This window comes from Pseudomonas rosaeacicularis (assembly GCF_057128745.1).
The window spans coordinates 69,173-233,604 of the sequence record NZ_JBSKHT010000013.1; the positions used below are offsets into that span (position 1 = coordinate 69,173).

Annotated in this window: 137 protein-coding genes, 7 tRNA genes, 1 other RNA gene and 2 pseudogenes; 65 read left to right on the top strand and 82 right to left on the bottom strand. The window is 57.5% G+C overall.

Annotated elements, in window-relative coordinates:
- Positions 1 to 531: 531 nt before the first annotated feature.
- Positions 532 to 1,770: a TIGR03862 family flavoprotein gene (locus tag ACWKWM_RS17740; RefSeq protein ID WP_483847400.1), complete on the top strand. Its 1,239-nt coding sequence runs from the start codon at positions 532 to 534 to the stop codon at positions 1,768 to 1,770.
- A 22-nt stretch (positions 1,771 to 1,792) separates the two neighbouring features.
- Here ACWKWM_RS17740 and ACWKWM_RS17745 read toward each other — a convergent pair whose 3' ends face one another.
- The gene (locus ACWKWM_RS17745) at positions 1,793 to 2,974 is read right to left on the bottom strand and encodes an acyltransferase family protein (RefSeq protein WP_483847401.1); all 1,182 of its coding nucleotides are present in this window, start codon (positions 2,972 to 2,974) and stop codon (positions 1,793 to 1,795) included.
- A gap of 452 nt (positions 2,975 to 3,426) precedes the next feature.
- Between ACWKWM_RS17745 and ACWKWM_RS17750 the strand changes: the two genes are divergently transcribed.
- The 3 genes from ACWKWM_RS17750 (at position 3,427) to ACWKWM_RS17760 (ending at position 7,897) form a co-directional block, all read left to right on the top strand.
- On the top strand, positions 3,427 to 5,349 hold the full coding sequence (locus ACWKWM_RS17750; RefSeq protein ID WP_483847402.1) for a HAMP domain-containing methyl-accepting chemotaxis protein: 1,923 nt from the start codon (positions 3,427 to 3,429) through the stop codon (positions 5,347 to 5,349).
- A 117-nt stretch (positions 5,350 to 5,466) separates the two neighbouring features.
- Positions 5,467 to 6,990 carry a Fic family protein gene (locus tag ACWKWM_RS17755; protein ID WP_483847403.1) on the top strand — a complete coding sequence of 508 codons (1,524 nt, stop codon included), beginning with the start codon at positions 5,467 to 5,469 and terminating at the stop codon, positions 6,988 to 6,990.
- A 115-nt stretch (positions 6,991 to 7,105) separates the two neighbouring features.
- Positions 7,106 to 7,897, top strand: a complete 792-nt coding sequence (locus tag ACWKWM_RS17760; protein ID WP_483847404.1) for a substrate-binding domain-containing protein — start codon at positions 7,106 to 7,108, stop codon at positions 7,895 to 7,897.
- A 150-nt stretch (positions 7,898 to 8,047) separates the two neighbouring features.
- Here ACWKWM_RS17760 and ACWKWM_RS17765 read toward each other — a convergent pair whose 3' ends face one another.
- Both ACWKWM_RS17765 and ACWKWM_RS17770 read right to left on the bottom strand, forming a co-directional pair.
- A complete protein-coding gene (locus ACWKWM_RS17765) occupies positions 8,048 to 8,509 on the bottom strand; it encodes a metallophosphoesterase family protein (protein ID WP_483847405.1) in 462 nt (153 codons plus the stop codon).
- 9 nt (positions 8,510 to 8,518) lie between these two features.
- Complete coding sequence (locus tag ACWKWM_RS17770) at positions 8,519 to 9,724, bottom strand: MFS transporter (protein WP_483847406.1); 1,206 nt, start codon at positions 9,722 to 9,724, stop codon at positions 8,519 to 8,521.
- A 312-nt stretch (positions 9,725 to 10,036) separates the two neighbouring features.
- Between ACWKWM_RS17770 and ACWKWM_RS17775 the strand changes: the two genes are divergently transcribed.
- Entirely contained in the window at positions 10,037 to 11,050 is a 1,014-nt protein-coding gene (locus ACWKWM_RS17775; RefSeq protein ID WP_483847407.1) for a LacI family DNA-binding transcriptional regulator, read from the top strand.
- A gap of 139 nt (positions 11,051 to 11,189) precedes the next feature.
- Positions 11,190 to 12,368 (top strand): acetyl-CoA C-acetyltransferase, encoded by a 1,179-nt coding sequence (locus tag ACWKWM_RS17780; RefSeq protein ID WP_483847408.1) that lies wholly within the window; start codon positions 11,190 to 11,192, stop codon positions 12,366 to 12,368.
- Positions 12,369 to 12,594: 226 nt separating this feature from the next.
- Here the strand turns inward: ACWKWM_RS17780 and mgtA are convergent, their stop codons facing one another.
- A complete protein-coding gene (gene mgtA / locus ACWKWM_RS17785; protein ID WP_483847409.1) occupies positions 12,595 to 15,333 on the bottom strand; it encodes a magnesium-translocating P-type ATPase in 2,739 nt (912 codons plus the stop codon).
- A 717-nt stretch (positions 15,334 to 16,050) separates the two neighbouring features.
- On the opposite strand from mgtA, the gene ACWKWM_RS17790 reads away from it, so the two are divergent.
- From ACWKWM_RS17790 to ACWKWM_RS17800, 3 genes are all read left to right on the top strand, one after another.
- Positions 16,051 to 17,067, top strand: a complete 1,017-nt coding sequence (locus ACWKWM_RS17790; RefSeq protein WP_483847410.1) for a class I SAM-dependent rRNA methyltransferase — start codon at positions 16,051 to 16,053, stop codon at positions 17,065 to 17,067.
- Positions 17,068 to 17,179: 112 nt separating this feature from the next.
- Complete coding sequence (locus tag ACWKWM_RS17795; RefSeq protein ID WP_483847411.1) at positions 17,180 to 20,128, top strand: DUF748 domain-containing protein; 2,949 nt, start codon at positions 17,180 to 17,182, stop codon at positions 20,126 to 20,128.
- 51 nt (positions 20,129 to 20,179) lie between these two features.
- The gene (locus ACWKWM_RS17800) at positions 20,180 to 20,446 is read left to right on the top strand and encodes a DUF2845 domain-containing protein (RefSeq protein WP_483847517.1); all 267 of its coding nucleotides are present in this window, start codon (positions 20,180 to 20,182) and stop codon (positions 20,444 to 20,446) included.
- Positions 20,447 to 20,727: 281 nt separating this feature from the next.
- On the opposite strand, the gene ACWKWM_RS17805 is transcribed toward ACWKWM_RS17800, so the two are convergent.
- The 16 genes from ACWKWM_RS17805 to rlmE form a co-directional block, all read right to left on the bottom strand.
- Positions 20,728 to 21,075, bottom strand: a complete 348-nt coding sequence (locus tag ACWKWM_RS17805) for a BON domain-containing protein (RefSeq protein WP_483847412.1) — start codon at positions 21,073 to 21,075, stop codon at positions 20,728 to 20,730.
- 297 nt (positions 21,076 to 21,372) lie between these two features.
- Positions 21,373 to 23,478, bottom strand: coding sequence for a polyribonucleotide nucleotidyltransferase (gene pnp, locus ACWKWM_RS17810; RefSeq protein WP_483847413.1), 2,106 nt, complete (start codon positions 23,476 to 23,478; stop codon positions 21,373 to 21,375).
- A 175-nt stretch (positions 23,479 to 23,653) separates the two neighbouring features.
- Positions 23,654 to 23,923 carry a 30S ribosomal protein S15 gene (rpsO, locus tag ACWKWM_RS17815; RefSeq protein WP_483837979.1) on the bottom strand — a complete coding sequence of 90 codons (270 nt, stop codon included), beginning with the start codon at positions 23,921 to 23,923 and terminating at the stop codon, positions 23,654 to 23,656.
- Between the two features lie 153 nt (positions 23,924 to 24,076).
- On the bottom strand, positions 24,077 to 24,994 hold the full coding sequence (gene truB, locus ACWKWM_RS17820; protein WP_483847414.1) for a tRNA pseudouridine(55) synthase TruB: 918 nt from the start codon (positions 24,992 to 24,994) through the stop codon (positions 24,077 to 24,079).
- Positions 24,995 to 24,997: 3 nt separating this feature from the next.
- Complete coding sequence (rbfA, locus tag ACWKWM_RS17825; RefSeq protein WP_483847415.1) at positions 24,998 to 25,399, bottom strand: 30S ribosome-binding factor RbfA; 402 nt, start codon at positions 25,397 to 25,399, stop codon at positions 24,998 to 25,000.
- A gap of 158 nt (positions 25,400 to 25,557) precedes the next feature.
- Positions 25,558 to 28,101, bottom strand: a complete 2,544-nt coding sequence (gene infB / locus ACWKWM_RS17830; protein WP_483847416.1) for a translation initiation factor IF-2 — start codon at positions 28,099 to 28,101, stop codon at positions 25,558 to 25,560.
- 27 nt (positions 28,102 to 28,128) lie between these two features.
- A complete protein-coding gene (gene nusA, locus ACWKWM_RS17835) occupies positions 28,129 to 29,610 on the bottom strand; it encodes a transcription termination factor NusA (protein ID WP_349801219.1) in 1,482 nt (493 codons plus the stop codon).
- Positions 29,611 to 29,657: 47 nt separating this feature from the next.
- Positions 29,658 to 30,116 (bottom strand): ribosome maturation factor RimP, encoded by a 459-nt coding sequence (gene rimP / locus ACWKWM_RS17840; RefSeq protein ID WP_483847417.1) that lies wholly within the window; start codon positions 30,114 to 30,116, stop codon positions 29,658 to 29,660.
- Positions 30,117 to 30,245: 129 nt separating this feature from the next.
- A tRNA-Met gene (locus ACWKWM_RS17845) sits at positions 30,246 to 30,322 on the bottom strand.
- 95 nt (positions 30,323 to 30,417) lie between these two features.
- Positions 30,418 to 30,503, bottom strand: a tRNA-Leu gene (locus ACWKWM_RS17850).
- Between the two features lie 45 nt (positions 30,504 to 30,548).
- Complete coding sequence (gene secG / locus ACWKWM_RS17855) at positions 30,549 to 30,932, bottom strand: preprotein translocase subunit SecG (RefSeq protein WP_483837984.1); 384 nt, start codon at positions 30,930 to 30,932, stop codon at positions 30,549 to 30,551.
- Between the two features lie 4 nt (positions 30,933 to 30,936).
- Positions 30,937 to 31,692 carry a triose-phosphate isomerase gene (gene tpiA, locus ACWKWM_RS17860; protein WP_483847418.1) on the bottom strand — a complete coding sequence of 252 codons (756 nt, stop codon included), beginning with the start codon at positions 31,690 to 31,692 and terminating at the stop codon, positions 30,937 to 30,939.
- 66 nt (positions 31,693 to 31,758) lie between these two features.
- A complete protein-coding gene (gene glmM / locus ACWKWM_RS17865; protein ID WP_483847419.1) occupies positions 31,759 to 33,102 on the bottom strand; it encodes a phosphoglucosamine mutase in 1,344 nt (447 codons plus the stop codon).
- Positions 33,103 to 33,118: 16 nt separating this feature from the next.
- Positions 33,119 to 33,970: a dihydropteroate synthase gene (folP, locus tag ACWKWM_RS17870; protein ID WP_483847420.1), complete on the bottom strand. Its 852-nt coding sequence runs from the start codon at positions 33,968 to 33,970 to the stop codon at positions 33,119 to 33,121.
- A gap of 8 nt (positions 33,971 to 33,978) precedes the next feature.
- Entirely contained in the window at positions 33,979 to 35,889 is a 1,911-nt protein-coding gene (gene ftsH, locus ACWKWM_RS17875) for an ATP-dependent zinc metalloprotease FtsH (protein ID WP_483847421.1), read from the bottom strand.
- 191 nt (positions 35,890 to 36,080) lie between these two features.
- Positions 36,081 to 36,731, bottom strand: a complete 651-nt coding sequence (gene rlmE, locus ACWKWM_RS17880; protein WP_268798006.1) for a 23S rRNA (uridine(2552)-2'-O)-methyltransferase RlmE — start codon at positions 36,729 to 36,731, stop codon at positions 36,081 to 36,083.
- Between the two features lie 104 nt (positions 36,732 to 36,835).
- Here rlmE and ACWKWM_RS17885 point away from each other — a divergent pair, with 104 nt between their 5' ends.
- On the top strand, positions 36,836 to 37,144 hold the full coding sequence (locus tag ACWKWM_RS17885) for a YhbY family RNA-binding protein (RefSeq protein ID WP_483847422.1): 309 nt from the start codon (positions 36,836 to 36,838) through the stop codon (positions 37,142 to 37,144).
- A 90-nt stretch (positions 37,145 to 37,234) separates the two neighbouring features.
- On the opposite strand, the gene greA is transcribed toward ACWKWM_RS17885, so the two are convergent.
- The 7 genes from greA to grpE form a co-directional block, all read right to left on the bottom strand.
- A complete protein-coding gene (gene greA, locus ACWKWM_RS17890; RefSeq protein WP_483847423.1) occupies positions 37,235 to 37,711 on the bottom strand; it encodes a transcription elongation factor GreA in 477 nt (158 codons plus the stop codon).
- Positions 37,708 to 40,929 (bottom strand): carbamoyl-phosphate synthase large subunit, encoded by a 3,222-nt coding sequence (gene carB / locus ACWKWM_RS17895; protein ID WP_483847424.1) that lies wholly within the window; start codon positions 40,927 to 40,929, stop codon positions 37,708 to 37,710. The genes greA and carB overlap by 4 nt, the downstream gene beginning before the upstream one ends.
- 131 nt (positions 40,930 to 41,060) lie before the next feature.
- On the bottom strand, positions 41,061 to 42,197 hold the full coding sequence (gene carA / locus ACWKWM_RS17900; RefSeq protein WP_483847425.1) for a glutamine-hydrolyzing carbamoyl-phosphate synthase small subunit: 1,137 nt from the start codon (positions 42,195 to 42,197) through the stop codon (positions 41,061 to 41,063).
- A gap of 276 nt (positions 42,198 to 42,473) precedes the next feature.
- Complete coding sequence (gene dapB, locus ACWKWM_RS17905) at positions 42,474 to 43,277, bottom strand: 4-hydroxy-tetrahydrodipicolinate reductase (protein ID WP_483847426.1); 804 nt, start codon at positions 43,275 to 43,277, stop codon at positions 42,474 to 42,476.
- Between the two features lie 10 nt (positions 43,278 to 43,287).
- A complete protein-coding gene (gene dnaJ, locus ACWKWM_RS17910) occupies positions 43,288 to 44,415 on the bottom strand; it encodes a molecular chaperone DnaJ (RefSeq protein ID WP_483847427.1) in 1,128 nt (375 codons plus the stop codon).
- Positions 44,416 to 44,738: 323 nt separating this feature from the next.
- Positions 44,739 to 46,658: a molecular chaperone DnaK gene (gene dnaK, locus ACWKWM_RS17915; RefSeq protein WP_483847428.1), complete on the bottom strand. Its 1,920-nt coding sequence runs from the start codon at positions 46,656 to 46,658 to the stop codon at positions 44,739 to 44,741.
- A 103-nt stretch (positions 46,659 to 46,761) separates the two neighbouring features.
- The gene (gene grpE, locus ACWKWM_RS17920; protein ID WP_483847429.1) at positions 46,762 to 47,328 is read right to left on the bottom strand and encodes a nucleotide exchange factor GrpE; all 567 of its coding nucleotides are present in this window, start codon (positions 47,326 to 47,328) and stop codon (positions 46,762 to 46,764) included.
- 265 nt (positions 47,329 to 47,593) lie between these two features.
- Here grpE and recN point away from each other — a divergent pair, with 265 nt between their 5' ends.
- Complete coding sequence (recN, locus tag ACWKWM_RS17925) at positions 47,594 to 49,267, top strand: DNA repair protein RecN (protein WP_483847430.1); 1,674 nt, start codon at positions 47,594 to 47,596, stop codon at positions 49,265 to 49,267.
- A 61-nt stretch (positions 49,268 to 49,328) separates the two neighbouring features.
- Here the strand turns inward: recN and fur are convergent, their stop codons facing one another.
- The gene (fur, locus tag ACWKWM_RS17930) at positions 49,329 to 49,736 is read right to left on the bottom strand and encodes a ferric iron uptake transcriptional regulator (protein WP_483837998.1); all 408 of its coding nucleotides are present in this window, start codon (positions 49,734 to 49,736) and stop codon (positions 49,329 to 49,331) included.
- A gap of 98 nt (positions 49,737 to 49,834) precedes the next feature.
- Between fur and ACWKWM_RS17935 the strand changes: the two genes are divergently transcribed.
- Complete coding sequence (locus tag ACWKWM_RS17935; RefSeq protein WP_483847431.1) at positions 49,835 to 50,359, top strand: outer membrane protein assembly factor BamE; 525 nt, start codon at positions 49,835 to 49,837, stop codon at positions 50,357 to 50,359.
- A 77-nt stretch (positions 50,360 to 50,436) separates the two neighbouring features.
- Here ACWKWM_RS17935 and ACWKWM_RS17940 read toward each other — a convergent pair whose 3' ends face one another.
- The 3 genes from ACWKWM_RS17940 to ACWKWM_RS17950 are packed head-to-tail and all read right to left on the bottom strand — an operon-like array spanning position 50,437 to position 52,595.
- Complete coding sequence (locus ACWKWM_RS17940; protein WP_483847432.1) at positions 50,437 to 50,745, bottom strand: RnfH family protein; 309 nt, start codon at positions 50,743 to 50,745, stop codon at positions 50,437 to 50,439.
- A 4-nt stretch (positions 50,746 to 50,749) separates the two neighbouring features.
- Entirely contained in the window at positions 50,750 to 51,184 is a 435-nt protein-coding gene (locus ACWKWM_RS17945; RefSeq protein ID WP_483838001.1) for a type II toxin-antitoxin system RatA family toxin, read from the bottom strand.
- A gap of 7 nt (positions 51,185 to 51,191) precedes the next feature.
- Positions 51,192 to 52,595: a sodium-dependent transporter gene (locus ACWKWM_RS17950; RefSeq protein WP_483847433.1), complete on the bottom strand. Its 1,404-nt coding sequence runs from the start codon at positions 52,593 to 52,595 to the stop codon at positions 51,192 to 51,194.
- Positions 52,596 to 52,712: 117 nt separating this feature from the next.
- Here ACWKWM_RS17950 and smpB point away from each other — a divergent pair, with 117 nt between their 5' ends.
- Positions 52,713 to 53,195: an SsrA-binding protein SmpB gene (gene smpB, locus ACWKWM_RS17955; RefSeq protein WP_483838003.1), complete on the top strand. Its 483-nt coding sequence runs from the start codon at positions 52,713 to 52,715 to the stop codon at positions 53,193 to 53,195.
- A 118-nt stretch (positions 53,196 to 53,313) separates the two neighbouring features.
- Here smpB and ACWKWM_RS17960 read toward each other — a convergent pair whose 3' ends face one another.
- Complete coding sequence (locus tag ACWKWM_RS17960) at positions 53,314 to 54,081, bottom strand: GntR family transcriptional regulator (RefSeq protein ID WP_483847434.1); 768 nt, start codon at positions 54,079 to 54,081, stop codon at positions 53,314 to 53,316.
- Between the two features lie 402 nt (positions 54,082 to 54,483).
- Here ACWKWM_RS17960 and ACWKWM_RS17965 point away from each other — a divergent pair, with 402 nt between their 5' ends.
- The 5 genes from ACWKWM_RS17965 (at position 54,484) to ssrA (ending at position 61,288) form a co-directional block, all read left to right on the top strand.
- Entirely contained in the window at positions 54,484 to 56,184 is a 1,701-nt protein-coding gene (locus tag ACWKWM_RS17965; protein WP_483847435.1) for a lactate permease LctP family transporter, read from the top strand.
- Positions 56,185 to 56,253: 69 nt separating this feature from the next.
- Positions 56,254 to 57,399, top strand: a complete 1,146-nt coding sequence (gene lldD, locus ACWKWM_RS17970) for an FMN-dependent L-lactate dehydrogenase LldD (RefSeq protein ID WP_483847436.1) — start codon at positions 56,254 to 56,256, stop codon at positions 57,397 to 57,399.
- Positions 57,400 to 57,471: 72 nt separating this feature from the next.
- Positions 57,472 to 60,282 carry an FAD-binding and (Fe-S)-binding domain-containing protein gene (locus ACWKWM_RS17975; protein WP_483847437.1) on the top strand — a complete coding sequence of 937 codons (2,811 nt, stop codon included), beginning with the start codon at positions 57,472 to 57,474 and terminating at the stop codon, positions 60,280 to 60,282.
- 209 nt (positions 60,283 to 60,491) lie between these two features.
- Positions 60,492 to 60,782: a hypothetical protein gene (locus ACWKWM_RS17980; protein ID WP_483847438.1), complete on the top strand. Its 291-nt coding sequence runs from the start codon at positions 60,492 to 60,494 to the stop codon at positions 60,780 to 60,782.
- A 114-nt stretch (positions 60,783 to 60,896) separates the two neighbouring features.
- Positions 60,897 to 61,288, top strand: a transfer-messenger RNA (tmRNA) gene (ssrA, locus tag ACWKWM_RS17985).
- A gap of 487 nt (positions 61,289 to 61,775) precedes the next feature.
- On the opposite strand, the gene ACWKWM_RS17990 is transcribed toward ssrA, so the two are convergent.
- Complete coding sequence (locus tag ACWKWM_RS17990; protein ID WP_483847439.1) at positions 61,776 to 62,234, bottom strand: hypothetical protein; 459 nt, start codon at positions 62,232 to 62,234, stop codon at positions 61,776 to 61,778.
- 335 nt (positions 62,235 to 62,569) lie between these two features.
- Positions 62,570 to 63,052 carry a GNAT family N-acetyltransferase gene (locus ACWKWM_RS17995; protein ID WP_483847440.1) on the bottom strand — a complete coding sequence of 161 codons (483 nt, stop codon included), beginning with the start codon at positions 63,050 to 63,052 and terminating at the stop codon, positions 62,570 to 62,572.
- Positions 63,053 to 63,308: 256 nt separating this feature from the next.
- On the opposite strand from ACWKWM_RS17995, the gene ACWKWM_RS18000 reads away from it, so the two are divergent.
- The 6 genes from ACWKWM_RS18000 (at position 63,309) to ACWKWM_RS18025 (ending at position 67,259) form a co-directional block, all read left to right on the top strand.
- Complete coding sequence (locus tag ACWKWM_RS18000; protein WP_483847441.1) at positions 63,309 to 63,641, top strand: YceK/YidQ family lipoprotein; 333 nt, start codon at positions 63,309 to 63,311, stop codon at positions 63,639 to 63,641.
- Between the two features lie 116 nt (positions 63,642 to 63,757).
- Complete coding sequence (copM, locus tag ACWKWM_RS18005) at positions 63,758 to 64,102, top strand: CopM family metallochaperone (protein ID WP_483847442.1); 345 nt, start codon at positions 63,758 to 63,760, stop codon at positions 64,100 to 64,102.
- Between the two features lie 281 nt (positions 64,103 to 64,383).
- Positions 64,384 to 65,565: a sugar transporter gene (locus tag ACWKWM_RS18010; protein ID WP_483847443.1), complete on the top strand. Its 1,182-nt coding sequence runs from the start codon at positions 64,384 to 64,386 to the stop codon at positions 65,563 to 65,565.
- A 194-nt stretch (positions 65,566 to 65,759) separates the two neighbouring features.
- Entirely contained in the window at positions 65,760 to 65,897 is a 138-nt protein-coding gene (locus ACWKWM_RS18015; protein ID WP_483847444.1) for a hypothetical protein, read from the top strand.
- A 67-nt stretch (positions 65,898 to 65,964) separates the two neighbouring features.
- Positions 65,965 to 66,243 carry a hypothetical protein gene (locus tag ACWKWM_RS18020; RefSeq protein WP_483847445.1) on the top strand — a complete coding sequence of 93 codons (279 nt, stop codon included), beginning with the start codon at positions 65,965 to 65,967 and terminating at the stop codon, positions 66,241 to 66,243.
- A gap of 293 nt (positions 66,244 to 66,536) precedes the next feature.
- The gene (locus ACWKWM_RS18025) at positions 66,537 to 67,259 is read left to right on the top strand and encodes an HPP family protein (protein WP_483847446.1); all 723 of its coding nucleotides are present in this window, start codon (positions 66,537 to 66,539) and stop codon (positions 67,257 to 67,259) included.
- Here the strand turns inward: ACWKWM_RS18025 and ACWKWM_RS18030 are convergent.
- Positions 67,235 to 67,417: pseudogene (locus tag ACWKWM_RS18030) on the bottom strand (LysR family transcriptional regulator); the annotation flags it as partial. The gene ACWKWM_RS18025 and the pseudogene ACWKWM_RS18030 sit on opposite strands and share 25 nt — an antisense overlap.
- 171 nt (positions 67,418 to 67,588) lie before the next feature.
- Between ACWKWM_RS18030 and ACWKWM_RS18035 the strand changes: the two are divergent.
- Positions 67,589 to 67,861 (top strand): hypothetical protein, encoded by a 273-nt coding sequence (locus ACWKWM_RS18035; protein WP_483847447.1) that lies wholly within the window; start codon positions 67,589 to 67,591, stop codon positions 67,859 to 67,861.
- Positions 67,862 to 68,441: 580 nt separating this feature from the next.
- Here the strand turns inward: ACWKWM_RS18035 and ACWKWM_RS18040 are convergent.
- The 5 genes from ACWKWM_RS18040 to ACWKWM_RS18060 form a co-directional block, all read right to left on the bottom strand.
- Positions 68,442 to 70,727 carry an Orn/Lys/Arg family decarboxylase gene (locus ACWKWM_RS18040; protein ID WP_483847448.1) on the bottom strand — a complete coding sequence of 762 codons (2,286 nt, stop codon included), beginning with the start codon at positions 70,725 to 70,727 and terminating at the stop codon, positions 68,442 to 68,444.
- Positions 70,724 to 72,133 carry a putrescine-ornithine antiporter gene (potE, locus tag ACWKWM_RS18045; protein ID WP_483847449.1) on the bottom strand — a complete coding sequence of 470 codons (1,410 nt, stop codon included), beginning with the start codon at positions 72,131 to 72,133 and terminating at the stop codon, positions 70,724 to 70,726. The genes ACWKWM_RS18040 and potE overlap by 4 nt, the downstream gene beginning before the upstream one ends.
- A 373-nt stretch (positions 72,134 to 72,506) precedes the next feature.
- Positions 72,507 to 73,343 carry a regulatory signaling modulator protein AmpE gene (ampE, locus tag ACWKWM_RS18050; protein ID WP_483847450.1) on the bottom strand — a complete coding sequence of 279 codons (837 nt, stop codon included), beginning with the start codon at positions 73,341 to 73,343 and terminating at the stop codon, positions 72,507 to 72,509.
- A gap of 16 nt (positions 73,344 to 73,359) precedes the next feature.
- Positions 73,360 to 73,908 carry a 1,6-anhydro-N-acetylmuramyl-L-alanine amidase AmpD gene (gene ampD / locus ACWKWM_RS18055; RefSeq protein WP_483847451.1) on the bottom strand — a complete coding sequence of 183 codons (549 nt, stop codon included), beginning with the start codon at positions 73,906 to 73,908 and terminating at the stop codon, positions 73,360 to 73,362.
- A gap of 225 nt (positions 73,909 to 74,133) precedes the next feature.
- Entirely contained in the window at positions 74,134 to 76,377 is a 2,244-nt protein-coding gene (locus tag ACWKWM_RS18060) for a DUF1631 domain-containing protein (RefSeq protein WP_483847452.1), read from the bottom strand.
- Between the two features lie 372 nt (positions 76,378 to 76,749).
- Between ACWKWM_RS18060 and nadC the strand changes: the two genes are divergently transcribed.
- Positions 76,750 to 77,598, top strand: a complete 849-nt coding sequence (gene nadC, locus ACWKWM_RS18065; RefSeq protein ID WP_483847453.1) for a carboxylating nicotinate-nucleotide diphosphorylase — start codon at positions 76,750 to 76,752, stop codon at positions 77,596 to 77,598.
- A gap of 438 nt (positions 77,599 to 78,036) precedes the next feature.
- Here the strand turns inward: nadC and ACWKWM_RS18070 are convergent.
- A tRNA-Thr gene (locus tag ACWKWM_RS18070) sits at positions 78,037 to 78,112 on the bottom strand.
- A 137-nt stretch (positions 78,113 to 78,249) separates the two neighbouring features.
- Here ACWKWM_RS18070 and ACWKWM_RS18075 point away from each other — a divergent pair.
- From ACWKWM_RS18075 to yacG, 6 genes are all read left to right on the top strand, one after another.
- Positions 78,250 to 78,666 carry a pilin gene (locus ACWKWM_RS18075; protein WP_483847454.1) on the top strand — a complete coding sequence of 139 codons (417 nt, stop codon included), beginning with the start codon at positions 78,250 to 78,252 and terminating at the stop codon, positions 78,664 to 78,666.
- Positions 78,667 to 78,928: 262 nt separating this feature from the next.
- Positions 78,929 to 80,620, top strand: a complete 1,692-nt coding sequence (gene pilB / locus ACWKWM_RS18080; RefSeq protein WP_483847455.1) for a type IV-A pilus assembly ATPase PilB — start codon at positions 78,929 to 78,931, stop codon at positions 80,618 to 80,620.
- Between the two features lie 2 nt (positions 80,621 to 80,622).
- Positions 80,623 to 81,858: a type II secretion system F family protein gene (locus ACWKWM_RS18085; protein WP_483847456.1), complete on the top strand. Its 1,236-nt coding sequence runs from the start codon at positions 80,623 to 80,625 to the stop codon at positions 81,856 to 81,858.
- 3 nt (positions 81,859 to 81,861) lie between these two features.
- On the top strand, positions 81,862 to 82,734 hold the full coding sequence (locus ACWKWM_RS18090; protein WP_483847457.1) for a prepilin peptidase: 873 nt from the start codon (positions 81,862 to 81,864) through the stop codon (positions 82,732 to 82,734).
- On the top strand, positions 82,731 to 83,354 hold the full coding sequence (gene coaE, locus ACWKWM_RS18095) for a dephospho-CoA kinase (RefSeq protein WP_483847458.1): 624 nt from the start codon (positions 82,731 to 82,733) through the stop codon (positions 83,352 to 83,354). Before ACWKWM_RS18090 ends, coaE begins: the two co-directional genes overlap by 4 nt.
- The gene (gene yacG / locus ACWKWM_RS18100; protein WP_483838033.1) at positions 83,351 to 83,554 is read left to right on the top strand and encodes a DNA gyrase inhibitor YacG; all 204 of its coding nucleotides are present in this window, start codon (positions 83,351 to 83,353) and stop codon (positions 83,552 to 83,554) included. The genes coaE and yacG overlap by 4 nt, the downstream gene beginning before the upstream one ends.
- A gap of 28 nt (positions 83,555 to 83,582) precedes the next feature.
- On the opposite strand, the gene ACWKWM_RS18105 is transcribed toward yacG, so the two are convergent.
- Together ACWKWM_RS18105 and ACWKWM_RS18110 are read right to left on the bottom strand one after the other, a co-directional pair.
- Positions 83,583 to 84,269, bottom strand: coding sequence for an energy-coupling factor ABC transporter permease (locus ACWKWM_RS18105; protein ID WP_483847459.1), 687 nt, complete (start codon positions 84,267 to 84,269; stop codon positions 83,583 to 83,585).
- Between the two features lie 300 nt (positions 84,270 to 84,569).
- Positions 84,570 to 85,214 (bottom strand): hydrolase, encoded by a 645-nt coding sequence (locus tag ACWKWM_RS18110; RefSeq protein ID WP_483847460.1) that lies wholly within the window; start codon positions 85,212 to 85,214, stop codon positions 84,570 to 84,572.
- 153 nt (positions 85,215 to 85,367) lie between these two features.
- Here ACWKWM_RS18110 and ACWKWM_RS18115 point away from each other — a divergent pair, with 153 nt between their 5' ends.
- Positions 85,368 to 86,264 (top strand): LysR family transcriptional regulator, encoded by an 897-nt coding sequence (locus ACWKWM_RS18115; protein WP_483847461.1) that lies wholly within the window; start codon positions 85,368 to 85,370, stop codon positions 86,262 to 86,264.
- 128 nt (positions 86,265 to 86,392) lie between these two features.
- Here ACWKWM_RS18115 and ACWKWM_RS18120 read toward each other — a convergent pair whose 3' ends face one another.
- The 4 genes from ACWKWM_RS18120 to ACWKWM_RS18135 form a co-directional block, all read right to left on the bottom strand.
- Positions 86,393 to 87,346, bottom strand: a complete 954-nt coding sequence (locus ACWKWM_RS18120; RefSeq protein ID WP_483847462.1) for a 2-hydroxyacid dehydrogenase — start codon at positions 87,344 to 87,346, stop codon at positions 86,393 to 86,395.
- Positions 87,347 to 87,376: 30 nt separating this feature from the next.
- A complete protein-coding gene (locus ACWKWM_RS18125) occupies positions 87,377 to 88,141 on the bottom strand; it encodes an SDR family oxidoreductase (protein WP_483838037.1) in 765 nt (254 codons plus the stop codon).
- 40 nt (positions 88,142 to 88,181) lie between these two features.
- A complete protein-coding gene (locus tag ACWKWM_RS18130) occupies positions 88,182 to 88,877 on the bottom strand; it encodes a fumarylacetoacetate hydrolase family protein (RefSeq protein ID WP_483847463.1) in 696 nt (231 codons plus the stop codon).
- A gap of 180 nt (positions 88,878 to 89,057) precedes the next feature.
- Positions 89,058 to 90,401 carry an MFS transporter gene (locus tag ACWKWM_RS18135; RefSeq protein WP_483847464.1) on the bottom strand — a complete coding sequence of 448 codons (1,344 nt, stop codon included), beginning with the start codon at positions 90,399 to 90,401 and terminating at the stop codon, positions 89,058 to 89,060.
- Positions 90,402 to 90,781: 380 nt separating this feature from the next.
- Here ACWKWM_RS18135 and ACWKWM_RS18140 point away from each other — a divergent pair, with 380 nt between their 5' ends.
- The 4 genes from ACWKWM_RS18140 to ACWKWM_RS18155 all read left to right on the top strand — a co-directional run bounded on the left by ACWKWM_RS18140 (position 90,782) and on the right by ACWKWM_RS18155 (position 94,211).
- The gene (locus tag ACWKWM_RS18140) at positions 90,782 to 91,684 is read left to right on the top strand and encodes a helix-turn-helix transcriptional regulator (protein ID WP_483847465.1); all 903 of its coding nucleotides are present in this window, start codon (positions 90,782 to 90,784) and stop codon (positions 91,682 to 91,684) included.
- Between the two features lie 307 nt (positions 91,685 to 91,991).
- Positions 91,992 to 92,621: a DUF1780 domain-containing protein gene (locus ACWKWM_RS18145; protein ID WP_483847466.1), complete on the top strand. Its 630-nt coding sequence runs from the start codon at positions 91,992 to 91,994 to the stop codon at positions 92,619 to 92,621.
- Between the two features lie 54 nt (positions 92,622 to 92,675).
- A complete protein-coding gene (locus ACWKWM_RS18150; protein WP_483847467.1) occupies positions 92,676 to 92,849 on the top strand; it encodes a DUF3094 family protein in 174 nt (57 codons plus the stop codon).
- A gap of 63 nt (positions 92,850 to 92,912) precedes the next feature.
- Entirely contained in the window at positions 92,913 to 94,211 is a 1,299-nt protein-coding gene (locus tag ACWKWM_RS18155) for an NAD(P)/FAD-dependent oxidoreductase (protein ID WP_483847468.1), read from the top strand.
- Positions 94,212 to 94,384: 173 nt separating this feature from the next.
- Here ACWKWM_RS18155 and ACWKWM_RS18160 read toward each other — a convergent pair whose 3' ends face one another.
- Positions 94,385 to 95,785 carry a diguanylate cyclase domain-containing protein gene (locus ACWKWM_RS18160; RefSeq protein WP_483847469.1) on the bottom strand — a complete coding sequence of 467 codons (1,401 nt, stop codon included), beginning with the start codon at positions 95,783 to 95,785 and terminating at the stop codon, positions 94,385 to 94,387.
- Between the two features lie 155 nt (positions 95,786 to 95,940).
- Positions 95,941 to 96,888: a LysR family transcriptional regulator gene (locus ACWKWM_RS18165; protein ID WP_483847470.1), complete on the bottom strand. Its 948-nt coding sequence runs from the start codon at positions 96,886 to 96,888 to the stop codon at positions 95,941 to 95,943.
- A 145-nt stretch (positions 96,889 to 97,033) separates the two neighbouring features.
- Between ACWKWM_RS18165 and ACWKWM_RS18170 the strand changes: the two genes are divergently transcribed.
- The 5 genes and pseudogenes from ACWKWM_RS18170 to pstS all read left to right on the top strand — a co-directional run bounded on the left by ACWKWM_RS18170 (position 97,034) and on the right by pstS (position 103,069).
- Entirely contained in the window at positions 97,034 to 98,332 is a 1,299-nt protein-coding gene (locus tag ACWKWM_RS18170) for an MFS transporter (protein WP_483847471.1), read from the top strand.
- Positions 98,333 to 98,363: 31 nt separating this feature from the next.
- Positions 98,364 to 99,548, top strand: a complete 1,185-nt coding sequence (rhmD, locus tag ACWKWM_RS18175; RefSeq protein ID WP_483847472.1) for an L-rhamnonate dehydratase — start codon at positions 98,364 to 98,366, stop codon at positions 99,546 to 99,548.
- A gap of 12 nt (positions 99,549 to 99,560) precedes the next feature.
- The gene (locus ACWKWM_RS18180; RefSeq protein ID WP_483847473.1) at positions 99,561 to 100,361 is read left to right on the top strand and encodes an aldolase/citrate lyase family protein; all 801 of its coding nucleotides are present in this window, start codon (positions 99,561 to 99,563) and stop codon (positions 100,359 to 100,361) included.
- Between the two features lie 30 nt (positions 100,362 to 100,391).
- A pseudogene (gene aldA / locus ACWKWM_RS18185) lies at positions 100,392 to 101,824 on the top strand (aldehyde dehydrogenase).
- 207 nt (positions 101,825 to 102,031) lie between these two features.
- Entirely contained in the window at positions 102,032 to 103,069 is a 1,038-nt protein-coding gene (gene pstS, locus ACWKWM_RS18190) for a phosphate ABC transporter substrate-binding protein PstS (protein WP_483847474.1), read from the top strand.
- A 113-nt stretch (positions 103,070 to 103,182) separates the two neighbouring features.
- On the opposite strand, the gene ACWKWM_RS18195 is transcribed toward pstS, so the two are convergent.
- From ACWKWM_RS18195 to rluD, 7 genes are all read right to left on the bottom strand, one after another.
- A tRNA-Pro gene (locus ACWKWM_RS18195) sits at positions 103,183 to 103,259 on the bottom strand.
- Between the two features lie 95 nt (positions 103,260 to 103,354).
- Positions 103,355 to 103,430, bottom strand: a tRNA-Lys gene (locus tag ACWKWM_RS18200).
- Between the two features lie 7 nt (positions 103,431 to 103,437).
- Positions 103,438 to 103,514: transfer RNA gene (locus ACWKWM_RS18205), tRNA-Pro, on the bottom strand.
- A gap of 21 nt (positions 103,515 to 103,535) precedes the next feature.
- Positions 103,536 to 103,611, bottom strand: a tRNA-Asn gene (locus ACWKWM_RS18210).
- A gap of 334 nt (positions 103,612 to 103,945) precedes the next feature.
- A complete protein-coding gene (gene clpB, locus ACWKWM_RS18215) occupies positions 103,946 to 106,510 on the bottom strand; it encodes an ATP-dependent chaperone ClpB (protein WP_483838051.1) in 2,565 nt (854 codons plus the stop codon).
- A 302-nt stretch (positions 106,511 to 106,812) separates the two neighbouring features.
- On the bottom strand, positions 106,813 to 107,541 hold the full coding sequence (gene pgeF, locus ACWKWM_RS18220) for a peptidoglycan editing factor PgeF (RefSeq protein ID WP_483847518.1): 729 nt from the start codon (positions 107,539 to 107,541) through the stop codon (positions 106,813 to 106,815).
- A gap of 8 nt (positions 107,542 to 107,549) precedes the next feature.
- Positions 107,550 to 108,512 carry a 23S rRNA pseudouridine(1911/1915/1917) synthase RluD gene (gene rluD, locus ACWKWM_RS18225; RefSeq protein WP_483838052.1) on the bottom strand — a complete coding sequence of 321 codons (963 nt, stop codon included), beginning with the start codon at positions 108,510 to 108,512 and terminating at the stop codon, positions 107,550 to 107,552.
- 151 nt (positions 108,513 to 108,663) lie between these two features.
- On the opposite strand from rluD, the gene ACWKWM_RS18230 reads away from it, so the two are divergent.
- The 4 genes from ACWKWM_RS18230 (at position 108,664) to ACWKWM_RS18245 (ending at position 112,980) form a co-directional block, all read left to right on the top strand.
- A complete protein-coding gene (locus ACWKWM_RS18230) occupies positions 108,664 to 109,680 on the top strand; it encodes an outer membrane protein assembly factor BamD (RefSeq protein ID WP_483847475.1) in 1,017 nt (338 codons plus the stop codon).
- Positions 109,681 to 109,830: 150 nt separating this feature from the next.
- The gene (locus tag ACWKWM_RS18235) at positions 109,831 to 110,055 is read left to right on the top strand and encodes a PP0621 family protein (RefSeq protein ID WP_483847519.1); all 225 of its coding nucleotides are present in this window, start codon (positions 109,831 to 109,833) and stop codon (positions 110,053 to 110,055) included.
- On the top strand, positions 110,045 to 111,637 hold the full coding sequence (locus tag ACWKWM_RS18240) for a two-component system sensor histidine kinase NtrB (RefSeq protein WP_483847476.1): 1,593 nt from the start codon (positions 110,045 to 110,047) through the stop codon (positions 111,635 to 111,637). The genes ACWKWM_RS18235 and ACWKWM_RS18240 overlap by 11 nt, the downstream gene beginning before the upstream one ends.
- Positions 111,638 to 111,639: 2 nt before the next feature.
- Positions 111,640 to 112,980 carry a sigma-54-dependent transcriptional regulator gene (locus ACWKWM_RS18245; protein WP_483847477.1) on the top strand — a complete coding sequence of 447 codons (1,341 nt, stop codon included), beginning with the start codon at positions 111,640 to 111,642 and terminating at the stop codon, positions 112,978 to 112,980.
- A gap of 110 nt (positions 112,981 to 113,090) precedes the next feature.
- Here ACWKWM_RS18245 and thiO read toward each other — a convergent pair whose 3' ends face one another.
- Positions 113,091 to 114,200 carry a glycine oxidase ThiO gene (gene thiO, locus ACWKWM_RS18250; RefSeq protein ID WP_483847478.1) on the bottom strand — a complete coding sequence of 370 codons (1,110 nt, stop codon included), beginning with the start codon at positions 114,198 to 114,200 and terminating at the stop codon, positions 113,091 to 113,093.
- On the opposite strand from thiO, the gene ACWKWM_RS18255 reads away from it, so the two are divergent.
- The 6 genes from ACWKWM_RS18255 to ACWKWM_RS18280 are packed head-to-tail and all read left to right on the top strand — an operon-like array spanning position 114,199 to position 121,665.
- Positions 114,199 to 114,930 (top strand): GspH/FimT family pseudopilin, encoded by a 732-nt coding sequence (locus tag ACWKWM_RS18255; protein ID WP_483847479.1) that lies wholly within the window; start codon positions 114,199 to 114,201, stop codon positions 114,928 to 114,930. The two genes, thiO and ACWKWM_RS18255, sit on opposite strands and share 2 nt — an antisense overlap.
- Positions 114,930 to 115,475, top strand: a complete 546-nt coding sequence (gene pilV / locus ACWKWM_RS18260; RefSeq protein WP_483847520.1) for a type IV pilus modification protein PilV — start codon at positions 114,930 to 114,932, stop codon at positions 115,473 to 115,475. The genes ACWKWM_RS18255 and pilV (ACWKWM_RS18260) overlap by 1 nt, the downstream gene beginning before the upstream one ends.
- Positions 115,472 to 116,260, top strand: a complete 789-nt coding sequence (locus ACWKWM_RS18265; protein WP_483847480.1) for a prepilin-type N-terminal cleavage/methylation domain-containing protein — start codon at positions 115,472 to 115,474, stop codon at positions 116,258 to 116,260. The genes pilV (ACWKWM_RS18260) and ACWKWM_RS18265 overlap by 4 nt, the downstream gene beginning before the upstream one ends.
- Entirely contained in the window at positions 116,257 to 116,832 is a 576-nt protein-coding gene (locus tag ACWKWM_RS18270) for a pilus assembly PilX family protein (RefSeq protein WP_483847481.1), read from the top strand. Before ACWKWM_RS18265 ends, ACWKWM_RS18270 begins: the two co-directional genes overlap by 4 nt.
- Positions 116,829 to 121,241: a pilus assembly protein gene (locus ACWKWM_RS18275; RefSeq protein ID WP_483847482.1), complete on the top strand. Its 4,413-nt coding sequence runs from the start codon at positions 116,829 to 116,831 to the stop codon at positions 121,239 to 121,241. The genes ACWKWM_RS18270 and ACWKWM_RS18275 overlap by 4 nt, the downstream gene beginning before the upstream one ends.
- A gap of 10 nt (positions 121,242 to 121,251) precedes the next feature.
- Positions 121,252 to 121,665 (top strand): type IV pilin protein, encoded by a 414-nt coding sequence (locus ACWKWM_RS18280; protein WP_483847483.1) that lies wholly within the window; start codon positions 121,252 to 121,254, stop codon positions 121,663 to 121,665.
- 10 nt (positions 121,666 to 121,675) lie between these two features.
- Here ACWKWM_RS18280 and ACWKWM_RS18285 read toward each other — a convergent pair whose 3' ends face one another.
- The 4 genes from ACWKWM_RS18285 to pilV (ACWKWM_RS18300) are packed head-to-tail and all read right to left on the bottom strand — an operon-like array spanning position 121,676 to position 123,742.
- Positions 121,676 to 122,110, bottom strand: a complete 435-nt coding sequence (locus ACWKWM_RS18285; protein ID WP_483847484.1) for a type IV pilin protein — start codon at positions 122,108 to 122,110, stop codon at positions 121,676 to 121,678.
- Positions 122,107 to 122,628 carry a PilX N-terminal domain-containing pilus assembly protein gene (locus tag ACWKWM_RS18290; RefSeq protein ID WP_483847485.1) on the bottom strand — a complete coding sequence of 174 codons (522 nt, stop codon included), beginning with the start codon at positions 122,626 to 122,628 and terminating at the stop codon, positions 122,107 to 122,109. The genes ACWKWM_RS18285 and ACWKWM_RS18290 overlap by 4 nt, the downstream gene beginning before the upstream one ends.
- On the bottom strand, positions 122,625 to 123,317 hold the full coding sequence (locus ACWKWM_RS18295) for a PilW family protein (protein WP_483847486.1): 693 nt from the start codon (positions 123,315 to 123,317) through the stop codon (positions 122,625 to 122,627). Before ACWKWM_RS18295 ends, ACWKWM_RS18290 begins: the two co-directional genes overlap by 4 nt.
- Positions 123,314 to 123,742: a type IV pilus modification protein PilV gene (gene pilV / locus ACWKWM_RS18300; protein ID WP_483847487.1), complete on the bottom strand. Its 429-nt coding sequence runs from the start codon at positions 123,740 to 123,742 to the stop codon at positions 123,314 to 123,316. Before pilV (ACWKWM_RS18300) ends, ACWKWM_RS18295 begins: the two co-directional genes overlap by 4 nt.
- 248 nt (positions 123,743 to 123,990) lie before the next feature.
- Here pilV (ACWKWM_RS18300) and ACWKWM_RS18305 point away from each other — a divergent pair, with 248 nt between their 5' ends.
- Positions 123,991 to 124,500, top strand: a complete 510-nt coding sequence (locus tag ACWKWM_RS18305) for a GspH/FimT family pseudopilin (RefSeq protein ID WP_483847488.1) — start codon at positions 123,991 to 123,993, stop codon at positions 124,498 to 124,500.
- A gap of 4 nt (positions 124,501 to 124,504) precedes the next feature.
- On the opposite strand, the gene ispH is transcribed toward ACWKWM_RS18305, so the two are convergent.
- The 6 genes from ispH to murJ form a co-directional block, all read right to left on the bottom strand.
- Positions 124,505 to 125,452, bottom strand: coding sequence for a 4-hydroxy-3-methylbut-2-enyl diphosphate reductase (ispH, locus tag ACWKWM_RS18310; RefSeq protein WP_483847489.1), 948 nt, complete (start codon positions 125,450 to 125,452; stop codon positions 124,505 to 124,507).
- Positions 125,453 to 125,534: 82 nt separating this feature from the next.
- On the bottom strand, positions 125,535 to 126,002 hold the full coding sequence (locus ACWKWM_RS18315; RefSeq protein WP_483838071.1) for an FKBP-type peptidyl-prolyl cis-trans isomerase: 468 nt from the start codon (positions 126,000 to 126,002) through the stop codon (positions 125,535 to 125,537).
- A complete protein-coding gene (lspA, locus tag ACWKWM_RS18320) occupies positions 125,995 to 126,501 on the bottom strand; it encodes a signal peptidase II (RefSeq protein WP_483847490.1) in 507 nt (168 codons plus the stop codon). Before lspA ends, ACWKWM_RS18315 begins: the two co-directional genes overlap by 8 nt.
- Entirely contained in the window at positions 126,494 to 129,325 is a 2,832-nt protein-coding gene (ileS, locus tag ACWKWM_RS18325; protein ID WP_483847491.1) for an isoleucine--tRNA ligase, read from the bottom strand. The genes lspA and ileS overlap by 8 nt, the downstream gene beginning before the upstream one ends.
- The gene (gene ribF / locus ACWKWM_RS18330; protein WP_483847492.1) at positions 129,322 to 130,272 is read right to left on the bottom strand and encodes a bifunctional riboflavin kinase/FAD synthetase; all 951 of its coding nucleotides are present in this window, start codon (positions 130,270 to 130,272) and stop codon (positions 129,322 to 129,324) included. The genes ileS and ribF overlap by 4 nt, the downstream gene beginning before the upstream one ends.
- Positions 130,273 to 130,389: 117 nt before the next feature.
- On the bottom strand, positions 130,390 to 131,928 hold the full coding sequence (gene murJ, locus ACWKWM_RS18335) for a murein biosynthesis integral membrane protein MurJ (RefSeq protein ID WP_483847493.1): 1,539 nt from the start codon (positions 131,926 to 131,928) through the stop codon (positions 130,390 to 130,392).
- A 251-nt stretch (positions 131,929 to 132,179) separates the two neighbouring features.
- Here murJ and rpsT point away from each other — a divergent pair, with 251 nt between their 5' ends.
- Positions 132,180 to 132,458, top strand: coding sequence for a 30S ribosomal protein S20 (gene rpsT, locus ACWKWM_RS18340; RefSeq protein ID WP_037015424.1), 279 nt, complete (start codon positions 132,180 to 132,182; stop codon positions 132,456 to 132,458).
- 175 nt (positions 132,459 to 132,633) lie between these two features.
- Here the strand turns inward: rpsT and ACWKWM_RS18345 are convergent, their stop codons facing one another.
- The 5 genes from ACWKWM_RS18345 to rplU all read right to left on the bottom strand — a co-directional run bounded on the left by ACWKWM_RS18345 (position 132,634) and on the right by rplU (position 136,468).
- Positions 132,634 to 133,104 carry a CreA family protein gene (locus tag ACWKWM_RS18345; RefSeq protein ID WP_483847494.1) on the bottom strand — a complete coding sequence of 157 codons (471 nt, stop codon included), beginning with the start codon at positions 133,102 to 133,104 and terminating at the stop codon, positions 132,634 to 132,636.
- A 29-nt stretch (positions 133,105 to 133,133) separates the two neighbouring features.
- On the bottom strand, positions 133,134 to 134,252 hold the full coding sequence (proB, locus tag ACWKWM_RS18350) for a glutamate 5-kinase (RefSeq protein WP_483847495.1): 1,119 nt from the start codon (positions 134,250 to 134,252) through the stop codon (positions 133,134 to 133,136).
- Positions 134,253 to 134,335: 83 nt separating this feature from the next.
- Positions 134,336 to 135,559, bottom strand: a complete 1,224-nt coding sequence (gene cgtA / locus ACWKWM_RS18355) for an Obg family GTPase CgtA (protein ID WP_483847496.1) — start codon at positions 135,557 to 135,559, stop codon at positions 134,336 to 134,338.
- Positions 135,560 to 135,847: 288 nt separating this feature from the next.
- Positions 135,848 to 136,120, bottom strand: coding sequence for a 50S ribosomal protein L27 (gene rpmA, locus ACWKWM_RS18360; RefSeq protein ID WP_268798113.1), 273 nt, complete (start codon positions 136,118 to 136,120; stop codon positions 135,848 to 135,850).
- A gap of 36 nt (positions 136,121 to 136,156) precedes the next feature.
- On the bottom strand, positions 136,157 to 136,468 hold the full coding sequence (gene rplU, locus ACWKWM_RS18365) for a 50S ribosomal protein L21 (protein WP_483847497.1): 312 nt from the start codon (positions 136,466 to 136,468) through the stop codon (positions 136,157 to 136,159).
- Between the two features lie 242 nt (positions 136,469 to 136,710).
- Between rplU and ACWKWM_RS18370 the strand changes: the two genes are divergently transcribed.
- Together ACWKWM_RS18370 and ACWKWM_RS18375 are read left to right on the top strand one after the other, a co-directional pair.
- Entirely contained in the window at positions 136,711 to 137,679 is a 969-nt protein-coding gene (locus ACWKWM_RS18370; protein WP_483847498.1) for a polyprenyl synthetase family protein, read from the top strand.
- A gap of 256 nt (positions 137,680 to 137,935) precedes the next feature.
- Complete coding sequence (locus ACWKWM_RS18375) at positions 137,936 to 138,178, top strand: PA4570 family protein (protein ID WP_483847499.1); 243 nt, start codon at positions 137,936 to 137,938, stop codon at positions 138,176 to 138,178.
- 99 nt (positions 138,179 to 138,277) lie between these two features.
- Here the strand turns inward: ACWKWM_RS18375 and bamJ are convergent, their stop codons facing one another.
- The 5 genes from bamJ to ACWKWM_RS18400 form a co-directional block, all read right to left on the bottom strand.
- The gene (gene bamJ, locus ACWKWM_RS18380; protein WP_483847500.1) at positions 138,278 to 138,895 is read right to left on the bottom strand and encodes a BamJ family beta-barrel-assembly machinery protein; all 618 of its coding nucleotides are present in this window, start codon (positions 138,893 to 138,895) and stop codon (positions 138,278 to 138,280) included.
- 114 nt (positions 138,896 to 139,009) lie between these two features.
- The gene (locus ACWKWM_RS18385) at positions 139,010 to 139,318 is read right to left on the bottom strand and encodes a DUF6482 family protein (protein WP_483847501.1); all 309 of its coding nucleotides are present in this window, start codon (positions 139,316 to 139,318) and stop codon (positions 139,010 to 139,012) included.
- A 329-nt stretch (positions 139,319 to 139,647) separates the two neighbouring features.
- Positions 139,648 to 140,136, bottom strand: coding sequence for a TIGR00645 family protein (locus ACWKWM_RS18390; protein ID WP_483847502.1), 489 nt, complete (start codon positions 140,134 to 140,136; stop codon positions 139,648 to 139,650).
- A 183-nt stretch (positions 140,137 to 140,319) separates the two neighbouring features.
- Positions 140,320 to 140,652 (bottom strand): PA4575 family protein, encoded by a 333-nt coding sequence (locus tag ACWKWM_RS18395; RefSeq protein WP_483847503.1) that lies wholly within the window; start codon positions 140,650 to 140,652, stop codon positions 140,320 to 140,322.
- A 180-nt stretch (positions 140,653 to 140,832) separates the two neighbouring features.
- Positions 140,833 to 143,265, bottom strand: a complete 2,433-nt coding sequence (locus ACWKWM_RS18400; protein ID WP_483847504.1) for a Lon protease family protein — start codon at positions 143,263 to 143,265, stop codon at positions 140,833 to 140,835.
- Positions 143,266 to 143,542: 277 nt separating this feature from the next.
- On the opposite strand from ACWKWM_RS18400, the gene ACWKWM_RS18405 reads away from it, so the two are divergent.
- Entirely contained in the window at positions 143,543 to 144,031 is a 489-nt protein-coding gene (locus tag ACWKWM_RS18405; protein WP_349799597.1) for a DUF3015 domain-containing protein, read from the top strand.
- A 75-nt stretch (positions 144,032 to 144,106) separates the two neighbouring features.
- On the top strand, positions 144,107 to 145,966 hold the full coding sequence (locus tag ACWKWM_RS18410) for an Lnb N-terminal periplasmic domain-containing protein (RefSeq protein ID WP_483847505.1): 1,860 nt from the start codon (positions 144,107 to 144,109) through the stop codon (positions 145,964 to 145,966).
- 189 nt (positions 145,967 to 146,155) lie between these two features.
- On the opposite strand, the gene ACWKWM_RS18415 is transcribed toward ACWKWM_RS18410, so the two are convergent.
- On the bottom strand, positions 146,156 to 146,353 hold the full coding sequence (locus ACWKWM_RS18415) for a heavy-metal-associated domain-containing protein (protein ID WP_483847506.1): 198 nt from the start codon (positions 146,351 to 146,353) through the stop codon (positions 146,156 to 146,158).
- Between the two features lie 156 nt (positions 146,354 to 146,509).
- On the opposite strand from ACWKWM_RS18415, the gene ACWKWM_RS18420 reads away from it, so the two are divergent.
- The 3 genes from ACWKWM_RS18420 (at position 146,510) to cueR (ending at position 149,562) form a co-directional block, all read left to right on the top strand.
- The gene (locus ACWKWM_RS18420) at positions 146,510 to 146,890 is read left to right on the top strand and encodes a hypothetical protein (protein WP_483847507.1); all 381 of its coding nucleotides are present in this window, start codon (positions 146,510 to 146,512) and stop codon (positions 146,888 to 146,890) included.
- 75 nt (positions 146,891 to 146,965) lie between these two features.
- A complete protein-coding gene (locus tag ACWKWM_RS18425; RefSeq protein ID WP_483847508.1) occupies positions 146,966 to 149,164 on the top strand; it encodes a heavy metal translocating P-type ATPase in 2,199 nt (732 codons plus the stop codon).
- A complete protein-coding gene (cueR, locus tag ACWKWM_RS18430; protein ID WP_483847509.1) occupies positions 149,161 to 149,562 on the top strand; it encodes a Cu(I)-responsive transcriptional regulator in 402 nt (133 codons plus the stop codon). The genes ACWKWM_RS18425 and cueR overlap by 4 nt, the downstream gene beginning before the upstream one ends.
- Before the next feature lie 149 nt (positions 149,563 to 149,711).
- Here the strand turns inward: cueR and ACWKWM_RS18435 are convergent, their stop codons facing one another.
- The 3 genes from ACWKWM_RS18435 to ACWKWM_RS18445 form a co-directional block, all read right to left on the bottom strand.
- Entirely contained in the window at positions 149,712 to 150,605 is an 894-nt protein-coding gene (locus tag ACWKWM_RS18435; RefSeq protein WP_483838195.1) for a PA4780 family RIO1-like protein kinase, read from the bottom strand.
- Between the two features lie 294 nt (positions 150,606 to 150,899).
- Complete coding sequence (locus ACWKWM_RS18440; RefSeq protein ID WP_483847510.1) at positions 150,900 to 153,083, bottom strand: autotransporter outer membrane beta-barrel domain-containing protein; 2,184 nt, start codon at positions 153,081 to 153,083, stop codon at positions 150,900 to 150,902.
- Between the two features lie 347 nt (positions 153,084 to 153,430).
- Entirely contained in the window at positions 153,431 to 155,920 is a 2,490-nt protein-coding gene (locus ACWKWM_RS18445) for an autotransporter outer membrane beta-barrel domain-containing protein (protein ID WP_483847511.1), read from the bottom strand.
- Positions 155,921 to 156,530: 610 nt separating this feature from the next.
- On the opposite strand from ACWKWM_RS18445, the gene ACWKWM_RS18450 reads away from it, so the two are divergent.
- Complete coding sequence (locus ACWKWM_RS18450) at positions 156,531 to 158,552, top strand: hypothetical protein (protein ID WP_483847512.1); 2,022 nt, start codon at positions 156,531 to 156,533, stop codon at positions 158,550 to 158,552.
- 141 nt (positions 158,553 to 158,693) lie between these two features.
- A complete protein-coding gene (locus tag ACWKWM_RS18455; RefSeq protein ID WP_483847513.1) occupies positions 158,694 to 160,949 on the top strand; it encodes a hypothetical protein in 2,256 nt (751 codons plus the stop codon).
- Between the two features lie 85 nt (positions 160,950 to 161,034).
- Here ACWKWM_RS18455 and ACWKWM_RS18460 read toward each other — a convergent pair whose 3' ends face one another.
- Positions 161,035 to 161,841 (bottom strand): AraC family transcriptional regulator, encoded by an 807-nt coding sequence (locus tag ACWKWM_RS18460; protein ID WP_483847514.1) that lies wholly within the window; start codon positions 161,839 to 161,841, stop codon positions 161,035 to 161,037.
- A 97-nt stretch (positions 161,842 to 161,938) separates the two neighbouring features.
- On the opposite strand from ACWKWM_RS18460, the gene ACWKWM_RS18465 reads away from it, so the two are divergent.
- Positions 161,939 to 162,967 carry a bile acid:sodium symporter family protein gene (locus tag ACWKWM_RS18465; protein ID WP_483847515.1) on the top strand — a complete coding sequence of 343 codons (1,029 nt, stop codon included), beginning with the start codon at positions 161,939 to 161,941 and terminating at the stop codon, positions 162,965 to 162,967.
- A 392-nt stretch (positions 162,968 to 163,359) separates the two neighbouring features.
- Positions 163,360 to 163,821 carry a hypothetical protein gene (locus ACWKWM_RS18470; RefSeq protein WP_483847516.1) on the top strand — a complete coding sequence of 154 codons (462 nt, stop codon included), beginning with the start codon at positions 163,360 to 163,362 and terminating at the stop codon, positions 163,819 to 163,821.
- Positions 163,822 to 164,432: the final 611 nt, after the last annotated feature.

The window sequence follows — 164,432 nt, forward strand, 5'->3', positions numbered from 1 at the left end:
GCCCCCACTTTAGATCTGAGGTGCTGCTGATTGTGTGGGCTGACGCGAACTTTGTTGGAGCGAGGCTTGCCCGCGAAATGGTGGGACTCGGCAAATCCAGAGCCGAACCAGATCCCGTGGGAGCGGACCTGTCCGCGAAGGGGCCGGGACATCCAACCTATCTCTAGTGCCTGAAACACTGCATTCGCGGACAGGTCCGCCCCCACTTTAGATCTGAGGTGCTGCTGATTGTGTGGGCTGACGCGAACTTTGTTGGAGCGAGGCTTGCCCGCGAAGCTAGCGCCCCGGTTTCAACTGACCCTCCGTGCCCTCAGCTTCGCAGGCAAGCCTCGCTCCAACATATTGTCGTTACTTACCCACATTCGCTGTGGAGCGGGCTGTGGATAACCTGAGCGCAACGCGTTGTCCCCCTGCTAGCGCGGGCCCTGGCGGGCGCTGTACATTTTTTGCTCAATAGTTGTCCACAGGTCGCTCGTTTGTTGTGGGCGTCGGGTAGAATGCGCGACCTTGTTTGCCAGTCCGCAGCGCGCCATGACCACGAAAGCCCCCTCACCTTCTCAATCGGTTGCCATTATCGGCGGCGGCCCTACTGGCCTTATGGCCGCCGAAGTGCTGAGTCAAGCTGGCATCAAAGTGGATATCTACGACGCCATGCCATCGGTGGGTCGCAAGTTTTTGCTGGCGGGCGTTGGCGGCATGAACATCACCCATTCCGAGGCGTATCCGGCTTTCGTGTCGCGCTATGGCGAGCGCGCGCCGATGATTGCGCAGCTGTTACGTAGCTTTGACGCCGACGCATTGTGCGAATGGATTCAGGGACTGGGGATCGAGACGTTCATCGGCAGCTCCGGCCGGGTCTTCCCCACCGACATGAAGGCCGCCCCGCTGCTGCGCGCCTGGCTCAAACGTCTGCGTGAAGGCGGCGTAGTTATCCACACCCGCCATCGCTGGCTGGGCTGGAACCAAGATCGCAGCCTGAGGATTGCCAACCTCGATGGCGAGTTGGCCGTAAAGCCGAACGCCACCTTGCTGGCCTTGGGCGGAGGCAGTTGGGCACGACTGGGTTCCGATGGCGCATGGGTTGAACTGCTTAAAGCGCAAGGCATCGCGCTCGCGCCGCTCCAGGCGGCCAATTGCGGTTTCGAAGTCGCGTCCTGGAGCGGGTTGCTGCGCAGTAAGTTTGCCGGCGCGCCATTGAAGAACATCGCCATCGGCCTGCAAGGCCATCCCCTGCGATTGGGCGAATGTGTACTCACCGAAACCGGCGTGGAGGGCAGCCTGATTTACGCCTTGTCTGCGCAGATTCGTGAGGCGATCAATCAGCAGGGCTCGACGACCATTGAAATTGACCTTCTACCTGGCAAAGCGCTAGGCGATGTTGAAAAAGCTTTGAGCAAACCTCGCGGCTCGCGCTCGATGTCCAAGCATCTGCACAGCCAACTCAACCTGGACGGCGCAAAGGCAGCGCTGCTGCGGGAATTGGCGCCCGCCAGCGCGTTCGCCGATCCGGCATTACTGGCGCAGGCGCTCAAAGCGTTGCCACTGACGCTGATCAAACCCCGCCCCTTGGACGAAGCCATCAGCACCGCAGGCGGTGTGCCATTTGAAGTGCTGGATCAACGCTTGATGCTCACTGCATTGCCCGGGATATTCTGCGCTGGCGAAATGCTCGACTGGGAAGCGCCCACTGGCGGCTATTTGCTGACAGCCTGTTTTGCCAGCGGGCGAGCCGCCGCTCTGGGCATGCTGGAGTGGCTGCGCCGCGACTGAGTCGCGGCAACCGTCCAGACAGTCAGGCCGTGCGGTCCAGCCGTTGCTTGAGGTTCGTGGCGTCCAGTTGAACCTGCGCAGCCGCAGCCTTCGCCGCACTGCGAGCAGCGAACCGCTTGCCCAGCTCATAACCCTTCATTTCGATGTATTTATGCGCGAGCGCGGCAATGCAAAGTGCTGCGATCACAACAGCGATCACCATCAGGTTATTGGCCCAAAACGATCCTGTATCCATGAACCGCTGCCCGTTGATCATCGGCGCCAGTTCGCGGCCCGTGAGTTTTTGCGCGACGATGAACACTGTCGACAAGCAGAACAGTAGCGCCGCGTGAGTCATGTAGATCGAATACGACAGTTTGCCCAGCAGCACGAAAAAGCGCGTCTTTAGAAACGTCGACACCAGCCCGCCTTCAAAGGCGAACAGCAGCACCAGCCCGCAGAAGAACAGGCCGCCGATGGGAGAGCGGTATTCGAAATCAGTCATGACGATCAAGTACGTGGCGTACATCAGCACGCATTCCAAAACAGTCATCAGCCACAACGTCGGTATGAATTTGTCGCGAATTTGCAAATAAGCCACGTACGTCACGTTACCCGCGAAGAAGCACGAGAGCCCTTGCAGCGCACGTTCCACCAGCAAGTCACTGCCGCTGAAAATCAGCAAGAAGGCAAAGAGCGAAACACAGGCAAACAGCGCAAATCGCGTCCTCATCGCGAACATGCACAAGCCGCCAAACAGCATGTAGATGTAGAACTCGATGCTGATGGTCCAGGATGGATAGTTGAACGACATGGTTTCAGTCAGCGTGGTCCAGGCTTGAACCAGCAGCAGATTAGGCAAGATTTCCGACGGTGCAAAAAGTCCGGTGAACGGGACATTATTGAAATAAAAGCCCTTTTTGTACGCAGTCCAGCGCACCAGCTCAAACGTGATGAACACCGCCAGCATCACCAGATGCAGCGGATAAAGCCGGAACATTCGAGAGATGAAAAACGACCTGAACGTTAAATGGGCCTTCATGCCGTAAGTGTGCGCCAGCACAAAACCGCTCAGCACGAAGAAGAAGTTCAGCAGTACTTCGGCATGGCGAAAAAATGGAAGCTCGGTGAACGAGCCCACGACGTGCAAATGATAAAAAACCACCAACAGAGCGCAGACGCCCCTAAAGCTGTCGAGTGTCGTAAAGCGCTGAGCAGGTTTCATAAAGCGACATCCTTGCGGGTCCGTGGAAGCTTGGTCGGTAAGGCTGGAGAGAGCGGCCAGTGCACACGTTATTTCCTTCGGCGATAGGCAAACAGTTGAATTATTTCATCCCCGATACATTCACCACTGGAATGTTGACGCCAGTATTTGCAGAGCACGACCTGCCGCGATAATCAGGATGAATCACGGGGGATATCGGTGGTGAATCTGCGGCCCGCAAGCCAAAGGTTTGTCAGCGTTGAGCTTTTTTTAAAGCGCCGGGACCCGGGCCACGTCTATCTAACGCAGCGCCAACCCCTACTCTTTGAAATTGACACGCTATTTTCTGACGGCGCGTATTCAGATATTCAAACCCCAGCCGATAGCCATGACGACGTGAACACTCTGCTGGCTTGAACAAAAACAACCTTCCAGCCGCTTGATTAGCAAAATTGAAACTCTGGAGGTTTTGGATGAATAGCTGGTTTGCAAACATCAGCGTCAACATGAAATTGGCGCTTGGCTTTGGCATCGTACTGTTTTTTACTGCCCTGCTCGCGCTGACCGGCTGGACCAGTCTGAGCAGCATGATTGAACGCAGTGAGCGGATGAACGATATCTCCGATCTCAGCGATCAACTGACCAAACTGCGTGTCACCCGCCTGCAATACATGATCGCCAATGGCGATGACACTGCAGCCCAGGCGGTGCAGAACGCGATGGACGCTTACAAGACCCTGCAGCAATCGCTGACAGCCCGCTTTACCAATCCGCTTAATGTAAAGCCGTTGAAAGCGTTGGCCGAACAGACGGATGCCTATCAGAAATCGCTGGAAAAGATGCGCGACGGCTATCGCACCAGCACCAGCGTTCGCGCCGAAATGGGCGTGAATGCTGTCAAAGGCGCAGAACTGATCAACGCCATCAACGACGATGTCATGCGCCTTGAAGCGACCGATGAACGCCGTTTCGCTCAATACCAGGCAATCATCAAGGCCAAGGAAGACCTGATGCTGGTGCGTTACGAAGTGCGTGGCTTTACTGCCAGCCCGAACGCCAAGACTGAAGAGACCGCGCTGCGTCAGCTGGAAACCGCGATCAGCGGCATGAGTCCTCTTAAAGCCGCCTTCGCCGATACTCAGGCCGATCGCCTCAAGCAACTGGAAGCTGCGCTGTTGAACTACCGCACCTCGGTACAGGGTTTCCAGGCAGCCAACAGTCAGATTGTCACTGCACGCACCGAAATGACCGATGAAGGCGCGGCCATCGTCAAACTCAACGGTGAGCTGCAAGGACTTCAGCAATCCCTGCGAGACCAGGACAGCCAGAATGCACGGAACCTGCAGATCGGCGTCACCCTGCTGGCGCTGATTTTTGGCACGTTGGCGGCGCTCATCATTACGCGACAAATCACCCGTCCGTTGCAGCAGACCCTGGCCGTGGTTGATCGCATCGCCTCGGGCGATCTTTCACAAACGCTGGTGGTAACCCGCCGCGACGAAATCGGTGTGCTGCAACAAGGCATTCAGCGCATGGGCGCGACCTTGCGCGACCTGATCGGCGGCATCCGCGACAGCGTGACGCAAATCGCCAGCGCCGCCGAAGAATTATCGGCCGTCACTGAGCAGACCAGCGCCGGCGTTAACAGCCAGAAGGTCGAGACCGATCAGGTGGCCACCGCGATGCATGAAATGTCGGCCACCGTGCAGGAAGTCGCGCGCAACGCCGAACAGGCATCGGTTGCCGCATCTGCCGCAGATCAACAGGCCCGCGACGGCGATAAAGTCGTCGGCGAAGCCATCGCCCAGATCGAAAAACTGGCCAATGAAGTAGGTCGTTCGACCGAAGCAATGACAGTGCTGGAGCAGGAAAGCGACAAGATCGGCAAAGTGATGGACGTGATCAAGGCAGTCGCTCAGCAAACCAATCTGTTGGCGCTCAACGCCGCCATCGAAGCTGCCCGCGCCGGTGAAGCCGGTCGTGGTTTTGCGGTGGTGGCCGATGAAGTCCGAGGCCTGGCCCAGCGCACTCAGCAGTCCACCGAAGAGATCGAGGGCCTGGTGGCCGGTCTGCAGAACGGTACGCGGCAGGTGTCTGACATCATGTTGAGCAGTCGTAACCTGACCGACAGCAGCGTCGCCCTGACCCGCAAAGCGGGTACGTCGCTCAACAGCATCACCCAGACCGTTTCCAACATTCAGGCGATGAACCAGCAAATCGCCGCCGCTGCCGAACAGCAAAGCTCGGTGGCCGAAGAAATCAGCCGCAGCATCCTCAATGTGCGTGACGTCTCCGAACAGACCGCCGCCGCCAGCGAAGAGACCGCCGCCTCCAGCGTCGAACTCGCCCGCTTGGGTAATCAGTTGCAAATGCTCGTGAGTCATTTCAAAGTTTGATCTTCGCTACCTGTGCTGGGTTGTGATGCCCAGCGCAGGGGCTTTTTAATCATTTTGAGGACGTAAGTTGTTTTTTTAATAATAATGGCGAGTCTTTAACGGTTTTAAGAGGCTCCGATGAGCAATCTTGCAGGCTATGCATGGCTGATCCACACCTACCGCATCGCACTCTGCCAACCGCTAAAGGTCCGCAGCCACATTGGCAGCAGCCGCAAAGACGTCACCTCCGATGGCGTTACAGAACAAACCTTCCCCGCCCAATATCAGCCAGGCCCCACCCTGAGCGAGCATCTTACGTTTGCGTTTAAGCGCGAGCCTATCCATCTGGAGTGTCTGGCGAGATTATTCTCAACGATTGATCCTGCCGAGCTTGAGCAGTGGATTGATGCGGAACCCACCGGCCAATATGCTAGAAAAGCCTGTTTTTTGTACGAGTGGCTGACTCAAAAAACATTAGCTCGTGACGATTTGAACAAAGGCAACTATGTCCCCTTGCTGGACGAGAAGCTCTACCTGACCAGCGTCAATCCTTCGCGAAACACTCGCTGGCGAATTGTCGACAATCTACCCGGCACTCCTGCTTTTTGTCCGATGATCCGGATCACTCCCGCCCTGATCGAGCTTATCCAATACGATCTGGATGCAGCACTTGCGCTGCTCGGGGTCGAGTTCGGACCAGACACTTTGTTGCGCAGCGCCGTCTGGCTGACCATCAAGGAAAGCAAATCCAGTTTTGCCATTGAGCATGAAGAACAAAAAGTCGACCGCATCAAACGCTTCGCTGCAGTCATGGAGCAACGCTGCGGTCAGGGCCAGCCGCCGCTGAGTGCTGATCAGATTGAGTCGATTCAACAGGCGATTTTGGGTCCAAGGGCGCTGTCTTACGGTATTCGAAAGTCCCCGGTATTTGTTGGGCAGACGCGAGGGTTCCAGAACGTTTTGCATTACCTGGCGCCGGGCTGGCAGCAGGTTGAAGGGATGCTCGACGGGCTCATGAATTTCGAGAGAAAAACCCGTGGCAGATCGTCGATCTTGAGAGCTGCGGCGATTTCATTTGGATTCGTTTATATACACCCACTCAGCGACGGCAACGGTCGTATCTCACGTTTTCTGGTGAACGACATATTGCGACGAGATCACTACCTTCCCGCGCCCTACATCCTCCCTGTATCGGCGGTTATGCAAGATCACAGTCTTCGTCCGCAAAACTACGATCAGGTGCTTGACGAGTTTTCCCGACCTTTGATGCAGGCCATCGAAAGCGAGGTGCATTTCGACAACTACGTGAAATACCAGGACGGTGTCGAGTCAAACCTGAAGTACGAAGGTTACGACGCGACCGGCCCTGCGTGGCGGTATATCGACATGACCTCCCACTGCGAATACATGGCAAGGGTGATTCGCCAGACCGTCGACAAGGAGATGCGTGATGAAGCGAGCATTCTTCGTGATCACTATCTGCTGCGCGAGGCGATCAAAAATATTGTGGAAGGCCCGGATGCGGACATTGACCGAATAATCCGCTCCATCCATCAATCTGGAGAACACGTCAGCAACAAACTTCTCAAGCAATATCCGCTACTGGCTGACGACGCAATCCTGAAAGAGATCGTCGAGGTCGTGCAGCGGTATCTGCGTTAGAGATGCCTGACGTACTCAAGAAAGGGATTCACTCGGCGTCCTTTTCCCACATACTGCCCGCGCTGTTTTCATCTTCTTATTCAGAATCAAATTCATCATTGCCGGGTTCATATTCATGAAAAAAGTCCTGCCCTATCTGCTGTCTGCCGCCATCACTTTCGTCCCTGTCGCCTTCGTTCATGCCGCCACCGCCCCCGCCCCAGTTCAATTGATCGTGCTGAGTTCCGGCGGAATCATGGGTGCATTCCAGGCCATCACCCCGGAGTACGAGCAACGCGTGGGTGTGAAGTTGATACCGGAAGTGGCGCCGTCGATGGGCGCTACACCCCAGGCGATTCCTAACCGGCTGGCACGTCGTGAGCCTGCCGACGTGGTACTGATGGTGGGCTCTGCGCTGGACAAATTGATCAAGGACGGCCAGGTCGATCCGAAAACCCGCGTGGATATCGGCAAATCCTACATCGCCATGGCCGTTCGACACGGCGCGCCGAAACCGGATATCAGCACCATGGAGGCGTTCAAGGAAACGCTGTTGAACGCCAAAACCATTGCCTACTCCGACAGCGCCAGCGGCGTTTACCTGTCACGCGTATTGTTCACTCAGATGCACATCGCTGACCGGATCAAAGACAAGAGCCACATGATTCCTGCAACGCCCGTGGGCGAGGTGATCGCCCGTGGCGACGCGGAAATCGGCTTTCAACAATTGAGCGAACTCAAGCCAGTGGAGGGTATCGACATCGTGGGTCTGATCCCTGACCAAGCCCAGCAGATGACCCTGTATTCGGCGGGTGTCGTCAGCCAGAGCAAGCATCCGGAACAAGCCAAAGCGCTGGTGGACTACCTGGGCTCGAGCGCTGCGGCGGCGGCAGTCAAGACCAGCGGGCTGGACCCGATTGCGAAGTAAACCGATCTTTTCGCTGTAGCGGCTCTTTCGAATCTGTGGGAGGGAGCTTGCTCGCGATGAGTGCGGGCCAGGCACCAAGAAGCGTTGGATGCACAGGCCTAATCGCGAGCAAGCTCCCTCCCACAGGAAATTAGTCGCGTGATGCGTCGATCAATCCAGCGCCAACTCGATCAATTCGCCCCGCACGTCTTCACCTTCGATGTGCAACATCCCCACCGTAATCGGCAGTTTGAAACGCCGCGGCCCAGCGCTGCCTGGGTTGATGAACAGCACCCCATGACGCACTTCCTGCAACGGCTTATGTGAATGCCCAGTGACCACCACTCGGACATCTGCCGGCAGCGTTTCCGGCACGTCGGCCAGTATGTGCGTGACGTAAATCGCCACCCCGCCCACCCGCAACACAGCCTCATACGGCACGTCGCGGGCCCACGCATCGTCGGTGTCGTTATTGCCTCGCACCACCGTCAGCGGCGCGATCGCACGTAATGCATCGAGGATCTCGGGCTTGCCTATGTCACCCCCGTGAATGATCCGGTCACAACCCTGCAACGGGATAAGCGCCTGCGGTCGCAGCAGACCATGGGTGTCGGAAATCAGGCCGATTTTCATGCTGATTGATTACCCCTGAGGCGAAACGGCGTGCTGCCGCGCCTGCACGCGTTTCATGCTGATCATCGCCAGCAACGCGATCACTGCAACCAGTGACGCGAAGAACTCGCCGACGTGACGCAAGCCAAACGTATGAACACTGAAGCCTACGGCGATCACCGGGACAGAAATCGAGATGTACATCACCACAAAGTAAGCGGAGGTCACGGCCGCTTTGTGGTCCGGCGGACTCTTCGCGCTCACCGCCCCCATGCCCGCACGGAAGATCATGCCCTGCCCCATCCCGGCGATGAAACCCGCCAGCACCAACAGCAGCACCTGCGCAGTGAGAATGCTCAGCCCCAGGCAAATCATACCGACGATCAACGCCAGGCAACCCAGTGTCATGTGCCGCTGCGCCGGTACCCATTGCAGCGACGCCTGCCCCACAACGGATGCCACGAAGAATAGCCCAATCACCGCGCCAATCAGCAGCCCGCCGGTTTGCTCCATCACCTGAATCATCAGCGACGGCACCATGCTGGTGAACAGCCCGGCAACGCTGAAACCGGCGAGCCCTGCAATCGAAGCGGGGATGAACACGCTACGCACAGAAGCCGGAATCGAAGGCTTTTGGATCCTCAGGTGCAGCGTCTCGGGCCGAGTAACGGTTTCACGAGCCGACAAGACACCGATCACGGCCAACAACAGAAACGCCAGGTGCACGTAGAAAATCAGATGCAGCGGGTCTGGCAGGTACTGCGAAGTGATCCCGGCCAGCAGCGGGCCAAGCCCCAGTCCAAACATGTTCGCGGCGGTGGCGATCAGCGTCGCGCTTTTGCTCCAGCGTTTTGGCGCCAGCTCGATCACTGCGACAGTTGCGGTGCCGGTCATAATTCCGGCAGAGAACCCGGAGAACAGCCGACCGATTAGCAGTCCGGCGATGGAGTCACTGAAAAGGAACACCACCGCGCTGATCGCGCCCATTAACAGCCCGGCACACAGCAGCGGTTTGCGTCCCAATTGATCCGACCAGCTCCCCACTGCCAGCAATGCCGCGATCACGCCCGCTGCATAAATAGAGAAAATAATCGTCACCCAGCTCGCATCAAAACCCAGGCGTTGCTGGTAAATGGCATACAGCGGCGTCGGCAGGGTCGTGCCCACCATGGCAATCAACAGCGCGCACGCCACCAGGATGAAGTCGCGCGTTGAAGATGAGGCGGCCTGGGTCATGGGGTCTCCCTGAGAAGTTGAAAAGGGGCGGCCATTATCCACGGATGCCTGGCCAAAACTGGAAATAAAATTTCATCCCGTTGGAGCGAGGCTTGCTCGCGGAGATGCATCGATATCTTAGGATTTCGAGAATAAGCAACCGGCTTCGCGGGCAAGCCTCGCTCCAACAAGAGCCTTCCGAACCCGTATGTAAACGATGACATTTGAACAATCGGGGCAGCAGGTGATTCTATTAGCGTGCTAGCCTTGCGCAACAACATAACGAAAGTGACTGCCCCGCATGTTATTTCGATTTCAGGCAGCCAGCCGCCCATGACCAAGAAAACACCCGTCACCATTACTGATATCGCGCGGCGCGTGAACATGACGCCGGTCACCGTTTCGCGAGCGCTAAACAAGCCCGATCTGGTCAAGCCGGCCACCTTGGCGCGCATTCTTGAAGTGGCCCAGGAACTCGATTACGTCCCGAACGCGTTCGCTCGCAGCCTCAAACGCAGCGAAAGCATGATCATCGGCGTGATAACGGCTTCTGTGGATAACCCTTTCTACAGCGAGATGATCAAGGCTATTTCCCGCGAAGCCAAAAAGCATGGCTACACCATCATGCTGGTGGACACAGACGGCTCTGAAGAGCTGGAAAGCAAGGCGGTCGATACGCTGCTCAGTTATCGCGTGGCCGGGATCGTGCTTTCGCCGGTATCGGACGAGCCTGAATACCAGCCGGGGTATCTCTCCCGCTTGAGTAACGGCGACATGCCGGTTGTACAACTTGATCGCGCAGTGCACGACAGTCCGTTCAGCCATGTGGTGCTGGACAACTACCACAGCGGCTTGAAGGGCGCGCGCTACCTGTTGGCGCAAAATCCAGGCATGCAGCGCCTGCTGGTATTGACCGGCCCTGCACACTCGCGCATCTCCGAGGAGCGACTCAAAGGCGTGAAAGCGGCGCTGGGCGAGACCGGCAAAACGGTGCAGCTGCATGTGTTTGCGGGGGATTACACCTTGGAGCCTTCGTACCAGAGCACGCTGCGCTACCTGCGCGAACAGCCCCGGCCCGACGCGATTTTCGGCTTCAATCAGCTGATTACCCTTGGCGCGATGAAAGCCCTGCGCGATCAGAACATCAGCCACCAGGACGTGACCATTTGCGGGATCGATCGCCTGCCCTTTGGTGACATCTTCGGTATCCCCATCGCTTGCATCGCTCACGACGCTTCTCTGGCGGGCAGCAGCGCAGTGCGCATGTTGCTGGAGCGGATTCAGGACCGGGCCCTGCCCAAAAGCAAAGTGGTGATTGTGGGCGAACTGGAGAATGGCGCAGGCTGAGCAGGCGACAAAGGGTTTAAGTCCCACGGCCCATTCATGCCAACATGGGCGCCCTTGATTACGGCGCCCAGACCGGCTGCTCTTCTGTTGTGCAGCCCCAGGCCTGAGCGCGATACCAATAACAGTGAGGATTCGTACCATGCAGGACGTCGTTATCGTTGCCGCCACCCGCACCGCGGTCGGCAGTTTCCAGGGCTCTCTGGCGCATATTCCCGCAGTTGATCTCGGCGCTGCCGTCATCCGCCAATTGCTGGCCCAGACCGGTCTCGACGGTTCGCTTGTCGACGAAGTCATCATGGGCCAGGTGCTGACCGCAGGCGCAGGGCAAAATCCCGCGCGCCAGGCCTCGATCAAGGCCGGGCTGCCCTTTGCCGTCCCGGCGATGACACTGAACAAGGTCTGCGGCTCGGGTCTCAAGGCGCTGCATCTGGCGACCCAGGCGATTCGCTGCGGTGACGCCGACATCATCATTGCCGGCGGCCAGGAAAACATGAGCCTGTCCAACTACGTCATGCCCGGCGCGCGCACTGGCTTGCGCATGGGGCACGCCACCATGATCGACACGATGATCAGCGACGGTCTGTGGGATGCGTTCAACGATTACCACATGGGCATCACCGCCGAGAACCTGTCGGAGAAGTACGACATCACCCGTGAGGCGCAAGATGCGTTTGCAGCGTCTTCGCAGCAGAAAGCCACCGCCGCCATCGAAGCGGGGCGTTTCGTCGATGAAATCACCCCGATCCTGATTCCTCAGCGCAAGGGCGATCCGTTGTCCTTCGCCACCGATGAACAACCACGCGCCGGCACCACCGCCGAATCGCTGGCCAGGCTCAAACCGGCCTTCAAGAAAGACGGCACCGTAACGGCGGGCAATGCTTCGTCGCTGAACGATGGCGCTGCAGCAGTGATCCTGATGAGCGCTTCGAAAGCAGAGGAATTGGGCCTGCCGGTGTTGGCGCGCATCGCGGCCTACGCCAACGCCGGTGTCGATCCGGCCATCATGGGCATCGGCCCGGTGAGCGCAACGCGTCGCTGTCTGGACAAGGCCGGCTGGTCGCTTGAAGAACTGGACCTGATCGAAGCCAACGAAGCCTTTGCCGCGCAGTCGCTGTCGGTGGGTAAAGAGCTGGGTTGGGACATGAACAAGGTCAACGTCAACGGCGGCGCCATCGCCATCGGCCACCCGATCGGTGCGTCGGGCTGCCGCGTGCTGGTAACCCTGCTGCATGAAATGATCAAGCGCGACGCCAAGAAGGGTTTGGCGACGCTGTGCATTGGTGGTGGTCAGGGTGTGGCGCTGGCATTGGCGCGGTAAACCGCTTATGCCCGCAGGCTTGGGCCTTAGTTGGCAAACCGCTTCTGCCCAGAGGGCGTAGGAGCTTGGCTTGCCAGCGATCTGCCGGGCACCGGCAGCAAACCGGCCAATGCGGTGTGTCTGACGCGCTAATGTGCCTGATCTTGCTGCCGGTGCCCGGCAGATCGTCAGCAAGCTGGACTCCTACGGCCTCCGGCCAGAATCAAAAGCAGTCCAGCTCGCTACCCTACTGCCACCCAAACCGCCTTACATAAAACCCCTTCACCGCCTGCGTCAGGGCGACATACCCCAGCAAGATCACCGGCAAGATCACGAAGTACAGCGGTGGCAGCGCCTGCAATTTGAAGTAGTGCGCAAACGGCCCCATCGGCAGGAAAATCCCCACCGCCATGATCACCCCGGTCATTACCATCAACGGCATGGCCGCGCGGCTTTGCAGGAACGGGATCTTCGGGGTGCGGATCATGTGCACCACAAGCGTTTGCGTCAGCAGCCCGACCACAAACCAGCCCGATTGAAACAGCGTCTGATGCTCAGGCGTGTTGGCGCCGAATACGTACCACATGATCGCAAACGTGGTGATGTCGAAGATTGAACTGATCGGCCCGAAAAACAACATGAAGCGCCCCACTTCCGAAGGCTGCCAGCGCTGTGGCTTTTTCAGCAGCTCGCCGTCGACGTTATCGAACGGGATGGCGATCTGCGAAATGTCGTACAGCAGGTTTTGCACCAGCAGGTGCATCGGCAGCATCGGCAGAAACGGAATGAACGCACTGGCCACCAGCACCGAGAACACGTTGCCGAAGTTGGAGCTGGCGGTCATCTTGATGTACTTGAGCATGTTGGCGAATGTCCTGCGCCCCTCCAACACGCCCTCCTCCAGCACCATCAGACTTTTCTCCAGCAGAATGATGTCGGCCGCCTCTTTGGCGATGTCCACCGCGCTGTCCACTGAAATGCCGATGTCGGCGGTGCGCAAGGCCGGGGCGTCGTTGATGCCGTCTCCCATGAAACCCACCACATGCCCGTTTGCCTTGAGTAAACGCACGATGCGCTCTTTGTGGGACGGTGTGAGTTTGGCGAAGACGTTGGTGGTTTCCACCGCCACCGCCAGTTGTGCATCGCTCATGCGCTCGATGTCGCCGCCCAACAGCAAACCTTGGCGTTCAAGGCCCACTTCGCGGCAGATCTTTGCGGTTACGCGCTCGTTGTCGCCGGTCAGCACCTTGACCGCAATGCCATGCTCGGCCAACGCCTTGAGCGCAGGTGCGGTGCTTTCTTTGGGCGGATCGAGAAACGCCACGTAACCGATCAGTGTCATGTCGCTTTCATCGGCCAGGCCATAGGTTTCACGACCGGCCTCCATCGAACGCGCAGCCACGGCCACGACCCGCAGGCCTTCTTCATTGAAAGCGGCCGTGACCTCAAGAATGCGGTCCAGCAACACTTCGCTCAGCACCTCCTCAGCTTCGCCATGCCGCACCCGCGTGCAGACACTCAGGACTTCCTCCAGCGCACCTTTGCAGACCAGCAGGTGCGGATGTCCCTTTTCAGCGACGACGACCGACATCCGGCGCCGATTGAAGTCGAACGGCACTTCATCGATCTTGCGAAACGCCGTGCCCACTTGCAGCTCACCGTGGACCTCGACGTGCTCCAGGACAGCGACGTCCAGCAGGTTTTTCAGGCCGGTCTGGTAATAGCTGTTGAGATAAGCCATTTCCAGCACATCGTCGGACTCATCGCCCCAGACATCGACATGGCGTGCCAGAAAAATCTTGTCCTGAGTCAGCGTGCCGGTTTTGTCGGTACACAGCACGTCCATGGCGCCGAAGTTCTGAATCGCATCCAGGCGCTTGACGATGACTTTCTTGCGCGACAGGAACACCGCGCCTTTGGCCAGCGTCGAGGTCACGATCATCGGCAGCATTTCCGGGGTCAGCCCGACCGCGATGGACAGTGCGAACAGCAACGCCTGCATCCAGTCGCCCTTGGTGAAGCCGTTGATGAACAGCACCAGCGGCGCCATCACGAACATGAAACGGATCAACAACCAGCTCACCTTGTTGACCCCGGACTGAAACGCAGTCGGCGCCCGGTCGGTGGCGCTGACACGCTGGGCCAGCGCCCCGAAGTAGGTGTTTTTGCCTGTGGCGAGAATGACGCCGGTCGCTGCGCCGGACACCACGTTGGTGCCCATGAACAGGATGTTTTCCAGGTCCAGCGGTGTGTCCGGGTGTGTGCCTTGCCGACGGGAAAACTTCTCCACGGGCATGGATTCGCCGGTCATGGCGGCCTGGCTGACGAACAAGTCTTTGGCGCTGAGCACGCGGCAATCGGCGGGGATCATGTCGCCGGCGGACAACACGATCAGATCGCCCGGCACCAACTGCTTGATTGGCAGCTCGATGCGTCGGGATTGGCCGGTTGTCTGAGCAAAGTCGGCGTCATCGTCAGCGCGACGAAGCACCGTTGCGGTGTTGCTGACCATGGCCTTAAGCGCATCGGCCGCCTGATTGGAACGGGCTTCCTGCCAGAACCGCAACAGCGTCGATAGCAGCACCATCGAGAAAATTACCGTGGCGGCTTTCATGTCCTCGGTCAGCCAAGAGATCAACGCCAGCAAGGTCAGCAGCAGGTTGAACGGGTTTTTGTAGCAGTGCCACAGATGCATCCACCACGGCAGGGGTTGTTCGTGCTCGACTTCATTGAGGCCATGTTGCTGACGCAGAGTCAGTGCCTGGGCATCGGTCAGGCCATCGGTGTGGCTGCCCAGTTGCTCGATCAGGGCTTGAGCGTCGCTGCTGGCGCCGCGAGTGAGGGTTTGTGCCAGCGTCGGCGGCACTTCGCGGCTGACGGTGGTGTCGGTCAAGCTGTCGAGCATCGCCAACCGGCGGAAGTGCCGAGCGATGTGCCGATTTTGCAGAAAGCCTGCGAAGAACTCTTTCAGGAGGGTGATTTTCATGGCTATGGCCCTGGGCTGAAGGTTTTGCAAAAACCTTGAGCAGGCACCGCCGACCTGTCGCCACGATCCGCTTGGAACGATGGCATGACAGGTTGGCACGCACGCCAAAAAGACGTGCGCGTCCGTTGCGCTGATGGTGACTTTGAGGTCAGCCATCAGGCATTTGGTCAGCGTCATATAGAAGGGACAGGAGCAGATCCTGAACAGAATCTGCCGAGCTGCCGCCTCTCGCGTTGTCGGCGAGCGGGCGGCAGTGAAAAGACTGCGCGCTAGCGTGCCGAGGATTGGCCGGTGATCAATACCGGCTGACGTCTGTCACTCGAACTAGTACCCACTGAGGGTCTCCGCATTGGTTGAAAACGGGCGAAGATTACGCCCGGCTTTGTTCAGAGTAAACCGTAGGAAAGCGCCGTCGCGGGGTATCGGAAAAGTCTTCAGGGAGCGTTCAGGATTAGCCACAGGGCGGGTAATTGATAACGCTCTGACCGACGAATAAATGCACTTGTGGGAGCGGACCTGTCCGCGAATGCTGAGGTACAGCGGACCGGGATTTATCGTCTGTACCGGCCTATTCGCGGACAGGTCCGCTCCCACGGTATTAACGTTTGCCGACAGTCCCCGGCAGGCCAGATCGTGCGGCGCTCTACCCAGCCACAACACCGTATTTAACCAAACTGCTAAACTCCCGCGCCTCATTCCGACACCAAGGCGCCGTGCATGTCTTCGCTGAATCAGGCGCTTCGCGTCGCCCTCGAAAATCGCCAGTCGCTGCTGGCTGAGCTGCACGCTCAAGGCACCAATTGCTATCGCCTGTTCCATGGCAGCCAGGAAGGCGCCAGTGGCCTGACCATCGATCGCTACGGCCCGCAGTTGCTCATTCAGAGCTTTCATAACAGCCTTGATCGCGAGTCGTTGCTGGCAGCGCACGCACTGGTGAACAGTCACCTTGGCCTGGACACATCGCTGGTCTATAACGACCGATCCCAAGGCAATTCGCGCATCGACCGAAGCGACAAGGTTTACAGGGCTGATGAGGCTGCGTTAGAAGACCTGATCGGACACGAATGGGGATTGAACTATCGGGTACGCGGGCGACATGCAGGGCAAGATCCGCTGCTGTTTCTGGATCTGCGTAACGCACGCGGCTGGGTCAAGGATCACAGCGCCGGTAAAAGCGTGCTCAACCTGTTCGCCTACACCTGCGGGGTTGGCTTGAGCGCAGCAGCGGGCGGCGCCAGTGAGGTGTGCAATCTGGATTTCGCCGAAGGCAATCTGGCGGTGGGGCGAGAGAACGGCCTGCTAAACCCGCACCTCAAAGCGATGGAATTCATCCAGTCCGATTACTTCCCGGCCATTCGCCAACTGGCCGGGCTGCCGGTTGCCGCACGTCGCGGCCACAAGCTGCCGGATTACCCTCGTCTGGAGCAGCGTCAATACGATCTCGTTCTGCTCGATCCGCCCGCGTGGGCCAAAAGCGCATTTGGCACTGTTGATCTGCTGCGCGATTATCAAAGCCTGCTCAAGCCGGCCATTTTGACGACCGCTGAAGATGGCGTTTTGATCTGCTGCAACAATCTGGCGAAAGTCAGCCTGGAAGACTGGCGCGATCAAGTGCTGCGTTGCGCGACCAAAATCGGTCGGCCCGTCCGTGATTGCCAAGTGCTGACACCCGGCGCTGACTTCCCTTCGATGGACCAACAGCCACCGCTGAAAACGCTGATCCTGCAGTTCTGACATTCGGTATTGGATTTAGGAATCTTCCTACAGCCTCTGTAACAACCGATTTCGGAACCAGATTGGCGTGCCATACTCCAAGGACCTCCTATAAAGAGAGTCGACGCCCCACATGCCCAAAGGATTGAAACGCGCTATTGGCGCCTTGCTGGCCGTTTTCGCAATCTACAGTTTGCTGGGGTTTTTGATTCTGCCCGGCATCGCATTGCGGGTGATCAACCAACAGTTGGCAAACTATTCCACTGTTCCGGCAAAGCTCGACCGGCTGGAACTCAACCCTTACAGCCTTGAAATCACGTTGTGGGGCTTGAACATTGGCGCTCCCGGCAAGGAAGATGTGGGCTTCGAGCGGCTCTACGCGAACCTGCAAATCGACAGCTTATGGACCCGCGCCCTGCACCTGAAAACGGTGGAGCTGGACAAGCCCAAAACCGAACTGCTGTTCGCCAAAGACGGCACGCTCAATCTGGCGCAGTTGTTCAAATTGCCACCGAGCGAACCCGCCAAGCCTGACGAGCCACCCAGCAAGCCGTTCCCACTGCGCATCGGCGAAATCAAACTGGCCAGCGGTTACGTGCACTTTCAGGACTTGCGCCCGAGCGAGCCGATTGAATTCCTCTACGACGCCCTCGATTTCGAGCTGAAAAACCTCAGCACCCTGCCCGAAGATAACGCTGACATGACCCTGGTCGCGGCAGGCCCGGCGGGCGGGCAGATCGATTGGGTCGGACGCATCAGCCTGGTGCCGATTGCCTCCGAAGGCACACTCAAAGTCACCGACGGCCAGATGAAAGTCTGGTGGCCGTACGTGCGCGATGCGCTGCCGCTGGCGTTGCAAGACGGCATTCTGAACTTCAACACTCATTACAAACTCAGCCTGGCCAAGGAGACCGAGCTGTTGCTGGATAAAACCTCCCTTAGCGTCGCACCGTTCGGGATCAATGCGCCCGATGGCCGCCCGCTGGTGCGCCTGAAAAAGCTTGAGGTAAGCGAAACGTCTATCGACCTGGCCAAGCAATTGGTCACGGTCGGCAAGATCCGCAGCAACGGCTTGGAGACGTGGGCAGCTCGAGAACCCGACGGTCAGCTGGATTGGCAAAAGCTTTTCGCGAGCCAGCCTGCCAAGGCCAGTGAAGCGGCAAAGAAAGAACCGGCTGCTGCATCGGGGACTGAGGCCAAAAAGGCCGAGATTGCCGCCGCCCCAAGCAAACCGTGGCAGGTCCTGCTGCGCGATGTTCAACTGCGCGACTACAAGGTTCATTTGGCGGACCGTGTTCCCAAAGAGCCTGTAGAAATAGACCTTGGGCCCCTGAATCTGGACGTTCAGAATTTCGACAGCCTCAACAAGTCGCCTTTTAACCTCAAGCTCGACACCGGGCTGGGCAAGCAGGGCAAGCTGACCGCAGAAGGCGAGGTGAATCTGGCGCCGGTCCGCGCCAAGCTCAACGTCACAACTCGCGATATAGATTTGCGAGTCGCGCAGGCCTATGTCACGCCGTTCATTCGGCTGGAAGTACGCAGCGGTATGCTCAATAGCGATCTGGCGGTCGACCTTAAAAGCACTGAGCCATTGGCGTTGGGCGTGACCGGCAAGGTCCAGGTCGATCAGTTGCATACGCTGGATACACTGAAATCCCGGGACTTCGTGCGTTGGCAAAAACTGAATCTCGAAGGCCTGAATTTCCAGCTCGGCGACAGCCTGACCATCGCCCAAGTCAATCTTGAGCAACCGTACGCGCGGTTTATCATTGCCGACGACCGCACCACCAACATCAACGACCTTTTGGTGCCACAGCCTGCGGACAGCAGCACCAATGCCGCCGCAGCTAAAACCAAAGCGGCGAGTAACGAAAAACCCATGGGTATTCGCATCGGTGAAGTAAACATCAACAACGGCTCGGCCAACTTCGCTGACTTCAGCCTGACACCCAACTTTGCCACCGCCGTTCAACAACTCAACGGCAAGATCGGCACCCTCGACAATCGTCAGAACAAGCCTGCCAGCGTGAACATCAACGGCAAGGTTGACCGCTATGCGCCGGTGACCATCAAGGGCGCGCTCAACCCGTTCGACCCGCTGGCCAGTCTCGACATCGCCACCAGCTTCAAGCGTGTCGAGCTGACCAACCTGACGCCCTACTCTGGCAAGTTTGCGGGCTATCGCATCCGTAAGGGCCGGCTGAACCTTGATCTGCATTACCTGATCACCAAAGGTCAGCTCAAAGCAGAGAACAAGGTAGTACTTGAGCAGCTGCAACTGGGTGAGAAGGTTGATAGCCCTGACGCAGTCAGTTTGCCGCTCAAACTTGCCATCGCACTGCTGAAGGATAGCGACGGCAAGATTTCCATCGAACTTCCAGTCTCGGGCGACCTGAACAATCCGCAGTTCAGCGTGATGCCGATTGTCTGGCAGACCCTGCGCAACCTGGTCGTACGTGCGGCTACCGCGCCGTTTAAATTCATTGGCGGACTGGTCAGTGGCGGTGGTTCGCAAGACCTCGGTACTGTTGCGTTTGCGGCAGGTTCCGATGAATTGAGCGGTGAAGCCCAAGCGTCCCTCGACAAACTGTCGGCGGCGCTCAAGGAACGTCCGGCGCTTCGTCTGGAGATCGAGGGCACCAGCGCGGAATCCAGCGACGGGCCATTGATTGCTCAGCAGCGTCTGGAGCGGGAATACCAGAGCACGTACTACAAGATCCTGCAGCGACGCGGGGACAAGGTCCCGCCTCAAGCTAGCGATCTGCAAGTACCTGACAGCGAAAAACCACCGATGCTCGAAGGCATTTACCGTACTCGCCTGAAACAGCAACCGCCAGCCGAGTGGGTTGATCTGGGCAAGGAAGAGCGCCAGGGCAAGATGCGTGAAGCGGTGCTGAAATCATGGAGCTCGAGCGCCCTGCTGCTTCGTCAGTTGGGACAATCGCGCGCCAGCAGTATCAAGGACTATCTGGTCGACAAAGGCCAATTGGCGGATGATCGGGTGTATTTCGTCGACGCCAGCCTGGGTCAAGCCGAAAAAGACGGGCGCGTCATTAGCCCACTGCATCTGGACAGCGAGTAACGGCATTTGAAGAACGTGCGAGCGGGGATTTGGGTTGGATTTGGCTTATCGATGGTGTCGGCATTGGCTCAGGCTGGCACGCTGCGTTGCGGCAGTCAGCTGATCAGCGTCGGTGACCGGATGTTTGAGGTGCAGCAGAAATGCGGCCAGCCCGTCAGCCAGGACATGATCGGCTACAAGGAGACCGTCAATCACTTTCGTCAGGTAGATCAGGTTCAGGTGCAGGAGTGGATCTACGGGCCTAACAACGGGATGTATCAGTACTTGCGGTTTGAGGGTGGCCGGCTGGTATTGATCGATAGCAAGCGCGGCAAGTAACGCGTCGCACGCTTGAACGCATTGCACGACTTGCTTGTAGGAGTGCGCTTGCCCGCGATGGGTTTGTAGATAACAAAAGCTCAAACGTCAGAAACGCGATCGCGGGTAAGGGCGCTCCTACAGATTTTCCGAACCCACAATAGAACAGGCCCCGACGCAATCGCCGAGGCCTGTAATGACCACGTCCTTGTGGCCTTTCGCATGAACCTTTAATCGTTCAGTCATCAACCTCCCTGGCCGGTGACTGATCGTTTTCCATGGTCATTTCATATATGGGCTGATTACTCAGCTTTCAGGCCGTCAGCCGAAACAGCTTTGACGCCTTTGATTTTCTTGGTGATGGCTACGGCTGTAGTCTTTTGCGACTCAGTGATAGCGACTGTCGACGACAGGGAAACCACACCTTTGTTGGTCTCTACCTTGATGTCGGAGCCTGGAATGCCTTTTTCAGTCAGCAGATCAGATTTGACCTTGGTGGTGATCCAAGTGTCAGAAGTAGCTTCTTTGGTTTTGGCGACTTCGTTTGCAGCAACGACCATCGGCGCTTGGGTGGAGGTCTCGGCCAGGGCAACGTTGGCCATGGTCAGAGTCAGAGCAGCGGTAGCAGCAGCGATAGCGAACTTCTTCATACGAGTAACTCCTGTTTTTCTCAGAATCTGCAGCAAGCGTATCGCTGCAGGGTTACGGTATACATCGCAAGCGGTGTGCCAAAGCGAGCTCTCGCATAAAAACGATATATTTCAATGAGTTATATTTTCCACGCGCATCGATGATCGTGCAGATTGCCCGTTTACACAAAGTTCCGATTGCAAGATGCATGTTCTGCCAAGGGTGAATAAACACGTAATTGACGTAACTCCTTAAAAGCGCTCATAAAAAAAGGACCCCGAGGGGTCCTTTTCAACAACAGGCAGAGTCAGGTGCGATTAAACGCCCGACGCCTTCGCTGCTGCTACGTCTTTGATCGACAGCTTGATACGGCCGCGGTTGTCCACGTCCAGAACCAATACTTCAACTTCCTGACCTTCTTGCAGAACGTCGGTCACTTTCTCAACCCGAGCATCGCTCAGCATGGAGATGTGAACCAGGCCGTCTTTGCCAGGCAGGATGTTAACGAATGCGCCGAAGTCGACGATGCGCTCAACCTTACCAACGTAGATCTTGCCGATCTCGGCTTCAGCGGTGATGCCCAGAACGCGCTGACGTGCTGCCTCAGCCGCTTCCTTGGTTTCGCCGAAGATCTTGATCGAGCCGTCGTCTTCGATGTCGATCGAAGCTTTGGTTTCTTCACAGATCGCACGGATGGTCGCGCCGCCCTTACCGATGACATCACGGATTTTGTCGGTGTCAATCTTCATCGCGATCATGGTCGGAGCGTTTTCCGACAGCTCGGTACGCGACGTGCCAATGATCTGGTTCATCTGACCAAGAATGTTCAGGCGCGCTTCCAGGGCTTGGCCCAGAGCGATCTCCATGATTTCTTCGGTGATGCCTTTGATCTTGATGTCCATCTGCAGCGCGGTAACGCCTTTGGCAGTACCCGCTACTTTGAAGTCCATGTCGCCGAGGTGGTCTTCGTCGCCCAGGATGTCGGTCAGGATGGCGAACTTCTCGCCTTCTTTAACCAGACCCATGGCGATACCGGCAACCGGAGCCTTCATTGGAACGCCAGCGTCCATCAGGGCCAAGGAAGCACCGCAGACCGAAGCCATGGAGCTCGAGCCGTTGGACTCGGTGATTTCCGACACAACACGGATGGTGTACGGGAACACGTCGGCAGCAGGCAGCATCGCCTGAATGGAACGACGAGCCAGACGGCCGTGGCCGATTTCACGACGACCTGCACCGCCCATGCGACCACACTCGCCCACCGAGAACGGAGGGAAGTTGTAGTGCAGCATGAACGGGTCTTTGCGTTCGCCTTCGAGGGTGTCGAGCAGCTGTGCGTCACGCGCAGTACCCAAGGTCGCTACAACCAGCGCCTGAGTTTCACCGCGGGTGAACAGTGCCGAACCGTGAGTCTTCGGCAGAACGCCGACTTCGATGTTCAACGGACGCACGGTCTTGGTGTCGCGACCGTCGATACGTGGCTTGCCGTTGACGATGTTTTCGCGAACGGTGCGGTATTCGATTTCGCCGAAAGCCGCTTTCACTTCGCTGGCAGACGGGCTGCCTTCTTCAACAGCGAGCTTGGCAACGATCTGATCTTTCAGCTCGCCCAGACGCGCATAGCGGTCAGCCTTGACGGTGATGGTGTAAGCCTGGGAAATCGCGTCGCCGAATTCGGAACGGATGGCACCCAGCAATGCGGTGGCTTCAGGCTTCGGTGCCCAGGCCCAAGTAGGTTTGGCAGCTTCGGCAGCCAGTTCGGTGACGGCTTTGATGACCGACTGGAATTCGTCGTGGGCAAACAACACAGCGCCCAGCATCTGGTCTTCGGTCAGCTCTTTGGCTTCCGACTCAACCATCAATACCGCTTCTGACGTACCGGCAACGACCATGTCCAGGCTCGAAGCTTTCTGTTGTTCGTAAGTCGGGTTCAGCAGGTAACCGGTGCTTTCGTGGAAAGCAACGCGCGCGGCGCCGATAGGGCCGTCGAACGGAATGCCGGAAATCGCCAGCGCAGCCGAAGTACCGATCATCGCAGCGATGTCCGGATCGGTCTTTTTGCTGGTGGAAACGACGGTGCAGACAACCTGCACTTCGTTCATGAAACCTTCAGGAAAGAGGGGGCGGATCGGACGGTCGATCAAACGCGAGGTCAGGGTTTCTTTTTCGGAAGGGCGGCCTTCACGTTTGAAGAAACCACCTGGGATCTTGCCTGCGGCGTAGGTTTTTTCTTGGTAGTGCACGGAAAGGGGGAAGAAGCCTTTGCTTGCGTCTGCATGCTTGGCGCCGACCACAGTCACGAGAACGGTGACGTCGTCGTCAACGGTGACCAATACTGCGCCAGAAGCTTGACGGGCAATGCGGCCTGTCTCGAGGGTTACGGTCGATTGACCGAATTGAAACTTCTTGATTACCGGGTTCACGGTTTCCTACCTTCTTTGTGGCTCTTGGGGGAACTGGTTTCTTGCGAATTCTTGGGCAGCGGCGGGAATCGGACCCGTCGGCAGTCCAGATAAAACTTGAGGCTGGGAGCCTGCCCGACTCACCGAAACAACCGGCGAGCCCGCGACAGACAACCAACCTCTTGCAACGTCGTTATTAGCGACGCAGACCCAGACGCGCGATCAGCGCGGCGTAACGGCTGATCTCTTTGCCTTTCAGGTAATCCAGCAGCTTGCGACGCTGGTTTACCATGCGGATCAGACCACGACGGGAGTGGTGATCTTTACCGTTGGCTTTGAAGTGACCCTGCAGTTTGTTGATGTTGGCGGTCAGCAGTGCAACTTGCACTTCTGGCGAACCAGTATCACCAACAGCTTGCTGGTAGTCGGTTACGATCTGAGCTTTTTCTTCAACGCTGAGTGCCATGTGGGCAATCCTTTTATCAGGAAATCGTTTCAGAGAAACGACTTCAACAGGCCGAGAGCAAACTCTCGTATTAAAAAGTGAGGGGTGACCGTGCCTGTTAACAGCCACCCTCATTACCACTGAGCCAGGAAGTCCCTGCCTCAATGGGTCCGGTCATTCCGACCGAATCAGTCGACGCGGCGCGATTCGCCCGTCTTCACTCACTTCACCAATCCCGATGAAGCGTCCTTCATGATCCTGCACCCGAACCATGCCTGACTGCGGCGCGTCCGGAGCTCTGACTGGCTGACCATGCAGCCAGTAAAACGAACTGTGCTCGGAAAACTGCAGCACCGGCCAGTGCAGCAACCCGCTGTCCGATGGCATCAGGAAACGATCAACCGCTTCATTGCCACCCTCGGCGTGGACCGCCTCCAACTCTTCCAGCGTTACAGTCTGGGAAAGATCAAAAGGTCCGGCCTGCGTGCGGCGCAGCTCTGCAACGTAAGCACCACAGCCCAATTGCTCGCCAATGTCTTCGACCAGGGTACGAATATACGTGCCCTTGGTGCAGTCAACCGACAACCGTGCCGTTTCGCCTTCACACGCCATTAATTCCAGGCGCGCAATAGTAACAGAACGCGCCTCGCGCTCCACCACTTCCCCCGCACGCGCCAACTTGTACAACGGCTGGCCATCACGCTTAAGCGCGGAGTACATCGGTGGTATCTGACTGATTTGTCCGCGAAAACCTGGCAATGCCGCTTCGATTTCGGCACGACCAACGGTTACTGGACGCGTCTGCAAAACCTCACCTTCAGCATCTGCTGTGGTGGTGGTTTTACCGAGCTGCATCAAGGTTTCATAACCCTTGTCCGAATCGAGCAGGTATTGCGAAAACTTGGTTGCCTCGCCAAAGCACAGTGGCAACACGCCGGTGGCCAGAGGATCAAGGCTACCGGTGTGGCCAGCCTTTTCAGCATTTAGCAACCAACGCACCTTCTGCAAAGCTGCGTTGGAGGTAAAACCCAGCGGCTTGTCGAGCAGGATGATCCCGCTGACGTTGCGGCGAATACGCTTGACCTGAGCCACGCCTTACTCCCCGGAACCGTCTGGCTTTTCGCCCTGCGGATGCTGACCGTCTTCGGCCACCGCACGCTCGATCAACGCAGAGAGATGCGCACCACGCACGACGCTTTCGTCGTAGTGGAAGTGCAGCTGAGGCACGCTGCGCAGCTTCATTTCACGAGCCAACTGCATGCGCAGAAATCCTGCTGCAGAGTTGAGCACTTTGATCGTTTGTGCGATTTCTTCCGCGCTGTCCTGCCCCATAACGGTCATGAAAATCTTGGCGTGGCCCACATCGCGGCTGACATCTACGGCGGTGATGGTGACCAGCCCTACGCGGGGGTCTTTGATTTCACGACGGATCAGCTGCGCCAGCTCACGCTGCATCTGATCGCCGATACGTTGGGTACGGCTGTATTCTTTTGCCATGTCTTGTTACCTGTCACTGACCCATGGCAAAAGCCATGCAGTCTGAAAGCGGCAAACGCCCGGCCTGGCAGAAGCCGGACCGGGCGTTGCGTTTAGAGTCCGTGAGAAGCGCTTGGCATTTACATGCGGCGCTCACCATGGCTCCTGAAGCTCGCAAATTAGAGGCTGCGAGCCACTTGGACCTTCTCGAACACTTCGATCTTGTCACCGACCTTGACGTCGTTGTAGCTCTTGACGCCGATACCGCATTCCATGCCGGCACGAACTTCCGAAGCGTCATCCTTGAAGCGGCGCAGGGATTCCAGCTCGCCTTCGAAAATAACGATGTCTTCGCGCAGTACGCGGATTGGACGGTTACGGTGAACAACACCTTCGAGCACCATACAGCCGGCGATCGCGCCGAACTTAGGCGAACGGAATACATCGCGAACTTCAGCAATACCCAGGATGTTCTCCCGGACGTCGCTGCCAAGCATGCCGGTAAGGGCTTTCTTGACGTCTTCGATGATGTCGTAGATTACGTTGTAATAACGCATATCCAGACCTTCCTGCTCGACGATCTTGCGAGCGCCAGCATCAGCACGCACGTTGAAGCCGAACAGTACAGCGTTCGAAGCCAGCGCAAGGTTAGCATCGCTCTCGGTGATACCACCGACACCGCCGCCGACTACGCGCACTTGCACTTCGTCGTTGCCCAGGCCATTCAACGCGCCATTCAAGGCTTCCAGCGATCCACGGACGTCGGATTTGAGGACGATATTGAGCGTCTTCTTCTCTTCCTGACCCATGTTTTCGAAGATATTTTCCAGCTTGCCTGCGTGAGCACGAGCCAGTTTCACTTCGCGGAACTTGCCTTGACGGAACAGAGCCACTTCACGGGCTTTCTTCTCGTCAGCAACAACACTCATCTCGTCGCCAGCGTCCGGTGTACCGTCCAGGCCAAGAATTTCGACCGGGATGGATGGACCTGCTTCCTTGATTGGCTTGCCGTTCTCGTCGAGCATGGCGCGAACGCGGCCATAGTTCGAACCGACCAGCACCATATCGCCCTGACGCAATGTACCGTCCTGAACCAGAACAGTAGCAACCGGGCCACGGCCTTTATCAAGGCGAGATTCAACCACAACACCACGACCTGGGGCCGATGGCGTAGCGGTGAGTTCCAAAACTTCCGCCTGCAACAGAACAGCTTCGAGCAATGCGTCGACGCCGGTACCCATTTTCGCGGAGACCGAAACGAACGGCGTATCACCGCCCCACTCTTCAGATGTCACGCCGTGAACCGAAAGCTCACTGCGGATGCGATCAAGGTCTGCACCTGGCTTGTCGATCTTGTTCACTGCGACAACCAGCGGAACACCAGCAGCCTTGGCATGTTGCACGGCTTCGATGGTCTGCGGCATGACACCATCGTCAGCAGCGACGACGAGGATCACGATATCGGTTGCCTTGGCACCACGAGCACGCATTGCGGTAAACGCGGCGTGACCCGGAGTGTCGAGGAAGGTAACCATGCCACGCTCGGTTTCAACGTGGTAAGCACCGATGTGCTGAGTAATACCACCGGCTTCGCCAGCAGCAACCTTGGCACGACGGATGTAGTCGAGCAGCGACGTTTTACCGTGGTCAACGTGGCCCATTACGGTCACGACTGGAGCACGGGAGAACGTCTCACCTTCAAACTTCAACGACTCAGCCAGCGAATCTTCCAATGCAGTGTCGCTGACCAGGGTCACCTTGTGGCCCAGCTCTTCAGCGACCAGCTGGGCAGTTTCCTGATCCAGTACCTGGTTGATGGTGGCTGGAGTACCCAGCTTGAACATGAACTTGATGATTTCAGCAGCCTTGACCGACATCTGCTGAGCGAGATCGCCAACAGTGATGGTCTCGCCGATCTTCACTTCGCGCACAACAGGGCCAGTTGGGCTCTGGAAACCGTGAGCGTTGCGTTTCTTCAGCTTGGCCTTGCCGCGACCACCACGACGGAAGCCGTCGCTTTCTTCGTCGGTAGTACGTGGCGCAACCCGTGGAGCAGGCGCTTTCTCTTTGACCGATGCACGATGAGGAGCGTTTTTGCGCTCGCCATCACCACCGCCGCCACGACGACTGTTGTCATCTGCACGCGGTTTGTCCGGACGACGCTGCTCTTCGCGCTTGCGAACGTCGAGAGTAGGTGTCGGAGCAGCAGCAGGCGTTTCGCGAACAGGCGCAGCAGCAACGGCTGGCGTCGGTTCCGGCGCAGGTGCGGCAACAGCGCCAGCGGCATCAGAAGACGGTTGAGCACCAGCAGGCTGGCGACGCGCATCTTCTTCAGCGCGAGCACGGGCTTCTTCTTCAGCCTTTTGACGTGCTGCATTTTCTACAGCACGACGTTCGTCCAGTTCACGTTTGCGCTCGGCTTCGATTTCTTCCGGGCTGCGTTGAACGAAAACTTTCTTTTTACGTACTTCAACACTGATGCTCTTGCTGCCAGCAACACGCAGTGTGCTAGTGGTTTTGCGCTGCAAAGTGATCTTGCGCGGTTCTTCCACTTTCGCCTTGTGACCGCTTTTCAAATGAGTCAAAAGGGCTTGTTTCTCAATATCAGTCACATCTTGCTCGGCGGCGGTGTGCGGCAGACCTGCCTCACGCATCTGCTGCAACAGGCGCTCTACCGGTGTTTTGACCTCATCGGCCAGTTGTTTCACCGTGACTTGCGTCATGCACTTCTCTCCTCAGGCCGCGCCTAATTACTCGAACCAGTGGGCTCGGGCGGCCATGATCAACTTGCCGGCACGATCATCGTCAATGCCGTCGATGTCGAGCAGGTCGTCAATAGACTGCTCGGCCAGGTCTTCGCGGGTAACTACGCCGCGCACCGCCAGTTCCATCGCCAAATCCTTGTCCATGCCCTCAAGCGAGAGCAGGTCTTCGGCCGGATGGGCGTCTGCCAGCTTTTCCTCTGTAGCAATGGCTTTGGTCAACAAACGATCCTTGGCCCGAGCGCGAAGCTCGTTGACGGTATCTTCGTCAAAGCCGTCGATGTTGAGCATCTCTTCCACGGGTACGTAGGCAATTTCTTCCAGACTGGTGAAACCTTCATCAACCAGCACCTGTGCCAAATCTTCGTCGACTTCCAGCTCGTCGATGAAGTTGCGCAGGATGTCACCGGTTTCTGCTTGCTGCTTAGCCTGGATGTCCGATTCGGTCATCACGTTCAATGTCCAGCCAGTCAACTGACTGGCCAAACGCACGTTCTGACCACCACGGCCAATCGCCTGGGCCAGATTATCTGCGCCTACAGCGATGTCCATGGCATGGGCATCTTCATCAACGATGATCGCGGCAACTTCAGCCGGCGACATTGCGTTGATCACAAACTGCGCCGGGTTGTCGTCCCACAGCACGATATCCACACGCTCGCCACCCAACTCCCCGGATACAGCCTGAACGCGAGAACCGCGCATGCCGATACAGGCACCTTGCGGGTCGATACGTTTGTCCTTGGAGCGAACGGCGATTTTTGCACGCGAACCCGGATCACGAGAGGCAGCCATCACTTCGATGAGGCCTTCAGCGATTTCAGGAACTTCGATTCGGAACAGCTCGATCAGCATCTCAGGCGCGGTACGCGACAGAATCAACTGAGGGCCACGGTTCTCGGTGCGGATTTCTTTCAGCAATGCACGCACACGAACACCAACACGGAAAGTCTCCCGCGAAATGATGTCCTCACGTGCTAGCAATGCTTCGGCATTGTTACCCAAGTCGACGATGACATTGTCACGTGTAACTTTTTTAACAGTGCCCGAAATGATTTCGTTGACACGCTCGCGATAGGCATCGACTACCTGAGCGCGCTCGGCTTCGCGAACCTTCTGCACAATGACCTGTTTAGCGGTTTGCGCAGCGATGCGGCCGAACTCGATGGAGTCGATCTTCTCTTCGATCAGATCGCCAGCCACCGCGCCAGGTTTTTTCTCCTGGGCTTGATCAACAGCCAACTCGTAGGCCGGATCATCGAGGTCTTCGTCTTCGACAACCGTCCAGCGACGGAAAGTTTCGTAGTTACCGGTCTGGCGATTGATTTCCACACGCAGTTCAACTTCGTCTTCGAAACGTTTTTTGGTAGCAGTGGCCAAGGCCAGCTCCAACGCTTCGAAAATTACACTCGCCGGTACGCCTTTTTCATTGGATACCGACTCAACAACCAGCAGTACTTCTTTGCTCATCGTACGCCTCGCCTTTCGCAAGCCATTGGATCCGCGGGATCCGCGTCTCAGTCAAACGTGGGAATAATGTTGGCTTTGTCGATCTGATCGATCGGCAACAGGTATTCGTGGTCCTCAACTTGCACCACGACGTCCTGCTCCTCCACCCCGCGGAGAAGGCCCTGAAAGTTACGTCGGCCATCGAAGGGCGAGCGCAGCTTTATCTTCACTTGTGCCCCGGCGTGCAAAGCAAACTGTTCAATTGTGAACAGCGGGCGATCCATGCCAGGAGAAGAAACCTCAAGCGTATATTCAGCGCTGATCGGATCTTCGACATCCAGAATGCCGCTGAGCTGGCGACTGACAACTGCACAGTCTTCAACCAGAACGCCTTCTTCTTTATCGATATAAATACGCAGCAGTGAATGTCGGCCCTGGGAGACGTATTCGATCCCCCAACATTGATAGCCAAGACCTTCGACCACCGGGACCAACAAGGCCTGCAACTGTTCTAGCTTGCTCGACACCTGAACCCCCTCGTGCACGCTGTGCAAATAAAAAAATGGGCAAAGCGCCCATCAATGAAACGCCGTCGAAAAGCGGCGTAATAAGTGTCCAGCTAACAAAAAGCCCCTAAAAAGGGGCTCCGCTAAAACTGGTTGCGGGGGCTGGATTTGAACCAACGACCTTCGGGTTATGAGCCCGACGAGCTACCAGACTGCTCCACCCCGCGACAAAGCTGGGGCGGAAGTATACGGCTGATCCCCTAAAGAATCAATCGAACATCCACCTACAAGAAAGCCCGCATGTGCGGGCTAGCTTGTTAATTGGTACCGAGAAGGGGACTCGAACCCCTACACCCTATGGGCACAACCACCTCAAGGTTGCGTGTCTACCAATTCCACCACCTCGGCATTACAACTCTTTTTGCAGCCCCAAAATCAGCTACGAATCCTGTGTTACTTCTGCTGCGGAGCTTGAGGAACGTCAGCTGGAACAGCGGCTGGTTTCTGTTGCCCTTCGAGCACCGGAACATCATCTGCTGCCGGCTTTTGCTTTACTTCAAGTACCGCTGGATCTGGCAAACCTACTTGAGTCAGCTGATGAGCCTTCTCTTTAGCAAAGTAACCTAACCCCAAGCTGGTTATGAAAAAACAGGCCGCGAGTATAGCAGTAAATTTACTGAGAAAGGTAGAGGAACCTTGTCCGCCGAATACAGTATTTGACGCACCTGCTCCGAAAGACGCACCAGCGTCCGCACCTTTACCCTGCTGTAGCAATACAAGGGCAACAACGCCCAAAGCACCCAGCAGATGAAAAACGACTACGACTGTTTCCAGCATTTTTTCAGTTTCCCGCGGCGCGAATAATCGCACCGAACTCATCTGCATTCAGGGAGGCACCACCAATGAGCCCCCCATCGATATCCGGCATGCCGAACAGTTCAGCCGCATTGGCCGCCTTCACGCTGCCGCCATAAAGAAGCCGCACGCCTTGTGCGACTTCAGCATTCTCTTCTGCCAACTGCGCACGAATAGCTGCGTGCACGTCTTGAGCCTGTTGTGGGGATGCAGTCAGCCCGGTGCCAATGGCCCAGACCGGCTCGTACGCGATTACCGCATTAACAAGCGCATCAATGCCAAGCTCTTCAATGATGCTATCAAGCTGCTGACCAACAACATCGAGAGTCTTGCCAGCCTCACGCTCTTCGAGGGTCTCACCGATGCAGAGCACAGGAGTAAGACCACTCGCTTGAGCTGCAGCAAACTTGCGATTCAAAACCTCATTGCGCTCACCCATTATCTGGCGACGCTCAGAATGACCCACAAGTACCAGCTTGCAACCTGCATCAACCAACTGGCTAGGGGAGACCTCACCGGTCAAAGCACCCTGCCCTGCTTCGTGCGCGCAGTTTTGACCACCGACAAGAATTGATCTGCCGTGCAATCCACCCACCACTTGCTCTATATGCAAACTCGACGGAAAAACCGCGATATCAACACCGCCAGGGAGGGACAAATTACCAAGACCCTCGATCAGCTCAGCGACGCTGGCGCGGGTACCGTGCATTTTCCAGTTACCAGCTACCATAGGGCGACGCATGCTGTACCTCGTCGGTCAAAGTGGGCGCAGATGTTACCCAACAGTTTCAACACTGGCAAGCCGAATTCAGGCGCAAATTTCAGTAACCAGTTTTGCCAACTCATCGGCATAACCGCTGACCTGCGCCTGGTCTTCTCCTTCGACCATGACCCGCACCAGCGGCTCGGTTCCTGACTTGCGCAGCAGAACGCGACCACGCCCCCCCATGGCAGCCGTTACGCGGTCGCACGCCGCTATGATTGCCGGATGCGATATCGGATCAACGTCACCGCCACGGAAGCGCACATTGACCAGGACCTGTGGACATTTGCGCAACGCCTGCCGCGAATGCGCAAGAGACTCGCCACTGCGCCTCAGCGCCAGCAATACCTGCAGCGCTGCAATGATGGCATCGCCCGTGGTGGTGTGCTGGAAGCAGACGATGTGTCCGGAGTTTTCCCCACCCACCTGCCAGTTGCGCTCCAAGAGCTCGGCAATCACATAGCGGTCGCCAACATTGGCGCGCACGAACGGAATATTCAATTCGCCCAAAGCAAGCTCAAGGCCTAGATTGCTCATCAACGTTCCGACGACGCCACCTTGCAAACGACCACGCTCATGGAGATCACGGGCGATGATGAATAGCAGGTCATCCCCATCAACTATTGCGCCCGTGTGGTCCACCATCAGGACCCGATCACCGTCGCCATCGAAACCGATACCCATATCAGCCTTCTCAGCCACTACCGCAGCCTGAAGCGCTCCCATATGGGTCGAACCGCAATCTTCATTGATGTTCAAGCCGTTGGGCGCTGCCGAGAGGACAGTGACCTGAGCGCCCAACTCCCGAAAGACATTCGGCGCTACTTTGTAGGTGGCCCCGTGGGCGCAATCGATGACCAGCTTCAGGCCCGCGAAATCGGTACTGGTCGGAACGCTGCTTTTGCAGAACTCGATGTAGCGACCAGCGGCATCGTTGATTCGAGAGACCTTGCCTAGCTTTTCTGACTCGGCAACGGTCATCGGCGCATCGAGCAACTCTTCGATCATCATCTCGATTTCGTCCGGGAGCTTGGTGCCCTGCCCCGAGAAGAATTTGATACCGTTGTCGTAGTGTGGGTTGTGCGAAGCGCTGATCACGATGCCGGCTTCGGCATGAAAGGTACGAGTCAGGTAGGCGATGGCAGGTGTCGGCATCGGGCCAAGCAGCATTACGTCCGCTCCGGCCGCCGAAAGCCCTGCCTCTAACGCTGACTCAAACATGTAGCCCGAGATTCGGGTGTCTTTGCCAACAAGAATCCGGCATGCACCCATCTTGCGGAAAGCCATGCCGGCCGCCCAGCCGAGCTTGAGCATGAAGTCAGGCGTAATCGGAAACTGGCCAACACGACCGCGTATGCCGTCGGTACCGAAATATTTTTTGGTGCTCATGGAGACTCCATCGTTCTTATTTTGCCGATTCAACAGCGGCAATCATGCGCACCACGTCGACGGTCTCGGCGACATCGTGCACACGCAGGATTCGTGCGCCCTGAATCATCGCCATTGCAGCTAGCGCAAGGCCACCAGACAGGCGCTCAGTTACCGGACGATCAAGCACCTTGCCTATCATGCTCTTGCGCGACACGCCGACCAGCAACGGACGGCCAAGCGCGTGAAGCGCCTGCATATGCTTGAATAGGCTCAGATTATGGTCCAGCGTCTTGGCAAAGCCAAACCCGGGATCAAGGATGATTTTCTCACGATCAATCCCCGCCGCGACGCAGTCCGCCATACGATCGCGCAAAAATGCACTCACCTCGACTACCAGGTCCTCGTAATGAGGATCGTCCTGCATATCGGTCGGCTCGCCTTGCATGTGCATCAAACACACCGGCAATCCGGTGGCTACAGCAGCGTCCAGAGCACCTTCGCGGCGCAGCGAACGGACGTCATTGATCAAGCCGGCGCCCAGGCGCGCTGCTTCGCGAATCACGGCTGGCGTCGATGTATCCACAGAGATAACGACATCAAGCTCCAGATGAATCGCTTCGACAATGGGCCCGACGCGCTCTAGCTCTTCGAGCGGAGATACCGAGTGAGCACCAGGTCGAGTTGATTCGCCGCCGACATCTATCAGCGTCGCGCCTGCGGCCACCATCGCCGCCGCATGACGCAACGCCGCATCCCGCTGAGCAAAGCGGCCGCCGTCGGAGAAGGAGTCGGGAGTGATATTCAGGATACCCATAACATGCGTATGGGTTAAATCAAGAACCCGGTTGCCGCAAGGCAACCGGGTTGGGTACAGCGCAGAAGTCATATCAAGCCCTAGTGATCAGCAGCGGGGCCGCCAATCGGAGTTTCCGGACGGGGACCAACAGGGGCAGTCGGCGTACCAGAGGTACCCGAGCCACCTTCCCAATCACGCGGCTCGCGAGGAGCACGGCCAGCCATGATGTCGTCGATTTGCTCGGCATCGATGGTTTCGTACTTCATCAGGGCATCAGCCATTGCATCCAGCTTGTCGCGATTGTCCGTGAGGATCTGCTTGGCGGTGCCGTAGCATTGATCAATGATGCTGCGTACTTCGGAGTCGATGAGACGCGCAGTATCAGCCGACAGACTTGCCGTCTGACCACCACCGCCACGACCCAGGTAGCCACCTTCTTCGTCTTCGGAATACATCAGAGGACCGAGCTTCTCCGAAAGGCCCCACTTGGTGACCATGTTCCGTGCGATCTGACTGGCACGCATGATGTCGTTCGATGCACCCGTAGTCACACCGTCGAAACCAAGAGTCATCTCTTCAGCAATACGACCGCCATAGAGTGAGCAGATCTGACTGATCAGCGCACGCTTGGACAGACTGTAGCGATCCTCTTCCGGAAGGAACATCGTCACACCCAGTGCGCGGCCGCGCGGAATGATCGAGACCTTGTAAACCGGGTCGTGCTCAGGCACAACGCGACCGACGATCGCATGACCTGCTTCGTGATAAGCGGTGTTCTGCTTTTCCTTCTCAGACATCACCATCGACTTGCGCTCGGCGCCCATCATGATTTTGTCTTTGGCCAGCTCAAACTCTTTCATCTCAACAATGCGCTTGCCGGTACGAGCGGCGAACAGCGAGGCTTCGTTGACCAGATTAGCTAAGTCCGCACCGGAGAAACCAGGCGTACCACGCGCAATAACCGCTGGAGCAACATCGTCACCCATTGGCACTTTGCGCATATGGACTTTCAGAATCTGCTCACGACCACGAATGTCTGGCAGACCCACGACAACCTGACGGTCGAAACGACCTGGACGCAGCAATGCCGGGTCGAGCACGTCAGGACGGTTGGTTGCCGCAATCACGATGATGCCATCGTTCATTTCAAAGCCGTCCATCTCAACCAGCAACTGGTTAAGAGTCTGCTCACGCTCATCGTGACCGCCGCCCATGCCGGCGCCACGATGGCGACCGACGGCGTCGATTTCGTCAATGAAAATGATGCACGGCGCATGTTTTTTTGCTTGTTCGAACATGTCACGGACGCGGCTTGCGCCGACACCTACAAACATTTCGACGAAGTCAGAACCGGAGATAGTGAAAAACGGCACCTTGGCTTCGCCAGCGATGGCCTTAGCCAAAAGCGTTTTACCGGTACCCGGAGGGCCGACCATCAGCACGCCGCGTGGAATGCGCCCACCCAATCGCTGGAACTTGCCCGGATCGCGGAGGAACTCAACGAGCTCGCCAACCTCTTCCTTAGCCTCGTCGCACCCTGCAACGTCACCAAGGGTAGTTTTAACCTGATCTTCGGAGAGCAAGCGTGCTTTGCTCTTGCCGAAACTCATCGGTCCACCTTTGCCCCCTGCACCGCCTTGCATCTGGCGCATAAAGAACATGAAGACCGCGATGATTACCAGGATCGGGAAGCTGGCAACAAGCAACTGAGTCCAGATGCTTTGCTGCTCAGGCTGCTTGCCCTCGATCACTACGTTGTTATCGACCAGATCACCGATCAGACCGTTGTCCTGGATAGCCGGACGAATAGTCTTGAAGGAGTCGCCGTCGCTGCGTTTGCCCGTGATGACGTAACCGTCAACGGCAACTTTCTCGACCTTGCCATCCTTCACCTGCTGGATGAACTCAGAGTAGTTGAGGGTCTGCGGCTCGTTCGGGCTGGAGAAGTTGTTCATCACCGTCACAAGGACGGCAGCGATGATCAACCACAGGATCAAATTCTTTGCCATATCGTTCAATTAGCTACCCTCTGAAACAAGCCCCAGGCTGGAACGTGCCTCGCATGATATTCACCGGCCTAACTTACTACAGATCCTACAGGCGTGGCAGGCGGCGTCTGTAACCCTTTGTGAAACTTTGACTACAAGATCTTGAGAATGCTCCGACAATAAAGCCATTCAAAAAAAGCTATGGCCTTACATCAAAGTCGCTCGACGCTTGCAGATCCTTCGATACCCCGGAAACCACGTCCCAGCAGATACTGCTCGCGGGAGCGATCACGTGACGACAGAGGCTTGCGCATCTGGACCTTGTCAAACAGCTTGCGGATGTCCTTGTGGTACACGTCAAAGCCTTCACCCTGGAAGACCTTGATCAGAAAATCACCACCGGGCCGCAAAACCCGTCCGGCGAGATCGAGTGCCAATTCGCAAAGAAACATTGCACGCGGCATGTCGACAGCGCTCAGTCCACTCATATTGGGGGCCATATCGGAAATCACAAGGTCTACCTGTGTATTACCCACAGCCTCAAGTATTTGAGCAAGGACGGCGTCTTCGGTGAAATCCCCCTGAATAAAGGTCACATCAGGGATGCTGTCCATCTCCAGAATGTCGGAAGCGATCAGTCTCCCCTGCCCACCAATCAGACGACTGGTCACTTGAGACCACCCACCCGGGGCAGCGCCGAGGTCAATAACGGTCATGCCGGGGCGAATGATTTTGTCTTTTTCCTGGATCTCGAGCAGCTTGTAACTGGCGCGCGAACGGTAGCCATCTTTCTGCGCCATTTTGACGTACTTGTCGTCGAAATGCTCTTTGAGCCAGTTATGACTGGTTTTGGAACGGGCCACGTAGCACCTCAAAATTGGACGAGTCGCGATTAACTGGGCGGTCCCGGACTCGCTCGGGTAAACTGGCCGCCGCTTTTTACAAGATCAGACGCAGAGGTCAGATTATGCCGCTCACACAAGAGCAGAAGAAACAGTACAAATCCATTGGCCACCATCTGAAACCGGTGTTGACTGTGGCTGACAATGGTCTGACTGAAGGTGTGTTAGCCGAACTGGAACGCGCACTGAGCGATCACGAGCTGATCAAGATCAAGCTCAACATCCTCGATCGCGAGAGCCGCCTGGAATCCATTGCACAATTGTGCAAGGCCGGTCATGCGGATCTGGTGCAGGTCATCGGCAAAATGGCGCTCATCTATCGCAAGAACGCCAAGGTAAACAAGCAGCTGTCCAACGTACACCGCTTCGCCTGACAGCTGCTTGCTGTATCCGCGACATCGGGCCGCCAGTTTCATACAGATCTGGCAGCCCGAAATAGCACCCGCGCAAGGCGGGCGCTGCTATCAAATGTGGCGCACTTCCACGATTTCATACTCAATGACACCGCTCGGGGTTTTCACCACGACGACGTCACCTTCTTCCTTAGCGATCAATGCACGCGCGATCGGAGAACCGACAGATATCTTGCCTAGCTTGATATCAGCTTCATCCTCGCCAACGATCTGGTAGGTCACGCGGTCGTCGGTTTCGACGTTGGCGATCTCCACAGTCGTGCCGAAAATCACCTTGCCGGTGTGCGGGATCGCACTGACGTCGATGACTTGGGCATTCTGCATGCGGCCTTCGATGTCACGGATACGCGCTTCGACCATACCCTGCTGCTCGCGGGCAGCATGGTATTCGGCGTTTTCCTTCAAGTCGCCCAGCTCGCGGGCAGTGCCGATGTCCTGGCTAAGCTTCGGACGAACGACCTTGGTCAGATGAGCGTGCTCTTCTTCCAGGGCTTTCGCGCCCTGGAGAGTCATTGGATACTTGATCATGCCTTCAACCCTGCATGTAGATCCTGCAAGCGACGTACGGTTTTTTCAGGACCGAATTTCAGCGCCTCGCAGATTGCTTCGCCAGCAGCGATGGTAGTCGTGCAGTAAATCTTGTGCTGCAAGGCATTGCGGCGGATAGAGTAGGAATCGGCAATCGACTGCCGACCTTCAGTAGTGTTGATGATCAAGGTGACTTCGTCGTTCTTGATCATATCGACGACGTGCGGACGGCCTTCAGTCACCTTGTTCACGCGGCGAACCTTCAGGCCCGCAGCTTCGATCAAGCGCGCAGTGCCAGCGGTGGCCACAATTTCGAAGCCCAGATTGATCAGGTCACGAGCGACACCCTCAACCAGTGGCTTGTCGTCATCACGCACGCTGATGAAAGCGGTGCCACCCGTCGGCAGCAACTCACTGGCACCCATTTGAGCCTTGGCAAACGCTTCGCCGAAGGTATCGCCCACACCCATGACCTCACCGGTGGACTTCATCTCTGGGCCCAGGATCGGGTCGACACCCGGGAACTTCGCGAACGGGAAGACAGCTTCCTTCACGCTGTAGAAGTTGGGAATGATTTCTTTGGTGAAGCCGATTTCCTTCAACGTTTTGCCAGCCATGACGCGGGCAGCAATCATCGCCAGGGAAACACCGATGCACTTGGACACGAACGGCACGGTGCGGGATGCACGCGGATTCACTTCGATGACGTAAATGTCTTCGCCTTGCAGCGCCAACTGTACGTTCATGAGACCGACAACGCCCAGCTCAAGAGCCATCTTCTTAACCTGCTCACGCATTTCGTCCTGGATGTGTGCAGGCAGCGAATACGGCGGCAGGGAACACGCGGAGTCACCGGAGTGAACGCCAGCCTGCTCAATGTGCTGCATGATCGCGCCAATCACCACATCAGTGCCGTCGCAAACCGCATCCACATCCATTTCGATTGCGCAGTTAAGGAAGTGATCCAGCAGCACCGGACTGTCGTTGGATACCTGAACAGCTTCGCGCAGGTAGCGCTTGAGCTCGTCTTCTTCGTAGACGATTTCCATCGCACGGCCGCCCAAAACATAGGACGGACGCACCACCAGCGGGTAGCCGATCTTGGCTGCAGCGCGAATGGCTTCGTCTTCGCTACGCACAGTGGCATTTGGCGGCTGACGCAGGTTCAGACGCTCAACCATTTGCTGGAAGCGCTCGCGGTCTTCTGCACGGTCGATGGCGTCAGGGCTGGTGCCAATGATCGGCACGCCAGCGGCTTCAAGGGCACGCGCCAGTTTCAGCGGGGTTTGACCGCCGTACTGAACGATTACGCCTTTTGGCTTCTCGACGCGCACGATTTCCAGCACGTCTTCCAGGGTCACTGGCTCGAAGTACAGGCGATCCGATGTGTCGTAATCAGTCGATACGGTTTCCGGGTTGCAGTTGACCATGATGGTCTCGTACCCGTCTTCACGTAGCGCCAATGCGGCGTGAACGCAGCAGTAGTCAAACTCGATACCCTGACCGATGCGGTTCGGACCGCCACCCAGGATCATGATCTTGTCGCGGGTTGTCGGGTTGGCTTCGCACTCTTCTTCGTACGTGGAGTACATGTACGCAGTGTCGGTGGCGAACTCGGCCGCGCAGGTGTCGACGCGCTTGTAGACCGGGAACACTTCAAGCTTGTGGCGATGAGTGCGCAGGTTTTTCTCGGTCACACCCAGCAGCTTGGCCAGACGAGAGTCAGAGAAACCTTTGCGTTTGAGGCGATACATCAGGTCGCGGTCGATGCTCGACAGGCCCAGCGTCTTGACCTTTTCCTCGTCCTTGATCAGATCTTCGATCTGCACCAGGAACCAAGGATCGATCATGTTCATGCTGAAGATCTGCTCAACCGTCATGCCAGCGCGGAAGGCATCAGCAACGTACCAGATGCGCTCAGCGCCCGGCACAGTCAATTCGCGCTTGAGCACGCTCATGCTGTCCGGATTGCTCAGATCCAGCTTCGGATCAAGACCGCTCACACCGACTTCCAGGCCGCGCAGTGCTTTCTGCAGAGATTCCTGAAAAGTGCGACCGATGGCCATTACTTCGCCAACCGACTTCATCTGAGTGGTCAGGCGGGCGTCTGCTTTCGGGAATTTTTCGAACGCAAAGCGTGGCAGCTTGGTGACGACGTAATCGATAGACGGCTCGAACGATGCCGGAGTCTTGCCACCGGTGATTTCGTTTTGCAGCTCGTCCAGGGTGTAACCGATGGCCAGCTTGGCGGCAACGCGGGCGATCGGGAAGCCGGTCGCTTTGGAAGCCAGGGCCGATGAACGCGAAACACGCGGGTTCATCTCGATCACGACCATGCGGCCAGTGTCAGGGCAGATACCGAACTGAACGTTCGAACCGCCGGTTTCAACGCCGATCTCGCGCAGTACCGCCAGCGAGGCGTTACGCATGATCTGGTATTCCTTGTCGGTCAGCGTCTGCGCTGGCGCAACAGTGATGGAGTCACCGGTATGCACGCCCATTGGGTCGAAGTTTTCGATGGAGCAGACGATGATGCAGTTGTCCTTTTTGTCACGGACAACTTCCATCTCATATTCTTTCCAGCCGATCAGGGATTCGTCGATCAGCAGCTCTTTGGTTGGAGACAAGTCCAGACCACGGGTGCAGATCTCTTCGAATTCTTCACGGTTGTAAGCGATACCGCCGCCTGTGCCGCCCATGGTGAACGACGGACGGATGATGCAAGGAAAGCCAAGTTTCTCAAGGACCGCGTACGACTCTTCCATCGTGTGCGCGATGCCAGAACGCGGGCAATCGAGGCCAATGGACTTCATCGCTTTGTCGAAGCGCGAACGGTCTTCAGCCTTGTCGATGGTGTCAGCGTTGGCGCCAATCATCTCTACGCCGAACTTCTCCAGAACGCCTTCGCGCTCCAGATCCAGTGCACAGTTCAGTGCCGTCTGGCCGCCCATGGTTGGCAGCAGAGCGTCAGGACGTTCTTTTTCAATGATTTTGGCAACGGTCTGCCACTTGATCGGCTCAATGTAGGTCGCGTCCGCCATGTCCGGATCGGTCATGATGGTGGCCGGATTGGAGTTGACCAGAATGACGCGGTAACCCTCCTCGCGCAGAGCCTTGCAGGCCTGGGCGCCGGAGTAGTCGAATTCGCAGGCTTGGCCAATCACGATGGGGCCGGCGCCGAGAATCAGGATACTTTTAATGTCTGTACGTTTTGGCATGGGTTGTCACTCAAATCCTATGTCAGTCGGCAAGCCGTCTTAAACATTCTCTGCGGTAGCTGGGCGGGCTCGCTGGACCGAAGTCATCCAGCGCGCCAACGTCACCTGCTCACTATGGTCGAGCCAGCCTATTAGCGGCGCTTGGCCATTGCCGTGATAAAACGATCAAACAGCGGCGCGACGTCAGTCGGGCCAGGGCTCGCTTCAGGGTGACCCTGGAAGCTGAAAGCGTCCTTATCGGTACGTTCGATGCCTTGAAGGCTGCCGTCGAACAGCGATTTGTGAATCGCCCGAACGTTGCTTGGCAGCGTCGCTTCGTCCACCGCAAAACCGTGGTTCTGGCTGGTGATCATGACGATACCGGTGTCCAGATCCTGAACCGGGTGGTTAGCGCCGTGGTGGCCGAGGTCCATTTTGATGGTCCGCGCGCCGGAAGCAAGGGCCAGCAACTGGTGACCAAGGCAGATGCCGAACACCGGAACGTCGGTCTCCAGCACGTCCTTGATCGCCTGGATGGCGTAGTCGCATGGTTCCGGATCACCCGGACCGTTGGACAGGAATACGCCATCGGGCTTGAGCGCAAGGACTTCATTGGCAGGGGTCTGCGCCGGGACGACCGTCACGCGGCAACCGCGAGCAACGAGCATGCGCAGGATGTTCAGTTTGACGCCGTAGTCATAGGCGACCACGTGGTATTTCAAATCAGCAGCAGCGATTTCAGGGCTGGTGTCGGTCTTCAATTCCCAAACACTTGAACGCCATTCGTAGCTCTTCTGGGTGCTGACTTCTTTCGCCAGGTCCATGCCCTTCAGGCCAGGGAATCCACGAGCCGCAGCAATCGCGGCCTCTTCGGAGATATTGTCGCCGGCCATGATGCAGCCGTTTTGCGCACCTTTCTCACGCAGAATGCGGGTCAGGCGGCGGGTGTCGATGCCAGCGATCGCGACGGTGTTATTGGCTTTCAAGTAATCAGCCAAGGACATTTTGTTGCGCCAGTTGCTGGCAACCAGCGGCAGATCCCGAATAACCAGGCCAGCCGACCAGACACGATCAGACTCGGCGTCTTCCGGCGTGGTGCCGGTGTTGCCAATGTGCGGATAGGTCAGGGTTACGATTTGCTTGGCATAGGAAGGATCGGTAAGGATTTCCTGATAGCCGGTCATGGCGGTGTTAAACACCACCTCACCAACGGTTTGACCGTCGGCTCCAATGGCTTCGCCACGAAAAATGCTGCCATCAGCAAGGGCGAGTATGGCTGGCTTAGTCAAGAAGACCTCCCGTAATAAAGCCTGAAAGGGCGTTCGCAGGTTGTAAAAAAGCGGAATGACGTATAGACACGTCACCCCGCTTTTTTTCATCGAATTATCTGCGCGCTTTTAGTGGACACACTAAAGCTGTAGCTTACAGAAAGAGGTCTTTTTAATCCACCGCTAAAACGCCGAGGGGGCCATGGACTGCGACAGGACATCGCGTAGCGGTTCAAAACTGCGGGCAGGATACAGGGAAAACACCTGATCTGCCCGCAATGTTACGTGCAACGGGTGTTAACGCAAATCCAGCACGTCCTGCATGTCGTACAGCCCTGGCGCCTTGCCGTCGAGCCATAGCGCGGCACGAACAGCGCCCTTGGCGAACGTCATGCGACTGGAAGCCTTGTGCGTGATCTCAACCCGCTCGCCGTCTGCCGCGAACAGCACGGTGTGATCGCCGACGATATCCCCGGCACGCACTGTGGCGAAACCAATGGTCTGCCGGTCACGAGCACCGGTTTGACCTTCACGGCCGTAAACAGCCACCTCGTTCAGATCACGCCCCAACGCCTGAGCGATGACTTCACCCATACGCACCGCCGTGCCCGAAGGCGCGTCGACCTTATGGCGGTGATGCGCTTCCATGATCTCGATATCAACATCATCACCCAGCACACGCGCAGCGGTGTCGAGCAGCTTCAGGCAAAGATTGACGCCGACGCTGAAATTGGCCGCGAATACGATTGGAATATCCTTGCCCGCTTCGACCAGACGCTGTTTCTCTTCAACGCTGAAACCCGTCGTGCCGATGATCATGGCCTTGCCCGCCTTGCGACAGAACGCCAGATTTTTAAGAGTCACTGACGGATGCGTGAAATCGATCAACACATCGAACTCATCCGCAACTTTTGCCAGATCTCCCGACAACGGCACGCCGATTCGACCCAACGCAGCCAGCTCGCCCGCATCAGCACCTACCAACGAGCTGTCCGGACGATCAATAGCGGCGGTCAAACCGGCGCCATGAGTTGCCTGTACCGCTTCGATCAGCGTCTTGCCCATACGCCCGGCGGCGCCCATCACTGCAATACGTCGCATGCGCTACCCCTTATAGATCGCCGAAGAAGCGCTTGACCCCTTCGAACCAGCCATTGGCTTTGGGCGAATGAGAGCTGTCACCGTCCAGTGATGCGCGCAACTCTTCGAGCAGCTCACGCTGACGACGCCCCAGATTGACTGGCGTCTCAACCGTAACGCGGCACATCAGGTCACCAGCACCACCGCCACGAACCGGCGCGACGCCTTTGCCTTTCAGACGGAACTGCTTACCGGTCTGAGTGCCTTCCGGGATTTTCAGTTTGACCCGACCATCCAGCGTCGGCACTTCCAGTTCGCCACCCAATGCTGCGTCGGTGAAGCTGATGGGCACTTCGCAATACAGATGCTTGCCGTCACGCTGGAAGATGGCGTGTTCACGCACATTGATGACGACATACAGATCGCCGGTAGGACCACCCTGCACGCCCGCCTCGCCTTCGCCCGACAGGCGAATACGGTCGCCGGTGTCGACACCAGGCGGAACCTTGACCGACAGCGTTTTGTACTCTTCGACGCGACCTTCGCCATGGCATGAATCGCAAGGGTCAGAGATGATTTTGCCGTTACCGTGGCAGCGCGGGCAGGTCTGCTGAACAGAGAAGAAACCCTGCTGCATGCGCACTTGACCGATACCGCCGCAGGTTGGACAGGTGACAGGCGCTGAGCCTTTCTTCGCACCCGAACCATCACACGGCTTGCAGTTGACCAATGTCGGAACGCGGATGTTGACCGTGGTGCCGCGCACGGCTTCTTCCAGGTTCAGCTCCAGCGTGTAACGCAGGTCGCTGCCACGCTGAGCACCGCCACGGCCACCGCCGCCACGACCGCCACCGAAGAAGTCACTGAAGACGTCGCCAAAGATGTCAGAGAAATTCTGCCCGCCGAAACCGGCGCCGCCGCCACCCATGCTTTGATCGACGCCAGCATGACCATATTGGTCATAGGCTGCGCGCTTGCTGGCGTCCGAGAGAACCTCATACGCCTCGTTGGCTTCCTTGAAGGACTCTTCGGAGGCTTTGTCACCCGGGTTACGGTCCGGGTGAAATTTCATTGCGAGACGGCGGTACGCCTTCTTCAGGTCCGCCTCGCTGGAGCCACGCTCCACTCCCAGTACTTCGTAATAGTCTCGCTTTGCCATAAGTTTTCTACACTCTTGAGGACGTCCGACAAAACCCTCCTGAGATTGCCGAACTCGTTGGACCCCCATTCAGGCCCGGACCCAACTCACGTCAATTTAACGATCCTGGTCTTCGTTCATCGGCCAACTCATTGACCGAGAAAAGCGGCAGAACAAGCCGGAACGCAGGAGCACCCAGCTTTGCCACGAGGCTTGCAGACATTATCCACAAGCCTGAAATTCGTCTGTTCCAGACACGCCAACGCGGGAGCAAGCTCCCGCGCGGCGACATCCTACCAGCGACCACCCGAAAGCGGTCAACTGGCGTTCAAGTGAGCCTGCGCTTACTTGTGGTCTTTTACTTCTTCGAACTCAGCGTCGACGACGTCGTCCTTAGGCTTGCTGTCTTCCTGAGGTGCCTGAGCGCCGCCTTCAGGTTTTTCAGCTTGCTCGGCGTACATTTTCTGAGCGACTGGAGCCGACAGCTTCGACAGCTCTTCGACTTTTGCGTCGATGGCAGCCTTGTCGTCGCCTTTGACAGCAGCTTCCAGTGCGACCAGTGCACCTTCGATAGCGGTCTTCTCTTCGGCGGTCACTTTGTCGCCAGCATCAGCGATCATTTTGCGCGTCGAGTGAACCAGTGCATCGCCCTGGTTGCGGGCAGAGGCCAGCTCTTCGAACTTGCGATCTTCTTCGGAGTTGGCTTCAGCATCACGGATCATTTGCTGAATTTCTTCGTCCGACAGACCGGAGTTTGCCTTGATCACGATTGACTGAGTCTTGCCAGTAGCCTTGTCTTTCGCGCCGACGTGCAGGATGCCGTTGGCGTCGATGTCGAAAGTCACTTCAATCTGCGGCACGCCACGTGGAGCGGGTGGAATCTCGGCCAGATCGAACTTGCCCAACGATTTGTTCGAAGTGGCTTGCTTACGCTCACCCTGCAGAACGTGAATGGTCACAGCGCCCTGGTTGTCATCGGCAGTCGAGAACACCTGGGATTTCTTGGTAGGAATCGTGGTGTTTTTCTCGATCAGCGCAGTCATCACGCCGCCCATGGTTTCGATACCAAGGGTCAGCGGGCTGACGTCCAGCAGCAGAACGTCTTTTACGTCGCCGGCCAGAACAGCGCCCTGAATCGCTGCACCCATGGCAACGGCTTCGTCCGGGTTAACGTCTTTACGTGCTTCTTTACCGAAAAACTCGGTCACTTTCTGCTGAACCAGCGGCATGCGGGTTTGACCGCCAACGAGGATCACGTCGTTGATAGCGCTGATATCGATACCGGAGTCTTTCAACGCAATGCGGCAAGGTTCGATGGTGCGCTGAACCAGGTCTTCAACCAGCGCTTCGAGCTTGGCGCGGGAGATTTTCACGTTCAAGTGCTTAGGACCGGTCGCATCTGCAGTGATGTACGGCAGGTTGACGTCGGTCGAATTGCTCGAAGACAGTTCGATCTTGGCTTTTTCTGCACCTTCTTTCAGGCGCTGCATGGCCAGCGGGTCACCTTTGAGGTTCATGCCGCTTTCTTTCTTGAATTCGTCAACGAGGTAGTCGATCAGACGAATGTCGAAGTCTTCACCGCCCAGGAACGTGTCGCCGTTAGTGGCCAACACTTCGAACTGGTGCTCACCGTCAACTTCAGCGATTTCGATAACCGAAACGTCGAAAGTACCGCCGCCCAGGTCATAAACGATGACGGTGTGATCGCCCTTCGCTTTGTCCATACCGTAAGCCAGTGCGGCTGCGGTGGGTTCGTTGATGATGCGTTTTACGTCCAGACCCGCGATGCGGCCGGCGTCTTTGGTGGCTTGACGCTGGCTGTCGTTGAAGTAAGCCGGAACGGTAATAACAGCTTCCGTCACCGTTTCGCCCAAATAGTCTTCGGCGGTCTTTTTCATCTTCTTCAGGATTTCGGCGGAAATCTGAGGAGGCGACATTTTCTTGCCGTTGACTTCGACCCATGCATCGCCGTTGTCAGCCTTGGCGATTTTGTACGGGACCATCTGAATGTCTTTCTGTACGACTTCTTCTTCGAACTTACGACCGATCAGACGCTTTACCGCGTACAGCGTGTTGTGCGGGTTAGTAACAGCCTGACGCTTGGCGGATTGACCGACCAGAATTTCGCCATCGTTCGCGTAAGCGATGATCGACGGAGTGGTACGAGCGCCTTCGGCGTTCTCGATAACCTTGGCTTTACCGTTTTCAAGAATGGAGACGCAGGAGTTGGTGGTCCCCAGGTCGATACCGATAATCTTGCCCATCTTTTGACTCTCCCAAAACTTTAATTAGGTTGCCGCAACTGCGTTTACAAATTGCGGTAATTCTTTAACGCATGGCCTGTAAATGGGGGCCACTCAGCTGATTTCAAGCCTGCTCGTCAATTGACGGTGCAACAGGCGACGGTGCCTTGCTGACCACGACCATGGCCGGGCGCAGCAGACGACCATTGAGCTGATAACCCTTTTGGAACACTTTCAAAACGCTGTTCGGTTCAACGTCAGCGCTTTCCTGCATTGCCATTGCCTGGTGATGCTCGGCGTTGAACGGCTGGCCATGCGGGTCAATCGCTTCAAGCTGGTAACGCTTGAGGGTGTCGGCGAACATTTTCAGCGTCAATTCGATGCCTTCACGCATCGGACGGATGCTTTCATCATCGGGATTGGACAGGTCCAGACCGCGCTCAAGGCTGTCGACGATCGGCAGCAGATCACCGGCAAATTTTTCCAGCGCAAATTTGTGCGCCTTTTCTACATCCTGCTCTGCACGACGGCGGACGTTCTGCAGATCAGCGGCAACACGCAGGGAGTTGTCGTGCGCGGCAGCCAGTTGTTCTTCAAGCACTTGCACGCGGGAAATCAACTCATCTGCGGGAGCGACTGCTTCACCAGCCTGATCCTGAGTCTGCGTATCCGAGTTCTGTTCGTCAGCCATAGATTCTCTCCTTCTCATAACTCCGTGAGCTCAACTCACGCTTCTGTTCGGCTATATGGGGCCGTTATTTTTCGCTTCAAGGGTTCAGGCCGCGGATGGGGCGAATGTCCCTACAAATTTTCTGACATGGCTTTCTTGGGGGTTCATCACTCATCAGTGCTAAACAAAGAGTGACCGCTGATCGACTCGGGCCAACTTCGACCATTGTCAGCTCAATCAAAAACACTGTATAAATAACCAGACAAATCGCTTGGGAGCTGCCCTTATGCTGGTGCACCTGTCCGTACATAACTACGCCATCGTTGAACACCTCGATCTGGAACTGGATCGCGGCATGAGTGTGATCACGGGTGAAACCGGTGCAGGCAAGTCGATCATGCTCGATGCCCTTGGCCTTACCCTGGGTGACCGCGCCGACAGTGGCGTCGTCCGGCCGGGGGCAGACAAAGCCGACATCCTCGCGACCTTCGATCTGGTCGATATCCCGGAAGCCCGCACCTGGCTTGCAGAGCGCGACCTCGATAACGACGGTCCCTGCATTTTGCGTCGCGTGATCACCGCTGAAGGTCGGTCGCGCTCGTACATCAACGGCACGCCCTGCCCTCAGGGCGACCTGAAATCGCTGGGCGAACTGCTCATCGACATTCACAGCCAGCACGAACATCAATCGCTACTCAAGACCGATACCCATCGTCGACTGCTGGACGCCTATGCGGGCGCTAACGACTTGGCGCGTCAGGTGCAACTGGCCGCGCAACGGTGGCGTCAGACTCGTCAGGAGCTGGAGCGTCTGGCTAATTCTGGTGATGAGCAGCGCTCTAAACATCAGTTGCTGAGCTATCAACTCGAAGAGCTGGAAAGCCTGAGCCTGGGTGAAGACGAGCTGACGCATCTGGAGCAGGAACAAAAAAACCTGACCAACGCCGAGAGCCTGCTGAGCATTTGCCGCCAAGTAGTGGAGCAATGCAGCGAAAGCGATTCGGGCAACGTATTGAACGCCCTGACGGCGAGCCTGAATCGCCTCAGCAGCGTGGACAACTCACCCGACGCGCTGAGCGAGGCGACTAACCTGCTCTCCAGCGCACAGATTCAGGTGGAGGAAGCGGTCGGGGAAATCAACCGCTTCCTGGACCGCTTCGATGCCGATCCTGCTCGACTGCAACAAGTAGAAGAGCGCCTGGATGCAATCTACACGCTGGCTCGCAAGCACCGGATTCAACCGACTGAAGTGTCCGCCCTGCACCAGAAACTACTGGACGAGATCGAGACCCTTAACGCCAACGACGAAGCGATTGAGCGCCTCGAAAATGAAGTGTCGTCCTATGCACGTCATTATCAGGAAAAAGCGCGTGAGCTGAGTGATCTGCGTCACCGTGCAGCGCCTGAACTGGCGATGGCCGTCGAACAGGAAATTCAACGGCTGGGCATGCCGGGCGGGCGCTTCAAGATCGAGTTGCGGGCCAACAGCGAAAAAGAGTTACTGCCTAATGGTCTTGAGCAAGTCGAACTGCTGGTAAGCGCTAACCCCGGGCAGCCGCTCAAAGCGCTGGCCAAGGTTGCGTCTGGCGGCGAACTCTCACGTATCAGTCTGGCCATTCAGGTCATTACTGCCCAGACGTCTCGCGTGCCGACGCTGGTGTTTGACGAGGTGGACGTCGGCATCGGCGGCCCAACTGCGGAGATCGTCGGGCAGTTGCTGCGCAGGCTTGGCGAACGCGGACAGGTCATGACCGTGACTCACCTCCCCCAAGTCGCGGCCCAAGGGCATCAGCATCTATTCGTGCACAAGGTGCGCGAGCAAGACGCCACCCGCACGGCAGTCTCCAAGCTCAGCAAGAACGAACGCGTCGAAGAGGTGGCGCGCATGCTGGGCGGTATCGACCTGACCAAGGAATCCTTGGCCCACGCGAAGAAAATGGTCGTTACTGCCAAGTCTTGATAAAAGCTGGAAACAATAAAGGCGACCCGGAGGTCGCCTTTATTTTGTGCCAGAAAACGGCTTACGCCTTTTTCGTGCGCACGTAGAGCACCAGATTGTGGTCCACCAGCTCAAAGCCGTGCTTGACGACAATGGCCTTCTGCAGCTTCTCGATTTCTTCGTCGAAGAACTCGATAACTTCGCCATTCTCCACATTGACCATATGGTCGTGGTGGCCGCCGTCTGCCAGTTCAAACACAGCATGACCGCCGTCGAAATTGTGGCGAACCACCAATCCGGCCGCTTCGAACTGAGTCAGAACACGGTAAACCGTCGCAAGACCGACGTCTTCGCTGGCCTCCATGAGTGCTTTGTAAACGTCTTCCGCACTCATGTGACGTTGCTCGGCAGAATCGAGCATTTGAAGGATTTTGACCCGTGGCAGGGTCACTTTAAGTCCAGCTTTACGTAGTTCGCTATTTTCTACCATGGTCAGCTTTCTCGCAGACGCTGCTTCGCAGCTTCTCTTAATGCAGGTATGATCGGGGTTTACGTTGTCCCAGCCAAGATAGTGGAAGTCGCCCACCGATGCAAAACACCAAGCTCCTGCTAACCAGTTTCACCCTCGTGGGACTGCTCGCACTCGCCGGTTGTTCATTCCCCGGGGTTTACAAAATCGACATCCAGCAGGGAAATGTCGTCACGCAGGACATGATAGACCAGTTAAGGCCCGGAATGACCCGTCGGCAAGTGCGGTTTATCATGGGTAACCCTCTGCTGGCCGACACTTTCCACGCAGATCGCTGGGATTACCTCTATAGCCTGCAGCCCGGCGGCGGTGAGCGCCAACAAGAGCGCATTGCGCTTTTCTTCAATGGCAATGACCAACTCGCAAGCCTGTCTGGCGACTTCAAGCCAGGTGTGAGTCGTGACGACGCCATCCTCGGCAAGGGAGCAGCAACGCCTGCAACCCCCGAAAACCAAGGCGAGCAGCCTAAAGCCGAAGAGCCTCCAAAGCCTGGCTCCTTGCTTGAGCAGATCCAGAACGACGTCGATAAAGTCGAAACCGTTCCAGTTCCGACTCAAGAACCACTCGACACGAATCCGCGCTAAAACGCAGGAAATCGCGTCACAAAAAAGCCCGGCATGCCGGGCTTTTTTGCGTCTGGACTATCGAGCTGATGAAAAACTTACATCGCCCCTCGTTCTTTTTTTGCTTGGGCGGCTTTGGCCGCGCGTAACCGGCGCGCTTCTTTCGGGTCAGCCAGCAACTGGCGATAAATCTCGATTCGGTCACCGTCGCTCAGACCCTGAATTTCGGGCTGGCTTACGCTCCTGCCAAAGATCCCCACTGGACAGCGCTGCAAATCAAGTTCAGGAAACTCCGCGCCGATGCCACTTAGCGCCACGGCCTGGCGCACCGTCGCGTCAGGTGGCACATCAACCCTGATCAGAACCTGACGGCTTACCGACGCGTAGACGACTTCAATACTGATCATCGCTTCAGCCGTGCAACTCTTTGGCCCGCTGGCAAAAGGCATCTACCAACGTGTTTGCAGCCTGGTTGAACAGCGGCCCAAGGGTCGCGCGAATGATCGGACCTGCGTAATCGAACGACAGATCAAGGCTGATCTTGCAGGCCTTTTCGCCCAGCGCCTTGAAGGTCCAGACGCCGTGCAACTGGCTGAACGGGCCTTCTTCGAGATTCATCTCAATGGTTTGCCCAGGCGTCAGCGTGTTGCGTGTTACGAAGTGCTGACTCAAGCCGCCTTTGGCAACTTCAACCCGAGCGCGCATTTGCGTATCGGTGTCCTCGAGCACCGTGGTACCGGAGCACCAGGGCAGAAACTCCGAATAGCGGGACACGTCATTGACCAGGTCATACAGCGCCTGAGCGGGATACGGCAGCAAGGCCGAACGTTGAATATGCGTAGTCATGTCAGCGTTATTTCCAAAGCTGAGCGGCAAATACAACCAAAATGCCGATCGGCGCCACATAGCGCATCAAAAAGAACGTCAAAGCGAAAAGTACCGGACTGCGGATCGACAACTCGTCACGCACCGCCTCCCGGCCCATCACCCAACCTGCGAAAACCACAAAGCACAAGCCACCCAGCGGCAACATAATGCGTGAAGTGAAGAAATCGATCACTCCAAAAAAATCCAGCCCGCCAGTCGCGCCCCACTGGTAGAGGTGAAACGCGCCGCCATCGTTCACGAAGAATTTGGCCTGCTGCCAGATGTTGAACGAGAAAACGGTACCCAGCCCGACAAACCAGCAAATGAACGACAACCAGAAGGTGACCCAGCCGCGACGCAGTTTTGTACGTTCGACAAGGTAGGCCACCATCGGCTCCAGCAACGAAATGGCCGAACTCCAGGCGGCCACCGCCACCAGCACAAAGAACACCACGCCCATCAATTGCCCGAATGCCACGTTGCCGAAAGCAAAAGGCAACGTGACAAACATCAGGCCTGGCCCCTCACCTGGATTAAGGCCCGCTGCAAAGACAATCGGGAACAGCGCCAACCCGGCAAGCAGCGAGACGAAGGTATCAAGCAACGCGACACCGACAACTGTTGCACTGATTGAAGCGTCCTTGGTCATGTACGCGCCGTAGATCATGATCGACCCGACACCCACGCTCAGCGAAAAGAAGGCATGCCCCATCGCCGGCAACAAGCCATCCAGCAGCTTCTCGGGCTTGAAATCGAACATAAAATGCACGCCTTCCATAAAGTGCCCGGTCGTCAGGCTGTACCCCAGCAGAATCACCATCAGGATGAACAGCAGCGGCATCAGAATCCGAAGACTGCGTTCAAGGCCCGCGTTCACGCCCTTGGCGATGGTAATCGCCGACAGCAGCATGAACAGCGTGTGCCACCCCACCAGCCGCCACGGATCAGCGATCATGGCGCCGAAGAAGCCACCGACCTGATCCGCCGTCACACCCTGGAAGTCGCCCTTTCCTACATCAAGGATGTACTCCAGAGACCAACCGCCGACCACGCTATAGAAAGACAGGATCAACAGCGCCGTGATCATCCCGGCGAAAGCCCCCCACGACCACTTGGTCGAATGCCCCGCCTCCCGCGCCAGCACTTTCAGTGCATTGGCCGGGCTTTGCCGTGAGCGGCGGCCAATCAGCGTCTCGGCGATCATGACCGGGATGCCGATCAGCGCGATGCACGCCAGAAAAACCAGCACGAATGCACCGCCGCCGTAGACGCCGACCATGTAGGGGAATTTCCATATACTGCCCAAACCTACCGCAGAGCCGGTAGCGGCCAGGATGAATACCCAGCGACTCGCCCAGCTACCATGGACAGAAACCTTGTCCGTCGACATCGTTGACACGTCCAACACGCAAAAAAGATCGCGCATTGTCCGGGATTCAATCAACGTGCTCAAGCACGCAGGTTGACCGTAGCCGACAACGCGGCGAGTCCCTATAATGCGTCGCCTATGGCTAAGCTCAAGAAACATCCCACAGGGACTATCGCGCAGAATAAAAAGGCGCGTCACGATTACTTCATCGAACACAAGTTCGAGGCCGGTCTGGTCCTGGCTGGCTGGGAAGTAAAAAGCTTGCGTGCCAACAAGGTGCAGCTGGTGGACAGCTACGTGCTGCTCAAAGATGGCGAGGCATGGCTGATGGGTAGCCACATCTCACCTCTGACGACAGCCAGTACTCACGTCATCGCTGACCCGACACGCACCCGTAAACTGTTGCTCAACCAGCGAGAGCTCGAAAAGCTCACCACCTCGGTTCAGCAAAAAGGCTATGCCTGCGTCGCCCTTGCCCTTTACTGGAAGCAGCACTTGATCAAGTGCGAGATTGCTCTGGGCAAAGGTAAGAAGGAGTACGACAAGCGCCACACCGAACGCGAACGCGATTCGGACCGTGAGCTGCAGCGTGCCGTGCGCAGCAAGGGCAAGGATGATTAAGCCCTGAAAAGCTGCTCGGTTCTGTAGGAGCGAACTTGTTCGCGAGGCGTCGCGTCAGGCTGACCGCGGAAAGTCTCTCGCCAACAAATTGTCTCCTACAGAAGAGCCGGGCTTGAACTCAAATCCCATTACGCCGTTCTGCCCGCGCCTCGCGCTGAACCTGCTGCCTGACCTCTTCCAGCACCTCTTGCACGTACAGCAAGTGCCGGCTCGACACTTCACGCGCATCATCTGCGCGCCCCTCAATGATCGCCAGATACAACTCACGATGCTGACTGATCAGCATGTCGCGAGTTTCTGCGCGCTGTTTGTACATGCCGCCAATGTTGGTAACGACGTTTCGCGTCAGCAGATCAAACAAGCCGCGAATGGTGTGCAGCAACACCGCGTTATGGCTGGCTTCGGCAATCGCCAAATGGAAGGTCGCATCAGCGGCACCCTCCTCGGCTCGGCTCACCTCATCGGCGCGGCTGTAGCAATCCTGTAGCGCATCGAACGCCTCACGTAGGCGAGCACGGTCTACATCCGTCGCACGAATGGCCGCGTAATAGGCGCAAGACGCTTCAAGCGTATGGCGAAACTCCAGCAAATCCCGCTGAGCCTCAGTGCTGCTTTCGAGCAAATGCATCAGCGGATCGCTAAACGTCGAGCCCAGGTTCTCGACCACATAATTGCCGCCACCCTGCCGGCTGATCAGCAGCCCTTTTGCCGTCAGCTTCTGGATTGCTTCACGAAGTGAGGGCCGCGACACGCCGAACTGTTCAGCCAGCGTGCGCTCGGCAGGTAAGCGCTCACCTGCCCTGAGCGTGCCCTCCAGAATCATTCGTTCGAGCTGCTCAACGATATCGTCAGACAAACGCCGTTGGCGCACCTGATCAAAGCCCATAACCACTCCAAATCCCCGACGATTTTCGGGGGGCGCATATTCTGGCTGATTGTGGCGACACATTCACCCGGCAGAGGCTGCGCAAAACTGCGTTTCAGCGAAAAAGCCGCCCAACTGCGACAAAAGTTCTAGAGCGACAAATTGACACAGCAACACCAAGGCTTTTAACCTAGCGGCTAGACATTGTAAATTGGTATTACCAATTTTGCGATGCCGGCGATGGATCGTTATCCGCTCCCTTTGCCGCAGGTCCTTCGCGACGGCGTAAGACTTGAGCTGGTGAGCTGTGCGACTCGTTCGTCAGCGACAGCAGGACGACAGCGCATATGGAGTCGCCTGCAGGAGCCGCGCACGTACGACATGGACACCGGGCCTAACCAACAACAATTAGGGGCCTCACACATGCAAACCTGGCAACAGCTCTACACACCGCTCGGCAGCCTGTGGCTCTCCGCCCTCGCCGCCCTCGTACCCATCGTGTTTTTCTTCCTCGCTCTGGCCGTGTTCCGGCTTAAAGGGCACGTTGCCGGCACCATCACCCTGATATTGGCGGTTCTGATTGCCATCTTCGCGTTTCAAATGCCGGCCGGCATGGCCATCGCGTCTGCGCTTTACGGCTTTTGCTACGGCTTGTGGCCGATTGCGTGGATCATTATCGCGGCGGTTTTTCTCTACAAACTGACGGTGAAAAGCGGGCAGTTCGAAATCATCCGCAGCTCCGTCATGTCCATCACTGATGACCAACGCATTCAGGTGCTGCTGATCGGTTTCTGCTTCGGCGCGTTCCTTGAAGGGGCTGCCGGTTTTGGCGCACCCGTGGCGATTACCGCCGCCTTGCTCGTAGGCCTGGGGTTAAACCCGCTTTACGCAGCTGGTTTGTGCCTGATCGCCAACACTGCGCCTGTGGCATTTGGCGCGCTGGGCATTCCGATCATCGTAGCCGGGCAAGTGTCGGGCCTGGACGCGTTCAAGATCGGCGCGATGGCAGGTCGTCAATTGCCGCTGCTTTCGGTCTTCGTACCGTTCTGGCTAATGTTCATGATGGATGGCGTGAAAGGCGTCAAGGAAACCTGGCCCGCCGCGCTGGTGGCTGGCGGCAGTTTCGCGGTCGTTCAATTCCTGACTTCCAACTACATTGGCCCAGAACTGCCCGACATCACCTCGGCGCTCGTCAGCCTGGTGTCGCTGACCTTGTTCCTGAAAGTCTGGCAGCCAGCCCGTACAGGTGAAACTCAAGTGGCGAGTACCGGCGGCGGTGCCGCAGTCATGGTTGGCGGCGGACCTGGCGGCTTTGGTCAGCCACGCACCACTCAGAAATCCCCTCACTCCATGGGCACCATTTTCAAAGCGTGGTCTCCGTTCCTGATCCTCACCGTTGTCGTGACGATCTGGACACTCAAGCCGTTCAAGGCGTTGTTTGCTGCCGGTGGTCCGCTTGAAATGTGGACGATGAACATCGCGATTCCGCTTCTGGACAAGATGGTCATCAAGGGCGCGCCTATTGTGGCGACACCCACGCCAATGCCTGCGGTGTACAAGTTCGACCTGATCGCCGCATCCGGCAGCGCCATTCTGTTCTCGGCCCTGCTGGCGATGATCGTCTTGCGCATCGCCCCTCGCATCGGTCTGACCACTTTCAAAGAGACGCTGATCGAGTTGCGTTGGGCCATCGTGTCCATCGGCATGGTGCTGGCATTTGCCTTCGTCATGAACTTCTCGGGCATGTCCTCGACGCTGGCATTGGTCCTGGCAGGTACCGGCGCAGCGTTTCCGTTCTTCTCGCCATTCCTTGGCTGGCTGGGCGTCTTCCTGACGGGCTCCGATACCTCGTCCAACGCGCTGTTCGGTTCGCTGCAAGCGACCACGGCGCACCAGGTTGGCGTCAGCGACATCTTGATGGTGGCCGCGAATTCCAGCGGCGGCGTGACCGGCAAGATGATTTCCCCGCAATCGATCGCCGTGGCCTGCGCGGCGACCGGTCTGGTGGGTAAAGAATCCGACCTGTTCCGCTTCACGCTTAAACACAGCATCTTCTTCGCCACCATCGTCGGCTGCATTACTTACGCCCAGGCCTACTGGTTCACCGGCATGCTGGTTCACTAATGAGACGAGCGCCGGGTGTGCTCATGCGCGCCCGGTCGCTGCTCCGCTCACTCAACGATGCGAGACTCCATGATCATTTCCGCCTCCACCGACTACCGTGCTGCGGCGCAACGCAAGCTGCCGCCGTTCCTGTTCCATTACGCCGACGGTGGCGCCTACGCCGAGCACACCCTGCGTCACAACGTTTCGGACCTGGCGAGCATTGCCCTGCGCCAGCGTGTGCTGAACAACATGTCCGAGCTGAGCCTGGAAACTTCGCTGTTTGGCGAAAAAATGAGCATGCCGATGGCTCTGGCGCCAATCGGGTTGTGCGGCATGTATGCCCGTCGCGGCGAAGTCCAGGCCGCGCGCGCAGCCGCAGCGAAGGGCATCCCGTTTACCTTGTCCACCGTGTCGGTCTGCCCGATCGAAGAAGTGGCCCCAGCCATCGACCGCCCCATCTGGTTTCAGCTGTATGTGCTCAAAGACCGGGGGTTTATGCGCAACGCTCTCGAGCGCGCCAAAGCTGCCGGGGTCAAAACCCTGGTGTTCACCGTCGACATGCCGGTCCCCGGCGCGCGCTATCGTGACGCCCATCACGGCATGAGCGGCGCGAACGGCCCTACGCGTCGGGTCCTGCAAGCCATGACCCATCCGCAATGGGCCTGGGACGTAGGCGTGAACGGTCGTCCGCACGACCTGGGCAACATCTCGGCCTACCTTGGCAAACCCACGGGGCTTGCCGACTACATTGGCTGGCTGGGGAACAACTTCGATCCATCGATTTCCTGGAAGGACCTGGAGTGGATCCGCGAAACCTGGGACGGCCCGATGCTGATCAAGGGCATCCTCGACCCCGATGACGCCCGCGATGCGGTGCGATTCGGTGCCGATGGAATCGTCGTTTCCAACCATGGTGGCCGTCAGCTCGATGGTGTGCTGTCCAGTGCCCGCGCTTTGCCCGCCATCGCTGACGCGGTGAAGGGTGAACTGAAGATCCTCGCTGACTCCGGCATCCGCAGCGGCCTGGACGTGGTGCGAATGATCGCCCTGGGCGCCGATGCCGTGCTGATCGGGCGCGCGTTCATCTACGCCCTCGCCACCCACGGCGAAACTGGGGTGAAGAACCTGCTGGACCTGTTCGAAAAAGAGATGCGCGTGGCGATGGTGCTGACCGGCGCCAAATCCATCAGCGAGATATCCCGCGATTCGCTGGTCCGTGAACTGGGCGTCTGAGTCCTGAGCCCGGAACCCTGAGCCACAACGCACGCGGCACGCCAGATGCCGCGGCGCCAAGAGGAAAACCGTATGAGCCTGCCCGCCTCCTTCCTGGCCGATGTCCAGCGACTGATCCCGCAGCACCGCCGGTTCGACGATCCTCTGTCGACCTTGGCCTTCGGCACCGACGCCAGCTTTTACCGGCTGATTCCCAAACTGGTCGTTCGCGTCGAGTCCGAGGATGAGGTGGTGGCCCTGCTCAAACTGGCGCAGGTCGATAAGGTGCCCGTGACCTTCCGGGCCGCCGGGACAAGCTTGTCCGGCCAGGCCATCAGCGATTCGGTGCTGATCGTGCTGGGCGATAACTGGAACGGGCGCGAAGTGCGCGAACACGGCGGTCAGATTCGCTTGCAGCCCGGGGTGATAGGCGCGCAGGCCAATGCCTGGCTAGCGCCGTTCGGACGCAAAATCGGGCCTGATCCTGCGTCGATCAACGCCGCGAAAATCGGTGGTATCGTCGCCAATAACTCCAGCGGCATGTGCTGCGGTACTGCGCAGAACACCTACCACACCCTCGCTGGCATGCGCATTGTGGTGGCCGACGGCACACGCCTCGACACCGAAGACGCAGGCAGCGTCGCAGCCTTTCGCACAAGCCACGCTGATCTGCTTGAACGCCTTGCTCAGCTGGGTCGCGACACCCGCGCCAATACGGACCTCGCCGCCAAGATCCGGCACAAATACCGGCTTAAAAATACAACCGGCCTGAGCCTTAACGCGCTAGTCGATTTTGAGGAGCCGCTGGATATCCTCAGCCATTTGCTGGTGGGCTCCGAAGGCACGCTGGGTTTCATCAGCGCCGTGACCTACGACACGGTGGTCGATCACCCACATAAGGCGTCCGCGCTGATTGTGTTTCCGGACGTCGAAACCTGCTGCAACGCCGTGACCGTACTCAAGACTCAGCCTGTGTCCGCCGTCGAATTGCTGGACCGGCGCAGCATGCGTTCGGTGCAGAATAAGCCGGGCATGCCGCCGTTCGTGCGCGAGCTGTCGGAAAACGCCTGCGCGTTGCTGATCGAAGCCCGCGCCGCAACACAACCGCTGCTGCATGAGCAACTGGCGCAGATCATGGCGTCGATTGCGCACTTCCCGGTGGACAAGCAAGTCGACTTCACCGAAGACCCACTGGAAAACGCACGGCTGTGGGCGATCCGCAAAGACACATTCCCCGCCGTCGGCGCCGTGCGTGAAACCGGCACCACAGTAATCATCGAGGACGTGACCTTCCCCGTCGAGCAACTGGCAATGGGCGTACGACGGCTGATTCAGCTGTTCGACAAGCATCATTACGACGAAGCGATCCTGTTCGGTCATGCGCTGGAGGGCAATCTGCATTTCGTCTTCACTCAGGGCTTCAACGATCCGCAGGAAGTGGCGCGCTATAAGGCGTTCATGGAGGACGTCACGCAACTGGTAGCCGTTGAATTCAATGGCTCGCTGAAAGCCGAACACGGCACCGGGCGCAACATGGCGCCCTTCGTCGAGCTGGAATGGGGCTCCGATGCGTATCAACTGATGTGGCAGCTCAAGCGGCTGCTCGACCCCAACGGCATTCTCAACCCGGACGTGGTGCTGAGCGAAGATCCGCAGATCCATCTCAAGCACCTCAAGCCGATGCCGGCGGCCGACGAGATCGTCGACAAATGCATCGAGTGCGGATTCTGCGAGCCGGTGTGTCCGTCGAAAGATCTGACCCTAAGCCCGCGCCAGCGCATAGTGATCTGGCGCGACATTCAGGCCAAAAAGCGCGCGGGCATCGATACCGCAGCGCTTGAAAAGGAATTCCACTATCAAGGCATCGACACCTGCGCGGCCACCGGTTTGTGTGCGCAGCGTTGCCCGGTCGGGATCAATACCGGCGAACTGGTGAAAAAGCTGCGCGCTTGCGAAGCCACTCATGACAAAGCCGCAGGCTGGCTGGCGCAGCATTTCAATACCGCGCTGCAAGGTGCGCGCTTCACATTGCACGCAGCTAACGGTGCGCGGATGTTGCTCGGCGCACCAAGGCTGGCGAAGTTTTCAGCGGCGCTGACCAAGGCATCTGCCGGACGCGTCCCACAATGGACGCCGGCAATGCCGCAGCCAGAAAGCGCCATCCGCTTCACGCCGCCGGTTGAGGATCAACGACCGCGCGTGGTTTATCTGGCGGCCTGCGTCTCTCGCGTAATGGGCCCTGCGGCGGGTGATAGCGAGCAGATGTCGCTGCTGGATAAGACTCGCGGCCTGCTGGAAAAAGCCGGGTATCAGGTGGTGTTTCCGGAAGACCAGGAAAGCCTGTGCTGCGGCCAGCCCTTCGCGTCCAAAGGCTACGCCGAACAGGCCGAAGAGAAACTTCAGCAACTGCTCGCGGCGCTGACCAAAGCCAGTCGCGGCGGCTTGGACCCGATCTACTGCGACACCAGCCCATGCACCCTGCGGCTGGTGCAGGACCTCAAAGAAACCCGGCTGGACCTGTACGATCCGGTGCGCTTCATTCGCACTCATCTGCTGGACAAACTGGTGTTCACACCCCAGCAACAAGCCATCGCCGTGCACGTCACCTGCAGCACCCAGCACCTGGGCGAGAGCCAGGCGTTGATTGAACTGGCCCGAATGTGCAGCGTGAATGTGGTGATTCCCGAAGGCATCCACTGCTGTGGTTTTGCGGGTGATAAAGGCTTCACGACGCCTGAGTTGAACGCCCACTCGCTGCGCACGCTCAAAAATGCTGTGCAGTACTGCGATGAAGGGATATCGACCAGCCGGACCTGTGAAATCGGTCTCACTCAGCATGGCGGGATCGATTATCACGGTCTGGTGTATCTGGTGGACAGGGTCACGCAACCAAGAACCGCTTGATCGCGACATGGGGTCCGGAGTTCGCTGCTTTTTATTACCTGATGTGTGATGTGGCTTTTTCACATTATTGCAAAAAAAAATAGAACCCCTGCGATTGCGGGCAGTCAGTTTGTTTAAGCCCCACGAACAACGACGAGGCTTACTAACACTCTCGGACATCGGCCCTACGAAGCGGCCATACCGAGTCCCCAGGTTAAAGGAGATACAACATGAAGCGCACAGCACTCACTGGTTTGTTCCTTACCGCTGCACTGATGGGTTCCCCGGTATTCGCGGCTGACGATCTTTGCGGCGCAAACATCGCATCGCTGAAGAACGCGCAGGCGTCGACCAGCACTAACCTGGGCACCGACAGCAAGGCCGAACTGGACAAAACCGTCGAAAGCGCAACCGCTGCCCAGAAAGCCGGCGACGAAAAGAAATGCATTGAAATCACTACCAAACAGATCACCCAGCTGAAAACCGGTGGTGACGGCAACGACGGCGGCGCCGCCAAGTAATCGCTGGCATGGCAACGGGCATGAGCACGTTGCCAGTGGAAAGTCAGGCGGGAGGTCGACGTATATGATTGATTCGGGTAGACTCCGCCGCCTGACTGCTAGGGCAGCAGATCTGGGGCCGATTAGGATTCGACGCCGGTGATGAAACTCTAGGGGCATGCCGAGTTGGTAACAGAACTCGTAAATCCACTGTTGCAACTTTCTATAGTTGCCAATGACGAAACCTACGGGGAACAAGCTCTCGCCGCGTAAGCGGTGCTAGCCTTCCTTCTGGTAGCTTCGGCTCCAGCAATCATCAGGGGATGTCTGTAAACCCAAAATGATTGTCATATAGAACAGAATCGCCGTGCAGTACGCTGTGGACGAATCGGCTAAAACTTACACAGCTCGCCCAACGCACCCTGCCAATCGGGTCGCAGAGGGTTAACTTAATAGATCTGGCTAAGCATGTAGTCCCGAAAGCGGAGTACTGGCGGACGGGGGTTCAAATCCCCCCGGCTCCACCAAATCCTGCAAAAAGCCCGCGTTGATCGCGGGCTTTTTGTTGTCTGGCGTATAGCGAACGGCACCCGTAGAAGCGCGCTTGCCCGCGAAGGCGCCACCAGAATGTTTCCCCGCTTGCGAGCCAATCTCCAACTGGCTACTTTGCGCTCGCCGTTGCCAAATCAGCGGCCTAGGCGTAGGAACCCGGAATTATCTAGGTCCGCATATGCCAACCGTATCAACTGTGGGCGTTCACGCGTTTTGCAGTAAGTCATGGTAGCTGTGCGCGGGCACGCTTCGGCGTGGCCGGGTGCATAGAGTTCCGGATTCCTACCCCGCGCACAGCTGCCAGCCAAAACCCGCAGGAAGGCCATTGGCAGCTCCATCACTCTAGGAACGAAATTATGACAATCGATCTTCAGATCCAAACACTTGACCAATGGATCACCGAAGTGACGGACTACTAAATCCGTCCCTTGTGCTCCTGCTTCCATGGTGTCCTGCCGACGATCACTCTTTACGAAAATGAACCATCGAATCAACGAAGCGCTGGGCTTTGCTCTGCCCGTCGACTAAAGAACTGTTGAGCACAGATCCAGCCCGGTTTCGGGTGATCACCACCCAGCGGCCACGCTTCGAATAAAGCGTGACTGTTCCTATCGAATTGAAATAGATGCGGGTTTGCAGTGACTTCGAATTGGTCGTCGATGATCCGGAGGTAAATGCGCCGTTGCCAATAGGAACAGCACTGGCGAATCCATTGGTCTGCGAAACCACACCGTTTCCATATGCGATGTATTCGGTGGTGAAAGCCACTTGTTCAGGCCTGGTCTTCTGAGGCTGCTCCATCAAGACCTGCTCTATTACCGACTTAGCCTGCTCGTCAGATATCGTGGCTGCCTGATACTCAACAACCTTCGATGCACACCCAGTGAGGATTAGCGTTGATAACAAGATAGCCCACTTCATTTACATCTCCCTGGAGGCATCAGCTGTGCAGTGGGATTCTACCTTGGTCGCTCAAGGCACATCCCGAAGTCCGGGAGCGAAGTTCCGAACCTATTTACACTCACATGAGCCCTCGCCGCTGCACTCACCTTTCCGTTCATCATGGCCGTCGAAGGCAGCAACATCGACCAGGTGCACAAGGCTTACCTGCAGTAGATGGGTATGATGAAATAAATCCGTCCCCTTTATTCGCGCCTACCGACGCAGCGGGCGAATGGGATTAACGAACTACTGCCACATAGGTGGAGGCCCACCTAATGGTGCAACCTCTGACGGGGCACCGCATCAAGATCTGCCTAGTCGCCCAAATCAGCGAGATTACCGTTAGGCCGGACATAATAATTATCGAATTCACCGCTTTCGACGAATACGAAGCCATGGCGAGTGTAAAACCGATTTGAAGCGCTTTCCTTGAGAGCACCAACCTTGAGGGGACGTCCGATCTCATCGGCCTCTCTGAAAATCTGAGTAAGAACTTCAGAGCCGATTCCTGCTCCCTGAGCACTGGGTATCACATATAAGTGGTCAAGCAGAAGCTCGCCCTGAAGATCTTTGATGACGACAAAACCGACCAGATTACCCGACACTTCTATGCGGCGTGTGCTGTTAGCATCGAAGCCACCAAGAAATCGTTCGCGCGCACGCCCTGGGTTAAATCGTCCAAGCCGTTCAAGGCTCTCGCGCATAGCCTCAAGCCTGATGGCCACCAGATCTTCCAGGTCGTTATTGGAAGCTGCGCATAAAACGACAGTGGATTTTTGATCAGCAGAGGCTGGCATAACAAACGCCCTAAACATGGCCGGTCAGTGATTATAGAGAACAGAATCCGCATAACCACTACTGCCTCGGCTCAATGGAGCAGACGAGCGATCCAAAACATTGGGTGGATCGAGGTAACTGCTACTTCAGCTAAGTGAGCGAAGGCCGTCGTATCTGCTGCCTCTAGCAACGAAAGATCGCCGGATCGGCGAGTGGGCGGATTAAATAAATCCGTCCCTTCACAATGCCTCCACACCAACCTAGCAAGGACGCCCAATGAAACCGCTGTTAGCCCTTCTCCTCTCACTCCTAATCACCGGCTGCGGCACCGTCAACACGGTCTTTCGCAACGACACCGTCGCCGCCAACCAGCTCACACGCTGGAAATCTCATTGCGATGGTGTGCCCCGTATCTACAGCGGCGTATCCATCGACTTTTGCGCGCTGCATGCGGAACCCCGCACGCTGAAAAGCTCGAAAAATGGTTATCCGAGTGCGGGCCTCGTTGTTCTGGACATGGCGGCTTCGGGTATTGCTGACACTGTGCTGCTGCCTTACACGATCTACACGCAGACCCGGTACGGCGGCATTGAGGCTGCGCGGTTTTGAAACCATTCGGGCAGAAGCCGGCGCAGTCGATGATGAACGCTGCCCATTGACCTTCCCCCAATGGCAGGGATTACCGTGCTCACTTCTACCTCTACAACAATGAGATGAATTCCCTCATGAAGAAGATCCTGGCACTCACCACCCTCGCCGTTGCCCTCACCTCCCCGTTCATCATGGCCGCCGATGACAGCAGCATTGATCAGATGCACAAGGATTACATGCAGTCGATGGGCGGGATGAAGGACGACATGCATTCCGGCGTCATGAGCAATGACCCGGATGTGGCGTTCGCTCAAGGGATGTTGCCTCATCACCAGGGCGCGGTAGACATGGCCAAGATTCAGCTCAAGTACGGCAAAGACCCGGAAATGCGCGCGCTGGCCGAGAACATTATCAAGGCGCAGGACTCAGAAATGGCGCAAATGAAGGCCTGGCTTAAAGCTCATCCAGAGAAGAAATAAGCGCCCGAACCGAACGCTGCTGCGAATTCAATCGTCGGCGTTCGTACCGTTCATCACCGCTCGTCACCTGTAGCCCGCAGGCTAGAGCGGTGTGTTGTGACAACGTTAACAGCGGCGTAGAATCCCCGCCATCACGCTGCACTTTCTCATACTCATAATATTTTGCTCACCTCATGCACTGCCCAGGCACCAGCCTTCGGCGGTTTTTTTGTGTGCAGGTCTTTTGAGGGCGAGGTGGTTTCAGTGGCCGTCGATGTTTACTTATGTTCGTGAGTCGTTAAATGAATAGCACCCAGGATGCCCGCACCGGAAGTTGGCTGAGCGTCATCGCTCTGGCCCTCGCGGCTTTTATTTTCAACACCACGGAATTCGTGCCAGTGGGGCTGTTGAGCGCCATCGGCCACAGCTTTGACATGACAACAGCCCAGGTCGGGCTGATGTTGACGGTGTACGCCTGGGTGGTTTCGCTCACCTCGCTGCCGATGATGCTGATGACCCGCAACATCGAACGGCGCAAGTTACTGACCTTCGTGTTCGTGGTGTTTATCGCCAGCCACATCATGTCGAGCATGGCGTCGAGCTTTTCCATGCTGCTGATCAGCCGCATCGGTATCGCGTTTGCGCATGCGGTGTTTTGGTCGATCACGGCTTCGCTCGCAGTGCGGGTCGCGCCAGAAGGCAAACAGGTGCAGGCGCTGGGTTTGCTCTCCACCGGGACAGCACTGGCGATGGTATTGGGCATTCCACTGGGCCGGATTCTCGGCGAAGCGCTGGGCTGGCGCATGACGTTCCTGGCGATTGCCGGCGCTGCGGGCGTCACCGTTCTGTGCCTGCTCAAGTCGCTGCCGCTGCTGCCGAGCCAGAATTCGGGTTCGCTGCGCAGTTTGCCGATCCTGTTCAAACGCCCTGCGCTGATGACGTTGTACTTGCTGACCGCATTGGTGGTGACAGCGCAGTTCACTGCCTACAGCTACATCGAACCTTTCGCACAGAACGTCGCGCACATGAGCGGCGAAATGACGACGGTGCTGTTGTTGCTGTTCGGCGGCGCTGGGATTCTTGGCTCGTTCGTGTTCAGCCGTTACAACAATCGCTTCCCGCAAGGTTTGCTGATCACGTCTATCGCGGCGCTGGCAACCAGTCTGCTGTTGCTACTGCCGCTGGCGGGTAGCTCGTCCATGCTGGGCGGGTTGAGCATCATCTGGGGCATCGCGATCATGTGCTTCGGTCTGGTGATGCAGTCTAAAGTCCTGGCGATGGCGCCCGATGCAACCGACGTGGCGATGGCCCTGCACTCAGGGATCTACAACATCGGCATCGGCGGCGGCGCACTGCTCGGCAGTATGGTGATCAGCCAGCTCGGCATCGCCAACATCGGTCTGGTGGGCGGGCTTTTGGCTGGCGGCGGCCTGCTGCTGTGCTGCCTGGCCACTTACAGGTTTCGCGAGACACTGCGCGCCTGAGGCTTCCAGGCCATCCGTTGAGAAGGCGCCGACAGCGAAAGCTGCGGCGCCTTTTTCATGTCTACCCCCGCGAAATCAAGTTCCGCCGGCGAACATCATTCCTGTCGATATTCACCATTCGTGCTTATGGCTTCCGCTCAAAACTCATGGGCGTACTATCGCCTCACACCCAAACACGAACTGAGGGCTAGAACATGTTGATTCATCTGCTTACTTGCCTGGCTCTGTCGGCGTTTACCACTTACGTCGTCGCCCTCAAGTTTTTCGATCTGGCCACGGTGATGTCACCCGCCAACGAAAATGAAAATCGTGTCATGGCACGGGCCAACTAACGGCCAAGTAGCTGACACTTATCAGCACCTTGTTAAACAACTTTCACTGCATCGCGGAGCACTAGACATGACCCGAGAAGTAACCTTGCACGTCAGCTTCCCCAAGTTTGGCAATAACTACTACTCACAACATGTCATCGCCCGCAAAAAAGAAATGCTGATCAGCGACAACCGTTTTGATGGGTTTCTGATGCCAGCGGCCGCTCACCACTTCAGTAACGAGGTGATTGGCCTGACGGATCAGTTCCGTTTTCTCAACGACGTCCTGGCCGAGCATTTGCTGGAAGTTGAAAGCAGCAGGCCTGCGCAGAATATCCGGCGCAACCTGCAGAGCAACAGAGTTTAATATCGCTGCACCGACTCAAACCAATAAGGGCCTGAACGGGCCCTTATTCATTTGCCGGAGATAAAACACGGCTCATCCTCGCATCCCTCAAAAATATTGCACTGTCAGCTCAATATTTCGAATTAGTCTCGCCTGCAATTCTTCAGCACAATCGGCTCGCTGTGAATTCGACCGGATCACTGCCGCAATCAGTGCCCGGCCGGTGTGTTGCCCTTTGGCACTGTATTCCCCCCTTGTGCTGGAGCTCCGTCACTGGCGATGAGCTCCTTTTTTATGGCTGAAGAAGTCCTGTCTTGAAAACGCTGCTGAAGAGTTTCATTCCCCACTCGCTCAACACTCACCCAAAAGAATGGTCGCGCGCGGCCGTCGGCGCGTGCCTCGGCATCTTTATCAGCGCGATGATTTGTCAGCACTTTTTCGGCAGCGAAGTGGCGCTGCACCTGCTCGGCCCTGTTGGCGCATCGGCCGTCTTGTTGTTTGCGGTGTCCACAGGCGCGCTGGCTCAGCCGTGGTCGATCATCGGCAGTTACCTGATCGCGACCCTTGTCGCTCTGGCGTGCATTGATGTGTTGGGCAATACCATCATGGCGGCCAGTGTTGCGGTGTGCTCTTCGATTTTGCTGATGTGCGTCTGCCGCTGTCTGCACCCGCCCGGTGCGGCCATTGCGATCAGCATCGTGATCTCCCGGAACGAGCTTTCGCCAATGGGGTTACAGGTGCTGAACCCGGTCATGCTCAACGCGCTGTGCTTGCTGCTCACCGCTCTGGCTTACAACAACCTTACGCGGGTGCGCTATCCAAAGCCGCACTCGAAGCCGACCGTTGAAGATCAGCGCACTCTCAGCACCCAGTTGACCGAACGGGTGGCGTTCAATGCGCAGGATCTGGAGCAGGCGCTGGAGGAGATGGGGGAATTCATCGACGTCTCCCGCGAAGACCTGGAAGACATCCTGCGCAAGACCGAGGCGCATGCTTTGCGCCGCAGTCTGGGTCAGATGGGCGGTGCCCAGCGCTGAGACCAATCGCCTTTTTCTTTGACGATCTCTCGCAATAAGCCAATGGCTTGGTTCAGTGCGGGGGAGTGGTTATTTCGCGAGTAGACCAGATAGGTCGGAAAGCTGAACTCGGGCGCCAACGGCACGCGCTCGACCACCCCGCTGTCCAGATACGATTGCGACATGGTAACGCACGGGCGCAGGATGGAAGGTCTGGCATTGCGCGTGCGTGGCTTGTGCCAAGACAGCCTGACGCGACGATAGGCGTAGCTAAAAGTCGGGTTTCGCTGTCTCATGGGGACGTTGCCCAACAGCGGCGACCCACTCTCAACCCCATGCGGAAAACAATAATGAAACACGTCCTGCTCGCCGGCCTCATCCTGACTGCTGCCGCCCTGCCCCTGTCTGCCTTCGCCAATGACGACGACAGTCAGTGCCAGATGAACCTGAGCAAAATCCGCGACGCCAAAGTCGCCCGACCGAACCTGAGCGATGCCGTCAAAAGCGATGTCGACACCACCGTCCACCGCGCCGAATCCGCCCGCGCCCGCCACAACGCCGACGGCGCGCGGGAGTGCGTGTCGTTGACGCAGCAGGCGCTGCAGAAGGTTCAGAGCAATTAAGCCGAGGCCTGTAAGCCGCGATCTAGCTTAGTAAACGAACATGTCGTGAGAGCGGACCTGTCCGCGAATGCGGTGGTACCGACGACGGATATTCTGCTGGTTGGACGGCCTCTTCGCGGACAGGTCCGCTCCCACGGGTTTTGCGTCTGGCGTGTACTTTGTATGTCGAGGGAATCCAGCTTCTGCCCGCAGGGCGCAGGAGTTCAGCTTGCCGACGATGGGCCGGGGTCGCGTCCGACTGCGAAGCGGCCCTGGAACCAGACGGCTCGGGGCATCAGGCGTATTGCGTTGTCAGATCTACTGCCGCTTCGCGGCAGATCGCGAGCAAGCTGCGCTCCTACGCCCTGCGGGCAGAATCAAAAGCGATTACGGGTAGCGCCCAGAATCGACAATTGTCTGCGCCGCTGCGTATTTCTGCTTCTGCCCGAAGGGCGTGGGAGTCCGGCTTGCCGACGAAGCTGAGACCTCGATTTGTCCTGACACTGCGCGTTGTTAACTTCGCGGGCAAGTCGGAATGCCGCCACTCGCTCCAACATTGATCGGGTTCCGCCGTCCCCACATGGGCGCTCAACGCCTCACCTCATTTCAACACCAACAACCGATATTCCCCCGCTTCGCTTTCGATCCCGTGGGTGTCGTGGGTGAACCCAGGGAAGGATTTGTCGAAGCTTTCCAGCGCGCGGAGATACGCTAGCAGCGGGCCGTCGGCGGGGCCTGCGTTTTCGCCGGGCATGAGCAGCGGGATGCCGGGCGGATACGGCACGATGCCGGTGGCAACAATCCGTCCTGCGGCTTGCTCCAGCGTCACCTGCTCCACCTGATTTTTCACCAGTTTTTCGTAAGCCTCCACCGGGCTGAACTCTGCTTGCGGCAACATGCCGAAGGCCTTGGCCATGGTCGAAGTGGTCTTGTTTTTCTTCATCGCGGCGAAGATGTCTCGGGCCAAATCCTTGAGCCCCATGCCGGCATAGCGCTGTTGGTTAGCGGTCAGCAAATCCGGCAGGCACATTTCCAGCTCAAGGTTGGTGTCGTAGTCGCGCTTGAAGTCCAGCAGCGCGTTGACCAGCGTGCCCCACTTGCCCTTGGTGATGCCGATGGAGAACAGAAACAAAATCGTGAAATCGGTGGTTTTCTCGACCACGATCCCTTGTCGTCCCAAATAGGCACTGAGCACACAGGCCGGAATCCCGAAGTCGAGCAACTCGCCGTCGTCGCCCATGCCAGGGCTAAGCACCGAGACCTTGATCGGGTCGAGCATGCAGTAGCCGTCTTCGATATCGCCGAAACCATGCCACACCTCGTTCGGGTGCAGCACCCAGCAGTTGGGGTCGGTCTTGAGGGTCAGCGGATCGGCCTGATGAAACGCCACCACTTCCCCGTCCACTTGCACCGACGGCGGTTGCCAGCAGGAGAAAAACCAGTCGTCGTGGCCGAGCATTTCGCTCTTCATCCGCGAGATGACCTGGCGGAACGCGATGGCTTCTTCAATCGATTCATTCGTCAGAATCTGCCCGCTGGGCGCTTCCATCATCGCCGAACTGACGTCGCACGAAGCCATGATCGCGTAGTTGGGCGAGGTCGAGGCGTGCATCATGAACGACTCATTGAAGCGCCCGTGCGGGATCGGATTGCGCCCATTGCGCACATGAATCATCGAGGCCTGGGACAACGCCGCCAGCAGCTTGTGCGTCGATTGCGTAGCGAACACGGTCGGACGTGACTCATCGTGATCGGCGGGGTTGCCGTGCATCGCGAAACGATCCTTGTACAGCGGATTGAATCGCGCGTAGCCGTACCAGGCTTCGTCGAAATGCAGGCGATCGACGCTCTGTCCGAGCAATTCTTCAACGCGGGTGACGTTGTAGGTCAGGCCGTCATACGTTGAGTTGGTGACGATGGCGTGGATCGGCGTCGGGTCGATGCCATCCTTGACCAACGGGTTATTGGCAATCGCTGCCTTCACGGCTTCGGCGCTCAACGTCTGCGGCAGGATCGGGCCAATGATCCCGTAGCGATTTCGCGTCGGCACGAGATAAGTCGGAATCGCGCCAGACAAGGTCATCGCGTGCTCGGCGGACTTGTGGCAATTGCGGTCGCATAACGCGATCTGATCCCGGGTTACGCTGGCCATGAGGATGACGCGGTTGGAGGTCGACGAGCCATTGGTGACGTAATACGTGCGATGGGCGCCGAAGACTTTCGCCGCGTAGCGTTCGCCTTGGCCGATGGGGCCGCTGTGATCGAGCAATGAGCCCAATTCGCCGACCGAAATCGACAGGTCCGAGCGCAGCAGGTTTTCCCCGAAAAACTCGTAAAACGCCCTGCCCGCCGTGCTTTTCAGAAATGCCGTACCCCCTGCGTGGCCCGGGGTGTGCCACGAATATTCATACGAGCGCGCGAACTTCAGCAGCGCGCCAAACATCGGCGGCAACACAGCCTGACGATAGCGCTCGATGGCCGCCATGATCCGTCCGCTGAGGAAGCGGCTGGTGTCTTCGGGTAGCCAGATGAAGTCATCGGCGTGCTGCATCACTACCAGCGGAATGCTCGACGCAGTGCTGCGGTCGCTGATCAGAAACACCGGCACCCGTGTGTTGCGCTCGCGCAAATTGGTCAGCAGTTTGATGCACTCCTCGTGCCCCTCGCTTTTGTCCATTTCCCAGCTCAGCAGCACGCATTGGATAGCAGGATCGGAATGCAGAATCGAAGTCGCGTCGCTCAGGCTTTCCGAAACCAGGACGCTGATAGAGCGCTCTTCGACGTCGTTGATCAGTTGGTTCAAGGCACGGCCAAACACGGTGCGTTTGTCCGGTGGGCTGCTGATCAACAGCGCCAGCATGCCGAGCAGGTGTCTGTTTTCCGTCATGGTCGAATCTCCAGAGTGGCCGAATTCAAACTGTTCACCGGGATGGCTGAACCCTCGATGTGCTGCGCGCTGACGGTTTGCACCGGCACGCTGTTGTTGAGCGCTTCAAGGCGTATCAAGCGGTTGTTGACGAAGCCGAACAGCGTGTAGCCGAAGATGGTCGCCACGCCGCCAAGCATCAGCGCTTGCTCGCCGGAGCTGTAAAGCGCCAGGTAACTGTAGGCCGCTGCGATCCAGGCGATGATGTTGGTGACCAACGCTTTGCGAGCCGGCACGTTGGAGACTTTCTGCATGGTCATCAACGCCGCCATCGACAGGATGTAAGGCACTAGATTCGTCACCACCGCCAGGTTCACCAAGGTGTCGAACTGCTTGCTGAGGTCGGGGCTGATGGTCAGAAACCCGAGCGCGGTCTGCCCTGCCAGCAAAATCAGCATGCCGACAATAGGGGTGCCGGCCTTGTTGGCCTTGGCGAAGATCGGCAGAAAGTACCCCGTGTCCGCCGAGCTTTTGAACACTTGGGCGATGGTGAACTGCCAACCCAGCAATGAGCCGATGCAGGCCAGCACCATCAGGCCCATGACGATGCTGCCGACCATGGGGTTGAACATCTTGGCGAACACCAGACCAAACGGCGCGGTGGACGCGACCAGCTCGGGGTTGCTGACAATGCCGGCGATGACGTTGGTGGAGACGATGTAAATCACCGCTGCCCCCAAGGTGCCGCCGAGGACTGCGATGGGCACGTTCTTCTCAGGGTTTTCCACGGCATCGGTGTTGGCGCACGCTGACTCAAGGCCCAGGAACGCCCACAGCGTAATCGCGACCGAAGCGCCAGCCGCTTCGAATATCCCTTTGCCGTGAGGATTCCAGCCAGCGGCATAAATGCTGCTGTCGAACCAGAACCAGCCGATGGTCGAGACCAGCAATACCGGGGCGATAACACCCCAAACAGTGATCGCGCCAATCTTGCCGGTGATACTGGCGCCACCAAAGTTGGCAAAAGTGGTCAGCCACAATAAGGCGATGGTCGCCAAGCCCACTTGCATGGAGTTCAGCTGCACATCGAACAGCACCTGGATATAACCGACCGCCGTGATACTGATCGCTACGTTGGCAATCAACAGCGACACGCCGTAGGTGTAGTTAGTGATGTAGTTGCCCCCTTTGCCGAAGGTGTATTCGGCATAACCGCCCATGCCGCCGGTCTTTCGGCTGAGCATTCCGCAGCGTGCAAAGGCGTATGCCAGAGCCAGCGAGCCGGTGGCGGTGATAATCCAGGAAAGTATCGAAATAGCGCCGACTTCGGCGAGTTTGGAAGGCAATAACACGATCCCTGAGCCCAACATGTTGACGGCGGTCAACATCGTCAGTTGCCCCACACTCATTTTCTTTGCCACTGACATTGCGTAGCCCCGTTGAATGACGTGAGAGAGAGTTAGCTATAGCAAAGGATGCAGATGTAGCAAGAAATGACCGGCAGACTAATTGCTAGCCTACAGCCATCTTTTTGAGGAATTAAACTTGAAGTTAGACGGCGCTGGCACACTCGATTACCGGCTGCAGTCGCAGTCTAAAAGTGCAGAAACATGACTGATCGAAGATAGGCTTATCGGGGAGACGCGCACTGATCTACATCAGAAAAGATGCAGATAAGCGGGATTTTTCAGTGGGCGTGATTCTGTAGGAGCGCGCTTGCCCGCGATAGCGTTCTGTCCGTCGACAACGATGTGACAGGCAAATCGAAATCGCGGGCAAACGCGCTCCTATAGCCGAGATTTAAACCAGCAAGGTCCACAAGGCGAAACCTGCGTACCAGACAATCGCCGCGCGGATCAGCAATTCCCAGAGCACATCCAGACTGCTGACGCCTTCTACGCCCATCGCAGGCGCAGGCACTTCACCCGCCACACAGCCGACTTTGGTGATCAGGCTGGCTGCGCTGATGTTCCAGTTCAGCAGCTCATGCAGCATCACCCGGCTGACCGCAACGAAGTTGCCCACCAGCGCGAAACTGGCGGCCAGCAGACGCACCGGAATCCAGTCGAACGCATGACGCAGTTGCGCCGCTCGCTCCACCAGTGCGGGCGTCTTGCCGTGTTCGGCGGCCAGTGCCAGTAGCCGATAGCTGAGCGCAGCCACTGGCCCCAACAGGAAGTACCAGAAAATCACCGCAAAGAAGCCCTGATAGATCTGCCACAGCAGATAGCTATGTACTCCCTGCAAAAGTTGCTCGCTGTTGTCTGCTTCAACCCCCAGATCACGCTCGGCCACCAACACTGCAGCTTCTTGGTCGCCTCGACGGCAGGCATCCCGAAACGGACCCAGATCGCCTTTCACATCACCTCGGCCCAGGCTGTAAATCAACACCAGCAAATGAATCGGCAACGCCAGCCAGCCGTAGGCCACCGAGCCCAGAACCACCAGAATCAGCGCCAATACCAGCACCGGCAGCAGCACCATGAGCGCCAATATGGTCCACGGCTGTTTGGCAGTGCGAGGGTTGGATTCAAGCCGACCCAGCTGGCGCAACCAAGGGCCGTCGCGCTGAACACGTTGGCGCAGGGCGGAAAACTTTTCGATCCAGACCGCCAGGAGCAACACCAGAAAACTCATTCACTTTTCCTCATTTTCAAATCTTCAAAGCCGTACGAAACCGCGTCCAGTCAAAGCATGGACCCGGATCGGTCTTACGTCCCGGCGCAATGTCGCTGTGCCCACAAATCCGTTGCGATGTGATTGCCGGATACGCGCTCTGCAACTGCTCGGTCAGCTGGATCAGGGCAGTGTATTGGGCATCGGTGAAAGGCTGATCATCCGTGCCTTCGAGCTCAATGCCGATGGAAAAATCGTTGCACGTCTCGTGCCCTTCAAAACTGGACACTCCGGCATGCCAGGCGCGGTCGAGACAGGAGACGAATTGCGTCAGCTCGCCATCGCGCTCTATCAGGAAATGCGCAGACACGCGTAATTCAGCAATGCTTTCAAAGTAGGGATGTTCGGTGACGTCCAGCGTGTTCTGAAAGAACGCCTGAACCTTGCCGGTCTTGAATTGGGCGGGCGGCAGGCTGATGTTATGAATCACCAGCAGCGAGATGTCGGCGTCAGGCCGCGTGTTGAAATTGGGCGAAGGGCAATGATGCGCGCCGTGGCACCAGCCCGTGGCGGAGTCCAATCGCATGAAGGTTCCTTGAACGGGTCAATCGACAGCGGCCAGTATGCCCGCGATGGGAGAGGTTGTGGGGAGGGAATCGAAACAAGGCCAGATACGCAAATGGTATCGGGCGCGGTACTCGGCAAGTTGGAGCGAGGCTTGCCCGCGAAGCTGACGTCCGGGTTTGCCTGACACCCCGCATCCTCAGCTTCGCGGGCAAGCCTCGCTCCAACAGCTGTTGAACACGCCCCGTTAGGTGCTCTTGAGCTTGCGCAAATTCCCCAGCACCGAATCCAGCGCGCGGTCGAACAACAGCGCATCGTCCAGGACGCGGATAGCGCCGCGACGAAACTCGACCGCCAGCCCCATGCGCGTCTTTTCCAGCACCTTCATGCCGGTGCGATTGACGAACACGTAACGACCACTCGGCTCGACAATGGCGGCCAGCTTGCAACGCAGCTTGTGCTCTTCGTCTTCCTGGATTTCGATCCAGCAACCCAGGCGCAGCGTGTCGACCTGCAACAGGCCCGGATCATCGGAAGGCAGCTGCAACGCAGGCTCGCTGAGCATTTGCTCGCCGGGCGCGATCAGAACAATTTCTTCAACCACTGCCATCATCGGCAAGCCATCTGCCGCCTCTGCTGTCATGGCTTCAGCGTTCTCGTCCGAAGCCCGCGTCACATGGTGGAACGCCTGCACATGCAGTGCCTCGAGCTGACTAAAGAAGTCGCTCGTAGCGAAAGGATCAAATGCCGCGCTGCTCAGCCCGTCGCGCAGAGACTTCAACAGCCCCGGCACCAGATTCAGCAATCGCTGACGTGCCTCGGGCTCATCGTGCGGTTCGACGCTCCAGATCAAATCATCCATCGCCACCAAACCGGCCTGCCACTCAACCGATTCGTAGCCGTGCTTGAGACACGTCAGCAACAGCACTTTGCTCCACGCTTCTTGCAAAAGGCGCACGACCACTTCGGGCAGGGTTTTGCCCAGCAAGCGCTCATTCAATGCCTGTTGCACCCGCTGCCTGGCCATCTCAGCCAGCGCGCGGCCTTCTTCGGCATCACGGGTGCGCTGTTCGAGTAATTCGCTGCGGCGTCGCTCGTCACCGGTGAAGGCGAGGAAATCCACCAGCAGTTCGGTGAAGATTTGCGGGTCATCGACAAAATCATGCAGCAGCCGCTGAACGATCTGATCGATGCGCGAGTAGAGAGAGTCGCGCTGGCTGTCGTCACGCCCGCTCCAACCCAACGCTGCCGAGGCAATTTCATTAAGCAAGCGACGCGCAGGATGACTGCCGCGGCTGAAGAAGCTCTTGTCGATGACCGCGATTTTCAGCATCGGGATTTGCAGACGACCAATCAACGCGCGTAGCGAACTCGGCAAATTTCGATCATCGAGAATGAATTCGAAGAGCATCGCGATCAGGTTGATCACATCTTCGTCCACCACGCCCACGACACGGAATTTGCCGCTCTTGACGCTGACCCGGCTGATCAACTGCTCCAGTTGCACGCGCAGATCGAAGTCGTCGGTGGTATCAGACGTTGGGACGTATTGCTGCAAATGAGACAGCAATCGCAGCAGGTCAGGGCTGGAAATCGGGCGGGCTTCGCCATGGGTGTCTTTGCGCGTCGTGAGATTGCCACGCACATGAACCAGTAAGTCCTGAAGCGCACCAAATACTTCCTGCACGCTTTTATCGAGGCTGGCAGTCGCCTGCGTCAGCTCTGCGGTCTCAGCACGCTGGGCCTCACTGGAACGCGCGGTCGGAGTCGAACGATCGGTCGCACGACGCGACGGTAAAACCTTCAGCTCAGGCAACACACCCGCAGCAATCAGCAGTTGGTTCGCCTCTTCGTACAACTGGTCGGCGTTGGTGAGCGCGTATTTTTCAAACAGCTTGAGGATGATCAGCTTGACCTTGATCTCGACCCCAAGGTTTTGACCGGCCTGGAGAAAGCACTCGCACAGGCGCAAAGGCCCTAATGGATTGGACTCGTCGGTCAGTGGCTGAGGGATCAGCTCATTCAGGCGAGTCGTCACCTGACTCAAGGCGACGCCATCGCGGCTTAATACCTTGGTGACCATGGCGTCCACGGCGACGGTTCTTTCCAGATCGTCGTTGTGGACCAAGGCGAGTTTGTCGAAGGACACAGGCTCCGCCAGGATCGACTCAGTAACTTGATACTGACCAAGGCGTAAAAAGGATTCGAAGAATTTATCGAGGAAGTTGCGCTCAATGCTTTTGCGCTTCAGACGCAGATCACGCATGGCTTCGAAAAAAATGTTCTGCTCGACGTTGTTGTGTGCACGGTCAGCCATTTCGAACAGCGTGTCGTCAGCATTATCGAACAGGGTTTGCAGGCTCTCTTTGAGCTGCTGGGCGGCCTTGTCACGTACTTGCAGCAGAACGACCGGCAGCCGAGCAACTGGCGATGGCCCCGTTTGCTCGGGACCCGCCTTGTTCAAGGGCACCACTTTACCGTCGTTCTGCATTAAGGCCTCCTGTCTGCTACTGCACACACAACAAATACGAACACTGCGCATCGACGCATGGCGGCGCCATTCGCTGAGCGATCTCGAGGTCCATGGGATGAATCGGGCGAAACGTCAAAGCTATGACGTCAAAAAACAAGGGGAGTATCTTTGAAAATCTTTCCGCTCGCCATCGCAGACTTTGCCCCACGTAGAATATAGAAGGGCTAAAGCTACATGTGGTGCGATAGACCGCGAAAATCGCGTTCTATCGCACCAGCGGTGAAAAAACCGACCAACTGTCGTCAAACCTCTCAGATGACAAGTCCGGTCAAGGTGAGTTGCTGCAGATGACTGCCTTATACTCGCGGCACTTAGTAAGTGGAGTCCGATATGCCCAATCTTCGTCTCGCCGCGCTCACAGCAGAAATCGAAGCCAACGTACGCCGCGCGTTGCTGGAGGACGTAGGCACTGGCGACATCACCGCTCAGCTGATACCCGCCGAGCGCCTTGCCGCTGCCACCGTGATTTCCCGGGATGACGCAGTGATCGCTGGCACCTCGTGGGTCGACAGCGTTTTTCGGCAACTGGATCAGCGCGTCGCCGTGCACTGGCAGGTCAGCGACGGTGACCGCGTCAAACCGGACCAACCGTTGTTTCATTTAGAAGGTCCCGCCCGCTCGCTGCTGACAGGCGAACGCAGCGCTCTGAATTTTCTGCAGCTGCTGTCAGGCGTCGCCACCCGCGCCCGGCACTACGCCGACATCGTCGCCGACACCCAAGTCAAACTGCTCGACACCCGCAAAACCCTGCCCGGCCTGCGCCTGGCGCAAAAGTATGCCGTCACCTGCGGCGGCTGCCACAACCACCGCATCGGTTTGCACGACGCCTTCCTGATCAAGGAAAACCACATCGCAGCCTGCGGAGGCATCGCCGAAGCCATCGCCGCCGCACACAAAATCGCCCCAGGTAAACCGGTTGAAGTCGAAGTTGAAAGCTTGAGTGAGTTGAAGCAAGCACTGGACGCCGGCGCCGACATCATCATGCTCGACGAACTGAGCCTGGACGACATGCGCGAAGCCGTTCGCATCACAGCAGGCAAAGCCAAGCTCGAAGCCAGCGGCGGGATCAACGAAACGACCCTGCGCACGATTGCCGAGACGGGTGTGGATTACATTTCGATTGGCACGTTGACCAAGGACGTGAAGGCGGTGGATTTGTCGATGCGGTTGAGGATCTGACGAAATCGCGGCCCCTGTAGGAGCGAACTTGTTCGCGAAGCAAGCACCAAATGTGGGAGGAGCTTGCTCGCGATTTGATATTCAGAACTCAAAGGTCTTGTGAATGCGCCGGCCCCATCGCGAGCAAGCTCCCTCCCACTGTTATCGCTTGGTCGACACGGTTATCGCCTGTTGGATCTGCGGCACAGTTGATGTTTGCGAGTGAACCTGCCCGCGAAGAAGAAACAAATTTTTTGTGGGAGCGGACCCGTCCGCGAAGGGGCCAGCAAGCCAGGCGAGAATTTTCTCTGTAGTTTTAGGTTGGGCGTCGCCGCAATCCTGAAACACCGCATTGACTGCCTCGCCAACAAGTTGGCTCCTAAAGAGCGGCGCGTCAACATTCGGCGTTCACAACAGAAACGAAAAAGCCCGGTCTTGTGGACCGGGCTTTTTGTGTTCTGGTGCCGAAAATAGGAATCGAACCTACGACCTTCGCGTTACGAGTGCGCTGCTCTACCGACTGAGCTATTTCGGCGTGCCCTTAGATTAGCCAAAAATCCAAGCCGCAAAATAATAAGACGGTCATTTTTTCTCAGGCCGGCAAGCATGGCATGGCCGTTGCACTAGCCCATGCGTAGCCAATTTTTTGTACGTCTCGTAAAGGAAGTAGATATGAAGTCATTACAGAAAGGTTTCACCCTGATCGAACTGATGATCGTGGTAGCGATCATTGGCATCCTTGCTGCAATCGCTATTCCTGCATATAGCACTTATCAGGCGAAATCAAAACTTACAGCAGGCTTGGCCGAAATTACTGGTGCTAAGACGTCTGCCGAAGTGAAGACTAATGATGGCACTGCCATTACGGCACCGGCTGACATCGGGCTTGTAGATGGTAATTCAACAAACTGTACTTATACTGCGACAATTACTGCCGGCGCTGGCTCCATAGCTTGCGCTATGAAGAACGCACCGCCTCAGGTTGCTGCTGCGACAATAACCTGGACTCGGACGGCTGATGGAGTTTGGAAATGCGCTACTACAGGAGCAGCTGAGGCTGATGTTGCGCCGAAATCTTGCCCTCAGTAGTAACCGGCTTTTTAAAGTTGCTCGCCTCATAAGGGCCGGCGACAAGCAAATGCAACCTGCTCAGCGCAAGATATAATTAAAATGCCCCAGATAACTGGGGCATTTTTTTGATCCGTGCCTACTAGCCAGCGCCCTGATGTCTGGTTGGTACCACGACCATTTCCCGCAAAACCTGACAAAAAACGTCACTTCATTCGCATGCATTTGGCAGCATCGCCTGACTGCGCTATAAACCCCGTACTGTCTGTGTCTGGTGGCTTTAATGACTGATGTCGTCCTCACCGGTTTGGCCAAACAATTGGTTGTAGCCGAATTGCTAAACGAAAAAACGGCTCAACAGGCCTACCAACAATCGCGTCGGGACAAGGTGTCGCTCGTCAATTATTTGGTGCAGAACAAGCTGGTAAACAGCCTTGTGCTGGCAGAGCTGGCGTCTGATCAATTCGGCATTCCTTTTCTTGATCTCAGCACTCTGGACAAAGAAAGCCAGCCCAAGGGACTGGTCAGCGAAAAGCTGGTCCGCCAGCACTCAGCGCTCCCATTGTGGCGCCGAGGCAACAAGCTGTTTGTAGCGGTGTCCGACCCGACCAATCATCAGGCCATCACGGACATCCAATTCAGTACGGGCCTGACGACGGAAGCGATTCTGGTTGAGGACAACAAACTCACCGTTGCTATCGACAAATTCTTCGACTCTCACAGCGGCCTAGGCGAAATGGCCGACGTTGATCTGGGTCTGGAAATTGAAACGGTCGATGACAAGGAAACGTCCATCACCACCCAGGACGCAGATGACGCGCCTGTCGTGCGTTTCGTCAATAAAATGTTGATGGACGCCATCCGCCTTGGCTCTTCTGACCTGCACTTCGAACCCTACGAAAAGACATTCCGGGTTCGTCTTCGTACCGATGGCATCCTCCATGAAGTGGCCAAACCGCCAACCCATCTTGCAGCGCGGATTGCCGCACGCCTGAAGGTGATGGCGAGCCTGGATATTTCCGAGCGACGCCGTCCGCAGGATGGACGCATCAAGCTGCGCATTTCCAAAAACCGCGCTATCGACTTTCGGGTGAACACCCTGCCGACCCTATGGGGCGAAAAGATCGTCATGCGGATTCTGGACCCGTCCAGCGCGCAGATGGGGATCGACGCGTTGGGCTATGAGCCCGAGCAAAAGGAACTGTACCTGGAAGCATTGCGCCAACCGCAGGGCATGATTCTTGTCACAGGTCCCACCGGTTCAGGTAAAACCGTTTCGCTCTATACCGGACTCAACATTCTCAACACCGTTGATATCAATATTTCCACAGCCGAAGACCCAGTGGAAATTAACCTGGAAGGCATCAACCAGGTGAACGTGAACCCTCGCCAAGGCATGGACTTTTCGCAGGCGCTGCGAGCGTTCCTTCGGCAGGATCCGGACGTAATCATGGTCGGTGAGATTCGTGATCTTGAAACGGCAGAGATTGCCATCAAGGCATCACAAACCGGCCATATGGTGCTATCGACTCTGCACACCAACAGTGCAGCAGAGACGCTGACGCGCCTTCATCACATGGGCGTAGCAGCCTTCAATATCGCGACGGCAATCAATTTGATCATTGCTCAGCGTTTGGCGCGCAAGCTATGCCCTCACTGCCGCAAGGAAGTTGACATTCCAAGAGAAGCTTTGATCAAGGAAGGCTTTCCGGAGGCAAAGATCGGGACTTTCAAACTTTACTCGCCGGTGGGCTGCGAGCACTGCAACGGCGGCTACAAAGGACGTGTCGGGATTTATGAAGTAGTGAAAACCACCCCGGCACTGGAGCGCATCATCATGGAGGAGGGAAACTCCATCGAGATCGCGGCTCAGATGCGTAAAGACGGCTTCAACGACCTGCGCACGTCGGGTCTGATCAAGGCCATGCAGGGCGTGACCAGCCTGGAAGAAATCAACCGGGTAACCAAGGATTAGGTATGGCGACTAAAGCAGCTAAAGCTCCGAAGGTGCCTAAACCCAGTGTTTACACATGGGAAGGGCTGGATCGCAAAGGCACCAAGACGACGGGCGAATTAGCTGGGCACAATCCGGCACTCATCAAGGCCCAACTGCGCAAGCAAGGGATCAATCCGCTTAAAGTACGTAAAAAGTCTATTTCGATTTTTAGCGGCGGCAAAAAAATCAAACCCTTGGACATCGCTTTCTTCTCGCGGCAAATGGCGACGATGATGAAAGCCGGCGTACCACTTTTGCAGTCCTTCGACATCATCGGCGAAGGTTCTGGCAATCCGAACATGCGCAAGCTGGTTGATGAAATCAAGCAAGAAGTGGCAGCAGGCAACAGTTTCGCAACCGCGCTTCGTAAAAAGCCGCAATATTTTGATGAGTTGTTTTGCAATCTCGTCGACGCTGGTGAGCAGGCGGGCGCTCTGGAGTCCCTGCTGGATCGCGTAGCAACCTACAAAGAAAAAACCGAATCACTAAAAGCCAAGATTAAAAAAGCGATGACTTACCCCATCGCCGTTGTAGTCGTGGCATTCATTGTCACGGGGATTTTGCTTATCAAAGTAGTGCCGCAGTTCCAATCTTTGTTCGCTGGCTTTGGTGCCGACTTGCCCGCGTTTACCGTATGGGTGATCGGACTATCGCAGACCGTCCAAGATTATTGGTACATCATGATTGCAGCAGTTTTCCTAGCCATCTTCGCCTTCAAAAGGGCTCATAAGACCTCTGAAAAATTCCGAAACGGGGTAGATCGGGCGCTTTTGAAAGTCCCGATCATAGGACCACTTCTCTATAAGTCCGCCGTGGCTCGATACGCCCGGACTCTCGCCACAACGTTTGCTGCTGGTGTACCCCTAGTAGAAGCTCTGGACTCGGTCGCAGGAGCAACAGGCAACATCATCTTCAAAAATGCCGTCAACAAAGTTAAGCAGGACGTGTCCACGGGCATGCAGCTGAATTTCTCGATGCGCAGCACGGGAGTTTTTCCCATGCTTGCCATCCAGATGACAGCCATTGGCGAGGAGTCTGGCGCCCTCGATTCTATGCTCGACAAAGTAGCTAGTTACTACGAGGAAGAGGTGGACAATATGGTCGATAGCCTAACTAGCCTCATGGAGCCGATGATCATGGCCGTACTCGGCGTTATCGTCGGCGGCTTAGTTATCGCTATGTACCTACCCATCTTTAAACTTGGCAGTGTCGTCTAACCCATGCCCCTCTTCGATTTCCTGGCCAGCTCCCCGCTGGCCTTCATTGTGTGCACGCTTGTCTTGGGCCTGTTGGTCGGCAGTTTCCTCAACGTGGTGGTTTACCGCCTGCCGATCATGCTGATCCGCGACTGGAAAACCCAGTCCCGCGAGATGCTTGAATTACCCCCTGAACCACCGACCGAAACCTTCAACCTGCTGCTCCCGCACTCCCGTTGCCCGCATTGCTCGCACAAAATCCGTCCGTGGGAAAACCTGCCGGTCATCAGTTATCTGGCGCTCGGTGGTAAGTGCTCAAGCTGCAAGGCAGCGATCAGCAAACGTTATCCGCTGGTGGAGCTGACCTGCGGGCTGCTGTCGGCGTTCATCGCGTGGCATTTCGGGTTCGGTTGGCAGGCCGGGGCGATGTTGGTGTTGAGTTGGGGTTTGCTGGCGATGAGTTTGATCGACGCCGACCATCAACTTTTGCCGGACGCGATTGTGCTGCCGTTGCTGTGGCTGGGTTTGATCGTCAACGCGTTCGGGCTTTTCACCTCGCTGACCGACGCACTGTGGGGCGCGGTGTTCGGGTATCTGGTGCTGTGGCTGGTGTTTTGGCTGTTCAAGTTGATCACGGGCAAGGAAGGCATGGGCTATGGCGATTTCAAATTGCTGGCGATGCTCGGCGCATGGGGTGGCTGGCAAATTTTGCCGCTGACGATTTTGCTGTCGTCGCTGGTCGGTGCCGTTTTGGGCCTGATCATGCTGCGCTTGCGCAACGTCGAGACCAGCACGCCGATCCCCTTTGGTCCTTATCTGGCGATTGCGGGGTGGATCGCTTTGCTCTGGGGTGATCAAATAACCGCCTCTTACTTGCAGATCGCCGGTTTCAGATGACCCACGCTGTTTCTCAACCCTGGATTCTTGGCCTGACGGGCGGGATTGGCAGTGGCAAAAGTGCTGCTGCGCAGGTCTTCGTCGACCTGGGCATTCATCTGGTGGACGCCGATCAGGCGGCCCGCTGGGTGGTTGAGCCGGGCCGCCCTGCCCTTGCGCGGATCGCCGAGCACTTTGGCGCTGGCGTGTTGCTCACCGACGGAAACCTCAATCGCACGGCTTTGCGTGAGCTGATCTTCAAGGATCCTGCGCAACGGGTCTGGCTCGAAGGGCTGCTGCATCCCCTAATCCGCGAGGAAATCACTGCGTATCTGGCCAATGCTCAGTCGCCCTACGCGATTCTGGTTTCGCCGCTGTTGCTGGAAACTACCCAGCACACGATGGTGAAACGGGTGCTGGTGATCGATGTGCCTGAGGCGATTCAAATTCAGCGCACCGTAGCCCGGGACAACAGCAACGCCGAGCAAGTGCAGGCGATCCTCAAGGCCCAGGCCACGCGGGAATACCGTTTGAGCCGCGCCGATGACGTGATCGTCAACGACCGCGATCCGGCCTGGCTGAAAAGCGAAGTCGAGCGACTGCATCACTTTTATTTAACTTTGTGTGGAGGCCAATCATGAGCCAACCAATGACCGTCGATTGCCCAACCTGTGGAGCGCCGGTGGAGTGGAAGCCCGAGAGCACCTTCCGGCCGTTCTGTTCCGATCGCTGCAAATTGATCGATCTAGGCGCTTGGGCGTCAGAAGAACATGCGATTCCGGTAGCGCCGGATGCAGAAGACGAACTGTTCTCCGGTGACCTCGACCCTCGCCAGCATTGACCGTTTGCGGCGCCTGACTGAGCAGATGTCAGGCGCCGCCATCGTCCTTCCACGGCGCCGACAGGTAGCGCGTGCGGTTGAAGGTCTCCAGCCACTCCGGGCAAAACACCACCAGCGCCGTGATTACCATGCCGTTGATGAACGCTTCGGGGAAGATGATCAGCCACAGATAGCCGACAAAATCCTCCAGCCATTCCGGCATCGCAAACAGCCCCTCGAACCACAGCAACCCGATGGCTGACAGCAGACACATCAAGGCAGCCAAAGCCGCTGCAAAGAATCCTGAGCAGAAGATGTAAACAAACGGGTTTTTCGGCTGCGCGCGCTCGACGACGATTGAGCAGGCTTCGGTGATCAGCACCGGCAGCGCAATAAACAACAGGCCGTTGACGCCTAAAGCTGCAACGTCCTGACGCCCCAACGCGAGCAAACCCAACTGCGCGATACAACCTCCGACAAGCGCCAGCGGCCAGTCGAGCAACAGCGTGACGGCGGTCATGCCGATGAAGTGATACGAGACGCCAGTGTCGAAATCACGCCGCACCAACCACAGCAGAAACAGCGCAAACACGGTTCCGAACAACAGGTGCTGGCGTCGGCTGTCAGTGAACAACTCAACCCAGGGCGAGCGCCACACCGCCCAGCACAGCGCCGGGACATAGAGCAGCCAGGCGAGGGTCATGGTGAGTGGGGTGAGGACGTCGGCGCCGATCATGGTGTTGGTTTTGTTGGGTTCGGGTGTAAAGAGTTTAGACCCAGAAACGGTTCTGGATTCGTGACGCGGTCAATGTGGGAGCGGACCTGTCCGCGAATGCGATGGGTCAGGCGAAAAAGATGCGTTGGATGTCATGACGCCTTCGCGGACAGGTCCGCTCCCACGAATTTGATCGCTCCCCCGCTCTGCGTGGGACTGCCGGCCCGGACGCTCCGCGTCCTATGACGTGGAGCGTCAAAACAGGCGTGCCCACGCGGAAGCGTGGGCACGATCAGCATCAAGCCTGTTCCAAAAGAGGTATCAACCCACCTTCCGCTGCGGCGCGCCGTGGACCATGGTGTAGGCGTAATCGACGCCGATGCCGTAAGCGCCGCTGTGTTCGCGGACCAGTTCCATCACCGCTTCGTAGGTCTCTTTGTGAGCCCAGTCACGCTGGAATTCGAGCAGCACTTGTTGCCAGGTCACCGGCACTGCGCCGGCCTGAATCATGCGCAGCACTGACATGTCGTGAGCTTCTTTGGTGGTGCCACCCGAGGCGTCAGTGACGATGTAAACTTCATACCCTTCAGCCAGTGCATCCAGCGTCGGGAAGTTCAGGCAGACCTCAGTCCACAGCGCGGCGATGATCAGCTTTTTGCGACCAGTCGCCTTGACCGCTTCGACCAGGGCCTTGTCTTCCCACGAGTTCATCGAAGTGCGCTCGATCGGCTGATGATCCGGAAACACGCAGAGCAGTTCCGGCCAGATAAACCCGCTGAAGCTCTTGGTTTCGACCGAGGTAAGGATGGTCGGCACGTTGAAAATCTTCGCCGCTTTGGCCAGACCGACCGTGTTGTTCTTCAGGGTCTGGCGATCGATCGACTGCACGCCGAAGGCCATTTGCGGCTGGTGGTCGATGAGGATCAGGGCGGAGTTGGTTGGGTTGAGCAGTTCACGGATAGACATGGGATGTTCCTTTAAGTGATGAGACCGTAATGAGGTAGCCGCTTCAACTCGATAAGCTGTTTGCTTGCTGGCTTGGGAGTAAATTTACGGCCTAGCGGATATCGAAACAATTCCTTAAACTTGAGACTCATTGTTTCTAAATTAGGGACGCAGATGGATCGCATTGATTGCATGCGTACGTTCGTGACGACTGTGAACGAAAACGGATTTGCCGCCGCCGCCCGCGCACTCGACGTGCCACGCTCGAAAGTCAGCAAACAGATACAGGCGCTGGAAGAAACCATCGGCGTGCAATTGCTGCAGCGCACCACGCGCAGCCTGCATCTGACGGAAGCGGGCGCCGAATACTACGAAGCCTGTCGTGACGTGATTGCTTCAGTGGACGAAGCCGAGCAGCGTGCGCGTACCGGGTTGGGCGAAATCAGAGGCGTGCTGCGGGTCAATGCGCCGATGTCCTTCGGATTGAGCCGCCTTGGTCCGTTGATCCCGAAGTTTCACGCGTTGCACCCGGACGTCGAGCTGCAACTGGTGTTCAGCGATCAGCAGGTGGACCCGGTCAAGGGCGGATTCGACGTAACGATCCGCATCGCCAGCCTGCCGGACTCATCCATGGTCGCGCGGTCCCTGGCGCCTGCGCCGAGGATCATGGTGGCATCGCCGGAATACCTGGCGCGCGAAGGTACGCCGCAGATGCCCAAGGACCTGTCGTCGCACAAATGCCTGAGTTACGGCTACCTGCAAAGCGGGGTCAGCCTGCAACTGTGCAACGGCAAAGAGACACAGCGCGTGCACGTCACCGGGCCTTTGCACGCCAACAACGGCGACATTCTGTGTCAGGCGGCGGAGGCAGGAATGGGCATTGCGCTGCTCCCGGACTTCATCATCGAAAAAGCCTTGGCGGCCGGGCGTTTGGTGCCGTTGTTGTGCGAGTGGAAAGCGCCGGCGATCACCATCAATGCGGTGTATCCGTCGGCCCGACGCGTGCCGTTGAAGACACGGGCGTTCATTGATTTTCTGGTGATGGAATTGGCGGTGGATTCACCGGCCTGACGATGGCGAGCAATGGATTCTGTAGGAGCGAATTCATTCGCGAAGGGCGTTTCGGGCCCAAAGAGATGGGTCCGACCTGCTGGCCTCTCGCGAATAAATTCGCTCCTACAGAGTTACCGTGAAGACCGCTATTGAACCGCAGCGCTTGGCCGTTCCCCCGCCAACCCCTGCGCCAGACTCGCCAGCACCATCTCCCCCATACGCGTGCGGGTCTGCACTGTGGCACTGGCGCGGTGCGGTTGCAGGATCACGGTTTCCAGGTCGAACAGCTCGGTCGGCACGTTCGGCTCATCGACGAACACATCCAGCCCGGCGCCAGCAATCAAGCCGGTCTTGAGCGCCGCCACCAGATCCGACTCGTTAACCAGACTGCCGCGAGCGACGTTGATCAAGTAACCCTCCGTCCCCAATGCCGCCAACACTTGAGCATTGATGATCCCCTTGGCCTTGTCGGCCGCCGCCGCAACGATCAGCGCATCGCTATTGCGCGCCAGTTCCACCAGATCAGCAACGAACGAATAAGGCACATCGTCCATAGCGCGCAGGTCGGTGTAACTGATCGGGCAACCAAACGCCGCAGCACGAGTGGCGACGGCGCCCCCTACCCGGCCCAGCCCGACAATACCAATCCGCATCCCGCTGAACTGCCGCGCCAACGGAATCGGCGCCAGCGGCGTCGAGCTCTTCGGCCACGCGCCGCTGCGCACGTAACGGTCGCCAGTGCCCAAGCCGCGAGCTGCCGAGATCAATAGACCGATGGCCAGATCCGCTACGTCTTCGGTCAATGCGCCAATGGTCGCCGTCACATGAATGCCACGGTCACGGGCATAGGCCAGATCGACCGCGTCAGTGCCCACGCCATTGACCGCGATCACTTCCACCGCCGGTAATTGCTCCATGACTTCACGGGTAATGCCGGTGTGCCCGCCAGTCACCACGCCACGAATATTGGCGCCGTGCTCACGCAGGTAAGCGGCTTTGTCTGCCTGCTGGAAGTACGGGCGCACGGTGTACAGCTCGTTCAGCCGTGCGTTGATCTCAGGAATCAGGATGGGGCTCAGTTGCAGGATTTCAGGTTTCATCGCGATCTCGCTTATTCAGAAGTGAGGCAATCAGCCACGGCCCACGAACGGCATGTTGGTCGCCATGACGGTCATGTTCAGCACGTTGGCCGACAGCGGCAGATTGGCGATGTAACGCACGGCATCGGCGATGTGTTTCACATCGATCATCGGTTCCACGGCAGTCTCGCCATTGGCCTGGCGCACGCCTTTGGTCATGCGCACCGACAGCTCGGTCAGCGCGTTGCCGATGTCGATCTGGCTACAGGCGATGTTGAACTCGCGGCCATCCAGCGCGATGGCTTTGGTGATGCCGGAAACCGCGTGCTTGCTGGCGGTGTATGGCGCGGTGAATGGGCGCGGGGTGTGCGCGGAGATCGAGCCGTTGTTGATGATGCGACCGCCTTGGGGCGACTGTTTGCGCATCAGACCGAACGCGCCACGGCTGCACAGAAACACGCCGGTGACGTTGGTTTCGATCACGCTCAGCCACTTCTCGACCGGCAACTCGTCCATCGGCACTGCGGGCGCGTTGACGCCAGCGTTGTTGAACACCACATCGACGCGGCCGTAGACCTCTTCAATCGTTGCGAACAACGCCTCGACACTGGCCGGATCGCGCACATCGGTGGACACCGGCAGGACTTCGCCCCCTTGCTCTTTCGCCAATGCCGCCAGCTCTTGCAGCGGCTCGATGCGTCGACCCGTCGCGACGACTTTGTAGCCGTCAGCCAACAAGCCAAGGGCGACCGCACGACCAATGCCGCTGCCGGCACCGGTGACCAAAGCGACTTTCAGGAGGGAATTGTCAGTCATTGTTATGTCTCCGTTTCATGGATATCGAGGGTGCCGGGCCTCAGCTTGCGCGACGGCTGCCGACACGTACTTCAAACTGACCAATGCCGGCGATGCCAGCAGTGATCACGTCGCCTGACTGCAGCGAATCAACGCCCGGCGGCGTGCCGGTCATGATCAAGTCGCCTGCGGTCAGGCGGATGGAGCGTGAAAGGCGGCTGACGATTTCGGCCACCGACCAGATCTGGCTTTCAAGGTCCGAACGCTGACGTTCCACGCCGTTGACGCTCAACCACAGCGCGCCCTGTGACGGGTGCCCCAATTGGCTGGCCGGTTGAATCGGGCTGATCGGCGCAGAGCCATCAAACGCCTTGGCCGCCTCCCAAGGTTGGCCAACGGCCTTGGCGGCCATCTGCAAGTCACGTCGAGTCAGGTCCAGTCCGGCGGCGTAACCCCAAACGTGATCAAGCGCGTCTTCTTCTGAAATCTCGAAACCGTCTTTGCCAATGGCTACCACCAGCTCGATTTCGTGGCAAAACTGTTCAGTCAGCGGCGGGAAATCCAGTTCACCGCTGGCATCGATGACCGAGGACGCGGGCTTCATGAAGAACGCCGGCATCTCTCGCGCCTCATTCAATGAGTCGCCCCAGTGATAATTGCGGCCCAGACAGAACACACGGCCCACCGGAAACCGTTCGTCACTGTTGCTGACTGGCAGGCTGCGCACGAGGCTCGGCTCGAACACGTAATTGATCATGGTGGCTCCTTGAAAAAGGTGAATCCTTGGCGACCAGCCTACGGGATCGTCAGCGGCCAAAGTTGGACAAAGCGGTGTTCAAACTGGAGTAAAAACGGACATCGCAGCGCATAAAAAAGGCGTACTTGCGTACGCCTTTGCCCATGGGGGAGGCATAAAGTCACACACACCCGTTTTGCGTTACTGAGCTTTCAATTCGATCCGGTAGATCTTGCCCAGCAACAGCGAATAAGACAGCGTCCCGATCAGCGCCACGCCGCCGATAAACCAGAAGGCGTAGGCGAATGTCCCGGTGACGTGCAGGATTTGTCCGATGACGATCGGCGTGACAATCCCGCCAATGTTCGCCGCCAGACTGGTTACACCCCCGGTCAAACCGATCAGCTCTTTCGGCGCGATTTCAGACACAGCGGCCCATGAGGAAGACGCGATGCCCTGAGCGAAGAAAGCGATGGTCAGCAGCGCGATGCAGACTTCGTTGGAGTCAGTGAAGTTGACCAGCATGATCGACATGCCCAGCGCAGAACCCACCACCAACGGCAGTTTGCGAGAGAACGACAGCGAGAAACCGCGACGAATCATCCAGTCAGCGATGAAACCGGCCAACAGCACGCCTACCGTGGCGCCAATGAATGGCAGAACCGCGAAGATGCCGACTTTGACCATGGTCAGATGACGCTCTTCGATCAGGTACGTCGGGAACCAGGTCAGGAAGAAATACAGCGCTGAGGTGCTGGCGAACTTGCCAATGCAGATCGCCCAGATCTGCCGGTATTTCAGCAGCTCGGCGATCTGCGCCCACTTGAATTTGTTTTTGTCCTTGCTGCTTTTGACCAGGCCGCCGCCGTCTTCGATGTAAGCCAGTTCTTCTTTGCTGACCTTCTTGCAGAACAGCGGATCACGGTACAGATAGAGCCAGGCGATCCCGAACACGATGCCGACGATACCGGTGCTGTAAAACACGTGGCGCCAGTCGTAAGTGGTCGCGAGCCATAACAGGCCGCCGGTAAACAGCGCCGTGCCCAAGTACTGACCGCAGACGTAAATGCTGCTGGCCATGCCGCGTTCTTTGGCCGGGAACCACACTGTTACCGCGCGACTGTTGGCCGGAAATGCAGGCGCTTCCATGGCGCCGATGGCCAGACGCAGACCAAACAACGAGGCGAACCCTCCTGCCATGCCTTGGCAAACCGTTACGGCAGACCAAGAGATCAGCGATGCACCATAAGTGAGTCGGGAGCCGAAGCGGTCAGCGAGAAAGCCAGCCGGCACCAACGCAAAGGCGTAAGTCCAGGCGAAGGCGGAAAAGATAAGGCCCATCTCGACTTTGTCCAGACCCAGGTCCTTGGCCATGAACGGTGCGGCGATGGAGATATTCACGCGGTCCACGTAGTTGATGATCGTGGCGATCAGCAACAGGGAAAGCATAAACCAGCGACGGCGAGTAGGGAGGTGAGCCGGTGCGGCTGCAGCGGGTGCGGCGACACGAGCGTCGACCGCCTGAATGTCAGGGGTGCTCGACATGAGAGTTCCTCATTGTTTTTATTGGTATCGGAGAAGCCACTCCAAGTTATCGTACAACCACGCAAATACAATCGATGACTTAGAACGTTTTTGGATTTAAACGCGTCGCGCCTCCTATTTGTCCAAGAAATTCGGCAAGCGTAGGACGCTCATGAACTTGGACTGAATACTGCTTTAACGCTTGAAATAGAGGGGTCGTGCGGTTTTTGGTCAGCCAAATTTTTTTGGACAACGCGGGCAGCGCTCGGCAAAGCATCTTCATGCACTGAGTGGTAGGACGACTGATAATCCTCCGGTCTACGAGTGGGAATTTGCGCTATGCGTGGACAGACCAAACAAGGGACACTGCGAACGGCCACGCTTTGAAGAGGTACCGATTGATGGATTCAGCGACTCAAGTGCCGACTTACGGCATGCAGCAACGCAGCGAGAGGCCCGACTTTTACATTCGTGACAAGAGCGCCCGAAGCGCTGAAACTGGCCCGCATCGTCATGAGTATTTTCAGATTCAGATCAATCTGGGCGGTGATACGGTGCAGCACATTGGCGGCGTGGTCCGGCCGTTTCCGCGACACGCGCTGGCGTTCATCCTCCCGCACAAATTGCATTTGATCCCCCACCCGGACGATGGCAACTTTCTGCTGATCAACTTCGCCCAGACCTTTTTGCTTCCGCAGTTGCAGTGCGATCCGCTGGACCTGGAAGACGTGCCCATTGCCCTGGCGCCGGAGTTGTCGCCCTTTCGTTTTCAGGAAAGCCTGGATTACATCCTCGAGGAAGCAGATTTCGTCGAGATCCACACGCTGCTACAGCGCATGCGCAAGCTGGACCAGCAACGCCAGTTCGGTACGCGGGAGATTCTCAAGGGCTGTTTGTTGCAGCTGATCGGGACAGTGTGCGAACGATTTGCGGAGCCGATCAAAACCCTGGCCGACGACAACGCCGCCGAACGCAGTCGCCGGGATGCGTTGGCGCGAATGTCTGAGTACGTGCGCAAGAACCTCAGCGACCCGGATTTGAACCTGAAGAAAGCGGCGTCGGCGGCGTTCCTGTCGCCCAATTACCTGACGCACTGGCTGCGCAAGGAAGTCGGCAAAACCTTCAGCGAACTGGTACTCGAACGCAGAATGCACCTGGCGCGCACGCTGCTCCTCAATGGCACCAAACCGGTGGGCGAGATAGCGCGGCTGTGCGGCTTCGCCGACGAAGCCTACTTCTCCCGCCGCTTCCGCAACGCCCACGGCATGCCACCGGGGCAGTTCAGGAAGCAGCGGGATTTGTAACGAGCGCCGAATGCTGTAGGAGCCAACTTGTTGGCGAGGCAGTCAATGCGGTGTGTCAGTCATAACGCCTCGCGAACAAGTTCGCTCCTACAGAGATCCGAGCGAGGCAGCCAGGATTTGTAAAGATCGAAACGTGCAGTTGTAGGCGCTGAGGAGCAACGCGAGGCTGCGATTCAATTTGTCTGACATACCGATTCGCAGCCTCGCGTTGCTCGTCAGCTCCTACAGGGACCGCGTAGATCAGGGCATCAGGATTTATCTATTCGAATCGCTTTTTTCTGCGCGATAGAACGCTAAGCTTGGGCTCATGGATGACTCCGACTACCTGCGTCTTCTGACGATCCAAGCCGAACAGGCCAATGCGTTCCTTTCCAATGCGCGCAAGTGGGAGCGTGAGCGCTGGGTTTGTCAGCGCTTGCTGCAAGGCCTGAACATTCCCCATCGCAACGAAGACTTTCTGCCAGCAGGGCAAGAACCACCGGACGTGCTGTTCCGCGATGCCTGCTTTGAGGTGTTCTTCGTACTCGATGAAGGCCGCCGCCTGAACGATGAATGGCGCGAGGAGTTGCAACGTCGGCGCAGCGCGTTCTCGCTCAGCCAACTGGTGCGCCGCGAGGCCAAACCCAAACGCATTCCCGCCTCCGAGTTGCTGCACCGCCTGGCGCCTACCCTGCGAAAGAAAGCCCACAACTACAAAGAGCGCGGCCTGGACCTGAGTGAGCTCGACATCATCGCCTTCGCCAGCCTCAAGCGCGAGGTGCTCGATCTGAACAGCCATTTCCCGCCGCCCACCGAGTACCTGCGCCAGGGCTGGCGCTCGTTATCACTGGTCGGCCCCACGTTTGCCCGCGTGCTGTTTGCCCATCCCGACGCACCGGATTTCCTCAGGACCAACCTGGGCCGCAGCGTAGTGTTCGACGTAGGTATCAGCCTGTGAAATCATCGCACCCCGTAGCTTTCTGAACGCACTCAACGTCCATAAGAGGCTCACATGACCAGCCGCCTGAACCCTGACGACCAAAGACGTGTCGAAGAGTACCTCCAAGCACCCCAGCATCGAGTCGAGCGCCGGCCTTTTCGGCCGTGGATGCTCCTTGTGGTGGTGATTGCAGTGGTGGTCGGGCTGGGCCTGTTGAGCCGTTTGCTGAGTTATCTGACGCTATGAGCTGCCTGGCGCTCGCGCGGATAGACCGCCCAAAGAATTCCTTAAGCCTTATGAGATATCCCCATGACTCATCGTATTGTGATTGTCGGCGGAGGCGCCGGTGGTCTGGAGCTGGCTACCCGTCTGGGTAAAACCCTCGGCAAGAAAGGCGCCGCCAGTGTGGTGCTGGTTGACGCCAACCTGACCCATATCTGGAAACCGCTGTTGCACGAAGTGGCAGCCGGCTCACTGAATTCCTATGAAGACGAGCTGAACTACGTGGCGCAGGCCAAGTGGAATAACTTTACCTTTCAACTGGGCCGCATGACCGGGCTGGACCGCGAGGCCAAGCAGATTCACCTGTCAGCCACCCTCGATGAAGACGGCAATGAACTAGTCCCCGAGCGCAGCCTGGATTACGACTCGCTGGTGATTGCCGTCGGCAGTACGACCAACGACTTCGGCACCAAAGGCGCGGCAGAGCACTGCCTGTTCCTCGACACACGCAAGCAGGCCGAACGCTTTCATCAGCAATTGCTCAACCGCTATCTGCGTGCCCATGCAAGCCAGAACGATGTCGTCGAAGAGATCAACGTCGCCATCGTCGGTGCCGGGGCAACGGGCGTCGAACTGGCGGCCGAGTTGCACAACGCCGCACAAGAGCTGGCGGCGTACGGGCTGGGCCAGATCAAGCCGGAAAACCTGCGTATCACCGTGATCGAAGCCGGTCCCCGAGTATTACCAGCACTGCCAGAACGCATCGGCGGCCCAGTGCACAAGACGCTGGAAAAACTCGGCGTGACCGTGCTGACCAATTCGGCGGTGAGTGAAGTGACCGCCGATGCGCTGATCACGGCGTCCGGTCAAGTGATCCCGGCGACGTTGAAAGTCTGGGCGGCGGGCATTCGTGCTCCGGCGTTCTTGCAGGACATCGCCGGGCTGGAAACCAACCGCATTAACCAACTGCAAGTGCGTCCGACCCTGCAAACGACCCGTGATGACAACATTTTTGCCTTCGGTGATTGCGCCTCATGCCCCATGAAAGGCACCGATCGCAACGTACCGCCGCGTGCTCAGGCAGCGCATCAGCAAGCGTCGTTGCTGGTGAAGTCGTTGAAGCTGCGCATTGAGGGCCAAAGCCTGCCGGAGTACAGCTACAAGGACTACGGCTCGCTGATTTCACTGTCGAAGTTTTCAGCGGTGGGCAACTTGATGGGTAACCTGACCGGTAGCGTGATGCTGGAAGGCTGGCTGGCGCGGATGTTTTACGTGTCGCTGTATCGCATGCACCAGATGGCGCTATACGGCGTGTTCCGCACGGCGATGCTCATGCTCGGCAGCCGGATCGGACGCGGGACGGAGCCGAGGATGAAGCTGCACTAATCCTCGCCTCCCCAAAATCCGGATCAAACTCGGACTAAATGTGGGAGCGGACCTGTCCGCGAAGAGGGCTGCACAGACGCTACATTTTTAGCGCCTGCCAGTCAGTCTTCGCGGACAGGTCCGCTCCCACGAATCCAGGCAATCACCTTAAATCGCACGCCAGCCCAAAACCTTCACGGCAACACCTGCCCTTTGCCCAAATGCTTGGCCTTGTACATCCACCGATCTGCCTCGCGAATAAGCTCATCCGGTGCCTTGCCGGAGCCAGGTTCGTAGATGGAAAACCCGATGCTCGCTTGGGTCGTGATCGAATGGCCCTTGATGATCATCGGCTCAGCAATGGCTGTCAGCAGCTTGTTCGCAACTTCCCGCGCCTCGTTGGCCCCCGGGACTATCCCTTCCAGAATCACGATGAACTCGTCCCCCGCCAGTCTAATCAGACTGTCAGTGCGCCTGACGCTGACTGTCAGGCGCTGGGATATAACGCGCAGCAACTCGTCGCCCGCATCGTGGCCGTAAGTGTCGTTGATGCCCTTGAAGCCATCCAGATCCAGAAACAGCAACGCCAGGAGCATTTTCGAGCGATCCGCCCGGGCCTGGGCGATGGGCAGCAAAGAGTCCAGCGCGCGCCGATTTAGCAGCCCGGTCAAGGCGTCGTGCTTGGCTTCCTGCTCAAGCTCCTTGCGGCCCTGAATGTTTTGGATGATCGAGATGAAATACTCCAGCTCACCGTCCGCCGACAGCTTTTTGGTCACGCTCAAGTCGGCCCATACCGGCTTGCCGTTGTTGTGCAGGTAGCGTTTTTCGAGCTGGTAATGATCGATATCGCCCGCAACCAGTTGCCGTAACAGGCCCATGTCGGCGTTGAGGTCATCGGGAAAGGTGATGTCCTGAAAGGTCAGGCCCTTGAGTTCCTGCACGCTATAGCCCACAAGATCGCACAGCGCCTGATTGACGCTGATCCAGTTGCCATCGGGCGCCACCAACGCGATGCCGACCGAGGCCAACTCGAACATCGAACGATAAGCCGCCTCGCTGGCTTCGAACAGATCATCGGTTTTTTTTGCTTGCGTGCGGACCTGCATCAGGTTTTCGCGCAGCTGTATCTCTCGGCTGACCATGTCGGCCAGATCGCACAGAATGGTGAGCTCATCGTGAGTCAGTACTCGGGGCTGCTCATCAATGGCGCAGAGTGTGCCGACCGCATATCCCTGACTGGTACGTATCGGAACCCCGGCGTAGAAGCGGACGTGAGGGGCCTGGGTGACCAAACAGTTGTCGCTAAAGCGCGCGTCACGCGTGGCGTCAGGCACCACCATCGGTCCGTCCTGCAAAATCGCGTGCGCGCAGAACGCATCGTCGCGCAAGGTTTCGACAACCTCGATGCCCACACGGGATTTGAACCACTGGCGCTTTTCATCGACCAGTGTGACGAGCGCAATTGGCACGTCCAACACCTTGGAGACCAATCGGGTGATCCGGTCCAACGAAGCTTCGGCGGGGGTATCAAGAATCTCAAGCGAACGTAGCGCTTGAAGTCGTTCAGTTTCGTAAAGCGCGACGGGTGCTTTCATAAGAACGACCGGGGCTGACAGTACAGTCGGCAGTCTATACCGCGTGCCGCCTGACGCCCACCCGTCTTGTCCGACACCCAGCTGTAGGAGCCAACTTGTTGGCGAGACGGCCAACGCGGTGTGTCTGTCATTGCGCCTCGCGAACAAGTTCGCTCCTACAGGGCTGTCGACACACCTTTTGCACGCAACAACTCAATAAACTGCGCCAACTCTCGGCTCATCGCTTCGCCCTTGCGCGTCAGCAGTCCGAACGGCGCCATGCGTTCTTCGATTTTCACCGGTAGCGCCTTGACCAGGCCCATCTTCAGATAATCGCGCAGCGCCGACTCGGACAGCACCATGATTGCGTCCGTCAGTTGCACCAGTTGCTGCATCGAATACACCGAGCTGCATTCGATGATGTCCGCTGGCAATGGCAAAGCCAGACGCTCAAGCGCCTGATCGAAAGCGATCCGGGCCGGGCTGCTTTCGGGTTGCAGAATCCACGGCCAGTCGCTGACCAGCTCGGCCCAGTCCAGCTTGCGGCGCTTGGCCAGCGGATGGCCCTGATGCACCACCACCATCAAGCGCTCATTGCCCAGCGGCTCAAAGGCGTAGTGCTCGCGGTCGGTGGTGGCGTTTCGCCGGGCGATCGCCAGATCAATGCGCCCCTGCTCCAGCAATTGAATCACCTGATCGCTGGTGTCGCCCATGATCCGGATGCGCAGCTGCGGATTGAGCGCCTTGATCTCGGCCACGGCATTCATCACCAGATCCGGCGCGGCGCCCATGATCGTGCCGATGGCTAGATAACCGTAGCCACCCTGCTGGCGGGCCTGCATGTCGGCGGCGCAACGATCAAGACCGCTGAGCGCGGACTCGGCAAATCGCAGCAGCTCCTTGCCCAACGCGGTCGGGCGCATGCCGCGCGGCAGGCGCTCGAACAGCTCGCAGCCGAACATGTCTTCAATCTCGCGCAACATCCGCGTCGCTGCGGGTTGAGACATGTGCATGTTCATCGAGGCGCGGTGCAAATTCATGCTTGAGCCCAACACCACCAGCATTTGCAGGTGCTTGTAGCGCAGGCGGCTGAACAGGTGATGGGGCGAGGTGTTTTCGGACATGGAGAATTTTCCGCCATCGATACCGTGAGGGTATCGATCTTAATCTAAAAACGATTGGTCACGCATCGCTGCACGGCAGTACATTCGCATCCACTCCAGCGCTACGCTGGGTGACGCAGTCAATAATTCCAAAAAGGAAACTGCCGTGAACACACTCCCCGCGTCCCTGCTCGCCAAGGTCTCATGGCGGCTTTTGCCCTTCCTGCTGCTGATGTACATCATGGCGTTTCTTGACCGCGCCAACGTCGGCTTCGCCAAACAAGCCTTTCAAGCCGACACCGGCATCGGTGAAGCGGCCTTCGCCTTCGGTGCGGGCGTGTTTTTCGTCGGCTATGCACTGCTCGAAGTGCCGAGCAATCTAATCATGCACAAGATCGGCGCCCGCCTGTGGATGTGCCGGATCATGGTGACCTGGGGTCTGGTGTCCGCTGCGATGGTCTTCGCTCACACCGAAACCACTTTCTACGTGCTGCGCTTTTTGCTGGGCGTGGCCGAGGCCGGTTTCTTCCCCGGCGTCATCCTCTATCTCACCTACTGGTTCCCGCAAGCCGCCCGCGGCAGGGCCATGGGCTTCTTTTATTTTGGTGCGCCGCTGGCGTTCATTTTCGGCAGCCCGCTGTCAGGCTTGTTGCTGGAATTGGACGGCGTATTCGGCAGCCACGGCTGGCAATGGCTGTTCGCGGTCGAAGGTTTGATGGCCACAGTCGTGGGCGTCTGGGCGTACTTTTATCTGGATAACCGCCCTGCCGACGCCAAATGGCTGACCGTCGATGAGCGTCACCAATTGCAGGCAGTCCTCGACGAAGAAGACGCCAGCAAACAAGGTCACGGCAGCGTGCTCAAGGCCATGTGCCAACCGGCGGTGCTTTATCTGTGCGTGATTTATCTGCTGATTCAGGCCAGCGTCTACGGCGTGGTGTTTTATCTGCCGACCCAAGTCGCCGGATTGATGGGCAGCAAAGTCGGGCTGATGGTCGGGTTGGTCAGCGCGATCCCCTGGATCTGCGCGTTGATCGCCGCCTGGCGTGTACCGGCTATCGCTGATCGCACCGGTCAGCGTCGCCTGGTCGCGGCACTGACATTGGTGGTGTCGAGCGTCGGCATCGCCGCTTCGGTCACATTTGCCAATCCGCTGCTGGGCATTTTGGCGCTTTGCTTCGCCGCCTCAGGCTTCATCGCTGTGCAACCGGTGTTCTGGACCTTTCCCGGCAGCTTCCTGGCCGGCAGCGCCGCAGCGGGCGCGATTGCCCTGATCAACTCATTCGGCGCGCTGGGCGGATTCATCGCGCCGATTCTCAAGAATTGGGCCGAAGGCGCTTTTCATTCCCCGACTGCCGGCTTGTATCTGGTGGCCTGCACGACGCTGATCGCTGCCGCGCTGGTGATGGGCATCCGACCGCCAAAACAGACGACACCTCAAAAGCTGCCCACTTTTCAGCACTGATTTCGCCATTTACGACGCAAAGGAGTTCTCCATGAGCACGCCCACCATCAAACACGTCCGCGCTTTCGTTTTGCGGGGCGGTGGCGCCGATTATCACGACCAGGGCGATGGCCACTGGATCGACGATCACATCTCTACCCCGATGGCCAAATACCCGGAATACCGCCAGAGCCGTCGCAGTTTCGGCATCAACGTGCTGGGTACGCTGGTGGTTGAAATAGAAGACTCGGCCGGTAACGTCGGCTTCTCGGTCACGACAGGCGGTGAGCCTGCGGCCTACATCGTCGAGAAGCACCTAGCGCGTTTTCTCGAAGGCGCGAAGGTCACTGACATCGAAAAAATCTGGGACCAGATGTACCTGTCCTCGCAGTACTACGGGCGCAAAGGGCTTGTGATCAACACCATTTCCGGCATCGACCTGGCGCTGTGGGATTTGCTCGGCAAAGTCCGTCAGGAACCGGTTCATCAATTGCTCGGCGGCGCGGTGCGTGACGAATTGCAGTTCTACGCCACAGGCGCGCGCCCAGATCTGGCGCAGAAAATGGGTTTCATCGGCGGCAAGCTGCCACTGCATCACAGCCCGTCCGAAGGCGAAGAAGGCCTGCGCAAAAACCTTGAAGAGCTGGCGGTGATGCGCGAGCGGGTCGGCAAGGACTTCTGGCTGATGCTCGATTGCTGGATGAGCCTGGATTTGAACTACGCGACCAAACTGGCCCACGGTGCTCATGAATTCGGCTTGAAGTGGATCGAAGAAGCGCTCTCCCCCGACGATTACTGGGGCTACGCCGAACTGCGCAAAAATGTGCCCAAGGGCATGTTGGTCACCACCGGTGAGCATGAAGCCACGCGCTGGGGCTTTCGCATGCTGCTGGAAATGGGGTGCTGCGACATCATCCAGCCGGATGTTGGCTGGTGCGGCGGGATCACCGAGCTGATCAAGATTTCGGCGCTGGCCGACGCGCACAACGCGATGGTCGTGCCCCACGGATCCTCGGTCTACAGTTATCACTTCGTCGCCACACGGACCAACAGCCCGTTCGCCGAATTTCTGATGATGGCGCCCAAGGCCGACGAAGTGGTGCCGATGTTCCACCCGCAATTGCTGGGTGAGCCGGTGCCGGAAAACGGCCGCATGCGCCTGTCAAAACTCGATCAGCCCGGCTTTGGCGTGACGCTTAATCCTGAATGTCAGCTACACCGTCCATACACGCACTGACAGGGAATTTTTATGAAAATGCCTCACAACGCGTTCAAAACCGCGCTGGCCAAGAACGAACCGCAGTACGGAATCTGGGCCGGTTTCGCCACCGGTTACGCGTCGGAAATCGTCGCCGGGCTGGGTTACGACTGGATGTTGATCGATGGGGAGCATGCGCCCAACACCGTGCCGAGCATTTTGTCCCAGCTGCAAGCGGTCGCGCCCTACTCCACCGCGCCAGTGGTGCGCGCAGTGACCGGTGATGCGGTGCTGATCAAGCAATTGCTGGATGTTGGCGTGCAGACGCTGATGGTGCCCATGGTCGAATCTGCCGAACAGGCCCGCGCTCTGGTGCAAGCCATGCGCTACCCGCCCCACGGCATACGGGGCGTCGGCGGCGGCCTGACCCGGGCAACCCGCTGGGACGCCGTGCCTGATTATCTGAATACAGCGCATGAAGAACTTTGCCTGATCGTTCAGGTGGAATCGCGCAAAGGTGTGGAAAACGTCGAAGCCATCGCCGCAGTCGAGGGCGTGCACGCGGTATTCATCGGGCCTGCCGACTTATCCACAGGGCTGGGCCACATTAACAATCCCTCGCACCCCGAAGTGCAGGAGAAGATTCGCCACGCAGTCGACGCAACACTGGCAGCCGGTAAAGTGTGCGGCATCCTCGCTCCCGCTGAAGAAGACGCGCGCCGCTACCTGAGTTGGGGCTGCCAGTTCGTCGCCGTGGGCATCGACATCAGCCTGTTGCGCCAGGCCGCAAAAGCCAATCTGGCGCTCTATCGCGACACCCCAAACGCACCCGCGCCGTCGCGCACTTATTGATTGCTCAATGATTTGAAAGGGAGTCTGCCAATGTCCTCCGTCCCCGTTTACCAGAACTATATAAACGGCCAGTTCAGCAACAGCGCCGAACATTTCGACGTCACCAACCCAGCCACTGGCGCTGTGCTGTCGAAAGTGCCGGCCAGTGACAGCAACGAAGTTGATCGCGCCTTGGCTTCAGCCCGCGCCGCCCAGCAAAATTGGGCACGCAAACCGGCCATCGAGCGCGCCGGCTACTTGCGCAAGATCGCGAACAAACTGCGGGAGAACGTCGCCCATCTGGCACGCACCATTACGCTGGAGCAAGGCAAGATCAGCGGGCTGGCGGAAGTCGAAGTCAATTTCACCGCCGACTATCTGGACTACATGGCCGAGTGGGCGCGCCGCATAGAAGGCGAAATCATCACCAGCGACCGCCCCGGCGAAAACATTTTCTTATTCCGCAAGCCGTTGGGCGTGGTGGCCGGGATTCTGCCGTGGAATTTCCCGTTCTTCCTGATCGCCGCAAAATGGCCCCCGCGCTGATCACCGGCAACACCATCGTGATCAAACCCAGCGAAGAAACCCCGAACAACTGTTTCGAGTTCGCCAAGCTGGTGGCCGAAATCGACCTGCCACCCGGCGTGTTCAACGTGGTCAGCGGCGATGGTCGGGTTGGCGCGGCGTTGAGTGCACACAAGCAGGTGAACATGATCAGCTTCACCGGCAGCGTCGAAACCGGATCACGCATCATGGCCGCCGCCGCCAGCAACATCACCAAACTGAACCTGGAACTGGGCGGCAAGGCGCCCGCCATTGTGCTGGGTGACGCCGATATCGATCTGGCGGTGAAGGCCATCAGGGATTCTCGGATCATCAACACCGGGCAAGTGTGCAATTGCGCCGAGCGGGTGTACGTGGAGCGACGTGTGGCTGATGAGTTCATCGGCAAGATCACGGCTGCGATGGCGGCGACTCGTTACGGCGATCCGCTTGCGATGGCTGATGCGGAGATGGGACCGCTGATCAACCGTCAGGGTCTGGACAGCGTGGCGGCGAAAGTCAAAACCGCGCTGGCACAAGGCGCGGAGTTGGTGACAGGCGGATCGGTTGCCGACCTGAAACAGGGCTTCCACTATCAACCGACCGTGCTGACCGGCTGTCGCGCTGACATGGAAATCATGCGCAAGGAGATCTTCGGGCCGGTGCTGCCGATTCAGATCATCGACGACCTGGATGAAGCCATTACCTTGGCCAATGACTGCGAATACGGGCTGACGTCATCGATCTACACCCGCGACCTGGGCAAGGCGATGCACGCGATTCGCGAGATTGATTTTGGTGAAACCTACGTCAACCGCGAAAACTTCGAGGCGATGCAGGGTTTCCATGCCGGCGTGCGTAAATCCGGAGTGGGCGGCGCGGATGGCAAGCATGGGCTTTATGAGTACACGCATACGCATGCGGTCTACATACAGAGCTGATGTAACGCGTGACCTGTAGGAGCGAATTTATTCGCGAGAGGCCGGTACAGATGACTCGCTTCACCGTCTGACAAATTGCTTCGCGAATGAATTCGCTCCCACAGGTATATGGGGTCTATGTTCATTTCCTGTCACAAAAACGTGCTGATTACTGTGATCCCATAAGAGCATCACACTCGATGTCGCTCGATCACAGGAAGTCACTCCATGCTTCAGCTCTCCCGAATGATGCTCAGCGCCGGTCTGGGCATTGCGCTTAATCTGTCGATATTCACCGCTGCCAGCGCGGCCACCACCGAGGTGACCGGCGCGGGCTCGACGTTCGTGTACCCCGTACTGTTCAAGTGGGCGACCGATTACAACCAGAAGACCGGCATCCGCGTTAATTACCAATCCATCGGCTCGGGCGCTGGTATCGCCCAGATCAAGGAAGCAGCGGTGGATTTTGGCGCTACTGACATGCCGATGAAGTCAGCAGAATTGCAATCACTGGGCTTGCAGCAGTTTCCTTCGGTCATCGGAGGCGTGGTGCCAGTCATCAACGTGGCATCGGTGGCGCCCGGCAGCATGAAATTCAGCGGACCGCTGCTGGCCGATATCTTCATGGGCAAGATCAGCAAGTGGAACGACCCCGCAATCGTCTCGCTCAACCCGGGCCAGAAGTTGCCTGACGCCAAGATCAACGTGGTTTACCGCTCTGAGGATTCAGGCACCACGTTCAACCTCTCCAGCTACTTCTCCCGCGTCAGCCCGCAGTGGAAAGAGAAACTGGGGGAAGGTACGTCGGTGAAATGGCCGGTGGGGCTAGGTAGCAAGGGCAGTGAGGGCGTGGCCTCTTACGTGAAGCAGATGCCCAATTCAATTGGCTACGTCGAATACGCCTACGTCAAACAACAGAAGCTGAACTACGGATTGCTGCAGAACGCATCGGGCAATTTCGTGGCGCCGAGCACTGAGAGCTTTCAGGCTGCTGCCGCTACAGCGGACTGGAAAAACGCGAAGGACTTTGACCTTTCGATGCTCAACGCACCCGGCGAGCAGGCTTATCCGATCACGGCGGCGACGTTTATCATTCTGTACCGCCAAGCCAGGGACGCTGATCGCCAGAAAGCCGTGCAGGATTTCTTCCGCTGGACGCTGGAAAACGGTCAAGAACAGGCGCGTTCGCTGGATTTCGCGCCGATTCCAACGGATCTGAAGAATCAGATCGAAGCGTCGTGGGGTGATGGGCCGAAGCCGCAGTAGCAGGCAACCGACACAAACAAAAAAGGCGTCCCGAAGGACGCCTTTTTCATGTGCTTCAACACGGTTGGCGTTGAAACCAGTCTTCAGCCCATTTACAACAACTGGACAGAAAGTGGTCGGGGTAAGGGGATTCGAACTCCTGACATCCTGCTCCCAAAGCAGGCGCGCTACCGGACTGCGCTATACCCCGATAAAACAAGAATGCACCTCGTAAGGCGCATTCTAAGCGGGTGACGCGACTGGCGTCACTCCCTAAGATTCAACCCGATGAAGCCGGGCAGAAAATGGTGGGTCGTGTGGGATTCGAACCTACGACCAATTGGTTAAAAGCCAACTGCTCTACCAACTGAGCTAACGACCCAAAATAGTGGTCGGGGTAAGGGGATTCGAACTCCTGACATCCTGCTCCCAAAGCAGGCGCGCTACCGGACTGCGCTATACCCCGACATGGCTACATTCTGAAAATTGGCTCCGTGACCAGGACTCGAACCTGGGACCCAATGATTAACAGTCATTTGCTCTACCGACTGAGCTATCACGGAACTATTCAATTTCAGATGCAACTTTACAACGCTTCCAACACAACAAACTCAGTACATCCATGCAAAACAATGTCTTGCACTTACTACCCTGAATCTACTGCATTTTCAGCCTCTTCGACCTGTTCGCATCGCTGCGTTCACGTCTCTGAGGCGCGCTATTCTACATTTCCAGAAACACCTGTCAACCCTCTAAATTGCTTTTAAGACAATGATTTGCGACTTTCCTGAAGATCGCCCCACCACCCATCCAGGTTCGCGTACAAAACACCCGGCGAAAAAAAGGGCCTCCACGCGGGAAGCCCTTTTTGCCCTATCTATATAGACAGCGGATGAATCAACTGAAAACGATCTCGTCGCCTTCGACCCGGCCAGTGATGCTGCTGCCAGGCATGAACTCGCCAGACAGGATCAACGTCGCCAGCGGATTCTCGATCCAGCGCTGAATGCCGCGCTTCAGAGGCCGCGCGCCATACACCGGGTCGTAACCCACGGCGATCAACTTATCCATCGCCTCAGGCGTCAACTCCAGCGCCAGATCGCGCTCAGCCAGACGCTTACGCAAACGCCCAAGCTGAATATCGGCGATGCCGGCAATCTGATCCCGCGCCAGTGGCTCGAATACCACTACTTCGTCGATCCGGTTTACAAACTCCGGACGGAAGTGCGAGCTGACCGCATCCATGACCGCTGCACGCTGGGCCTCACGATCCCCTTCCAGCTCCTGAATACGCGCTGAGCCCAGGTTCGAGGTCATGACGATCACGGTATTGCGGAAGTCCACTGTCCGGCCATGGCTGTCAGTCAGGCGCCCGTCCTCCAGCACTTGCAGCAGCACGTTGAAGACGTCCGGATGCGCTTTCTCGACTTCGTCCAGCAGAATCACCGAGTACGGCTTGCGACGCACAGCTTCGGTCAGGTAGCCGCCTTCTTCGTAGCCGACGTAGCCCGGCGGCGCACCAATCAGCCGTGCCACGGAATGTTTCTCCATGAACTCGGACATATCGATGCGCACCATTGCTTCTTCGGTGTCGAACAGAAATTCGGCCAGCGCCTTGCACAGTTCGGTCTTACCCACGCCGGTCGGGCCGAGGAACATGAACGAGCCGCTTGGGCGATTAGGGTCGGATAACCCGGCACGGGAGCGGCGCACGGCATTGGCCACAGCTACAACGGCTTCGTTCTGACCGATCACGCGCTGATGCAGCAGGCTTTCCATCTTCATCAGCTTGTCGCGCTCGCCTTCGAGCATTTTCGACACAGGAATGCCGGTCCACTTGGAGACGACCTCGGCGATTTCTTCCTCGGTGACCTTACTGCGCAGCAACTGATTCTCAGGCTTGCCGTGCTGATCGACCATCTGCAGGCTGCGCTCCAGATCCGGGATGATCCCGTACTGCAACTCGGCCATGCGATTCAGGTCGCCCTTACGACGCGCAGCCTCCAGTTCCTGGCGTGACTGCTCGATCTTTTGCTGGATCTGCGCAGAGCCTGTGACCTCGGCTTTTTCCGACGTCCAGATCTCTTCCAGATCAGCGTACTCACGCTCCAGGCGAATGATTTCTTCCTGCAGCTTTTCAAGCCGCTTGATTGCCGCTTCGTCGTCTTCCTTCTTGAGCGCCTGCGCTTCGACCTTGAGCTGAATCAGGCGCCGCTCAAGCCGGTCGAGGACTTCAGGCTTGGAGTCGATTTCCATGCGGATGCGGCTGGCGGCTTCGTCGATCAGGTCGATGGCCTTGTCCGGCAACTGACGGTCGGTGATGTAACGATGGCTTAGCTTGGCGGCCGCGATGATTGCGCCATCGGTGATCGCCACTTTGTGGTGAACCTCGTAACGCTCTTTCAGGCCACGCAGAATGGCGATGGTGTCTTCTTCGCTCGGTTCTTCTACCAGCACTTTCTGGAAGCGACGTTCGAGGGCGGCATCCTTCTCGATGTACTGGCGGTATTCGTTGAGCGTGGTCGCGCCGACACAGTGCAGCTCGCCACGCGCCAAGGCAGGCTTGAGCATATTGCCAGCGTCCATCGAGCCTTCGGCCTTGCCGGCGCCGACCATGGTGTGCAGTTCGTCGATGAACAGGATGATCTGGCCTTCCTGCTTGGACAGTTCATTGAGCAGCCCTTTGAGGCGCTCTTCGAACTCGCCCCGGAACTTGGCACCGGCAATCAGCGCACCCATGTCCAGCGACAGCAAGCGCTTGCCCTTCAGGCCGTCCGGCACTTCACCGTTGATGATGCGCTGGGCCAGGCCTTCGGCGATGGCGGTTTTACCGACGCCTGGCTCACCGATCAGCACCGGGTTGTTTTTGGTACGGCGTTGCAGCACCTGAATCGTGCGACGGATTTCGTCATCACGCCCGATCACTGGGTCCAGCTTGCCTTCTTCGGCGCGCTTGGTCAGGTCGACGGTGTATTTATCCAGCGCCTGACGCGACTCTTCAACGTTCGCGTCATTCACCGCGCCGCCGCCACGCAGATTGATAATCGCATTTTCCAGAGCCTTTTTGCTGACGCCTTGGCCGAGGAGCAACTTGCCCAGCTTGCTGTTCTCGTCCATGGCGGCGAGCAGCACCAGTTCGCTGGAGATGAACTGGTCACTCTTCTGCTGAGCCAAGCGGTCAGCCTGATTGAGCAGGCGCGCCAAGTCCTGCGACATGTTCACATCGCCGGTCGGGTTCTGGATTTTTGGCAGCTGGTCGAGCTCTTTGCTCAACTCTTTGCGCAGGCTGTTGACGTCAAAGCCTACTTGCAACAGCAGCGGCTTGATCGAACCGCCTTGTTGCTCAAGCAATGCCTGCATCAAGTGCGCCGGCTCGATAGCCGGATGGTCGAGGCCCACCGCGAGAGATTGGGCGTCGGATAAAGCCAACTGTAATTTGCTGGTTAAACGATCGATACGCATTAGTCACCTTCCTATATAGCCAGGCCGGAGCAATGAACACACCTGATAAAGAAAACCTGGCAGATGGTCCGTAAGATGCGGGCAATTGTTCAGGATTCAAGCGGTGTTTGATTGATGTGGATCAACGATAGCTGCCGAACGCCAGTTTGATCCGGCGGTGACAAGGGCGGCGGAATTGCGGCGGCCCCAAATCTGTTGAAGCGAGGCTTGCCCGCGAAGCTAACGACGCGCAGTGTCAGAACAAATCGAGTTCTCAGCTTCGTCGGCAAGCCGGACTCCTACGCCTTTCGGGCAGATGCGGATCAGGCGTGTTCGATCCAGATCAGCGAGGCGAAACGTCCGGTGCGGGCGCTGCGACGGTAGGAGTAGAAGCGCGGGTCGTTGTAGGTCGAAAGACCGCCACCGTAGACCGCTTTCACACCATAAGCCGCCAAGCGCAGGCGCGCCAGCTGGTAGATGTCGGCCATGAACTTGCCGTCGTTGACGCTCGGCACGAAGGCGTCCACCGTCAATGGGTGCGTAGCGATAAATGCTTCCCGCACTTCCGGGCCAACTTCGAACGCATCGGGCCCGATGGCGGGGCCCAACCAGACCATGATATCGGCTGGATCGTCGGAAAAGCTGTCCACCGCCGCTTCCAGCACACCCGCAGCCAGACCGCGCCAACCGGCGTGCGCCGCCGCCACCCGAGTACCGGATCGATTGCAGAACAGCGCCGGTAAACAATCAGCCGTCATGATCGTGCAGGCAACTGCTGGGGTCGACGTCCAACTGGCGTCGGCCTCCATCACTTCGGCAGCGGTGGCCTCAACCGCCGAGACCCCGTGCACCTGACGCAACCAAGCAGGTTGAACGTCGAGCCGCGACGTCAGCGCAAGGCGATTACTGCGGACGGCTTGAGGATCGTCGTCGACATGACCACCAAGATTGAAACTGTCGAACGGCGCCAGACTCACGCCGCCCGCTCGTGTGGTGACGCACGATTTAATCCCCGCAGGCGCAGGCCAGTCAGGAATCAGCCAGTCCGCCACGAATCCACTCATCCAACGAACGCTTCGCGGTCCTGCTTGAGCAGCGACAGCAACCAGACAAAGTCGTCCGGAAGAGGCGATTCCCAGCTCATGCGTTGACCGGTCGTCGGGTGATCGAGCTCCAGAAAACGAGCATGCAACGCCTGACGCGGAAAATGCTTGAGTGACTCGACCATCGTGACGCTGGCCGCTGGCGGAATGCGGAAGCGACCGCCGTAGGCTGGATCACCAACGAGGGGAAAGTTGATGTGCGACATGTGCACGCGAATCTGGTGCGTACGGCCGGTTTCGAGCTTGACCCGCACATGGGTGTGGGAGCGGAAACGCTCGAGCACGCGATAATGACTGACCGCAGGCTTGCCGCCTTCCATCACTGCCATACGCTGGCGTTGCTGGCCATGACGACCGATCGGGGCGTTGATCTTGCCACCGGCAGTCACGACACCGATCACGATGCATTCATAAATACGGCTGACGCTGCGGTTCTGCAGTTGAGTAACCAGCTGCGTTTGCGCCTGAATGGTCTTGGCCACCACCATCAAACCGGTGGTGTCCTTGTCCAGACGGTGCACGATACCGGCGCGCGGAACATTGACGATGTCCGGTATGTGATGCAACAAGGCGTTCAGCAATGTGCCATCAGCATGACCAGCCGCGGGGTGCACGACCAGACCGGCAGGTTTGTTGATGACCAGGATCTGGTCGTCTTCATAGACGATGTCCAGTTCGATGTCCTGGGCGATCCACTCGCCCTGGGCTTCCTGTTCGGCGACCAAAGCCAGCACAGCGCCGCCATGCACGATGTCACGCGGGCGCAAAACGCCTCCGTCCACAGTCAGGCGGCCGTCTTTGATCCAGGCGGAAAGGCGCGAGCGTGAGTGCTCAGCGAAGAGTTGGGCGGCGACTTGGTCGAGGCGTTGACCGCCCAATTCGGACGGCACCTCTGCGCGGAGTTCTATGATCTCAGACATGCTCAAACTAGGAGGTGGCACTGGCCTTTGGTTTCGGCTGCGCGCTTGTGGTTAAATACGGCGTCTTTTGTCCCGGGGGTTCCACGGGGCGCTCATCATAACAGGACGGTCCTGCGCAAGACAGCAGGCCGTTATAGGGACGCAAGCCGCCATGCAAGTGAAACACCTGCTGCTGATCGCCATCCTCGCACTCACTGCTGCTTGTTCTTCGAAGAAAGAAGTCGTCGACGAAAACCTCAGCGAAGTCGAGCTGTACCAGCAGGCGCAGGCCGATCTGGACAACAACAGCTACAACAGCGCCACTGAGAAACTCAAGGCGCTGGAATCACGCTATCCATTCGGTCGTTACGCAGATCAAGCCCAACTGGAGCTGATCTACGCCAACTACAAGAATGGTGAGCCTGAAGCCGCAAAGTCCGCTGCCGAGCGTTTTATCCGCTTGCACCCCCAGCACCCGAACGTCGATTACGCCTATTACCTGAAGGGCCTGACCTCGTTTGACCAGGACGTCGGCCTGCTGGCGCGCTTCCTGCCGCTGGACCAGACCAAGCGTGACCCTGGCGCTGCACGTGACTCCTACAACGAGTTCGCGCAACTGACCAGCCGCTACCCGAACAGCCGCTACGCTCCTGACGCCAAGCAACGCATGATCTACCTGCGCAACCTGCTGGCTGCGTACGAAATCCACGTTGCTGACTACTACCTGACTCGTCAGGCCTATGTTGCCGCCGCCAACCGTGGCCGCTATGTGGTAGAAAACTTCCAGGAAACCCCAGCCGTCGGCGATGGCCTGGCCGTGATGGTCGAAGCGTATCAGCGCATGCACCTGGACGACCTGGCTGACACCAGCCTTGAAGTGCTCAAGACCAACTACCCCGATCACCCGCAATTGGCTGACGGCAAGTTTGAGCCTCGCGAGTCCGAAGCGGACAACCGCTCGTGGCTGTCCAAGGCGACATTGGGCCTGATCGAAAGCCGTCCCCCACTGCCGCCTGGTCAGACTCGCGCCAACCAAGACGTGATCAAGCAGTACGAAGACGCCAAGGAAGCCATTCCTGCTGATCTGCTGCCAGAGAATCAGGCAGAGCTCGACGAGCAGGAACACGAAGCGGAAGGCAATAACGACCGCTCGTGGTTCAGTTACGCGACGTTCGGCGTATTTGACTGATCACGCCGCCGTAGCAAAGAGAGGTCCTTCGGGGCCTCTTTTTTATGCCCGGACACTTTATAAGCGCGCACATCACTGTCCGGGCGGCAGCGCCTTGGCTACACTGCGAAATATTCACTCAATAAGCTGGTAGACATGATTCGTTTGATTATGTGGATCGCCCTGATCATGGCGGCCATTTGGTTGTTCAAACGCCTTAAACGAGGCCCTACACCACGCCCCAAGGCGCAATCACCGGAAATCGCGGCGGCGCCAATGGTCCGTTGCGCACAATGCGGCGTCCATGTTCCGCAGGATCGCGCGCTGAGTTCCGGTCAGCAATGGTACTGCAGCGAGCCGCACCGGCTTCAGGGCCCCGCGACACGTGACCGCTGAGACTCTGTCTCTCGCGAGCCCACAAGCGCAGCGCATTCTTCGGCTGTACCACCTGTATCGATTGACCATCGGTGTCATGTTGGTGCTGCTGATTTCCAGCAGTCTGGACGCCGAGTTGCTGGAACTGGCCAACATCGACCTGTTCCGCACCGGATGCTGGCTGTATCTGGTATTCAATATTCTGATCGTGGTGCTGCTGGAACGGCCCACCAGTCAGGGTCAGTTGTTTTTACTGGCGGTCGGCGACGCCTTCATGCTGTCGGCATTGTTCTATGCCGGCGGCGGCGCACCCAGTGGTATCGGCAACCTGATCATCGCCTCGGTAGCGATCAGTAACGTACTGCTTCGCAAGCGCCCCGGTCTGCTAATCGCAGCGATTTCGGCGATTGGCATCATTTATCTGACTTTTTACATCAGTTACAACAAGCCGGCGGCCGCCAATCATTACGTGCAAGCAGGGTCGTTGGGCGCGCTTTGCTTTGCAGCGGCGTTGCTCGTCCAGGCGCTGGTGCGCCGGCTGCAGGTCAGCGAGAACATTGCCGAGCAGCGTGCGGCAGATGTGAATAACCTGGAAGAGCTCAACGCACTGATCCTGCAACGCATGCGTACCGGCATTTTGGTACTGGACGCCAGGCGCACAGTGCTGCTGGCCAATCAGAGCGCGCTGACGCTACTGGGGCACGAAGAGCTGGTCGGCAGAAATATCGATGATTACTCGTTGCCGCTGGTCGATCGGCTGCGCCAGTGGCAGGTCAATCCAACACTGGCACCGCGCAGCATTTCCACTTCCGCCATCGGGCCGGTCCTGCGCGCGGGGTTCATCGCGCTGACTCGCGGCACCCACCGCCACACGCTGATATTCCTCGAAGACCTCTCGCAAATCTCGCAACAGGCGCAGCAACTGAAGCTTGCCGCACTGGGCCGATTGACTGCGGGCATCGCCCACGAAATCCGCAATCCGCTGGGCGCCATCAGTCACGCCGCGCAGTTGCTGGCGGAGTCTGAGGAACTGGACGACGCTGATCGGCGTCTCAGTCAAATCATCCAGGACCAATCACGACGGATGAATCTGGTGATCGAGAACGTCTTGCAGCTGTCCCGTCGACGTCAGACCGAAGCCAATTTGCTTGACCTCAAGCAGTGGCTGGAACAGTACGTCGCCGAGCTTGGCGACTCGTTGCCCGCCAATCAGCAGGTTCATCTGGAGACCGGCCCCGGCCTGCTCACGACCCGAATGGATGCCGAACAACTGCAGCAGGTCATGAGCAATCTGGTGCAAAACGGCCTTCGCTACAGCGCGCAACACAACGAACGCGCTAACGTGTGGCTCAGGCTATTTCACAACCCCATGAGTGAACTGCCGACGCTGGAAGTGCTGGACGACGGCCCCGGCGTGGCGCAGGAACACCTGAGCAAGATCTTCGAACCGTTTTTCACAACCGAAAGCAATGGAACTGGCTTGGGTCTCTACCTTTCGCGCGAACTGTGCGAGAGCAATCAGGCCAATCTGGATTACTCACCACGGGAAGGTGCCGGCAGCTGCATGCGGATTACCTTCGCCCATCCGTTCAAATTGAGTTGAACATGAGCCAACGGCAAAAGATCCTGATCGTCGACGATGAGCCCGACATTCGCGAGCTGCTGGAGATCACTCTGGGGCGGATGAAGCTCGATACCCGCAGCGCGCGCAACGTCAAGGAAGCTCACGAATGGCTGGCGCGACAGCCATTCGACCTGTGCCTCACCGATATGCGGCTGCCCGACGGCAACGGGCTGGAATTGGTGCAACACATCCAGCAACATCACGCTCAGGTGCCGGTGGCCATGATCACGGCCCATGGCAGCCTCGACACAGCGATCCACGCCCTCAAAGCTGGGGCTTTTGACTTCCTGACCAAACCGGTCGATCTCGGTCGTCTGCGCGAACTGGTCAGCAGCGCCCTGCGCCTGCGGCTACCGCAGTCCAATGAAGCGCGTCTGGACCGCCGGCTTTTGGGTAGCTCCCCACCCATGGAAGCGTTGCGCAAACAGATCAGTAAGCTGGCACGCAGTCAGGCCCCGATCTACATCAGCGGCGAGTCGGGCAGTGGCAAGGAGTTGGTGGCGCGCCTTATCCATGACCAAGGCTCCAGGGCAGATCAGCCGTTCGTACCGGTCAATTGCGGCGCGATCCCGTCCGACCTGATGGAAAGCGAGTTTTTCGGCCACCGCAAAGGCAGTTTCACCGGCGCCCACGAGGACAAACCGGGCCTGTTTCAAGCGGCCAGTGGCGGCACGCTGTTCCTCGATGAAGTGGCGGATCTGCCCTTGGCGATGCAGGTCAAACTGCTGCGGGCCATACAGGAAAAATCCATTCGCCCTATCGGCGGCCAGCAGGAAGTTGTGGTGGACGTACGCGTGCTCTGCGCCACCCACAAGGACCTGAGCGCAGAAGTGGCGGCTGGACGGTTTCGCCAGGATTTGTACTACCGGCTAAACGTGATTGAGCTGCGCGTGCCGTCGCTACGCGAGCGTCGTGAGGACATCGAGGAGTTGGCAAACAACGTCTTGAAGCGGCTGAGCATTAACAATGTCCAGCCCCCTGCCCGCTTGCAGCCCAAAGCCCTCGAAGCGCTGAAAAACTACCGCTTCCCCGGCAACGTGCGCGAGCTGGAAAACATGCTCGAACGCGCCTACACGCTGTGCGACAACGACCAGATCAACGCCGACGACCTACGCCTGGCCGAACCCATCAATACCCATGAACAGGGCGATCCGAATCTGGCGGACATCGACAATCTCGAGGACTACCTGGAAAGTATCGAACGCAAACTGATCCTGCAGGCGCTCGAAGAAACGCGGTGGAACAGAACTGCTGCAGCGCAGCGATTGAACCTGTCGTTCCGGTCGATGCGTTATCGGTTGAAGAAGTTGGGATTGGATTGAGATTGCCCGAGCGCATACACCCGTAGGAGCGCGCTTGCCCGCGAATTAGTTTCTCCAGCCAACGCAGCTATATCAGGCTTAACCCATTCGCGGGCAAGCGCGCTCCGTCACTAGGCGAGCTCAATCCGTCCCACAGGTGCGTACAGTTCAGGATCAATAATCGGCCTGTCTCCCACAAGCAAATCTGTCAGTAACTGACACGACGCCGGCGCCAGCACCAGACCGTTTCGATAATGCCCGCAGTTCAGCCATAACCCCTCGAAACCCGGCACGGAGCCGATGAAGGGGATGCCTTCGGGCGATCCCGGCCGCAATCCGGCCCAGTGCCCGACGACCTGCGCATCCGCCAATGCAGGAATCAGTTCGACTGCCGACGCTTTGAGACTTTCCAAGGCATGCTCGGTAGGCGTCTTGTCAAAACCCTCGTGCTCTAGCGTGCTGCCGATAAGGATGTGACCGTCCCGGCGCGGAATCGCGTAGCGACCTTTGGCGAGGATCATGCTCGGTAAAAAGTCCGACGCGCATTTGTAGAGAATCATCTGGCCTTTCACCGGTTCAACCGGCAGCACCAATCCCAGCGACGCCAGCAATTCTCCACTCCAGGCACCGGCAGCCAACACCACCCGATCACCCAAAATATCGCCCGCAGCAGTGCTGACGCCAAGGATTCGCTCGCCCTCGCGCACGAAACCGGTCACAGCCGACTGCTCATGAATCGTCACATTCGGCAGCGCCAGCAAGGCGGCCTTCAGCGACTTGACCAACCGGGGATTGCGCACATTGGCGATATCGGCCATGTGGATAGCTCGACGATAGCCACTGCCCAAGACCGGAACTGCGTCATACACCGACGAGATATCCACAGCACTCAGCGGCCGGTTCTGTTTGGCCGCCCAGGCCAGCGCGTCGGATTCATCATCGAGGTCCAGCCAGTAGAGACCGGTTTTGTGCACCTCAGGGTCGATACCCGTTGCAGCGAACAAACGCCTCGCCAACTTCGGATAAAAATCCTGGGACCAATGCGCCAACGCTGTGACGGCGGGGCTGTATCGCCATGGGTAAAGCGGGGAAACGATGCCACCGCCCGCCCAGGAAGATTCCTGCCCGACGGCTGAGCGGTCGAGCAAGACGACCCGCTCGACTTTGGATGCGAGGTTGAAGGCGGTGAGCAGGCCAATGACGCCGCCGCCGATGATGATTACCTGTTGTTGGTTGGGCATGCTGGACCTGATTAAAAACGGTAAATGGCCTTTGAAAGCACGATTTTCAGCGGAGAGACACTGCAAATGCGCCTTCGAGAAAGGCGTTATGCCACTGGTCGTACGAATATCCCCGAACATCCACTACATAGCGACTTGCAAGGTGAGTAGTATCACCATATTTCAAACGAAAAATGGAATTTCATCGATGGATTTCAGCTCTGGTCTTACGCGAGCAGTAACGCGTCGCAGCTGGCAACGTCCTCATGGGGGCGGTGGCGGGTTCACGTTGATCGAGTTGATCGTCGCAGTAGTAATCGTCGGAATTTTTGCTGCGATTGCCATGCCGAGCTTTGGCTACCTGATTCACAAAAGCAGCGTAACTGCTGCTTCTAATGAGCTTTACGATTTGCTGCAGTATTCGCGAGCGGAGGCGGTGACAAGAGGCACTTCGATAATCATTAAAACTGCCGACGGTACAGCGACTGGTTGGAATGGTGACGTTACGGTGGCGAGAACCTCGAGTAGCTCGACCAACTTGAGAAGACTTGGCACTACAGGCCTGCAAACGGGTATCACGGTCGTTTCCTCAGTGGGCTCTCTGACGTTCGCAGCGACCGGCACCTCGTCGTCGTCAACCTGCTTTAAGGTATCGCACAGCACCGACAAAAACGTCGCCGTTCAATACATCACTGTTTTATCAAGCGGCCGTGTCACTCCCCCGACCTCCGTCAATCCCGGAGGATGCTGATGTCCCCCCGTCTCCAAACACGATCCTCGGGCTTCAGCATGATTGAGGTCCTTGTCAGTCTGTTGATTACCGTCATCGGCGTACTGGGAATGGTCGCTTTGCAAAGCAAGGCGATTCCCTACACCCAGGATTCGGTGCAGCGAAACACCGCAATCATGCTGGTGGACGATTTACTGGAAATAATTCGTACCGCAGGCAGTTGCACTAGCACCAACAACTGCATCAAAGCCCCGGCTGCGGCTTTTCCAGCGGCCGCTAGCAGCTGTGTCCCAACGCCTGATTCTCTTGGCCAACAAATTGGTTGCTGGTCAGCTCAAGCAGGCAAGGCGCTGCCTGGCGGAGCAGCCCTGCTAAAGAACGCATTCTACATTTGCCGCAGCGTGAAGCCGGGCGACGTGGGCACCGCCGCTTGCGGAACCACTAGCGAGGTCGATACCGAAATAGAAATACAGGTGGCCTGGACGGTCAAGACCGCAACTGACTGCATGGCGACAGACACCGTGGGCACCACCTGTACCTACAGAATCAGGACGCGCTTGCCATGAATGATGTGATGGTAAAATACGGAGCAAAACAAGCGCAGCGCGGGCTGTCTCTAATCGAGCTGATGGTGGCGATGGTCATTGGGTGTTTTCTGATTCTGGGCGTCACCCAGATTTTCATCAGCAACCAGAAGAGCTACCTCTTCCAGCAGGGTCAGTCCGGTAATCAGGAGAATGGTCGTTTCGCACTTGCAATCCTCAACCAGGAGCTGTCAAAAGCCGGTTATCGCAGCAATCCGTCCCGGGACTTTCCTTCAGGAAGCGGACTGGGCTGCACCTTCCCTGCAAGAACGTCGGTCTACGCCCTGTCCTCCACACAATTGTGCATTCAATACCAAGCTAGTAATCGAACAGATGTGACATGCCAGGGCACCGCACTTTCAACGGCCGCTCAGAACACCATCGCGGACACCTATAACCAGATCAATCCGATCATCATCGAGAAAATCGCGTTCGACGCTGCCACGAACTCTATTACTTGTACCTCGGGAACGGTCACCCAGCAGTTGGTGACTGGCGTGGCGGGGCTGCAATTTGAATATGGCTCTGGCGATGTGGAGCTGAAGTCCGTCAAGAACTTCAGTACCAGCCCGACAGCCACTATCGGCGCAGTGCGTTACACGATGCTGATGCAATCTCCCGGTACGGCGTCCTTGCGCGACACAACAACGGGGACGTCACTTGCTTTGACCGACTGGAACACGCGATTCGGTACCAAGCTTGCCGACACTAACCAGATCTACCAATTAGTTCAGGGGACGACCATGATCAGGAACCAGATGCCATGATCACGCCACAGATCATCCTGACTGTTCGTAGACAGCGTGATCAGACAGGCGCAACGCTGCTCGTCGCCCTCATGATGTTGCTGATCATCACGCTGCTAGCCCTGTCCAGCATGCGCGGCGTGTCGCTGGAATCACGTATTACCGGCAACCTGAAACTGCAGAAAACTTTGAATAATGCCGCTGAAGGCGCGTTACGAATTGGTGAAAACAGTATCAGTGGCAGTACTGCGCCGTCGGTGATCACTGCCTGTGTAACGGCGACCTGTATGCCTTGGAGAAAGGCCGACCTTATTCCGTTGACTACCAACTTTGATACGCCCACCCGCTTCAACACGGGCAACGCAGCCAACGTGGCGAGTCTGACGACCAACTACGACGTCAAGGTCCAGTGGTACGTCGTAGACCTTGGGAATATCACGGTGCAGGCGTCCGTTCAGAACGACTGCGCGCTACGCGGATGCGGACCACGCTATTACGAGGTCAACTCCTGCGCGTCAACTGTGCTGTGTACAAGTGACACCACCACCCCCCGCGTGATGATGCGCAGTGTTATCGCTCGGTATTACCAATGAATTCAAATCAACGCCGGACCGCCTTGAATATCCATCGTGCAATCATCATTGTCGCTGCGTGGACATGCGCGCTGGCGTTGTTGATGTCGTCGGCTCAGGCGGCAGTCAGTCAGAAACCAGCGGACTTACCGTTGTTCGTCAACGACTCAGTGCCGCCATTGAACATGCTGGTGGTAGGTCGCGATCACAAGTTGTTCTTTCCGGCGTACAACGACGCATCGGACCTCGACGGTGACGGCTCGATCGATATTCGTTACAAGCCATCGATTAAGTACCTCGGATATTTCGATTCGAACATGTGCTACGACTATTCGCTGCTTGGCTATTTCACGCCGACGTCCAAGACAGCTGACAAAACCTGCTCAGGAAACTGGAGTGGCGATTACCTTAACTACCTGACGACATCCCGAGCCGATGCACTGCGAAAAGTGTTGTACGGCGGGTATCGCTATGTTGACACAGTGCTACAGACCATTTTATCCCGCGCCTACATTCCGACGGACGCTCACACTTGGGGTAAAGAATACAAAAGCATTGCAGTCGATGGTTACGACCTCGCCAAATACACCCCTTACGGCGAGCCCTCAGCAGGCCGCTACACACTGTTTGCCAACAACAGCCAAGGGACGAATGAGACAACCAGCCCCCCGCTCTTGAGAGTGTTGCCAAACATAGCCAACGTGCGAGTCTTCGGCTGGGTTTCCCGTGAGGTCAGTCAAGGGGGAACCACGGCCACCAACACCAGCTTTCAGGATATTACTGTTGCCCCCGTTAACTATGCGGTCCGGGTGGAAGTGTGCAAGACCGACTTCCTGGAGAGCAACTGCAAGCTCTATCCCAATGGTAAGTACAAACCGACCGGCATCCTTCACGACTACGGTGAAGGCAACCAGATGTATTTCGGACTGATGACCGGCACTTACCAAAACAATCTCCAAGGCGGCGCGCTCAGGGAGCCAGTCAATAGCTTTTCAAACGAAGTTGATACATCCACCGGGATATTCGGGACCGCAGGGCTGGTCGGGACACTGCTAGGCGTTTATACCAAAGGCGGCATTATTGGCACGTTAGACGGATTAAAGCTGACATCCACCGGCTGCAGTACTACTGGCAACTCTATTACCAACACAAACTGCCAGAACTGGGGCAACCCGCTGGCTGAGATGATGTTTGAAACGATGCGCTATTTCAGCGGCGCTGTCGCTGCTACTACGGGCTATACCTCAGGCACAGCCGACACCAATCTTGGGCTTAGCGGTGTAAGCAGCTGGACTTCACCTTATTCCAGTACGCCCAACCCGGACGCGACACCACCTAGCTACCCCAGTTGCTCAAAGCCGTTCGAAACGTTGTTCAGTGACGTAAACCCCAACTTCGACTCTGACTTGCCCGGCAGTGCCTACAGTACGACCGCATTGCCCGCAAGCATTCCCAAAGCCCTTGCTGGTTATAGTGCGTCCTCTATTGGGCAAACCATCTGGAACAACGAGGTGGGTGCGGGCAATAAAAACATCAACATTGGGCAGACTGGACTAACCTCCGCTACCAACGACACGGCGCCGACTGCAAAGGTCGCGTCGAGTTTGGGCAATATTCGCGGCCTGCCAGAAGAACCCACGAAAGAAGGCACCTACAACGCGGCGTCGGTGGCCTATTTCGCTAATACCAATCCAATCACTCCGCTGGGCAACCAGAAGGTGCAGACGTTTTCCATTGCGCTGTCATCAACCCTACCTCGCATCCAAATGCCCGTCGGTACCAGTACCATCACGCTGGTTCCGTTCGGCAAGACCACAGGAGGAGTGACGGAGCAGATCACGGGCTTTTACATCGACTCCCTTTACAACATGACGGGCCAGCCCAAGGACTCCACCGTCAACGGCGGACGAGCGCAAGCTGTGTTCCGAGTCGTTTATGACGACTGCGGTCAGGGTTGCGACTACGACATGGACGCTATCGTGCTGTACACCGTGTCGGTGACGGCGGATGCGGTTCCTTCGCTGGATGTGAAATCGGAAACGGTCTATTCGGTTTCCGCCGGCGAATCCCATATGGGCTATACGATCTCCGGCACAACTCAAGATGGCATTTATATCGAAGTCACCGGCGGTGGCAACGGCAACACGCATTATGCGCTGGACACCCCAGGTACTCAGCTTCCGGGCTCCTGCCCATGCACAGGTAACAGCACCTTACTACCCGGTATGAGGTCCGGTGGTGCTGCCGTCAACGGCGGCACTTCTCATACCCGCAACTTCAAACCAGCTTCGGCCAGATCCGTGACCAACCTGCAGGACCCGTTGTGGTACGCCGCGAAGTGGGGTGGTTTTGGCAACTCCGATAACACGCCAACCAGCTTGCCGGTATCGGGTGACTGGGATTCCAATTTGTCCGGCACTCCAAACAACTATTTTCTGGTAAGCAGTGCTTCAACGCTTAAGGACCAGCTTTCAGCTGCTTTCAATCAGATCGTGCAGAAGAACAGCTCAGTCGCGCCCCCGGCTGCGGTTGCCCCCCCTCCGTCGGCCACCAATGCGACCGCGACTTACACCGACAGCCTCAACGTGACGCTATGGAGTGGCGACCTGACCAAGACCACCGAAACCACCGACAAGGCTACAGGGACCAAAAGCACTACTATCAACTGGAGTGCGGCCGCGCAAATTCCGGCTGCGGGAGACCGGTTGATACAAATGGCCAATGCAGCAGGGAACGGCTTGCAGGACTTCACTTATAGCAATCTGGGTAACCGGACTTACGCTTCGGTGAAGCTGCAAACGACCCTGACGTCGGACCAAGTGGACTTCATCCGGGGTGTGCGAACCAAGGAGGCCACGCCATTTCGCCGGCGCGCGTCGCTGCTTGGCGACATCGTCAACTCTGCACCGGTAGTGGTGGGGGGCGCGACATACCTGGCCTCGGCCGCTGATGCGCTCAACGGCGTGAGTGGTGACTACGCTAAATTCCAGGCCACCGCCAATGCCCGTCGCTCGCAAGTCTATGTCGGCGCCAACGATGGCATGCTTCACGCGTTCGACGCTGCGACGGGTGTGGAAAAATTTGCTTTTATCCCCTCCGATGTTATTTCCAGACTCAGTGCGCTGACCGCCGCCAAATACAACACTGACTCATCGCTGCATCGATTCTATGTCGATGGTACGCCGGTGGTTTCCGATGTTTATTTTGGCGGCGCGTGGCACACCGTATTGGTCGGGACGCTCGGTGCCGGGGGGCGCGAGATCTTCGCCCTGGACATCACCAATCCCGACAAGATCACCTTGCTCTGGGAGTTCACATCGCAGAATGACGTAGCGTTGGGCTCTACCCTCTCTACACCGGTCATCGCACGATTACACTCAGGCGAATGGGCCGTCATTGCCGGCAATGGCTATAACGGCGATAGCGGCACCGCCTCATTGTTCGTACTGAACGTCGCAACCGGCGCAGCCATTTCCAAACTCACCACCTCAGTCACTGGTAACAACGGGCTGTCTTCACCTGTCGTACTTGACGCAAACGCCGATGGCATTGCCGACTATGTGTACGCAGGCGACCTGCTGGGTAACCTATGGCGATTTGACCTGATCGGCACGTCCCTGACCGCCAATGCGGCAGCAGGCACTTACAAAGTCGGGTTCAGCAACAAACCCTTGTACACCGCGACCATCGCCGACGCTGCGAACTCCGCCGTGCAGTCAATCACCGCTCCACCCGCGGTGTATCCACATCCGAGCGCTCTGGGCACGATAGTGATCTTCGGTACCGGCCGCTATTTCGCCTCTGCCGACAAATCTACCACTGACCTTCAGACGCTCTACGGGATATGGGATACACAAACCTCTGGCGCCGCGGCCGCCTCGACGGCCGTGCTGAACAGAAGCAAGCTACAGGCCCAGACCATCACTCTTCAAACTGCTACCGTCGGGGGTAACACGGGCATTCGTACGGTCAGCAGCAACGCCGTCGCGTGGCTGGACGCCTCTGGTAACCCTTCAAAATACGGCTGGTATTTGGACTTGAAAAATGGCAACACATTGCTAGGCGAGCGAATGGTAGACGTACTAAAGATCGCAGGCAGCGTGCTGACAGTTGCAACAAGAACGCCCATCACCGGCATTTGTGAAGCGGGCATCACAGGCAAGCGCCTGGGCCTCAACCCTACGACTGGCGGCGCTACCAGCTTTTCGATCTTCGATCTGACCAGAAACGGCGTGATCGACTCCGACGATACCTACTCAGGACTGATTGTCAGCGGGTTTGACTCCAGCGCCGGTGGCTTCAGCGTCGTTTCCGGTAACGGCACCAATGGCTTGTCAACAATGTATGGAACCAGTGGTCCCAGTACAGGAATGTACACAGGGCTTTCTTACAACGGTCGTCAAAGCTGGCGCGTTATCCCTTTCAATTAAGGTGAGCAGTATGCAAAACACGAAAAGCACGCAGCAAGGCTTCACGCTGATTGAATTGATGATCACTGTCGCCATCGTCGGCATCTTGGCTGCCATCGCCTACCCCAACTACACCCAGTACGTGCAGCGCGGATATCGTGCCGAAGGTATTGCTATGCTAAATGACGCAGTGGCGCGGATGGAGCGTTACTACGCACAGAACAACACTTACGCTGTGCCGAATCTGGCAGCCCTCGGGTATACGACAGCAACGATGACCACCTCCAGCGGGAAGTACGTACTGTCATCGGCCAACACTCCCACTGCCACCACCTATACCCTGCAGGTAGCGCCGCAGGGGACTCAAGTGAAGGACACGTGCGGCACCTTAAGTATCGACCAGACGGGAACAAAAAGTCCCAATAAAGCTGAGTGCTGGCGTTAACCGGTCAGCCTCACCGCCCCCAACACCCCAAAACACTGGCATCGCCCGACATCCCCACATTGTCCCTTTTGCCAGTGTTTTCCAGCACAAACCCTCCGCACTTATCACCCAGCATCAGCGCCGTGGACGCCGTAGCCGTCAGGACGAATGTCTGCTCTGCCCTTTGCGCGGTGAGTGTGTAAAACGCGTTGCCTGTGGAGACCTGATGATCACGCGCCGGAGGCCCGACTGAATCGCTGTACTGACCGGTCTTCGAGTAAAACCGCTCGAGCCGCTGCGCTTCTTCCGTCAGCAATGCGGCGACTTCCGAGCGGCGGGTTTTCTTCACGTATTCGGAGTAGTTGGGGTAGCCGACGGCAGCAAGGATGCCAATGATGCCGACGACGATCATCAGCTCGATCAAGGTGAAACCCGTATTGCGCTTGAACAGCGCGCGCTTGCTCATTGACGTTGCCGCCACAGGATTCTGCGTTGATCGGTGTGCACGCTTTCCAGCACAGTTCGCGCATCGCCCTGAATGGCGACGGCGGTGACTCGGTACAAGGTCCATTCGGTCTTGTCACCCACCGGCCGAACGTTGGCAGGATCGTCAGTTTTGGCGAAGTGCTGTAGCGCATAAAAGCCGCCCTCTACCGCGACCCATGTCACACCGGAACCTCCTGCCGCTCCGGCACTCGACACTGAGAACGCTTCAGGAGGCGGCCCGCACGCAGTAACGGACCCACAAACTGGCAGTGCAAATCCCGTCGCCTTGACCTGCGCCTCCCCTGCTCGAAGCACGCTTTCGGCGGAATGAAACGCGGACTGACGCAGGTTCAGGCTGCCTGCCATTTTTTCTTGCAGCGTCGCGTTTTGCAGGGAGGACAGGCCGAGCATGCTCAGCAACAGGAGGAATACCAGGCTTACGATCAGTACCGTGCCGCGTTGGGCTATCGCCCCGTAAGCTTGCTTTGATCTGCTCATGGCAGGCGATTGCGCAAGGCGGAGACGACGCTGAACGTCTGTTCTTGCACGCGGCCTACGGGGTCGGCAAGCGTCAGATTAATGCGCACGCTGCGTATCAATGCGGGATCGCCGGGGTTCTCGGCGTAACGGGTGATCGACGTTTCGAAAGGTCCGGAAGCCACGCCGAACACTACGCTGAAATCGCTGACGTGGCTGATCAATGCACGGTTGTTCAGCGTCAGCTCTGCCCTGCGGGCGTTGTAGGCATAAGCCTGTTGATGCACAGGAAAACTCAACTCGCCGGCCCCCTTACCTTGGGAATAAGCCTCTGCAGACGAAGAACAATCCGTCTGAATCGTCCAGGTTGGCTCGCCCTGAAACTTGTCGACGCTGGCAGTGATCAACGTCAACGTCCGCGACCCCGACTGCCATGTGATCGGCGCCTTGAACGCGGCAGCGAAATCGCCGTTATCGCTGGCGTCTGTGACTGACGCCAGACAACCAAACGTCCCCGCCATGCGTATGTCTTGCGCCAGTTTGTTGAGCACAAAGCGCGCGTCTTCCTGCAGATTGGCCGACGCTGTCTGGCTCAGATACGTGTCTTTGGAGCTGATGAACATTTGGGTCAGTGCCAGCGACATCACCAAACCGAGCGTCATCGCTACCATCAGCTCAATCAGGCCAAAGCCTTTGCAGCCGTCCCTCATGGCCTGTCACGCGTGTCAGGGGAAACGATGCTGCTCAGCGTGAAGGTTTCGGTGTGATCTTTCTGTTGCCCTCCCCGTGCATCGTTCCAATCGATCTCGACGGTGAATGCTTCACCCGTGGCGAAAATGCGACCCTCTGCGCCATCCCCTGCCAATTGTTTTACGTTGATCGCGAAATCGAACAGATCCTGCTGACGAGGGTTGTCGAGATTGCCCGAGGTCGGCGCCTGACTCATTGAGCCTAGAGAATAGTCGGCCTCGGGGTTGGCCCGCATGCGCTCGATCATGTCGTGAGCGATGAAGCTCGCCTGCGTGTTGCGCATGGCGCTGTCGGTGTATTTGAGCGCGTTGAGCTGTACGGCCGCCGCGCCCAAAACACCCACGGACAAGATCAACAACGCGACCATGACCTCGATCAACGTCATCCCTGACTCGCCTGCTCCCTGTGATCGTGTCCTCAACGCCCTGCTCCCAAATCCGTTCGCCCATCCCATTGAAGCCGAGGATTTAGAGATTGCTCGTAGCGACTGGACTTGGTGTGTAACGGCCGTTTACCGACATAACGACTCACACACGCAGCGCGATCAGTGCCTTGTTCGCAACGGGGAAACGGTGTCTGCTTTGCGTTGCGTCGCAGGGACTGTCGACGGCCAACCTGCGCAAGGAGGCAAGTGTGAGGCAGCGAGGATTCACCCTGGTGGAGTTGTTGATGGTGCTGGTATTGATCGCGATCATTACGGGCATTGCGCTGCCAACGTTCAAAAGTCTGATCGAATCACAGCGGCGGCAGGACGCCGCTCAACAATTGGTCAGCGGGATACGCATGGCGCGAGCCGAAGCAATCGTACGCAATCAGGTGGTGGTCATCGCGCCCATAGACAGCGACTGGAGTAACGGCTGGCGCACGTTTGTCGATGCCAATCTCAATGGTTCGAAGGAGGATGACGAACCCACGTTGGTGGAACGACCGGGTTACCGCGGCGTGAAAGTGGCTGGCAACAGCAAGGTCCGGCAGTCGATCCCTTTTGACAGCAGCGGTGGATCAACCACTGGCGGCACAGGCAATGGCACCTTGTTCATCTGCGAGAAAGGCCGGGCGGCCAGCAAATATCGCGTGATACTGGCGCCCTCCGGACGCGCCAGGATTGCTGTCGATGAGGTGGCCACCGGGCTTTGCGGCTAAGACGTTACAGCAGCGATTTGACCCGCAGCTCTTTGGGCATCGAGAACGTGATGTTCTCTTCACGGCCCGCAAGCTCATCGGCGCCCACCGCGCCCCACGCCTGCAGTTGTTGAATAACGCCGCGCACCAGCACTTCAGGTGCCGAAGCGCCCGCCGTGATGCCGATCCGCTCAACGCCATCGAACCAGCTGCGCTGCATATCTTCGGCGCCGTCGATCAAGTACGCCGGGGTGGCCATACGCTCAGCCAGTTCGCGCAAGCGATTGGAGTTGGAGCTGTTCGGGCTGCCGACAACCAGCACCACGTCGCACTCGTCGGCCAATTGCTTGACCGCGTCCTGCCGGTTTTGCGTGGCGTAGCAGATGTCGTCTTTACGCGGGCCGCCGATGCTGGGAAAGCGTGAGCGCAGCGCGTCAATCACTCGGCTGGTGTCATCCATGGACAGCGTCGTCTGAGTGACGAAAGCGAGCTTTTCCGGATTGACCACCTGCAGATTGGCGACGTCGTTCTCGTCCTCAACCAGATAGATCGCGCCGCCATTGCTGCCGTCATATTGGCCCATGGTGCCTTCGACTTCCGGGTGACCGGCGTGGCCAATCAGAATGCACTCACGACCATCTCGGCTGTAGCGGGCGACTTCGATGTGCACCTTGGTCACCAGCGGGCACGTGGCGTCGAACACTTTCAAACCGCGCCCGGCGGCTTCAGTGCGTACGACTTGCGAGACACCGTGAGCGCTGAAAATGACGATCACATCGTCCGGTACCTGATCGAGCTCTTCGACGAAGATCGCGCCGCGGGCCCGCAGGTCCTCAACGACAAATTTGTTATGAACCACTTCGTGGCGCACATAAATCGGTGGGCCAAACACTTCCAGGGCGCGGTTGACGATTTCGATCGCGCGGTCGACCCCGGCGCAGAAGCCTCGTGGGTTGGCGAGCTTGATTTGCATGATGTGCCTCGTCTTTACGCGCAATGAAACATATAAACGAAAAGGCCCCGACCGAAGCCGAGGCCAGATGCGCTCCGACTGATCAGAGCGCTTTGACCTCGAAGATTTCCACGTCGAAGGTCAATGTCTTGCCAGACAACGGGTGGTTGAAGTCGATGGTCACCTGATCATCGTCAAACGTCTTCACAACCCCAGGCAGTTCGGTGTTGGCGGCGTCGTTGAAAATGACCAGCAACCCTTCCGAAAGCTCCATGCCCTGAAACTGCGAACGCGCGATGATCTGCACGTTCTGCGGGTTCGGTTGACCGAAAGCATTCTCCGGCGGCACTTCAAGGCTGCGTTTGTCGCCGGCCTTGAAGCCGAACAACAGAGCTTCGAAGCCCGGCAACAAGTTACCGTCGCCGACTTTAAAGGTCGCGGGCGCCTTGTCGAACGTACTGTCGACAGTGTCGCCGTTCTCCAGACGCAGGGCGAAATGCAGGGTGACTTCCGTGTTCTGACCGATACGTTGTTCCTGTGCAGCGGCGTCGGTCAATACCTGGTCAGTCATGAACGGTTTCTCCGGTTTTTTTGCTTTTGAACATGTCCAGCGCAAGCATGATGGCGCCTACGGTGATGGCACTGTCGGCAAAGTTGAAGGCCGGGAAGCCATGCTCCTTCCAGTGCACGAAGATAAAGTCGATCACATGGCCAATGGCAACGCGGTCGTACAGATTACCCAGCGCACCGCCCAATACCAGGGCCAGCGCGATGGCCAGCCAGGTTTCTCCAGGTCCAAGACGCTTGAGCCAGACCACCAGCACCCCACTGACCACGACAGCGATCAGAGCGAAAAACCAGCGCTGCCAACCTGAGCTGTCTGCCAGGAAGCTGAACGCAGCGCCAGTGTTGTAAGCCAGCATCCAGCTGAAATAGTCGGGGATGATCACTATCTGCTCGTACAAATCCAGACGGTTTTCGAAGTAATACTTGCTGGCCTGATCGATGATCAAAACCAGCACGCTCAGCCACAACCAACCCAGACGACCAAATCGACTTGCATTAGGCATAGTGACGAACCTCGCCTTCGCCGTAGATGTTGTCTACGCAGCGACCGCAGATTTCCGGATGCTCGGGATTGACCCCGACGTCCTCGCGGTGATGCCAGCAGCGAGCGCATTTGGCGTGGCCGGATTTCACCACTTTCAGTTTAAGGCCCGCGACTTCGGTCACTACTGCGTCAGCAGGTGCGCTGACAAACGGCGCTACGCTGGCGGTGGAGGTGATCAAGACGAAGCGCAGCTCGTTGCCCAGCTTCGACAAGTCGGCGACCAGTTCGTCTTCAGCGTAGAGCGTCACTTCAGCCTGCAGATTGCCGCCGATGGCTTTCGCCGCCCGCAGGTTTTCCATTTCCTTGTTGACCGCAACCTTGACCGCCATGACCCGCTCCCAGTAGGCGCGGTCCAGCTCGAAGCCTTCCGGCAACTCGCTCAGGCCTTCGTACCAGGTGTTGAGCATGACCGACTCGTTACGCTCGCCCGGCAGGTACTGCCACAGCTCGTCGGCGGTGAACGCCAGAATCGGCGCCATCCAGCGCACCAACGCTTCAGAGATGTGGAACAGCGCAGTCTGGCAAGAACGACGTGCTTTGCTGTCGGCGCCGGTGGTGTATTGGCGATCCTTAATGATGTCGAGGTAGAAGCCGCCCAACTCCTGCACGCAGAAGTTGTGCACTTTGGAATAGACGTTCCAGAAGCGGTATTCGCCGTAATGCTCCTCCAGTTCACGCTGCAGCAACGAGGCGCGATCAACTGCCCAGCGATCCAGCGCCAGCATTTCTTCGGCCGGCAGGATGTCAGTGGCCGGATTGAAACCGGTCAGGTTGGAAAGCAGGAAACGCGCGGTGTTACGGATGCGACGATAGGCATCGGCGCTGCGCTGCAGGATGGTTTCCGAGACAGCCATCTCGCCGGAATAATCGGTGGCCGATACCCACAAGCGCATGATGTCGGCGCCCAGGGTGTCGTTGACCTTCTGTGGCGCGATGACGTTACCCAACGACTTGGACATCTTGCGACCGTTTTCATCAACGGTGAAACCGTGGGTCAGCAACTCGCGGTACGGTGCGTGATCGTCGAGCATGCAGCCGGTCAGCAATGAAGAGTGGAACCAGCCGCGATGCTGGTCCGAACCTTCCAGGTACAGGTCGGCGCGCGGGCCGCTTTCGTGACCCATTGGGTGAGAGCCGCGCAGCACATGCCAGTGCGTGGTTCCGGAATCGAACCACACGTCGAGCGTGTCGGAAATCTTGTCGTACTTGGGCGCGTCATCACCCAACAGTTCGGCGGCATCCATCTTGAACCATGCTTCGATGCCTTCTTGCTCGACACGCAAGGCGACTTCTTCCATCAGCTCAACGGTGCGCGGGTGCAGCTCACCGCTTTCCTTATGCAGGAAGAACGGGATCGGCACGCCCCAGTTGCGCTGACGGGAGATGCACCAGTCAGGACGGTTGGCGATCATCGAGTGCAGGCGCGCCTGACCCCAGGTCGGCACGAACTTGGTGTCTTCGATGGCTTTGACGGCGCGCTTGCGCAGCGTGTCGCCCGACGTTGGCTGCTTGTCCATGCCGACGAACCACTGCGCTGTAGCGCGATAGATCAGCGGGGTCTTGTGCCGCCAGCAATGCATGTAGCTGTGGGTGATGACTTCGGTGTCCATCAGGGCACCGACTTCCTTCAGCTTATCGATGATGTTCTGGTTGGCCTTGAAGATGAACTGGCCGCCAAAGAACTCTAGCGATTCGACGTAAACGCCGTTGCTTTGCACCGGGCTGATGATGTCGTCGTTAGTCAGGCCGTAGCTTTTGCTGATCACGAAGTCGTCAACGCCATAGGCCGGCGAGCAGTGAACCACGCCAGTGCCAGCGCCTAATTCAACGTAGTCCGCCAGATAAACCGGCGACAGACGATCATAGAACGGGTGACGGAAGTTGATCAGCTCAAGTGCCGAACCCGGCGCGGTAGCGATGACCGAGCCTTCAAGGTTGTAGCGCTTGAGACAGGCCTGGACCAGCTCTTCGGCCAGCAGCAGCACGCGATCACCGACATCGACCAGCGCGTAAGTGAATTCAGGGTGAACGTTGAGTGCCTGGTTGGCCGGGATGGTCCACGGGGTGGTGGTCCAGATCACAACGGCGGTCGGCTTGCTCAGCGCAGACAGACCAAAGGCCGCAGCGAGCTTTTCTTCATCGGCGATCGGGAACGCCACGTCGATGGTGGAAGATTTCTTGTCCTGGTATTCGACTTCCGCTTCAGCCAGAGCCGAGCCGCAATCAAAACACCAGTTCACAGGCTTGAGGCCCTTGAACACGAAACCGCCCTTGACCATTTCTGCCAGCGCGCGGATCTCGCCCGCTTCGTTGGCAAAGTCCATAGTGCGGTACGGGTTGGCCCAATCGCCGAGAACGCCAAGGCGGATGAATTCTGATTTCTGGCCTTCAATCTGCTCGGCGGCATAGGCGCGGCACAGCTCGCGGGTCTTGTCGGCGGGCAAATTCTTGCCGTGAGTCACTTCGACCTTGTGCTCGATCGGCAAGCCATGACAGTCCCAGCCCGGCACATAAGGCGCATCGAACCCGGACAAGGTCTTGGAGCGGACGATCATGTCCTTGAGGATCTTGTTGACCGCGTGACCGATGTGAATATTGCCGTTGGCGTAGGGAGGGCCGTCGTGCAAGACGAACTTTGGACGATCCTTGCCAATTTCACGCAGCTTCTGGTACAGGCCAATGCTGTCCCAGCGCTGCAGAGTTTGCGGCTCGCGCTGGGGCAGGCCGGCCTTCATTGGGAAGGCGGTGTCCGGAAGGTTTAGCGTGGATTTGTAGTCGGTCATTTCAGGCTCGTTGTTAGCGGTTGGCCATGCCAGTGGGCACGGGCGGCGGCGACATCCGCATTGATCGCCGTCTTAAGCGCCTCGAGAGAGGCGAATCGCTGCTCATCACGCAGCTTGTGGTGGAACACCACGGTCAAGCGCCGGCCGTATATATCGCCGGTATAATCCAGAAAATGCACCTCAAGGTGAGGACTGCCATCACCTGCAACGGTCGGACGCACACCAATGTTCGCGACGCCTGGCCAAGACTTGCCATCAAGCTGCGCACTGACCAGATAAACACCAGTCAGCGGAGCACGGCGGCGCTTGAGTTGCACGTTCGCGGTGGGCGTACCCAACTGGCGAGCCAGCTTCTGGCCGTGCAAGACCCGCCCGGATATCTCGAAGGGACGACCCAACAGCCGCTCCGCCAGCTCAAAGTCCGCAGCCGCCAACGCGTTACGCACTTTGGTGCTACTGACGCGCGAGCCGTCGATTTCAACGGTCTGCGCCGCTTCAACCGTAAACCCGAGGGAAGCACCCGCTTGCTGCAGAAAATCAAAATCACCAATGCGGTCGCAGCCGAAGCGGAAATCATCTCCCACCTCCAGATGCTTCACGCCCAAGCCGTCGATCAGCACGGTGTCGACAAATTCCGAAGCGCTCAATTTGCACAGACGCTGGTTGAACGCCAGGCATAACACCTGATCCACACCTTCGTCAGCCAGCAATTTGAGTTTGTCACGCAGTCTTGCCAGCCGGGCGGGCGCCGTTTCCGGGGCAAAGAACTCACGCGGTTGCGGCTCGAATATCACGACGCAACTGGGCAATCCCAACTCGACCGCGCGCTCGCGCAGACGCGCCAGGATAGCCTGGTGGCCACGGTGAACACCGTCGAAATTGCCAATAGTGGCGACGCAGCCCCGATGCTGGGGGCGCAGATTGTGAAGGCCTCGAACCAGCTGCATAACGCGCTTCTTGCTCATAAAGTGGCCGATTATAACCACACACCGCCCTCAACGACAGGCGACACATCCAGGCAAAACTCAACAATCGGCGTTAACCGCCAAAAACCGCCGATTGTTCTACAGGATCGCGCTTCGAGCGAAATCTTTCAGACGAAACCCTAGTAACAGCAGCATTGCGAAATAAGTCACCACACCCGCCACAACCAGACCGCCCAGACGAACAAGCCGCTCCAGCATCTGTCCGTCACTCCACGCCGGCATAAAGTGCATCAAGCCCAGCAACACGACTGACATGACCACCACCGCGATAATCAGCTTCAACAAAAACATCGCCCAGCCCGGTTGCGGCTGAAACAGATCCTGCTTGCGCAGCTGCCAAAACAACAGGCACGCATTGATGCAGGCTCCCACGCTAATCGCCAACGCCAATCCCGCGTGCTGCAGCGATCCAATAAAGGCCAGGTTCAGCAGTTGGGTAACAATGAGGGTGAAGATTGCGATTTTCACCGGGGTCCGAATATTTTGTTGCGCATAAAACCCCGGCGCGAGGACTTTAATCACGATGATCCCCAGCAATCCGACCGAATAAGCGATCAAGGCGCGCTGTGTCATCGCGGCATCCATGGCGTCGAATTTACCATACTGAAACAGTGAGACTGTCAGGGGTTCAGAGAGCAACCCCAACGCCAAGGTGCAGGGAAGCACCAGCACGAAACACAAGCGCAGCCCCCAATCGAGGATCCGCGAATACTCGTGCCGGTCTTTGCTGGCATAGGTTTTGGACAGGATCGGCAGCAGAATCGTACCCAGCGCTACGCCGAGAACACCGGATGGCAACTCCATCAAGCGGTCGGCGTAGTACATCCAGGAGACCGATCCGGCGACGAGGAACGAGGCAAAAATCGTGTTGATAATCAGAGAAATCTGACTCACCGAAACGCCAAGGATTGCAGGCAGCATCTGTTTCATTACCCGCCAGACCCCGCGGTCGCGCAAGTTCAGACGCGGCAGAACAAGCATTCCGATCTTTTTCAGATGCGGCAGTTGATACAGCAACTGTAAAAGACCACCTGCCAGCACCGCCCAGCCTAGCGCCATGACCGGCGGATGAAAGTAAGGGGTGAGAAACAGCGCAAAGAAAATCATCGCCAGATTGAGCAGCGTCGGCACAAACGCGGGGACGGAGAATCTGTTCCAGGTATTGAGTATCGCGCCCGCTAACGACGAGAGCGAAATCAGCAATATATAAGGAAAGGTCACGCGCAGCAGATCGGAGGTGAGCTGAAATTTTTCCGGGGTGTCGGCAAAGCCTGGCGCAGTGGCCCAGATGACCCAGGGTGCAAAGACAATCCCCAGCAACGTCACCAGCGCCAGCGCCAGGGTCAGCAACCCGGTCACATACGCCACGAAGGTTCGGGTCGCCTCCTCACCTTGCTGGCTTTTATATTCCGCGAGAATTGGCACGAACGCTTGAGAGAACGCACCCTCGGCAAATATTCGCCGCAGCAGATTGGGCAATTTGAAGGCAATGAAGAAGGCGTCGGTGGCCATTCCCGCACCAAAAGTGCGTGCAATGATGGTATCGCGAACGAACCCCAGAACCCTTGAAAGCATGGTAATAGAGCTTACGGCGGCCAGCGATTTGAGTAGATTCATCGGGAGGTTGTGCGCTCAGACTAAAGGATGCGAGATAACGCGATCCATTTATGCGATACTCCGCGCCGCAAAACAGCTCAGAGCCAAAGCCCGCGAGTTTACAGGTCGTACGCCGGAAAGAAATATCCACGGCGATACACTGCGACCACTCAGCGGAACGCATCAACTGCCCTTGACAAGACTTCAACTCATCGGCATGATTCGCGGCCTATTTTGTTAGCTATTTCCCAAGTCTTTCGAGGAGCTCGACGGTGGCCAACACACCTTCCGCCAAAAAACGTGCAAAACAGGCTGAGAAGCGTCGCAGCCACAACGCCAGCATGCGTTCCATGGTTCGTACCTACATCAAGAACGTAGTGAAAGCCATCGACGCTAAAGACGCTGAAAAAGCGCAAGCTGCTTATGTTCTGGCCGTGCCAGTTATCGACCGTATGGCCGATAAAGGCATCATCCACAAGAACAAAGCTGCTCGCCATAAAGGTCGCCTGAACGGCCACATCAAGGCTCTGAACCTTGCTGCTGCAGCCTAAGCGACACGCTAGTTAAAAAACCGACCCCAGGGTCGGTTTTTTATTGCCTGCGATTTGGTGCGCTTGCGCATGCAGGAACGCGCTTGCCAGCGAACAGCCCAATTGCTAAGTAAACCTAAAGCACAGCGTGCACAACTTCGCCGGCAAGCCTCGCTCCAACAAGATCAAACAACCGTTACGGCGCAGGGGCTGGCGCCCACGGCAGGATCGGGATTGCGGTCACGGCATTCTGCGGACTGCCTTCTACGACACGATCGCTGTAAACCAGGTACACGAGCGCATTTCTCTTTTTGTCGAAGAAGCGCACCACCTGCATGGTTTTGAACACCAGCGATGTACGCTCCTTGAAGACCTCATCACCATCCTTGAGCTGCTCCTTGAAATGGATCGGCCCAACCTGACGACAGGCAATGGATGCCTCGGCACGATCTTCCGCCAAGCCCAAACCACCCTTCACCCCACCCGTCTTCGCTCGCGACAGGTAGCACGTCACGCCATCGACCTTGGGGTCGTCAAAGGCCTCCACCACGATCCGATCATTCGGACCCACAAACTTGAACACCGTTGAGACTTCACCAATCTGCTCTGCAGACGCCAACAGGGGCAGCATCGCAAGCGCGCCCAGCATTACTTTCACGACTCGCATCGCAGATTTCCTTAATGAATGACTGAAGCTCAGACCAGAATCAGATTATCCCGATGCACCAACTCAGGCTCAGCCATGTAACCCAGCGCTTTCACGATGGCATCCGAAGGCTGACCGATGATCTTCTGGGCTTCCAAAGCGCTGTAGTTGCTCAGACCGCGAGCGATCTCTCGACCGTCCGGCCCGACACATACGACCATCTCGCCACGACGAAAGCTCCCCTGCACCAGCTTTACACCGACCGGCAACAGACTTTTGTGACCCTCAGACAACGCCTTGACCGCACCGTCATCCAAGACGAGCGTGCCACGGGTTTGAAGATGCCCGGCAAGCCACTGCTTTCTTGCTGCGAGCATTTCACGCTCAGGGGATAACAGCGTTCCCAGCCGCTCGCCAGCCTTTAGCCGTGCCAGCACGCGCTCGATGCGCCCACCGACGATCACGGTGTGAGCGCCTGAACGGGCAGCCAATCTAGCCGCACGCAGCTTGGTTTGCATACCACCGCGCCCCAATGCGCCACCCGTACCACCCGCCACGGCATCAAGCGCTGGATCGTCAGCACGCGCCTCATAGATAAGCTGGGCTTCAGGATTGTTGCGAGGATCGGCGTCGAACATACCGTCACGATCAGTGAGGATAACCAAAAGATCAGCCTCGACCAGATTCGCCACCAGTGCTGCGAGCGTGTCGTTGTCACCGAAACGAATTTCATCGGTGACCACGGTGTCGTTCTCATTGATGACCGGGACAACACCCAACTCCACCAGCGTACGCAGCGTGCTGCGCGCATTGAGGTAGCGCTTGCGGTCAGACAGATCGTCATGGGTGAGCAAAATCTGCGCAGTATGACGGCCATGCTCGGCGAAGCTTGATTCCCACGCCTGCACCAGACCCATCTGACCGATGGCGGCAGCCGCTTGAAGCTCATGCATGGCACTTGGTCGCGCAGTCCAGCCAAGGCGGCTCATACCGGCCGCAACCGCGCCGGATGACACCAGAACCAGTTCGACGCCCGCCTCATGCAGCGCCACCATCTGCTCGACCCAAACACCCATCGCATTGCGATCCAGACCCTTGCCATCCGCCGTCAGCAGCGCACTTCCGATCTTTATCACCCAACGCTGGGCACCTGTCACCTTGCTCCGCATGCTCTTAAACCCTAAGCCAGAAAGTACGAATTCGACATACTAAAACGCCGCTGTTAAGCGGCGCTGTAGTTTACTTCAGTGGATCAGTCTCGGACGTAAATGATTTCCGGACCGTCTTCGTCATCCACATCTTCCTCATCCCAGTCGTCATCACCGATATCGTGGACGCTCTTCACGCCGCTACGACGTAGCGCGCGCTGATCGTCGAGTGCCTGCAACTGCGCACGCGCCTCGTCTTCGATGTTCTGATCCAGCTCGGCCAATGCCGCAGCGTACGCCGGGTCATTGGCCAGGCGGTCAGCGCGATCTTCAAGGTAACGCATGATGTCGCGGGTCAGTTGCTCGGTGCCTTCTTTGGCAATGGCTGAAATCACGTACACCGGGCCAGCCCACTCCAGGCGATCGATGATCTCCTGCTTGCGAGCTTCGTGCTCTTCTTCAAGAATCTGATCGCACTTGTTCAATATCAACCAGCGATCACGCTCTGCCAGGGAAGGGCTGAATTTCTCAAGCTCACTGACAATCACTTCAGCCGCATCTGGAGCGCTGGTTTCATCCAGCGGCGCCATGTCGACGAGGTGCAGCAACAGACGCGTACGCGCCAAGTGCTTGAGGAAGCGGATACCCAGGCCGGCACCGTTCGAAGCGCCTTCGATCAGACCCGGAATATCGGCAATGACGAAGCTTTTCCAGCGATCGACGCTGACCACACCAAGGTTTGGCACCAAAGTAGTAAACGGATAGTCAGCGACTTTCGGCTTGGCGGCAGACACCGAACGAATGAACGTACTTTTGCCAGCGTTTGGCAAACCCAGCAGACCCACGTCCGCAAGAACCTTAAGCTCCAGCTTCAGATCACGCTGCTCGCCCGGCTTGCCAGGCGTCGTCTGACGCGGAGCGCGGTTGGTGCTCGACTTGAAGCGGGTGTTGCCCAAGCCGTGCCAGCCACCATGAACCACCAGCAGGCGCTGACCCGCTTTGGTCAGGTCGCCGATGATTTCCTGGGTGCCCGCGTCAATTACTGTGGTACCCACCGGCACACGCAGTACCAGCTCCTCACCTTTTTTACCGGTGCAGTCAGCGCTGCCGCCATTGGAGCCGCGCTCGGCATCAAAGTGACGGGTGTAGCGGTAGTCGACCAGGGTATTGAGGTTTTCGTCGGCGATCATATAGATCGAGCCGCCGTCACCACCATCACCACCGTTAGGGCCGCCATTCTCAATGAATTTTTCGCGACGGAAGCTCATGCAACCGTTGCCACCGTCACCGGCTTTTACTCGAATGGACACTTCATCAACAAACTTCATAACACACGCCTCCCGTCACAAAGACGAGCAGAACAACAAAAATACATAAGGCTCTTGCAAAGATGAGCGTTGCGATACCGATCAAAAACCAGCGACCTCAAAGGTCCACATCACAACGGCTCACACAAACAGCTTTGCAAGAGACTCACCAAAACAGATCCATCTGGAACCGATTCATCAACAAACCGACTCGTTTACAAACAAAAAGGCCCTGTCGCGAGACAGGGCCTTTCGAGCTCAGACAGCATGAAAACGAATCGCCCTCACACAGACCGAGCTGCTGCGAGATTATGCCGCGACTTCAGTCTTTGGCACGATGCTCACGTAACGGCGGTTGAAAGCGCCCTTAACCTGGAACTTGATCACGCCTTCCACTTTCGCGAACAGGGTGTGATCTTTACCCATGCCAACGCCGTAACCGGCGTGGAACTGAGTACCGCGCTGACGCACGATGATGTTGCCTGGGATGATAGCCTGGCCGCCGTACATCTTCACGCCAAGACGTTTGGCTTCTGAGTCGCGACCGTTACGGGTACTACCACCAGCTTTTTTGTGTGCCATGAGTTCAATACTCCTATTGGGCTAGCAGGCTGAAATTCAGGCCGTGATAGCGGTGATTTTGATCTCGGTGAACCACTGGCGGTGGCCCATACGCTTCATGTGGTGCTTACGACGACGGAACTTGATGATGCGGATTTTATCGTGACGGCCCTGGGCGATCACTTCAGCAACAACGGTAGCGCCTGCTACGACTGGAGCACCGATATTGACGGTTTCGCCATCGGCGACCAGCAATACGCGGTCAAAAGTCACGGATTCGCCAGTGGCGATTTCCAGTTTTTCGATTTTCAGGTATTCACCTGGGGCGACTTTGTACTGCTTGCCACCGGTAACAATTACTGCGTACATGGGTATTTCTCCGAAAATCCTGCTCACCCAGCTCTTTATAAGTAAGAGTATCGGCTGGCATGGCTGCATGAGGCTGGAACGGCTCACATGCAATTGCGTAAGGCAGGTGCTGCCCAGGAAAGTTAGGGTGCGCGATTGTACGCAAGCGGTGGATAGCTTGCAAGCGGCGTCATGTCACGCCTTGACAGGGTGGGGCCTGCAACCTAGCATGCCGCGCAACCCTTCTGGAGCACGTCTCGCTGATGCAACCCCAAGCCTTCTACCGCGCTGTGGCGGACGACTTTATTGCCGTCGACCACATTATCAAGAAGCAGCTGACGTCGCGCGTGCCGCTGGTCTCGAAAATCGGCGATTACATCACTTCCGCTGGCGGAAAACGCTTGCGCCCGTTGCTGGTGCTGCTGTGCGGCAAAGCGCTGGGCAAAGATGGCGATGACTTGCGTTTGCTGGCAGCGACCATCGAGTTTTTGCACACGGCCACGCTGCTCCATGACGACGTGGTTGACATGTCCGGCATGCGCCGTGGCCGTTCGACTGCCAACGCCATGTGGGGCAATGCGCCGAGCGTTCTGGTGGGCGACTTCCTTTATTCACGCTCGTTCGAAATGATGGTCGAGCTGGGCTCGATGCCCGTCATGAAGATTCTCTCCAAAGCGACGCGCATCATCGCTGAAGGCGAAGTCCTGCAGCTCTCGAAGATTCGCGACGCCAGCACCACCGAAGAAACCTATATGGAAGTGATTCGCGGCAAGACGGCCATGCTGTTCGAAGCCTCGACCCACAGTGCTGCGGCGTTAGCCGAAGCCTCCGACGAGCAAAGCGAAGCACTGCGCACCTTTGGCGATCACCTCGGCATTGCTTTCCAGTTGGTCGATGACCTTCTCGATTATCGCGGCGACGCCGAAACCCTCGGTAAAAACGTCGGCGATGATCTAGCAGAAGGCAAACCGACTTTGCCGCTGATCTACGCCATGCGAGAAGGTACGCCCGAACAGGCCGCACTGGTTCGACAGGCTATTCAAAAAGGCGGCCTTGAAGACCTCGAAAGTATCCGCGAGGCCGTTGAAAACGCAGGTGCGCTGGATTACACGGCAAAACTGGCCCGCGACTACGCCGCCCGAGCCATCGCCTGCCTGGACGCACTGCCAGCCAGCGAATACAAGGACGCGCTGATCGAGCTGAGTGAGTTCGCCGTAGCGCGCACTCACTGATCGCTGCCCTGCTCCGCCTAAGCCCGTCCTTGCGACGGGCTTTTTTGTGGCCGGCAATCTGTAGGAGCTAACTGGTTGGCGAAGGATTAAACCGGTGTATCAGGTACGACGCTTCGCGAGCAAGTTCGCCCCAACAGAAAGGCCGTGAACGTGATACAGATCAACCGACCGTCTCAAATGCGAACAAATCTCAAATAGATCCTTGCTATTTAATGGATAGGAATTATTCTCATTGGACACATCAAGGAGAACGAACATGACCTATCTCATCGACGCTTGGCTGGATCGGCCGCACCCATACTTGCGAATCCTGCACCGCGAAACTGGCGAAGTCTGCGCAGTACTGCACGAGGACGCACTGGATGAGTTAATGGATCAAGGGGATCTGGACGTCAACAGTCTCAGCTCATGCGAGCCAGGTGTTCAGAAGGAGATGGTGCGCAGCCTGTTTCTATTTTGTTACGCCCGGGCATTGCGCCCCGGCCTGGAACTTCACTGACAGATGAAATCAATCAGATGTTGCTGAACAGACCAAAAAGGCCCGTCCAGCAACCAATCTACTTGCAGCTTGAGGCTTGAAACTTACCGCTGCGAAGCCTTACAAAACGTCCAGCAACTCAACGTCAAACACCAGCACGCTGTGCGGCGGGATACTGCCAACGCCTTGAGCGCCGTAAGCCAGCTCGCTCGGAACGTGCAGACGCCATTTGCTGCCGGCGTTCATCAGTTGCAGGGCTTCGGTCCAGCCCGCGATAACGCCGCCGACCGGAAACTCAGCAGGCTCGCCACGATCGTAAGAACTGTCGAACACAGTCCCGTCGGTCAGAGTGCCGTGGTAGTGAGTACGCACCTGGCTATCGCGCGTTGGCTTGGCGCCATCGCCTGAAGTCAGCACTTCAAACTGCAGACCCGATGGCAGCGTGGTAACGCCTTCGCGCTTGCCGTTTTCGGCCAGATAAGCCAGACCTTCGCCAGCAGCCGCTTCAGCCTTGGAGGCGGCTTCGGCCTGCATGATTTCGCGAATGACTTTGAAGCTCGCAGCCATTTCTTCCTGACTTACACGGCTTGGTTTACCGGCGAATGCGTCGGTCAGGCCTGCCAGGATGGCGTCCAGGCTGACACCCGGTGGCGGGTTGTCGCGCAGTTGGTCGCCCAACTGACGGCCAATGCCGTAGCTGACGCGGGTTTCGTCGGTGGACAGAAGGACTTCGGACATAACACTGCTCCGCTTAAAGAGCGCCTGCAGGCGCCCCGAACCAAAAGGCCGAGCAGCCTAGCACAATTGGTCAAACGGCCCTAGACAGGCCAGCGCGGTCAGAGACTGTGGTACTCACGACCACGCCGAGCGGATGGACATCGGCACGCGTACCGTTTGCTCGTCGGTACCGTGCATGCCGCACATTTCGTCGTGGACCACGGCATGGACCAGATGGAAAGGTATCGGCGGCAGGGCGTGTAACAAATCCCGCGCGTGCTCGACCGAGCGCAGGTGCAGGGTTTTGCCATGTGCATCGCGCAGCGGGTGAGCGGCGCCATGCATACGCGCTTCGAGCAAATAGATACCGCCTTCGATCGAGATGAGGTTCAGTTCGTCGATATGACCGGCTGTGGCGTGGGTGTTCAGTTCCTGCAAGTTCATGAGCAAATCCTCAACGATCTTGTGCAGCGATGGGCGAGCTACAAGTCTCGCTGATGAACGCTCAACTACAAGCCAAAAGCCTGCCGCTGGTCTGTTTGCTGCGGGCCTAACGTTGGTTTGTAGGAGCGCGCTTGCCCGCGAAGCTGACAACCTGGTGTTGGGAAAATATCCAAAACCGAGTTGCTAGCTTCGCGGGCAAGCCTCGCTCCAACAGGGCACGAATCAATGCTTTAGGAGTGAGCTTGCTCGCGATAACGGCGCGTCGTCACCAAATATGTCGCAGGCAGACTGCAATCGCGGGCAAGCGCGCTCCTACGGAGAAACCAGCATCAATGCTTGGTCAGCTTATCCAGATAACCCATGGCAAACGCGGAGATCACGAAGGTCATGTGAATGATCACGTACCACATCAGGTATTGCGGCTCGATGTTCTTGGCATCCATGAACACGCGCAGCAGGTGGATCGAGGAAATGGCGACGATGGACGCAGCAACCTTCATTTTCAGAGAGGTCGAGTCCATCTTGCCCAGCCAGCTGAGCTTTTCCTTGCTGTCATCGATGTCGAGTTGCGAGACGAAGTTTTCGTACCCGGAAATCATCACCATGACCAACAAGCCGCCCACCAGCGCCATGTCGATCAGCGACAGCAAGACCAGAATCAAGTCCGATTCAGCCAGCGCGAAGACATTGGGGATAACGTGGAATATCTCCTGAAAGAACTTCAGCGCCAGCGCCAACAGCCCAAGAGACAGACCAAAATAGATCGGCGCCAGCAACCAGCGCGACGCGTACATGGCATTTTCGAAAAAGCGTTCCATTGAAACTCACAGGTCATTAACAAGCCCGCGAGTATAGGGCGTAGGTATTGGCAGGCAACAAGTGAAGACACTTATTGAAACAATTAAGCCAGGTCAGTTACAAATCAGACGCCAGCGCCGCACGACAACCCTGATGACAGGAAAACACGTGCGGAGCATCGGTTATGGGCGCTGAACGCAAAGTTAGCTCACGGGAGACGATCGCTGACTTTGCCCGGCGCCGTTGTTGATCCTTCGCAGCTCACCTTGCAGGTGAAGACTCCAGATCGGTATTTCTTCAGCGGTTTGGTAGCCGTGCAGCGTAAGGCTCTCGGCAATCGCATCCAGAACGGACTCAGCAGCGACAGGACCATGAAACGGCCCCTGAGCCTTGAGAGCGGTGGGTTGTTCTCCAGCCATTCCGGCAGCGAACAGTAATGTCCACATACCATTATCGCCAGACAGCGGGCGGATCACACATTCGATTCGGGTCACCAGACCCAGGCATTGGCGAGTGAGACAGAGGCTGCGCGGCATGGCGAGCTCCTCGGTAGCTACAGTGTTCGCCTCTTACTGCAATGGAGGCGCGTCAGTCCTTTTGACAACTGTGGTACCGAGACAATATAGAAGAATTACCCCCTTCGAAAAGGCTGAAAACAAAATGGGCGCCGAATGGTCATTTAGCCATCATGCGCCCATTTTGTTGACGTCAACGCCTCAGCTTTTCAGCTCTGGCTGTAATTGTGGCGGCTCTTTTTCCAACTCTTTCAGATCCTCTTCGCTGAGCATTTCAGCGATATCGCGCAGACGATCCACCACCCGGCCGTTCACGCTGTCGTCCGGGAATTGGCCGTCTTCATCGGCCTCGCCCACCGGTTGCCCGACCAGCAAACTCAGCGCCTCGTCCACCTGCCGCACCGCATAGACATGGAATTTGCCATCACGCACCGCTTGCAGCACTTTCTCATCGAGCATCAGCGTGGTGACGTTGGCGTGAGGAATGATTGCGCCCTGCTCGCCTGTCAGACCGCGCGCTTCGCACAGTCGGAAGAAGCCTTCGATCTTCTCGTTGACCCCGCCTACCGCCTGCACTTCGCCGAACTGGTTGATGGAACCGGTGATCGCAAAGCACTGTTTGAGCGGGGTTTTCGACAAGGCCGAAATCAGCGTACAAACCTCGCCCAATGAAGCACTGTCACCGTCCACGTAACCATAGGATTGCTCCAGGGCTATGCTCGCCGAGATTGCCAGCGGGAATTCCTGCGCGTAACGGCTGCCGAGGTAGCCGGTGAGGATCATCACGCCTTTGGAGTGGATCGGCTGGCCAAGATTGACCTCACGCTCGATATCCACGATACCGCTACCGCCCGGGTAAACCGTCGCGGAAATGCGCGCCGGCACACCGAATGCCGAATCGCCCACTTCAAGCACCGTCAGACCGTTGCACTTGCCGACCGCCGCGCCTGTGGTGTCGATCAGAATGATGCCAGCAAGCATGTCATCGAGAATTCGCGCCGAGACCCGCCCGGTGCGCGTGGCCTTAGCTTTAAGCGCGCGCTCGATATGACCTGCGTCGGTACGTTCGTCATTGGCCAGGCTGCGAATGAAATCCGCCTCGCTGACCAGCTGAAACAGATCACCGATACGCGCCGACAAACGACCTTGGTGTTCGGCGAGCCGCGCGCTGTAGGTAGCCAAACGTGCCACCGCATCGGCGGTCAACGGCGCCATGCCCTCTTCCGACGTCCGGGTTTTCAATAGCTGGGCGAACTGCTCCAGGCTTTCATCGACCATTGGGATGTCTTCGTCGAAATCCACCAGCACCCGGAACATCTCCTGGAAGTCCGGATCAAGGTCCTGCAGCGTGTAATACAGCGAACGCGCGCCGATGATGATGACTTTGACTGCCAGCGGAATCACTTGCGGGGTCAGGGTGACGGTCGCCAGACGACCCAGCTCGCCCAACGGCGATTCCATCTTCAGCTTGCGTGATTGCAAGGCGCGTTTAAGCGCATCCCACACGAACGGCTCGCTGAGCATCTTCTCGGCTTCGAGCACCAGAAAGCCGCCGTTGGCGCGATGAAAAGCACCCGGACGCAGCTGGCGATAGGTGGTGTAGAGCGCGCCTTGATCGGTGCTGTATTCAATGCGCCCGAACAGGTTGTCGTAAGTCGGGTGCGGCTCGAACACTACCGGCGCGCCGCCGCTGGCAGAGTGCCCGACCACCAGGCTCGGCACGTACTGCTCTTCCAGCATGATCCGAGCCTGAGCGTCAGGCTTGCTGTCGTCGACCAGTTGCTCGACCACCGTTTTCAGCAGATTGACCTGCATCGCCTGCAGATAAGCGCAGACCGCAGCGTTTTCGGCATAGTGCTCCGACAGCGGCGCTAGCAAAGGCTGCAATGCCAGGGTGATGGTCTCTTCATTGAGTTGACGCATCTGGTTGCTGGATTCGCGTTTCCACTGCGGCAGGCTGGCGAGTTCTTCGTTCAAACGCTCTTCCAGGGACGAAATGTCCTCGTGGAAGCGCTCGCGCTCCGCTTCAGGCAGTTGCGAAAACTCCGCCTCGTCCAGTGCCTTGCCATCGGCCATCGGGGTGAAGGCGATGTTGGTGTTGTCGCGATACAGCGCAATGCCCTTTTCCAGGGCCAGCCGCTCGATGACATCGAGCGCGCGGTCGTAACGCTGATTGAAGGCGCGGTCGATGCCGCTTTTCTTTTGCTGGTAGGACGGGTGTTCGAACACCGCCGGAAAGGTCGCCAGCAAGTTGTCGACCAAGCCGTTGATGTCGATGATGAAGGCACTGGCGCTGCCCGGTGGCAACTCTAGAGCTTTAGGCTCGCGCGGCTCATCGAAGTTGTTGACGTAGACCCAGTCGCAGGGGGTCTGCATGCGCTTGCCTTCGGCCTTGAGGTAGCGCTTTACGAACGAAAACCGGCCAGTGCCGGGCTCGCCCATGACGAACACGTTGTAACCGGGGCGCGGCATGGCCACACCGAACTGCAGAGCCTCGACCGCTCGTTCCTGGCCGAGCACGCCGCGAAAGGGTTCAAGATCGTTGGTTGTCGTGAAGCTGAACTGTTCAGCGGAAAAGGGACGGGTCAGCGCTTCGGGCGCTAGTCGCAAGCTGGCAGCAACAGAATCGGGCATCGGACATCCTTACGTCAGGCGGGGCAGATGGGCGCATTCTGGCGCTCGTCGCACCACACTGGCAAGGCAGGAAAAGGCCGAATGTAGTTTCAGCTGGAGAACCTGTCTCTTGGCTCTATTCCTGCGGCTTGGAAGGAACTTTCTGTAATAAACCACGGAACGTTCCTACTGTGCCTAAACTCCAACTTGCGCGGACGGTAAACAAGTAACTGGCCCGCCCTGGTGCAGTCATCGGCCAGGATCCGACCCTTGGTTGAATACAAAAGAGAACAAAGCTATGAAACGGATTCTTCTTGGTACTCTCTTCGCCGCTGTGTCCATCAACGCCATGGCCCAAGCGCCAGGCGGCCCGGACTGTGGCTGGGGCAACATGCTGTTTGAAGGTCAACGTGGCACACCAGCTCACTTCCTCGCATCCACCACCAACGGTACCTCGGGTAACGCCACGTTCGGTATGACCTCCGGCACCAACGGCTGCTCCACTAACGCAGCACTGACCTACGGCGGCAAATCCTGGCTGGCCATGAATGGCATGATGGATGAGCTGTCCAAAGACATGGCGATGGGCCAGGGCGAAGCACTGACGACTTACGCGGTCGTGTTGGGCGTTGCACCGGAAGACCGTGCGCATTTCGCCGCAGTCACCCACGAGCACTACCAGCAGATCTTCACCAAGGCTGATGCCACGGCGCAAGATGTCCACGACAACACCGTCAACGTACTGAAGAACGATCCGGCTCTGGCGAAATACGCTTCCCAGGCTTAAAGTCGGCACGCCTGCCTTCCGCCCGGAAGGCAGGCATTCAACGCATTTCGTCTATCCCTGACTAGTTGCCTATCTATGCTCAAACGCCTTGCCTGGCTGGCACTCTGTGTGTGCGCCCCGCTGTTTGCCGCGCCCCACGTCGACAACAATCGTTTGCAGCAATTGGCCAATACACCGTTCTGGATTTCAATAGGTCATTACACGCCTGGCAAGTTTGGCGGCTGGCGCAGCTATGTGGATGACCAAAAATTCTTTCTCGCAAAAAATGGCGAGCATGACCCGGCTGCCGAACTCGGCGCCACGCTCCAGGCGATCTACAAGCCGGTCATTGCAGGGCAGGAAAATGCCCACGCTCAGTGCGTTTATCCTTCACGTACCCGCTGGCTTCGCAATGAGCTTCAACTCACCGATTTGCCGACGGTGGACTGCAAGGAATTCAACCAGTGGTTCAAGGACGTGGCGCCGGACAGCACGGTGTTGATCTTTCCCGCGGCCTATTTGAACAGCCCTTCGTCGATGTTCGGCCACACGTTATTGCGCGTTGATCAGGCTGGCGTACAGGCTAACAAGACGGCGTTGTTGAGCTACGCGATCAACTTCGGCGCTTATATCGAAGGTTCGGACAACAGCATTCTGTACGCGTGGAAAGGCTTGATGGGCGGTTACCCCGGCCTATTCGCGCTGGTGCCATATCAGGACAAACTCTCCGAATACCGTAGCCTTGAGAACCGCGATCTGTGGGAATACCGATTGAATCTGACACCCGTCGAAACCCAGCGCATGGTCGAGCATGTGTGGGAATTGAAACAGATCCGTTTCGGGTATTTCTTCTTCGACGAAAACTGCTCATATCGCCTGCTGGAGTTGCTACAAGTCGCGCGTCCTGGTCTGGACCTGACCAGCAAGTTTCAGCTGACCGCCATTCCGACTGACACCGTGCGCGCCATTCAGGACGCTGGATTGGTGGAAAAGATCGATTACCGCCCCTCCCGCGAGCGTGAGTTGCTGAGCCGTGCCGAGCCGCTCAATAGCGACGAGCAGCAGTGGGTGCTGAAAGTCAGCGCGGATCAAAAACAATTGCAAACGCCTGATTACCAGGCATTGCCAAAGGAGCGGCGTGCGCTGATTCAGGACGCCGCGTATCGCCTGGAACGCTATCGCGCCAATGGCCAAGAGCGTGACCCGGTGGCGTCGCAGCGCAGTTTCGATTTGCTGCGTTCAATCAGCAAAAACCCGCCACCGCCGCTGGAGATCGAGCGACCGGGCTTACCGGAAGACGGCCATGAATCCCGGACCTGGCAGCTCGGCGCGGGCAGCCGTGACGGCAAGGCGTTCGGCGAATACGGCCTGCGCATGGCGTACCACGACCTTAACGACAACGCATACGGTTTCCCGTTGGGTGCGCAGATCGAGATTCTTCAACTGAAGTTGCGTCAATACGAAGGCAATCGTTGGCAGGTGCAGCAACTGGATCTGGCGACCATTCGCTCGCTGACCCCGCGTAATGAGTTGCTGCAGCCTTGGTCATGGCAAGTGCGCGGCGGTCTGGAGCGGGTGCTGGGCAAGCACGGCGACGAGAATCTGGTCAGCCAGGTGAACGGCGGTGCGGGCGGTACATGGAAGCTGGGCGAAGATGTGTTGGGCTTTGCACTGGGCACCGTGCGGGTTGAGCACAACAATGATTTTTCAGCGCTGGTGTCGCCGGCGGCTGGGTTCAATACCGGGGTACTGTGGCGTAATCCGCTGGGTAATTTCAGCCTGGAAACCAAGGGCGATTACTTCACCAACGGCGAGATCCGTCGCAACATCAGCCTTAATCAGCAGTGGGAGTTGTCGCGCAACCTCGGTCTGCGCCTGAGTGCGCAACGCGAATTCAGCCAGATGACGTCGCCGGTGAATGAAGTGATGCTAGAGCTGAAGTGGTATCACTACTAGCCAATATGCGGACTTGTGGGAGATGTGGAATCACCGACTATTAGTCAGTGACCACAAAACCCGTGGGAGCGGACCTGTCCGCGAAGACTGACTAAAGGACGATGCAGACGTACCGACTGTACCGCCCTCTTCGCGGACAGGTCCGCTCCCACATAGGATTTTTGTCAGCCCAGAAAGTCCGCTGCAAATTCACACGAGTTGCGCGCTGTAGCCTTCTTCCTCGATCAAACCGATAAGCCGGTCATTGGCCAGCACGCTGTGCACGCTGACCTCGCCCTTGGCCAGATCGACCTGCACATCGGCACTCGGGTCGTCCGCCTTAATCGCGTTGGTGACCGCTTTGACGCAATGCCCACAGGTCATGCCCTGAACGCTGAAAATCTGCATGTCGTGACTCCTTACTCGAGATAGCGCTGTTTGATGCCCAAATGTTCGACCTTCCCCCAACGGCAAGGTCAAGTTTTGGTTTGTCCTGCCGGGCTGGTAATCGTGTTATCGGTGAGCGAAAGTGCAGCAATCACCGTCACCTCTGGAGAATCAGTCATGCGCGGGTCAGCCCTTCGCCTTTTCAGTTTTATTGGCCTGTCGATTTGCGCATCCTGGGCTCAGGCCGATCAGGATTACGGCGTGCTGATTATTTCCCGGGAGCGCCTCGAAGTCGCGAGCCCCTGCGAAATCGGCATTTTCATGCAGGACCAATTGGTCGGCCGTCTGTTTCAAGAGCAATCGACCTCGTTCAATTTGCCAACCGGCGACATTTCGGTGCGCTTGCGCGTGCTGCCAACCCAGACGCCGGGCTGTTCGCCGGGGATTGAGGCGCAGAACAGTTCACGCATTCATATCAATGCCGGTGACGTGCTCAAATTCCGTATCGCTTCGGGGCCAAACGGGATGTACTTAAAAAAGGCCGAGCTCAATTACTAGCCAGAACGCGACTTGACCTTGTCCGTATGGCAAGGTTGATCCTTGCAGGCATCCGCCCTCAAGGAGCACCGTCCCATGCCCCATCCTGCCACCTTCGACCTGCCCATCACCGGCATGACCTGCGCCAGTTGCGCCGGCCGCGTCGAACGTGCGCTGCGCAAGGTCCCCGGTGTGACAAGCGCCAGCGTGAACCTGGCCAATGAACGCGCCCGCGTTGAAGTAGCTGATTCAATCGACCCCCAAAGCCTGATCGCCGCCGTCGACAAAGCGGGCTACGGCGCAAGCCTTTTGCAAGACCCAGCGCTACAAGCCGCCAGTCAGCAGCAACGTCATCACGTCGAGCGTTGGGTGTTGCTGGCCGCCATCGCGCTGGCGCTGCCGTTGATCGTCCCCATGCTGCTAACACCTTTTGGCGTTCACTGGATGCTCCCGAGTTGGGCACAATTTGCGCTGGCGACGCCGGTGCAGTTCATCCTCGGCGCGCGCTTTTACATCGCTGCCTGGAAAGCCGTCCGCGCCGGCGCTGGCAACATGGACCTGCTTGTTGCTTTGGGCACCAGCGCCGGTTATGGCCTGAGCGTTTATCAATGGGCGATGGCCGCGCCGAACACGATGCCGCACCTGTATTTCGAAGCCTCTGCAGTCGTCATCGCCCTGGTGCTGTTGGGCAAATACCTTGAAAGCAGTGCTAAGCGACAGACGTCTAGCGCCATTCGCTCCCTTCAAGCGTTGCGTCCGGAGCGCGCCATTCAGGTCGTGGACGGCCAGGAACGTGAGGTCGCGATCAGTGCACTGATGTTGAATGACGTGGTTCTGGTCAAACCCGGCGAGCGCTTTGCAGTGGACGGCGAGGTAGTCGAGGGCCAAAGCCATGCCGACGAGGCACTTATCAGCGGCGAAAGTCTGCCGGTGCCCAAGCAGCCGGGCGACAAAGTCACGGGTGGCGCGATCAATGGCGAAGGTCGGCTGCTGATCAAAACTTTGGCGCTGGGCAGCGAAAGCGTGTTGGCGCGGATCATTCGTCTGGTCGAGGATGCGCAATCGGCCAAGGCCCCTATTCAAAAGCTGGTGGATAAAGTCAGTCGGGTATTTGTCCCGGTGGTGCTGGGAATCGCCGCAGTGACGTTGGTTGGCTGGTTGCTGGTGGGTGTTTCGCTGGAGACAGCGCTGATCAATGCCGTCACGGTGCTGGTCATCGCCTGCCCCTGCGCTTTGGGCTTGGCAACACCCACCGCGATCATGGCCGGGACCGGCGTCGCGGCGCGCCATGGGATTCTGATCAAAGACGCCGAAGCGCTGGAGCGGGCCCATGAAGTCACAACCGTTGTGTTCGACAAGACCGGCACGCTGACCTCCGGCACGCCGCGCATTACAAACATGCTCGCTGTGGACGGAGACGAAACCGCTCTGCTTCAACAGGCCGGCGCCTTGCAGCGCGGCAGTGAGCACCCGTTGGCGAAAGCGGTGCTGGATGCCTGCCGAGAACGTGGCCTGACGCTGGACACTGTCCAGAACAGCCGCTCGCTGGCCGGACGCGGGATCGCCGGAACCGTGCACGGTGTTGAGTTAGCCCTGGGTAATATTCGACTGTTGGAAGAAAGTGGCCTGCAACCGGGCGCACTGGCCGAGATCGCTGCGAACTGGGAGGCCGAAGGCCGCACGTTGTCCTGGTTGATCAAATTGGGCTCACAGCCCTCGGTGATGGGATTGTTCGCCTTCGGTGACACGCTTAAACCCGGCGCAGCGCAGGCGATCAAACAGCTGACTGCCCGCCACATCAGCAGCCATATGTTGACGGGGGACAATCAGGGCAGCGCCAAGGTGGTGGCGGATGCTCTGGGGATCAAGGATGTAAAGGCTCAAGTGCTGCCCGCCGACAAAGCAGCAGCGGTGGTAAAGCTGAAAGAATCGGGCGTCGTCGCCATGGTCGGCGACGGCATCAACGATGCCCCCGCGCTGGCTTCCGCTGACATTGGCATTGCGATGGGCGGTGGCACCGACGTCGCCATGCACGCATCGGGCATCACACTGATGCGCGGTGATCCGAGGCTGGTCCCGGCCGCGCTGGACATCAGTCGCCGGACCTACGCAAAGATCCGCCAGAACCTGTTCTGGGCGTTCGTTTATAACCTGATCGGCATTCCGCTGGCGGCATTTGGCGTGCTCAACCCGGTGCTGGCGGGGGCTGCGATGGCCCTGTCCAGCGTCAGCGTCGTAAGTAATGCGCTGCTACTCAAAACCTGGAAACCGGATATCGAAGGAGACGCGCAATGAATATCGGCCAAGCCGCAAAAACCAGTGGCCTGAGCGCGAAGATGATTCGGTACTACGAATCCATCAATTTGCTCCCGGCTGCGCACCGCACTGAAGCGGGTTACAGGCTGTATCGCCAGGATGATCTGCACACGTTGGCATTCATCAAGCGCTCGCGGGATCTGGGCTTTTCGCTGGAGGAAGTCGGCAAGCTGCTGACGCTGTGGCAGGACCGAGGCCGGGCAAGCGCCGACGTCAAAGCCCTCGCGCGCCAGCACGTCGATGATTTGAATCAAAAGATCATCGAGATGACCGCCCTGCGCGATACGTTGCAGGAGCTGGTGGAGCATTGTCAGGGCAATGATCGCCCGGACTGTCCTATTCTCAATGACTTGGAGTCGGGTGGGTGTTGCAAATGAGGCACAACCTGTAGGAGCGAACTTGTTCGCGAAACGTGATCCCAGACACACCGCGCCTGTCGCTTCGCCAACAAGTTGGCTCCTACACAACGGCGCAAGGCTGGCTCCAACAAAAAACCGGCCTTAGCCGGTTTTTTGTCATACGCCGATCACTGCATCCATGGCGGAGGCGGCTCTTCGGTTTTGTTCGGTGGCGCATCATCCGCCGCACGAACCGCCTGACGACGGTCTTCATCCAGCCGCGCCGCTTCGATCTCGCGCAACACACCGCCAACATCGGCAAGGTCTTCGGGCTCGTCGAACTCACCGGTCAGTACGGTCGCAGGCGACAGCGTACCGGCTTCGTAGTACGACCACATTTCCTTGGCGAAACGCGTGGCCTTGAGCTCCGGCGCGAAACGGCCGAAGTACGACGCCATGTTGCCCACGTCGCGCTCCAGCATGCTGAACGCGTGGTTGTTGCCCGCTGCATCCACCGCCTGAGGCAAGTCGATGATCACAGGGCCTGTCGGCGTCAGCAGCACATTGAACTCGGACAGGTCACCGTGCACCAGACCGGTACACAACATCAGCACGATCTGCTGAATCAGGAACGCGTGATATTCGCGCGCCTGATCCGGCTCCAGTGTCACGTCATTCAGACGCGGCGCTGCATCGCCGTACTCATCGGCCACCAATTCCATCAGCAGCACGCCTTCGAGGAAGTCATACGGCTTGGGCACACGCACGCCAGCACTCGCTAGACGGAACAGCGCCGCCACTTCGGCGTTCTGCCACGCGTCTTCGGTTTCCTTGCGTCCGAACTTCGAACCCTTGGCCATCGCGCGAGCCTGACGGCTGTTGCGTACCTTTCGGCCTTCCTGATACTCCGCTGCCTGACGGAAACTACGTTTATTCGCCTCCTTGTAAACCTTGGCACACCGCAGCTCATTGCCACAGCGCACCACATAAACAGCTGCCTCTTTACCACTCATGAGCGGGCGCAGCACCTCGTCGACCAGACCGTCTTCGATCAGGGGTTCAATGCGTTTAGGAGTCTTCATCAGCTTTTATTGGGGGTCCTTCGTTGCCAAACACGCGAATGTTGCTCGTTATACGGCAATCCTCTGCCAGCGAGTAGGGGGTAGGCCGATTGAGTGCCGCACGGCTGTCGCCCCATCTTTGTTAAAGCAGCTTTTGTGCCGCCCACAGCATAGACCGACTGCCTGGTTGTTTGGTGACACAAGCCTGGAGGTTTTTCTAAGCTCCCAGTGCCCAAAGCGTTCAGGACAGCAGTGACCGACATGAAAAAGGGGCCACTTGGGCCCCTGATTCACATGGTCATGAACAGCATCGCGTTACCAGTTGTAGCGCAACCCTACGTTGACGCCCCAAGGTTGTTCGATGTTGTTGCCCTTCATGTAATCGAAGTCCGCATGCAGCTGCAGCTTGTCGGTCAACTGAGCAGCAACGCCTGCGCCCAATTCGGCGCGCGAGCCGGACAGGTCGTTGTGAAAACGATTGCCGTTAATGCTCACCTGGTTGCTGGTGACGAACTCATGTGCCGCCGCCACTTTCACGTAAGGCTGTAAGAAACCGCCATCCTTGAGCGCGAACTTGCGCCCGACACTGGTCCCGACCTTACCCAGCATCGAATCAGCTTTATTGCTGTTCGCGTCCATGCCGTTGTCCAGATCGTAATCCTGGCCGCTGACCCACAGGCCGGTCACTTGCGCGAAAGGCTCCACGAACCATTCTTCCTTAAGCTGAATGTGCTTACCTGCTTCCACCGAAGCACCCACACCGTGGTTGGTGTATTTGCCTTTGGACTTCTGGCCGTCGCGCATTACCACGTCCGAGGCGTTTTGAAAGCGGTTAGCCTTGATCAACGCATCGATATAGAAGCCGTCTTCCGCCAGCCAAGTGCTGTAGGCACCGACGTAGAAGCTATCAACCTTGCCTTTGGTGCCTTCTTTGAGGTCCAGATCGGACTTGCTGTAACCGCCCATCAAACCGACCAACCACTGGCCGTTGCTGCTTTTCATCGGTGCATCGACACCAAAGGAAATGCCCTGCTGCTGTTGCGAATAGGCAACTTGCGAGCCTGCGGACATGTTGAACTTGTTGCCGTAAGCGCGCATCCAGCCTCCGCCCTCGGCCTGGCCGTTACGCACTTCGCCCATGCGGCTGCGCAGGGTTGAGGTTTCGCCGTACCAGACAGTGGGCGCTGCGCTGAACAGACCAATGACCGAGCGCGAAGCGGCGGACACTTCTTCGGTTTGCACCAGTGACCAGTCGGCGCCACCGGTAGCGTTTTCCTGCTGTTGCAGTTCGTAAGCGAAGGTTCCGAAATCGACTTTTTCACCGATCAGCGAAAACTGTGCGTCGCCGCTTGCGGTGTGTACGACCTGCTGAGGGGCGGCATCCTGAAGCGGATCAACGCCGGTGTTTTGCACCAGCAATTGGTGGGCGCCGGTGGCACTGCCCGTGACATTAAGGAAGTCACCGTTCTGAGCTGCAAGATCAGTCCCCAGCGCAAAGGTGCCTGCGCCGGACAGTTCCTCAACGTTCAGCGTGTGAAAACCTTGCGATGTACCGCGCAGGTCAACCGAACCGCCATTCAGGCCGAGCTTGCCGACGGTGGAGTCGTCCTCCATCACCCAGGCAGAAGTGCCATCGATATTCAGGCTGGTCGGGTTAGTGATGGTGCCCGTGAGGCTGGAGTTATTGGCCAGTGAGAGATGCGCGGTGGAATCATCGCTGACCAGCACGTCACCGATGAGTTGACTGTTAGTGACATTGAATTCTGCAATAGCGCCTTTCTCTACTTCCAGAATCACGCCATTGCCGCCCTGCAGCGTGGACCCATTAGCGACATCAATAACAGTCGGCACATCGAGACCGCGCGCATGGCTTACAAGAATGGCACTGCCCGTCAATCCGATGATTTGCGATCCATTGTCGATTTTAAGAGTGGATTGCGTCGCTACCTGCCCTACGGTGTCTGAAAACAGCACTGCGCCGTTGTTGTCCCCCACCGCTGTGCTTCCAGAAAGCACTGCATTGCCGGCGCCCAGGACGATCCCTACGCCACCGGAAATCGGGCCATTGGTATCTAGCCCGTCGTTACCCTTTACGATGGAGTCGGTCAGGAACACGGATGATGCGTCGAATACACTCACTCCACGTCCTACACCGGAAATCTCGCTATTAAAGACATTAGCGACGGAGGGGCCGGAGTTCGATCCAAGCTGAAACAGTAGCAGCCCAAAGCTGCTTTCGGTCTTCGAGGAGGTCACATTGGTTGCGGTGATATGGGCATTGTTAATCGTGGCCGTGCTGCCTTCGAGCGTCAGGCCCGCGCTGCCCTGACTGCGGACTGTCCCACCGTCGATATTGACTTGCGAGCCATTGCGAGCAGCGATGCTTTGAGTTGCACCGCCAGGAGCGACCTTGAGGATTGCAGATTCCAGAGTCCATTCTTCGATAGCGCTGCCGGCGGTAACAGTAGCGCTACCACCGGGTCCTAAGTCGCGAGCCAAGGCCACGTCGTAAGCTAGCGTGGAACCCAAAATAGCAGCGAGCCACAGCTGCCCCCTACCTGAAACTTTGCACTGGCCTTGCATAAAGATTTACCGCCCTCTGAACACGCTAACGTGCTTGTCGCCGAAAAGAGGGCGCTATTGGACAGAAAAGGACTACAAACATCGCTAGGACAATTCCGCATAACATGTAGGACATTTCCTTATTTGCAAGCGCAAATTATTCAACCTGGGTAGTCCAACGGCGTCTCCATGGCAGGAACTTACCGACACTGTTTCACAGTGACGATAAACGTCCTGCGGCGGCAAACCGAAACTGCCAAGCCTGAATTGCACCTTTCCCCTTTCTACCAGCTGTAGCGCAGCCCGATATTCACTCCCCATGGCTGCTCGATATTCTCACCGTTGCTGTAATCGATATCCCCGTGCACCTGCAGGACATCGGACAATTGGGCCACAATCCCCGCCCCCAATTCGCCTCGCGTGCCGGATAAATCATCACTGAACGTGCTGCGGTTCACGCGAACTTCATTATTGCGGGCGAACTCATGCGCGGCTGCGACTTTTACATAAGGCTGCACGAAGCCTCCCTTGTCCAGAGCAATGGTTCGACCTATATGCGTACCGACTTTTCCAAGAAAAGAATCAGCCTTGTTACTGCGTGCGCTTAACCCGTTATCCAGCGAGTAGTCGTCGCTTTGAACCCAAAGTGCCGAAGCTTGGAGGTAGGGCTCGATAAACCAGTCACTGGCAAATTTTATGTGTTTGCCCGCCTCAACCGAACCGCCGATACCATAGTTGTCATAGTCACCTTTGGCTTTGACGCCGTCGCTCATTCGCACATCGGCTTTATTCTGAAAACGGTTGGCTTTGATAATCGCGTCCACATAATAACCACTGTCGGCGATCCAGGTGCTGTAGGCCCCTACGTAGTAGCTGTTTATCCGGCCGTTACTCCCCTGTTCCAGGTTCAACTGCGAACTGCTGTAACCGCCCATGACGCCGATCAGCCATTGACCGCCGTTATTGGAGGCAGGCAGATCGGCGCCAAACGAAATGCCCTGCTGGGTTTGCGTGTAATTGACCTGATCAGTAGCGGAGATATTGTATTTGTTGCCATACGTACGCACCCAACCGCCGCCCTGGTCGTGGCCATCGCGCAGCTCACCCATTCGCGCGCGCAGGGTGGCCAGCTCGCCATACCACACGGTCGGGGCTGCGCTGAATATCCCGATAACCGTCCGGGCGCTGGGTGAAATGATCGGATTACCGCCGTCTCCAGGATCGACGGGATCGACTGGATCGACTGGATTCACAGGATCTATCGGATTGGTGGGATCTACCGGATCCACGGGGTTTACTGGATCCACCGGATCCACGGGGTTTACTGGATCCACCGGATCCACGGGGTTTTCAGGATCCACCGGAATACCGGGGTCTTGGGTTTTAGCCTGAACCAGAAACCAGTCCGTGCCCCGCTTTTCAAGTCGGTATACGAAAGTCCCAACATCGACCTGCCCCCCCACTACCGCGAATGCGGCATCCCCACTGCCGGTATGCACCACCTGCTGAGCATGCTCTTCTTCAATCGGATCAACCCCTGTGTTCTGCACCCGCAAGCTGTGGCTGCCCGAGGCCTCTCCTGTCACATTGACCAGATCGCTGAGATGCCCAGCCAGATCAGTGCCCAGTGCAAAAGTCCCGGCCCCTGCCAAACTTGTAGCGTTCAAGATCCGAAAACCGTTGTTACCCGCACGCAGATCTACAGTGCCGCCGTTAAGGTTGAGATTGCCCACCGTCGAATCGTTGATCATGTTGAACGTCGAAGTAGCATCGATGGTTGTGCCTTGCGCATTGGTCAGCGTGCCGGTCAATGCTGAGTTGCTGCCGATGTTCAGGCTATTGATATTGGTCATATTGCCAACGACGCGGGTGTTATTGCGCAACGTGATGTCGGCAATTGAGCCAGGGATAACCTGTACATCACCGGTCAACGCGGTGTTGTCGGCAGTGAAGTTGACATTGGATGCCCGGCTGGCCGTTGCCGCCTGCCCCACCTCCAGCATCACCCCGTTAGCACCACTGAGGGTTGACCCGTTTTGTACCAGCACCGTAGCGTTGGTAACGTTGCCCACGACCGTGCCTATCAGCATCGCACTACCCGTCGTACCCGTTACCGCGGTGTTGTCCAGCGTTAACGACGGCGAAATAATCGTGCCTCGGTCCGCGACCATGACCACACCACGGTTGCTCCCGGTGATGGCGCTGCCCTGCACGACTGCCGTCCCCCCGATGACGGACAGCCCTACACCGTCCCCTACAATCCCGCCATAGCTGGTTCCAGTACCGGTAATTTGCGAACCGACCAGTGTCGCGGTGCTGTTCCCAAAGACGTTGACGCCACGGCCGAATCCGCTGACTGCGCTATTGGAAACATTCGCTGTGGACCCCGTTAGGCCACCCGTAGTGAGCCCGTTGACCGTAAGACCAACATCGTTAAGGGAGCTTAGATTGGTATTGGTGATAGCTGCAGTGCTGCTCACCAGACTTAGGCCGATCGAATTAAGCTGAATAGTCGGAGCCGTTGCCGTCACAGCGGCGCCATCCATCGTGACCGTAGAACCCTGTTGCGCCGAGATACCCAATGAGGAGCCTCCCGGGACAATGGTCAGCCTAGCGCCCGTCAGGTTCCACGTCTGCGCAGCAGTTGCGTTGTTTACCGTTACCGAACCGCCCGGTCCGATCGTCAGCGCGAAGGCGGGTGCGCTCATAGATAGGGTCAGCCAAATGGCAATGGACAGCTGGCTGCGGTTAAAACAAGCGCCATAAGTTTTCATCACAACAACTCCCTGTTGTATGCCTGAGGCAGTTTTCCCTTTCAACGCCAGCGATGCCCTGACTGCGGCAAACTCACTTCACCCCATCACCTCCCCCTTTTTCAATACTCAAGGCGAATGCTCAGGACATGCTGACTTTATGGATTCGCTTTATTAATTTGCACATAGCGAAATTTCCTAAAAAAGAATAGCAGCCACTACTAATGCGCCTTAAAACATCTCGCGATTACAATTATCTCCATTCGCTATATACGCAACTAGACTAATTCGAAATAAAACGACTCTCTTAACGCTATTTACAGCGGCCTGAACCGGCAAAGACGGGGTATTCATGAGCCACCTCTGAATGCCCGTGCTTTTTACTGTCATTTTTGACAGGTGACACAGGCAAAAAAACCTACTAAAAATTAGCACTCTTCGTTTAAACGACGAAGCGTCTAGAGGGGAGGTATCAATTGCCGTATTAGTGAAATGGCCTGCACGACTCACAAGGCCGGACCGCTAAATTTACCGTCTCTCTGCATTGAACATGGATCCGCAATGCCCGAGCACTTATCCCTGCAAAGTGGATATTGACGCTCGATAACTTTCATCACGGAGCACCATCAGCATGACTAAGTTCGAAACGTATTCTACCGTCAAAAGAACAAACGCAGGCGTACTCGCGTTGCCTTCCCTGCTGCTGCCTGATGAGGTCCTGCGAGACGGCATTATGCCGGTAAGCTCACTCGCGGCCCCCATTATCATCCGCATCCCTAACGACCCGGCTGAGTTCGCGGAAGAATATGAGATTCAGCTTTATGAAGTGACAGATCGCGTTATCCCGAGGCCTATCGGGCCTGTTCACATCGTGACATTCGCGGAAGCAACAGATCCGAATACTGTGTACGAGCTCACGCTGCCCGTCACCGAATACCCGAGCCAGGGACAGAGCAAAACAATGAAGCTGGACTACCGAGTCTTGGACCCGTTGGGGACAGGCGATGCGCTCTCAGGTTTGCAGGTAGAAATCGTCTTAGACCGGGAAGCCCCTGGGGGCAGCGCCGCAAGTGAAATGCCCATTCTGGAATTTACCGAAGACCAATTGTCCGGCATCACGTTGGCAGATGTCGTTGGCGATCGCATTGAAGTCACTCTCCCCGCATGGTACGGCGAGGACCTGGGTGACAAGGTCACTTTGTGGTTAGGTACCTCCGAAGCTCTTGCCGACGGCAGCTATTTGCCGGCGAGATTTAGCGACGAAGTCACGGTTCCTGGCGGCCACGGTCTGGTGGTTTACTTTCTGGTCAGCGAGATGGAGGCGCTTGGCAATGTGCGGCAGTATTTTGGCTACAACATCACTGACATCGCCGGAAACATCAGCACGCGCTCACCGGTTGTTGGCATTGACGTCCTTCTGACAGGTGCCCCTGGCAATTTTCTTGCGCCGATCGTGCCCGACTTTCTCGACCATGGCGTGGTGACACAAAAAGACGCTGCCGCACTGGTCGAAGTTCAAATCCCTCAATTCGATAACCCTGCTGCGGGTGACCGTATCTATGTGTTGTGGGGCAACACCCGGATGCCGCCCTACGTTCTGACTGCCGCCGACACAGCAGACCCTTCGATTGAGCCCCTTGCGACAGTGCTGTTGCCTTACGCCAATGTCATTGCTGAGGGCAGCGGGATTAACAAAGATGTCCGCTATGAGGTGCAGCGCGGCACGCTGACAGGCGGCCTGTCGCCACTGACGCTGGTTGACGTCAACCTCAGCAGCCCCGGCCCGACACCTGATCCGGACCCTCTCACGCCGGTACACGAAAACCTGTTGCCGCTGACGCTGGTCAGCGCGGGTGGCGCAAACGACAGAATTCCCCCGACAGATTTTGGCCCAGCACTCAATGCGACGGCGACCATTCCGTTTCGGGGTGTCGATGGACAACAGATTTGGCTGGCCGGGGACCGCGTCCAAGTCAGTTGGGGTGGCACGCTTGTAACGCCTGCGACCCCGATCACGACAGCAAACGCGGGTGCAGACATTACTATCACTATCCCGGGCTCCATCATCACCGGCTTCGGTACCGGTAGCATTCCTGTCACCTATAGCGTGCTTCGAGACATACTGCCACCGCCAAACCTGGCAGAAGCACTGTCGCCAGTGAAGGTCATTCTGGTGGAATCAACCGGACTTTTGCCAGGTAATGGAGTGGAGCTTCCCGTCGCTGTCTTCCCCGAAGACACGGGCACTCAGCTGATCAATCGAGCATCTCCAGGTGGGCTTGACGGAACTCCGATCCGAATTCCGCTGACTAATGTCACTAACATTGCAGCCGGCGACACACTCACATTGAGGTTTGTGGGACGGTCAGGCGGCATCTCGATTCCGCTACCAGGGAGCCCGCCAAGACCGGAAATTCCTAGCACTGAAGTGCTGATAACCGATCACGTCCTGACGCCCGAGGAGTTTACCGCAGGCTTTTTCCAAATAGATTTGCCGTACAACCCGATTCTTCGCGCCATTTGTCGTAACGGGTCAACGACGGACTACTCCTTTACCAATGCCAGCGGCACCACCAACGCCAAACAGCTGTTTATCAGGATTGCGTTAGATGTTCCTGGCCATACCGGAATCTGCTCCATCGACGGCAACTAACGCAGTGCGCCCGCACTGTTCTTAAGGTGCGGGCGCAACTGATACCGATCTAATAATCAACAGAAATTATTCGGAGGTTGCACGGCGCCTGATCACTTTTTTTTGCATCACGCCGCAACCAATACATCAAGGAAGAAGATCATGAGCAACCAAAAGCCGCCCAGCTCCAGATCATTCGCTACTTTAGCCTTTCAACCGCTGACCATCCCCGTTATCGATTTTGGGACAACCCGTGTTGGATTGGGTCACGACGATTTGAACGATCCTTCCGCGCCCGTTGTTCTTCAGGCGCAACTGGATACGCCTGAAGCCCATATCGGAAACCTGGTCACGCTGTTTTGGGATGGCGTGGAAGTGCAGAAATTCCCTCTTGAGCAGTCGCATTTCGACAGCAACTTCATCAGCTTCAATGTCTTCCCCAAGGACATCAAAGAACCCGCAGGTGAAACCTACTACACCGTCTACGACCCGCTTGGCACAGGCACTGGTGAGTCCCCTCATCGCACTGTGCTGGTGAAGATGACCATCCCAGGCGGTCTGGACACCGACACCTCCACGCCGTACCTCAACGACCGGCTCAGCCCACCGGTGGTGTTTCCGGTACTCATCACCACCCCGGACACTGCCGTCACCGTGACCGTGCCCGCCTGGCAAAACATGGCCTTGGGCGATGAACTGGTGGTGATGTGGAATGGCATTCGCCTGGTGCAACCACCGTTGACGCAAAGTCAGGTGGGCAACGCGCTGATCATCACCGTCCCCAGGGAAACACTGGTCGCGGCGGGCGATGGCGAAGCGCTGGTGATCAATTACGAGATCCGTGATCTGGTCAATAACTACTCACTGGTCTCACCGCCGGCCAATGCAGAAGTCATCGTCGACCCCAATGCGCCACCCGCCCCGCTGGTGCTGGTCAAAGGGGAGTTTGTCGAGCTGATCGACCTTATCGCGTTGGGCACCGACACTGTTCAGGTGATGGTGTTGCCTTACCCCAGTATTGCGCGCGGAGACAAAGTAACGCTGATTTGGCAGGGGCAGACGCCCTATGGTGAAGCCGTCAGCCTGACTCTTGGCCCCACAGACGTGGTGAACACCGCCGTGCCGCTGAATTTTCAGGTGCCCAACGCCGATGTCAACGCCATCGCCGGCGGCCAGGCGGTGCTCAGATACAGCGTCGCGCCAGCAGCCGGAGGCGCAACCCGCCGCTCGAAAAGCACCACCGTCGGCGTCAACGGCACGGCGATGCCCTTGGCCGCGCCGAGCATCGATGGCGTGACCGGGCCGTTGATCGACTTGGGGCAATTGACGGGGGATCCCGTCGTCCGGGTGTTGCCTTACGTGGGCAAAACGCCCGAGGACATTATTTTTCTGCTGTGGGAAGGCCTGACCCAAGGCGGAGTGTCAGTGGTTTATACCGCCGATTACACGGTCAAAAATGGCGAAGAAAATACCCCCGCGACCTTCACCGTACCGCGCAGTTACCTGGACTCCATTGCGGATGGCAGCCTGACCCTCAGTTACCGGGTGCAGTCCATCAAAACCGGGTTGACCCGGCCATCGGAGAATCAGGCCTATACCGTTCAAGGCGCCGCTACGCTACCCTCACCACAAATCACTGAAGCCGATACATCGCGGTTGATATTGGACGTTGTAGCGCTAAAGACGGATGCTCACTTAACTTTGGCACCGTGGCCTTCCATTAAGTTAGGCCAATCAGTGTGGATAAGCCTATTTGGCACCAACGCTAATGACTCACCGCTCGATTTGAAATTATTGGACGGCACAAAGACTGGTCCTCGCGAGGTCATTGCCGGCATTGCACTGAATATAAACCAGATATTGCTAGAGAGACTTAAGGACGGTAGCGAACTGATTGTCACAGCAAGCGTTGCACTTGATGGTTCCTCCAGTGAGGCGGATGCAACTTTGTTTCCCGTTCTTCGGCTTCGCGTCAGTGCTTTGCTTGAAACCTTTGAGTTCATTCCAGCTCAACAGGCTTCGGTAGGTGGAAGCACTATTGATACTCCTTACATGGAGATAGCCGTTACTAATGGAAGCCCTCAGGCCCTTGCGAGCATATACCACCAATCGGAAAGCCAGGATTTGCGATACGCAGGCTATCTCCATTACACGGATAACTCTAGCCCACCTTTCATCCAAACAGTTGAGCTCCGATTGAAGGATACCTATTCGATGATTGAGTTGTTGTGGATAGGTCAGCCCACTCTTTTTGAGCTTTACGATGTCAACAACCGGATACTGGACACTCAGCATCTAGGCGCAACTGACAATGTGTTCCGATATATTAGTCTTGCCGCACCGGGCATCCGCCTAGTCAAACTAACTCCAGACACAAAAGGGGGAAGCATCATACAGCTTATAAAACTCACCAAGTAACGTCGCTGAGATAGCGAATGACAGAGATAAAGGTGACTGATTCATTGGCTTTGTAAATAGATCAGTCGCCTTACACCTTCTGCGTTCATTGCCGAAATAATTCCCCCGGCGTAAACCCGAACAACCCCTTGAATGCCGCGATAAACGCCGAGGTCGAGTCGTAGCCGCAGGCGAGCGCGGTGTGGGTGACGCTAGCGCCCTCCTCCAGCGCGTTGAGCGACGACAACAAACGCGCCCGCTGCCGCCAGCCGCGAAAGCTCAAGCCGGTTTCGCGCTGGAACAATCGCATCAGGGTTTTCTCGGACATGTTCAGGCGTTCGGCCCATTCTGTCAGGGTGATGGGATGACCCGGCTGTTCGATCAATTCATTGCACAGCGCCAGCAGCCTGGGATGTCGAGGCAGCGGCAGCGAAAAGCCTACTTCGGGAAGGTGCGCCAGCTGATCAAGCAAAACCTGAACGAGCCGCGCTTCACCGCAGTCGACCTGTGGATAATCCGGGGGCATCTGGCAAAAGGTCTTGATCAATTCGCGAGCCAATGGCGTGACTTCCAGCACACGACAGCGGTCCGGCGCCCACAGCGATTGGTCCTTGCGCACGTACAGGCTGCGCATTTCGGCGCGGGTAGACGTCACCACTTCGTGATCAAGCCCCGCCGGAATCCAAACGCCCCACTGCGGCGGCGCAAAAAAACTGCCGTGTGGAGTGTGTACGCCCAGCACGCCGCTGATGGCGTATGAAAACTGCACCCAGTCATGGCGATGGGTTGGCGTCCAAGAACCTGCGCTGAGGCTTTCGGCGCGCGCGTAAACCGGGCGCGGCAAATCGGTCAGCGTCGGGATGTGTCGTTCGGCGTCTGAGCGGCGGGTTGAAAAGTGTCCGTTAGTCGGCATGAGTTGGCCTTGTGTCGCAAGACGGCAGTCTACGATTGAGTTAGCCTGCGAGACATTCATTTTTACAAATCCGCCTACTGCAACAGCGAGTGTTTCCATGCACGTATTCAAACACCTCAAGCGCGTCGTCACCGACTGGTTCCTGTTGGGCATGCTGATCGCGACGCTGCTGGCATATTTCATTCCCTCCTTTGGCGCAACCGGCGGCGGCATGCATGCCGAGATCGTGATCAATGTGGGCGTGTTTCTGGTGTTTTTCCTGCACGGGGTGAACCTGTCCAGCGAGCAGATCAAGCACGGTCTGAAGAACTGGAAGTTGCACATCATGGTGCAGCTCTTCACCTTTTTGGTGTTCCCGGTGTTGTGGGTCATCAGCAACAAGCTGCTGGGCTCCCACGTTCCGGCGTTGTTGATGCTGGGCTTTTTGTACTTGTGTGCGCTGCCTTCGACGATTTCCTCTTCTGTCGCATTGACCGGCAGCGCGGGCGGCAATGTGCCGGCGGCGATCCTCAACGCCAGCATGTCCAGCGTGTTCGGGATTTTCATGACGCCTTGGCTGGTCAGCCTGGTGGTCGGCACGGGTTCGGGTGGGATTGATCTGGGTTCGACGCTGCTGGACCTGTGCATCATGTTGCTGCTGCCGCTGGTCCTGGGGCAGTTGCTGCGCCCGCTGTTAGGCAAGTTTTTCGCGCGCCACAAGAAGTACACCAACCTGATCGACAAGATCGTGATCTTGCTGTTGGTGTATGCGGCCTTCTGTAATTCGATGGTCTCGGGGATGTGGCAGACCCAGGGCGACACAGTGATTTTGATCGCCTTCATCGGCAGCGCGGTGCTGCTGGCGGTGATTCTGCTGATGACCACCAGCACGGCGAAACTGTTGAAATTCAATCACGCCGACAAAGTGGCCGCGGTGTTTTGCGCAAGCAAGAAGTCGTTGGCGGCGGGAGCTCCGATGGCCGCGCTGATCTTTGGGGATAACCCTGGATTGGGGCTGATTTTGCTGCCGATCATGATTTACCACCCGCTGCAGCTAATCGTGTGTTCGGTGATGGCCGAGGCCTATGCGACCAAGCATAAGCAGCAGTTGTCCAAAGAAGCGATTGAGGATGCGCAAGCGGCGTAACTCCGCAGTTGGAGCTAGGGACCTGGTTGGAGCGAGGCTTGCCCGCGAAGCTGCCACCTCGCTACTCCTGACGCTACGCTGGACTGTTGGAGCCGAGCTTGCTCGCGAAGCTGTGACCTCGGTGTGTCTGGTTCCACCGGGGTGGTTGATTTCAGGGCCGCTGCGCAGCCCATCGCTGGCAAGCCACGCTCCTACGGCCTTCGGCCAGAATCAGAACGTTGATCGTGCAGAAACACCGCATCGTCAGCTTCGCGGGCAAGCCTCGCTCCAACAAACGGTCCGTCAGCGCGGCGAAAACCAAACAGCTTCTGCCCAAGGCATAGGAGTCTGGCCGGGCGGCGTTCCGTTTGCCGAAGATCAAACCGCTTCTGCCGAAGGCGTAGGAGTCTGGCTTGCCGACGATCTGCCGGGCACCGGCAGCAAAACATATGCATGCGGTATGCCTGATTCACCCGAGGTGGTTGATATCAGGGCCGCTGCGCAGCCCATCGCTGGCAAGCCAAGCTCCTACGGCCTTCGGCCAGAATCAGAACGTTGATCGTGCAGAAACACCGCATCGTCAGCTTCGCGGGCAAGCCTCGCTCCAACAAACGGTCCGTCAGCGCGGCGAAAACCAAACAGCTTCTGCCCAAGGCATAGGAGTCTGGCCGGGCGGCGTTCCGTTTGCCGAAGATCAAACCGCTTCTGCCGAAGGCGTAGGAGTCTGGCTTGCCGACGATCTGCCGGGCACCGGCAGCAAAACATATGCATGCGGTATGCCTGATTCACCCGAGGTGGTTGATATCAGGGCCGCTGCGCAGCCCATCGCTGGCAAGCCAAGCTCCTACGGCCTTCGGCCAGAATCAAAACGTTGATCGTGCACAAGCACCGCATTGTCCGCTTCGCGGGCAAGCCTCGCTCCAACGAACGGTCCATCAGCGCGGCGAAAACCAAACAGCTTCTGCCGAAGGCGTAGGAGTCTGGCCGGGCGGCGTTCCGTTTGCCGACGATCAAACCGCTTCTGCCGAAGGCGTAGGAGTCTGGCTTGCCGACGATCTGCCGGGTACCGGCAGCAAAACATATGCATGCGGTATGCCTGATTCACCCGAGGTGGTTGATTTCAGGGCCGCTGCGCAGCCCATCGCTGGCAAGCCACGCTCCTACGGCCTTCGGCCAGAATCAGAACGTTGATCGTGCAGAAACACCGCATCGTCAGCTTCGCGGGCAAGCCTCGCTCCAACAAACGGTCCGTCAGCGCGGCGAAAACCAAACAGCTTCTGCCGAAGGCGTAGGAGTCTGGCTTGCCGACGATCTGCCGGGTACCGGCAGCAAAATCTGTGAATACGGTGTGTCTGATTCACCGAGGCGGCCTATATCAGGGCCGCTGCGCAGCCCATCGCTGGCAAGCCTGTTGTGGCTCAATATTTATGGACCATGATGTAGGAGTTTCAACTTAAGGAAGCATCATGGGATTTCGGGTTGTTAG

Excerpts from the sequence above, each read along its gene's own strand:
- ACWKWM_RS17740 (WP_483847400.1), top strand. The coding sequence starts at position 532 with ATGACCACGAAAGCCCCCTCACCTTCTCAATCGGTTGCCATTATCGGC.
- ACWKWM_RS17745 (WP_483847401.1), bottom strand. The coding sequence starts at position 2,974 with ATGAAACCTGCTCAGCGCTTTACGACACTCGACAGCTTTAGGGGCGTC.
- ACWKWM_RS17750 (WP_483847402.1), top strand. The coding sequence starts at position 3,427 with ATGAATAGCTGGTTTGCAAACATCAGCGTCAACATGAAATTGGCGCTT.
- ACWKWM_RS17755 (WP_483847403.1), top strand. The coding sequence starts at position 5,467 with ATGAGCAATCTTGCAGGCTATGCATGGCTGATCCACACCTACCGCATC.
- ACWKWM_RS17760 (WP_483847404.1), top strand. The coding sequence starts at position 7,106 with ATGAAAAAAGTCCTGCCCTATCTGCTGTCTGCCGCCATCACTTTCGTC.
- ACWKWM_RS17765 (WP_483847405.1), bottom strand. The coding sequence starts at position 8,509 with ATGAAAATCGGCCTGATTTCCGACACCCATGGTCTGCTGCGACCGCAG.
- ACWKWM_RS17770 (WP_483847406.1), bottom strand. The coding sequence starts at position 9,724 with ATGACCCAGGCCGCCTCATCTTCAACGCGCGACTTCATCCTGGTGGCG.
- ACWKWM_RS17775 (WP_483847407.1), top strand. The coding sequence starts at position 10,037 with ATGACCAAGAAAACACCCGTCACCATTACTGATATCGCGCGGCGCGTG.
- ACWKWM_RS17780 (WP_483847408.1), top strand. The coding sequence starts at position 11,190 with ATGCAGGACGTCGTTATCGTTGCCGCCACCCGCACCGCGGTCGGCAGT.
- mgtA (WP_483847409.1), bottom strand. The coding sequence starts at position 15,333 with ATGAAAATCACCCTCCTGAAAGAGTTCTTCGCAGGCTTTCTGCAAAAT.
- ACWKWM_RS17790 (WP_483847410.1), top strand. The coding sequence starts at position 16,051 with ATGTCTTCGCTGAATCAGGCGCTTCGCGTCGCCCTCGAAAATCGCCAG.
- ACWKWM_RS17795 (WP_483847411.1), top strand. The coding sequence starts at position 17,180 with ATGCCCAAAGGATTGAAACGCGCTATTGGCGCCTTGCTGGCCGTTTTC.
- ACWKWM_RS17800 (WP_483847517.1), top strand. The coding sequence starts at position 20,180 with ATGGTGTCGGCATTGGCTCAGGCTGGCACGCTGCGTTGCGGCAGTCAG.
- ACWKWM_RS17805 (WP_483847412.1), bottom strand. The coding sequence starts at position 21,075 with ATGAAGAAGTTCGCTATCGCTGCTGCTACCGCTGCTCTGACTCTGACC.
- rpsO (WP_483837979.1), bottom strand. The coding sequence starts at position 23,923 with ATGGCACTCAGCGTTGAAGAAAAAGCTCAGATCGTAACCGACTACCAG.
- rbfA (WP_483847415.1), bottom strand. The coding sequence starts at position 25,399 with ATGGCAAAAGAATACAGCCGTACCCAACGTATCGGCGATCAGATGCAG.
- infB (WP_483847416.1), bottom strand. The coding sequence starts at position 28,101 with ATGACGCAAGTCACGGTGAAACAACTGGCCGATGAGGTCAAAACACCG.
- nusA (WP_349801219.1), bottom strand. The coding sequence starts at position 29,610 with ATGAGCAAAGAAGTACTGCTGGTTGTTGAGTCGGTATCCAATGAAAAA.
- secG (WP_483837984.1), bottom strand. The coding sequence starts at position 30,932 with ATGCTGGAAACAGTCGTAGTCGTTTTTCATCTGCTGGGTGCTTTGGGC.
- tpiA (WP_483847418.1), bottom strand. The coding sequence starts at position 31,692 with ATGCGTCGCCCTATGGTAGCTGGTAACTGGAAAATGCACGGTACCCGC.
- glmM (WP_483847419.1), bottom strand. The coding sequence starts at position 33,102 with ATGAGCACCAAAAAATATTTCGGTACCGACGGCATACGCGGTCGTGTT.
- folP (WP_483847420.1), bottom strand. The coding sequence starts at position 33,970 with ATGACTTCTGCGCTGTACCCAACCCGGTTGCCTTGCGGCAACCGGGTT.
- ftsH (WP_483847421.1), bottom strand. The coding sequence starts at position 35,889 with ATGGCAAAGAATTTGATCCTGTGGTTGATCATCGCTGCCGTCCTTGTG.
- ACWKWM_RS17885 (WP_483847422.1), top strand. The coding sequence starts at position 36,836 with ATGCCGCTCACACAAGAGCAGAAGAAACAGTACAAATCCATTGGCCAC.
- greA (WP_483847423.1), bottom strand. The coding sequence starts at position 37,711 with ATGATCAAGTATCCAATGACTCTCCAGGGCGCGAAAGCCCTGGAAGAA.
- carB (WP_483847424.1), bottom strand. The coding sequence starts at position 40,929 with ATGCCAAAACGTACAGACATTAAAAGTATCCTGATTCTCGGCGCCGGC.
- dapB (WP_483847426.1), bottom strand. The coding sequence starts at position 43,277 with ATGCGACGTATTGCAGTGATGGGCGCCGCCGGGCGTATGGGCAAGACG.
- dnaJ (WP_483847427.1), bottom strand. The coding sequence starts at position 44,415 with ATGGCAAAGCGAGACTATTACGAAGTACTGGGAGTGGAGCGTGGCTCC.
- dnaK (WP_483847428.1), bottom strand. The coding sequence starts at position 46,658 with ATGGGCAAGATTATCGGTATCGACCTGGGGACCACCAACTCCTGCGTC.
- grpE (WP_483847429.1), bottom strand. The coding sequence starts at position 47,328 with ATGGCTGACGAACAGAACTCGGATACGCAGACTCAGGATCAGGCTGGT.
- recN (WP_483847430.1), top strand. The coding sequence starts at position 47,594 with ATGCTGGTGCACCTGTCCGTACATAACTACGCCATCGTTGAACACCTC.
- fur (WP_483837998.1), bottom strand. The coding sequence starts at position 49,736 with ATGGTAGAAAATAGCGAACTACGTAAAGCTGGACTTAAAGTGACCCTG.
- ACWKWM_RS17935 (WP_483847431.1), top strand. The coding sequence starts at position 49,835 with ATGCAAAACACCAAGCTCCTGCTAACCAGTTTCACCCTCGTGGGACTG.
- ACWKWM_RS17940 (WP_483847432.1), bottom strand. The coding sequence starts at position 50,745 with ATGATCAGTATTGAAGTCGTCTACGCGTCGGTAAGCCGTCAGGTTCTG.
- ACWKWM_RS17945 (WP_483838001.1), bottom strand. The coding sequence starts at position 51,184 with ATGACTACGCATATTCAACGTTCGGCCTTGCTGCCGTATCCCGCTCAG.
- ACWKWM_RS17950 (WP_483847433.1), bottom strand. The coding sequence starts at position 52,595 with ATGTCGACGGACAAGGTTTCTGTCCATGGTAGCTGGGCGAGTCGCTGG.
- smpB (WP_483838003.1), top strand. The coding sequence starts at position 52,713 with ATGGCTAAGCTCAAGAAACATCCCACAGGGACTATCGCGCAGAATAAA.
- ACWKWM_RS17960 (WP_483847434.1), bottom strand. The coding sequence starts at position 54,081 with ATGGGCTTTGATCAGGTGCGCCAACGGCGTTTGTCTGACGATATCGTT.
- ACWKWM_RS17965 (WP_483847435.1), top strand. The coding sequence starts at position 54,484 with ATGCAAACCTGGCAACAGCTCTACACACCGCTCGGCAGCCTGTGGCTC.
- lldD (WP_483847436.1), top strand. The coding sequence starts at position 56,254 with ATGATCATTTCCGCCTCCACCGACTACCGTGCTGCGGCGCAACGCAAG.
- ACWKWM_RS17975 (WP_483847437.1), top strand. The coding sequence starts at position 57,472 with ATGAGCCTGCCCGCCTCCTTCCTGGCCGATGTCCAGCGACTGATCCCG.
- ACWKWM_RS17980 (WP_483847438.1), top strand. The coding sequence starts at position 60,492 with ATGAAGCGCACAGCACTCACTGGTTTGTTCCTTACCGCTGCACTGATG.
- ACWKWM_RS17990 (WP_483847439.1), bottom strand. The coding sequence starts at position 62,234 with ATGAAGTGGGCTATCTTGTTATCAACGCTAATCCTCACTGGGTGTGCA.
- ACWKWM_RS17995 (WP_483847440.1), bottom strand. The coding sequence starts at position 63,052 with ATGCCAGCCTCTGCTGATCAAAAATCCACTGTCGTTTTATGCGCAGCT.
- ACWKWM_RS18000 (WP_483847441.1), top strand. The coding sequence starts at position 63,309 with ATGAAACCGCTGTTAGCCCTTCTCCTCTCACTCCTAATCACCGGCTGC.
- copM (WP_483847442.1), top strand. The coding sequence starts at position 63,758 with ATGAAGAAGATCCTGGCACTCACCACCCTCGCCGTTGCCCTCACCTCC.
- ACWKWM_RS18010 (WP_483847443.1), top strand. The coding sequence starts at position 64,384 with ATGAATAGCACCCAGGATGCCCGCACCGGAAGTTGGCTGAGCGTCATC.
- ACWKWM_RS18015 (WP_483847444.1), top strand. The coding sequence starts at position 65,760 with ATGTTGATTCATCTGCTTACTTGCCTGGCTCTGTCGGCGTTTACCACT.
- ACWKWM_RS18020 (WP_483847445.1), top strand. The coding sequence starts at position 65,965 with ATGACCCGAGAAGTAACCTTGCACGTCAGCTTCCCCAAGTTTGGCAAT.
- ACWKWM_RS18035 (WP_483847447.1), top strand. The coding sequence starts at position 67,589 with ATGAAACACGTCCTGCTCGCCGGCCTCATCCTGACTGCTGCCGCCCTG.
- ACWKWM_RS18040 (WP_483847448.1), bottom strand. The coding sequence starts at position 70,727 with ATGACGGAAAACAGACACCTGCTCGGCATGCTGGCGCTGTTGATCAGC.
- potE (WP_483847449.1), bottom strand. The coding sequence starts at position 72,133 with ATGTCAGTGGCAAAGAAAATGAGTGTGGGGCAACTGACGATGTTGACC.
- ampE (WP_483847450.1), bottom strand. The coding sequence starts at position 73,343 with ATGAGTTTTCTGGTGTTGCTCCTGGCGGTCTGGATCGAAAAGTTTTCC.
- ampD (WP_483847451.1), bottom strand. The coding sequence starts at position 73,908 with ATGCGATTGGACTCCGCCACGGGCTGGTGCCACGGCGCGCATCATTGC.
- ACWKWM_RS18060 (WP_483847452.1), bottom strand. The coding sequence starts at position 76,377 with ATGCAGAACGACGGTAAAGTGGTGCCCTTGAACAAGGCGGGTCCCGAG.
- nadC (WP_483847453.1), top strand. The coding sequence starts at position 76,750 with ATGCCCAATCTTCGTCTCGCCGCGCTCACAGCAGAAATCGAAGCCAAC.
- ACWKWM_RS18075 (WP_483847454.1), top strand. The coding sequence starts at position 78,250 with ATGAAGTCATTACAGAAAGGTTTCACCCTGATCGAACTGATGATCGTG.
- pilB (WP_483847455.1), top strand. The coding sequence starts at position 78,929 with ATGACTGATGTCGTCCTCACCGGTTTGGCCAAACAATTGGTTGTAGCC.
- ACWKWM_RS18085 (WP_483847456.1), top strand. The coding sequence starts at position 80,623 with ATGGCGACTAAAGCAGCTAAAGCTCCGAAGGTGCCTAAACCCAGTGTT.
- ACWKWM_RS18090 (WP_483847457.1), top strand. The coding sequence starts at position 81,862 with ATGCCCCTCTTCGATTTCCTGGCCAGCTCCCCGCTGGCCTTCATTGTG.
- coaE (WP_483847458.1), top strand. The coding sequence starts at position 82,731 with ATGACCCACGCTGTTTCTCAACCCTGGATTCTTGGCCTGACGGGCGGG.
- yacG (WP_483838033.1), top strand. The coding sequence starts at position 83,351 with ATGAGCCAACCAATGACCGTCGATTGCCCAACCTGTGGAGCGCCGGTG.
- ACWKWM_RS18105 (WP_483847459.1), bottom strand. The coding sequence starts at position 84,269 with ATGATCGGCGCCGACGTCCTCACCCCACTCACCATGACCCTCGCCTGG.
- ACWKWM_RS18110 (WP_483847460.1), bottom strand. The coding sequence starts at position 85,214 with ATGTCTATCCGTGAACTGCTCAACCCAACCAACTCCGCCCTGATCCTC.
- ACWKWM_RS18115 (WP_483847461.1), top strand. The coding sequence starts at position 85,368 with ATGGATCGCATTGATTGCATGCGTACGTTCGTGACGACTGTGAACGAA.
- ACWKWM_RS18120 (WP_483847462.1), bottom strand. The coding sequence starts at position 87,346 with ATGAAACCTGAAATCCTGCAACTGAGCCCCATCCTGATTCCTGAGATC.
- ACWKWM_RS18125 (WP_483838037.1), bottom strand. The coding sequence starts at position 88,141 with ATGACTGACAATTCCCTCCTGAAAGTCGCTTTGGTCACCGGTGCCGGC.
- ACWKWM_RS18130 (WP_483847463.1), bottom strand. The coding sequence starts at position 88,877 with ATGATCAATTACGTGTTCGAGCCGAGCCTCGTGCGCAGCCTGCCAGTC.
- ACWKWM_RS18135 (WP_483847464.1), bottom strand. The coding sequence starts at position 90,401 with ATGTCGAGCACCCCTGACATTCAGGCGGTCGACGCTCGTGTCGCCGCA.
- ACWKWM_RS18140 (WP_483847465.1), top strand. The coding sequence starts at position 90,782 with ATGGATTCAGCGACTCAAGTGCCGACTTACGGCATGCAGCAACGCAGC.
- ACWKWM_RS18145 (WP_483847466.1), top strand. The coding sequence starts at position 91,992 with ATGGATGACTCCGACTACCTGCGTCTTCTGACGATCCAAGCCGAACAG.
- ACWKWM_RS18150 (WP_483847467.1), top strand. The coding sequence starts at position 92,676 with ATGACCAGCCGCCTGAACCCTGACGACCAAAGACGTGTCGAAGAGTAC.
- ACWKWM_RS18155 (WP_483847468.1), top strand. The coding sequence starts at position 92,913 with ATGACTCATCGTATTGTGATTGTCGGCGGAGGCGCCGGTGGTCTGGAG.
- ACWKWM_RS18160 (WP_483847469.1), bottom strand. The coding sequence starts at position 95,785 with ATGAAAGCACCCGTCGCGCTTTACGAAACTGAACGACTTCAAGCGCTA.
- ACWKWM_RS18165 (WP_483847470.1), bottom strand. The coding sequence starts at position 96,888 with ATGTCCGAAAACACCTCGCCCCATCACCTGTTCAGCCGCCTGCGCTAC.
- rhmD (WP_483847472.1), top strand. The coding sequence starts at position 98,364 with ATGAGCACGCCCACCATCAAACACGTCCGCGCTTTCGTTTTGCGGGGC.
- ACWKWM_RS18180 (WP_483847473.1), top strand. The coding sequence starts at position 99,561 with ATGAAAATGCCTCACAACGCGTTCAAAACCGCGCTGGCCAAGAACGAA.
- pstS (WP_483847474.1), top strand. The coding sequence starts at position 102,032 with ATGCTTCAGCTCTCCCGAATGATGCTCAGCGCCGGTCTGGGCATTGCG.
- clpB (WP_483838051.1), bottom strand. The coding sequence starts at position 106,510 with ATGCGTATCGATCGTTTAACCAGCAAATTACAGTTGGCTTTATCCGAC.
- rluD (WP_483838052.1), bottom strand. The coding sequence starts at position 108,512 with ATGTCTGAGATCATAGAACTCCGCGCAGAGGTGCCGTCCGAATTGGGC.
- ACWKWM_RS18230 (WP_483847475.1), top strand. The coding sequence starts at position 108,664 with ATGCAAGTGAAACACCTGCTGCTGATCGCCATCCTCGCACTCACTGCT.
- ACWKWM_RS18235 (WP_483847519.1), top strand. The coding sequence starts at position 109,831 with ATGTGGATCGCCCTGATCATGGCGGCCATTTGGTTGTTCAAACGCCTT.
- ACWKWM_RS18245 (WP_483847477.1), top strand. The coding sequence starts at position 111,640 with ATGAGCCAACGGCAAAAGATCCTGATCGTCGACGATGAGCCCGACATT.
- ACWKWM_RS18255 (WP_483847479.1), top strand. The coding sequence starts at position 114,199 with ATGCTGGACCTGATTAAAAACGGTAAATGGCCTTTGAAAGCACGATTT.
- thiO (WP_483847478.1), bottom strand. The coding sequence starts at position 114,200 with ATGCCCAACCAACAACAGGTAATCATCATCGGCGGCGGCGTCATTGGC.
- pilV (WP_483847520.1), top strand. The coding sequence starts at position 114,930 with ATGTCCCCCCGTCTCCAAACACGATCCTCGGGCTTCAGCATGATTGAG.
- ACWKWM_RS18265 (WP_483847480.1), top strand. The coding sequence starts at position 115,472 with ATGAATGATGTGATGGTAAAATACGGAGCAAAACAAGCGCAGCGCGGG.
- ACWKWM_RS18270 (WP_483847481.1), top strand. The coding sequence starts at position 116,257 with ATGATCACGCCACAGATCATCCTGACTGTTCGTAGACAGCGTGATCAG.
- ACWKWM_RS18275 (WP_483847482.1), top strand. The coding sequence starts at position 116,829 with ATGAATTCAAATCAACGCCGGACCGCCTTGAATATCCATCGTGCAATC.
- ACWKWM_RS18280 (WP_483847483.1), top strand. The coding sequence starts at position 121,252 with ATGCAAAACACGAAAAGCACGCAGCAAGGCTTCACGCTGATTGAATTG.
- ACWKWM_RS18285 (WP_483847484.1), bottom strand. The coding sequence starts at position 122,110 with ATGAGCAAGCGCGCGCTGTTCAAGCGCAATACGGGTTTCACCTTGATC.
- ACWKWM_RS18290 (WP_483847485.1), bottom strand. The coding sequence starts at position 122,628 with ATGAGCAGATCAAAGCAAGCTTACGGGGCGATAGCCCAACGCGGCACG.
- ACWKWM_RS18295 (WP_483847486.1), bottom strand. The coding sequence starts at position 123,317 with ATGAGGGACGGCTGCAAAGGCTTTGGCCTGATTGAGCTGATGGTAGCG.
- pilV (WP_483847487.1), bottom strand. The coding sequence starts at position 123,742 with ATGACGTTGATCGAGGTCATGGTCGCGTTGTTGATCTTGTCCGTGGGT.
- ispH (WP_483847489.1), bottom strand. The coding sequence starts at position 125,452 with ATGCAAATCAAGCTCGCCAACCCACGAGGCTTCTGCGCCGGGGTCGAC.
- ACWKWM_RS18315 (WP_483838071.1), bottom strand. The coding sequence starts at position 126,002 with ATGACTGACCAGGTATTGACCGACGCCGCTGCACAGGAACAACGTATC.
- lspA (WP_483847490.1), bottom strand. The coding sequence starts at position 126,501 with ATGCCTAATGCAAGTCGATTTGGTCGTCTGGGTTGGTTGTGGCTGAGC.
- ileS (WP_483847491.1), bottom strand. The coding sequence starts at position 129,325 with ATGACCGACTACAAATCCACGCTAAACCTTCCGGACACCGCCTTCCCA.
- ribF (WP_483847492.1), bottom strand. The coding sequence starts at position 130,272 with ATGCAGCTGGTTCGAGGCCTTCACAATCTGCGCCCCCAGCATCGGGGC.
- murJ (WP_483847493.1), bottom strand. The coding sequence starts at position 131,928 with ATGAATCTACTCAAATCGCTGGCCGCCGTAAGCTCTATTACCATGCTT.
- ACWKWM_RS18345 (WP_483847494.1), bottom strand. The coding sequence starts at position 133,104 with ATGCGAGTCGTGAAAGTAATGCTGGGCGCGCTTGCGATGCTGCCCCTG.
- proB (WP_483847495.1), bottom strand. The coding sequence starts at position 134,252 with ATGCGGAGCAAGGTGACAGGTGCCCAGCGTTGGGTGATAAAGATCGGA.
- cgtA (WP_483847496.1), bottom strand. The coding sequence starts at position 135,559 with ATGAAGTTTGTTGATGAAGTGTCCATTCGAGTAAAAGCCGGTGACGGT.
- rpmA (WP_268798113.1), bottom strand. The coding sequence starts at position 136,120 with ATGGCACACAAAAAAGCTGGTGGTAGTACCCGTAACGGTCGCGACTCA.
- rplU (WP_483847497.1), bottom strand. The coding sequence starts at position 136,468 with ATGTACGCAGTAATTGTTACCGGTGGCAAGCAGTACAAAGTCGCCCCA.
- ACWKWM_RS18370 (WP_483847498.1), top strand. The coding sequence starts at position 136,711 with ATGCAACCCCAAGCCTTCTACCGCGCTGTGGCGGACGACTTTATTGCC.
- ACWKWM_RS18375 (WP_483847499.1), top strand. The coding sequence starts at position 137,936 with ATGACCTATCTCATCGACGCTTGGCTGGATCGGCCGCACCCATACTTG.
- bamJ (WP_483847500.1), bottom strand. The coding sequence starts at position 138,895 with ATGTCCGAAGTCCTTCTGTCCACCGACGAAACCCGCGTCAGCTACGGC.
- ACWKWM_RS18385 (WP_483847501.1), bottom strand. The coding sequence starts at position 139,318 with ATGAACTTGCAGGAACTGAACACCCACGCCACAGCCGGTCATATCGAC.
- ACWKWM_RS18390 (WP_483847502.1), bottom strand. The coding sequence starts at position 140,136 with ATGGAACGCTTTTTCGAAAATGCCATGTACGCGTCGCGCTGGTTGCTG.
- ACWKWM_RS18395 (WP_483847503.1), bottom strand. The coding sequence starts at position 140,652 with ATGCCGCGCAGCCTCTGTCTCACTCGCCAATGCCTGGGTCTGGTGACC.
- ACWKWM_RS18400 (WP_483847504.1), bottom strand. The coding sequence starts at position 143,265 with ATGCCCGATTCTGTTGCTGCCAGCTTGCGACTAGCGCCCGAAGCGCTG.
- ACWKWM_RS18405 (WP_349799597.1), top strand. The coding sequence starts at position 143,543 with ATGAAACGGATTCTTCTTGGTACTCTCTTCGCCGCTGTGTCCATCAAC.
- ACWKWM_RS18410 (WP_483847505.1), top strand. The coding sequence starts at position 144,107 with ATGCTCAAACGCCTTGCCTGGCTGGCACTCTGTGTGTGCGCCCCGCTG.
- ACWKWM_RS18415 (WP_483847506.1), bottom strand. The coding sequence starts at position 146,353 with ATGCAGATTTTCAGCGTTCAGGGCATGACCTGTGGGCATTGCGTCAAA.
- ACWKWM_RS18420 (WP_483847507.1), top strand. The coding sequence starts at position 146,510 with ATGCGCGGGTCAGCCCTTCGCCTTTTCAGTTTTATTGGCCTGTCGATT.
- ACWKWM_RS18425 (WP_483847508.1), top strand. The coding sequence starts at position 146,966 with ATGCCCCATCCTGCCACCTTCGACCTGCCCATCACCGGCATGACCTGC.
- cueR (WP_483847509.1), top strand. The coding sequence starts at position 149,161 with ATGAATATCGGCCAAGCCGCAAAAACCAGTGGCCTGAGCGCGAAGATG.
- ACWKWM_RS18435 (WP_483838195.1), bottom strand. The coding sequence starts at position 150,605 with ATGAAGACTCCTAAACGCATTGAACCCCTGATCGAAGACGGTCTGGTC.
- ACWKWM_RS18445 (WP_483847511.1), bottom strand. The coding sequence starts at position 155,920 with ATGAAAACTTATGGCGCTTGTTTTAACCGCAGCCAGCTGTCCATTGCC.
- ACWKWM_RS18450 (WP_483847512.1), top strand. The coding sequence starts at position 156,531 with ATGACTAAGTTCGAAACGTATTCTACCGTCAAAAGAACAAACGCAGGC.
- ACWKWM_RS18455 (WP_483847513.1), top strand. The coding sequence starts at position 158,694 with ATGAGCAACCAAAAGCCGCCCAGCTCCAGATCATTCGCTACTTTAGCC.
- ACWKWM_RS18460 (WP_483847514.1), bottom strand. The coding sequence starts at position 161,841 with ATGCCGACTAACGGACACTTTTCAACCCGCCGCTCAGACGCCGAACGA.
- ACWKWM_RS18465 (WP_483847515.1), top strand. The coding sequence starts at position 161,939 with ATGCACGTATTCAAACACCTCAAGCGCGTCGTCACCGACTGGTTCCTG.